Annotated in this window: 215 protein-coding genes, 2 tRNA genes, 1 other RNA gene and 3 pseudogenes (2 of these 221 running past the window's edge); 117 read left to right on the forward strand and 104 right to left on the reverse strand. The window is 42.4% G+C overall.

The features are described 5' to 3' along the window. Window positions 1-69, forward strand: a protein-coding gene (locus tag QS795_RS03005; protein ID WP_166685554.1) for an IS3 family transposase; it begins 1,100 nt to the left of the window's first position. Within the gene, window positions 1-69 belong to an annotated coding region that runs on past the window's edge; the region does not span the whole gene. Here QS795_RS03005 and QS795_RS03010 read toward each other — a convergent pair. From QS795_RS03010 to sbcD, 4 genes are all read right to left on the reverse strand, one after another. Continuing rightward, window positions 62-235 (reverse strand): hypothetical protein, encoded by a 174-nt coding sequence (locus QS795_RS03010; protein ID WP_286272168.1) that lies wholly within the window; start codon window positions 233-235, stop codon window positions 62-64. The genes QS795_RS03005 and QS795_RS03010 overlap by 8 nt on opposite strands. Window positions 236-688: 453 nt before the next feature. Next, complete coding sequence (locus tag QS795_RS03015) at window positions 689-1,288, reverse strand: nitroreductase family protein (protein WP_036953792.1); 600 nt, start codon at window positions 1,286-1,288, stop codon at window positions 689-691. 216 nt (window positions 1,289-1,504) lie between these two features. Next, window positions 1,505-5,188: an AAA family ATPase gene (locus QS795_RS03020; protein WP_286272107.1), complete on the reverse strand. Its 3,684-nt coding sequence runs from the start codon at window positions 5,186-5,188 to the stop codon at window positions 1,505-1,507. Between the two features lie 2 nt (window positions 5,189-5,190). Then, complete coding sequence (sbcD, locus tag QS795_RS03025) at window positions 5,191-6,405, reverse strand: exonuclease subunit SbcD (protein WP_286272109.1); 1,215 nt, start codon at window positions 6,403-6,405, stop codon at window positions 5,191-5,193. Window positions 6,406-6,738: 333 nt separating this feature from the next. Here sbcD and phoB point away from each other — a divergent pair, with 333 nt between their 5' ends. The 5 genes from phoB to nadS all read left to right on the forward strand — a co-directional run bounded on the left by phoB (window position 6,739) and on the right by nadS (window position 11,420). Then, entirely contained in the window at window positions 6,739-7,428 is a 690-nt protein-coding gene (phoB, locus tag QS795_RS03030; RefSeq protein WP_036953802.1) for a phosphate regulon transcriptional regulator PhoB, read from the forward strand. A gap of 23 nt (window positions 7,429-7,451) precedes the next feature. Next, complete coding sequence (gene phoR, locus QS795_RS03035; protein WP_286272111.1) at window positions 7,452-8,771, forward strand: phosphate regulon sensor histidine kinase PhoR; 1,320 nt, start codon at window positions 7,452-7,454, stop codon at window positions 8,769-8,771. Between the two features lie 494 nt (window positions 8,772-9,265). After that, window positions 9,266-10,594 carry a branched-chain amino acid transport system II carrier protein gene (brnQ, locus tag QS795_RS03040; protein ID WP_154602754.1) on the forward strand — a complete coding sequence of 443 codons (1,329 nt, stop codon included), beginning with the start codon at window positions 9,266-9,268 and terminating at the stop codon, window positions 10,592-10,594. Window positions 10,595-10,750: 156 nt separating this feature from the next. Next, window positions 10,751-11,074: a type II toxin-antitoxin system RelE/ParE family toxin gene (locus QS795_RS03045; RefSeq protein WP_286272112.1), complete on the forward strand. Its 324-nt coding sequence runs from the start codon at window positions 10,751-10,753 to the stop codon at window positions 11,072-11,074. Window positions 11,075-11,117: 43 nt separating this feature from the next. Next, window positions 11,118-11,420: a NadS family protein gene (nadS, locus tag QS795_RS03050; RefSeq protein ID WP_286272113.1), complete on the forward strand. Its 303-nt coding sequence runs from the start codon at window positions 11,118-11,120 to the stop codon at window positions 11,418-11,420. Between the two features lie 71 nt (window positions 11,421-11,491). Here nadS and ggt read toward each other — a convergent pair. The 3 genes and pseudogenes from ggt to QS795_RS03065 all read right to left on the reverse strand — a co-directional run bounded on the left by ggt (window position 11,492) and on the right by QS795_RS03065 (window position 14,882). Next, window positions 11,492-13,248, reverse strand: a pseudogene (gene ggt / locus QS795_RS03055) (gamma-glutamyltransferase). A gap of 213 nt (window positions 13,249-13,461) precedes the next feature. Next, entirely contained in the window at window positions 13,462-14,064 is a 603-nt protein-coding gene (locus QS795_RS03060; protein ID WP_036953813.1) for a peroxiredoxin C, read from the reverse strand. Window positions 14,065-14,270: 206 nt separating this feature from the next. Continuing rightward, complete coding sequence (locus QS795_RS03065) at window positions 14,271-14,882, reverse strand: acyl carrier protein phosphodiesterase (protein WP_154602751.1); 612 nt, start codon at window positions 14,880-14,882, stop codon at window positions 14,271-14,273. A gap of 193 nt (window positions 14,883-15,075) precedes the next feature. Here QS795_RS03065 and queA point away from each other — a divergent pair, with 193 nt between their 5' ends. The 19 genes from queA (at window position 15,076) to QS795_RS03160 (ending at window position 33,565) form a co-directional block, all read left to right on the forward strand. After that, a complete protein-coding gene (queA, locus tag QS795_RS03070; RefSeq protein WP_154602750.1) occupies window positions 15,076-16,158 on the forward strand; it encodes a tRNA preQ1(34) S-adenosylmethionine ribosyltransferase-isomerase QueA in 1,083 nt (360 codons plus the stop codon). 75 nt (window positions 16,159-16,233) lie between these two features. Further along, window positions 16,234-17,361 carry a tRNA guanosine(34) transglycosylase Tgt gene (gene tgt, locus QS795_RS03075; RefSeq protein WP_132496177.1) on the forward strand — a complete coding sequence of 376 codons (1,128 nt, stop codon included), beginning with the start codon at window positions 16,234-16,236 and terminating at the stop codon, window positions 17,359-17,361. Between the two features lie 216 nt (window positions 17,362-17,577). Then, on the forward strand, window positions 17,578-17,910 hold the full coding sequence (gene yajC, locus QS795_RS03080) for a preprotein translocase subunit YajC (RefSeq protein ID WP_006657183.1): 333 nt from the start codon (window positions 17,578-17,580) through the stop codon (window positions 17,908-17,910). Window positions 17,911-17,937: 27 nt separating this feature from the next. Next, window positions 17,938-19,785, forward strand: a complete 1,848-nt coding sequence (gene secD / locus QS795_RS03085; protein ID WP_071992161.1) for a protein translocase subunit SecD — start codon at window positions 17,938-17,940, stop codon at window positions 19,783-19,785. Between the two features lie 10 nt (window positions 19,786-19,795). Further along, window positions 19,796-20,764 carry a protein translocase subunit SecF gene (gene secF, locus QS795_RS03090; protein ID WP_181478017.1) on the forward strand — a complete coding sequence of 323 codons (969 nt, stop codon included), beginning with the start codon at window positions 19,796-19,798 and terminating at the stop codon, window positions 20,762-20,764. A 115-nt stretch (window positions 20,765-20,879) separates the two neighbouring features. Continuing rightward, window positions 20,880-21,329, forward strand: a complete 450-nt coding sequence (nrdR, locus tag QS795_RS03095) for a transcriptional regulator NrdR (RefSeq protein WP_006662792.1) — start codon at window positions 20,880-20,882, stop codon at window positions 21,327-21,329. A 5-nt stretch (window positions 21,330-21,334) separates the two neighbouring features. Further along, window positions 21,335-22,450 (forward strand): bifunctional diaminohydroxyphosphoribosylaminopyrimidine deaminase/5-amino-6-(5-phosphoribosylamino)uracil reductase RibD, encoded by a 1,116-nt coding sequence (ribD, locus tag QS795_RS03100; protein ID WP_154602749.1) that lies wholly within the window; start codon window positions 21,335-21,337, stop codon window positions 22,448-22,450. A 102-nt stretch (window positions 22,451-22,552) separates the two neighbouring features. Further along, window positions 22,553-23,026, forward strand: a complete 474-nt coding sequence (gene ribH / locus QS795_RS03105; protein ID WP_036953837.1) for a 6,7-dimethyl-8-ribityllumazine synthase — start codon at window positions 22,553-22,555, stop codon at window positions 23,024-23,026. A gap of 69 nt (window positions 23,027-23,095) precedes the next feature. Further along, a complete protein-coding gene (gene nusB / locus QS795_RS03110) occupies window positions 23,096-23,512 on the forward strand; it encodes a transcription antitermination factor NusB (protein ID WP_036953841.1) in 417 nt (138 codons plus the stop codon). A 128-nt stretch (window positions 23,513-23,640) separates the two neighbouring features. Next, window positions 23,641-24,612: a thiamine-phosphate kinase gene (thiL, locus tag QS795_RS03115; RefSeq protein WP_286272118.1), complete on the forward strand. Its 972-nt coding sequence runs from the start codon at window positions 23,641-23,643 to the stop codon at window positions 24,610-24,612. A gap of 10 nt (window positions 24,613-24,622) precedes the next feature. After that, on the forward strand, window positions 24,623-25,132 hold the full coding sequence (gene pgpA, locus QS795_RS03120) for a phosphatidylglycerophosphatase A (RefSeq protein WP_108479247.1): 510 nt from the start codon (window positions 24,623-24,625) through the stop codon (window positions 25,130-25,132). Between the two features lie 769 nt (window positions 25,133-25,901). Then, entirely contained in the window at window positions 25,902-26,441 is a 540-nt protein-coding gene (locus tag QS795_RS03125; protein WP_286272120.1) for a fimbrial protein, read from the forward strand. A gap of 63 nt (window positions 26,442-26,504) precedes the next feature. After that, complete coding sequence (locus QS795_RS03130) at window positions 26,505-27,233, forward strand: fimbrial biogenesis chaperone (protein WP_286272121.1); 729 nt, start codon at window positions 26,505-26,507, stop codon at window positions 27,231-27,233. After that, complete coding sequence (locus QS795_RS03135; RefSeq protein ID WP_286272122.1) at window positions 27,214-27,780, forward strand: fimbrial protein; 567 nt, start codon at window positions 27,214-27,216, stop codon at window positions 27,778-27,780. Before QS795_RS03130 ends, QS795_RS03135 begins: the two co-directional genes overlap by 20 nt. 11 nt (window positions 27,781-27,791) lie before the next feature. Next, window positions 27,792-28,328 (forward strand): fimbrial protein, encoded by a 537-nt coding sequence (locus QS795_RS03140; protein ID WP_318626837.1) that lies wholly within the window; start codon window positions 27,792-27,794, stop codon window positions 28,326-28,328. Window positions 28,329-28,384: 56 nt separating this feature from the next. Further along, window positions 28,385-29,137, forward strand: coding sequence for a fimbrial biogenesis chaperone (locus tag QS795_RS03145; RefSeq protein WP_286272124.1), 753 nt, complete (start codon window positions 28,385-28,387; stop codon window positions 29,135-29,137). Further along, window positions 29,128-29,877 (forward strand): fimbrial biogenesis chaperone, encoded by a 750-nt coding sequence (locus tag QS795_RS03150; RefSeq protein WP_286272125.1) that lies wholly within the window; start codon window positions 29,128-29,130, stop codon window positions 29,875-29,877. Before QS795_RS03145 ends, QS795_RS03150 begins: the two co-directional genes overlap by 10 nt. Next, window positions 29,867-32,449 carry a fimbria/pilus outer membrane usher protein gene (locus QS795_RS03155; protein ID WP_286272126.1) on the forward strand — a complete coding sequence of 861 codons (2,583 nt, stop codon included), beginning with the start codon at window positions 29,867-29,869 and terminating at the stop codon, window positions 32,447-32,449. The genes QS795_RS03150 and QS795_RS03155 overlap by 11 nt, the downstream gene beginning before the upstream one ends. A 15-nt stretch (window positions 32,450-32,464) precedes the next feature. After that, window positions 32,465-33,565, forward strand: coding sequence for a PX domain-containing protein (locus QS795_RS03160; protein WP_286272127.1), 1,101 nt, complete (start codon window positions 32,465-32,467; stop codon window positions 33,563-33,565). A gap of 67 nt (window positions 33,566-33,632) precedes the next feature. Here QS795_RS03160 and dxs read toward each other — a convergent pair whose 3' ends face one another. The 3 genes from dxs to xseB all read right to left on the reverse strand — a co-directional run bounded on the left by dxs (window position 33,633) and on the right by xseB (window position 36,845). Next, complete coding sequence (gene dxs / locus QS795_RS03165) at window positions 33,633-35,498, reverse strand: 1-deoxy-D-xylulose-5-phosphate synthase (protein ID WP_286272165.1); 1,866 nt, start codon at window positions 35,496-35,498, stop codon at window positions 33,633-33,635. 174 nt (window positions 35,499-35,672) lie between these two features. Beyond that, window positions 35,673-36,590, reverse strand: coding sequence for a (2E,6E)-farnesyl diphosphate synthase (gene ispA, locus QS795_RS03170; RefSeq protein ID WP_318626840.1), 918 nt, complete (start codon window positions 36,588-36,590; stop codon window positions 35,673-35,675). Window positions 36,591-36,593: 3 nt separating this feature from the next. Beyond that, on the reverse strand, window positions 36,594-36,845 hold the full coding sequence (gene xseB, locus QS795_RS03175) for an exodeoxyribonuclease VII small subunit (RefSeq protein ID WP_036953869.1): 252 nt from the start codon (window positions 36,843-36,845) through the stop codon (window positions 36,594-36,596). A gap of 222 nt (window positions 36,846-37,067) precedes the next feature. On the opposite strand from xseB, the gene thiI reads away from it, so the two are divergent. Next, window positions 37,068-38,519: a tRNA uracil 4-sulfurtransferase ThiI gene (gene thiI, locus QS795_RS03180; protein WP_286272128.1), complete on the forward strand. Its 1,452-nt coding sequence runs from the start codon at window positions 37,068-37,070 to the stop codon at window positions 38,517-38,519. Between the two features lie 54 nt (window positions 38,520-38,573). Here the strand turns inward: thiI and yajL are convergent, their stop codons facing one another. Then, window positions 38,574-39,185 carry a protein deglycase YajL gene (gene yajL, locus QS795_RS03185; protein ID WP_286272129.1) on the reverse strand — a complete coding sequence of 204 codons (612 nt, stop codon included), beginning with the start codon at window positions 39,183-39,185 and terminating at the stop codon, window positions 38,574-38,576. Then, on the reverse strand, window positions 39,148-40,059 hold the full coding sequence (gene panE / locus QS795_RS03190) for a 2-dehydropantoate 2-reductase (protein ID WP_286272130.1): 912 nt from the start codon (window positions 40,057-40,059) through the stop codon (window positions 39,148-39,150). The genes yajL and panE overlap by 38 nt, the downstream gene beginning before the upstream one ends. A gap of 174 nt (window positions 40,060-40,233) precedes the next feature. On the opposite strand from panE, the gene QS795_RS03195 reads away from it, so the two are divergent. Then, window positions 40,234-40,725 (forward strand): YajQ family cyclic di-GMP-binding protein, encoded by a 492-nt coding sequence (locus QS795_RS03195; RefSeq protein WP_036953882.1) that lies wholly within the window; start codon window positions 40,234-40,236, stop codon window positions 40,723-40,725. A 76-nt stretch (window positions 40,726-40,801) separates the two neighbouring features. Here the strand turns inward: QS795_RS03195 and QS795_RS03200 are convergent, their stop codons facing one another. From QS795_RS03200 to QS795_RS03240, 9 genes are all read right to left on the reverse strand, one after another. Further along, the gene (locus QS795_RS03200) at window positions 40,802-42,163 is read right to left on the reverse strand and encodes an MFS transporter (protein ID WP_286272132.1); all 1,362 of its coding nucleotides are present in this window, start codon (window positions 42,161-42,163) and stop codon (window positions 40,802-40,804) included. Window positions 42,164-42,524: 361 nt separating this feature from the next. Further along, complete coding sequence (gene cyoE, locus QS795_RS03205) at window positions 42,525-43,412, reverse strand: heme o synthase (RefSeq protein ID WP_036953887.1); 888 nt, start codon at window positions 43,410-43,412, stop codon at window positions 42,525-42,527. Between the two features lie 12 nt (window positions 43,413-43,424). Next, entirely contained in the window at window positions 43,425-43,757 is a 333-nt protein-coding gene (locus QS795_RS03210; protein WP_006657209.1) for a cytochrome o ubiquinol oxidase subunit IV, read from the reverse strand. Then, the gene (locus QS795_RS03215) at window positions 43,758-44,372 is read right to left on the reverse strand and encodes a cytochrome o ubiquinol oxidase subunit III (protein ID WP_286272133.1); all 615 of its coding nucleotides are present in this window, start codon (window positions 44,370-44,372) and stop codon (window positions 43,758-43,760) included. Next, a complete protein-coding gene (cyoB, locus tag QS795_RS03220; RefSeq protein ID WP_036953892.1) occupies window positions 44,362-46,353 on the reverse strand; it encodes a cytochrome o ubiquinol oxidase subunit I in 1,992 nt (663 codons plus the stop codon). The genes QS795_RS03215 and cyoB overlap by 11 nt, the downstream gene beginning before the upstream one ends. A gap of 4 nt (window positions 46,354-46,357) precedes the next feature. Continuing rightward, window positions 46,358-47,350, reverse strand: coding sequence for a cytochrome o ubiquinol oxidase subunit II (gene cyoA, locus QS795_RS03225; protein WP_036953895.1), 993 nt, complete (start codon window positions 47,348-47,350; stop codon window positions 46,358-46,360). Window positions 47,351-47,776: 426 nt separating this feature from the next. Beyond that, window positions 47,777-48,550 (reverse strand): nucleoside-specific channel-forming Tsx family protein, encoded by a 774-nt coding sequence (locus tag QS795_RS03230; RefSeq protein WP_132496189.1) that lies wholly within the window; start codon window positions 48,548-48,550, stop codon window positions 47,777-47,779. 277 nt (window positions 48,551-48,827) lie between these two features. Continuing rightward, window positions 48,828-50,354, reverse strand: a complete 1,527-nt coding sequence (gene ampG / locus QS795_RS03235; RefSeq protein ID WP_318626843.1) for a muropeptide MFS transporter AmpG — start codon at window positions 50,352-50,354, stop codon at window positions 48,828-48,830. Between the two features lie 184 nt (window positions 50,355-50,538). Beyond that, a complete protein-coding gene (locus QS795_RS03240) occupies window positions 50,539-51,120 on the reverse strand; it encodes a YajG family lipoprotein (protein WP_286272136.1) in 582 nt (193 codons plus the stop codon). 263 nt (window positions 51,121-51,383) lie between these two features. Between QS795_RS03240 and bolA the strand changes: the two genes are divergently transcribed. The 9 genes from bolA (at window position 51,384) to QS795_RS03285 (ending at window position 62,276) form a co-directional block, all read left to right on the forward strand. Next, window positions 51,384-51,722, forward strand: coding sequence for a transcriptional regulator BolA (bolA, locus tag QS795_RS03245; RefSeq protein ID WP_154637981.1), 339 nt, complete (start codon window positions 51,384-51,386; stop codon window positions 51,720-51,722). 339 nt (window positions 51,723-52,061) lie between these two features. Then, window positions 52,062-53,366, forward strand: a complete 1,305-nt coding sequence (tig, locus tag QS795_RS03250) for a trigger factor (protein ID WP_154602731.1) — start codon at window positions 52,062-52,064, stop codon at window positions 53,364-53,366. A 498-nt stretch (window positions 53,367-53,864) separates the two neighbouring features. Further along, entirely contained in the window at window positions 53,865-54,485 is a 621-nt protein-coding gene (gene clpP, locus QS795_RS03255) for an ATP-dependent Clp endopeptidase proteolytic subunit ClpP (protein WP_006657219.1), read from the forward strand. 117 nt (window positions 54,486-54,602) lie between these two features. Next, the gene (gene clpX, locus QS795_RS03260) at window positions 54,603-55,880 is read left to right on the forward strand and encodes an ATP-dependent protease ATP-binding subunit ClpX (protein ID WP_286272137.1); all 1,278 of its coding nucleotides are present in this window, start codon (window positions 54,603-54,605) and stop codon (window positions 55,878-55,880) included. 233 nt (window positions 55,881-56,113) lie between these two features. Beyond that, window positions 56,114-58,543, forward strand: coding sequence for an endopeptidase La (lon, locus tag QS795_RS03265; protein ID WP_154637982.1), 2,430 nt, complete (start codon window positions 56,114-56,116; stop codon window positions 58,541-58,543). A gap of 238 nt (window positions 58,544-58,781) precedes the next feature. Further along, entirely contained in the window at window positions 58,782-59,057 is a 276-nt protein-coding gene (hupB, locus tag QS795_RS03270) for a nucleoid-associated protein HU-beta (protein ID WP_181478026.1), read from the forward strand. A gap of 173 nt (window positions 59,058-59,230) precedes the next feature. Next, entirely contained in the window at window positions 59,231-61,099 is a 1,869-nt protein-coding gene (gene ppiD / locus QS795_RS03275) for a peptidylprolyl isomerase (protein WP_154602728.1), read from the forward strand. Between the two features lie 163 nt (window positions 61,100-61,262). Continuing rightward, window positions 61,263-61,634 (forward strand): ComEA family DNA-binding protein, encoded by a 372-nt coding sequence (locus tag QS795_RS03280; RefSeq protein ID WP_286272167.1) that lies wholly within the window; start codon window positions 61,263-61,265, stop codon window positions 61,632-61,634. A gap of 213 nt (window positions 61,635-61,847) precedes the next feature. Then, entirely contained in the window at window positions 61,848-62,276 is a 429-nt protein-coding gene (locus QS795_RS03285) for an acyl-CoA thioesterase (protein ID WP_036953922.1), read from the forward strand. A 54-nt stretch (window positions 62,277-62,330) separates the two neighbouring features. Here the strand turns inward: QS795_RS03285 and queC are convergent, their stop codons facing one another. After that, complete coding sequence (gene queC, locus QS795_RS03290) at window positions 62,331-63,032, reverse strand: 7-cyano-7-deazaguanine synthase QueC (protein ID WP_154602727.1); 702 nt, start codon at window positions 63,030-63,032, stop codon at window positions 62,331-62,333. A gap of 229 nt (window positions 63,033-63,261) precedes the next feature. On the opposite strand from queC, the gene QS795_RS03295 reads away from it, so the two are divergent. The 3 genes from QS795_RS03295 to QS795_RS03305 all read left to right on the forward strand — a co-directional run bounded on the left by QS795_RS03295 (window position 63,262) and on the right by QS795_RS03305 (window position 67,334). Next, window positions 63,262-63,723: an Lrp/AsnC family transcriptional regulator gene (locus tag QS795_RS03295; RefSeq protein ID WP_036953928.1), complete on the forward strand. Its 462-nt coding sequence runs from the start codon at window positions 63,262-63,264 to the stop codon at window positions 63,721-63,723. An 84-nt stretch (window positions 63,724-63,807) separates the two neighbouring features. Next, a complete protein-coding gene (locus tag QS795_RS03300) occupies window positions 63,808-65,553 on the forward strand; it encodes a SmdA family multidrug ABC transporter permease/ATP-binding protein (protein ID WP_318626849.1) in 1,746 nt (581 codons plus the stop codon). Beyond that, the gene (locus tag QS795_RS03305; protein ID WP_286272144.1) at window positions 65,550-67,334 is read left to right on the forward strand and encodes a SmdB family multidrug efflux ABC transporter permease/ATP-binding protein; all 1,785 of its coding nucleotides are present in this window, start codon (window positions 65,550-65,552) and stop codon (window positions 67,332-67,334) included. The genes QS795_RS03300 and QS795_RS03305 overlap by 4 nt, the downstream gene beginning before the upstream one ends. A 146-nt stretch (window positions 67,335-67,480) precedes the next feature. Here QS795_RS03305 and tesB read toward each other — a convergent pair whose 3' ends face one another. Beyond that, window positions 67,481-68,347, reverse strand: coding sequence for an acyl-CoA thioesterase II (tesB, locus tag QS795_RS03310; protein ID WP_286272146.1), 867 nt, complete (start codon window positions 68,345-68,347; stop codon window positions 67,481-67,483). 238 nt (window positions 68,348-68,585) lie between these two features. Between tesB and QS795_RS03315 the strand changes: the two genes are divergently transcribed. Both QS795_RS03315 and ffs read left to right on the forward strand, forming a co-directional pair. Then, window positions 68,586-69,044, forward strand: a complete 459-nt coding sequence (locus QS795_RS03315; protein ID WP_154602724.1) for a YbaY family lipoprotein — start codon at window positions 68,586-68,588, stop codon at window positions 69,042-69,044. 180 nt (window positions 69,045-69,224) lie between these two features. Beyond that, window positions 69,225-69,321, forward strand: an RNA gene (gene ffs, locus QS795_RS03320) — signal recognition particle sRNA small type. Window positions 69,322-69,691: 370 nt separating this feature from the next. Here ffs and QS795_RS03325 read toward each other — a convergent pair. From QS795_RS03325 to gloB, 4 genes are all read right to left on the reverse strand, one after another. Continuing rightward, window positions 69,692-69,895 (reverse strand): HHA domain-containing protein, encoded by a 204-nt coding sequence (locus tag QS795_RS03325; RefSeq protein ID WP_004905417.1) that lies wholly within the window; start codon window positions 69,893-69,895, stop codon window positions 69,692-69,694. A gap of 27 nt (window positions 69,896-69,922) precedes the next feature. Continuing rightward, a complete protein-coding gene (tomB, locus tag QS795_RS03330; protein ID WP_286272147.1) occupies window positions 69,923-70,336 on the reverse strand; it encodes an Hha toxicity modulator TomB in 414 nt (137 codons plus the stop codon). A 526-nt stretch (window positions 70,337-70,862) separates the two neighbouring features. Further along, the gene (gene mltD, locus QS795_RS03335) at window positions 70,863-72,242 is read right to left on the reverse strand and encodes a murein transglycosylase D (protein WP_286272148.1); all 1,380 of its coding nucleotides are present in this window, start codon (window positions 72,240-72,242) and stop codon (window positions 70,863-70,865) included. 82 nt (window positions 72,243-72,324) lie between these two features. Then, complete coding sequence (gene gloB, locus QS795_RS03340) at window positions 72,325-73,077, reverse strand: hydroxyacylglutathione hydrolase (RefSeq protein ID WP_154602721.1); 753 nt, start codon at window positions 73,075-73,077, stop codon at window positions 72,325-72,327. Window positions 73,078-73,111: 34 nt separating this feature from the next. On the opposite strand from gloB, the gene QS795_RS03345 reads away from it, so the two are divergent. Then, the gene (locus QS795_RS03345; protein WP_154602720.1) at window positions 73,112-73,837 is read left to right on the forward strand and encodes a class I SAM-dependent methyltransferase; all 726 of its coding nucleotides are present in this window, start codon (window positions 73,112-73,114) and stop codon (window positions 73,835-73,837) included. Between the two features lie 12 nt (window positions 73,838-73,849). Here the strand turns inward: QS795_RS03345 and rnhA are convergent, their stop codons facing one another. Further along, on the reverse strand, window positions 73,850-74,320 hold the full coding sequence (gene rnhA / locus QS795_RS03350) for a ribonuclease HI (protein WP_286272151.1): 471 nt from the start codon (window positions 74,318-74,320) through the stop codon (window positions 73,850-73,852). A gap of 54 nt (window positions 74,321-74,374) precedes the next feature. On the opposite strand from rnhA, the gene dnaQ reads away from it, so the two are divergent. Together dnaQ and QS795_RS03360 are read left to right on the forward strand one after the other, a co-directional pair. Then, window positions 74,375-75,136 carry a DNA polymerase III subunit epsilon gene (gene dnaQ / locus QS795_RS03355; RefSeq protein ID WP_286272153.1) on the forward strand — a complete coding sequence of 254 codons (762 nt, stop codon included), beginning with the start codon at window positions 74,375-74,377 and terminating at the stop codon, window positions 75,134-75,136. A gap of 122 nt (window positions 75,137-75,258) precedes the next feature. Continuing rightward, a tRNA-Asp gene (locus QS795_RS03360) sits at window positions 75,259-75,335 on the forward strand. 207 nt (window positions 75,336-75,542) lie between these two features. On the opposite strand, the gene QS795_RS03365 is transcribed toward QS795_RS03360, so the two are convergent. The 8 genes and pseudogenes from QS795_RS03365 to QS795_RS03400 all read right to left on the reverse strand — a co-directional run. Beyond that, entirely contained in the window at window positions 75,543-75,905 is a 363-nt protein-coding gene (locus QS795_RS03365; protein ID WP_140187803.1) for a hypothetical protein, read from the reverse strand. Beyond that, complete coding sequence (locus QS795_RS03370) at window positions 75,902-76,294, reverse strand: hypothetical protein (RefSeq protein ID WP_036967295.1); 393 nt, start codon at window positions 76,292-76,294, stop codon at window positions 75,902-75,904. The genes QS795_RS03365 and QS795_RS03370 overlap by 4 nt, the downstream gene beginning before the upstream one ends. Continuing rightward, entirely contained in the window at window positions 76,287-77,150 is an 864-nt protein-coding gene (locus QS795_RS03375; protein ID WP_164528438.1) for a hypothetical protein, read from the reverse strand. Before QS795_RS03375 ends, QS795_RS03370 begins: the two co-directional genes overlap by 8 nt. Before the next feature lie 142 nt (window positions 77,151-77,292). Continuing rightward, window positions 77,293-78,027 carry an outer membrane protein gene (locus QS795_RS03380; RefSeq protein WP_164528439.1) on the reverse strand — a complete coding sequence of 245 codons (735 nt, stop codon included), beginning with the start codon at window positions 78,025-78,027 and terminating at the stop codon, window positions 77,293-77,295. Window positions 78,028-78,654: 627 nt separating this feature from the next. Beyond that, on the reverse strand, window positions 78,655-79,491 hold the full coding sequence (locus tag QS795_RS03385; RefSeq protein ID WP_286272159.1) for a DUF932 domain-containing protein: 837 nt from the start codon (window positions 79,489-79,491) through the stop codon (window positions 78,655-78,657). A 101-nt stretch (window positions 79,492-79,592) separates the two neighbouring features. Beyond that, window positions 79,593-80,027: an antirestriction protein gene (locus QS795_RS03390; RefSeq protein ID WP_286272160.1), complete on the reverse strand. Its 435-nt coding sequence runs from the start codon at window positions 80,025-80,027 to the stop codon at window positions 79,593-79,595. A 240-nt stretch (window positions 80,028-80,267) separates the two neighbouring features. Then, window positions 80,268-80,693 (reverse strand): antirestriction protein, encoded by a 426-nt coding sequence (locus QS795_RS03395; RefSeq protein ID WP_286272162.1) that lies wholly within the window; start codon window positions 80,691-80,693, stop codon window positions 80,268-80,270. A 91-nt stretch (window positions 80,694-80,784) separates the two neighbouring features. Continuing rightward, window positions 80,785-81,465: pseudogene (locus QS795_RS03400) on the reverse strand (GTPase family protein); the annotation flags it as partial. Between the two features lie 73 nt (window positions 81,466-81,538). Between QS795_RS03400 and QS795_RS03405 the strand changes: the two are divergent. From QS795_RS03405 to QS795_RS03450, 10 genes are all read left to right on the forward strand, one after another. Then, a protein-coding gene (locus QS795_RS03405) for an IS3 family transposase (RefSeq protein WP_166685554.1) occupies window positions 81,539-82,707 on the forward strand; the annotation gives its coding sequence in 2 pieces (ribosomal slippage) (window positions 81,539-81,788 and window positions 81,788-82,707; 1,170 coding nt in all). Window positions 82,708-82,731: 24 nt separating this feature from the next. Then, window positions 82,732-83,199, forward strand: coding sequence for a hypothetical protein (locus tag QS795_RS03410; protein ID WP_318626865.1), 468 nt, complete (start codon window positions 82,732-82,734; stop codon window positions 83,197-83,199). An 82-nt stretch (window positions 83,200-83,281) separates the two neighbouring features. Further along, window positions 83,282-84,541 carry a TolC family protein gene (locus QS795_RS03415; protein WP_286272620.1) on the forward strand — a complete coding sequence of 420 codons (1,260 nt, stop codon included), beginning with the start codon at window positions 83,282-83,284 and terminating at the stop codon, window positions 84,539-84,541. A 3-nt stretch (window positions 84,542-84,544) separates the two neighbouring features. Continuing rightward, a complete protein-coding gene (locus tag QS795_RS03420; RefSeq protein WP_286272619.1) occupies window positions 84,545-86,761 on the forward strand; it encodes a type I secretion system permease/ATPase in 2,217 nt (738 codons plus the stop codon). 1 nt (window position 86,762) lies between these two features. Beyond that, window positions 86,763-87,998, forward strand: a complete 1,236-nt coding sequence (locus tag QS795_RS03425) for a beta-barrel domain-containing protein (protein ID WP_286272617.1) — start codon at window positions 86,763-86,765, stop codon at window positions 87,996-87,998. Window positions 87,999-88,468: 470 nt separating this feature from the next. Beyond that, on the forward strand, window positions 88,469-90,463 hold the full coding sequence (gene tkt / locus QS795_RS03430) for a transketolase (protein WP_154604462.1): 1,995 nt from the start codon (window positions 88,469-88,471) through the stop codon (window positions 90,461-90,463). Between the two features lie 337 nt (window positions 90,464-90,800). Continuing rightward, window positions 90,801-91,820 (forward strand): erythrose-4-phosphate dehydrogenase, encoded by a 1,020-nt coding sequence (gene epd, locus QS795_RS03435; protein ID WP_154604463.1) that lies wholly within the window; start codon window positions 90,801-90,803, stop codon window positions 91,818-91,820. 103 nt (window positions 91,821-91,923) lie between these two features. Next, window positions 91,924-93,087: a phosphoglycerate kinase gene (pgk, locus tag QS795_RS03440; RefSeq protein WP_036953968.1), complete on the forward strand. Its 1,164-nt coding sequence runs from the start codon at window positions 91,924-91,926 to the stop codon at window positions 93,085-93,087. A gap of 60 nt (window positions 93,088-93,147) precedes the next feature. After that, the gene (gene fbaA, locus QS795_RS03445) at window positions 93,148-94,224 is read left to right on the forward strand and encodes a class II fructose-bisphosphate aldolase (protein ID WP_132496207.1); all 1,077 of its coding nucleotides are present in this window, start codon (window positions 93,148-93,150) and stop codon (window positions 94,222-94,224) included. A gap of 172 nt (window positions 94,225-94,396) precedes the next feature. Next, on the forward strand, window positions 94,397-94,672 hold the full coding sequence (locus tag QS795_RS03450; protein ID WP_154628280.1) for a VF530 family protein: 276 nt from the start codon (window positions 94,397-94,399) through the stop codon (window positions 94,670-94,672). A gap of 205 nt (window positions 94,673-94,877) precedes the next feature. On the opposite strand, the gene QS795_RS03455 is transcribed toward QS795_RS03450, so the two are convergent. From QS795_RS03455 to QS795_RS03575, 25 genes are all read right to left on the reverse strand, one after another. Continuing rightward, complete coding sequence (locus tag QS795_RS03455; RefSeq protein ID WP_154604465.1) at window positions 94,878-95,135, reverse strand: helix-turn-helix domain-containing protein; 258 nt, start codon at window positions 95,133-95,135, stop codon at window positions 94,878-94,880. A gap of 33 nt (window positions 95,136-95,168) precedes the next feature. Next, complete coding sequence (locus QS795_RS03460) at window positions 95,169-96,557, reverse strand: O-antigen ligase domain-containing protein (protein ID WP_286272609.1); 1,389 nt, start codon at window positions 96,555-96,557, stop codon at window positions 95,169-95,171. A 21-nt stretch (window positions 96,558-96,578) separates the two neighbouring features. Further along, entirely contained in the window at window positions 96,579-97,646 is a 1,068-nt protein-coding gene (locus QS795_RS03465) for an adhesin (RefSeq protein WP_286272607.1), read from the reverse strand. Between the two features lie 15 nt (window positions 97,647-97,661). Continuing rightward, entirely contained in the window at window positions 97,662-98,168 is a 507-nt protein-coding gene (locus QS795_RS03470; protein WP_286272605.1) for a fimbrial protein, read from the reverse strand. Between the two features lie 10 nt (window positions 98,169-98,178). Then, a complete protein-coding gene (locus QS795_RS03475) occupies window positions 98,179-98,715 on the reverse strand; it encodes a fimbrial protein (RefSeq protein WP_286272604.1) in 537 nt (178 codons plus the stop codon). Beyond that, entirely contained in the window at window positions 98,708-99,073 is a 366-nt protein-coding gene (locus tag QS795_RS03480) for a hypothetical protein (RefSeq protein WP_286272603.1), read from the reverse strand. The genes QS795_RS03475 and QS795_RS03480 overlap by 8 nt, the downstream gene beginning before the upstream one ends. Window positions 99,074-99,100: 27 nt before the next feature. Continuing rightward, window positions 99,101-99,829 (reverse strand): fimbrial biogenesis chaperone, encoded by a 729-nt coding sequence (locus QS795_RS03485; protein WP_286272601.1) that lies wholly within the window; start codon window positions 99,827-99,829, stop codon window positions 99,101-99,103. A 12-nt stretch (window positions 99,830-99,841) separates the two neighbouring features. Beyond that, window positions 99,842-102,331, reverse strand: a complete 2,490-nt coding sequence (locus QS795_RS03490) for a fimbria/pilus outer membrane usher protein (protein ID WP_286272600.1) — start codon at window positions 102,329-102,331, stop codon at window positions 99,842-99,844. Window positions 102,332-102,357: 26 nt separating this feature from the next. After that, window positions 102,358-102,915: a fimbrial protein gene (locus QS795_RS03495; RefSeq protein ID WP_154604472.1), complete on the reverse strand. Its 558-nt coding sequence runs from the start codon at window positions 102,913-102,915 to the stop codon at window positions 102,358-102,360. A 41-nt stretch (window positions 102,916-102,956) separates the two neighbouring features. Then, window positions 102,957-103,508: a fimbrial protein gene (locus tag QS795_RS03500; RefSeq protein ID WP_286272597.1), complete on the reverse strand. Its 552-nt coding sequence runs from the start codon at window positions 103,506-103,508 to the stop codon at window positions 102,957-102,959. A gap of 357 nt (window positions 103,509-103,865) precedes the next feature. Continuing rightward, a complete protein-coding gene (locus QS795_RS03505; RefSeq protein ID WP_286272594.1) occupies window positions 103,866-104,348 on the reverse strand; it encodes a FidL-like protein in 483 nt (160 codons plus the stop codon). After that, window positions 104,338-105,162, reverse strand: coding sequence for a winged helix-turn-helix domain-containing protein (locus tag QS795_RS03510; RefSeq protein WP_286272591.1), 825 nt, complete (start codon window positions 105,160-105,162; stop codon window positions 104,338-104,340). Before QS795_RS03510 ends, QS795_RS03505 begins: the two co-directional genes overlap by 11 nt. A gap of 198 nt (window positions 105,163-105,360) precedes the next feature. Beyond that, the gene (gene hpaC / locus QS795_RS03515; protein WP_286272590.1) at window positions 105,361-105,879 is read right to left on the reverse strand and encodes a 4-hydroxyphenylacetate 3-monooxygenase, reductase component; all 519 of its coding nucleotides are present in this window, start codon (window positions 105,877-105,879) and stop codon (window positions 105,361-105,363) included. A 19-nt stretch (window positions 105,880-105,898) separates the two neighbouring features. After that, window positions 105,899-107,461: a 4-hydroxyphenylacetate 3-monooxygenase, oxygenase component gene (gene hpaB, locus QS795_RS03520; protein WP_286272588.1), complete on the reverse strand. Its 1,563-nt coding sequence runs from the start codon at window positions 107,459-107,461 to the stop codon at window positions 105,899-105,901. Between the two features lie 451 nt (window positions 107,462-107,912). Next, window positions 107,913-108,791, reverse strand: coding sequence for a 4-hydroxyphenylacetate catabolism regulatory protein HpaA (hpaA, locus tag QS795_RS03525; protein WP_154604476.1), 879 nt, complete (start codon window positions 108,789-108,791; stop codon window positions 107,913-107,915). Between the two features lie 190 nt (window positions 108,792-108,981). Beyond that, window positions 108,982-110,352: a 4-hydroxyphenylacetate permease gene (hpaX, locus tag QS795_RS03530; protein ID WP_154604477.1), complete on the reverse strand. Its 1,371-nt coding sequence runs from the start codon at window positions 110,350-110,352 to the stop codon at window positions 108,982-108,984. A 154-nt stretch (window positions 110,353-110,506) separates the two neighbouring features. Continuing rightward, window positions 110,507-111,313, reverse strand: coding sequence for a 4-hydroxy-2-oxoheptanedioate aldolase (gene hpaI / locus QS795_RS03535; RefSeq protein WP_036954009.1), 807 nt, complete (start codon window positions 111,311-111,313; stop codon window positions 110,507-110,509). A 10-nt stretch (window positions 111,314-111,323) separates the two neighbouring features. After that, a complete protein-coding gene (gene hpaH / locus QS795_RS03540) occupies window positions 111,324-112,127 on the reverse strand; it encodes a 2-oxo-hept-4-ene-1,7-dioate hydratase (RefSeq protein WP_286272587.1) in 804 nt (267 codons plus the stop codon). A 185-nt stretch (window positions 112,128-112,312) separates the two neighbouring features. Then, entirely contained in the window at window positions 112,313-113,776 is a 1,464-nt protein-coding gene (locus QS795_RS03545) for an NAD-dependent succinate-semialdehyde dehydrogenase (RefSeq protein WP_286272585.1), read from the reverse strand. Next, entirely contained in the window at window positions 113,773-115,002 is a 1,230-nt protein-coding gene (locus tag QS795_RS03550) for a Bcr/CflA family multidrug efflux MFS transporter (RefSeq protein WP_318626869.1), read from the reverse strand. Before QS795_RS03550 ends, QS795_RS03545 begins: the two co-directional genes overlap by 4 nt. A gap of 57 nt (window positions 115,003-115,059) precedes the next feature. Next, a complete protein-coding gene (locus QS795_RS03555; protein WP_154604480.1) occupies window positions 115,060-115,443 on the reverse strand; it encodes a 5-carboxymethyl-2-hydroxymuconate Delta-isomerase in 384 nt (127 codons plus the stop codon). Window positions 115,444-115,452: 9 nt separating this feature from the next. Further along, complete coding sequence (gene hpaD / locus QS795_RS03560) at window positions 115,453-116,334, reverse strand: 3,4-dihydroxyphenylacetate 2,3-dioxygenase (RefSeq protein ID WP_006662718.1); 882 nt, start codon at window positions 116,332-116,334, stop codon at window positions 115,453-115,455. Between the two features lie 357 nt (window positions 116,335-116,691). Continuing rightward, on the reverse strand, window positions 116,692-118,158 hold the full coding sequence (gene hpaE / locus QS795_RS03565) for a 5-carboxymethyl-2-hydroxymuconate semialdehyde dehydrogenase (RefSeq protein ID WP_286272580.1): 1,467 nt from the start codon (window positions 118,156-118,158) through the stop codon (window positions 116,692-116,694). Continuing rightward, entirely contained in the window at window positions 118,158-118,925 is a 768-nt protein-coding gene (locus tag QS795_RS03570; RefSeq protein ID WP_154604482.1) for a fumarylacetoacetate hydrolase family protein, read from the reverse strand. The genes hpaE and QS795_RS03570 overlap by 1 nt, the downstream gene beginning before the upstream one ends. Before the next feature lie 2 nt (window positions 118,926-118,927). Next, the gene (locus QS795_RS03575; protein WP_286272578.1) at window positions 118,928-119,557 is read right to left on the reverse strand and encodes a fumarylacetoacetate hydrolase family protein; all 630 of its coding nucleotides are present in this window, start codon (window positions 119,555-119,557) and stop codon (window positions 118,928-118,930) included. 479 nt (window positions 119,558-120,036) lie between these two features. Between QS795_RS03575 and hpaR the strand changes: the two genes are divergently transcribed. From hpaR to QS795_RS17525, 3 genes and pseudogenes are all read left to right on the forward strand, one after another. Further along, window positions 120,037-120,489, forward strand: coding sequence for a homoprotocatechuate degradation operon regulator HpaR (gene hpaR, locus QS795_RS03580; RefSeq protein ID WP_006657322.1), 453 nt, complete (start codon window positions 120,037-120,039; stop codon window positions 120,487-120,489). Between the two features lie 432 nt (window positions 120,490-120,921). Continuing rightward, a complete protein-coding gene (locus tag QS795_RS03585; RefSeq protein ID WP_286272573.1) occupies window positions 120,922-122,595 on the forward strand; it encodes a ShlB/FhaC/HecB family hemolysin secretion/activation protein in 1,674 nt (557 codons plus the stop codon). A gap of 24 nt (window positions 122,596-122,619) precedes the next feature. Then, a pseudogene (locus QS795_RS17525) lies at window positions 122,620-126,989 on the forward strand (DUF637 domain-containing protein); the annotation flags it as partial. Window positions 126,990-126,999: 10 nt separating this feature from the next. On the opposite strand, the gene QS795_RS03605 reads toward QS795_RS17525, so the two are convergent. Continuing rightward, a protein-coding gene (locus QS795_RS03605; RefSeq protein ID WP_166685554.1) for an IS3 family transposase occupies window positions 127,000-128,168 on the reverse strand; the annotation gives its coding sequence in 2 pieces (ribosomal slippage) (window positions 127,000-127,919 and window positions 127,919-128,168; 1,170 coding nt in all). Between the two features lie 46 nt (window positions 128,169-128,214). Here QS795_RS03605 and QS795_RS03610 point away from each other — a divergent pair. After that, window positions 128,215-128,856: a hypothetical protein gene (locus QS795_RS03610; RefSeq protein ID WP_318626872.1), complete on the forward strand. Its 642-nt coding sequence runs from the start codon at window positions 128,215-128,217 to the stop codon at window positions 128,854-128,856. After that, window positions 128,856-129,188: a hypothetical protein gene (locus tag QS795_RS03615; protein ID WP_154628261.1), complete on the forward strand. Its 333-nt coding sequence runs from the start codon at window positions 128,856-128,858 to the stop codon at window positions 129,186-129,188. Before QS795_RS03610 ends, QS795_RS03615 begins: the two co-directional genes overlap by 1 nt. A 225-nt stretch (window positions 129,189-129,413) precedes the next feature. On the opposite strand, the gene QS795_RS03620 is transcribed toward QS795_RS03615, so the two are convergent. From QS795_RS03620 to cptA, 3 genes are all read right to left on the reverse strand, one after another. Further along, window positions 129,414-131,420, reverse strand: coding sequence for a BCCT family transporter (locus tag QS795_RS03620; RefSeq protein ID WP_286271009.1), 2,007 nt, complete (start codon window positions 131,418-131,420; stop codon window positions 129,414-129,416). Between the two features lie 525 nt (window positions 131,421-131,945). After that, the gene (locus tag QS795_RS03625; protein ID WP_154604486.1) at window positions 131,946-132,401 is read right to left on the reverse strand and encodes a hypothetical protein; all 456 of its coding nucleotides are present in this window, start codon (window positions 132,399-132,401) and stop codon (window positions 131,946-131,948) included. Window positions 132,402-132,606: 205 nt separating this feature from the next. Then, entirely contained in the window at window positions 132,607-134,316 is a 1,710-nt protein-coding gene (gene cptA / locus QS795_RS03630; RefSeq protein ID WP_154604487.1) for a phosphoethanolamine transferase CptA, read from the reverse strand. A 368-nt stretch (window positions 134,317-134,684) separates the two neighbouring features. Here cptA and QS795_RS03635 point away from each other — a divergent pair, with 368 nt between their 5' ends. The 6 genes from QS795_RS03635 to QS795_RS03660 all read left to right on the forward strand — a co-directional run bounded on the left by QS795_RS03635 (window position 134,685) and on the right by QS795_RS03660 (window position 139,700). Continuing rightward, window positions 134,685-135,863 carry an ion channel gene (locus QS795_RS03635; RefSeq protein ID WP_154604488.1) on the forward strand — a complete coding sequence of 393 codons (1,179 nt, stop codon included), beginning with the start codon at window positions 134,685-134,687 and terminating at the stop codon, window positions 135,861-135,863. Between the two features lie 33 nt (window positions 135,864-135,896). Continuing rightward, the gene (gene ccmA / locus QS795_RS03640) at window positions 135,897-136,514 is read left to right on the forward strand and encodes a cytochrome c biogenesis heme-transporting ATPase CcmA (protein WP_318626873.1); all 618 of its coding nucleotides are present in this window, start codon (window positions 135,897-135,899) and stop codon (window positions 136,512-136,514) included. Then, window positions 136,514-137,179 carry a heme exporter protein CcmB gene (ccmB, locus tag QS795_RS03645; RefSeq protein ID WP_036954037.1) on the forward strand — a complete coding sequence of 222 codons (666 nt, stop codon included), beginning with the start codon at window positions 136,514-136,516 and terminating at the stop codon, window positions 137,177-137,179. Before ccmA ends, ccmB begins: the two co-directional genes overlap by 1 nt. A 65-nt stretch (window positions 137,180-137,244) precedes the next feature. Beyond that, window positions 137,245-137,631, forward strand: a complete 387-nt coding sequence (locus tag QS795_RS03650; protein WP_154639410.1) for a thioredoxin family protein — start codon at window positions 137,245-137,247, stop codon at window positions 137,629-137,631. Further along, window positions 137,619-138,434 carry a sulfite exporter TauE/SafE family protein gene (locus QS795_RS03655; RefSeq protein ID WP_286271001.1) on the forward strand — a complete coding sequence of 272 codons (816 nt, stop codon included), beginning with the start codon at window positions 137,619-137,621 and terminating at the stop codon, window positions 138,432-138,434. The genes QS795_RS03650 and QS795_RS03655 overlap by 13 nt, the downstream gene beginning before the upstream one ends. Window positions 138,435-138,695: 261 nt before the next feature. Beyond that, complete coding sequence (locus tag QS795_RS03660) at window positions 138,696-139,700, forward strand: LacI family DNA-binding transcriptional regulator (protein ID WP_154604492.1); 1,005 nt, start codon at window positions 138,696-138,698, stop codon at window positions 139,698-139,700. Between the two features lie 57 nt (window positions 139,701-139,757). On the opposite strand, the gene QS795_RS03665 is transcribed toward QS795_RS03660, so the two are convergent. From QS795_RS03665 to QS795_RS03680, 4 genes are all read right to left on the reverse strand, one after another. Continuing rightward, window positions 139,758-140,729, reverse strand: coding sequence for an ABC transporter permease (locus QS795_RS03665; protein WP_036954045.1), 972 nt, complete (start codon window positions 140,727-140,729; stop codon window positions 139,758-139,760). A gap of 10 nt (window positions 140,730-140,739) precedes the next feature. After that, window positions 140,740-142,224 carry a sugar ABC transporter ATP-binding protein gene (locus tag QS795_RS03670; RefSeq protein WP_154604493.1) on the reverse strand — a complete coding sequence of 495 codons (1,485 nt, stop codon included), beginning with the start codon at window positions 142,222-142,224 and terminating at the stop codon, window positions 140,740-140,742. Window positions 142,225-142,414: 190 nt separating this feature from the next. Continuing rightward, on the reverse strand, window positions 142,415-143,275 hold the full coding sequence (locus QS795_RS03675; protein ID WP_414153954.1) for an ABC transporter substrate-binding protein: 861 nt from the start codon (window positions 143,273-143,275) through the stop codon (window positions 142,415-142,417). 170 nt (window positions 143,276-143,445) lie between these two features. Continuing rightward, window positions 143,446-144,519, reverse strand: a complete 1,074-nt coding sequence (locus tag QS795_RS03680; RefSeq protein WP_036954051.1) for a zinc-binding dehydrogenase — start codon at window positions 144,517-144,519, stop codon at window positions 143,446-143,448. A 555-nt stretch (window positions 144,520-145,074) separates the two neighbouring features. On the opposite strand from QS795_RS03680, the gene QS795_RS03685 reads away from it, so the two are divergent. From QS795_RS03685 to QS795_RS03730, 10 genes are all read left to right on the forward strand, one after another. After that, on the forward strand, window positions 145,075-145,635 hold the full coding sequence (locus QS795_RS03685) for a LemA family protein (RefSeq protein WP_286270996.1): 561 nt from the start codon (window positions 145,075-145,077) through the stop codon (window positions 145,633-145,635). Between the two features lie 21 nt (window positions 145,636-145,656). After that, a complete protein-coding gene (locus tag QS795_RS03690) occupies window positions 145,657-146,700 on the forward strand; it encodes a hypothetical protein (protein WP_230086746.1) in 1,044 nt (347 codons plus the stop codon). A 1-nt stretch (window position 146,701) separates the two neighbouring features. Then, a complete protein-coding gene (locus tag QS795_RS03695; RefSeq protein ID WP_318626878.1) occupies window positions 146,702-147,244 on the forward strand; it encodes a LemA family protein in 543 nt (180 codons plus the stop codon). Further along, entirely contained in the window at window positions 147,241-147,633 is a 393-nt protein-coding gene (locus QS795_RS03700) for a hypothetical protein (protein WP_286270992.1), read from the forward strand. The genes QS795_RS03695 and QS795_RS03700 overlap by 4 nt, the downstream gene beginning before the upstream one ends. 825 nt (window positions 147,634-148,458) lie before the next feature. Further along, complete coding sequence (locus QS795_RS03705; protein ID WP_154604497.1) at window positions 148,459-149,085, forward strand: DUF1120 domain-containing protein; 627 nt, start codon at window positions 148,459-148,461, stop codon at window positions 149,083-149,085. Between the two features lie 57 nt (window positions 149,086-149,142). Then, window positions 149,143-149,802, forward strand: coding sequence for a fimbrial protein (locus QS795_RS03710; RefSeq protein WP_286270990.1), 660 nt, complete (start codon window positions 149,143-149,145; stop codon window positions 149,800-149,802). 35 nt (window positions 149,803-149,837) lie between these two features. Then, a complete protein-coding gene (locus tag QS795_RS03715; RefSeq protein ID WP_286270989.1) occupies window positions 149,838-150,491 on the forward strand; it encodes a hypothetical protein in 654 nt (217 codons plus the stop codon). Window positions 150,492-150,531: 40 nt separating this feature from the next. Further along, window positions 150,532-152,946 carry a fimbria/pilus outer membrane usher protein gene (locus QS795_RS03720; protein WP_286270988.1) on the forward strand — a complete coding sequence of 805 codons (2,415 nt, stop codon included), beginning with the start codon at window positions 150,532-150,534 and terminating at the stop codon, window positions 152,944-152,946. 35 nt (window positions 152,947-152,981) lie between these two features. Beyond that, window positions 152,982-153,668: a fimbria/pilus chaperone family protein gene (locus tag QS795_RS03725; RefSeq protein WP_154639417.1), complete on the forward strand. Its 687-nt coding sequence runs from the start codon at window positions 152,982-152,984 to the stop codon at window positions 153,666-153,668. 71 nt (window positions 153,669-153,739) lie between these two features. After that, entirely contained in the window at window positions 153,740-154,081 is a 342-nt protein-coding gene (locus QS795_RS03730; RefSeq protein WP_154604502.1) for a helix-turn-helix domain-containing protein, read from the forward strand. Between the two features lie 127 nt (window positions 154,082-154,208). Here QS795_RS03730 and QS795_RS03735 read toward each other — a convergent pair whose 3' ends face one another. From QS795_RS03735 to QS795_RS03765, 7 genes are all read right to left on the reverse strand, one after another. Continuing rightward, window positions 154,209-155,018: a hypothetical protein gene (locus QS795_RS03735; protein WP_286270985.1), complete on the reverse strand. Its 810-nt coding sequence runs from the start codon at window positions 155,016-155,018 to the stop codon at window positions 154,209-154,211. A 30-nt stretch (window positions 155,019-155,048) separates the two neighbouring features. Further along, window positions 155,049-155,570 carry a hypothetical protein gene (locus QS795_RS03740; RefSeq protein WP_286270983.1) on the reverse strand — a complete coding sequence of 174 codons (522 nt, stop codon included), beginning with the start codon at window positions 155,568-155,570 and terminating at the stop codon, window positions 155,049-155,051. A gap of 54 nt (window positions 155,571-155,624) precedes the next feature. Beyond that, window positions 155,625-158,252, reverse strand: a complete 2,628-nt coding sequence (locus QS795_RS03745) for a fimbria/pilus outer membrane usher protein (RefSeq protein ID WP_286270981.1) — start codon at window positions 158,250-158,252, stop codon at window positions 155,625-155,627. A gap of 40 nt (window positions 158,253-158,292) precedes the next feature. Continuing rightward, window positions 158,293-159,003 carry a fimbria/pilus periplasmic chaperone gene (locus tag QS795_RS03750; RefSeq protein WP_286270979.1) on the reverse strand — a complete coding sequence of 237 codons (711 nt, stop codon included), beginning with the start codon at window positions 159,001-159,003 and terminating at the stop codon, window positions 158,293-158,295. Window positions 159,004-159,062: 59 nt separating this feature from the next. Next, window positions 159,063-159,644, reverse strand: coding sequence for a fimbrial protein (locus QS795_RS03755; RefSeq protein WP_286270974.1), 582 nt, complete (start codon window positions 159,642-159,644; stop codon window positions 159,063-159,065). Between the two features lie 92 nt (window positions 159,645-159,736). Further along, on the reverse strand, window positions 159,737-160,036 hold the full coding sequence (locus tag QS795_RS03760) for a helix-turn-helix domain-containing protein (RefSeq protein ID WP_132496236.1): 300 nt from the start codon (window positions 160,034-160,036) through the stop codon (window positions 159,737-159,739). 521 nt (window positions 160,037-160,557) lie between these two features. After that, window positions 160,558-161,157: an FMN-dependent NADH-azoreductase gene (locus QS795_RS03765; protein ID WP_181478074.1), complete on the reverse strand. Its 600-nt coding sequence runs from the start codon at window positions 161,155-161,157 to the stop codon at window positions 160,558-160,560. 103 nt (window positions 161,158-161,260) lie between these two features. Between QS795_RS03765 and QS795_RS03770 the strand changes: the two genes are divergently transcribed. The 7 genes from QS795_RS03770 to QS795_RS03800 all read left to right on the forward strand — a co-directional run bounded on the left by QS795_RS03770 (window position 161,261) and on the right by QS795_RS03800 (window position 168,244). Further along, window positions 161,261-162,172 carry a LysR family transcriptional regulator gene (locus QS795_RS03770; protein ID WP_154604510.1) on the forward strand — a complete coding sequence of 304 codons (912 nt, stop codon included), beginning with the start codon at window positions 161,261-161,263 and terminating at the stop codon, window positions 162,170-162,172. A 206-nt stretch (window positions 162,173-162,378) separates the two neighbouring features. After that, the gene (locus QS795_RS03775; protein ID WP_286270966.1) at window positions 162,379-163,071 is read left to right on the forward strand and encodes a sugar-binding protein; all 693 of its coding nucleotides are present in this window, start codon (window positions 162,379-162,381) and stop codon (window positions 163,069-163,071) included. 187 nt (window positions 163,072-163,258) lie between these two features. After that, on the forward strand, window positions 163,259-164,179 hold the full coding sequence (gene murQ, locus QS795_RS03780) for an N-acetylmuramic acid 6-phosphate etherase (RefSeq protein ID WP_286270964.1): 921 nt from the start codon (window positions 163,259-163,261) through the stop codon (window positions 164,177-164,179). A gap of 53 nt (window positions 164,180-164,232) precedes the next feature. Beyond that, a complete protein-coding gene (locus QS795_RS03785; RefSeq protein ID WP_286270962.1) occupies window positions 164,233-165,597 on the forward strand; it encodes a PTS transporter subunit EIIC in 1,365 nt (454 codons plus the stop codon). A 15-nt stretch (window positions 165,598-165,612) separates the two neighbouring features. Further along, complete coding sequence (locus tag QS795_RS03790; protein WP_286270960.1) at window positions 165,613-166,455, forward strand: MurR/RpiR family transcriptional regulator; 843 nt, start codon at window positions 165,613-165,615, stop codon at window positions 166,453-166,455. 6 nt (window positions 166,456-166,461) lie between these two features. Beyond that, the gene (locus QS795_RS03795; RefSeq protein WP_154604515.1) at window positions 166,462-167,244 is read left to right on the forward strand and encodes a sulfite exporter TauE/SafE family protein; all 783 of its coding nucleotides are present in this window, start codon (window positions 166,462-166,464) and stop codon (window positions 167,242-167,244) included. Window positions 167,245-167,716: 472 nt separating this feature from the next. After that, the gene (locus QS795_RS03800; protein ID WP_286270955.1) at window positions 167,717-168,244 is read left to right on the forward strand and encodes a hypothetical protein; all 528 of its coding nucleotides are present in this window, start codon (window positions 167,717-167,719) and stop codon (window positions 168,242-168,244) included. Window positions 168,245-168,450: 206 nt separating this feature from the next. Here the strand turns inward: QS795_RS03800 and QS795_RS03805 are convergent, their stop codons facing one another. From QS795_RS03805 to fixA, 6 genes are all read right to left on the reverse strand, one after another. Beyond that, window positions 168,451-169,362, reverse strand: a complete 912-nt coding sequence (locus QS795_RS03805) for a nucleoside hydrolase (RefSeq protein WP_318626890.1) — start codon at window positions 169,360-169,362, stop codon at window positions 168,451-168,453. A gap of 605 nt (window positions 169,363-169,967) precedes the next feature. Then, window positions 169,968-171,290: an MFS transporter gene (locus tag QS795_RS03810; RefSeq protein ID WP_286270949.1), complete on the reverse strand. Its 1,323-nt coding sequence runs from the start codon at window positions 171,288-171,290 to the stop codon at window positions 169,968-169,970. Window positions 171,291-171,387: 97 nt separating this feature from the next. Then, window positions 171,388-171,675, reverse strand: a complete 288-nt coding sequence (fixX, locus tag QS795_RS03815) for a ferredoxin-like protein FixX (protein ID WP_154604519.1) — start codon at window positions 171,673-171,675, stop codon at window positions 171,388-171,390. After that, window positions 171,672-172,958 carry an FAD-dependent oxidoreductase FixC gene (gene fixC / locus QS795_RS03820; RefSeq protein ID WP_036954109.1) on the reverse strand — a complete coding sequence of 429 codons (1,287 nt, stop codon included), beginning with the start codon at window positions 172,956-172,958 and terminating at the stop codon, window positions 171,672-171,674. Before fixC ends, fixX begins: the two co-directional genes overlap by 4 nt. Before the next feature lie 55 nt (window positions 172,959-173,013). Further along, complete coding sequence (locus tag QS795_RS03825) at window positions 173,014-173,973, reverse strand: FAD-binding protein (RefSeq protein ID WP_286270944.1); 960 nt, start codon at window positions 173,971-173,973, stop codon at window positions 173,014-173,016. Between the two features lie 11 nt (window positions 173,974-173,984). Further along, on the reverse strand, window positions 173,985-174,758 hold the full coding sequence (fixA, locus tag QS795_RS03830) for a putative electron transfer flavoprotein FixA (protein ID WP_154639425.1): 774 nt from the start codon (window positions 174,756-174,758) through the stop codon (window positions 173,985-173,987). A gap of 527 nt (window positions 174,759-175,285) precedes the next feature. Here fixA and caiT point away from each other — a divergent pair. From caiT to caiE, 6 genes are all read left to right on the forward strand, one after another. Continuing rightward, on the forward strand, window positions 175,286-176,803 hold the full coding sequence (caiT, locus tag QS795_RS03835) for an L-carnitine/gamma-butyrobetaine antiporter (RefSeq protein ID WP_036954118.1): 1,518 nt from the start codon (window positions 175,286-175,288) through the stop codon (window positions 176,801-176,803). 64 nt (window positions 176,804-176,867) lie between these two features. Beyond that, the gene (gene caiA, locus QS795_RS03840) at window positions 176,868-178,010 is read left to right on the forward strand and encodes a crotonobetainyl-CoA dehydrogenase (RefSeq protein ID WP_036954121.1); all 1,143 of its coding nucleotides are present in this window, start codon (window positions 176,868-176,870) and stop codon (window positions 178,008-178,010) included. Window positions 178,011-178,080: 70 nt separating this feature from the next. Further along, window positions 178,081-179,301, forward strand: a complete 1,221-nt coding sequence (gene caiB, locus QS795_RS03845) for an L-carnitine CoA-transferase (RefSeq protein ID WP_154604522.1) — start codon at window positions 178,081-178,083, stop codon at window positions 179,299-179,301. A gap of 72 nt (window positions 179,302-179,373) precedes the next feature. Then, window positions 179,374-180,933 carry a crotonobetaine/carnitine-CoA ligase gene (caiC, locus tag QS795_RS03850; RefSeq protein ID WP_286270936.1) on the forward strand — a complete coding sequence of 520 codons (1,560 nt, stop codon included), beginning with the start codon at window positions 179,374-179,376 and terminating at the stop codon, window positions 180,931-180,933. A gap of 27 nt (window positions 180,934-180,960) precedes the next feature. Beyond that, entirely contained in the window at window positions 180,961-181,746 is a 786-nt protein-coding gene (caiD, locus tag QS795_RS03855; RefSeq protein WP_286270935.1) for a crotonobetainyl-CoA hydratase, read from the forward strand. 33 nt (window positions 181,747-181,779) lie between these two features. After that, complete coding sequence (gene caiE / locus QS795_RS03860; RefSeq protein ID WP_154604524.1) at window positions 181,780-182,373, forward strand: carnitine operon protein CaiE; 594 nt, start codon at window positions 181,780-181,782, stop codon at window positions 182,371-182,373. Between the two features lie 95 nt (window positions 182,374-182,468). Here the strand turns inward: caiE and caiF are convergent, their stop codons facing one another. From caiF to mutY, 5 genes are all read right to left on the reverse strand, one after another. Beyond that, a complete protein-coding gene (caiF, locus tag QS795_RS03865; RefSeq protein WP_036954132.1) occupies window positions 182,469-182,861 on the reverse strand; it encodes a carnitine metabolism transcriptional regulator CaiF in 393 nt (130 codons plus the stop codon). A gap of 375 nt (window positions 182,862-183,236) precedes the next feature. Beyond that, window positions 183,237-183,312, reverse strand: a tRNA-Phe gene (locus QS795_RS03870). A gap of 191 nt (window positions 183,313-183,503) precedes the next feature. Beyond that, entirely contained in the window at window positions 183,504-184,577 is a 1,074-nt protein-coding gene (gene mltC / locus QS795_RS03875; protein ID WP_154604525.1) for a membrane-bound lytic murein transglycosylase MltC, read from the reverse strand. A gap of 123 nt (window positions 184,578-184,700) precedes the next feature. Then, window positions 184,701-184,970, reverse strand: a complete 270-nt coding sequence (locus QS795_RS03880; RefSeq protein WP_006657365.1) for an oxidative damage protection protein — start codon at window positions 184,968-184,970, stop codon at window positions 184,701-184,703. Further along, window positions 184,967-186,034 (reverse strand): A/G-specific adenine glycosylase, encoded by a 1,068-nt coding sequence (gene mutY, locus QS795_RS03885; protein WP_318626902.1) that lies wholly within the window; start codon window positions 186,032-186,034, stop codon window positions 184,967-184,969. The genes QS795_RS03880 and mutY overlap by 4 nt, the downstream gene beginning before the upstream one ends. A gap of 237 nt (window positions 186,035-186,271) precedes the next feature. Here mutY and trmB point away from each other — a divergent pair, with 237 nt between their 5' ends. The 5 genes from trmB (at window position 186,272) to QS795_RS03910 (ending at window position 190,265) form a co-directional block, all read left to right on the forward strand. Next, window positions 186,272-186,988 (forward strand): tRNA (guanosine(46)-N7)-methyltransferase TrmB, encoded by a 717-nt coding sequence (gene trmB, locus QS795_RS03890; protein WP_154604527.1) that lies wholly within the window; start codon window positions 186,272-186,274, stop codon window positions 186,986-186,988. A 2-nt stretch (window positions 186,989-186,990) separates the two neighbouring features. Beyond that, entirely contained in the window at window positions 186,991-187,320 is a 330-nt protein-coding gene (locus QS795_RS03895; protein ID WP_036954142.1) for a YggL family protein, read from the forward strand. A 36-nt stretch (window positions 187,321-187,356) separates the two neighbouring features. Next, window positions 187,357-188,325: a glutaminase B gene (glsB, locus tag QS795_RS03900; protein WP_410431244.1), complete on the forward strand. Its 969-nt coding sequence runs from the start codon at window positions 187,357-187,359 to the stop codon at window positions 188,323-188,325. Between the two features lie 42 nt (window positions 188,326-188,367). Continuing rightward, on the forward strand, window positions 188,368-189,099 hold the full coding sequence (locus QS795_RS03905) for a YggN family protein (RefSeq protein WP_108479448.1): 732 nt from the start codon (window positions 188,368-188,370) through the stop codon (window positions 189,097-189,099). Between the two features lie 215 nt (window positions 189,100-189,314). Then, entirely contained in the window at window positions 189,315-190,265 is a 951-nt protein-coding gene (locus QS795_RS03910) for a siderophore ABC transporter substrate-binding protein (protein WP_286270925.1), read from the forward strand. 96 nt (window positions 190,266-190,361) lie between these two features. On the opposite strand, the gene hemW is transcribed toward QS795_RS03910, so the two are convergent. From hemW to rsmE, 9 genes are all read right to left on the reverse strand, one after another. Beyond that, a complete protein-coding gene (hemW, locus tag QS795_RS03915) occupies window positions 190,362-191,501 on the reverse strand; it encodes a radical SAM family heme chaperone HemW (RefSeq protein WP_286270923.1) in 1,140 nt (379 codons plus the stop codon). Further along, window positions 191,494-192,087 (reverse strand): RdgB/HAM1 family non-canonical purine NTP pyrophosphatase, encoded by a 594-nt coding sequence (rdgB, locus tag QS795_RS03920; RefSeq protein WP_154628228.1) that lies wholly within the window; start codon window positions 192,085-192,087, stop codon window positions 191,494-191,496. The genes hemW and rdgB overlap by 8 nt, the downstream gene beginning before the upstream one ends. Before the next feature lie 15 nt (window positions 192,088-192,102). Then, window positions 192,103-192,687, reverse strand: a complete 585-nt coding sequence (locus QS795_RS03925) for a YggT family protein (protein ID WP_286270920.1) — start codon at window positions 192,685-192,687, stop codon at window positions 192,103-192,105. A 20-nt stretch (window positions 192,688-192,707) separates the two neighbouring features. After that, complete coding sequence (proC, locus tag QS795_RS03930) at window positions 192,708-193,529, reverse strand: pyrroline-5-carboxylate reductase (RefSeq protein WP_286270919.1); 822 nt, start codon at window positions 193,527-193,529, stop codon at window positions 192,708-192,710. A gap of 16 nt (window positions 193,530-193,545) precedes the next feature. After that, the gene (locus QS795_RS03935) at window positions 193,546-194,238 is read right to left on the reverse strand and encodes a YggS family pyridoxal phosphate-dependent enzyme (protein WP_286270917.1); all 693 of its coding nucleotides are present in this window, start codon (window positions 194,236-194,238) and stop codon (window positions 193,546-193,548) included. Between the two features lie 128 nt (window positions 194,239-194,366). Then, complete coding sequence (gene ruvX / locus QS795_RS03940; protein ID WP_036954161.1) at window positions 194,367-194,786, reverse strand: Holliday junction resolvase RuvX; 420 nt, start codon at window positions 194,784-194,786, stop codon at window positions 194,367-194,369. Further along, the gene (locus tag QS795_RS03945; RefSeq protein ID WP_154639431.1) at window positions 194,786-195,349 is read right to left on the reverse strand and encodes a YqgE/AlgH family protein; all 564 of its coding nucleotides are present in this window, start codon (window positions 195,347-195,349) and stop codon (window positions 194,786-194,788) included. Before QS795_RS03945 ends, ruvX begins: the two co-directional genes overlap by 1 nt. A gap of 226 nt (window positions 195,350-195,575) precedes the next feature. Then, window positions 195,576-196,523, reverse strand: a complete 948-nt coding sequence (gene gshB, locus QS795_RS03950; protein WP_286270912.1) for a glutathione synthase — start codon at window positions 196,521-196,523, stop codon at window positions 195,576-195,578. A 9-nt stretch (window positions 196,524-196,532) separates the two neighbouring features. Beyond that, window positions 196,533-197,264, reverse strand: coding sequence for a 16S rRNA (uracil(1498)-N(3))-methyltransferase (gene rsmE / locus QS795_RS03955; RefSeq protein WP_154604537.1), 732 nt, complete (start codon window positions 197,262-197,264; stop codon window positions 196,533-196,535). A gap of 277 nt (window positions 197,265-197,541) precedes the next feature. Here rsmE and QS795_RS03960 point away from each other — a divergent pair, with 277 nt between their 5' ends. Further along, window positions 197,542-198,219: a prepilin peptidase gene (locus tag QS795_RS03960; RefSeq protein WP_286270911.1), complete on the forward strand. Its 678-nt coding sequence runs from the start codon at window positions 197,542-197,544 to the stop codon at window positions 198,217-198,219. Here QS795_RS03960 and QS795_RS03965 read toward each other — a convergent pair. Beyond that, the gene (locus tag QS795_RS03965; RefSeq protein ID WP_286270909.1) at window positions 198,212-198,856 is read right to left on the reverse strand and encodes a DsbA family protein; all 645 of its coding nucleotides are present in this window, start codon (window positions 198,854-198,856) and stop codon (window positions 198,212-198,214) included. The two genes, QS795_RS03960 and QS795_RS03965, sit on opposite strands and share 8 nt — an antisense overlap. 140 nt (window positions 198,857-198,996) lie before the next feature. Then, on the reverse strand, window positions 198,997-199,869 hold the full coding sequence (locus QS795_RS03970) for an MBL fold metallo-hydrolase (RefSeq protein WP_286270908.1): 873 nt from the start codon (window positions 199,867-199,869) through the stop codon (window positions 198,997-198,999). Between the two features lie 140 nt (window positions 199,870-200,009). Between QS795_RS03970 and QS795_RS03975 the strand changes: the two genes are divergently transcribed. Continuing rightward, on the forward strand, window positions 200,010-200,924 hold the full coding sequence (locus QS795_RS03975) for a LysR family transcriptional regulator (protein WP_286270907.1): 915 nt from the start codon (window positions 200,010-200,012) through the stop codon (window positions 200,922-200,924). On the opposite strand, the gene QS795_RS03980 is transcribed toward QS795_RS03975, so the two are convergent. Beyond that, window positions 200,904-201,839, reverse strand: a complete 936-nt coding sequence (locus QS795_RS03980; protein ID WP_154604542.1) for a LysR family transcriptional regulator — start codon at window positions 201,837-201,839, stop codon at window positions 200,904-200,906. The two genes, QS795_RS03975 and QS795_RS03980, sit on opposite strands and share 21 nt — an antisense overlap. Before the next feature lie 123 nt (window positions 201,840-201,962). On the opposite strand from QS795_RS03980, the gene lysA reads away from it, so the two are divergent. Beyond that, window positions 201,963-203,222 (forward strand): diaminopimelate decarboxylase, encoded by a 1,260-nt coding sequence (gene lysA / locus QS795_RS03985; protein ID WP_286270905.1) that lies wholly within the window; start codon window positions 201,963-201,965, stop codon window positions 203,220-203,222. A gap of 114 nt (window positions 203,223-203,336) precedes the next feature. On the opposite strand, the gene fadE is transcribed toward lysA, so the two are convergent. Next, window positions 203,337-205,802: an acyl-CoA dehydrogenase FadE gene (gene fadE / locus QS795_RS03990; RefSeq protein WP_286270903.1), complete on the reverse strand. Its 2,466-nt coding sequence runs from the start codon at window positions 205,800-205,802 to the stop codon at window positions 203,337-203,339. 340 nt (window positions 205,803-206,142) lie between these two features. Between fadE and lpcA the strand changes: the two genes are divergently transcribed. After that, window positions 206,143-206,721, forward strand: coding sequence for a D-sedoheptulose 7-phosphate isomerase (gene lpcA, locus QS795_RS03995; protein ID WP_154610159.1), 579 nt, complete (start codon window positions 206,143-206,145; stop codon window positions 206,719-206,721). Between the two features lie 26 nt (window positions 206,722-206,747). Beyond that, window positions 206,748-207,515 carry a class II glutamine amidotransferase gene (locus QS795_RS04000; protein ID WP_154604561.1) on the forward strand — a complete coding sequence of 256 codons (768 nt, stop codon included), beginning with the start codon at window positions 206,748-206,750 and terminating at the stop codon, window positions 207,513-207,515. Here the strand turns inward: QS795_RS04000 and QS795_RS04005 are convergent. Beyond that, window positions 207,486-208,226, reverse strand: coding sequence for a L,D-transpeptidase family protein (locus tag QS795_RS04005; protein WP_154604562.1), 741 nt, complete (start codon window positions 208,224-208,226; stop codon window positions 207,486-207,488). The two genes, QS795_RS04000 and QS795_RS04005, sit on opposite strands and share 30 nt — an antisense overlap. A 415-nt stretch (window positions 208,227-208,641) precedes the next feature. Here QS795_RS04005 and QS795_RS04010 point away from each other — a divergent pair, with 415 nt between their 5' ends. From QS795_RS04010 to nqrM, 8 genes are all read left to right on the forward strand, one after another. Next, window positions 208,642-209,985: a Na(+)-translocating NADH-quinone reductase subunit A gene (locus tag QS795_RS04010; protein WP_286270897.1), complete on the forward strand. Its 1,344-nt coding sequence runs from the start codon at window positions 208,642-208,644 to the stop codon at window positions 209,983-209,985. A 4-nt stretch (window positions 209,986-209,989) separates the two neighbouring features. Further along, entirely contained in the window at window positions 209,990-211,228 is a 1,239-nt protein-coding gene (locus QS795_RS04015) for an NADH:ubiquinone reductase (Na(+)-transporting) subunit B (protein ID WP_036954189.1), read from the forward strand. After that, complete coding sequence (locus tag QS795_RS04020) at window positions 211,221-212,015, forward strand: Na(+)-translocating NADH-quinone reductase subunit C (RefSeq protein WP_181478095.1); 795 nt, start codon at window positions 211,221-211,223, stop codon at window positions 212,013-212,015. The genes QS795_RS04015 and QS795_RS04020 overlap by 8 nt, the downstream gene beginning before the upstream one ends. Continuing rightward, complete coding sequence (locus QS795_RS04025; protein ID WP_154604565.1) at window positions 212,008-212,637, forward strand: NADH:ubiquinone reductase (Na(+)-transporting) subunit D; 630 nt, start codon at window positions 212,008-212,010, stop codon at window positions 212,635-212,637. Before QS795_RS04020 ends, QS795_RS04025 begins: the two co-directional genes overlap by 8 nt. A 4-nt stretch (window positions 212,638-212,641) precedes the next feature. Continuing rightward, window positions 212,642-213,238: an NADH:ubiquinone reductase (Na(+)-transporting) subunit E gene (nqrE, locus tag QS795_RS04030; protein WP_006657396.1), complete on the forward strand. Its 597-nt coding sequence runs from the start codon at window positions 212,642-212,644 to the stop codon at window positions 213,236-213,238. A gap of 15 nt (window positions 213,239-213,253) precedes the next feature. Further along, complete coding sequence (gene nqrF / locus QS795_RS04035; RefSeq protein ID WP_154604566.1) at window positions 213,254-214,480, forward strand: NADH:ubiquinone reductase (Na(+)-transporting) subunit F; 1,227 nt, start codon at window positions 213,254-213,256, stop codon at window positions 214,478-214,480. Between the two features lie 231 nt (window positions 214,481-214,711). Continuing rightward, a complete protein-coding gene (locus QS795_RS04040; protein ID WP_154628211.1) occupies window positions 214,712-215,743 on the forward strand; it encodes an FAD:protein FMN transferase in 1,032 nt (343 codons plus the stop codon). 16 nt (window positions 215,744-215,759) lie between these two features. Continuing rightward, window positions 215,760-215,987 carry a (Na+)-NQR maturation NqrM gene (gene nqrM / locus QS795_RS04045; protein ID WP_154604568.1) on the forward strand — a complete coding sequence of 76 codons (228 nt, stop codon included), beginning with the start codon at window positions 215,760-215,762 and terminating at the stop codon, window positions 215,985-215,987. Window positions 215,988-216,091: 104 nt separating this feature from the next. On the opposite strand, the gene QS795_RS04050 is transcribed toward nqrM, so the two are convergent. Continuing rightward, window positions 216,092-216,457, reverse strand: a complete 366-nt coding sequence (locus QS795_RS04050) for a hypothetical protein (protein WP_154639440.1) — start codon at window positions 216,455-216,457, stop codon at window positions 216,092-216,094. Window positions 216,458-216,682: 225 nt separating this feature from the next. Continuing rightward, window positions 216,683-217,579, reverse strand: coding sequence for a glycerophosphodiester phosphodiesterase family protein (locus tag QS795_RS04055; RefSeq protein WP_286270887.1), 897 nt, complete (start codon window positions 217,577-217,579; stop codon window positions 216,683-216,685). Between the two features lie 234 nt (window positions 217,580-217,813). Here QS795_RS04055 and dinB point away from each other — a divergent pair, with 234 nt between their 5' ends. Further along, window positions 217,814-218,869, forward strand: coding sequence for a DNA polymerase IV (gene dinB / locus QS795_RS04060; RefSeq protein ID WP_154639442.1), 1,056 nt, complete (start codon window positions 217,814-217,816; stop codon window positions 218,867-218,869). 80 nt (window positions 218,870-218,949) lie between these two features. Here dinB and pepD read toward each other — a convergent pair whose 3' ends face one another. After that, window positions 218,950-220,410 carry a beta-Ala-His dipeptidase gene (gene pepD / locus QS795_RS04065; RefSeq protein WP_286270885.1) on the reverse strand — a complete coding sequence of 487 codons (1,461 nt, stop codon included), beginning with the start codon at window positions 220,408-220,410 and terminating at the stop codon, window positions 218,950-218,952. Window positions 220,411-220,729: 319 nt separating this feature from the next. On the opposite strand from pepD, the gene gpt reads away from it, so the two are divergent. The 10 genes from gpt to recA all read left to right on the forward strand — a co-directional run. Further along, the gene (gpt, locus tag QS795_RS04070; RefSeq protein ID WP_108479429.1) at window positions 220,730-221,194 is read left to right on the forward strand and encodes a xanthine phosphoribosyltransferase; all 465 of its coding nucleotides are present in this window, start codon (window positions 220,730-220,732) and stop codon (window positions 221,192-221,194) included. Window positions 221,195-221,368: 174 nt separating this feature from the next. After that, the gene (frsA, locus tag QS795_RS04075) at window positions 221,369-222,619 is read left to right on the forward strand and encodes an esterase FrsA (RefSeq protein WP_154604572.1); all 1,251 of its coding nucleotides are present in this window, start codon (window positions 221,369-221,371) and stop codon (window positions 222,617-222,619) included. A 71-nt stretch (window positions 222,620-222,690) separates the two neighbouring features. Continuing rightward, window positions 222,691-223,092, forward strand: coding sequence for a sigma factor-binding protein Crl (gene crl, locus QS795_RS04080; RefSeq protein ID WP_154604573.1), 402 nt, complete (start codon window positions 222,691-222,693; stop codon window positions 223,090-223,092). 115 nt (window positions 223,093-223,207) lie between these two features. Beyond that, window positions 223,208-224,311, forward strand: coding sequence for a glutamate 5-kinase (gene proB, locus QS795_RS04085; RefSeq protein WP_036954225.1), 1,104 nt, complete (start codon window positions 223,208-223,210; stop codon window positions 224,309-224,311). Between the two features lie 2 nt (window positions 224,312-224,313). Next, complete coding sequence (gene proA, locus QS795_RS04090; protein ID WP_286270880.1) at window positions 224,314-225,567, forward strand: glutamate-5-semialdehyde dehydrogenase; 1,254 nt, start codon at window positions 224,314-224,316, stop codon at window positions 225,565-225,567. A gap of 293 nt (window positions 225,568-225,860) precedes the next feature. Then, the gene (aroL, locus tag QS795_RS04095; RefSeq protein WP_154604575.1) at window positions 225,861-226,358 is read left to right on the forward strand and encodes a shikimate kinase AroL; all 498 of its coding nucleotides are present in this window, start codon (window positions 225,861-225,863) and stop codon (window positions 226,356-226,358) included. Between the two features lie 126 nt (window positions 226,359-226,484). Next, complete coding sequence (gene aas, locus QS795_RS04100) at window positions 226,485-228,632, forward strand: bifunctional acyl-ACP--phospholipid O-acyltransferase/long-chain-fatty-acid--ACP ligase (RefSeq protein ID WP_286270877.1); 2,148 nt, start codon at window positions 226,485-226,487, stop codon at window positions 228,630-228,632. A gap of 1 nt (window position 228,633) precedes the next feature. Then, on the forward strand, window positions 228,634-229,836 hold the full coding sequence (gene lplT, locus QS795_RS04105) for a lysophospholipid transporter LplT (protein WP_154639446.1): 1,203 nt from the start codon (window positions 228,634-228,636) through the stop codon (window positions 229,834-229,836). 14 nt (window positions 229,837-229,850) lie between these two features. Beyond that, window positions 229,851-230,366: a nicotinamide-nucleotide amidase gene (gene pncC / locus QS795_RS04110; protein ID WP_318627171.1), complete on the forward strand. Its 516-nt coding sequence runs from the start codon at window positions 229,851-229,853 to the stop codon at window positions 230,364-230,366. A 92-nt stretch (window positions 230,367-230,458) separates the two neighbouring features. Beyond that, a protein-coding gene (gene recA / locus QS795_RS04115) for a recombinase RecA (RefSeq protein ID WP_036954212.1) crosses the window boundary here: on the forward strand, window positions 230,459-230,686 show its 5' portion. 840 nt of this gene lie beyond the right edge of the window; the window shows 228 of its 1,068 coding nt (coding positions 1-228); the start codon lies at window positions 230,459-230,461; its stop codon lies off the right edge, out of view.

Raw genomic sequence — 230,686 nt, forward strand, 5'->3', positions numbered from 1 at the left:
GGATTACCACCAAACGAATCAGAAAACCAATACCGGAAAAACTCTAAAACCGTGGCCAATTTTAGTTGACCACTACAACGTGAGTTTTTTGTGAAATATCCACTTCACACTGAGGCTCATAGATATAACCACCAAATGAAACTGTACCTCCTGAAGATGGGTTGATATTACTTGCAAAAGAACAACTCGAAATGAAGATTGCCACTACAGTAGTTAATAAAGATAAACGTTTCATAGTCCACCCCCTTAATAACACTGACCACCATCCAATACTGCTTCTGTGCTCTTATTTTTAGTGTAGTTCAAATACCGATAATGCAAAAATAAAAGTTTAGTCTATAAGTAAATACTATTACCCTGAGGATATAACATATTGATGTCAATCAAATTAAGGTTATTTTTCAGTTTTATATAAGTGATTAAAAAAAGCTGTTTTTTATAAAATTGCGACCAATATATAAAAATGAAATATTATTTTTGAATAAGTGGTCGGCGATTTTGAATAATAATTAAGAGACTGTTTTATGCTGGGGTAATTTGTGATAGGAGAGATTTTTGTATTGTTAAGAATTTAATGAAATTCAGATTTGTTATATATTTAAATATATAATGATTTGAGTGAATAAATAAAATGAAGCCCCTGCAAACATTTGCAGAGGCTATAAAGATAATAACGTTCAGTGATGAATTATTTAAATACTTTGAAACGAACGTCGTCGTCCATAAAGTCTTTATCACCAGCAGGTTGCTCAATTGAACCAAATACCATTTGAGCGCGTAAAATCCAATTTGCTGGGATATCCCACTCTTGTTGAACTTGATTATCAATTAATGGGTTGTAGTGCTGTAATGATGCACCTACATTTTCCTGAGATAATGTTGTCCATACTGCCAGTTGCGCCATACCGCTCGCTTGTTCTGACCAGATAGGGAAGTTATCTGCATAGAGTGGGAATTGTTCTTGTAAACCAGTGACGACATTTTTATCTTCAAAGAAAAGAACGGTACCAGCACCTGCTGCAAAGCTATTAATTTTTTGTTCTGTTCCAGCAAAAGCAGCTTCAGGAACGATAGCACGTAACGCTTCTTTGGTGATATTCCACAGTTTTTTATGTTCTGCACCAAATAACACCACAATACGTGAAGTTTGTGAGTTAAATGCTGATGGGGAGTGCTTAACCGCTTCTTTGATAAGCCCAGCCACTTTCTCTTCCGAGATTGGTAATGAATCGCCTAAGTTATAAATAGTGCGACGATTTTTAATCATTTCGATAAATGCGTTAGACATGTTTGTCCCCTTGCTTTTGTTTAGAGCACGGCAATTTATTGAACAACCTCAGAAGCCGTAACTTGTTTCGAAGTAAATTGTTTCGATGTGAATAACTATAAAGGTATCCCAACCAAATCATAGAAAAAAAATTTAACCTTAATGTTCAAATTTTTGCATGTTGTTATAAAAGTATAATAAATTCATTGGGTTATTTTGATTTTTAACCCTGTTCAGTTAACTAACACGATAGTGACTTGGAAGTTCACTAAAGCCGAGTCCGTTAGTTTTTTTCACCGCAATTTGTACAGGAATTCGTTCTTTCATCGCTTCCACATGGCTAATCACACCAATGGTTTTTCCTGATGCATTTAGGCTTTCTAATGCATCTAGGGCGATGTCTAAAGTTTCAGCGTCTAGCGTACCAAAACCTTCATCTAAAAAGAGTGATTCCAATTGCGTGCGATGGCTCACCATGTCAGAGAGTGCAAGGGCTAGCGCGAGACTGACTAAAAAACTTTCCCCTCCTGAAAGGGTTTTCGTATCGCGAATGCTATCCCCTTGCCAACCATCAATAACCTGCAATTCGAGGTTGGCTAAATGACTGCGTTGCAGTAAGTAGCGACCATGCAATTTATCGAGTTGTTGGTTCGCGAGTGAGACTAAACAGTCTAGGGTTAGCCCTTGAGCATAGCGACGGAATTTATCCCCTTCAGCGGATCCAATTAAGGTATTGAGATAACTCCAATCATCGTAGCTTAATTGGCTCTGTTCAATTTTATTCAATAACTCGCGCTGTTGGTGACGCTGTTGCTGATCTCGCTCAAGCTGGTTAATGATTTGACCTTGTTGCTGGTTCAATATCTTGATTTGGCTCTCTAATTGTTCGAGGGTTTGCTGAATTTGTTCCACTGAAAACTCAGCAAACTCCACTAAATGCTGTTGCTCATGATTTGCCATTGCTGACAGGCTTTCTTGGTAGCGAGTTTCCGCTTCCAGCCGCTGTTGAGTTACTCGCTGTTTAAGCTGCTCCAGCTCAATTTTCTCTTCGGTAGGTAGTAAGGCATTAAGGAATTGCTCTTGAGTCGAGAAAGGGCTGCTACTGAGTGCAGCAACAAACTGAGCGTGAGCGGCTAACTGTCGTTGGCTTAGTTGCTTCAATTGGTGATCAAGTTCTTGAGCACTCCCATTGAGTGCGGCAATATTTTTATCTATTGCGCTAATTTGCTCTGAAAGCGTATCAACTTGATGTGTGTATTGAGCTTGTTTTTCTTGCATTTTTTGAACATAAATAGCAACAGTTTGGCCTTCTAACAGATTCTGGCGTTGCGTATTTTTTTGTTCAATTTGCTGATTTAATTGCTCTAATTGCTGATGCTGAGCAGAAAGCTGCTGAGCTAATTGCTGAGCATTCGCTGTTTCAGCTGCGAGCGTTGCCGTATCAACTTCAACATTTTTCGTGATTTGCAGGAAGGTTGCTTTTTGCGCTTCATAATATTGCCCGCGTTGTTCAATCTCTTGTAGCCAAGTGGTAAATTGCGCTTGGCTTGGCAGGGTGAGATTAAATGGAGCCAGCGAGTCTGTAAGCTGCTGTGCTTGTTGCTCAAAGCGTTGCTGCAAAGATTGCTGTTCAGCTTGGTTTTCTTCTAATTGTTGGGAGTGATGCTTTAGTTTCTCATCAAGAAGAGACAGCTCTGAAAATAGCTGTTTGGCTTGAGTTTGCTGTTCATAATATTGGTTTTTAGCCTCTTGGTACTGACGCTCTAACTGTGCAAATTCGTTGATGATGGCTTGCTGAGCGGTAAGCTCTTCTTGTAATTCAACGAGGGATTGCTCTACCGCTGACGTGGTTTTGGCTAGTTCAGGGATATGTGCTTGCTCACATGCCTTTATCCATTGATTGTTCAGGTTATTGAACTGCTCTTGTAGTTGCTTTTGAGCCAATTCGTTATCTTGCTGGCGGCGTTTGTCTGCTTGCAATAAGGCTTGCTGCTCAGTGAGCTTTTGTTTTTCGGTCTCCATTTGAGTCATCAGCGTAGCCAGTTGTTGCTGAGTCTCATTGGGCATAACGGCTTGATATGATGCTAAAGCAGGGTGCTCCAACGAGCCACAAAGCGGGCATGGATCTCCTTCAATGAGCAGTTGGCGTTCATGTTCTAAGCTGACAATTTTTTGTTCTAGCTGAAGTTTTTGCTCTAAAATTTGTCGTTGAGGCAGGAGCTGAGTCACTCTATCTTGCGTAATGGCAACCTGTTGCTCTAATCGGTTGATAGATTCGCCGAGTTGGTTTTGTAACTGTGTTTGTGAATGTAATTGCAGCTGTTTTTCTTCATGTTGAGTCAGTAAAACAGGTAATATTTTCACATGCTGCAAACGCTCTTGTCGCTGTGAAATCGCAGCCTTAATTTCTTCGATATTGTACTTTTGTTTATATTCCTGAAACTGCTTTTCGAGCAGATTAAAGCGAGAATGCTGCCCTTCTAAATGGCTTTGAGCCTGTTGAGATTCTTTGGATTTTTGCTGCTGAACCTGTTGTAGGGTTTGCCATTCAAGGTTGATAACTTGCTGTTTTTTCTGGCTTTGGTTTAGGCGCTCTGTAAGTTCATAAATAAATTTTCCTTGCTGTTGCCAGCTTCCGAGCTGCGCGACAATCTGAGCATCATTTTGATGTTTTTGTAGAAATAACTGGGTTGTATTCAACTCATTATTGGCATGAAGAATTTTCTGCTGGGTACTTTCTACACTGGATTTTTTCTGCAAATATTCGCCATTTAGCTGATTTATTTGCTCGGCTAATTGGTTTTTTTGCTGGTTAAGTTGTGCGAGTAAATTGTCGAGTGGTCGTACTTCGTTATCGATCATTGCCGTGGTTTTTTGTACCCACTCTTTATATTGATTTTGTTCCGACTGAGCTTGAGTGTATTGGGCAACCAATGGCAAGCGCTGCTTTTGAGCGTCTTCTAAAAGTAATGTGGTGCGCTGCTGCTTTTGGGTCTGTTCATCGAGTTGAGTTTGCAAGTTTTGCACGGCCAGCCAATCAGGACGTAGCGCTTCTGCTGGGGCGCTTTGTTCCAGCTTATGTAAGCTGGCTTCTGAGGCTTGATATTGCTGTAAAGCTTGCTGCTGTGCAATCTGTAATCGCTGGGTATTTTGCACTAATTGTTGATGTTGCTGGTGCCATGTTAGCGCTTGTTGATGGCGGTTTTTATTCTGGCTCAGTTGCTGTTCTTGCGCTAAATATTGTTGCTGTTTTTCAACGAGTTCTTGATGCTCTGATTCAGTAAGTAAGTTAATGCTGCCCGCTTGCGCTCGAAGAATATCGAGATCGGTTTTAGCTTGTTTATGTTGGTTAAAAATATACACCGAAATCTGGCTGTAAATTTCGGTGCCAGTGATTTCTTCTAGTAAATCGGCACGCTCTTTTTCGGTGGCATTTAAAAAGGCTGCAAAATCCCCTTGAGAGAGCAAAATGGATTTTGTGAAACGCCCAAAATCTAGCCCGGTGATTTGCACAATTTTTTCACGCACTTCACTGATTTTTTCTGCGATGATCTGCCCATCAGCGACGGTTGCCAGCTCTGCTTTTGCATCTTGCAGGTTACCATCGGGTTTATTGTTTGCCCGGCGTTGACTCCAAAATGCGCGATAAGCGATGCCTTTAACTTCAAACTCCACTTCAGCTAAACATTCGCCAGTATGGCGGGTCATCAACTCATTTTTGCTTTTTGATATTGCCCCTAACCGTGGAGTCTGGTGGTAAAGCGCAAGGCAGATAGCATCCAATAAGGTGGTTTTCCCCGCGCCAGTTGCGCCTGTGATAGCAAATAATCCATTACTGGCAAAAGGCTCTTCTGTGAAATCAATCTTCCATTCACCTTTTAGGGAGTTAATGTTTTTCAGGCGTAAGCTTAAGATTTTCAAAGTTATTCTCCCTGCTCATTGCGCAAGTTGGCGTAGGATTGCTTGAACAGCTGCAATAAACGCTGCTCTAACGCTTTGTCTTCCAGTGACTCTTCGGTAAGTCGTCGGGTAAAAACTTCTTCGGCAGTCAGTTCACTTAATGTTTCATTCTGCGGAGTGAGGTTTTGACCTGTTTGTGCCCGTCGAGCTCGGCGTAGGCGAACAACTTCGACAGGGAGTTCTTGGGTGAGCGCCTCAATACGTTGCTGGATATCACCAAGGTAGTCTTGGGTGGCGACTTCAATATCTAACCAAATAGGGCGCTCATTTTCTTGGACAGGTAAGTCCATTAATTGTTTTTGCAGTTCTTTCAACGAGCCTTTTAAACTCAATAGCGGCTGGAAAACGGGAATTGGCAGCAAAGTGGCATTGGTAAATTGGTGCTGATTAAACTCCACTAAGCAGACACTTTTTTGTTGTTGTGATTCGTCAAAACTGAGTGCAATCGGAGAGCCGCTGTAGCGAATATGTGCTTGTCCACCAATCAGTTGAGGCCGATGGATATGTCCGAGCGCAATATAATCAGCAGGTGGGAACGCACCAGAAGGAAAGGCATCCAATGTGCCGATATAAATTTCACGCACGGAATCTGTCAGTTCTGCACCGACGACGGTCAAATGCCCCGTGGCAATAATCGGGATATCTAAGCCCTGCTCAGTACGTTGCTCAACGGCTTTTTGGTAACAGCTTTGGTAGTGTTCACGAATGGCATTTTGTAATGAAAGTTGTTTTTCTTCACTGCTTTGCCCCGCAATACTGACTTGGATATCTCGTGGCCGTAAAAAGGGGATTGCGCACACTAACCCATTTGGGTTCCCTTGCTTATCTTTCAATGTGATGACAGGGGATTCGCTGTTTGATGTGATGACGTGAGTATTTAAATAACGTAATAACGCGCTGGATTCATTCAAAACAGAGACAGAATCATGGTTTCCACTCAAGATAACTAATTGGCAGCCTGTTTTTTGCAAATCAACAATAAACTGGTTGTAGAGTTCGCGCGCATAACTTGGCGGTGCGCCAGTATCAAAAACATCGCCAGCCACAATCAGGGCATCCACTTGGTACTGATTGACTTGCTCTATTAACCAACGCAAAAAGTGTTGGTGTTCAGCAGATCGGTTTTTAGTGAAAAAATACTGACCTAAATGCCAGTCTGAAGTGTGGATGATGCGCATGAGCTAGCGGTTCCTGTGATTATGACGCTTTTACTATATTAATATTCTGATGCTTTATACTCATATTCAAACCATTTGGTTTGCTGTGTCACAGTATACTGTATATCGGTTCAGTGAAAGCAAAGGTATGGCAAATTAAATAGTAAAAATAAGAGAGTTGCGAAGCGCTTCGCAATGATAGCCAGATGTGGTGTTAATATTTCACTTACATGACATTAAGCTGTTAATCTAATGATAGATCTTGATTGCGCGTTAAGATATTCATAATTCTGTCACAAAACTGACGCATAATGCGGTCACATTAAAAATCTCTTCTTATTTACAGGAACAATCATGGCAAGACGCATTCTAGTCGTTGAAGATGAAGCGCCCATCCGAGAAATGGTTTGTTTTGTATTGGAACAGAATGGTTTTCAGCCGACAGAGGCTGATGATTATGATTCTGCGATAGCGCAATTGGTTGATCCCCTTCCTGATTTAGTATTATTGGATTGGATGATACCCGGAGGTTCCGGTATCCAAGTCATTAAACATATGAAGCGTGATAGTGCTACGCGCGATGTCCCCGTCATGATGCTAACGGCAAGGGGCGAAGAAGAAGATCGCGTGAAAGGATTAGAAGTGGGAGCGGATGACTATCTCATCAAACCGTTTTCACCAAAAGAATTGATAGCCCGTGTTAAAGCTATTTTACGACGTATTTCTCCAATGGCGACAGAAGATATTATCGAGATGAACGGGTTAGTGCTTGACCCTACTTCTCATCGCGTTACCAGCAAGGAAATTCCCATTGATATGGGGCCTACCGAATATAAATTACTCCACTTCTTTATGACCCATCCAGAGCGAGTTTATAGCCGTGAGCAGTTACTCAACTATGTTTGGGGTGCCAACGTGTATGTGGAAGACAGAACGGTGGATGTCCATATTCGTCGTTTAAGAAAAGCGTTAGAGTTAGATGGACATGATAAGATGGTGCAAACGGTTCGTGGTACTGGCTACCGCTTCTCTGTTCGCTATTGAGAAACCATTAGGGAGAAACATGGGTGCTTGAACGCTTATCCTTAAAACAGCTGATTTGGGGGCTGTTTTTATTTATTTTACCCGCATTGATACTGTCTGTTTTTATTGGGCATCTTCCGTGGCTGCTAGTGATCTCGCTACTCGCAGCACTCATTTGGCACGGATATAACCTGTTAAAACTCTCTGACTGGCTCTGGTTGGATAGAAGTATGCTACCGCCGGATGGCAAAGGGGGATGGGAACCAATATTTTATGGTATCTATCAGATGCAGCAGCGTAACCGTAAGCGTCGCCGTGAGCTCGGGCAGCTGATTAAGCGTTTTCGCAGCGGGGCTGAATCCTTGCCTGATGCCGTAGTAATCATGACCACCGAAGGCAATATTTTCTGGTGTAACCGCCATGCTCAACAGCTTCTTGGTTTTCGCTGGCCTGAGGATAACGGGCAGCATATTTTTAACTTATTACGTTATCCTGATTTTAGCCGCTATTTCACCGTGAAAAACTATGACCAAGCGCTGACGATTGAGCTTAACAGTGGCGAAATTGTTGAGCTTCGTATCTTACCGTATGCGAGTGATCAACTCTTGATGGTGGCTCGAGATGTGACTGAAAAACGCCGCCTAGAAAAAGCACGTAGAGACTTTTTTGCTAACGTTAGCCATGAGTTACGCACGCCATTGACCGTTATCCAAGGTTATCTTGAAGTCATGGATGATCAAGAAGGCACTTCACCGATGAATAAAAAAGCGTTGTCGGTGATGCAAGAACAGACTCATCGAATGGATAACCTAGTGAAGCAATTGCTGCAATTATCCCGTATAGAGGTTGCCCCTCAAATTAATCTAGATGAACAGATTAATATGCCAGTCATTCTTAAGATGATTGAACAAGAAGCGATTAGCTTGAGCCAAGGGCGGCACGAGTTTGAATTCAGTATTGATGAAAAACTTCGAGTTCATGGTAATGAAGAGCAGCTACGAAGTGCGGTTGCTAACTTAGTGTATAACGCCATAAACCACACGCCAGACGGCACGAAAATTAAGGTGAAATGGCAGCGAACCAGTAATGGCGCGCAGTTTAGTGTGAGTGACAATGGTCCAGGAATTTCAGCCGAGCACCTTCCTCGCTTAACAGAGCGTTTTTATCGTGTGGATAAAGCGCGTTCAAGGCAAGGTGGTGGGGGAACAGGGTTGGGCTTAGCGATTGTTAAGCATGCTGTTCAACACCATAGTAGCCAGCTCTCAGTAACCAGTCAGGTTGGCAAGGGCAGTGAGTTTTCATTCACATTACCACCAGTGTTTATTGTGTCAGACAAGAAAGTGAATACATTAAGCGCAAAATAATCTAAAAAATGAAACCTTGCTAATAAAATCATCATATTAGCAAGGTTTTTTGTTTTGTTTCTCACCCTATATTGGTGCTATTTCTAACGCCTACGCTATATTTTCAATTTTATCCTGCAATTTTCTTCATCTTATTCTGTGAATATTTCTTCGGTATGGTTAAAAAATGTTTTATTGATGATTTTTTAGCCTGAATATATACGGGATATTGCAATTTTACTGACAGTAATCACTGGTTCTTAAATTTAGTTTGGTGCATTGTTCTTGTTTTCGGGTTTGCTCTTGCCTTTTTTCCCTATAAAAGTTTTACTTGTCGCCAGTTATTGGCGATTTTTACTGTTTTTTGATGTTTAGTATTGCAAAGCTAACCAAGACATGCATTTTGTATTGTTAATGTAATGTTAATCAGAACTCTATTTCGTCATATATGTTCCAATAGGTTACCGATGAAGTGACCTGTTTTTATTTCATAATTTACTAAAAATTAACATAATATGGCTCATCGTTTATCATCCAGAGATATCCTCGCCTTAGGTTTTATGACCTTTGCGCTGTTTGTTGGGGCTGGAAATATCATTTTCCCGCCAATGGTCGGTTTACAAGCCGGTGAACAAGTTTGGACTGCGGCACTTGGCTTCTTAGTCACCGGTGTCGGCCTTCCTGTTCTTACCGTTGTTGCATTGGCGAAAGTGGGGGGCGGTATTGAAGCGCTCAGCACGCCAATTGGCAAAACCGCCGGTCTGCTATTAGCTATCGTTGCGTATTTATCGGTGGGGCCTCTTTTTGCGACCCCAAGAACGGCAACCGTTTCTTATAAAGTGGGTATTGCGCCACTGCTGGGCGGTGAATCTGAAATATCGCTGCTGGTATATAGCGCCATCTATTTTGTACTGGTGATCGGTATTTCGTTATACCCAGGTAAATTGCTAGATAGCGTTGGGCACATTTTGGCGCCAGTTAAAATGTTGGCGCTGGCAATTTTAGGTGTTGCTGCGGTTATGTGGCCTGCTGGACAACCGATTCTGGCAACCCCTGAATACCAAGATATGGCATTTTCCAATGGCTTTATTAATGGCTATTTAACGATGGACACATTAGGTGCCATGGTTTTTGGTATTGTCATTGTGAATGCGGCGCGTTCCCGCGGTATTGAAAACTCCTCATTATTAACTCGCTATACCATGTGGGCAGGATTAATTGCTGGGGTGTTATTAACTCTGGTCTATTTATCGCTGTTTAAACTGGGCGAAAATAGTGGATCATTGATTCCAAATCCAGCTGATGGCGCTGATATTCTTCACGAATATGTTCAATACACGTTCGGTAACTACGGTAGCTTCTTCTTAGCGGTGTTGATTTTTGTTGCCTGTATGGTGACTGCTGTAGGGCTAACCTGCGCATGTGCTGAGTTCTTCAGTCGCTATGTACCTATCTCTTACCGTAAATTGGTATTGATTTTAGGCTTGTTCTCTATGGTGATTTCAAACCTAGGACTGAGTAAGCTGATTGCGTTCTCATTACCGGTATTGGTTTCGATTTATCCACCTTGTATCGTTTTGATTTTGATGAGCTTTACGTTGAAGTGGTGGCGTAACCCAACCATCGTGATTGCTCCGACGATGTTAACAAGCTTTGTGGTCGGTTTGATTGGTGCCGTGAAAGCCTCTGATAACTTGAAGACTTATATCCCTGACTGGATGACGTCTATTCCGCTGTATCAGCAAGATTTAGCGTGGTTATTACCATCACTGGTTGTGTTAGTGGTTGCTGCGCTATGTGATAGATTGATCGCGCCATCAAGTGAGCATCATAAGCACGCGTGATTGACACTAGCTTGTTGAAATAAAAGGCCACTTCTATGAAGTGGCCTTTTTGTATCAAAAATTCGGAGAGACTTCATTGGTACCCAGTACTAATTATTCTTTAAATTAGTACTGGGTACCAGTATACTCAACGTGAATTTGAGAATGGAGTCTCTTATGAATTACTTAGAGTTTGTTGAAACTACGGTTTTTAGTAAAAGACGTAGACTACTGATGGATGATACTGAATTTCAGTCATTCCAAACTTTTTTGCTAGAAAACTACGCACTAGGCGATACGATAAGCCATACAGGTGGTTGCAAAAAAATTCGCTGGAACCGGACAGGTATGGGGAAGAGTGGTGGTTTAAGGATTATCTACTATGTTCGGGCGATGAATGGTCGGATATATCTACTCTTAATTTATCCTAAAAATGAACAAGATGATTTGAGTGAGCAGCAAAAATCAATACTAAGAACCTTGAGTAAACAGTTCAGCTAATATCAAAACTGATGAGTTAAACCTCTACAAATGAGGAAAGATAATGGAAAAAACACTATTTGATGATCTAGTCAGTAGTATGGAGGAAATGATCGCTATTGAAAAAGGCGAGAAAATTCCTTCTTCTGAAAATATTCACCGGCATGAATTACCGGATGTAAAAGCGATTCGCAAGCAAGCCGGAATGAAACAGCAGGAATTCGCTGAGGCAATTGGGCTTAGCGTAGATTTAGTTCGAAGCTGGGAACAAAAACGTAGAACACCTTCAGGTATTGCATTGAAAATGTTGTTTTTATTGGAAAAGCAACCGGGAATTATTAATTTTTTACGAACAATTCATATCTAGTTGATTAGTTAAACCCCGTCAATTATACGGGGTTTAACTATTGTAAGTTTTAACTCACACCCACGGCACTTTTAATTCACACCGACTGCACTGCCCGCGGGGCGGCGAACATCGTTGGAGCCGTAAATAAAGCCTTCACGGACTTTGCCAGAAACAGCAGAGTCGTTGCCGGAAGATTTTGCGCTCACACCCGCACCGTCAGGAATACCGATCATAATTAGCTCAGCAGCGCCCCATGGGGTCTGCTCTACCATCTTATAGCCCATCTTATCGAGTAGCGCTAAACTGTCTTTAGAGACACCGCGTTGCTCATAGTAAACCTCGTCAGGCAGCCATTGATGGTGAATGCGAGGGGCATTCACTGCTTCTTGTGGTGGCATGCCGTGGTCAATAATGTTTAGTGCAGTTTGCAAGGTAATTGAAATGATCCTTGAGCCTCCTGGAGAGCCGAGTACTAAGAAGACTTTACCGTCTTTAGTGACAATTGTTGGGCTCATTGATGATAGTGGGCGTTTACCGGGGGCGATAGAGTTTCTTTCCCCTTGCACTAACCCATACAGATTTTTCTCGCCAACTTTGGTGGTGAAATCATCCATTTCATCATTCAGGAAGAAACCTGTACCCGGCGGGATCACCACTGAACCAAATCGACCATTAATCGTATAAGTGGTTGAAACAGCATTACCTTTGTCATCCACAACAGAATAATGGGTGGTTTCCGGTTTTTCGTGAGGCCCTATTCCTGGTTGGACTTCAGTGGATGGTGTCGCTTTATTTGGCACAATTTTTTTGCGCAGATCAGCGGCGTACTGTTTGCTGAGCAGTTTACCCGTCGGATTATCTACAAATGCAGGGTCGCCTAAGAATGTATTGCGATCCATATAGGCGTGGCGCATCGCTTCAGTGAGCGTATGAATGTATTCTGCGGAGTTGAAACCCATCTCTTTGAGATCATAACCTTCTAAAATATTGAGGGTTTCGCAGATAGTTACGCCACCCGAACTTGGTGGTGGTGCAGAGATAAATTTGTAACCACGGTAGGTACAGCTAACGGGAGTGGTATCTGAAATGGAGTAATCAGCAAAGTCTTGAGCGGTTAGGATCCCGCCATTTTTCTTCGATGCCGCTTCTACGATTTTAGGAATATCTCCTTCATAGAATGCAACAGGGCCTTTATTGGCAATTTTTTCCAGTGTGTTTGCCAAATCGGTTTGTACCAGCAAGTCCCCCGGTTGGTAAGCACTTCCATCCGGTTTTAAAAAGATCCGAGCAACTTCGGGGTCTTGTTTGAAGCGTTCGGTCGTTGTGTCGAGTACATCGGTATCGCCACGGGTTAGGACAAAGCCTTCTCGAGCAAGTTTAATAGCGGGTGCCATCACTTGCTGGCGGCTCATGGTGCCATATTTTTCAAGGGCATAATCTAAGCCTTTCACTGTACCCGGCACACCCGATGCGAGGTAGCCATATAAGCTGGCATCTTTGATAAGTTTGTCATCTACATATCGGCGCTGGCAGCTTTTGGGGCGGTTTCTCGGAAGTTAATAAAGATATCTTTGCCATCAGCAAGGTGCAGTGTCATAAAACCACCACCACCAATATTGCCACAGCAAGGGTTAACAACGGCTTGGGCATAACCGACTGCTACCGCTGCATCCACTGCATTTCCTCCGGCTTTTAAAATGTCAGCACCAATTTGTGAAGCGAGGTGTTGAGAGGAGACAACCATGCCTTTTGTTGCTTCAACGGCAGGTTCGGAAGCGACATAAAGTTGACTTGAAGTTAGCAACGAAATCAGTAGTAAAGAAGGGCACCATGCATTTTTTATCATTGGTATCTCCCGATTTAGTGAAGGAAGTAACGCGTAGATGTAATACAAATAAATAATTTGTTAAATATTTGTATCACCAAGATATAGCATGAATGATTTGAAGGGCTGAATAACAAAAGTGAAAAAGTGTTAACGCGGTAGGAAAAATTTTAGATAGGCATAGATATAGAAATGCCGGCATTAAGCCGGCACTTGGAAACTTAACAGGTCAAATTACAGACCAGTTGCGTTCTTAGTCAGGTAAGCAGCAACGCCTTTTGGAGATGCGTTCATGCCTTCTTTACCTTTTTCCCACTGAGCTGGGCAAACATCACCGTGCTCTTCGTGGAATTGCAGCGCGTCAACCATACGCAGCATTTCGTCGATGTTACGGCCTAATGGCAGGTCGTTAACCACTTGGTGACGAACAACACCGTTTTTGTCAACTAAGAAAGAACCACGCAGAGCAACGCCCGCTTCTGGGTGCTCGATGCCGTAAGCTTTCATGATGTCGCGTTTGATATCAGCAACCATCGGGTATTTAACTTCACCGATACCGCCGTTATCAACAGGAGTTTTACGCCATGCGTTATGAACGAATTCTGAGTCGAAAGAAACACCAACGATTTCTACGCCGCGTTTTTTGAACTCTTCATAGCGGTGGTCGAATGCAATCAGTTCTGAAGGACATACAAAAGTGAAGTCCATTGGCCAGAAGAAGATCACAGCTGGGCGACCGTTCAGGTGTTTTTTCAGGTTGAAGTTTTCAACGATTTCACCATTACCAAGAACAGCTGCAGCAGTAAAGTCAGGGGCTTGACGTGTAACCAGAACCATAATGTACTCCTATGAGTTTTAAGGGTTTCTATCTCCGCAATCGAAATGGGGCATGCGGATAAATATAACCTAAGGATAAGGTTTTATCCTTGGAGAATAAAGACATTAAAACCAATCAATATGATAGCTTTTACCTATCAATGGTATCAATTTGGCAGATTAATATCAATAAGATAGTTTTATTCCATTAAAGTGCAAGTTTTAATTTATTCGGATGCACGTAATGTGAACTCTTGGGCAAAAAGTTGCTGTTTTGCCGTCTCAATCATTTGAGGATAAAACTGAAAGAAAATATGTTCAAGTTCTAGATAATTAAGCAAAAAATCATCAAATGAGCCACTAAGGGCCGCGAGTTTTGGACGGCGCCTTGCCATGCCATTAAGTGACTTACCTATGTACGCTTTTTCTGCGTATCGCGTCAGCCATTGCTGAGGCCAGAGATACTCATTTAACTCCTGAAATTTTTCAGGGGTATGACACAAATCCGGTTCAATGGTTTGCCTGGAAAAAAGCACAAAATCAGAGAGTGAATGTGAGGGAACGAGACGTTCCCAATGCAGAGAAAGAAAATGATCCCAGACTAAATCTAAGGTGATAGGCGCGACTCGGCGGTATTCTTCGCGAAATAGCTGGCGCGCTTGCTTCACGAGCGGATGGGTATCTGTAATTCTATCTACGGCTCTGTGCATACGGATCCCTGCAACCACATCCGGTGAGTAATCTCCCGCAGGGTTACCGCGTACGTAGTCCGCCATCATGTTCCCCAATAGGGAGCTTTTGGCAAGATAGGCTAGGTGAAGATGAGCAAGATAGTTCATGGCGGTACTATAAACGAAAAATATCAGAAACGAAAAAATGAAAGAAAAAAGAGTGCAGACACATTCCGTGCTGTTTCAGAAAATATTTGCATAATATTGGTTCTTTTTTATACAAAATAGCGCTTATTTCTTGCGCCAAAGGCAGTGCAGCACTAGACTAGTCGCCTTATTTTTTTAGATTGATGTCAATACAATGCGTGTATCCGATTTTACTTTTGAATTACCAGAAGAACTTATTGCCCACTATCCTCAGGCTGAGCGTAGTTCATGTCGCTTACTTGGTCTTGATGGTGCCACGGGACAGCTCACGCATGGTGTGTTTACCGATATTCTTGAAAAATTGGAGCCGGGGGATTTGCTAGTGTTCAACAACACTCGCGTGATCCCTGCTAGATTGTTCGGTCGTAAAGCGAGCGGCGGTAAAATTGAGGTTTTGATTGAGCGTATGCTCGATGAACATCGTGTTTTGGCTCATGTTAGAGCCTCTAAAGCACCAAAAGAGGGTGCTGCGCTGCTACTGGGTGAAGATGAAAGTGTGAATGCGACGATGGTCGCTCGTCACGGTGCACTGTTTGAGCTGCGCTTTGATGATGCGCGCGATGTGTTAAGCATTCTGAACCAAATTGGGCACATGCCATTACCACCTTATATCGACCGTCCAGATGAAGAGTCTGATAAAGAGCTATATCAAACCGTGTATAGCCAGCGTCCGGGCGCAGTTGCTGCACCAACAGCGGGTTTACACTTTGATGAGCCTTTATTAGAAGCATTACGCCAAAAAGGCGTTGAGATGGCATTCGTGACATTGCATGTCGGGGCGGGAACGTTCCAACCGGTGCGTGTTGATTCCATCGAAGACCATATTATGCACTCTGAATATGCAGAGGTTCCGCAAGAGGTGGTCGATGCAGTGTTAGCGTGTAAAGCGCGTGGAAATCGTGTGATTGCCGTGGGAACAACGTCTGTTCGTTCACTGGAAAGTGCCGCGAAAGCCAGCCAAGATGCTTTAATTGCTCCATTCTTTGACGATACCCAGATATTTATTTATCCGGGTTATGAATATCAAGTGATTGATGCCCTGATCACTAACTTCCACTTACCAGAATCCACATTAATTATGTTGGTCTCTGCGTTTGCGGGATATCAAAACACCATGCAAGCCTATAAAGAAGCTGTTGAGCAAAAATACCGTTTCTTTAGTTATGGTGATGCCATGTTTATTACGCCAAATGCTAATGCTCGTTTTGAGCAAGTCGGCTCGGCAGAACAAGAATAAGTGGCGGCGTAGCTGCTCGCTTAGATTCAGTAACCAATAGCACCAGACTGTTTTTCTGATGCTAGGAGATAAAACGTGAAATATGAATTACAGACAACCGACGGTAATGCGCGTCGTGGTCGCCTGATTTTTGAACGCGGTGTGGTAGAAACTCCAGCGTTTATGCCAGTAGGAACTTACGGCACGGTTAAGGGAATGACTCCTGAAGAAGTGAAAGAAACCGGTGCTCAAATTTTACTGGGTAACACCTTCCACTTATGGCTACGTCCGGGTCAAGAAATCATGAAATTACATGGTGACCTGCACGACTTTATGCAATGGCAAGGCCCGATCTTAACGGATTCAGGCGGCTTCCAAGTCTTTAGTCTTGGTGCAATGCGTAAAATTAAAGAAGAAGGTGTTCATTTCCGTAATCCAATTAATGGTGAAAAAGTCTTCTTAAGCCCCGAAAAATCGATGGAAATTCAGTACGACCTCGGTTCTGATATCGTGATGATTTTCGACGAATGTACGCCGTATCCAGCTGATTGGGATTACGCAAAAACATCAATGGAAATGTCATTACGTTGGGCAGCACGTAGCCGTCAGCGCTTTGATGAATTGAACAATAAAAATGCGCTGTTCGGGATTATCCAAGGCAGTGTTTACGAAGATTTACGCGATATCTCCGTGAAAGGGCTGGTGGAAATTGGCTTTGATGGGTACGCTGTAGGCGGCTTAGCAGTCGGCGAGCCAAAAGAAGATATGCACCGTATTTTAGAGCACGTATGTCCGCAAATTCCAGCAGAAAAACCACGTTACCTGATGGGCGTTGGTAAGCCGGAAGATTTAGTGGAAGGCGTACGTCGTGGTATCGATATGTTTGACTGTGTGATGCCGACACGAAATGCGCGTAACGGACATTTATTTGTTACTAACGGCGTGGTAAAAATCCGTAATGCGAAGTATAAGTCAGACACATCACCTCTTGATGCAGAGTGTGACTGCTATACTTGTCGTCATTACAGTCGTGCGTATTTGCATCATCTTGACCGTTGTAATGAAATTTTGGGTGCGCGACTCAATACCATCCATAATTTACGTTACTATCAACGCTTAATGGCGGGTATTCGCCAAGCAATTGAAGCGGGTAATTTTGAGCAGTTTGCTGCGGATTTCTATCAGAAGATTGGCAAAGCCCAGCCTTCATTAAATAGAGAGTGAATTTAAAGTGCGAAGTTAGCCCGAACTGTGTAGCATATCGGGCTGTACCCTTCGTTCTTGCAGCTGATTGTGGTTATTGGCATCAGCCAAAAGAATTATTTAGTGCAAATTATGGTTTTTAGTTCTAGTTATATGAAGGTTTGATGTATTTTATGTAACTTGAACTAGTTAAAGTGTAAGTTTGAAATTGCTTTCAATAACAATGAGGAAAGTTGAATGAGTTTTTTTATTTCTGAAGCAGCGGCATCAGCAGGCGCACCCGCTCAAGGTAGCCCGTACTCTCTGATTATTATGCTGGTTGTTTTCGCGCTGATTTTCTATTTCATGATCCTACGTCCACAGCAAAAACGTGCTAAAGATCACCGTAAACTGATGGAATCAATCGCTAAAGGTGATGAAGTTTTAACCACTGGTGGTTTAATCGGTCGTGTGACTAAAGTGTCTGAAACAGGTTATGTTGTTCTTGAGCTGAGTGAGAACACTGAAGTAACTATCAAACGTGATTTCGTTGCTGCTGTTCTACCTAAAGGCACAATGAAAGCAATCTAATTCTGAATTTTCCCGAAGGGAACTGCCGTGCTAAACCGTTATCCTTTATGGAAGTATCTGATGTTGATCACTGCGATCCTCATCGGTTTGCTGTATGCACTTCCAAACCTATATGGTGAGGATCCGGCTGTTCAGATCACTGGCGTGCGGGGAACCGCCGCCAATGAACAAACGCTGATCCAAGTCCAAAAAGCTTTAGAAACAGACAAAATTCAGAGCAAATCTGTTGCTCTCGAAAATGGGGCAATTTTAGCCCGTTTCAACAACTCTGACGTTCAGTTACGTGCTCGTGAAGTCATCATGAATGCACTGGGTGACCAGTATGTTGTTGCATTAAACCTTGCACCTGCTACACCAAAATGGCTTGAAGCTCTCGGTGGTGAACCGATGAAGCTGGGTCTGGACTTACGTGGTGGGGTTCACTTCCTGATGGAAGTAGATATGGACACTGCATTAGGTAAATTGCAGGAACAAAACATGGATGGTTTGCGTAATGACTTGCGCCAAGCAGGTATTGCGTACTCTTCTATTCGTAAAGGCAGTGATTACAGCGTCGAAGTTCGCTTCCGTAACGCTGATGATCGCAGTCTTGCTGAGAAAACACTGGCGCGTAAATACCCAGACTTAGTGTTTTCTGACGGCAGCGATAACACCATGATTGCTGTTATGACAGATGAGCGCTTACGTGAAGCGCGTAACTATGCTGTCTCTCAAAACATCACGATCATTCGTAACCGTGTTAACCAATTAGGTGTTGCTGAACCACTGGTTCAACGCCAAGGTGCGGATCGCATTGTTGTTGAATTACCGGGTATCCAAGATACTGCGCGTGCAAAAGAAATCTTAGGTGCAACTGCAACCTTAGAATTCCGCTTAGTGAATACTGGCGTAGATAGCGCAGCGGCAGAAAGTGGACGAATTCCGGGTGACTCAGAGCTTAAATCTGATCGTAACGGCGTGCCTTATGTTCTGTATAAGCGTGTTGTCTTAACGGGCGACCATATCACCGATTCTACATCTGAAACCGATGAAAATGGTTATCCGCAAGTGAGTATTAGCCTTGATAGTGCCGGTGGCTCAATCATGTCTGACTTTACTCGTGACAACCAAGACAAGCTGATGGCAACCCTGTTTGTTGAATACAAAGACAGTGGTAAAAAAGATGCGGCAGGTCGTGCGATTCTAGTTAAAGATGAAAAAGTGATTAACGCTGCACGTATCCAAGCTCGTTTCGGTAGCAAATTCCGTATTACGGGAATTGATAATGCGAACGAAGCGCGTCAATTATCTTTACTGCTGCGTGCGGGTGCATTGATTGCGCCAATCCAAATTGTTGAAGAGCGTACTATCGGTCCAACATTGGGTATGCAAAACATCGAGCAAGGTCTGAAAGCGTGTATCGCGGGTCTGTTAGCCTCTATCCTGTTTATGATTATTTACTATCGTAAATTTGGTCTGATTGCGAGTAGTGCTCTGATGGCTAACCTGGTCTTAATCGTGGGTGTGATGTCTCTGTTACCAGGGGCGACGCTAACCATGCCAGGTATTGCCGGTATCGTCCTAACCCTTGCGGTTGCCGTCGATGCCAACGTTCTAATAAACGAACGTATCAAAGAAGAACTTCGCAATGGACGCTCAGTGCAACAAGCGATCCACGAAGGGTATAAAGGCGCCTTCTCAAGTATTACCGACGCAAACTTAACGACCTTAATCACCGCAATTATTCTGTATGCAGTGGGTACTGGTTCGATTAAAGGCTTTGCGATCACGACAGCGATTGGTGTCGCAACCTCTATGTTTACAGCTATTGTTGGTACACGTGCAATCGTGAACCTGCTATACGGCGGTAAACGTATTAACAAGCTGTCAATTTAAGGAGCACGTTGTGGCACAGGATTATACTGTTGAACAATTGAACTATGGCCGTAAAGTCTATGACTTCATGCGCTGGGACAACGTTGCCTTTAGCATTTCTATCGTTTTACTGATCGCTTCTTGCGTGATTATCGGTGTGAAAGGCTTTAACTGGGGACTTGATTTTACGGGCGGTACCGTCATTGAAATCAACCTGAGTCAGCCTGCTGATTTGGATAAAATTCGTGATAGCCTGTCTAACTCGAATCATAAAGATCCATTAATCCAAAACTTTGGTAGCAGCCGAGACATCATGATCCGTTTACCGCCAGTTGAAGGCGTAGCGGGTCAAGAAGTCGGTAAAGAAATCATTACTATCATCAATAAAAACGTTGATGAGCAAGCGACGGTTAAGCGTATTGAATTCGTAGGACCAAGCGTAGGTGCTGAGTTAGCACAAACAGGGGCATTAGCGTTATTAACAGCGCTTATCTGTATCCTGATCTACGTTGGTTTCCGTTTCGAATGGCGTTTAGCGGCGGGTGCCGTACTGTCACTGGCTCACGACGTGGTGATCACCTTAGGTATTCTGTCTCTATTCCACATTGAGATTGATATGACCATCGTGGCGTCATTGATGTCAGTTATCGGTTACTCCCTTAACGATAGTATCGTGGTATCTGACCGTATCCGTGAAAACTTCCGTAAGATCCGTCGCGGTACACCGTACGAAATCATGAACGTCTCTTTGACCCAAACATTGAGTCGTACCATCATGACATCAGCAACGACATTATTAGTGGTTCTGATGCTGTACCTGTTTGGTGGCGCGATGTTAGAAGGCTTCTCACTGGTTATGTTAATCGGTGTGACAATTGGTACGATTTCATCTATCTACGTGGCTTCTGCATTAGCACTGAAGATGGGTATGAAGCGTGAGCACTTAATTCAGGCGAAAGTCGAGAAAGAAGGCGCAGACCAAGAGTCTTTATTACCATAACGAATACAGGCATTCGTGTCTCATAAACACCCTGAGGATAAATAATCCTCAGGGTGTTTTTCATTTCAGGTCTGAGTTACACTATCTACCCTATAAAATAGAATCAGGAATTCCTATGCATTGCCCATTTTGCTCAGCTGTAGATACGAAAGTGATTGACTCGCGTCTGGTTGGTGAAGGCTCACAAGTGCGCAGGCGCCGCCAGTGTTTGGTTTGCCATGAACGCTTCACCACATTTGAAGTGGCGGAACTTGTTATGCCTCGGGTAATTAAAAGTGACGACATTCGCGAACCTTTCGATGAAGAAAAGCTCAACCGAGGCATGTTGAAAGCCTTAGAAAAACGTCCTGTCAGTTCCGATGCTATCGATCAAGCCATAATTTCTATTAAATCCCACCTACGAGCGACTGGCGAGCGTGAAGTTCCCTCTAAGTTGATTGGTAATTTGGTGATGGATGAACTCAAAAAACTCGATAAAGTGGCTTATATTCGCTTTGCCTCTGTCTATCGTAGTTTTGAAGATGTACGTGAATTTGGCGAAGAAATTGCCAAGTTACAGGACTAATACCGATGCTTGAACAAGACCATATCTACATGGCCCGAGCCTTTGAGTTGGCAAAAAAAGGACGTTTTACGACATCACCGAACCCAAATGTGGGCTGCGTGATTGTGCGCGACGGTGAAATTGTCGGCGAAGGCTACCATCAAAAAGCGGGAGAGCCGCACGCGGAAGTCCATGCACTTCGAATGGCGGGTGATAAAGCGAAAGGCGCCACAGCTTATGTGACCCTTGAGCCTTGTAGCCATCACGGCCGTACTCCACCTTGTGCAGAAGCGTTAATTAATGCGGGGATCACCCGCGTTGTCGCGGCAATGCAAGACCCTAATCCTCAAGTGGCTGGCCGCGGTTTATTTATGTTATCTCAAGCGGGAATAGAAACTGCCAGCAATATTCTGTTGGAAGAAGCCGAGGCACTAAACCGTGGCTTTTTAAAACGTATGCGTACCGCATTTCCTTACATTCAATTAAAACTCGCCGCATCATTAGATGGCAAGACCGCATTAGCGAATGGGGAAAGTAAGTGGATCACGAGCCCAGCGGCGCGTAAAGATGTTCAAGTACTGCGCGCTCAAGCTAGTGCTATTTTGAGTACCAGTAATACCGTGCTTGCTGATGATCCTGCTTTGACGGTGCGTTGGAACGAATTACCTGCGGATGTTCAAGCACAATACCCAGAAGAAAAACTGCGCCAACCTATTCGTATTGTGTTAGATAGACACAATCGCGTGAAGCCTGAACATAAAGTGACACAGTTAGAAGGTGAATGCTGGCTAATCCGCCCAACGCCGGATACCACAGAAACATGGCAGGGCAATGTCGAACAACTTGCTATCCCTGCAGATGATAATGGCATCGATTTAGTGATTTTGATGATGCAATTAGCGAAACGTAATGTGAATAGTATTTGGGTAGAGGCGGGCGCTAAGCTTGCAGGCTCGTTATTAAAACTCGGTTTAGTCGACGAACTGATCGTCTATATCGCACCTAAATTACTTGGGGATACTGCACGTGGGTTAGTGAGTCTCCCTGAATTAAGCGCATTATCAGATGCGCCTCAATTTGAATTTACTGATGTTGAAAAAGTCGGAAATGACCTTCGCGTCAGGTTACGCCCTGTATGGTAAATGTGTTTTTTTAGCGGTTTGCTGAAATTCACTCGTACGGTTACCTAAAGAATGTGATAAAATCCGCGCCCCGCGGGTTGTAATTAATATTTGAGGAAGATTATGAACGTAATCAAAGGTGTTGTTGCTGCGCCAAAAGCGCGTGTTGCTATCGCTATCGCTCGTTTTAACAACTTTATTAATGATAGCCTGCTGGACGGTGCTGTTGACGCGTTAGAGCGTATTGGCCAAGTTGCTCAAGATAACATCACCGTTGTTTGGGTACCAGGTGCTTATGAATTACCACTGACAGTGAAAGCACTGGTTGAAACCAAAAAATATGATGCAGTTATCGCATTAGGTACTGTTATTCGTGGCGGTACTGCCCACTTTGAATTTGTTGCAGGTGAGTGCAGCTCAGGTCTGTCTCATGTTGCATTAAATAGCGAAGTTCCTGTGACTTTCGGTGTATTAACCACTGAAAATATCGAGCAAGCCATTGAGCGTGCTGGTACTAAAGCAGGTAACAAAGGTGCAGAAGCTGCACTGACCGCTCTCGAAATGATTAATGTGATTAAAGCTGTAAAAGGCAAATAATGCGCGTCATATCTCGGTTCTATGAGTTCGAGATATGCTGTGTAGTTTTTTTTATTTAAGGGGAATCTTGTGAAACCTGCTGCTCGTCGTCGCGCTCGTGAGTGTGCTGTACAGGCCATTTATTCATGGCAATTATCCGGTAATCCTATTGCCGACGTAGAATATGAGTTTATTGCTGAACAGGACATGTCTGACGTTGACGTAACCTATTTCCGTGAGCTGATTTCTGGTATTGCAAACAATGCTACGAAGCTGGATCAATTAATGTCACCTTACTTATCTCGTCAGTTAGAAGAGTTAGGTCAAGTTGAGAAAGCGATTTTACGTGTAGCAATGTATGAACTAAGCTATAGAGAAGATGTACCTTTCAAAGTTGCTATCAATGAAGGTATTGAATTAGCGAAAGTTTTTGGTGCTGAAGATAGCCATAAGTTTGTCAACGGTGTGTTAGATAAAGCAGCACCTGCGGTACGTCGTAAGAAATAAACATAATCAGGTTCCCTCCTGTAATACGTAAGTCATAATGGGTAGGCTGGGTTCCAGTCTACCCTAGTACTTATGTCTGGCTTTTCAGTTTATGACAAGTGAGACATAGCGAAAATGGAAAATCTACCATGTCATATGGCGAATTTGACCTCATCGCACGTTTTTTTAATCGCCAAGCTGTAAACCGACGTGATGTTAATATCGGTATTGGCGATGATTGTGCGCTAATGACTATCCCTGAAAAACAGCAACTTGCTGTGAGTACCGACACCCTAGTTTCCGGTATTCATTTTCTACCCGATATCTCTCCCGCTGACCTTGCCTATAAATCCCTAGCTTCAAATTTAAGTGATCTTGCTGCGATGGGAGCTGATCCCGCTTGGGTTTCTCTCGCCATTACTTTGTCAAGTGTAAATAGTGAATGGCTACAATCTTTTAGCGATATGTTGTTTGATCAATTGAATTACTATGGAATGCAGCTGATTGGGGGAGACACGACTCGTGGGCCAATGAGTTTAACTTATACCGTTCATGGTCTTGTACCGGCTGGCAAAGCGTTATCTCGCTCTGGTGCACGTAATGGTGATTGGATTTATGTGACGGGAACATTGGGAGATAGCGCGGCAGGGCTTGCGATACTGCAAGACAGATTACATGCTGAAAACCCTGAGCATAAACAGTGGCTGATTGAGCGCCATTTACGCCCACAACCACGCATTTTACAGGGGCAGGCTTTACGCAATTTAGCTTCATCTGCGATTGATATCTCAGATGGGTTAGTTTCCGATCTCAACCATATATTAAAAGCGAGCGGTTGCGGAGCGCGGATCAATCTCGATGCCTTACCGCAGTCTGATGCGTTGAAGCAGAATTGTTCTATTGAGCAAGCAAGGATTTGGTCACTAAGTGGTGGGGAAGACTATGAGTTATGCTTTACGGTACCTGAAATGAATCGGGGAGCCTTAGAAGTTGCGCTTGCTCATACAGGTTCAGGTTTTACCTGTATTGGTCAAATTAAGCCCCAATCCGAAGGGATCCGTTATTTTTGTGATAACCAAGCTGTTGAGGTTGACCTCAAGGGCTTCGATCATTTTGTTTAGGAAGATGTCCATGGCGACCGCTCAAGAAAAAGCAGCAGCAAAGAAACGATTAAATATGCGTAATCCGTGGCACCTTCTAGCGACGGGGTTCGGAAGTGGTTTATCGCCAATTGTTCCCGGCACAATGGGCTCATTAGCCGCCATTCCATTTTGGTTGCTAATGGACAAACTCCCTGTTTGGAGCCTATGGGTTATTATCGTCGTTGGATTCTGGTTTGGATGTTGGATCTGCCAACGCACTTCCGATGATATGAGGATCCATGACCATGGCAGTATTGTTTGGGATGAGTTTATTGGCATGTGGATTACACTAATGGCCATCCCTGTGGTGAGTATCCAGTGGGTTCTCACTGGCTTTTTAATTTTCCGTGTTTACGACATGTGGAAACCTTGGCCAATCCGTATTTTTGATCGCCGAGTCAGTGGCGGGTTTGGCATTATGATTGATGACATTATTGCTGCCATATTTGCCTATGTGACGATTTGGCTATTAGTGCACTATCAGGTGATGCCTTTTTGATTTGAGTTAACTCCCTCCTTTAAAGATAAAAATATCTTTTTTCAACAAATAAAGTCCTAGTTAAATACTAGGTCTTTATTCTTATCCTAAACTATTTTTTATTTTTATTTTTACTTTTATTTTTTATGATTAAAGTTAAATTTATTTTCATTTTGAAAAATAAAAATTTCCTTATTTGTAAAAATTAATTTCACTGTAATTATCCTTTCATCACTATTTCTTATTTATTGAAAATTGTAAAAAATAAAGAATTAATATTAACTCGAAATTTGGGTGATTATTTTATTTTTTGTTTTTCTGTTCTGAGAAAAAATGACTTAATCAAATTCACGTATGCGTGATGTTTTGTATATTTCTCTGATTATTTAAATGGGAATGGTTTTCATTTATTTAAATGTGAAATTTGCAGATATGATTTATTTGGGGTGTTTTTGTTAAATAAATGCAACAAAAAATAGAGTGAAGTTAAAGTTCCTAATTAAATTTACTAATCATAGGTGTATTTTTAGGGTCTTATTATGAAATGGCAATTTACAGATTGTTACTGATATGACTCTTGAGGTGCGTATACCGAGTAAGAATATTCAAGTAGTATGCTTAGAAAATAACAAGCAAGAATTAATTTTTATAAAACACGCCTTAATTTATTTTTTAGAAAAATTAAATTTTTCTATTTGGCTTGTTATTTTTTTAATAAAGTCATCTCGGTTTTGTTTTGATGAAAATATATTTATCTCAATTTTATATTGTCTATTAATAAGGGTTTACTATGTTAATTAATAAAAAAAATCTGATCGTATTATCTATCGCTGCTGGCTTAGGTTTTTCAGGTGCAGCAATGTCAGCAACGAACGCACAAGTAACAGTAACTGGGAATATTGCTGCTGCAACATGTGATTTAAGCGTCACAAATACCAATATCGATTTAGGAACGTTTATTTCTTCAGATATTCAAACGGTTGGAACTATAGCTGGTAGTACTCATAATTTTGATATGAGCTTATCCAACTGTAGCCAAGAGTTTGATGGTGAAAGTGGTAAGTTCGTACAAATGTACGCGAAAGGTACTGCTTTAGCAGCGAATACTTCTTTATTTAATAATATTGAAAAAGGAACTGTTGGTGTGGCAGTGACTGCTGACGGTAAAGAAGTTAAACCAAATACAACCGTTCAATTAAGCAGCATTAAGTCTCTTACTGAAGGTGGTTCTGCTGTGATCCCAATGAATGTGGCACTGAACTCAACTGTGAGCAAACCCGCTTCACAGCGTATCGAAGCGCCGATTACTTTCTCTGTAAGCTACGAGTAAGTTTGTTGTGAAATGGCAGGTTTCTGCCATTTCACTTTTTAATGCATCACGAGAAGGTCAAAAATGAAATTATTAACTTTACTCCGTACGCTTCCTGTTTTTGCAACCCTGTTTTTTATTCAAATAGGAACGACGTCTGCAGCTGGGGTCGGTATCAATGCCACTCGAGTTATTTTCAACCAAGGAAATCAGTCAGTCCCTGTCACTCTGCGCAATAGTACAGAGAAGGATGAATATTTGGTTCAGGTTTATCTGACAAAAACCGCCAAAGGTGCGGCGCAAGACCAAACTTTAGATGTGCTTCCTCCTATGTTCTATCTGGCATCAAGCCAGCAGCGCGATGTTCGTTTAGTGGAAGGCGCAGGAGCATCTGTATTACCGAAAGATAGGGAATCAGTTTTTTATTTTCATGCTAGAGCCATTGCGGCAAGTGAAAAGAATGCTGGGCAGCAGAATGCAGCGATGAAAGGTGAAGTGAAAATTGCATTAGAGAGTGTGATTAAAGTTTTTTATCGCCCTAAAAACCTGACGTTAACGGTAGAGCAAGCTCAAGGTAGCCTGACATTTGAAGAGACAGCGAGCGGAATCAAAGTGATTAATCCATCGCCATATTACATCACATTGTCATCATTGAGTGTGGGGGGAAAAGCGGTGACGTTAAACCCTGAAATGAATAACACCATGATAGCGCCTTTTAGCAGTATGGATTACCCAACCCCGGTGAAAAAAGGCAAAAAAGTGTGGGCTGCCATCAACGATCTTGGGGGACGAAGTGAGTATTCACAACCTTAAACTGGGACAGTATCGATGGGCGCTCTTCGCTGGGGTATTTTCCATTGTGGCGATACCTGAAGTGAATGCAGCGAATACCTTAGAGTTGACCGCAGAAATTGACAATGCAGGAGAGTGCGATATTGCGGTTAGCCCTTCATTGATTGAATTCAAACGACGTCCTTCTGTGGGCGAATTTGCGGCGAATGATGCGGTAGATATCCAGCTATTAAGCTTGTCGTATAAATGTACGGGCTATGAAACCAATGCTCGCCCTGAAATAAAAGTGACAGGGAATACAGCTGCCGATACCAATTTGTTTTTAACAGCTGATCCAAAAGGCGCCAAAGGCGTTGGTTTTATGCTGAAAGATGGCGCGGTGAAGGAGCTTTCTGGTTATTACAATGCAGGAAAAACAGTCGTTAATGGTGATTCTGTGCTTCTACCCGCAGGGGATAATGATGGAGAAAAACCTTTTACGGTAGGGTTTATTCGCCAAGTCGGTAATAACACCGTCACCGCAGGTGCCGTGAAAGCAGCCATTTTATTTACTGTCGTGATGCCATAAATGGAGGCGATATGAACAAATATTCATATTTTCTCATGGCTTCATTGTTCGTTTTTACAGGGGAACTGTTTGCTGCTTCAAACACGGTGAGTGTTAACTTTGATGCGCATTTATATCGTAGAACGTGCGATGTAAACCTCTCCGAAAGTGTGGTGGCTTATGGAAAAGTGAAGCCCCAAACCATTGTTGATAATGACTCTGGTGTTAGTACCGCTCTAAATCGCAATGTGATTTTAACCTTAGCCAACTGCTCCGGTCTGGGCACATTAAGTGGTAGCAAAGTCATTGTGACCGGCCCTAGCCAAGTCATGAATAAAGAAACCTTGTTTAAGGAAAGTGGTTCTTCAGGCGGTGTGGGTATTCGATTAAAAGCCGATGGGAAAAATAAGGTTAGCGGGGATTCGGTTTGGGATTTATCTGCGACCAGCAATCAAGGAAGCCAAATTACAGTGGTCACGGCGCTTTCATGTGGAAATTGCCAAAACGTTCAGAAAATTCAATTAGGCACATTTAAAGCCACCATGATGTTTACCGTTTTAGCTTATTGAGCCGTTTATTGAGTGATGAATCTATTAATAATAAAAATAACGGAATACTTTCAACTATGTTTAAGAAAACAGGTACATTACTTTTTATCTCTCATTTATTTGTGTTGTTAATTAGCATTAACGTTAATTCAGCACAAGCGGGATTGCTTCTAGAAAAAAGTCGTATTATTTGGAGCGATACCGACACTCAGCAATCAGTGACATTAACCAATGACAGTGATGACATTTATTTAATTCAATCCGGTGTATTTAATACACCAACGGGCACCCAAGAATCGCCACTGTTTTCTGTTATTCCACCTTTATATCGTTTAGATGCGAATAAACAGCAAACTATGAAAGTCTTATTACAAAGCTCTCCAGAATCATTGCCTCAAGATAGAGAATCAATTTTCTATTTTAGCGCGATTGCTATTCCAGGTGTTTCTCCTGAATTAACGGAAAATTCAGCGGCGCAATTATCAATCGGTACTCGCTTAGTCATTAAGCTATTTTATCGTCCCGTAAAATTTGCACAGTCGCCAGATGCTGCCGTTGCTAACCTGCAATTCCACACATTGCCGAAAGGTTTATGTGTTGCGAATCACTCCCCTTATTTTATTACGCTCAGCGAAGTCAAAGTGGGTAATCAAGTGTTTGCTCAGTTAGCTGGCACGATGGTGGCGCCGTTTAGCCATCAGACATTGGCGATTTCAGATTCCATTTCTGTACAAACGCCGATGCGTTGGCAAGCCATCAATGATTACGGTGGTGATACTGCACCTTACTCGGGTTCAGTGAAGGAGAATAAGGGGGCGTTATGTCAGTAATGAAATCGCTGTGTGGATGGGTTTTGATGATGACGCTAAGCCATGCGTTTGCTTCAGAGATAAATGAAGGTTTTCATTTTTCACCTGAACGTTTGGTCTATTTGGAAAGTAATACCAAAGGGATCTCTGCGGGTCTACAAAATGGCACCTCAAAAGCGGCATTGATTCAAGCACAAATTGTACCGACGGATCTTCAAACGGGTTTACCTTTGACGGAACATCAAGGGGAAAGCCATGAGGCTTTTTTGATTACGCCACCATTACATAAATTAAATATCAATGAACGTTTTAACTGGCGTATTCAGCGTGTTAATGATGGAAAACTCGCTACCGATAGAGAAACCGTTTTCTACGTTGCGCTGAAAGTGATCCCTGCATCTGATGCTAATGATAAAGCCGCATCACAATTTATTTTGGCGCCAACTATCTATTTAAAAATGCTGTATCGCCCTAAACAAATTGAAGAATTACGTTTAGACGCACAAATCGCAAAATTAGATATCACAGCACAAGGCAGCAAAATCACGATTAACAATCCAACGCCACTCTCTATGACATTAGCTAGCTTATCTGTGGGGGATTATGACGTGCCAGTAGAGAAATTCACCCATGGAATTGCGCCTTTTGGGCAACAGGTCATTTCTCTCGAAAAAAACGTATCAGGCACGATTACGTGGCGTGTATTGAATGAATACAGCATACCGACAAAGGTGGAAGTGAGGGGCGAGCATGAAAGCTAAAATGCGTGATGGCGTTTTTGCCATTTCCCCGATTGCTTTGGCTCTGGCGTGCTGTTTATCCATGGGGAATGCGGTGGCAGAACCTTATTTTGATCCAACACTATTAAATCTACCTGAAGGAACTAGCATAGATAGCATTGATTTATCTGCATTTACGCGCTCTGAATCGGTAACGGCGGGGCGTTATATGGTTACGCTGAGGATCAATAAAGAAGACCAAGGGCAAAAAGAGATCTATTTTTCTGCAGATGCGGCGGGGAATATCGTGCCGGAAATTACCCCTGCGTTATTGGATGAATATGGGGTAAATGTTGAGGGTATTCCAACATTAAGATCCTTACCAAAAGATGAACCGATCACGTCTTTAGAGGCTGCTCTGCCAGACTCTCAAGTGCAGTTTGATGTATCCAAGTTGGATTTAAACATCAATATTCCTCAAGTCGCTATGCGTCAAAAATCCCGTGGTGCGATAGACCCGAGTTTATTGGATCAAGGGATCACTGCGTTTTTGTTTAACTATCAAGTTAATGGTAGTAAACAAAAGCACAGTGGTTCTAGTGCAAGTGGTAAAAATACCAATGATTCGCTGTATGCCAATATTAGCGGTGGTTTTAACTTGGCAGCGTGGCGCTTGCGTTCAAACTTTCTGTATATGGAAAACAAATCCAAGAGCAATGGCTACAGTACCAGCCATCGGGAAAGTGAATTTTCACGCACAACGGTTTCACGGGACATTCAACGCTTAGATTCCGAGTTAGTGATTGGTGAAACCAGCACACTCAGTGATGTCTTTGATAGTGTTCCATTTAAAGGGATCCGTTTGTTATCAAATGAACAAATGCTATCCAAAGGAGATCGCGGATTTGCGCCAGAAATTCGTGGAGTTTCAATGTCTAACTCGCGGATCATCATCAGACAAAATGGCAACATTATTTATCAAACCTATGTGGCACCAGGGCCTTTTGTCATCAATGATATTTATCCAACGGGAACGGCAGGGGACTTAGAAGTTTCTGTACAAGAGGAAGATGGTACCACCCGAGTATTCACTCAAGCATTCTCTTCATTGCCTGTCATGCAACGTGCTGGCGGTGTTAAATATGAAGTTGCTGCCGGTAAATATGATGGTGGGATCACAGATGGCTCCAAAGAGCAGCAGTTTATTATGGGAACGTTGATCTATGGTTTACCGAAGGCTATCACTCTGTATACAGGGTTGCTTGGGGCAAATCATTATTGGAGCAGCATGGTTGGAACAGGGATTTCACTCGGTAGCTTTGGGGCGCTTTCCATGGATGTTACGCATGCACAAGCCTCGATTAATCATGAAAGCAAACAAGGGCAATCTTTTCGTGTTCGCTATTCCAAAAACTTATCGGAAAGTGGCACATCCGTTGACTTAACCGCACTGCGCTACTCAACGAAAGAATATTACAGTTTTGCAGATTTCAACCAAGCGGGTTACCAGTTAAAAGAGAACGTCGCACCGTGGCTTAATGGTCGCCAGCGTAGCAGTTTCCAAACCTACATTAACCAATCTTTGGGCAAATGGGGCTCTATCTATTTACGCGGAATGCGCAGTGATTATTGGGGTAAATCTGACACTGTGACGACGTTGGGTATTGGCTATAACGGCTTTTATCGTGGTATCAACTATGGCATCGATTACAGCATTAGTCGTACCGAAGGTAATGGAAATTGGCCTGAAAATAAGCAAGTTAGCGTGAATATGAGCATTCCGTTTAGCATTTTCAGTGAGCATAAGCATATTGAGAATATTAATAGTACGTTCCAAGTTAGCCATGATAATTCAGGGCGCACTTACCAGCAGGTTGGTATTAATGGCCAGTTATTAGATAACAAACTGAGTTATCAGCTGACTGAAAGTGGCGATAATCGCGACCAAAAAATGACAAGCTCAGTGAATGTGGGCTATCAAGGCAGTAAAGGGTACTACGGTGGTGGATATAGTTATGGCCGTGATAGCCAAATGATGTATGCCAATGCCTCCGGCGGAATGGTTGTCCATTCAGGCGGTGTTTCTCTAAGCCAATATTTAGGCAATTCGGCGGCCATCGTTTATGCACCGGATGCAGCGGGAACTAAGGTGAATAATGGCTCAACGGTTATCGATGCCAATGGCTACGGTATTATTCCGCATTTATCAGACTATACGCAAAATATCGCCAACTTGGATGTGAATACATTACCTGAAAACGTCGAAAGCAAAGAGAATGCGCTGAATCTCTACCCAACCAAAGGGGCTATTGTGAGAGCGAACTTTAAAACCTTAAAAGGGTATCAAGCGATGGTCACCTTGCAGCAGCCAAATCAGGTTCCAATGGGCGCCATTGCGTCATTGCATCAAGATGATAGCGCAGAAGAAGACGTTATTTCGGGCATTGTGAGTGATAACGGACGCGTTTATTTAAGTGGGCTACCGGAGTCAGGGCAGATAGTGATCAAGTGGGGCAAGAGTGGTTCTGAGCGCTGTGAAGCGCCTTTCAATATGGATAAATCCACAGAAAATGCCTATTCATCATTACGTAATTTAACCTTGTCATGCCACTAATCGGATGAATATTTTATGAAAACCAATGTAATCAAGAAAAAGACATTTGTGGGATGGAAAAGCGTACTACTGAGCGGTTTGCTCGTTTTTATGGCGAGTGCACCCAGCTTTGCAAAAACAGTGACGGTTATGAATGGGCGTGGATTGATTGGTGTTTATGGTGAATATAATACCTCGCTAACGGGAACGACAAGTGCACCATCTTGGGGGGAAACTGCCAATTTTCACTATGTACAGTTTTATAATAACTTTAATGGGATCATAAATTACTGTGTTGATGGTGGAGGGTTAGTCACCAATATTGATGGTGTCCGAGGGATGCCTATTGCTGGTGGTGATATGATCATGGTACCAGAATTTGTATTTGTTGATGAAAGAAGGCAGGCACTAAATACCTACATTGACACTATTACAGGCCATTTTAATGGATGGGGTTCGGGCACGAATGAACAGCTCGGTACGGGAGGGTGTCTTTGGTCACCGAGCCAAAGTACTCCAACACCAGCAATACGCCATTCCGTTACTGCGACAGGGCGTATGTTGATTTATGGAACGGGTAATCAGCGCAATGGAACTTATCGATTAGCGGATGATATTGGGATTGTTATTCAAAATCCTAGAAATGGAACGACGGCGAGGCAAATCGTCTCCAAAGCGGAAAATATTATCGTGACGGTATCAGGGCTAACTTGCACTTTAAACACACCATCTTATGTGAATTTTGGTTCTCACAGCGCGAGTAGCAAAAGTAATGAGTTGCTTTCTTCCATGCGAAACAACATGTCAGTGCAGTGCGATCAAATTGTGAATAAGGTCGCAGCGACGATTTCGTTATCAGGCAATGTGAAACCGCAATATTACGCAGGCAATAATCTGGAAGTGAACTTATTGAATGCTCAGCAGCAAGCCGGTGCGTATGTCAAAATGTACGTCATGGTAAATGGTAATAAAACACCGATTACCTTAGATCAGAAGCCCATTGATTTAGCCAAAATTACCGCACTGCAAACCAATGTTAGCTTTAATAATGAGCTCGTGTATGAGCTTTATTCTCGTGGTAATAATGTGGCGGGTAAGGTGAGTGGTAGTGCGGAATTATCAATAATTATGCGCTAAAAGTAAGATAAATTAGTCAATGATTTAAGGCGTTACTTTTGTGGTAACGCCTTAATTTTTTTATAAGTTACTTATTTTGGTAAGTATTGATGGCACTCACGATCCCAGCAGCATCTAAACCCAGATCCGCTAATAACTCATCTTGGGTGCCTTGAGGAATAAAGAAATCTGGTAGACCCAAATTCAGAACTGGGAGAATTTTCTTCTCGCTCATCAGGAATTCATTCACTCCGCTACCTGCGCCGCCCATAATCGCATTTTCTTCCAACGTCACGATCAGGTCATGGGTATTGGCCATTTCTAAGATCAGCGCTTCATCTAATGGTTTCACAAAACGCATATCGACGACGGTAGCATTGATTTGTTCTGCGGCTTCTAAAGCGTTGCTCAGTAATGTACCGAAACTGAGGATCGCCACTTTTTCGCCTTGGCGACGAACAATTCCTTTACCAATTTCAAGTGGTGCTAATGGCATTAATTCCGCCCCTGTACCTGCGCCACGAGGATAGCGAACCGCAGTAGGGCCTTCTTGATAATGGTAGCCAGTGTGCAGCATTTGGCGGCATTCATTTTCATCACTTGGCGTCATGATCACCATCGTTGGGATGCAACGTAAGAATGAAATATCGAATGATCCTTGGTGAGTTTGACCATCAGCACCGACGATACCCGCACGGTCAATGGCAAACATCACTGGGAGTTTTTGGATAGCGACATCGTGGATCACTTGGTCGTAACCACGTTGTAAGAAAGTCGAGTAAATTGCCACGATTGGGTTATAGCCACCAATGGCAAGTCCTGCTGCGAAGGTGACCGCGTGTTGCTCGGCAATCGCGACATCAAAGTATTGGTCTGGGTACTCTTTCGAGAAACGAACCATACCAGAACCTTCACGCATCGCTGGGGTAACGGCCATCAGTTTATCGTCACCTTTAGCCTCTTCACACAGCCAATCCCCAAAAATTTTGGAGAATGTCGGTCTGGTGTCTTTGCTTTTTGGTAACGTAAAAGTGGCAGGGTCAAACTTAGGTACGGCGTGCCAGCTAATTGGGTCTTTCTCTGCCGGCTCATAGCCACGACCTTTTTTGGTCATAATGTGCAGGAATTGAGGGCCTTTTAACTCGCGCATATTTTTTAACGTTTGGATCAGCGCAATCACATCGTGTCCGTCAACTGGGCCGATGTAGTTAAAGCCTAACTCTTCAAACATGGTGCCAGGGACAACCATGCCTTTGATGTGTTCTTCAGTTTTCTTGAGTAACTCTTTGATTGGTGGAATATTCGAGAAAACTTTCTTTCCACCTTCACGCAGTGTGGTATACAGCTTGCCGGAAAGTAAATGGGCTAAATGGTTATTCAGCGCGCCAACGTTTTCTGAAATCGACATTTCATTATCGTTGAGGATCACCAGCATATCGGGGGCAGCATCCCCAGCATGGTTCATGGCTTCGAAAGCCATACCCGCCGTAATGGCTCCATCACCGATAACACAAACTGTTTTGCGGTTTTTATCTTCTTTTTCTGCGGCGATAGCCATACCTAAACCGGCACTAATGGAGGTTGAGGAATGACCAACACTAAGAATGTCGTATTCGCTTTCGGCGCGCCATGGGAATGGATGTAATCCATTTTTTTGACGTATGGTGTCGATTCTATCACGGCGCCCGGTCAAAATTTTGTGCGGATACGCTTGGTGACCGACATCCCAGACAAGATTATCAAATGGAGTTTTATAGACGTAATGCAGAGCAACCGTTAATTCAATGGCGCCCAATCCTGATGCAAAGTGACCGCTCGAGCGACTGACGCTATTTAGTAGAAATTGTCTCAGTTCATCACAAAGCTTTGGCAAGCTTTCTTTTGGCAGAAGGCGCAGTTCATCAGGCGTCTCTGCCAGTGCCAGCGTTGGATATTTCGCGGTATCTATACTCATTAGGTGCTCACTACTTAAATTAATTAGGGCGATGCCTGTTAACGTCGAGCGGTTGCTGACCGTGATTTTTTTGCGTTCATCGTATTTTATAAGTCGTCACAACGGCTCTAAGTTACTCAGGTAATCAATGTTATAATTATCGGTCTTATCTATACCAAAAGGCAAAGCATATTGTCAGCTTTTGCGCTCAATAACAAAATTGGCTAAAGCTCTCAACAGCTCCGTATTGTAACCTTGGGATTGCAATGATTCTAAAGCCGTGATCGCATCTTGATAGAGCTCTTTGGCTTTTTGTTGGGCAGCGTCAAGACCTAACAGTGATGGATAAGTGCTTTTTTCATGTTGTTCATCAGCACCTTGGCGTTTGCCTGTCACTGTGCTGTCTCCGATGACGTCTAGAATATCGTCTTGAACTTGAAAGGCAAGCCCAATAGATTCTGCGTATTTATCTAAACTTACTAATGCTTGGTGACCTTTATTGCCTGCTGCATAGGCGCCGAGGCGAATAGCGGCTCGAATTAACGCGCCAGTTTTATGCTGGTGGATACGCTCGAGTGAAATCAGGTCAACCCGTTTGCCTTCAGCATCAAGATCTAACGCTTGCCCACCACACATACCCGCTAAACCGCTGGCATAAGCCAGTTCAGCAATCATCGCAATGCGGTCTTTGTCGGAAACATTAGGCATGGACGCACTGGAAAGTAATTGGAAAGCGAATGTTTGTAAGGCATCGCCGGCGAGTACGGCATTACCTTCACCAAACTTAATGTGGCAAGTTGGTTGCCCGCGGCGCAGGTCGTCGTCATCCATAGCAGGTAAATCATCATGGATCAGCGAATAAGCGTGGATGCACTCTACCGCTGCTGCGGGGGCATCTAAGCTATCAAGGCTCACTCCGAGCATCTCACCGACAGCATAGGTTAAGAAAGGACGTAAGCGCTTGCCACCAAGTAAAGTGCCGTATTTCATGGCTTGCGCTAATGGCAAATCAGCAAAAGGGAGCGCGTCCAGTGAGGTTAATAGATATTGATTAACTCTATCGTGAGCTTGACGTTGCTGGCGCACAAAGGCGTCTGGGTGTTGTTCGGACATAATTTATTCTGTATCAGGTGAGAAATCGTCGAGGGCTTTATTTTCGTCATCGCTCAGCAAAATTTGGACACGTTGTTCTGCTTGCTGGAGGACTTTTTGACCTTGTTTGGCAATTTGGACGCCTCGTTCAAATTCATTTAACGCGTCTTCCAAAGGTAGCTCTCCGGATTCTAAGCGAGCGACAATTTGCTCCAGCTCTTGAAGGGAGTTTTCAAAACTAACAGTGGGAACTTGCTGGGATTTTTCTTTAGCCATAATCGTTAATCACTAATGTTAAATCACTTAAAAGTGGGGGAACTTTAATTATTGTGCAGACTAACTTAGTCTCGCAACGGTTACAATTTATTATTGGTGTTTTTAGATTCAGTACGCAAGATAGTGTTATAATACGCCTCTTTATTGACAACTGGTAAAGTGTACAACAGTCACTTTTTCGCAACGTCCGTTTGCCCCACTAACCAAGAACATGCCACGACTATGAAGTTTATTATTAAGTTATTCCCAGAAATCACTATCAAAAGCCAAACAGTTAGACTCCGTTTTATTAAAATTCTAACCAGTAATATCCGCAATGTATTGAAGAGTCTTGGCGAAGAGATCTCGGTTGTCCGTAATTGGGATAACATTGAAGTGCGTGTTAAAGGGGAATCAAAGCACGACGAAATTTGTGACATGCTGAGCCGTATTCCCGGCATCCACCACATCTTAGAAGTGGAAGAGAAGCCTTTCACCAGTTTACACCATATTTTTGAAATGACACTGGAAGCCTACGGGGCATCTGTGGAGAACAAAACGTTCTGTGTGCGAGTGAAGCGCCGTGGTAAACACGAGTTTTCATCCATTGACGCAGAGCGTTATATCGGCGGCGGCTTGAATCAGCATATCGCCTCCGCGAAAGTGAAACTGAAAGATCCGGATACCACCGTACACCTGGAAATTGAAGATGACAATTTGATCCTTGTGAAAGCCCGAATCGAAGGGATCGGCGGCTTCCCAATTGGTACACAAGAAGATGTACTGTCACTGATTTCGGGGGGGTTTGACTCTGGGGTTTCCAGCTATATGTTAATGCGTCGTGGTTGCCGAGTGCATTACTGCTTCTTTAACCTTGGCGGCGCTGCTCATGAAATTGGCGTGAAGCAAATTGCTCACTATTTATGGAACCGCTTTGGTAGCTCCCATAAAGTGCGTTTTATTGCGGTTAACTTCGAACCTGTTGTGGCTGAGATTCTAGAGAAAGTCGATGACGGTCAAATGGGCGTCGTATTAAAACGTATGATGGTCCGTGCGGCTTCTAAAGTCGCTGAGCGTTACGGCGTTCAAGCCATCGTAACGGGTGAAGCACTGGGACAGGTTTCTAGCCAAACGCTAACTAACTTACGTTTAATTGATAATGCGTCAGACACTTTAGTGTTACGTCCGCTGATCTCTCATGATAAAGAACACATCATCAAATTAGCCCGTCAAATTGGTACGGAAGATTTTGCGAAAACCATGCCGGAGTATTGCGGGGTAATTTCGAAAAGCCCAACCGTGAAAGCAGTGAAAGCGCGTATTGAAGCGGAAGAAGAGAATTTCGATTTTGGTATCTTAGAGTCTGTCGTTGAGCAGGCGCAAAACATTGATATTCGCCAGATTGCACAAGAAAGTCTTGAGAAAGTACCTGAAGTTGAGATGGTTAGCCAACTCTCAGCAGATAATGAAGTTATTTTAGATATTCGCTCAATTGATGAGTTTGAAGATAAGCCATTGAAGGTTGAAGGAATTGAAATTAAACATATTCCATTCTACAAACTGGGTACGCAATTTGGTGATTTACCAAAAGAGAAAATGTACCTGTTGTATTGCGACCGTGGCGTAATGAGCCGTCTGCAAGCGTTGTACTTGAAAGAGCAAGGCTTTGAAAATATTAAGGTTTACCGCCCGTAAGTTGTCAGGCGATGTTGAATGAAAAAGCGAGCTGATTAGCTCGCTTTTTTGTTTCTAATCTTCCAGATAATCATTAATACCGGGTGGTAAAACGAGTTGTGAGGCGACATTGGCTGCGGTTTTTCGTCCTTGCAATAATTCAATCAATTTCAGTGCAAAGTCAAAGGCTGTCGCAGGGCCTTGGCTAGTCAGTAAATTCACTCGCTCATCAAAATAGACGCGCTTATCGACCCATTTATGAGCTGGAATTTTATCTTGCATGCTTGTTTTGTTCTGAATATCGGGAAAACCAGTCATGTTTCCGAGAGGAAATAGCTGGTGGTATTCCAAAACTAATGCCGGGGCGGCACAGATGGCTGCCACAATTTTTCCATCTAAATGCATGCGCCTGACTTTCTCAACCACTAACGGGCTATCACGAAAAGCTTCTGCTCCTGCTAGGCCTCCAGGTAACACGATGGCGTCAAAAGGTTCGTCCGCAACGCAGATGATGGGAAGGTCGGCAACGAGTTTAATACCTCGAGATGCGGTTATCTCTAACGCTCCGTCTTCCGTCACACTGGCTAATGTCACCTGTATTCCGGCACGAACCAGTAAATCAGCGGTCGTGACGGTTTCAATTTCTTCACTACCATTGGCGATGCATATCAGCACGGAGGTTGTCATAACTTTGTTCTCTATTTTTAATTAAGTGGTACAAACGGTCATTCTCAGGGGTAGCTAAGCCATGAGCTCGGGCTTTTTTGATTAAAAAACCCGTGATGTAATCAATTTCAGTTCTGCGATGATGGCGAACATCTTGCCGCATGGATGAATAGTTTTCCGATGTTTGATGAATAATGTCATAGACGCGTTCGGTCATCTCTTCTTTATCAATATGCAACCCCTCGGCAACCATCACTTGGCAGCATTCATCTATGACCCGAGCAATCTGTTCTGGATAGTGAATGACTTGCCCATTGGTACAATTGTGTTCCGTGGAAAGTGGGTTTATCACGCAATTAACAACCAATTTTCGCCAAATGGTATTGAGGATTTGATTATGCCATGCCACATCCGGTAGAGCTTCATGCAGGATATTGGCGATAGGGTAATAAGCTTCTGCTTGAGAGTTGACGGCACCGATGTGAGTGATGCCACTAGCAGTATGAAAAACTTGATTGTTATCTTGCCACGCCGCATGAGTTGTAACTCCGCTCAAAAATGGATGGCGCAATGTGCCTAATTCTTCCAAGGTGCCTAATCCGTTATGCAGCAAGAGAATAGGGCTAGTTTCAGGAATGATGGGCAGCAGGGGTAATAAGGCATCTGAAACTTGCCATGCTTTCAAACAGACAATGACTAATTCGCTTGTGTGTAGGTGCTGATGGTTATTGCAAGGAATTAATTCGCGGAAAATTTTATCGTCAGGTCCATTAACATCAACAAATAAGTCGGATTGAGCAACTCGTAGCCATCCTTGAACATCGTGTCCTTGTGAGGTGAGGGCAGCTAACCAAAGTTTACCAATAGCACCACAGCCAATCAGGGTTATTTTCATCGATTTTCCCTACTATCTGAGAGCGGTTGATTTGGATTAATAACCGCCATCATAGCGATTTTAATATGATATCCAAATAATTAGTTATGTTATACCAGTGAGCCAATCTGACAACATGGAGTGTCATGGGCAAATAAGCTATTATAAGCCGATTGATTATAGGAGAGCGTTAAAATGCCATCATTTGATATTGTATCTGAAGTTGAAATGAGTGAAGTCCGCAATGCGGTAGAAAATGCTCAGCGTGAACTGACTAGCCGCTGGGATTTTAAAAACATCACTGCAAGCTTTGAACTGAACGATAAGAATGAGTCTATCAAAGTGACTAGTGAATCTGATTTCCAAGTTTTACAACTGCTTGATATTTTAAGAGAGAAAATGGCAAAACGGGGAATTGATGGCGCAGTGCTGAATGTCCCTGAAGATATTGTACATAGTGGTAAAACTTACAGCGTGGAAGTGACTTTAAAACAAGGCATTGAAGCGAGTATGGCGAAGAAAGTTGTTAAGCTGATTAAAGACAGCAAGTTGAAAGTGCAGGCGCAAATTCAAGGTGAACAAGTGCGTGTAACAGGTAAGGCACGAGATGATTTACAAGCAGTCATGGCGTTAGTCCGTGGCGGCAATTTAGGTCAACCATTCCAGTTCAATAACTTCCGCGACTAATTGATAAGCGTGTTTTAGTTATTGAAAATAGCCCGCGATATTGCGGGCTATTTGTTAATTATAAGATTACATATGATTAAGCGTGAATAATGGCTTCAAGCTCTGCTCGGTTAACCACTTTCTTATCAATCTTGATATAAATACTCATCTCTTCAGCAATCACAACCACATCAAGCACACCGTTCATGGCTTTTAACTGTTCCTGAAGTTTGTTGATATTTTTAAAACGGTGCGGGAGAACCATGCGAATACTGCTGACGTAAGGCGGTTGTTTCATGGTTAAGCTGATAACGAACCAGATAACGCAAAGTAGTAATCCGCCGATAAATACGGTGCTGGCTCCTTCAAATTTATACAACCAGCCGCCCAGAATTCCGCCTAAGGCTACCCCTAAAAATTGGCTGGTGGAGTAGACGCCCATTGCAGTGCCTTTGTATCCGGCAGGCGCTTCTTTACTGATCAAGGACGGCAAAATGGCTTCCATCACGTTAAATGCAATAAAGAACAGTTGGATCCCTAAGAAGATAATCCAAAGCTGGTGACCGGATTGCCATAAAACAATTTCTGCAGCCGCTAAGAGCAAAATGCAGAACAGGAAAACCTGCTTCATTTTACGCTGTTTTTCCGCGTAAATAATAAAAGGAAGTACGCAAACAAAGGCGACTAACATGGTGACTAAATACGCTTTCCAGTGATCTTTTGCCAAGTAACCGGCATCGGCCATGATCAAGGGAAGGGCGACAAAGCTGGACATTAGCAGAGTATGTAGGCTTAAAATCCCGACATTCAGCTTGAGAAGTTGAGGATTAAGTAAAACCGCTTTTAAGTTGCTTTTAACAAAAGCAGATTCGCGGTTTACAACATGGTGAGTGTTATTTGGCACCACAAAGAGGGTAACGAAAATAGCGCCAACGGCTAATAAAGTGATCCCCCAAAATAAGCCGCTTAGGCCAACCGCATGGGTCACAATAGGCCCTAAAACTAAGGCGATAGCAAATGTTACACCAAAGCTAATACCTAAAAAGGCCATTGCTTTTGTACGATTTTGTTCGCGGGTCAAATCCGATAACAAAGCCATAACGGCAGCAGAGATAGCACCAGCGCCCTGTAAAGCTCGACCAATAATAATGCCCCAAATAGAATCGCTTAGCGCGGCAATAACACTACCTGCAATAAAAATGAGTAAGCCAAAAACAATGAGAGGTTTACGACCAATACGGTCAGACATCAAACCAAAAGGAATTTGAAAAACAGCTTGGCTAAGCCCATAAATACCAATCGCCAACCCAATCAAAAACTCGTTAGCGCCCTGTAAGTGCATCCCATAACTGGTGAGGATCGGGAGCACCATAAACATGCCGAGCATGCGAAGGGAGAATACGGATCCTAGTCCCCAAGTGGCACGGAGTTCTAGGTGGGTCATTTTATTATCATTCATAAAAATACTCGTTATATTTTGAGCTGTAGCGTTGTTGGCTACGCTCGCTAACCCTAGTCACGTAGTTATCTACGTTCCTAGGGATTAGCTTCACTTGCCGCCTTGCTACAACCCAAACTATTTAGAGTATTAAATCTTAATGAGCTTAAATTATTCTTTTTATTTCGGGTTGTAGCTGTTTTGGTATTAATTTAAAGGTAAATCAGTGAGTTATGTTTTTATATAAAAGCATTGGTTTATTGATAGCAGGCGGCTATTTAACCATAAAAATCATCACAAAAATATTCGCAGACAAAGAAAAACGGCGGGAAGTTTGCACTCCCCGCCGTTTGAACGCATTTATTGTCAATGATGCAATAAATTATCGGACTAACGCTATAACAGTATCGCTTGTAACGGTTGGGTCAACTGACATCATCACACTTAGCGAGGTAATCGCTACGATAGAGAAGATGAACAGCTTACGCGCCCAAACTCGGTCGTCATTTTCGGTTTTGAAACCAGAAATTGCCATACCAAGCCACCATAAGCTAACCGCAGCGCCGACAACCAGATATTTATAGCCTGCGTATCCGCTAATCGCTAACATTAATGTTGCGACCATAAACGCAAGGATATACAAGAAGATATGAGTCTTAGCGACAGATATACCCTTGATCACCGGTAACACGGGAATGTTTGCGGCTTTGTAATCCTTAAAGCGGAAAATTGCGATGGCATATGAGTGCGGCATCTGCCACAAGCTGAAGATTAACAGCAGGATTAAGGCTCCAGCGTCAAATTCATTTGTGACAGCGCAGTAGCCGATAACCGGTGGTGCTGCGCCAGATAGGCTGCCAATCAACGTGCCATAAACAGACTTACGCTTCATGTACAGGCTATACACGCCCACGTACACAATGAAACCAATGAGTGCAAGGAGCATTGCCAGAGCATTGGCTGCTACGAGTAGCAGCACCATGCCAGCAATACCTAATGCAGCAGCGTAAATCAGGCTAACTTTCGGGTCAATCAGCCCTTTAACTAAAGGGCGATTCTTAGTTCTTTCCATGATACGGTCAATATCACGGTCGATGTAGTTGTTAAATACACAACCAGAAGCCACGACCAATGATACACCCAGCAAAGTCGCAATAAACAGCGGGTAGTCAATTGACCCTTTAGAGGCCAGCAGAAAACCGCCGATCACAGAAATCAGATTTCCGAATATAATTCCTGGTTTGGTCACTTGCAGGTATTGCTTAAACATATCGGCAACTCTTTAGTCGAGCATCATATTGATGTTCAGGTTGTACATAATCCACAGAGAGCCAATAACAACGATACCGATGATTAGCATAGTGAACAGGAATGCAATCAGGTTCCAGCGCTCATCTGATGATGTATTCATGTGTAAGAAACAAACAAGGTGTACAAGGATTTGCACAACAGCCATTCCAACAACAGTTGCTAGAATAACGCCTTGTGAAGCTGTTCCATTCATCACCATCCAGAAAGGAATTACAGTCAGGATAACTGACAGAATAAAGCCAATCAGGTATGTCTTAACGCTACCGTGGCTTGCTCCAGTATGAGCATCTTTTGCATGACTCATTTAAATAGCCCCCAGAAGATAAACAACGGTAAATACACAGATCCAAACAACATCTAAGAAGTGCCAGAACAGGCTCAGGCAGTTCAGACGGGTTTTGTTAACCGCAGTCAGACCACGACGACAGTTTTGGATAATCATCAGAATGATCCAAACCAGACCACAAGTTACGTGGATACCGTGAGTCGCAACTAATGCGAAGAAAGCAGATAAGAAACCACTGCGATCTGGGCCGTAGCCTTCAGCGATCAGTTCGTGGAACTCATAAACTTCCATAATAACGAAGCCAAGACCAAATAAGAAAGTAATGAACAGCCATAAGTTAACGGCAGCGACTTTCTCTTTGTGCATTGCAATCATTGCAAAACCGTAGGTGATACTACTGAATAACAGTAAGAATGTTTCACCTAATACGAACTGCAAACTAAAGATGTCTTTACCAGCAGGACCGCCAGCAGTGCCATCAGATAAAACCACGTAAGTTGCAAACAAGCTAGCAAACAGGATCAGGTCACTCATTAAGTAGATCCAGAATCCGAATACTTTGGTTGCACCCGCATCGTGGTGCCCATGCTCTGCATGGGCTACATTATGATTAGTCATTGTATTAGTTGACATCGTTCACACCTGCCTTACGTAATTCTTCAAAGTGCTTATTCTCGATTTGTTCGATTTCAGCCACAGGTACGTAGTAATCAACATCTTCGTCGAAGCTTTTTGCAATCCAAGTAACAATCATGCCACCGAAACCAACGATTGCCAGCCACCAGATGTGCCAGATCATTGCGAAACCAAAAATCAAGCTGAATGCAGCGATGATAACGCCAGCGCCTGTATTTTTCGGCATATGAATTTCTTCATATGAAGTAGGTTTCTTATGAGCGATACCTTTCTCTTTCATATCCCACCAAGCATCGCGAGTTTGAATCTGTGGTTCAACAGCGAAGTTGTAGAATGGTGCCGGAGAAGAAGTTGCCCACTCCAGAGTACGTCCACCCCATGGGTCACCGGTTAAATCACGGTTTTCATGGCGGTCACGGATACTCACGATAATTTGGATAACTTGGCAAGCAATACCCAGAGCAATCAGACCAGCACCACACGCAGCTGCAACCAGCATACCGTGATAGGTTGGGTCAATATTTTGGCTCAGACGACGGGTCATACCCATAAAGCCAAGGATATATAACGGCATGAATGCTAAGAAGAAACCAGTGATCCAGAACCAGAAGGCACGAACACCCCATTTCTCATTTAGCGTGAAACCGTAAGCTTTCGGGAACCAGTAAGTCATACCAGCGAAGCATCCGAATACCACACCACCGATAATAACGTTATGGAAGTGAGCAATCAGGAACAGGCTGTTGTGCAGAACGAAGTTCGCACCTGGAACCGCTAACAGAACACCAGTCATACCACCCACAGAGAAGGTGATGATAAAACCGATAGTCCATAACATTGGTGATTTGAACTCGATACGACCTTGGTACATGGTGAACAGCCAGTTGAAAATCTTAACCCCTGTAGGGATTGCGATAATCATCGTAGCGATACCAAAGAAGGCGTTAACGTTCGCACCTGAACCCATCGTAAAGAAGTGGTGTAACCAAACGATGAAGGACATAACGGTGATAACGATGGTTGCCCACACTAGTGAGGTATAACCAAACAGACGCTTTTTCGAGAAGGTTGCTGCAATTTCTGAGAACACACCGAACACTGGTAGAACAAGGATATACACCTCAGGGTGACCCCATGCCCAAATCAGGTTGATGTACATCATCATGTTGCCGCCCATATCGTTAGTGAAGAAATGGGTGCCCAGATAACGGTCTAATGTCAGTAACGTGATGGTCACTGTCAGAATTGGGAATGCTGCAATAATCAGGATGTTGGTACAGAATGCTGCCCAGCTAAATACTGGCATTTTCATCATCGACATACCCGGTGCACGCATACGGATAATGGTCGCGAAGAAGTTAACACCTGTTAATAGCGTACCGATACCGGATATCTGTAGACTCCATATCCAATAATCGACCCCGACCCCCGGGTTGTACTCCAAGCCGGACAGAGGAGGGTATGCTAACCAACCAGTTTGTGCGAATTCACCTACCCCTAATGAGATGTTGATTAACACAACACCCACTACGAAGAACCAGAAGCTCAGGGAGTTAAGGAATGGGAATGCAACGTCACGGGCACCAATTTGCAGAGGAACAACTAAGTTCATCAAACCAACAACAAATGGAGTTGCCATGAAGAAAATCATGATAACGCCGTGCGCTGTAAAGATTTGATCATAGTGGTGAGGGTTTAAGAAACCTTCTTGACCCGCTGAAGCCAGCACTTGCTGACCACGCATCATGATAGCATCCGCGAATCCACGGAATAACATCACCATCGCAACGATGATGTACATAATACCAATTTTTTTGTGGTCAACAGAGGTTAACCACTCTTTCCACAGCCATTTCCACTTTCCGAAATAGGTGATTGCACCGACTAAGCCAAGTCCACCGAGGACAATGGCAATCAGCGTAATAACGATAATCGGTTCATGAAGTGGAACTGCGTCCAGTGTTAATTTTCCAAACATGCCCTTATTCCTCAGCGCCTGCATGAGCATTATGGCTCATATGCATTGAATGACCTGTAGATTCTTGCGCTTGAGCAGTGTTGCCCATGTGCATAGAATGATTTGCTTCATTATTCGCATCTACAGGAGCGTGACCTTTATGGTGCTCATGACCAAACTTCATAATGATGTCTTCATAAAGTTTAGGTTTCACGCTAGAGAAGTAGGTAACAGGAACGTTCATGCTAGGTTTAGCAACTTCGTCGAATGCCTGCATCGTATCCATAGTTTTTGGTGATGCTTTTACTTTCTGTACCCACTCATCGAAGCCTTGGCGATCTGCTGTTGCAATAGCATTGAACTTCATATCTGAGAACCCGTGACCGCTATAGCTTGCTGAGAAGCCTTTATAGGTGCCTGGTTCGTTAGCGATTAAGTGAAGTTTTGTCTGCATACCCGCCATCGCGTAGATCTGTCCACCTAAAGATGGGATGAAGAATGAGTTCATCACAGAATCAGACGTGATTTTGAAGTTTACAGGAACACCAGTAGGGAATGCGATTTCATTGACTGTAGCAATGCCTTGATCTGGATAGATAAAAATCCATTTCCAGTCAGCTGAAATAACTTGAATGGTGACAGGTTCCTGATCACTAACTAATGGCTGATACGGGTCCAGCTCATGAGTCGTTTTCCAAGTGATAGCACCCAGAATAATGATAATAATGATAGGAACTGTCCAGCAGACTAACTCAATTTTGTTAGAGTGAGCCCAGTTAGGACGGTAGGTAGCTGACTTATTGGACTCACGATATTTTACAGCGAAGATAATCGCCATGAAAATAACAGGAATCACAACAAGGAGCATCAAACCAATTGCAATAAGAATCAGTTCTTTTTGTTTTACGCCAACGGCGCCTTTCGGATCCATCAACACCATATCACAACCGCCTAATAATAAGGCTGCTGCAACAAGTGAGATTGCTCCAATGCTTTTTTTGTAGTTCATAAGTCTCATCCACGACCCCAAATGACAAGAATCTAATTGTCGTTTCATCAGTGCGGGCATTTTACGGTAAGGTTGTGCGAGTGTAAATGATTGTAAGGTAAAGAAACGGAAATGTTAGCTCTTTATGTTAATATGATCACATGTAAAGCTTTTGCTTCTAAAAAGTTAAAATTGCTGCTAATTATAGGTATGTTTTGATAAAACAGTATGAATACTAAATTATCTTGGTAATTTTTCAAAGAAAAATATATACAAAATTGACAAAAAAATGTGAAAACTGCTTGGATTGTTAAGATATTCCGTAGGGGAAATTACTGATTATATTGCCGATAAAGTGAAATTGACTACTTTACCGGCAAAATAATAAAGAAAAATTGTTACATTTTTGAAACTAAAGGAAATATGTTAAAAATATAAACAATATTTCCTTAGTCACTAGAAGTTATACTTTAATGTATAAATGATTGCATCTTGGTAGAAATCATCACCTAACTTATTGTCAGCATAACGATATTGAACACCAGCAGCTAAATTTGGTGTGGCGTTCCACCAGAAAGCTAATGCACCGTTCACGCCATCACGCCCACCGTTGCCATAACGCTCATGACGTGCAAATTCCATTTCATGCCAGTTAGTGATCATGAAATCTTCTTGGAACATTTTGAAGTTATAACCAGCAACCCAACCAACTACATAGCCGTTATTACCGGAATAATAGGTTTGGTCAACATAGTGCAAAGCCACGAAAGGCTTGAACCACAGATCACCAATCGAGGTGTTATAACCAATACCATACAGTGTGTTGACTTCGTGGAAGTTGCCGCCGTGTTTGTCACCCGGTAAAGACCAAGTGCCATAAACGTGGCCGTATAAGTTGAATCCAGTATCTGCGATATAGACTCGAGCTGTTGTTTTTAGTGTATAACGCTGGTTTTTGCCCGGATCTTCATGCTGTTTATTAAATGGGTTTTCAACATCAAAGAAACCATATAATTCACCCCAATTGAAATTAGCGCCGCCTTCTAACTCGAAGTAAGCGAAATCTTCCTTATGGGTTGTATTTTTAGATTTATTTTCTGTATGACGGGACCAGTCGAGATAGTTCACGTTGATATCTGCGAAACCATTCTGATACCCAAGAAAATTTTCAGCATTCGCGGTTCCTGCCAATGATGCTAGAGCAGCAGCACAGAGTAGTGTTTTTTTCATAAGACATTATTTTCGTTTATGTATTAATAAAAATTAGTTGTTACGCAAATTTTTAGCTTGTCAACTAACCATCCTCAAACATGTGAGATATTAAGCTTTCAATTTGTAATTAAAAAATCAATTTCAGAGAATGGGTGATCAAAATCACATTTTTATCAATCTTTAAGCGATATTTGCTAGAGAGATCTAATTTGATAAAAAAGGAGAGATTCCCCAAATTAATTAGTTTAACTTGGGGAGGTTGTGAACTTGATAGAATGAAAATTAATCTGAAATATCAGAGTGACTTATGTTTTATGGCTTTACGGACAGCGAGGAAGTCGAGGGTTCCACCAACAATAAGGCTGATAGCGCCAATGGCTATACCTATGTTAAATATGAGATTCTGATAAGTCGGGAGCGCTAACCACAGGGATGTATGGGAAGTAAACAAGTAAACTTTCACCCCTGCAAATGATGTGATTAGTAAACTAATCAACCAAACTGCCAGGATAGATGCTGCTGCCATTAGCACATAAACCGCGATTTTATATTCTCGAGGGAAAAACTCTCTGCGTTGAAACTCTCCCGTATCTTGGGTGTATAACAACGAAGTTCGGCAAGCGAGTAACAATAAAACCCCCGGTACTGCAACACCAATGGAAATTAAGTAGAACATTGGCCAGCCATAGGTACTGACAAAAATACTTGCGACGGGACCGATATAGACACGGCCTACAGCTGATAATGCTGAAAGCAAGGCAAATTGGGTGGCCGATAAAGACTTATTACATAAGGTCATTAACAAGGCGACAAATGCCGCAGTTCCCATTCCTGAAAAGATATTTTCGAGGAATATAATGGATCCCATGCTGATAATATTTGGCGGTGTTACTGCAAGGAACCAGTAGCCAATATTCGAACCACCTTGGAGAACACCGAAGACGAATAATGCTTTAAATAGGCTCATATTTTTCATCAGATACCCCCCAAATAGGGCTCCGATGATTGTCGCCGCCATACCAACGGTTTTATTTACTGTACCCACCTCGCTTAAACTAAAGCCAAGAGCATTGAGTAAAAAGTTAGTATTTAGCGCCATAACGAAAGCATCTCCCATCTTATAAAAGATGAGAAGCAACAAAATCAGCCATGCGTTATTTCGGCTAAAAAACTCGGCAAGTGGCTCATAAATAGCATCTTTTAACGAAGTTGGTGGGGCGGTATTCTCTTGAGGCTCTTTCGCAAAAAGTGTTGCGAATATCCCAATAAACATCAGGGCTGCCATGACTAAGTAAAGCTGTTGCCACGTTAAGAATTTATCAGCAAGCCAAAGAGCTAATCCCCCAGAAACCAGCATACTGATGCGATAGCCCATGACAGATGTTGCTGCACCAATACCTCGCTCTTCTGCGCTTAATAAATCTGTTTTATAGGCATCAAAGACAATATCTTGGGATGCGGAACAGAAGGCTACAGTGACTGCTAGCGCAGCTAACCACCAAAGATGTTCCGACGGGTTCATAAAACTCATGCCTGCAATGCTAATAACAAGCAAAATTTGTGTTGTTAACAACCACCCTCTGCGACGCCCTAAAAATGGAGGCGTATAGCGATCCATCATGGGGGACCATAGAAATTTTAAAACGTAGGCCTGACCGACGAGAGAAAAGAAACCGATGGTTTTAATGTCAATTTTTTCAACGGTTAACCAAGCTTGTAATGTTCCAGCGGTTAATGCCAAGGGCAACCCTGAGACGAATCCCAGTAAAATTAAGGTAACATTATTGGGCAGTGTAAATCTGGGCAGTGTAAAACGTGGCATTATTCCCTCATCGCCTGATGCTGGTGTATTACGTTGCGCGAAGAATGGCGCAGTAGAAAGATAAAACAACCCAAGCTATTAGTATTAAAGAAATAACTTGGGTTCGTAGGAGAAAGCAGACTGCTTTTGGCTAATCTCTGATGAACCAGAATGATATTAGTATGAAATCATTCTTGATACGCGATTAATATCGTGAATTTTGTCTGATAAAATCGGCCAGTTCTTGGTCTTTTGCCATATCTGAAATTAAATCACTTAAAGCAAGGTTAATCGCCGCAGCAATTTTCTCATTAGTTGCGCCTAATGCTCCTTGGGTATTGTAATTACGGCTATAAGTCCGGCTTTTGGTTGAGCCATTTGGCGCGGTAGCATTAACGACAACGCTGGAATTAACCGTAATATTATGACGTAAACTTCCTTCGCTCACTTGCGTGTTCAATTTGTTTAATTGAACCACTAAGTTGATATTGGCGGGAGAAGTCACCATGAAACCACGAGCGGCCATCTGCTTTTCTACCGCTTCTTGCATTAGGTAACGCGGATCGCGAGAGGGATTAAGTACCTCTAAAGTGCCATTTCGATTAATTTCAGCCAATGAGCGATTTGTACGGTTATCAATGCTACTCACGCTAATTGAAGTCGCATTGAGTGTCGGGTTCTTGGCTGGTAATGCAATCTTAGGTTCGAGGGACAGCGTATTAGACGGTGCAGTACAGCCCGCTAATAGAAATAACGCAAAAAGTGGAAAACACAGTTTTCTTAACATAATTCTTCCCAGTTCATCTTTCCTAATTGAAAATGTTCCGTTATGGTTCGGGGTGCAACAACTCACACTATTAGACAACAGTTTGAGAAAAAATTCGCATAAATGTGCAGTTGATGAACATTTTGTATTCCCAGACCATAGTTTCAATAATGTAGATGCTATTATCCGCTATTTCTATAATAAGAAGATAGTTGCCAGCAGAGTGATTGGGTGATTTTTTTTCAAATGTGCCGCCGCATTTTTTAATTAATTTAGGAGTCTCTATGGAGGCCAATATGCCACAAACTATGCAGTCTCGCGTGAGTGAAAAGCTACAGTCTGCATTTGAACCTGAACATATGGAGGTGATTAATGAAAGTCATCAACATAATGTGTTACCTGGTTCAGAGAGCCATTTCAAAGTGGTTTTAGTCAGTGATAAATTTGAAAACAAACGTATGATTGGTCGTCACCGTGAAATTTATGCTATTTTGGCTGACGAGCTTGCAGGTGGGATCCATGCTTTAGCTTTACACACTTATACTCCGAAAGAGTGGGATGAATTAGCGAGTACAGCGCTAAAATCGCCTGCTTGTCGTGGTGTTGGTGGTGTGAATCGCTAATCAAATGTCTTGATGACACATGAATATCAATAGTGTGTTTATCGAGTTGCTGTAAGTGAGCGTTTTTTCCTCAATTTGAGAGAGAAAAATGAATTTTTAGTCAGAAAAGTCACAAATAAAGAGGAATGATCGCTTCTTTTATCGGCTTTTCTCGACTCAGGGCGCATGCATCGGTATAATGCTGCGTCTAATTTTCAGTAAGGTTTCGGGACGCTTCTGATATCAGGGATGACCGTTATGAAAGTAACGCCCCCGGTTCTGGAAGGGAGATTGCCATTATGATTTAATGGCATAACTCTGGAGTAGACCGATCACTAAGATTTATTTTGAGGTAAGAAGATGCAAGTTTCTGTTGAAACGACTCAAGGCCTTGGGCGTCGTGTAACAATCACCGTTCCTGCCACTGATATTGAAAAAGCGCTGAATAGCGAGCTGGTTAATGTTGCTAAGAAAGTCCGTGTTGATGGCTTCCGTAAAGGGAAAGTACCAATGCATATCGTTAAACAACGTTACGGTGCGTCTGTAATGCAAGACGTTCTGGGCGATGTTATGCAACGTAACTTTATCAATGCAATCATTGAACAAAAAATCAACCCAGCTGGCGCGCCAAGCTACAAGCCAGAAATGTTCGAAGACGGTAAAGACTTCGTTTACGCGGTTGAGTTCGAAGTGTACCCAGAAATCGAATTAAAAGGTTTTGAAACTATCGAAGTTGAAAAACCAGCAGTAACCGTGAAAGACGAAGACCTCAACGACATGCTGGAAACTCTGCGCAAGCAACAAGCACAGTGGAAAGAAGTTGAAGATGCAGCGGCTGCTGATTCACGTATCACTATTAACTTCACAGGTTCTATCGACGGTGAAGAATTCGAAGGTGGTAAAGCTGAAGACTTCGCACTGGTTATGGGTGAAGGTCGTATGATCCCAGGCTTTGAAGAAGGCGTTGTTGGTCATAAAGCGGGTGAAGAATTCGATATCGAAGTTAACTTCCCAGAAGATTACCATGCAGAAAACCTGAAAGGTAAAGCGGCTAAGTTTGCTATCGTTCTGAAGAAAGTTGAACAACGTGAACTGCCAGAATTTACTGAAGAATTCGTTAAGCGTTTCGGTATCGCTGACGGTTCAGTAGACGGTCTGCGTGCAGAAGTTCGTAAAAACATGGAACGTGAGCTGAAAAATGCAGTTCGTAACCGTGTTAAAGCGCAAGTTCTGGACGGTCTGGTTAACGCTAACGAAATCGAAGTCCCAGCAGCAGTTGTTGATGGTGAAATCGATGTTCTGCGTCGTCAAGCTGCGCAGCGTTTTGGTGGCAACGAAAAACAAGCGATGGAATTACCACGTGAACTGTTCGAAGAACAAGCTAAACGTCGCGTAATTGTTGGTCTGCTGTTAGGCGAAGTTATCCGTACTAACGAGCTGAAAGCTGACGAAGATCGCGTTAAAGCGCTGATCGAAGACATGGCTTCTGCTTACGAAGATCCATCAGAAGTTATCGAATACTACAGCAAAAATGAAGAGCTGATGAACAGTGTTCGTAACTTAGCATTAGAAGAGCAAGCTGTAGAAACTATTCTGGCAGCGGCGAAAGTAACTGAAAAAGAAACTAACTTCACTGAGCTGATGAACCAAGTTCAAGCTGGTTAATTTTTCTTTTTAGCAGTACAAAGCAAAACCCGTGGTGTTTCACTGCGGGTTTTTTGTCAATTAGCGTCGTAATATTTAGACTTTGTGCAAATCATCTTGAAAATTACATTTAAACCCTAATTATAATAAGAGTCATCAAGATATCGTTCGCTAGATGATGTTGGGATTTTTGTGTGGAACACATTTTTCGACAGTATAAAACCGTGTAACTAGATAGACTTGTGTTAAACTCTTTAACAGAGCGTCTTGCCTACCGCAGTGTTTTCAACTGTATTCTGGCTTAATTCTTTAGCGACTTTTTAACCAATATTTTAAAAAGTGACTAAAATAATGAAGTAAGCGAAGAGCATAAGCAGGCAGACACAACTAACTTCGAAAGAGTGTTTTTTAGAAATATTGTTTTTGAGAAATATTGTTTGTAGCACGATCCCTGCCCAAAATGGCGGACAGACAGCAAATTAGGCGCAAGCACCAGAAAGTTTTTAATAGGAGATTTCGATGTCACATTTTGGCGGTCAGGAGCAGTTAGCATCCCAAATGGCACTTGTGCCAATGGTTATCGAGCAAACCTCTCGAGGTGAGCGCTCATATGATATTTATTCACGTCTCTTAAAAGAACGTATTATCTTCCTAACCGGTCAGGTTGAAGATCATATGGCGAACTTAATTGTCGCTCAAATGCTATTTCTTGAAGCAGAAAACCCAGAAAAAGATATTCAACTTTATATCAACTCACCAGGCGGTGTGATCACTGCTGGGATGTCAATCTACGACACCATGCAGTTTATCAAACCTGATGTGAGCACTATCTGTATGGGACAAGCGTGCTCAATGGGTGCGTTTTTATTAACCGCAGGTACAAAAGGTAAACGTTTCTGCTTACCAAACTCTCGCGTCATGATCCACCAACCATTAGGTGGCTATCAAGGACAAGCGACAGACATTGAAATTCACGCTCAAGAAATCTTGAAAGTGAAATCGCGTATGAATGAATTGATGGCCCAACATACTGGGAAATCCATCGAAGAAATTAGTCGCGACACAGAGCGTGACCGTTTCTTATCAGCAAATGAAGCTAAAGAATATGGTCTAGTTGATCATATTTATACCAGCCGTTAATTTGCGAATATTTTGATATAATTAATTTATATCTTAAAGGTTTTGAAAATTTCTTGCCTTGTTTTACTGCGTAAGCCTGATAAAACAAGGCATTATAAATATAAGTGAGGTCTACTGATGACAGATAAACGCAAAGAGGGGGCAGGTAAATTGCTGTACTGTTCTTTCTGCGGAAAAAGTCAGCATGAAGTGCGTAAGCTGATTGCCGGTCCGTCAGTCTATATTTGTGATGAATGCGTGGATTTATGCCTTGACATCATCCGTGAAGAGATCAAAGAACTGGCTCCGCATCGCGATCGTAGTGAATTGCCAACTCCCCACGAAATCAGACAGCATCTTGACGACTACGTTATTGGTCAAGAAAAAGCGAAAAAAGTGTTAGCGGTTGCTGTTTATAACCACTACAAACGTCTACGTAATGGCGATAAAACCAGCGATGGTGTTGAATTAGGCAAAAGTAACATTCTGCTCATTGGCCCGACAGGTAGTGGTAAAACGCTATTAGCGGAAACGTTAGCTCGCTATTTAGATGTGCCATTCACTATGGCGGATGCGACCACATTAACTGAAGCGGGTTACGTGGGTGAAGACGTTGAAAATATCATCCAGAAGCTGCTACAAAAATGCGATTATGATGTTGAGAAAGCTCAGCGCGGTATCGTCTATATCGATGAAATTGATAAAATTTCTCGTAAATCCGATAACCCATCCATCACGCGTGACGTATCAGGTGAAGGGGTGCAGCAAGCATTACTGAAACTGATTGAAGGCACCGTAGCTGCGGTTCCGCCGCAAGGTGGCCGCAAGCATCCACAACAAGAGTTTTTACAGGTTGATACCTCGAAAATTCTGTTTATCTGTGGTGGTGCATTTGCAGGGTTGGATAAAGTTATTGGCCAGCGTCTGAATACTCGTTCAGGTATTGGCTTTGCGGCGCAAGTTAAAGGTGAATCAGAGAAGGCAACTGAAGGTGAATTACTCACTCAAGCGGAGCCTGAAGATCTCATCAAATTTGGCTTGATCCCAGAGTTTATCGGTCGTCTACCTGTGGTTGCCACATTGACTGAACTGAGTGAAGAAGCACTGATTCAAATCTTAAAAGAGCCGAAAAACGCATTGACTAAACAGTATCAAGCTCTGTTTAACCTTGAAGGCACTGAATTAGAGTTTCGTGAAGAAGCATTAACGGCGATAGCGAAAAAAGCGATGGCGCGTAAAACCGGTGCTCGTGGCTTACGTTCGATCGTCGAAGCTGCTCTACTTAATACCATGTACGATCTACCTTCAATGAGTGATGTTGAAAAAGTGGTTGTAGATGAAAATGTGATTAATGAACAGTCAGAACCGCTGTTAATCTACAGCAAACCAGATGCTCAAGCCTCTGGCGATAATTAATTTCTTGTCTGTGTTCAATAAGTAATCAAATTAAATGAGGGGTAACCCTCATTTTGTTTTTTATGCTTAACTAACCATTGAATGCTAAAATCTTGTCCCCATATAGTTTATATTCTTAGTTGTGGTTTCCTTATTTTGAAAGAACGCTGTTTATATCGCAGTGTTTTACAAGAATTTTTTCTGTTATAAGCAGAAACCCTTAACTGGCGTGTGCTAAACGAAGAGAGAGCTTTATGAATCCAGAGCGTTCCGAACGCATTGAAATACCAGTATTGCCTCTGCGTGATGTAGTGGTGTACCCACATATGGTGATCCCACTGTTTGTTGGACGTGAAAAATCCATTCACAGTCTGGAAGCAGCAATGGATCATGATAAGCAAGTGATGCTGGTTGCGCAAAAAGAAGCCTCAACCGATGAACCTGGGGTGAATGATCTATTTACTGTTGGGACAATTGCGTCTGTGATTCAGATGCTGAAACTACCTGATGGTACCGTTAAAGTGTTAGTTGAAGGACTACGCCGTGCTCGTATTACTAGCCTGACTGATAACGGCGAGTATTTCTTAGCACAAGCTGAATACCTAGCGAATGATGGTGCGAAAGCGGCTATCTACGATGACGCATCAAAAGCACCTAGCACTGCGGAATTGGTTGATGAAAAAGAGCAAGAGGTTTTATATCGCACTATCGTCAGCCAGTTCGAAAGCTACATCAAACTGAACAAAAAAATTCCACCTGAAGTTCTGACTTCACTGCATGCGATTGAGCAAGACCAGCTAGATAAACTGGCTGATACGATTGCTTCACATATGCCGTTAAAGCTGGCAGACAAACAGCGCGTTTTAGAAATGGCAAACATTGCTGAGCGTGTTGAGTTCCTGATGGCAATGATGGAATCAGAAACTGAGTTACTGCAAGTTGAAAAACGCATTCGTAACCGCGTGAAAAAACAGATGGAAAAAAGCCAGCGCGAGTACTATTTGAATGAGCAAATGAAAGCGATTCAAAAAGAACTTGGCGAAATGGATGATGCTCCAGATGAAAACGAATCGCTGAAACGTAAAATCGAAGAAGCGAAAATGCCAAAAGAGGCACAAGAAAAAGCCGAAGCTGAATTGCAGAAGCTGAAAATGATGTCTCCAATGTCAGCTGAAGCGACTGTGGTTCGTAGCTACATTGACTGGATGGTTCAGGTTCCGTGGCATAAGCGCAGCAAAGTCAAAAAAGATTTAGTGAAAGCGCAAGAAGTGCTCGACACAGACCACTATGGCTTAGAGCGCGTTAAAGATCGTATCCTTGAATACCTCGCGGTTCAAAGCCGTGTTAGTAAAATCAAAGGGCCAATCTTATGCTTAGTCGGGCCTCCAGGGGTTGGTAAAACGTCTCTGGGACAATCTATCGCGAAAGCGACAGGGCGTGAATATACCCGTATGGCTCTGGGTGGGGTTCGTGACGAAGCAGAAATCCGTGGTCACCGCCGCACTTATATTGGTTCAATGCCGGGTAAACTTATCCAGAAAATGGCGAAAGTTGGGGTTAAAAACCCACTATTTTTACTGGATGAAATCGACAAAATGTCTTCAGACATGCGTGGGGATCCTGCATCAGCACTGTTAGAAGTGTTAGATCCAGAGCAAAACGTTGCATTCAACGACCATTATCTGGAAGTTGATTATGACCTGTCTGACGTGATGTTCGTGGCGACATCGAACTCGATGAATATCCCTGCACCATTATTAGACCGTATGGAAGTGATCCGTCTGTCTGGTTATACCGAAGACGAAAAACTGAATATTGCTAAGAGACATTTACTATCTAAGCAAATCGAGCGTAATGCCTTGAAAAAAGGTGAATTATCTATCGATGATGGCGCAATTATGAGCATCATTCGTTACTACACTCGTGAAGCTGGTGTGCGTGGATTAGAACGTGAAATTTCTAAACTGTGCCGTAAAGCAGTGAAAGCGCTGCTGATGGATAAAAAACTGAAGCATATTGAGATCACGGCAGATAATCTGAAAGATTACTTAGGTGTTCGTCGCTTTGACTACGGTCATGCTGATACCGAAAACCGTGTAGGGCAAGTGACTGGCTTAGCATGGACAGAAGTGGGCGGTGATCTACTGACCATAGAAACTGCCTGTGTACCGGGTAAAGGTAAATTAACTTACACCGGTTCTCTGGGTGAAGTGATGCAAGAGTCAATCCAAACTGCACTGACAGTGGTACGCGCTCGTGCAGAAAAACTGGGTATCAATGGTGACTTCTATGAAAAACGTGATATTCACGTTCACGTACCAGAAGGGGCAACACCGAAAGATGGTCCAAGTGCGGGTATCGCAATGTCAACGGCACTGGTTTCTTGCTTAACAGGTAACCCTGTAAAAGCGGATGTGGCGATGACCGGTGAAATTACGTTACGCGGGTTAGTATTACCAATTGGCGGGTTGAAAGAAAAGTTACTGGCAGCTCATCGTGGTGGTATTAAAACAGTTCTTATCCCTGATGATAACAAACGTGATTTAGAAGAAATCCCTCAGAATGTGATTGCTGATTTGCAAATCCATCCTGTTAAGACAATTGAAGAAGTCCTCTCATTAGCATTAGTCAATCCTCCTTTTGGGGCTGAAGTGGTCCAAAAGAAAGCTAAAAGAGTGAGCTGAATCAAGAAGTTTGTATAAAATTAAGGCTGACAGCTAATTTAGGGCTTGTCAGTCTTTTTTTTCGTCGCTACTTTAGCGAAGATTCTGATAATGGTTAGCGTGCTATCTGTTTTCTTGCCATTAATATTCAGGATTGATATAACGGCTGCATCATTAATTAACTATACTTAGTAATGTTAACTATACTGTAGTTGGTTAATTAACCGATAAAGTCAAAACTAATATGGGGATGATAATAGTGAATAAGTCTCAACTGATTGAAAAAATCGCTGCAGAAGCGAATATTTCTAAAGCCGCAGCAGGTCGCGTAGTCGACGCTTTCGTTGCTTCTGTAACGAAATCTCTGAGCAAAGGTGATGATGTTACTTTAGTTGGTTTTGGTACTTTTAATGTACGTCAACGCGCAGCACGTACAGGTCGTAACCCGCAGACAGGTAAAGAAATTAAAATCGCTGCGGCAAAAGTTCCTGCATTCCGTGCAGGCAAAGGTCTTAAAGACGCAGTTAACGGTTAATTGAGTTTAGTTTCGTCTTTCACGCATTTTTGCGAAAACTCAAACTGACGTAATGTCTTTAATCAGCTAATATATAAGCGCGCCATGGAAATGGTGCGTTTTTTTTTCTATCTGAGTTAAAATTAGCGTAATATTAAGAAATTCAACAAAGCAAAGCGGAGTTAAGCCTTTTTATGATGGAAGATCTACGCACGAAGGCGAACAGTCCTTTTATTAAAGTGTTGTTAGCTATTATTATCTTGTCATTCGTGCTGACAGGTGTTGCTGGCTATGTGATTGGTGGCTCAAGTAATAATGCTGCTGAAGTCAATGGACAGCCAATAAGCAAGGAACAATTACAGCAAGCTTTCCAGCAAGAGCGCCAGTCATTACAAGAATACTTAGGAGATAAATTCTCTGAAGTTGCAAGTAATGACAACTACATGAAAGAGCTGCGTACCCAAGCTTTGAATAACTTAATCAATAATCAATTGATTAACCAATACGCTAATGAATTACAACTCTCTGCTAGCGACCAACAAATTGAGCAAGCTATTTTTGCTATGCAAGTTTTCCAAACGAATGGGAATTTTGATAGTGAGAAATACCGCGAAATTTTAAAACGTTACAATATTAATGCAGATGATTTTGCGGCACAAATTCGCCAAGATTTAGTTCGCGCGCAATTAGGTAAATCGTTCACCGGAACAGAATTTGCTCTGCCTTCAGAAGTAAAAGCGTATGCAGAATTGTTTATGCAAGAGCGTGAAGTTCGTACAGCAAGCTTGTCGTTAGCTGCGCTAGAAGCTAAACAAACTGTTTCTGAAGATGAATTAAAAGCATATTACGCGGCAAATCAAAACAGTTTCATTTCTCCTGAACAAGTTCAAGTAAGCTATGTAGAAATGGATGCGGCATCTATGCCAAAAGCATCTGTGACGGCTGAAGAAGTGAAAGCTTACTATGATGAAAATCTGAAGAATTTCACTAAAGCGGAACAAAAGCTATATAGCATGATTCAAGTCGCATCAGAAAAAGATGCGCAAGCTTTACAAGCCGAGCTGAAAGGCGGTGCTGATTTCGCAACGTTAGCTACCGAAAAATCCACAGATAAATTCAGTGCAGGTAACAAAGGTGTGATTGGCTGGATGGAAGCAACATCGACACCAAGTGAAATCATCAGTGCGAATTTAACCGAGAAAGGTCAAGTTTCTGCACCGATAAAAGTCCAAGATAATTATGTCTTATTCCGTTTGGATGATGTTAAGCCAGAAGCGATTAAGCCTTTTGATGACGTTAAATCAAGTATTGAAACTAGCTTAGTCCAAGATAAAAGCGTCAAACAATTTTACGATTTACAACAGAAAGTGAGTGAAGCTGCGACTAATGACAATGAATCATTAGCATCAGTTGAAAGCATTTCTGGCTTGAAAGTGGCGACTACTGGCTGGTTTGATCGTCAAAACCCACCGGCACAACTGAATTTCCCGAAAGTCATTAATGAAGTTTTCAGCGACCGTTTAGTCGATAAAAAAGGCACAACAGGTATCAACTCTGACGTGATCAACGTTGAAGGGGACCGTGCGTTTGTCCTGCGTGTGACTGACTATAAAGCGGAATCAACAGAGCCATTCGAAACAGTAAAAGCGGATATCGAAGCATTAGTTAAGCGTCAGAAAGCATCTGCTCAATTAAAAGCGAATGGTGAGAAATTACTGGCAGAGTTACAAGCGGGTAAAGGTGATGAAGCATTGAAAGCTGCAGACACCCAATTTGGCGCTGTTCAAACAGTTTCATTCCTTGCACCTGCAACGGATGTGACTGACGTTGCGATGAAAATGACACCACCAACTGACGGTAAGCCAACTTATGCAATCGCTTATGATCAAAAAGATAATCTGCTAATTGTTCAATTAGATAAAGTGACTTTAGGTCAGCCAACCGCTGATGAACTGAGCCAGTTATCGAACGAATATCGTGGCGCAATGAGTTCAGCGGTGAATGAAGCCTTGATGCTGAATTTACGCGCGAATGCAAAAATTGAAGTGCAAAGCTTAGAATAAGTTATTTGCATGGAATAATTGCGAAGCGCTTCGCAACTAAAATTGTAATCTCTGTAATAGAAGGCCACCCATTGGGTGGCCTTTCGCATTGTATAAACCGAAGAAAAGTTTTTGGAAAAGTTCTCTGGCATTGTGATGTCTCAACACACATAGGAGAACAATGATGAAATGGAATAAAAGCATTAAACAAGGATTAGGGACAGTGTTAATGGTGGCAATGTTATGCCCTTTATCTGTATTTGCAGCAGTCAAGAAAGCAGAAACTGAAAAATCGGTAGCAGCGATAGTACAGCCTCAAAATAGTGATGAAGTAAAAAACGTGGCGAGTTTAGCATCCCCAGACCAAGTGAACATTAATCAAGCCACTGCAGAAGAATTAGCGAGGAAACTCAATGGAATTGGTAAGCAGAAAGCTCAGGCTATAGTGGAATACCGAGAAAAATACGGCGCTTTTAATACGGTTGAAAATATCCTTGAAGTGCAGGGAATTGGACCTGCATTTTTAGAGAAAAATCGTAATAAACTTGTTCTATAAGCCAAATAGCCCACTTTCAACGTGGGCTATTTTTTAGGAAATAGAAAGTCGTGTTATGAGATTAAAAATAAATTATGGGTAATATTTATACTATTAAATTTAATTTAAAGCACGAATATGAGAGCTAAGTCTGATTAGTGATATTTTTTCAGCAGCCCTTTCAAATATTTGTTACTTTTATGTTATCAAATAATTCGACTGGTCGGAGTAGTTATGGCAATACACATAAAAGTGCTCGGTTATCACATTGATGTCTTTCAGCATGTCAATAATGCTCGGTACTTAGAGTTCTATGAAGCGGATAGATGGGATTGGATGGGCAAAGCTAATCTTATTGAATGGGCTATCCAGCATAGAATAGTTATGGCGGCCGTGAATATTAATGTTAACTATTTCCAAGCCGTTGGGTTGGGCGATGAGCTAACCGTCATTTCACGAATGGATAAAATCGGAGTGAAGAGTGCTGTTTGTTACCAACAAATTATTCGCCATCGTAATGGGGTTGATGAAGTGGTATCCGATGCGTACGTCACGTTTGTCTTCATTGATGGTAAAGTTAATAAAGCCATGGTGATCGAGGATGAACTCCGAGAAAAAATTGAGTCACTGAAAAATAAAACAGATGCTTTTATCGAAGTATAGGCAAATTAGCAGTATAGCCAACCAGGAAACACGAACCATGGTTGGCCTTTAGAATTACTTCGTTGCGTTGAGTTGCTTGAGTAATGAATCCATAACGGCTTGTTTATTATTAAGATAATAATTCAAGCCTTTGCTGCGTAAATGGCAGGCTGCACATTCGGAACAGCCATCACCAGGAATACCATTGTAGCAAGTGAGAGTTTGAGTGCGGATAGTCTCCAGATGACCATAATAGTCAGCAAGAGCCCAAGTTTGCGCTTTGTCTAACCACATAAGTGGTGTTTCGAAACGAATGTCTTTTGCTAGGCCTAGACTAACTGCATGATTGAGCGCTTTGACAAACTCGTCACGGCAGTCGGGATAACCTGAAAAGTCAGTTTCACAGACACCAGTGATCACTGCTTCCGCTTTAACTTGGTAGGCATAGATAGCGGCAAGTGTTAGGAATAGAATGTTACGTCCGGGTACAAATGTGCTTGGTAACCCGCTGGCTTCACTCTCTTCATAGTCAGGAACCGGAATATTATCACGGGTTAAGCTACTAACCGCTAGCTCATTAAGCAGAGTGACATCGAGAACTTTATGCGCTTTTGCGCCTAATTGTAGGCTGAGCTTTTGTGCAATATCGATTTCTAAGCGGTGGCGTTGACCATAATCAAAGGTGACACAATGAACCTCATCATAATATTTGAGTGCTTGAATTAGGCAGGTTGTTGAGTCTTGCCCTCCGCTGAAGACAACAACAGCACGTTTCATGAGTCTCTCCTAAGATTAAATAATGAGGATATTAATTTAGCCCTATGTTAACGAGCCAAGAGGAGAATGAACAGTCTGTTTTTGTACCTTCAACCTCTAACTTAAGCAATTTATGCTATGTTTCGGTTATTTATGCAAAGTTATTCTACAATACTAGCAATTCGTAACAGCTTTATTATTTCATCATGATAAAATTTTGCTGATAATAAGATTCGCTCAGGGGCTAAACATGCTGGATAAAATAGATAAAAAACTACTTTGCTTATTACAAAATGACAGCAGCCTATCATTAAACTCATTAGCCGAAGCCGTCAATTTAACCTCGACACCGTGCTGGAAGCGACTTAAGCGGTTAGAAGACGAAGGATATATTCGAGGACGTGTCACGCTATTAGACGGTGAAAAGCTGGGGTTGGGGCTGACGGTGATTGTCATGATTAAAACCCAACAACATAATAGCGAATGGTATGCGCAATTTGTTTCATTTGTAGAAAAATTACCAGAAGTTTTAGTGTTTTATCGCATGGCCGGTGAGTATGACTATCTGATGCAAGTCGAAGTTCATGATATGAAATCCTATGATCTATTTTATAAGAAACTGGTCAATGGCGTTCATGGATTAATTGATGTAACTTCCAGTTTTGCAATGGAAAAAATAAAATACACAACCGTGTTGCCAATTCCTGACTAATCAGCAAGTCACACATTAGCGGAAGAGCACAAAGTTCCTAATAATAAAGCAAGCAGTCACTAACATCATTCAAGGCAGTAATACGTGCGATTATTTTCACAATTACGTTGGTATTTTATAAGCGAATGGCGTCGCTATGTTGGCGCGATTTGTTTTCTTGTGGTCATTGCTATTCTACAAATGATCCCACCGCGCTTTGTTGGTGTGATAGTGGATGGTATTAGCAAAGGGTCGATGACGAATCAACAGCTTTTGACATACGTATTATCCATGCTCGGAATTGCTTTAACCGTTTATGGGTTGCGTTACGTTTGGCGTTTATGGCTATTTGGCGCTTCCTACAAATTGGCTGTCCGATTAAGACAGCAAATTTATCAGCAGCTTAGCTTACAAAATCAGCCATTTTATTTGAAATATCGCACGGGAGATCTTATCGCACGAACCACAAATGATGTGGATCGTGTGGTATTTGCTGCAGGTGAAGGCGTCTTAACTCTTGTTGACTCCTTGGTGATGGGATGTGCGGTCCTTATCATGATGAGCATAGAAATAAGTTGGCAGCTCACACTCCTTGCATTGATCCCGATGCCCATTATGGCGCTGGTCATTAAGCGTTATGGGGACCAGCTTCATCACCGTTTTAAACATGCACAAGGTGCTTTTTCATCGTTAAATAACCATGCACAAGAGAGCTTAACCAGTATCCGAATGATCAAAGCATTCGGTCTTGAAAACCATCAATCCAATCAATTTGAGCAAGTTGCCACTGAAGCTGGGCGAAGAAATATGCATGTCGCGAAGATTGATGCTCGTTTCGACCCAACCATTTTTATGGCGATTGGAATGGCAAACTTATTAGCCATCGCGGGTGGAAGCTGGATGGTGTTGAATGACACATTAACCCTTGGTGAGCTTACCAGCTTTGTGATGTATTTAGGGCTGATGATCTGGCCGATGCTTGCTCTTGCATGGATGTTTAACATTGTTGAACGAGGAAGTGCAGCGTATAGCCGGATTTTAAGCTTATTAGACGAGCCATTAGTGATTAAAGATGGTAGTCAAAGCTTGCTTGCGGAAAAAGGCGAGTTAAACGTCAATATCAGAACATTTTCGTATCCTGAAACCCAGCGCCATGCTTTGCATGATATCCAGTTCAACGTAAAACCAGGTGGATTCCTTGGATTATGTGGGCCAACGGGGTCGGGAAAATCGACATTACTTACTGTATTACAACGTCATTTTGATGTGAATGACGGTGAGATTATTTATCAGAATAAATTACTGACAGATATTCGACTCGATGAGTGGCGGGCAAGGTTATCAATAGTGAATCAATCTCCATTCCTATTTTCTGATTCGGTCGCAAACAACATCGCTCTTGGGCAGCCTAATGCAACAATGGAGCAAATAGAAGAAGCGGCTCGAGTGGCTTGTGTGCATGAAGATATTTTACGTCTACCAGAAGGGTATCAAACCCAGGTGGGAGAGCGTGGCGTTATGCTTTCAGGGGGGCAAAAACAGCGGATTTCCATAGCCCGTGCAATTTTACAAAATGCAGAAATTCTTATTTTAGATGATGCGTTATCTGCGGTTGATGGGCAGACAGAGCACACCATTTTGCAGAATTTGAGTCGTTGGAGGCAAGGGAGAACGTTGATCATTAGCGCCCATCGACTATCCGCCTTGGTAGATGCCGATAATATTCTTGTACTATGCCATGGTGGCATAGTTGCCAAAGGCACTCATAAAGTACTTTCCCAGCAATCTGGTTGGTACAGCGATATGTATCATTATCAGCAAATCGAAGCTGCTTTGGACGGTGATCTATGAGCCAGAGAAAGCCGCTTTGGCCAGCATTAAAACGCTTATTATCTTACGGTAAACCTTACCGCGGTACCATGGGGGTAGCGATTACCATGCTATGGTTGGCTGCTGCCGCAGAAGTTAGTGGGCCCTTACTGATTAGCTACTTTATTGACAATATGGTGGCGAAAAAACAGATCATTATGCCGCTAACGCTGTATATGGTGATTGGGTTTATTGCGTTGCAAATCATTGCTGCACTTCTTCATTACCATCAAAAAATTCTGTTTAATCAAGCTTCAGTTGGCGTGGTGCAAAATCTACGGACCGATGTGATGAATGCGGCTCTGCGCCAGCCATTAAGTGCTTTTGATAAGCAACCCGTGGGGCAGATTATTTCTCGTGTTACCAACGACACTGAAGTGATCAAAGATTTGTTTGTTATGGTTGTACCAACAATCTTTCGCAGTTTGGCATTAATTTGTGCCATGCTAGTCGCCATGTTTTCTTTAGAGTGGCGAATGGCATCCATTGCGGTACTCATTTTCCCAGCGGTTCTGGTTGTAATGTTGGTTTATCAGCGACTTAGCACGCCAATTGTGCGCCGTGTTAGGGCCTATCTTGCAGATATTAATAATGGTTTCAATGAAGTCATTAATGGTATGACGGTTATCCAGCAATTTTTACAGCAAGCCAGATTTGGCAAAAAAATGCTGGAAGCAAGTGAAGATCACTATCATTCCCGAATGAAAGCATTGAAATTAGATGGACTATTACTCAGACCACTGCTGAGTTTGTTCTCTGCCTGTGTGCTATGTGGGCTATTGTTACTATTTGGATTTGACGGTACTAGCACTGTGGGTGTCGGGGTTTTGTATGTTTTCATTAATTATTTAGGTCGTTTAAACGAACCATTAATTGAGCTAACATCTCAGCAATCCATGTTGCAACAAGCGGTTGTATCCGGTGAACGTGTTTTTGAATTGATGGATAGCCCACAGCAAGGTTATGGCGAAAATATTGCGCCATTACAGGGAGGGGCAATTGAGATAAAACACCTCTCTTTTGCTTATCGGGATGATAAAAAAGTCCTCGATGACATTAATTTATCCGTCCCAGAACACCATTTTGTGGCACTCGTTGGGCACACGGGAAGTGGAAAAAGTACCATTGCAAACTTAATCATGGGGTATTACCCATGGCAGGAAGGGGAAATTTTACTGGATGGACGAGATTTAAATTCACTTTCCCATCAAGTATTACGAAATGGTATTGCTATGGTGCAGCAGGACCCAGTAGTACTCGCAGCTTCATTTTTTGATAACGTGGCACTAGGGCGCGATGTTTCCCAAGAAAAAGTGTGGGAAGTCCTTGAAACTGTACAATTAGCTCAGCATGTCCGTGAATTGCCTGATGGATTAGATTCGTTGTTAGGTGAGCAAGGAAACACTTTATCCGTTGGGCAACGACAGTTATTAGCGATGGCACGAGTACTCGTCGTAACACCGAAAATTCTGATATTGGATGAAGCGACCGCGAATATAGACTCTGGTACTGAGCAGGCAATTCAAAAGGCGTTACGTGTTATTCGTCGAAACACTACGCTGGTGGTGATAGCTCATCGCTTATCGACGATTGTGGATGCTGACCAAGTTGTTGTTCTTCATCGAGGAATGATCGTTGAGCAAGGAAATCATGCTGAGCTTCTCCTGCAGGAAGGCCGCTATTACCAAATGTATCAATTACAACAAGTGGGCGAGTCGCTGAACTCTCGTGATGAAGCGGCTGCGGAAGCATTATTAGTTTAGTTAGTACTCACTGACTGGTTTGTATGGAATTGATAAGGTTACCAAATAAGAAAAGCCTCACAATTAGGAGTTCCTATCTAGTTGAGGCTTTTCTTGTTTTAAAGTAGTAATGACTTACTTTTTTCGGGCTGATATAAATCGGGAAATTATCGAGGTTTTCTCTTACGAATGACCCCTTCTTGTACCGTAGTTGCCACTAAATCCCCTTGTTGATTATAAATTTGCCCTTTAACAAAGCCACGCCCACCAGAAGCAGAAGGGCTCTCAATAGCATACAGTAACCATTCATCAATACGATAAGGGCGATGGAACCACATTGAGTGGTCAATCGTAGCCACTTGTAAATCGCGTTCCATAAAGCCGCGGCCATGAGGCTGTAATGCAGCGGGAAGGAAATTGTAATCCGATGCGTAGCCTAGCAAGTAGTCATGTAACTCTGGTGTATTGGGAAGCTCTCCTTTCGCTTTAAACCAAATATAGCGAAATGGTTCTTGAGGTGCGCTATCAAACGGGCTATAGAATTGAATCGGGCGAAACTCGAAAGGATTAGGGCGCAGTGCATATTTTTTGACAGCATCGGGAAGCTGGTCTGCGAAGCGTTGAATGATTTCATCCTGTGAAATCAATTGCTCTGGCGCGGGGACATCGGGCATTAAATTTTGATGGTTAAACCCGTCCTCTTGTTCTTGAAATGAGGCGGTCATAAAGAAGATCGGTTTACCATTTTGAATGGCGCTAATACGACGTGTACTAAAGCTGCCACCATCACGCAAAATTTCTACATCGTAAACAATCGGTTTTTGGCTGTCTCCTGGGCGCAGAAAATAGCTATGAAATGAGGTTATGATGCGATCTTCGGGTGTGGTTTGTTTCGCTGCATACATGGCTTGTCCAACAACTTGCCCACCAAAAACTTGCGGCAAACCAAGATCTTCGCTTTGCCCCCGAAAAATACCTTCTTCAATTTTTTCGAGTTTAATTAGGCTAATTAAGTTTTGTAATTCTGTGCTCATAGTTACCTTGAAGATGGTTAAAAAATATCAGATGCAGCTATTTTCCCATTAATCTACAGAAATAGGTAGGCAGTTTGTGTACGGATTAATTGACAATCGTTTTTGGTTACAATTTGAAATATAATTTCATTATTTAATTTGTATTAGATATAATTTTCTAAGTTTAGATAAACTCTAATATATCAAGAATAATCATATTGAAATGTCTAATTAAATCAAAATATTACAGGTAATTATAATGACATTCTATCGCTACATGATTAGTTCGTTGATACTTATTTTCTTAGTAGGCTGCGAAGGGAACAACGCCAATCCCCCTGAAAAAAGGGTGAAAGGGAAAAGTAATCGCGAAAATCAGCAGGTAGACATTGGTACGATCAGTGGAAATATCCTTATTGCTAAAAATAAAGGATTATCTGAAAACGTGGATATTACGGTTACCATGGTAGATAACTCATTTGTTGAGTTACCAGCGCTGATATTATCTCAAAAGCACTATACTAACTTGAACAATCAAGTGACGCTTCCGTATCAGCTGACATACCACAAAAATGAAATAAGAAACCAAGCTAAAATCACGGTTAGTGCGACGTTACACGTTGATGGAAAGTTAGTCTATATTACAGAATCGTCGACCGAAGTGATCAACAATGGCATGGTTGAAAATATTGATTTACTACTGGTTCCTGCTAACTAGTGGTTGCTTCTTATTAGTAAGTATTAATTCCTGCCAATATTTATTGTTCATACCAAACTGTATTAAATAGCCATTCAGATTTTTGTGTAATAAAACAGCACTTGACCGCCACTTTCTTGCTATTTAACTATCTATCAAGCATAATGCCCGTGCTTTGAAAGAAGCAATCAATGGGGGCTCTGTTGGTTCTCCCGCAACGCTAACTTGTTAACTAGGTCAGGTCCGGAAGGAAGCAGCCATAGCAGGGGTCGTGTGTGCCGGGATGTCGCTGGCAGGGCTCCCACCCAATATTAAATCCTCTCTTAATCTTCATATTCTCGTTTTCATCAATCACATTTTCAGTAACAACAGCTATTGTCTTTTGGCTATGCTTTCTTGTTATTATCACGCTTGGTTTAATATATTTTAATAATAAGAAATTGATTACTATTCTTAATTGATATTTACAATGGTTAAATTGATATCGAAATAGCTATTATCGCATGAAATGTTAAATTAATTGGGATTAGGGAAAGGCAAAAATAAAAGGATATAAAGAGGCAGTCAGTATTCGGTGAATACTAACTAAGATAAATAAGGAATTTTCATTGAGCCGATAAAGTATTACCGGCTATAACCATTCACTATCTATGCGCGTAAATAAGTATTTATCTAACAAACTTCCAAACAGATGCTGGGATTTTATCGTAAAGTTTATTCATAGTGAGTTCGGCAAGACGATGATCTGCTGCAGAGTAAAATAACTCTAATTCATCATCAGATAACTCATACTTATTTTTCTCAATGACGCGCTCAAGTGTTTCAATAGTGGTGCATTTTCTTAAACGCATCAGATAATCGGATTTGGTCATAACGCCCTTTCTTTATGTGTCGATAACCTAAAATATACTATGGGATAGTGAAATTAAAGGTAAATGGTGATTGTATGTCTTACTTGTCAGGCATTTTAGATCATCATCGAGCACGGCGACAAGATTTTGATTCATACTTTCCCAGTCAATGATTTCGCTGAAAGTAATTACTGGGCTGCCAAATAAATTATATGTCTCGTCAAGATACTCTTCAACAAGAGAAATAACGAGATTTTCTTTTGGATACTTGATTTTGAATCGCCAGACAAAAGCTGCAATATGCTCAACGAGCTCATTGAGACTGATGCTTTGTGGCGAACTAAGATCATTTATCCAATGGGTGTTTGTTTTTTGTAAACTTGATATTGCGTCTCTATTCAAACTGTTACACAGATATTTTAATTCGGCTATATCATGTTTCTTGGGTGAGTATTCATCCATAATCACCTCCATGGGCGAATCTGACTTTTACTTTGCGTATTTTTGTATCAAAAATAATGTCATATCAACTAAATATAAGCATCTGTTTTCAATATAAGCAAACATAGTTAGCATATTGATAAATATAAGATTATCACTAATTGAGAGAGTTTTTAGATTGTCACTAATATAAAAGTAATATTCAAATATAAACTGATTGCTCAGATTGCTTTCGCCACATCAATAATAATAGCACTTTTATTTCATAAGTCACCACCCAATAATGACTTTTTTATGGAGGGAGCCGTAAGAGGACTAGGAAAAATCGGGCTAATTATTTTTCTATCACACTCTAATGAAGAATGTAAATGATATTGTGCGGTTTAGACAATTAAGTGTATTTAGACGATATGTTACAACTAAAATTGTGATCGAGATTGATATCGAGATTAAGCCTAATTAAATAGTTTATTTCTAATCATTGAAATTTATTTAATATAAAATCCCCTAAGGTTTAACCTTTATGGGGATTTTTGAAATATTTAATTTAAAGATATAAATTCAATGTAACACCTGGCTTTAAATCTGCCATTTTAACACCTGAGTTCCAATTCATCAGGTCGTTAAGTTTAATTCCATGACGTTTAGCAATGCTGTAATAAGTATCGCCTTTTCTGACTTTGTAGGTTCCACCTTTACGGTTATTGCTGGTCGGTGTCGTACCTGAAATTTTTAATGTTTGTCCTGGAACGATGTTAGCTTTAGCTGTTTTTAACCCATTTAACTGTTGGATGTTCTTTGCAGTTGTATTGAATTTCTTAGCAATACTTGCGATAGATTCGCCTTTGCGAACTTTATAACTAAAGGTTTTAGCTTGCTTTGAGCTCGCTTTTGCTGTCTGGATGTTACTGGCTGCGGCTTGCGCATAACGATTTTGTGCTACCGCGTTGCGAACATCATTTAATACGTCTTGATCCGTCAGTGAAACTTTTAGCTGCTCAGCTTTTGCGGTTGGCAACATAATATAATGCGGGCCATTTGGTGACGTAACGCCTCGGGTATAACCCGAATTATAGGTTTTAATGGATTCTTCCGTTAAACCTGTTAATTCAGCAGCTTGAGTCAATGTGATTTGTTGTCCCACATCAACTTGCGTTAACCCTCTATTCTTATTGCTTTTTGGTAATCTGACTTGATAGCGTTCTGGTTGTCTTAGCACTTGGCTAAGCGCAAGGATCTTCGGAACATATTGTTTGGTTTCTTTAGGTAATTGAAGAGACCAAAAATCTGTTGGTAAGCCAGCAGCTTCATTCTTTTTAATCGCGTTTTGTACGCAACCTTCACCGCAGTTATAAGCAGCAAGTGTGAGCTCCCAATCGTGACCAAACATAATGTTCAGATTTTCAAGGAGATCTAACGCTGCTTTTGTGGATGTCACAACATCGCGTCGCTCATCAACCCACTGCGTCTGTTTTAACCCATATGAACGTGCCGTGATGGGAACGATTTGCCAAAGACCCGCCGCTTGTGCTGGGGAAGTGGCTTTAGGATTATATGAACTTTCAATGACAGGAATTAAGGCTAATTCCATTGGTAAGTTACGCTCATTGATTTCATCTACAATTAAGTACATGTAAGGCTCTGCTCTTACTGCTACATCATAGATAAAACTTTGTTTATTGGAGTAACTATTGGCCATTTCCCGAATTGTTGCGTTTTCGGGAATATCCATCTTCAGTTCACCACTAATATAACCCCAAAGGTCATGATCGACTTTGGAAACCTGTCTACTTGCTGCTTGGTTATGGGATGCAACAGTGTCAATTGAGTGGTTGGCTGAAGATTTTGGTTGCTTAACGGTGACTTTGGAAGTGCCTTGACAGCCCGCAAGCAAAACAATGGCGATGAGGGTCGCGATTATCTTCATTAGCTCTGTTTTTCTTTGTTTTTAATGTTTAAAAGTTGACCAGATAATACTGGCTTTAGCTGTTATTGACAATAATTATACATCAATATTCATCTTTTAATTGGCGTAATAATGTAAAAACTGCTCGTAATGATGGATTTGTCATATTAATGTTCAGTTTTTGTTGCAATTCAGGGTTTTCGCACTGTAAAAAAATGTTGATATTTTTCTCAGTTTTCAATGTGCTAGGTACTGTTGCTTGCTGATTATTGCGCAAAGTTCTTACTTTTTCGGAATAATTCGTAATTGTCTCATTTTCAGGCCAAATATGATGAGCGAATTGTAAATTAGACTGCGTATATTCATGCGCACAGCAGATGAGAGTATCATCAGGAAGTGCTGCAATTTTTTGAATCGATTGATACATTTGAGCGGGAGTACCCTCAAAGATCCGCCCACAACCGGCTGAAAATAATGTATCGCCACAAAATAGGTAAGGAGCTTGGTAAAAACCAATATGTCCAAGCGTGTGACCAGGGAGACCGATGACTTGAAAATTGAAGTCACCAATGGTGACGGAATCTCCATCGCACACCAACTCTGTAGCCCCTTTAACTAAAGTTTCTTGGGGGCCAAATACAGGGATTTTTGGATATTGGGCAATAATTTCTTTCACACCCTGTGTATGGTCGTTATGATGATGGGTGAGTAAAATTGCAACAGGGGTCAATTGGTTAGCCGTTAATATTGAGAGAACCGGCTCTGACTCAGCAGGGTCAACGATGATACACTGCTGGTTGTTTGCTAGTAGCCAAATGTAATTATCATTTAACGCTGGTACTCGAATTAACTCCATAATCAACCTCGATCCGATTTTTAAGGGGAATGTTATGAAACCTGCGCGTATTGAAGAAAAGATTCAAATGCCCGCCAGTTGGTCTGATATTCCTTTTGGTGAACACTATCGCCAAGCCTTGGAAGCCCAGTTAGCGCCTTGGTGGCAAAAAATGTTTGGTTTTCACCTGCTTAAATTAGGTCATTTGAGTACAGAAATCCACACTAAAGAGTGCATGATCCCTCATCAATTCACGCTAGGTGAAGATCCTCACGTATTTGATGTCGCAGCAAATCCCGAAGCTCTGCCTTTTGCGGATAAGACTATTGATGCCTGTTTAATGCCCCATTTACTTGCCTATAGTCATGATCCGCATTGGATCTTGCGGGAAGTTGATCGGGTATTGATCGATGATGGTTGGCTGATTTTATCGGGGTTTAACCCATTTAGCCTAGCAGGAATGGCTAAATTAGTGCCTATTTTGCGTAAGCAGCAGCCTTACTGTAGTCGTTTTTTCCCTTCTCTCCGGGTATTTGATTGGCTAGGGTTGCTCAATTATGAGGTGCTATATCACCGAAACTGCCAAGTGCTTCCTTGGGTTTCATCGGAAAAACGGGTCAATAAACGTTGTGGTGGAATTGGCGTGATCAGCGTGATTGTTGCAAGAAAACGGACATATCCATTAACGCCAACGCCCCTGAAATTTAAGCAGCCTAAGGTGAAAATTTCAACAGCGTTGGGTGCAACGAAAGAAATCAGTAAATCGAAGCAACTTCGTTAAGTCTGAACCTGACTATTCTTGATTAGGCTGGTAGCCTGTATCTTCTTTTGTTGGCGCATTGGCCGCGGCGCGAGCTAATTCATCACACTTTTCATTCTCCGCATGCCCCGCATGACCTTTTACCCAGCGCCAATCGATAGTATGGCGCGTAATTGCTTGGTCGAGACGCTTCCAAAGATCCACATTGACCACTGGCGATTTATCCGCTTTTTTCCATTGGCGACGCTTCCAGTTATGGATCCATTGAGTGATCCCTTGACGTACATATTGGCTATCGGTGGTCAGGATAATATCGCAAGGTCGGGTAAGTGACTCTAAAGCAACGATTGCCGCGAGTAATTCCATGCGATTATTGGTGGTGAGGAAAAAACCATCACTGAGTGTTTTCTCATGTTGCTGATAACGAAGTACGATACCGTATCCGCCGGGTCCTGGGTTACCTAAACAAGACCCATCAGTGAAAATGTCTACCTGCTTTGTCATTTCTGTTACACTCTTCCTTATTCATCAACTTCTAGTTTGACACAAAAAAACATTATGAGCACGGCGATAACCCGACAAATTGTCCTCGATACTGAAACCACAGGTATGAACAAGCTTGGTGTTCATTATGAAGGGCACAATATCATTGAAATTGGTGCTGTAGAGGTGATTAATCGCCGCTTAACAGGACGCAATTTCCATGTGTACATCAAACCAGACCGTCTCGTTGACCCAGAAGCTTTTGAAGTCCACGGAATCAGTGATGAATTTTTGCAAGACAAACCGGTATTTGCCGATATAGCCGATGAATTTATCGAATTTATTCGCGGTGCAGAACTCGTCATTCACAATGCGCCCTTCGATATCGGTTTTATGGACTACGAGTTTCGTAAGCTCAACAGAGGCATTCCTCCAACTTCCGAATTCTGCAGCATTACCGATAGCTTAGTATTAGCTCGCAAGATTTTCCCCGGTAAACGTAATAACTTAGACGCCTTATGTGATAGATACCTTATCGATAACTCCAAGCGAACATTGCACGGCGCTTTACTCGATGCTGAGATCCTCTCTGACGTCTACTTAGCGATGACAGGGGGGCAGACCTCTCTTGCATTTTCAATGGAATCTGAATCCAGCAATACAGAGCAAGCCAATGAAATTCAACGTATTGAGCGTCCAGTCAGTGGATTAAAAATTATTTATGCTTCTGATGAAGAAATTGCAGAGCATGAAGCCCGCTTAGATATCGTGGATAAAAAAGGGGGAAAACCCTGTTTATGGCGGCAAACTGAGCAAGATGACGAAACTCTTCATTAAGGGCGACAGTTTTGTGATCTAATAAGGCTAAAAACTGCTCAACCGTACGATTTTTCAAGAAAAAGAGTTGACTGTCATATCAAGTATTCGTAATATGCTTGCCGTTCCCAGTAGGGAACTTCGGAGCGGTAGTTCAGTTGGTTAGAATACCTGCCTGTCACGCAGGGGGTCGCGGGTTCGAGTCCCGTCCGTTCCGCCATATTGCAACGCCATGCTATTGATTAGCATGGCGTTTTTGTTTTTGAGGTTATTATGGTATGCCATCCAGTATGCCATTTTATTTTGGTTCTCCTTCAATTGCATTAGTGAGTATTGGACGCAATACAGGTATATAGTGAACTCTAATTAAGATGGACAATAATGAAGGTGAGGTTACCCACCTTCAATTATTATTTTATCATGAGTGCTAATTCTTAGTCATGCACTCAAATATCCCCAATGTGTTTATGTTCGTGGTACTAACCCATCCGAGTTTAGCTGATTCAGGTAAATCATCAAAAAGTGTTATGGCATGGTAGAGTTGTACCCATTGTTCATCAGCTGTTCGTTTAGCGACCCAGAATTGTTCTTTTCCTGATGTGGGCTGATAGTTGATAGACTTGGAAGCTCTATCGGGTTGATCATAAACCTGAAGCGTATTGGCAGGAGATGAGCTGAACTCAACACAATCTCGATAGGCTGGCTTAGGTTGTTTGCCGAAATAAATCCCCAATGTGACGATTGCGATAATTCCCACAAAAGGAAGGCTATTTAATGTGCGATTTTTCATTGAAAGATAACCTCCACATGGTCAATGTGTTTTCCTTGACTGTAAGCATCCAGCCACACTTTTTTGTTAATACGGGATAAGCGGTAATAGGTATCGAGAGGGCCGTCTTCACAATCGCCAGTTGATGTACTAAATAGTTGGTTGGTTTGACTATCAATCACTTCGGCAATTACGAAGGCACATTTAGCGCCCAGATTCACTGTGCTCGTGACGACATAACGTCCCTCGAGGTAATCATCAACACGACAATCCTTATCGGCAATCGCTTGGTTATTACACATTGGTGTAAAACCACTTTTATCGATGGCGGTATCAAATACATTCGTGTTAAAGGCGCTCGCGGTAAAATTGAGGCAAAACACCATGAAAATAAATACGTATTTAGTCATGATTTATCCTCATTGTTGAACCGTCTTTCTGATGATTGTTTTTCTGATAGGTGAGTCGACCTAATGTGATTGCAATAGCCAGTTCGATAAAAAATAGCAGGAATAATCCGAACATATTTAATCGGTTAGGCAATAGAACGTTAAGGAGTACCAGTAGCGCTAAGATAACAAGGGAAATGATTGTTGACAGGGTTATCCTGAGTTTCCGAGAACGCGTTGCCGTGTATTGTTGTAGGAAGCCATACCCCCAATACCCCACATAACCTGCGATAGTACCCGCTAGAATCACCATGATATTGAGATTGATTTGGTTGCCAATGCCTATCGCTAAGGCATTCATAATGACAAGGTATAGCGCTAAGAATGTCATTAAACGGAAAATAGGATGCGGGTATTGAAATGGATGGGATACATTTTTAACGGTATGGATATAGACAATAACGCCAGCGCTCAGTCCGATAAGGCAGGCGAAAAGAAGGAAAATAAAAAAGTATTCATAAAGTATAAAAATTAAAGCATGGTCAAAAACCATAAAAGGAATAATCCCTATGAGCAATAAGTAGATAACACATAAAGAGGCGATGAAAGCGAAGACAAATGCCAAAATTTTTCGCGTTAGCATTAAACGGAAAGGGATACCCATAAACCCATAAATGATCCACAACAATATTTGAGAAATCAAGAGTGGAGCTAACATCGCGATAAGGTAATACAGTAGATACATTAAGGGCTTACCAATAAATGGGTCGATATTATAGTGATTGGCGATGATGACTGTAAAACCGAATACTAGCACTAAGCTAATGATGAAAAAAATTCGTTCAACACCTAAACGAATATGATTAATTGAATTCATTTTTACCTCTTTTTATTACAATTTTTTTGTGGTTGAAATTTAACCGTGGTTATTTTTTTGTTTAATCAATAAAATAGCCAACATCAAAAAGGCATGTTGGCTAGGTAAGTTGAGGGTAATCTTTAAGGCTGAATGACAGAGATTAGAAACGGTAAGTCAGACCAAGCATGATATCGTTGGCCTTCACTTTGATTTTTGACGTATTTTCCCCATCACCCACCGCTGTCGTGATGTCGGCTTTTCCGGCATCTAAATAGCGATAACTCAGCCCCATATCCCAATCGTCATTGAGGGCATAGTTCACCCCCGCACCGACACTCCAGGCAAAGTTATTGGCGGTATGCGTGTGAGTATCATGCAAAGAGAGCCCTGGAGTATAAGCATCAGCGCGGGTGGTTTTAAAATCCACGGCCGCATAGCCTAGCCCAACAGAGATATACGGCGTGAAATTTGAGCTATTTTTAATGTCGTAGTACCCATTGACCATTAACGTATTGAGTTTGATTTGGTTTTTAATATCACGAGTTTGATGTACGCCATTACGCACACGGTCGCGGATGTTGTAGGTTGAATTCACTTTATCACGCGCCATAAATTCCAATTCAGCGCGAACAGGGATATCAAACTGATTGGAAAAGTCATAACCCAACGCAAGTCCACCGCCAAATACGCCAGTACGATGGCTATCTCCATTTTTGGTACCATTATCACCGGCATCAGCATAGCCGCTGTAGACAAACTGCTGGCCAGACATTTGCACAATGGATGCGCCCATTTTACCCGTGACATAAATTCCCGTTTTACCGTCATCCGTATTCGCGAATGCCGGTAATGAAATGCACCCCATCAGGGCGGAAACAATAAACGCTTTTTTCATGATTGATTTCCTTTTAATCAATATCACATTAAGTATGGTTGAATCGCGTTATATCAGTGGAAGGCATGAAAGATTTGACTCAATCACCTTAATATCACTGACATAAAGATAATTTAGCGTGAGATAGTTTAACTTAATCGATCTGTTTTACCTATCAATAATTGAAATACGATCGGTAATATCGATCGTATCTATCAATAAACGGTTATCGATCGGCGTAATCGATCAACTGTTGTTTCGGTGCTTAAATAAGAAAAAGAGTTGATGAGAAAGTGAGTCAAAATGGAAGGGAATAAAATGATGTTTAAAGAATGCTCTCCTTTCTTGAATAGGTTGGTATGCTCGATATTATCAAGTACCAAAATACGGGATAAGTCTTTATGTTAGCGCTAACGCTTTATAAGCAACGCCGTTTACTCATGTTATAGATATGAAAACCGAACTCCGTTAAGAGCCAATGGTTTAATGTATGCCAGTGGATTAAGCCTTTTTTCTCCAGCGAGTTGAGCGTCCTTTTGTTGCTGAGTGAGCCATAATTGAGTTTCACATTACTCAAGGTTTTTAGCTGCCGTTCTGATAATTTCATCGCGTTCACCGTAAGATCCAATTATTTAACGTATGCTGTGGCTATAGTTGTTCGCGTCCAGCAAAATGAGCATGCATTTGTTCTGTCAGTACCCACAACGCTTTATTAAGCTTAATATCCCCATCAATTCCATTCACTGAACGCGTGCGAGCGCGTTTACCTTTTGCAGTCCTGCCTGATAATCCTCCCTTGATTAAATTTTCCTGTAATCGTTGGTACACTGTCCAAAGATCGTCTTTCTTATCCTCAAAACGGCGAGGTTGTAAGACTTGAGCTTCAGTTATTGGTTGATGTTCCTCACCAAAGCGATAGGTTAAAGCCGCATGCGCCAAGGCCTGTTGTGCTGGTGGCGGTAATAGTAAGGACTGCATTTGCTCACGTTTTTCAGCGATAGCATCAAACGTATCTAACACTTCGTAAGCCCCTTCAATCACTTTATCGACGACATTACCTTTATGGGGAACTCTGACCTCCCCAAAGGTATCGCCACAAACCAGCCCATTTTGACAAACATAGCGAAAAAAGCCCGGTAACATTTGATAACTGCTTGAACCATCATGGCTATTAAGTAAGATGATTTCAGGCACTTGGCTACCCGTAATTTGGTCATGACGTCGGAGCCGTAACATATGCTTAGTATGATCACGACGGCTGTCATCTCGCACACGAGTTTGGCATGCAAAGAACGGATAAAAACCTTCTTTTTGCAAGCTATCCAATAAGGTAATCGTAGGAATATACGTGTACTTTTCGCTACGAGATTCATGCTTTTCTTCAGAGAACACACTGGGTACTGTGCGAAATAACTCTTCGAGAGTTAACGGGCGGTCACGGCGAATGCTATTCGCCGCACCAAAGCGAGAAGCTAAACGAGACATAGGGGGCCTCCTCAGTGATAACACTGATAAATTAAAATAAGATAAAGGAAATAAGTGAGGTGATAAGCTGGTGGACGCTGTATTAAAGCGTTATCAATAACTTAGTCAATTAGGTGAAAGATTTGTGCTTGCTCGGGATGTTGCATCGCATAGTCACGAAGTTGGTAAAAATACTCCACCAGCACAGGGCTTTCGGTTTTAAATGACCAGATGCTATACACCAGTAAACAGACAGCAATACCGGCTGCTTCAGGGCTTAACTCAGCTTCATTTCCGTTATGCGGGTTAAACATTTGCAGGGAGGTTTCGAGCATATCAGGCCAGATAAATGCGCCGCCATTAGACAGCATACTGAACTCCCAGAAAGCACCTTGATAGCGATTACAAAGCTTCGCCATCATGTTAAAGATATCGCCTTCAATACGTTGCCAGTCTGGCACAGTACCAAAGTAAAAACGCCAGAAGGTACTACGACCACGGGAATTGACGAGGTTGGTTTTGATAACCGTTGATTCTTGCTCTTGTAAAGTAAACATAATAGAACTCCAATTCAGTCGATATTGATAGACAGTAATAAGCAAAAAAGCCCTACACCTTGCGGTGCAGAGCTTTCTAGAAATGATAGGTATATTGAGTATCATTTTTAGTGACTCATTCTGATGATTGATTCACTAAAATAATATAGATATAAAAATAAATGTAAGTTAATTAATGGGTTAGTCTGATGATGCTTTTATAATGAATCAGATAATACGAAGGCGTAAATAAGGACGTGGTTAATCGATTAGATGGAAAATGGCGGAACGTTCTGGGTGTTGCGCCGCATAATCACGCAATTGATAAAAGCGATCGACGAGGATGTCACTTTCCGTTTGAAATGACCATAAACTGTACATCATCAAACACACGGCAATGCCTGCCGCTTCGCAACTGACGTTGGCTTCGTTACCGTTATGTGGGTTGAACAGCGTAAGCTCTTCTTGATTTAAATCGGGATAAATAAAAGCGCCGCCATTAGATAAAGTGCAATATTCCCAATACCCACCCTGATAGTCATCACAAAACTGTCCCATAGTGGTAAAGATGACCACTTCAAAGGTGCTCCAGCCTTTCACGCTTCCGAAGTGGTTGAGCCAAAAATCAAGGCGTTGTTCATTGGGGACGAGTGTCATTGCAATAGCGGATTCAGTTGTATTATTCATCAGTTGATACTCCAAGAAAAAGAAATAAAAAAGCGCCAGTCCTTAACGGGACTGGCGCTGAGAGTGATAATTAATGGGGTAATGTAAGAGGTTAAAAGAACATTCTCCACAGGGATTTAGCGACGGATACGATACTGTTTTTAACGGTGCTAACCGTACTTCTTATCAATGGTGGCAAGGGAATGATATTGATTAAGGTATCCACAATATCACTGACACATTGCCCAAAATCGTTACGTGCGGTGTTCTCCACCGATTGCGTCCGGTAAGAGGTGTTCAGTTGCCTAGCTACTCCGCTACTGGCTTGCGCCGGTAACGCCTGTATGAGTTGCTCTGCTAATTTAGTGAGTTGATAGTTTTCGACCGCAGAAACTGTTATCACTGGATGATGTGGCTTAAAGGCGGTTATGACGGCTTGTTGCTTTAATTTTAAGTTATAGGTCTGCTCTGAGGATGGTTGATGCTTGTATTCATCCCACTGGCGACAAGGCTCTATTTTATCGGCTTGATTCAAGACAAATAGAAATTGACTAGGTTGGTAACCGCATTTCTTCGTGAGAAAGCGATAGCACTGTTCATCAGAAGACCATGCTCGGTCATCGGCCTTGAGTACCCAAATGATTAAATCCAGTTCTGGTAATAAGTTGCGATAGAGCTGGTGGTACTCTTTATCCCGCTCAAGGTTTTCCCCCACACCGGGTAAATCTACAAAAGTGAGAGTATGGTTGTTCATCGTCATGCTGAAGCGTTGGGCTTGGCGTGTGCAGCCGGAGTGTAGTGGTTTAATAAATTTGGCCACCTGAACAGAGGTGATATGCTCACCTCAGAACAACACAGGTGCCTTAATGAAAAAACGAAATTTCAGTGCAGAATTCAGACGTGAATCAGCCCAGCTGGTTGTGGATCAGAACTATACAGTTGCAGATGCCGCGAAAGCCATGAATGTCGGGCTTTCCACCTTGACGCGGTGGGTAAAGCAATTACGGGACGAACGGGCAGGCAAAACACCGAAAGCATCCCCTATCACGCCGGAACAAATTGAGATACGTGAGCTGAAGAAAAAAATTCAACGTATTGAAATGGAAAACGAAATATTAAAAAAGGCTACCGCGCTCTTGATGTCAGACTCCCTGAACAGGTCTCGGTGATCGGGAAACTCAGAGCGCATTATCCTGTGGCCACTCTTTGCTGCGTGTTCGGAGTTCACCGCAGCAGCTATAGATACCGGGAAAACCGGCCTGACAATCCGGACGGCAGGAGAGCCGTATTACGTAGTCAGGTTCAGGAGCTGCACGGCCTCAGTCATGGCTCAGCAGGTGCAAGAAGTATCGCTGTAATGGCAACACACAGGGGCTTCCGGATGGGACGATGGCTTGCCGGACGGCTAATGAAGGAGATGGGGCTGGTGAGCTGTCAGCAGCCTGTTCACCGGTATAAACGTGGCGGTCATGAACACATTGCTATCCCGAACCACCTTGAGCGACAGTTCGCAGTGACAGAGCCCAATCAGGTATGGTGCGGCGACGTAACGTATATCTGGACCGGTAAACGCTGGGCATACCTGGCCGTTGTACTCGACCTGTTCGCAAGGAAACCCGTGGGCTGGGCAATGTCATTTTCTCCGGACAGCAAACTGACAACCAAAGCGCTGAAAATGGCATGGGAAATACGAAATAAGCCATCCGGGCTCATGTTCCACAGTGATCAGGGTAGCCACTATACAAGCAGGCAGTTCCGACAGTTACTGTGGCGATACCGGATAAAACAAAGTATGAGTAGGCGTGGTAACTGCTGGGATAACAGCCCGATGGAGCGCTTCTTCAGAAGTCTGAAAAATGAGTGGGTGCCGGTGACCGGCTACATCAGCTTCAGTGAAGCAGCCCATGCAATAACGGATTATATCGTCGGGTATTACAGCGAAGTCAGGCCGCATGAATATAACGGTGGATTACCACCAAACGAATCAGAAAACCAATACCGGAAAAACTCTAAAACCGTGGCCAATTTTAGTTGACCACTACAATCCATCAGCATTGAAGTGGATGGTCACACTTACAAATACGATCCAAAAACCAAGGGAATCACGTCGGATAACCTTGATAAGAGTATGTGGGTTGATTTTGGTCAGGGTGAATTAGCCGTTAAAACCGAAGCGGGCGGTTTACTCTCTATCTCTTTAGGCGAGAAAAACTTCGGTCACTTAACCTATCGTCCGGGGGCTACACGTCCAACGGGAATGGAGAAAGAGACCTTTACGCTGACATTAACCGATAACGACGGTACCAACGGTAAGTCATCAATTACAGTGGATATCAGTAAGTTAAAAGAGTCTGGCAACACCAGCTTAAATGATACTGATTTAACAGCGCTGAAGTTGTTCTCACCAGAAAGTGCAATGGAGTTACATGGAGTAGACACCGATGTCAATGCAACATCAAGTCACTCTACTGGTTTCATGAATTCATCGTTAGATGCATTACAAGAAACTCAGAGCGCCATTATTTAAGGCTAATTATTGAGGGTTACCATGGGTAGCCCTCAATATTTTATTTCGCCAACACCAGTTTTATTTACTTTGTGCCAACTTTATGAAATCTCTAATTAATAGCATCTTAGCGTTATTCTTCGTGAAGATGCTTTCCCTTTCTGCTGTGGCAGATGTGGTTGAATTAAAAAACCTATTAAAAGATTCTCTCGATAATGCCCCAGAAGTCCAAGAGGCTTATGCCAATTATCAAGCGGCACAAAGCAACGTGAGTGCAGCGGAAGCGGGGCATTACCCAGTCATCAGTTTAATGGGAACCCAGCCTCTTGCGCAGCAACACAAGTACGAAAGTAACGAGATGGAATCGGGGTTTCACCTTGGTACCAAAGCGACTATGAACATTTATGCTTGGGGCGGAATTGAAGCGGGTGTCGACCGCGAACAGTCCAAGCAAAGTTACTATGAAAACCAATATATTCTTTCTCAAGAAGATATCAGCGTGCGTATCAGCCAGCTTTATTTGCAGGTTTTACGTCACAAAGAAACCCTTGATGTGATTGATGAAAATCTCGTTCGCCACCACCAAATTGAAAAGCAACTGACCACGATTGTTCAGCATGACTCCGGTCGAATGAGTGAATTAACACAAGTGAAAGCGCGCACCTTAAAAGTAGAAATGAGCCGTGCTGAAACAGAAAGAAACCTAAATTTAGCACTGAGCCAATTGTCGATTTTGACTCAGCGCCAGCTAACCGTTGACCAATTTGTTGACCCATTTAGAGCCACGACTAGCGGTGCGATTTTAGCTAAATTTCAAGAAGATAATCTAGAAAATAATCCAAGTTACAAAGCCCAAGTGGCCGATGCTCAAAGCCTTGATGCCGAAGTTAAAGTCGCTAGCGCCATGAGAAAGCCAGCACTGAATTTAGAAGTTAATGCGACGCCAGATAATAGCGAAGTTTTCTTACGTGTTTCTTGGAATATTTTCGACCAAGCGAGCTATTACAGCCAAGCACAGAAAGAGTACGCCCTGTCCGCAGCGAACGAACGTATTAAAAAGACATTCCGCGAAATCAAAGAGATGAGCCAATCTGCGGCGATCAATATGGCGCAAAGTGAAAAGCAAGGAAACATTGCGAAGGCGTATATCGCAGAGCAAAAAGTGGTGATCAGTAACTATGAAAAACAGTTCACCATCAACCGCCGCAGCTTGATTGACTTGCTCGATGCCTATAACGAGCTGGCGAGCATTCAAACCAGCGCTGTTATCTTACAGAACGACTTCCGCGACGCGACACTCAATTACCTCAGTGTGCAGGCAAAAATGTCTGCATGGATGAACCAAGAATTGGCTTCCAGATAAATTATGAATATTATTAATAACCTATCTTTAGTTACCAAGCGTTTGGGTTATACCCTTTCACCGGAAATTTTATTAGCACAAACCAAGCGTACTGAGTCGAAGTCTTTCGATTATGCCTCGTTGGTGAATGTGTTGAATTCCCATCAATTTGATAACCAGATCATTGAAATCGATCTGCATAAGATCCCGACGATTGCCGCGCCTTTTTTGGCACTTTTGGCGAACAATGAATCGGTGGTGATCAGCAAAATTGAAGACGGTGAAAATGGGCGTCATTTTGAGATCTTAACGAAAGAAGGCTTACGTCAAACATTGAACGTGCAAGATCTGGCAGTGAATTACAGCGGCTATAGCTGGTTTATTAAACGCAATATTCGCTCAGAAACCCGTTCGGAAATTGATAAATACGAAACCAGCGGCTTCTGGAAAGTGATTTGGCGCTATAAAAAATATTACTACCAAGTGATCATCGCATCATTTGTGATCAACTTATTAGCGTTAATCAGCTCCCTGTATGTGATGAACGTGTATGACCGCGTAATCCCGAACCAAGCTTACGAAACCTTATGGGTACTGACCATCGGGGTTGTGCTGGCCATTGGTTTTGAATTTCTCGCTAAAATGCTGCGATCTTACCTATTAGATATCGCAGGGAAAAAAGCGGACATCGTGATCAGCGCCATGCTATTTCATCGCGTGATGGGAATTCGCCTTGATAAGCGTCCAGCCTCATCGGGATCGTATGCGAACAATTTGCGTGACTTCGAATCCATTCGTGAATTTATGACCAGCGCAAGCTTATTAGCCCTTGTCGATCTGCCGTTTATTTTGCTGTTTATCGGCGTGATCAGCATGATCGGTGGTTATTTAGCATTGGTGCCATTGACCATTATCCCAATTGTGGTGATCGCGGGTCTTTTGATCCAAAAGCCACTGGCGAAAGGGATCAATGCGTCAATGAAAGAGACGTCTCAACGCCAAGGTTTAGCGGTAGAATCCATTGAAGGGATCGAAACCTTAAAGCTGAATAATGCAGTGAATTGGGCGCAACAGCGCTGGGAAATGCTCACAGAGAAAACGGCATTTTCATCCATTGCAGTGCGCAATCTTACCAACTTTATGGTCAATTTCAGTGCGGCGATGCAGCAGCTGAATACCGTCGGTTTAGTGTGCTTGGGAACTTACCTGATCCACGCGAACGATGTGAACTCGCGTATTACGATGGGGGCGCTGATCGCCAGTGTGATCTTATCGGGTCGAGCATTAGCGCCACTGGGGCAAATCGCGGGTCTGGCAACACGTTTCCAATCAGCGCGTATGGCATTAGCCGGCGTACGCAATATCTTTAGCCGTCCTATCGAACGTGAAGATCATAAGAAATACATCTCGCCGACTTCAGTCAATGGAGCATTACGACTGGCCAATGTGACTTACCAATATAATAAAGATGGGCAGCCAGCATTAAACAACATTAACTTAGAGATCAAAGCGGGAGAGAAAGTCGCGATCCTCGGCAAAATTGGTGGCGGGAAAAGTACATTACTGAAATTACTCACCGGGCTATATGAACAGCAGCAAGGGAATATCAGCTTAGATGATCTCGATATTCGCCAAATTGACCCGATTTTCCTCAGAAGTAAAGTCGGCATGTTGACGCAAAAGCCGCGTTTATTCTTCGGAACTTTGCGTGAAAACTTGGATTTGGCGCGTCTTGATGGTTACTCCAGCGATGACGATTTAGTGCGTGCACTCAAGCGCTTCCAGCTCGATAAAATCATTCGTCAGCATCCAGCCGGACTTGATATGCCACTAGGGGAAGATGGTTTAGGGCTTTCAGGCGGACAAAAACAGATGGTGGCACTGGCGCAGTTAACCCTGCACAACCCAAATGTGGTGTTGCTGGATGAGCCAACCACGGGCATTGATGTGGATACCGAAAAACTGGTGCTCGATGCGCTAGAAGCGTGGACGAAAGACAAAACGCTGATCGTCGTCACCCATAAATTGCCAATTTTACGTTTAGTTGACCGCATTATCGTGATGGATGAAGGCAAAATCTTACTTGATGGTCCGAAACAAAAAGTCTTAAAAGCGTTAGGACAAACGGAGCAAACCACTGGCACAGTCACGACAGATAAACCCGCTCCACAACCTGCGCCACAAGTGCGAGTCGTTTCACAGGTTAGACACGTAATTAATAAAGAAGAAGGGGCGATTTAAAATGGATCAATATGGTAAAGCGCCAAAAGAGCATTGCACTTTTTCCAGTGACTTTTCTCATGACCTAGAATCCGTGATGAGAAAAGAGCGCAGTAACTTACTGTTTTTACCTATTATCTTTCTGGCGCTGTTACTGACGATTTTTATCGTTTGGGCCTATAACAGCAACTTAGAAGAGATCATTCGTGGGCAGGGAACTATTATCCCAAGCAGTCGCGAGCAAGTTATTCAAAGTATCGATCCCGGCAATATCCAAGAGATGTACGTCAAAGAGGGGGATATTGTTGAGAAAGGGCAAATTTTACTGAAACTGGATGATGCGCGCAGTATGGCATTACTGCGTGAAAGCCAAGCGCGAGTGCAAAACCTTGAAGCCATTTCAGCACGTTTACAGGGGGAGTCTCGCAACGAAGTTCCTGATTTTTCAAAGATAACGGATCAAGAATTAGTAGTGCGTGAAACTAATGCTTATAACGCGAAAAAAACGCAGCGTGACCAAGCTATTGCAGGCTTACGCCAAAGCAAAGGGTTACTGGACAGAGAAATCGCTATCACTAAACCATTGGCGAAAGAAGGGTTAGTTTCCAATGTGGAAATCCTGCGAATGGAAAGACAGTCCGTTGAATTAGCGACGCAAATTAATGAACGCATGAATAACTACCTTGCGGAAGCAAACGCTGAGTTGGTGAAAGTAGAATCGGAACTGGATCAAGCGGAAGAGACCATGAGCATGCGTGAAGACCCAGTTACACGCTCGGAGATCCGCGCGCCCGTTCACGGCATCGTAAAAAATATTAAGATCAATACTATCGGTGGCGTGGTGAATACGGGGCAAGACATCCTTGAGATCATTCCCCTCGATGATAAATTGATGGTAGAAGCTTATATTCGTCCGCAAGATGTGGCTTTTTTAAGACCGGGAATGCCCGTGGTGGTGAAAGTGACCGCCTATGATTACGCTATTTATGGTGGCTTAAATGGGGTGGTGAAATTAATCAGCCCTGACACGCTGAGTAATGATAATCGCCGTAGTGAATTGAAGCTTAATCCGGATGAGACGTTCTACCGAATTCTTGTCGAAACGGATACCAATTATTTGTTAGATAAAAATAACCATAAAATGGAAATCATTCCGGGTATGGTGGCATCGGTGGATATCAAAACGGGTGAGAAAAGCGTCTTTGATTACCTGATTAAGCCTATCACGCGGATGAAACAGGCGATGACAGAACGTTAATCGTTATAAAGAAAGCAATGTGAAAACAAGGGCGCAAAGATGAGCGCCCTTGTTGTTTTGTGCGGGTTTTCCAGTAAAAAATTTGCCAAATATCACTAATATTGCGGCTAATTACTCAAGAAGCATAAATCACCTTGATCCTAAGTGGTGAACTCAGGTTTAATAAGGTTAGGCAATTGCGCAAAACGAAGAACTCAAAGGGATATTTTGCGCAATGGAAAGGATTCAGCTTGACGGTTGCGATAAAGATCCGCAGTCTGCTGTCATATTGTTTCAAATAATTGCTGTATGGATGAAATTGCGCTAGTTTCGTAGGGTCTCATCGCCAAACTTCAAGTTGTGGGTAGGTCTAATAAGCTTTTATGCACCTGCGGCTCGAATTATTGAGGCTAACTCTATAAACCGCAATGATTCCCTATTGCGTTGTGAATATTGGTTTAAGTACGTTCTATCCTACTTGGAGTATACTAATGACGACTCGTAAAACCCTTGCTAATGCTATCCGCTTTCTAAGTATGGATGCGGTTCAAAAAGCAAAATCAGGGCACCCTGGCGCACCAATGGGCATGGCTGATATTGCTGAAGTTCTTTGGCGCAACCATATGAATCATAACCCAGCAGATCCACATTGGGCTAACCGCGACCGCTTCGTACTGTCTAACGGTCACGGTTCAATGCTGATTTACAGCTTGCTGCACCTGACCGGTTATGACTTATCTATTGATGAGTTAAAGAACTTCCGTCAATTACATTCTAAAACCCCGGGTCACCCAGAATATGGTTATACACCAGGCGTTGAAACCACGACCGGTCCTTTAGGTCAAGGTATTGCAAACGCAGTGGGTTTTGCGATTGCAGAACGTACTTTAGCGGCACAATTTAACCGCCCAGGCCACGACGTTGTCGACCACCACACCTATGTGTTCATGGGCGACGGCTGCATGATGGAAGGTATCTCCCATGAAGTTTGTTCATTAGCGGGTACCCTGAAATTAAATAAACTGGTCGCATTCTACGATGACAACGGCATCTCTATCGATGGTGAAGTTGAAGGCTGGTTTACCGATGATACCGCAGCACGTTTCGAAGCCTACGGCTGGCACGTTATCCGTGACATCGATGGTCACGATGCAGACCAAATCAACGCTGCAGTGAACGAAGCACACAAACAATCAGACAAACCAACGCTGATTATGTGCAAAACCGTTATCGGTTTTGGTTCACCAAACAAAGCAGGCACCGAAGCGGTTCACGGCGCACCTTTAGGTGATGCTGAAATCGCAGCAACTCGTGAAGCACTGGGCTGGAAATTCGGTCCATTCGAAATCCCAGCAGATATTTACCAAGCTTGGGATGCGCGCGAAGCCGGTAAAGAAAAACAGCATTCTTGGAATGAAAAATTTGCGGCATACGCAAAAGCACATCCAGAATTAGCGAAAGAATTCGAACGTCGTATGGCGGGTGAACTGCCAGCGAACTTTGATGCAGAAGCGAAAAAATTCGTTGAAAATCTGCAACAAAACCCTGCGAATATCGCAAGCCGTAAAGCATCTCAAAACGCGTTAGAAGCATTCGGTAAAGTGTTACCAGAATTCATGGGCGGTTCTGCGGACTTAGCACCAAGTAACTTAACCATGTGGTCTGGCTCTAAACCTCTGAACGAAGACAAAGCGGGTAACTACATCCACTACGGTGTTCGTGAATTCGGTATGTCCGCTATCATGAACGGTATCGCTCTTCACGGTGGTTTCATCCCTTACGGCGCAACATTCTTAATGTTCGTTGAATACGCACGTAACGCGGTACGTATGGCAGCGCTGATGAAAATTCGCAGCATCTTCGTTTATACCCATGACTCTATCGGTCTGGGTGAAGATGGCCCAACGCATCAACCAGTAGAACAACTGGCAAGCCTGCGTGTGACACCAAACATGAGCACATGGCGTCCATGTGACCAAGTGGAATCTGCAGTTGCATGGAAATATGCCATTGAGCGTAAAGATGGCCCAAGCGCACTGATTTTCTCTCGTCAAAACCTGGAACAGCAACCTCGTACCGCTGAGCAATTAGCAAATATCGAGAAAGGGGCTTATATCCTGAAAGATTGCGCAGGTACGCCTGAGCTGATCTTTATTGCAACTGGTTCTGAAGTTGAATTAGCGGTGAAAGCGGCTGAGCAACTGACTGCGGAAGGTCGTAAAGTTCGCGTGGTTTCTATGCCTTCAACAGATGCATTCGACAAGCAAGACGCGGCTTACCGTGAAGCAGTTCTGCCTGCAAACGTAACTGCTCGTGTGGCTATCGAAGCGGGTATCGCAGATTACTGGTTCAAATACACTGGCCTGAATGGCGCTATCATCGGTATGCACTCATTCGGTGAATCAGCACCAGCTGATCAGCTGTACAAAGAGTTCGGCATTACGGTTGAAAACGCGGTTAAAGCTGCGAAATCTCTGCTGAAATAATTCATTTAATTGCTTGAGGTGTGTTCCGAATAAACGGCCGCACCTCTGAAAATAAAGTGAATTAATCTAATTTACGCCTCAATATCAAGTTTGGTATTGGGGCGTTGTTTTTTTGTGCACCGTTTCTTGTTTTTCTATTGCGTTCTCTAAATATATCCCTTAATCTAAAACTCAATAAGCTGAACCGTTTCAGTTGCATTTGAAATAATGTAAATAAATTTTAAAAATGTCGAGTGAAGCACACTTTTGATGTTTGACAGTTAAAATGAGCAGTAGAGTTGGTGGTAGTCAGTTATCCTTAGCAACCGTGTGATTTTGCTCAGATACAAGGTGTAGAATGGCAATCAGGGTAGCAATAAACGGCTTCGGTCGAATTGGTCGAAGTGTTCTCAGAGCGTTATATGAATCAGGTCGCCGGGCAGAAATTGTCGTTGTTGCGGTCAATGAATTAGCGGAGCCGGAAGGTATCGCTCATTTGCTGAAGTATGATTCAAGTCACGGACGCTTTGCGTGGGATGTTCGTCTCAATGGCGACCAGCTACAAGTTGGAGATGACAATATGCGTCTTTTCCATCAAGCGGATATCAGCAAGCTACCTTGGAAAGAGTTAGGTGTGGATGTGGTGTTAGATTGCACGGGCGTTTACGGCTCTCGCGAAGATGGGTTAAAGCATCTGCAAGCCGGCGCGAAAAAAGTGCTCTTTTCCCATCCGGGAACCGATGATCTCGATGCGACCATTGTGTATGGCGTCAACCATGACAGCCTACAAAGAAGCGATAGTATCGTTTCCAATGCATCTTGTACCACCAACTGTATTATTCCAGTCATCAAAGTGTTGGATGATGCATTTGGTATTGAGTCGGGCACAGTCACCACCATTCATGCATCCATGAATGATCAACCTGTGATTGACGCCTACCATAAAGATTTACGCAGAACGCGGGCAGCGAGTCAGTCGATCATTCCTGTCGATACCAAATTGGCCGCGGGGATCACACGAATTTTTCCAAAATTTCAAGGCAGCTTCGAAGCGATTTCTGTACGCGTTCCAACCACCAATGTCACTGCCATTGACTTAAGCGTCACTGTAGATGCGGATGTTTGTGTTGATAAAGTCAACAAGCTATTACAGAGCGCCGCGCATGGGCATTTTCGTGGTATAGTAGACTATACTGAACTACCGTTAGTCTCGATGGATTTTAATCATGATCCGCACAGCGCGATTATTGATGGTACGCAAACACGAGTTAGCGGCAAGAACTTAATCAAAACCCTGGTTTGGTGTGATAACGAATGGGGGTTTGCTAACCGGATGCTAGATACAACTCTAGCGATGGCAGCAACAGGTTTAAACTAATTGGCGTCTGACAGACAGCGGGGCACAATAGATAAATACGCTATTGACCACCTCGCACAGTCGCTAATGAAAACTTTATAGAGAATCAACAAGAGGATTCACCATGTCTGTAATTAAGATGACCGATTTGGACTTAGCGGGTAAACGCGTTTTCATTCGTTCGGACCTAAACGTTCCTGTTAAAGACGGTAAAGTTACTTCAGATGCACGTATCCGTGCTTCATTACCAACAATTGAATTAGCACTGAAACAAGGTGCTAAAGTCATGGTTACTTCCCACCTCGGTCGTCCGACGGAAGGTGAGTACAATGAAGAGTTTTCACTGCAACCTGTTGTTGACTATCTGGCAGAAAAATTAGACAACCCAGTTCGTTTAGTTAAAGACTACCTGAACGGTGTTGATATCGCCGCTGGCGAATTAGTCGTTTTAGAAAACGTGCGCTTTAACAAAGGCGAGAAGAAAGACGACGAAACGCTGTCTAAACAGTATGCAGCACTGTGTGATGTCTACGTTATGGATGCATTCGGTACGGCTCACCGTGCTCAAGCGTCAACGCACGGCGTTGCTAAATTCTCACCAGTTGCGTGTGCAGGCCCTCTGTTAAGCAACGAATTAGAAGCATTAGGCAAAGCGTTAGGTAACCCCGCGCGTCCAATGGTTGCTATCGTAGGTGGTTCTAAAGTTTCCACTAAACTGACTGTGTTAGATTCCCTGTCTAAAATCGCTGACCAACTGATTGTGGGTGGCGGTATCGCGAATACTTTCATCGCAGCAGAAGGCAACAATGTGGGTCGTTCACTGTATGAAGCGGACCTGATCCCAGAAGCGAAAAAATTACTGGCTAACTGCCAAATCCCAGTGCCAACTGATGTTCGCGTGGCTACCGAGTTCTCAGAAACTGCAGAAGCAACACTGAAAGCAAGTAACGCTATCAAAGATGATGAGCAAATTCTGGACTTAGGTGATGAATCCGCAGAACGTCTGGCTGAAATTCTGAAAAATGCGAAAACCATTCTTTGGAACGGCCCTGTGGGCGTATTCGAATTCCCTAACTTCCGTAAGGGAACTGAAATCGTTGCTCGTGCTATTGCAGACAGCGACGCTTTCTCAATCGCTGGTGGTGGTGACACCCTAGCGGCGATCGATTTATTCGGTATCGCTGATAAGATTTCATACATTTCTACCGGTGGCGGTGCTTTCCTTGAATTTGTTGAAGGTAAAAAGCTCCCAGCCGTTGTGATGCTAGAAGAACGTGCTAAAGCGTAATTAATTTGTTCATACACAACAGGCAGCGTAGGCTGCCTGTTCACCACAGGACCTTTTCACATGTCTAAAATTTTTGATTTTGTTAAACCAGGTGTTATCACTGGTGATGATGTACAGAAAGTTTTCGCGGTTGCCAAAGAAAATAACTTTGCATTGCCAGCTGTGAACTGTGTTGGTACTGATTCAATTAACGCCGTACTTGAAGCGGCAGCTAAAGTACGCGCTCCAGTTATTGTTCAGTTCTCTAACGGTGGTGCTGCATTTATCGCAGGTAAAGGCCTGAAAGCTGAAGGGCAACAAGCAGCTATCTTAGGTGCAATTTCAGGTGCATACCACGTACACCAAATGGCAGAGCACTACGGTGTGCCAGTGATTCTGCACACTGACCACTGTGCGAAGAAATTACTGCCATGGATTGACGGTCTATTAGATGCGGGTGAAAAACACTACGCGAAAACTGGTAAACCACTGTTCTCTTCTCACATGATTGACCTGTCAGAAGAATCTCTGGAAGAAAACATTGCAATCTGTTCTAAATATTTAGAGCGCATGGCGAAAATCGACATGACTCTGGAAATCGAATTAGGTTGTACTGGTGGTGAAGAAGACGGTGTTGATAACACTGGCATGGATAGCTCAGCGCTGTACACCCAACCAGAAGACGTAGCTTACGCTTACGAAAAACTGAACGCTATCAGCCCACGTTTCACTATCGCGGCTTCTTTTGGTAACGTACACGGTGTTTATAAGCCAGGTAACGTACAATTAACGCCAAAAATTCTGCGTAATTCCCAAGACTACGTGTCTGAGAAATTTAACCTGCCACACAACAGCTTAGATTTCGTTTTCCACGGTGGTTCCGGTTCAAGCGCTGCTGAAATCAAAGAAGCAGTAAGCTACGGTGTTATCAAAATGAACATCGATACCGATACTCAGTGGGCAACATGGGATGGTATTTTACAGTATTACAAAGCGAAAGAAGGCTACCTACAATCTCAGTTAGGTAACCCAGAAGGCGATGATAAGCCAAACAAAAAATACTACGATCCACGTGTGTGGCTGCGTAAAGCACAAGACTCAATGGTTGTTCGTTTAGAGCAAGCATTCAAAGAACTGAACTGCGTAGACGTTCTGTAATTTACGAGTTTAACTTGTGAATAAATCATCCCCCAGCAGGGTAGCTTGCTGGGGGATTTTTTATATTTTCACTAAGGAGCCTGTCACTTGCCGTATTGATTGCGAGCGCCTTGCTTTTCTTGTAACCTTCGCGTGCTTTGAACACTCTGAAATGCCCTATAAGGTAATCCAAATGACTGAACATAAATCTAAAGACCCGTTACATGGGGTTACGCTTGAAATGCAGGTAACAGAATTAGTTAACCATTATGGTTGGGCAAAATTAGGCAGCATTATCAAAATCAATTGCTTCAACAAAGATCCCAGTATCAAATCAAGCTTAAAATTCCTACGAAGAACGCCATGGGCGCGGGCTGAAGTTGAAGCGCTCTATCTTGATATGCTAGAAGACGATTCAATGGATGATGCTAATTTATCTGATGATCCGTGGGGTAATCACCGCGTTTAATACCTCGACGAAATGGAGCCTCTAATTGAGCTATAATGCATTGTTATTATTTGTTTTTTCTAATGAGTGGGTTAGCAGATTTCAGTGATGTAGAAATATCAGTTTAGGTTACTTTTACTCATAAAAATACCCTCTAAAAAGAGACTTAGAGGGCATGATTATGTCGCGACTAAATTAGGCTGTCGGTGGTATGAATACAGCGGCATTACAGATTAATCGGTACTGTTACCGAAGGATTTCTACGCTCTAAAAAGTAATTTAAATCGCACTGAAGCACATTAGCAAAAATACATAATCGGTGGATCGTAAAATTTTGAGTTCCGCGTTCATAACGAGAGATTTGTTGTTGGCTTAAGCCAGTTTTTTTACCAAGAATACTGGCGCTCCAACCTAATAATAGGCGGCGCTTGCGAACTTTTGCACCAATATCGGTATTGGAGATTTGATTGTCATAGAGAGTCATTATGCTGTCCTCGTTTATCTTTTAATTTTATCATTATGCAAATGAGAAAATATTGGTGTGAAAGAAAGATTGGCCATTAAATAAATTTAATCCAATAATAAAAACGCTTAGGCCAATAATAAAAGTGCTAAAGCTAAATAATAACGATAAGTGCTTGTTAATATAAAAGCTTGATTGTTCTTTTAATGGGAATGACGCATCTGAAAATGATAAAAACAGTATAATCATTCCCCAATGTAACACTGATTGTAAAAATGGGTGCTCTAAGTTGCTATTAATAACTACAGGCGTTAATGCCAACATTAAGGATATGGAATAACCGTTCCCATTTTTTTTGTATTTAATGATTGACTGGTAAATAACATATATTCCACCCGTTATTAGTAATGACATAAAAATAAGGTTAATAAACCCACCAGTCATAATCCAACGCAATATCTCATTATAAATATGTGGCACAATATAATTTTCAGAGCTTAAAAATGGGAGCTGGTTTTTCTCCATACTCGCATTAAGTATTAAAGGTTGTTCCCAAACTTCAGTTGGTGGGTAGATAAACAATGAGATGGAAAATCGTAACATTTGCTTAAGGTGAAAGCGGTTGATTATCTCACTGTCGATATACTTTGGGCACAGCTGAATAAGGTAAACGCCAATAAATACAGCGAGGGCAATAATGAAATAGCTGGCGCTCACTCTTACTTTATTTTTTTGATAAAACAAACAGATAAAAACAAAAGCACACACTGCGAAACTCAATGTTGTGGTGATAGATTGCAGAACAACCAGCGTCACTGTAAACAAGAAAATGCAGAGACTTAATAGCGTTATACGGCATTTTTCTTGGGTAAGCGATGCAAGTTTAAATTGTGATAACACTAGGGTCATCAACGAAAACATACAGCTCATCGCCATGTTAACCGACAAAATGGTAATTTGTTGCGTCAAACCATATGACCGCATATCGGTTGCAAAATAAAAAATAGTAGTTTCAAAAAAGTATTGATAAATAGTAAATAAACACTGAATAACATTAATAGCAATAAAGCAATAAATACAGAAAGATTGAATTAACCACTTCTCTCGTATTTGCAATCCGACAATATACAGTACGACTCCTGCGCTGATGCCAGACCAATACCAAAATATAACATTATGACTTTCTTTTATATAAAAAAGATTGATGCTTAATATGGCTAGCGCTAAACAAAAACACATTGCAGGAATCGTAATGAAAATCCGATTTTTTCTATAAAATACGGTAAATGCAATGATGGAAATAATTAATGCAATCGCTAACCAGCTAATAATATTTTGTGGCAGCGATTGCCTTAAGCTACCTAAATTATCAATGTAAATTATGCTGGCGAGATTCCAAATAATAAAAATACTAATAAATACAGCACGAGAAAGCATAATCATAAAATTTATACTGCATGTTAATTATAAATAAGTTGCAATTAACCACGCATTACCAGTGTATTTTCCTGGCTCAGCATCTAATCCATAAAGGTGGCTTTCGATTTCAATATTTTTCACTTTATCAATGGTGGTTTCGATAGTTTTACCGCGGTAGTTACTCTCTGCATCGTACAGTGATAACTCAGAGTAAATCGTGTTATTACCTGATTTCAGCGGCACACGCTTTTGTGGATCGTTATCCATAACGTAATCTAAGGCGAATTTTACTCTAACCCCCTGACTTCTATCACATTGATAGGTTGCAGTACGGGTTTGTTTACTATCAAATTCAATGGCATCCAGTGTATTGTGATTGATATTTAAGTTATCAATATTGGATTTACAGTTTGATGGGTAGTTAATCACCGACTGAGTTAAATCCAGTTTTACACTCGCTTTATCCGCTGGCACAAACACATCAGGTGTACCCGGATATTGGAACATTCGGGTATAGCCCGCAATCATTGCTGGTGGAATAACAACTTTGCCATCAATGGGAATATCTTTCACATAAATACGGACTTCAAATGGGAATTGAACGGTGAAGAATCCTGCGTCTAATGGCCCCATTTCTTCAGAAGAACATCCACGCCCAGAAATGTTTTTCCAACCCTGAGTAATTCCATTGTCTGAATACAGTGTGAAATAAGTATTCGCATTAATTTTATAAGCGGTTAACCCTTTAATGCTAAAGCCAGCCTCTGGCATATAAGCAAAAACACGATGAAAGGCATAGTTCCATGCCAGTCCGTTTTGGTAGTTACCCACTAAAAAGTTCACCTTGCAATACACAGTACCGTAGGGCTGTGATGAACTTTCATTAATCACAATACCTTCTTTATTCGGCGGAGCGACGGAATAGTATTTCTCGCCATTGCTTGCAATTGTTGGAGTGCTTGCGATGACCGAGTTATTGGAGACAAGATTCATTCTATAACCCCCACCACTGGACGAGTAGCGAGTTAACCCATGAGACACTTGGCTATAGAGAAACAGTGACATCAGCATGGTCATTAATGAAATTAGCGAAGTTTTAGATGTTTTTTTCATTGTCGTTACCTAACTTTAGAGATAATCAATCATCACTGACAGTGCCGCACTAAACGGGCCGACTTCAAGTGTTTCAGGCACTTGATTCGTAACTAATTGTGACTGTAAGGTCAATGTGGCGGTATCACCACTCACTAACGGGAAGATGGGCTCCCATTTCAGTAGATTGATAGCGGTATTTCTATTAGCTTGGGAAAAGCGGATCCCTAATCCTTGGATCGTGGTGCTTAATACCGTTTCGTTATTAATCGTGAGGGTCGAACCCTCTTTAGGGGATAAATAAATTCGTAAATTTTTACGCAGATCGCACTGTTTAATTAGGATCCCAAAGTTTTGCTTTTCTTCTGTTATGCGATCTAATGCGACATTTTGAAAATTCACATACAGCTCTTTATCGCCATTTTCATTGGTGATCACACAGGATGGACGCACCAATGTGGTTTCCAACGTAATTAAAATATCAGCCAGTGAAAAGCTGCTCATTAGCAGGCAAATCGCCCCTATAAAACCGGATATTTTCATCTGTATTCTCCTACTGATAGTCCAGATTGAAAGTGACTAAGGATGAAAAGCTCCCAGTCCTGAGTCGTCCATTAAAGGGTTTTTGCGCATATACCCCAAATTGCAGCGGGTTAATGGAGCCTTTTCCCGATTCCGTGACGGTACTGATATCAATCGGGGTATTAAATTTCAAAGGTTGAGCATTCTTGCCATCAGTTAACGCCAGTAACACATTGGACTCGCCAGTCGTTTTCAAATAGGTGACGCCATTGTGAGTTTCAGTATCTTGAGTATTTAGCGTAATTTTGATGGTCTTATTTAATGCCGCTGTCGAGCAGTCGACGATATCCAACTGAAAAGGTTGAACATCAGAACGCCCAAGATTTTCAAGTTCAGAAAAGCGTAGACCCGATAAGTAAACCGTTTTCTTCGTGTCATCGTCGGATAAGCGACAGCCAATAGGCACTAGTGTTCCCTCAAAATAGACGGATAGACTATTTGCCAAGCTGCCGTAGCTGGTGAATAACAAGCTACTCATGCTAACCATAAGTGCGAATGTTTTAGTCATAAATCATCTCCAAACGGCGTGCTGAATTCTCGGCTGGAAGTAAAAAGGTCATACTTTTATTTGTCTGCGGCTTTGAAAAAACATATTGCTGACCCGCAAATTTCAACGTGAATGGCGCCCACATTTGGTTATAAGTGCGGGTGACACAATGGGCATAACTCACGGTAAATTGATAAACAGGCTCATTGACATGATTGACCGCTCTCGTCATCGTCACATTAGGCTGGCAAGGCGTTATGAGAAAACGCGCATGAACATAAACAGTGCCTGTTGTTTCCAATAATGAGGGTTGCGATGGCGTTTCTGCCAATACAGGCATGGCGAACATGAGCGATAACCCAAAGTGATACAGTTTCATGTTGATATTCCTGTTTATCCGTTACGTCTATGGTGTGACTGTGCACTGCGATGCTTGGCACTTAAACGCCAGTGATGGCTTTCCACCATAATCATTGATATAGGTGAGATATGGTGTCGCAAATTTTGCTGATTTTAGGTTATGGGTTGATTTCGGTGGCACCATAACGGCATCAAAGTCACTCTGCTCAGACTGCTTCTGGCTGTTACCAATGCCGATAATAGTCAGATAAAAACTTGTTGGGTTATTCAGTTGATAACCATTGGCTGTTGGGGTTAATGTCACCTGTTTTGTCCAATCTTTTTTGCTATCAGCCACAATCGCTTCTGGGCGATAAAACAGTTTTACACGGCTTTGCAGGGCGATTTGTAGAACACCCGCTTCTGTTGATTTTGGTGGGATTTCACGCAAGTTATAGTAAAACAGAGACTCTCTATCTTGAGGTAACTTACTGATATCTGGCGCAGTGCTTAAACGAACTAAGCTGGTGGATTTTGGCTCCATACGCTGAATCGGTGGTGTTGCGATAATCGGGCCAGCTTCCAATTTTTGCTCTGACGCATCTTCTAACCATGACTGCGCTAAGTAAGGCAGTTCAGGGTTATCATTGCGAATAGTGATGTTAATAGACTGCTGATCACCATCAAAAATAATACGAGTACGATCCAGTGTAACTGCGGCGTAAGTGGCGCCCATTGCACCGATAGAGGTCAATAAGACACTGGTGCGAAGTAAATTAAAAAGATTTGATTTCATTTAAATTGTTTCCTAATGACAAATTAATACAGGGTAGCTTTCCGCACTGTTTTTAAACTCAGTGACTTGCGTGCTGCATTGCAATTTATTTCCCCAGTAAAGGTTAAGCAGGTCATTTGGCATCACGCCGACAATCCATGTGATCCCTTGCTCACCAACAATGCCGAGCTCAATGTTATTTTTATTACGCACACTGGCGCCAAAGGGTGGATAAGTACCGTCTGCCAGTTTTAAACGGGCAAAGGTTTTTTCCCCTTGGATAACATTAAGGCTGCGATAACCGATGGCTCCACGAGTTAATGTGGCTTCGGTAACGCTCTCTAACGCTTCGATATTGTTCGGTAATTTACTGGTATTAATTGATGCTGTTGTCTTGCGATAGCTACTTACGTTAGGGAGTACGGTTAAGCCAAAGCGGTTAGTTTTATAAACACCGCCGTTTAATGGCACGTTGCTCGCTCCCGGTGTTTCAACGACTAAGCGCGTTCCACCATAGGCTGCCTGATGCATCGCAATTCCTTCTTTGACCAATGTGATCCCGCCGTTAATCGACCCACCAATGGTGTGGTACTCATTGGGAACATAACTGGCATTGGCTGAGAGTGATGCCGTTGGGAAGTTCTGGCTCAAATAACCACTGAAACTGGTTTGTGAGTCTTGATACTGTCCCGTTTGGTAACCTACGTTCAGGTTATAACTACGCTGATCGTTGTAGCCGCTATAGCCCACGTTATGGGTTGAAGAACGGCGTCCATTTTGGTCACGTGTATAACCCTCAGAGAAGCTCATGCTGCTGCCCATTGTGAGGGGAACGGTGACATATAACGTAATGGCATCATCCTGATATCCCGCTCTTTTGGAGCGTGTCGCGGATGCGGTTAAGCTGATATTTTTTAACCCTAAATAGGCAATATTGAAGGCGGTGTTGATATAGGCCCCAAATTGCTCTTCCGTTTGGCTATTCCAATACGTGTTGTACTGGTAGTTTCCACCCAGTGAGAACGCGTCAAAATATTTATTGATATTGACCTGATAGCTCTCTTTGTGTGCCTGGGTTTCAATCCCTGTACGGCGTTCGTCTAATGTTTGTTGTAATGAACGATAGGTTTCATCCGAGAATCGATAGCCTGCGAACGTAATGTCCGTTCTCGCCTCATCAAACGATTTTGAGTAACTTAAACGGTAACTGCGTCCTGTTAAGGTATTGCTGAGTAATTTTGCATGAGACTGTGTTATGTCAAATGACAAGCTCCCGAAGGTAAATAAGTCACGCCCAAAACCGGCTGAAAATGCTTGGTAGTTTTTGGATAAAATCGAACCACCATAAATAGACCAAATATTATTAAGTCCATAAGAAAGCTCGCCAGATGCGGTCATATCCCCTTCAAGGTGACGTCCATCGTAACGCGGTTTACCAACGGCAAACTTATAACGAACTTGTCCAGGGCGCGTTAAATAAGGTAGCGCCGCGGTAGTAATGCTGAACTTTTGTTCTTCGCCATTTTCTTCACGTACCGTGACATCTAAGGTTCCACGGATTGAGCTATCCAACGTTTGGATCTGGAATGGACCTGCGGGAACCGTAGTCTCCAAAACAATACGGTCATGGCTTTTGACGATGACTGTTGCGTTGGTTTGTGCAATCCCGATGATCTCTGGGGCATATCCCGTCAGTTTCGGCGGTAGCATATTTTCATCGGTCTCTAGTGACAGACCTGTGAACTGCCAAGAATCAAAAATGGCGGAATAGAAATAGTTTTCCCCCAACGTTAGAACCGAGGCGATATTCGCTAATGAACGATAAGCATATAAACGGCTGAATATGGCATCGCTATATTCATTGTTATAGTTACCCGATGATTTACGGTAGTTCGCTTGGTAATCTCCACGTAAACGCCACGCACCGAGGTTTAACCCTGTGGTTCCGTTTGCGGATAAATAGGACTCTTTGGTTCCGCTATTTCGGTTGGTAAAGGACCCCGTCAAGGTGTAGTCGAGTAAGAAACCGTTAATACCGTCTTCCCAGCGAGAAGGTGGCACCCAGCTAGGGTCGGTATATTCTAGATAACTTTGTGGGATTAAAATCGTCAGTGTTAACGTGGATAAATCCACGCTCATGGTACTGCCTTCAAGCGCAGACAAATCGATACACTGATCGTTATCGCGATATTTAATTAAGCGAACCGCTTCTGGTTTTAAGCCGAGCTGATCTGTAATGGTTGCCGGAACACAGACAACGCTAAATAATGAATCTTCAGCAGAAGTTGGTGCACCCACAGTAATATCGCGGGCATTACCCAAACGTTCATTATTGACTTTAATCGTTAGATGATAATTTCCAGGCATAACAAATCCGGCCTGAGAAAACTGGCTAAAGTCAATATTCTGAGTATCTTTGGTATCAAGCATATCTGTATTAAATTCAACAGAAAAAGCAACAGTAGGAATACTGGATAAGCAAGATATAATAATTAACTGGTGAAAAATATTAAATTTAGCCATAGTGTTCTTATCATTTAAAATATTTATTAGTCGTAACTCACATTGAATTTAATCGTGGCAAAGTAATTTCCGGGTTCAATCTCATTATTAATGGTGTCAATTTCTGTTTCATATTTCAAAAAGCTGATTTTTGTTTTGCTATCAAAGTAAATGGCGCTATTTGAAATAGAATACGATTTATTCGGAGTGACCAAATTGTTATTGGTGTCATAAATATAGACAACGACGCCATCCGTGGGGCCTGATAGTTTTATTGCATTGTTGTAGATATCGCTATTAGCAAAGAATTTAATTTTTATGCCTTTGCTATTATCTTTGTCATATTCACTAATGCAGTTATTTAATTTAATGTTGAATGTTTTTCTATTGTTATTTTTTGCTTCTTCTGTGTTGATGTCACTTTTAGAAACAAGATCATAATTAATATATTGATATTGGCTGTCTGTTTCTATTGAACAGGGAGCTGCAACAATATATCCGCGCATAACAGTTTCACCACGAATACCACCATCAACTGTATATTCTGCATTAGAAATAAAAGGAGCTAATAATAGTGTTGACCATAAGAAAGATAAATTTCGCATAATGAACCTTTTTATTGGGAGGGGTACCCCTCCCATAAAAATTATTCGTAAGTGATTTTGAAGTCAGCGATAGAGTTGAATTCACCTTCAGTTACTGGAGTAGAAGCATCAACACGTTTTGCTAATGCAGTAAATTCCAGAACGTTTTCACCTTGTCTGTTACGAATTTGGTTCAGTACAGATTGAGCTTCATCAAATTTAAAATCTTTAATTTGAATACCAACGTTATTAGCGGTACCAGTCACGCCTAAGAACTCTTTATTAGTACCAACGTAGTTTTTACCACCGAAAGTGATTTTGATATCTTTAACTGCAACCCATTTACCTTCAGTATCCTTACTGAATTCGTCGAAGTTACACTCTTTTAATTTAATAGAGATATCTTTCTCTGCTGCATTACCTGCTTCTAAAGAAGCACGTGACAGTTGACCAAATGGAACTTCTTGTTTGGTGCTTTCTGATTCGATATTACATGGAGAGTTAACTACTTGACCGCTGAAATGTAATTCACCAGTGTTACCGCTAGCTAAAACAGAAGCAGACAGAGTAGAAGCTGCAAATAAAACAGCAACAGATAATTTATTTAATTTCATGTTATAGATCCTTAAAGATAAGTATTTTTTAGTCCCTAAAGTGAATGCAAATTGCCTAGTGCATCCATGCGTCGGCTTTTTGTGTAAGTCATTTCGACGAAAACAAGTTTATCCATCAGGAGAGTTTTTTGAAATAAAGTATTGGTATTTTAATGAAGTAAAATATTTAATCCTGATATTAATATTTTTAACGTGACTTTTAATGTTTTTATTTTGAGGTGATAATATATGGGGTTTTTAATCACTTTTGCTTTAAGGTAAATTAATAAGTAATTTTTAAAAATTAAAAAAATAGAGCATCAAATGTCATAATTCGATACTCTATTTTTGTCATGATGAAATGTTTGCTGATTGAAATTAAATTGTGCAAATAAAAAGAGGGGAGAAGTTCTCTTCAAAAATATAGTTTTTTTCGCTCAAACGCTTTATGTTCACAAAATAAATTTGCCCTTCTTGCGGAATACCCCGTATTTTTACTTTATTTTGAGCTTGGTCATTAGGATCAATAACAACTCGTTCGACTTGTGAGAAAAAATGCCCACCTTGGTAGACATATTTCATATAAAATTTACGAGCGATAACATAACTTTTGCCATCATTGCTGATGGTTCCATTCATCACAAAAGTATGATGCTCAGGGTCATTCTCATTTGGAATAATGCTAAGTAGGTAATAGCCTTTTAAGTCTGAACGGCTGTCTGAAATATCAATTTTTAATGTTGCTCTGCAACTTGGGACAATGGCGGTGCTGTTTTTATAATAAACATAGCTACTAATGAAGACTAAGATGGTTGAAATAATCAGTAGCCAAAAAGCCCTGACAGATTTCTTATTTGACATAAAAATTCTCACAACTCACTGTTGTACTATCTTTGGGGGTGTTAGGACAATAAGATAAAAATAAAAAGTTATCATAGAGGTTTTTATCATTCGTGACGATTCCGACATTGTAATAAAATAATGTAGCCGGCTTTTTGCAATCAATGTTTAACCGTGTTAACTGGTTTTGTAAATCAGTAAAACTAATCGTCGTCATATCGGGTTTATGGTAGCTATTAATATAGCGTATGCTGCACTGATCAATGCGACCCACCTCAGGATATTCTGTTCGCGTAGCAAAAAAATAGCTTTTAAAAAGATAAAGTAAGCAAAAAATAATAATCACAACTAAGGCTAGCTCAATAAAACGGTTATTGAGAATGTAACTTTTTTTCTTTACTGTTTGCACTTTTTCTTTTGGTGTTTCTTCTATAACGGCTGCTTTATGTGGTTCATTAAGTAATATTTCTTGAGGTTCTTTTTGTTGGACATCATGATTTAATTCTGATGATAGCAACTGCAACTGCAATTGCGCATTAAGCTTGATACCCACTTTAGGTATAGTCGTAATTATTTCATCCTCACAAAATGAGGACAAATGACGGCGTAAAACAGAAATGCTACTGTTAAGGTTATTATCGGATGCAACTTGGTTGTGTTCATCCCACACTCGGCTTAATAATGTTTCACGATCTAAAACCTCACCATTATTTTGCACTAACACCAATAATAAGCGGTTTAGTGTGGTAGTTAGTTTAATTGCATCGCCGATATTATCGCGATATAACAACCCCTGATGGCTGTCATAAATAATATTATTTATAAGATATTTCATATTTTGTTTTATTTTATTTATTAGGATGTCAAATAAGTATTTTTCCAGTGTATACCTCTAATTTGGTCGGTGTCAATTAGACAGAAATTGCCTGATAATGGATTTGATTTAAGAAAGTTACATTCGATAGATATAATAAAAAAGCCCCTAAATGATGTATTTAGGGGCTTAGAATAGCGTAATAAAATGGAGGTTAAATTAGGCTGTATGCTCTAAGATTTTATGCAAAACGGGATGGAATTTACGTTTAAAATAGACCAAGCCATGTCCATCATCGCTAACAACAATCTTTTTCATCTCAACCATATAGACAGAGTGAGTGCCAATATCTTGTACTTGGGTAATTTCACCTTCAAGATTAGCAAGGGCATTTCTTAACAATGGTTGTTCTAAAATACCTTTATCCCACATATCCCATCCAAAGCGCTCATCCATTGTCGAGCCTTTCATGCCCGCAAAGTGACAAGCTAAATCTTCTTGATCATGGTTGAGAACGTTAACGCATAGGCGGCCATTCTTTTGAAAAACCGCATTCATAGAGCTGTTGCGGTTAACACATACCATCAAAGTTGGTGGCGTATCAGTCACAGAACAAACCGCAGTGGCAGTAATACCGCAACGGCCTTCTGAACCATCCGTGGTGACGATGTTAACAGCGGCACCGAGACTTGCCATCGCATCTCTGAAACGTAAGCGATGTTCATTTTCTAAAGACATTTTGACCTCCTGCTGCCGATTACTTCAGCAGCGAATCTAACAGATTAATATCGTTGTTGTTGTGCAGGTGAGGGCGCTTCCAGCCGTGCTGATCATAGTCAGACAGGCAGCGGTCAACCATGTCTGTCATGGCTTTCATGTTGCCAGAACCGTATGCATGACGCAGACATTGCAGACGAATTTCGTCTTGGCTTCCCGCGTAGTTAATTTCATACAGCTCGTGGCGACCACCGAATTCACTACCGATAGCATCCCACATTAATTTTAAAATTTTAATACGTTCAACGTGATCCATCCCATTTGAACCGCGAACATATTTTGCCAGATATTTGTCAATCTCTGGGTTATTCATATCACGAACGCTTGATGGCAGATAGATCAAACCACTTGTTACGTTACTTTCGATGATATTCTTGATTTTGGTGTAGGCCATTGGTGCCATAACGCGATACGTTTGGATGGCTTGAGTATCTGGCAGGAACGCGCCGCCTTCCCAAGCTTTTGCTTCTGAACACATAGCATCAGTCAGTGACCAGAACAGGTTACGCCAAGCAACCACTTCACCGAGATCCGCTTGAACTCCACGGAAATCAATAACACCCGTACATTCAAGGCTCTTTTGTAGAAGACCTGTAATGAAGTCCAGTTTGACGGCTAAACGTACACAAGCTTGTAATGGGAACAGACGAGCAAAGCCACCTTGTACCGCCCAGTTACGAGCACGGTCGAAATCACGATAAATCAGTACGTTTTCCCATGGAATTAACACATGATCCATGACCAGAATGGCATCATTCTCATCAAAACGGCTTGATAACGGGTAATCAAACGGAGCCCCTGTTGCACCAGCAACTAATTCATAAGATGCACGGGAAATTAATTTCACACCGTCCGCATCCATTGGTGCAACAAACATCAGAGCAAAATCAGGGTTATCACCCATGACTTGTGCAGAACCAAAACCGATAAAGTTGTAGTGTGTTAACGCAGAGTTGGTTGCAACAACTTTTGCACCGCTGACGATAATACCTGCATCAGTTTCTTTTTCTAGCTTTATATAAACATCTTTAACTTCATCGGCAGGCTTATGGCGATCGATAGGTGGGTTAACAATCGCATGGTTAAAGTATAAGCCGCTCTCTTGAATGCGTTTGTACCAGTTGCGTGCGTTGTCGGCAAACTGACCATAATATTCTGGGTTAGCCCCTAAACAGCTGGCGAATGCCGCCTTATAGTCTGGAGTGCGTCCCATCCATCCGTAGCTTTGGCGTGACCAATCTGCGATGGCGTCGCGTTGTTGGCGTAAGTCATCGGCACTTTTTGCGAAGCGGAAGAATTTGTGGGTGTACCCGCCGTTACCTGTATCTGTGCCCCAGCAAAGCTGGTCATGAGTCGATTTATCATGAAGCGCATCATATAACTGTCCTATTGAAGTTGCTGAGTTACGAAAAGCAGGGTGCGTGGTGACATCTTTAACACGCTCACCATAGATATAAATCTCGCGACCATCTTGCAAACTTTTTAGATATTCTTGGCTATTAAATGGGCGCTTAGCATCGGAACGAAAATCTTCTGGTTTCATGTCTACCTCGTTTTAGAACAAAGAGGGCTTGCGGGTTGTCGGCGTACAAAGGTTGCAAGCTTGAATAATGTTAATTTTATGTTTGTTTTGTGTTTACTAATTGAATCGTTTTCTGTGGGGTTTTAAAAGAGACTTTCCAAAGAAATGCTGGTACTTTTCGTTGGTGAGGTGGTTTTATGAAAGAAATGTGATCTTACCGATATTTTAATGTTAATGCTATTTCATTTATTTTAAATAAATCCTTATTTATCATTATATTAATTTTCATTAAAAACTTAATGATTTTTATTTGTTAATGTTTTATTTGGTTGTTATTTGAGCTTAACATTCACTTTTTGTTTGCGACTAATAGTACAAGTTGTAACTTTAAAAATAAAAATGCAAGACATCAAAAATGTTTGCATTATGTAAAATAATTTAAGGGGGATACTAAAATTTTAACATCCACGATTTAGTGGATATTTTGCTCGCGCCATTGGCTCGGTGAGGTACCCTCTGAACGATTAAAAAAGCGGGCAAAATAGGCTGGATCTTTAAATCCAAGTTGATAGGCAATTTCAGAAACGGAGATATCGCAAAAGAGCAGCATGCGTTTGGCTTCTCGTAAAATCCTATCAAAAATGAGTTTCTTCGGAGGGCGGTTGGCAAATCGCCGACACATATCTTTTAAGCGAGATTCGGTGACGCCGAGTTTATCCGCATAATCAGGGACAGAGAGATGCTCGCGATAATGCATATCGATAAGCTGGTTAAAACGTTGGAATAATCGATGTTCACCACGCACGCCGCTAACATGGTGCTCGTCAAGGGGGACAGAGCGCAGTAAAAAGGTGAATAGGGCTTGGGCAAGTGAAGATAACACTTGGTCTCGACCAATATAGTTATTGGCAGATTCCCGCGCCATTAAATCCCAATAATGATTAAAAGTTTCAATATCTTGGGGTTTATCCGCGACAGATAAACAAATCGCCGGAATATCGACTCTGTCCAGGTTGGCAGAATAAAGTGATTCCAATAGTGGCGAAATTAAATCTTGCCGTACGGTTAGTACATGCCCGTCAGTATCTTCTTGGGTAAAAAACGCATGGGCGACAGAAGGGGGGGTTAAAATAAATAGTGGTGCCTGCACAGAATAACGGGACTCATCCAGCTGAAGCGTAATATGCCCAGTGACTAAATAGTGTAATTGAAAATAGCCATCGTGACGATGAGCAGGCATGTCGCGGCCGAAGAAGGCGGCGAGTTTGCCGAAGGTTTGGTAGTGGACGTCGTCGTTGCCCAGGACGTCATCGTAGTCCTTCCCAATATCTATGTTTGTAATGCCCGTCATAATTGCTCTTCATTCTTCAAGCTGCAGCGTTGTTGGCTACACAAGCTAATCCTAGTCACATACTTGTGTATGCTCCTAGGAATTAGCTTGCTTGCCGCCTAGCTGCAACTCGAATTATTTTGAGCAATGCTCAAGGTTATTGGAGTGCAGCACTCATTTCTTTAATTCGACTGTTTTACAGTTTGACAGTTTACGGTGTGGCTCTTGGTCTTGAGTTTTTCATTGGGATGGCGATGACCAGAATGGCACCGACGACCAGCAAACCGGCTACAAAATAGAGACCGGAATTGAAGCTACCCGTTTGATCTTTCAACCAACCGATTAACAGTGGGCTAACCGCGGAGCCTATATTACCTGTTGCGTTGATTACGGCAATACCGATTGCGCGAGCGCGTAAACTGATCGACTGATCTGGCGTGGTCCAGAAAACTGCCATCGCAGTAAACGAACCTGTAGACGCCATAATGATCCCCAATAATTGGATCATCGGCTGATGAGTCATTGCTGCAATGATCCAACCTGCCGCCGCAAACAAATACGGCAACGCAGTGTGCATCTTACGCTCTTGCAAGCGATCCGAACGGCGACTCCAATAAATCATCCCTAAAATCGTACAGAACTGAGGGATCGCCGTTAATAGCCCAATCATGGCATTACTGCTGCCCTGATTAAAACTCTGCATAATTTGTGGCGTCCAAATATTAATGGCGCTCAGTGTGTTAGTTAGACAGAAATAGGCAACGGTATACATTAAGATCACAGGGGTGAAAATCTCTTTCCACAGGCTGCTATTTTGCAGTGCAGTCTGGCTTTTTGAACCGTGTGGCTGTACTAATTCTAATTGATCTTTATCCATCATCTCTTGCAGTGTGTCTTTATCTTCCTGAGTTAGCCATTTCGCTTTCTTCGGAGAATCATCCAGATAAAACCACACTAAAATACCCAGCAGAACAGATGGGAAACCTTCCAGTAAAAATAACCACTGCCAGCCTTTCAGATCTAAAACGCCATCCAGTCCCAGAATATAACCAGAAGCTAGCGAGCCAAATGCCATGGTGACAGGCATTGCAATCATAAATAGAGCGTTAGCACGAGCACGGAAATAAGCGGGGAACCAGTAAGTTAAGTAAACTAAAATCCCTGGTAAGAAACCGGCTTCAGCAATACCCACCAGCATACGCAGAATATATAAACTGGTTGGCCCAGTGGCGAACATTGTTGCGGTAGAGGCGATACCCCATAACACCATGATAGTGGCAATCCAGCGACGAGCGCCGACAATGCCGAGCATGATGTTACTTGGAATACCAAAAATAACGTAAGTCGCATAAAACAGGGTGGCCGCTAGACCAAACATGGTAGACGTCAGACCGATGTCTTTCCCCATTGTTAGTCCCGCAAAGCCGATATTAATCCGGTCTAAGAACGAGAAAACAAACAGAACGAACAGAAATACGATCAGTCGTTTAAAAAGTTTATTGATCACCCGCTGTTGCGGTTCGGTAAGGTTCTTATGTTGCTCTGCAGGATTGTTACTAGCAACATTCTGTGAATGACTCATTATAATGCCCTCTAATTACAATTTATTATAGGTACAAGGGTCTACTAGGCAGTCATTTGGGCTGCCTTGTTGTGGTTGCGATTTTATTGCTTACTATCTAGGTCGCCCATGAGCGTAGGGTAAAATTGAACGACCTAGAGGAGTTCAAATTGTTTTAGTACACGCTAGATGCGCTGTTATCCATATCGGAAACCGTTTTACCGAATTTCGCGGCAAGGGCTTCAGCGGTGCGCGCTAATAATGTGGTATCCACACCAACGGCGACAAACAGGGCGCCGAGCTTAATATAGTGTTCTGCGATATCTGGTGCCGCCATCAAAATTCCCGGCGCTAAACCTGCCGCACGAATTTGCTTAATGGCATCTTCAATCACCGCTTTCACTTCAGGGTGGTTTGGATTGCCAGAAAAGCCCATATCCGCACTCAGATCTGCAGGGCCGATAAAGACACCATCAACCCCTTCAACTTTGAGGATCTCAGGTAGGTTTTTGATAGCTTCGCGGGTTTCCACTTGGACAATCACGCACATTTCATCATTAGCGCGTTTTAAATAATCAGGAATACGATTCCAGCGAGAGGCGCGCGCTAAGGCACTGCCCACCCCACGAATTCCCGCTGGTGGATAACGAGTTGAGCGTACCGCTTGCTCTGCTTGTTCCGCATTTTGCACCATTGGCAGTAAAAGTGTTTGTGCGCCGATATCCAGCAATTGCTTGATAATCACCGGCTCATTCCATGCCGGGCGAACCACTGGTTGCGATGGATACGGAGCGATAGCTTGTAATTGCGCTAAGGTGGTTTGCACATTGTTTGGTGCATGTTCACCATCGATCAACAGCCAATCAAATCCAGCGCCAGCAACCAGCTCAGCGCTGTATGGGCTGCACAATCCTAGCCATAAACCAATTTGTGGTTTGCCTGTTTTCAGGGCTTTTTTGAATTTATTTTCTAACAGATCCACAGTGAACTCCTTATGCAAAGCGGCAGCTAATTGAGCCCATCACGCCGTAATCAACGTGGAAAACATCCCCTTTACGAGCAGGAACAGGGCGAGTGAATGAACCGCCAAGGATAATTTGTCCCGGCTGTAGGTCTACATTGTGTGGGGCTAATTTATTGGCTAACCATGCCACACCATTAGCTGGGTGGTTTAGCACCGCAGCCGCAACGCCAGATTCTTCAATCACACCGTTACGATAAAGCAGGGCGCTGATCCAACGCATGTCTAAATCGCGCGGTTTAATCGGACGTCCGCCTAAGATCACTGCGCCGTTTGCCGCATTATCTGAAATGGTGTCGAACACTTTACGTGGACGGTTAGTGTCAGGATCGATATTGTGGCAACGGGCATCGATCAGCTCTAAAGCGGGGATCACATAGTCCGTCGCGTTATACACATCAAATAAGGTGCAGTTAGGGCCGCGCAGCGGTTTTGCTAACACGAATGCCAGTTCAACTTCAATACGCGGAACGATAAAGCGATCGGTTGGAATATCACAGCCATCATCAAAGAACATGTCATCGAGCAGTGCGCCATAATCCGGCTCATCAATCTGGGAACTGGCTTGCATCGCTTTGGATGTTAGACCGATTTTATGCCCTTTTAATACACGCCCTTCCGCCAGCTTTAAGCCGACCCACTCTTTTTGAATGGCATAGGCATCTTCAATGGTCATCTCGGGATGATCCAAAGAAATTTGACGGATTTGCTGGCGGCTTTTTTCCGCTTGGTTTAGGCGTTTAGCGATTGTTGAAATGGTATCTTGTTGCAACATCTTATTTTTCCTTTTGCACCTCAGCTCGTCATACTTCGAGCTATAACTACGTTAGCTTCATTCGCTAACCCTAGTCACATACTCCTGTATGCTCCTAGGGATTAGCCTCATTTGCTGCCTTGTTCTAACTCGAATTATTTAGAGCTAAGATTTTAAAAGCGAAGACCGTTAGCTAATGTTTTTTTCTAATTAGAAAGCCCACCAAAGCAGAGATATTTCACTTCCAGATAATCTTCGATTCCGTAACGTGAGCCTTCACGACCAAGTCCTGACTGCTTAATACCACCAAACGGAGCCACTTCATTTGAAATAATGCCTTCGTTGATACCCACCATGCCGCTTTCTAAGGCTTCAGCCACACGGTAAATACGCCCGATATCACGTGAATAGAAATAAGATGCCAGACCAAACTCAGTATCGTTGGCGAGGTCGATAGCTTCTTGTTCATCACGGAATTTAAATAACGGTGCTAATGGTCCAAATGTCTCTTCTTTCGCTACTTTCATGGATTCAGTCACATTGACCAATACGGTAGGTTCGAAGAACAGACCACCAAGGCTGGATGATTTACCGCCCGCAGCGATAGAAGCGCCTTTCGAAACGGCATCCGCGATGTGCTCAGACACTTTATCCACGGCAGCTTGGTTGATAAGCGGGCCTTGCTCTGAATCGGCTTGGGTCGCTGGACCAATTTTTAATGCGCTCACGGCTTTCGCGAGGCGAGCTGCGAACTCATCGTAAACACCTTCTTGGACTAAAATACGGTTTGCACACACGCAAGTTTGTCCGCTATTACGGAATTTAGCCGCTAATGCCCCTTGAACCGCAGCATCTAAATCGGCATCGTCAAATACGATAAATGGTGCGTTACCGCCTAATTCCAGCGACATTTTTTTCACGGTATCTGCGCACTGTTCCATCAGTAATTTACCCACACGGGTAGAACCAGTGAAGGTTAGTTTGCGAACAATCGGGCTTGAAGTCATGACTGCACCAATCGCTTTGGCATCGGTACCCGGAACAATGTTGAATACACCTGCTGGAATACCGGCTTCTTCACCTAATGCCGCTAATGCCAGTGCAGATAATGGGGTTTCAGCCGCAGGTTTTAATACCATGGTGCAACCCGCTGCGAGGGCAGGGCCGACTTTACGGGTGATCATCGCATTCGGGAAGTTCCAAGGGGTGATAGCTGCGACCACACCCACAGGCTGCTTGATGGTCACTAAGCGACGGCCAGGCAGTGGGGATGGGATAGTTTCGCCGTAAGTGCGTTTACCTTCTTCAGCAAACCACTCGATAAAGCTGGCACCGTAGGCAATTTCACCCATGGATTCATTGAGGGATTTACCTTGCTCAGTACTCAGGATCTGCGCGAGTTCTTTTTGGTTTTCCATCATTAAACGGAACCATTTGTTCAGAATTTGGCTACGTTCTTTAGCGCTTTTGGCACGCCATGCTGGCAACGCTTTTTCAGCAGCTTCAATGGCTTGTTGAGTTTCCGAGGCACCCACATTACTGACGCGAGCAATCACTTCTCCATTTGCTGGGTTAGTCACATCAAACTGGCTACTGTTTTGGGCATTCACCCATTGACCATTAATGTAAGCCTGTTGGCGGAATAATTTAGAATTGGTGTTTAAGCTCATTTTTCGTTGTTCTCCGAAGACACTGAATGAACGTGTGCGTGGACATTTTTAGCGGACAAGCGTTGGCTTGAAAAACTCAGTCCGGCACAAATCGCCATTACGAGTGCCATAGCAAATGGGGATTCATCTTGTAGTATGGACACTGCAACACTGGCAAGGGCTGCCAAGGCAAACTGAATTGAGATGGCGAGCGCACTGGCGCTGCCTGCGATTTTCCCGCGGTGTTGCAGTAACAGTGACAAACTGTTGGTGCCGATAGCATTAACCATCGATAGGAACAGAACCACTAGGATAACAATAATTGGTAGGCTTTGTTGATAGAAAATTAACAACAGAACACCAAAAATCAATTGGATACCGCTTTGCATGCCCAAAATTCGTGGCAGGCTATACACCTTGAGCAATCGGACGTTAAGCAGCAACATCGCAATCATGCCCAAAATATTGCAGCCAAACAGCAGCCCATAATACTGTTCAGAAACACCAAAATAATTGATATACACAAACGGTGAACCACTGATAAAGGCGAACATACCAGCAAAAGAGAATGCCATAGTGCCAATGATACTCAGTGCTTCTCGGTCTGTGAGCACCAACCGATAATTATGAAAGGCGACACCGACTAAATTGCGGGATTCACGCTGATGAGGCAAGGTTTCAGGTAGCAGTAAGAAAATCGCTGAAACAGAGCACAACCCCACGGCCGCGAGTACATAGAAAATGACTTGCCATTTAAAATGAATTAATAAAAATCCGCCCACTAATGGCGCTAATAATGGGGCTATCATAGTGACTAATGTCATCAGTGACAGCACTTTAGGCAGCTCGCTAGAAGGATACACATCACGGGCAATGGCGCGCGCCATCACTATTGCGGCACCACTTCCAAATGCTTGCAATGCTCTAAAGGTAATTAAGGCTTCCGAGCTGGTGGCTTGGGCGCATAACAGGCTGGCGAGAGTAAAAATGACCAGCCCACTTAGCAACATTTTACGGCGTCCTAGCAGATCGCTCAGGGGACCATAAAACAACATGCCGACGCAGAAACCTGCAAAGAATGCCCCGAGGGTGTACTGCATCTGTCCTTGGGTGGCATTCAGTGCTTGTGCCATTTGTGGTAAGGCTGGCAAGTACATGTCAATCGATAGGGGACCGAACGCCACCAGTGAGCCCAGTAACGGGATCAACCAGCGCGGTATCGGTCTATTGGTAAATGAAATTGGCATATTGCCCCCTATCGATATCCATCAATGACAACTTAAATTTTTTATGACTTAAACTTTCTATGACTTAAACAAGGCATGCACATTGTTCTGTTTGTAGTTCAGAACAGGATCGAGCTCTTCCATGGTGAAAGAGAGCGCCAAGTAACGCTTTGCCATTAAATCGGCAAAATGGGTTTTGATCAGATCAAACAGCATTTCCCCGGTTTTTTGGCGATCTTCAAGGGAGCGACCTGCACCAATTTTTAAAGTCATATGCACAAACGCGTAATCGTGTTTGCCATCCGCCATTTGCCAAGTATCCAGCCAGATTGCGCGGCTACGAATGCCCCCTAACGGGAAAATTCCTGTGCCAGCTAACGCGCTGTTTACTTTAGCGAACAGCTCGGGTAGGGCGGCTTCTTCACGAATGTTGTCGGTGCATTCAGCATAAAAATGAGGCATATCAGTTCCTTATGCGTTGGCAGCTTGTTTATCAGTAATAAACTTTGGCAGTGGGAAAATCGCGTTGATTTGCCCAGTTCCGGAGCTGGCGAACAGGTCAGTTAACACTTCGACTTTCTCATCATATTTATCCCAGCCGAGCAGACCCAATAACATCACGGTGTCATGCATATGACCTTCGCCATAGCAGTAATCCGCGTACTCTGGCAGCATTTTGCAGAACTCAGCGAAACGACCTTCACGCCACAGTTTGACGACGCGTTTGTCCATTTGCTCATCGAATTCGCGGGTATAGCTGTTCATGCCGTCTTCCGCACGATGGTCATCAATAAAGCGGTGAGACAGGGAGCCACTCGCTAATACCGCCACGGTACCGTCATATTTTTCAATCGCAGTCAGTACGGCTTCACCTAATTTACGGCTAGTTTCAAAGCTGTGTGAGGTACAGAATGCTGAAATGGAGATCACTTTAAAGTGGCGATCGCTGTTCATATAACGCATTGGAACCAGCGTTGCGTACTCCAGAGTTAGGCTTGGAATTTCATGAGCTTGAGCGCGAACGCCTAGCTTGCGAGCTTCTTCACCGATCATCTGACCCAATACGGAGTTGCCGTCATATTCATATTCCATATCGCGAATAAAATGCGGCAATTCATTACTGGTATAGATGCCTTTGAAGTGATCGGCACAGTTAATGTGATAAGCGCTGTTGACCAGCCAGTGAGTGTCAAAAACGATAATGGTATCGACGCCGAGTTCACGGCAGCGACGACTGATTTCTTTGTGCCCATCAATGGCGGCTTGGCGACAGCCGTGGTTTTTGCCCGGCAGTTCAGATAGGTACATTGATGGGACGTGTGTTACCTTCGCCGTTAATGCCAACTTACCCATGTCTTTTCCCCTTCGCTTATCCGTCATACTTCGCGCTGTAGCGTTGTTGGCTTCATAAAGTCACCCTAGTCACATACTTCAGTATGCTCCTAGGGATAACTTCACTTGCCGCCTAGCTACAACACGAATTATTTAGGATAAGTAGCTAAATTAATTATCATTGATTCAAAATTACTTAGAATAAATAATGGTGTAGCCTGCTACTGAGTAATTTTGCTTCTTACTGTGTATGCTTCCCGAGATGCTATCGTCTGCCGTTTAGCTACTTAGGATAAGTAGCTAAATTAATTATCATTGATTCAAAATTACTTAGAATAAAAAATGGTGTAGCTTGCTACGGAATAATTTTACTTTTTATTACACACCCCAGCGTGGGATGTTGTGGTCGCCGTAGGAGATACAAACGTTCTTCATTTCGGCGAACACTTCGAAGCTGTACTCGCCGCCTTCACGGCCGACGCCGGAGGCTTTTACGCCGCCGAATGGTTGGCGTAAATCACGGACGTTTTGGGTGTTAACAAACACCATACCGGCTTCGATATTGCGAGAAAGACGCAGGATCTTGCTGACATCTTGAGTCCAAATATAAGAAGCCAGACCGTACTCCACATCGTTCGCCATACGCAGACCATCTTTTTCGGTCTTGAATGGGATCAAACAAGCGACGGGTCCGAAGATCTCTTCTTGGGCCACACGCATCCTGTTGTCCACATCCGCCAGAACCGTTGGGCGCAGGAAGTGGCCATTTTTCAGATGAGCCGGCAGATCCGTTGGTTTGTCTGGGCCACCCGCTAACAAGGTTGCACCTTCTTCCATACCAATACGGATATAACCAGACACTTTGTTCCAGTGCTGTTGACTGATCAGTGCGCCCACTTGGGTTTTCGGATCCGTTGGGTCGCCGACGATCAGGCGATTTGCACGCTCAGCAAAGCGTTTTACGAATTCTGGGTAAATGCTTTCTTGGATAAAAATACGTGAACCCGCAGTACAACGCTCGCCATTGATAGAGAAAATGGTGAACAGCGCGGCATCCATTGCACGTTCAATGTCGGCATCTTCAAAAATCAGAACCGGAGATTTGCCGCCTAATTCCATTGAGTATTTTTTCAGACCCGCGTTTTGCATAATGGCGCGACCCGTTGCGGTGCCCCCTGTGAAGGAGACAGCGCGAACGTCATGGTGTTTCACCAGTGCATCACCCGCTGTAGCACCGTAACCTTGCACCACGTTCAGTACGCCCGCAGGGATACCCGCTTCAAGGGCTAATTCACCTAAACGGTTTGCAGATAGTGGAGATAATTCAGACATTTTCAGAACCGCGGTGTTACCTAGCGCTAAACATGGTGCAGTTTTCCATGTCGCGGTCATAAATGGCACGTTCCACGGAGAAATTAACCCGCACACACCCACTGGCTGGATCAGGGTGTAGTTCATCATTTTGTCGTCAACCGGATAGGTGCGACCGTTCATTTGCTGGCAAATTTCAGCAAAGAATTCAAAGTTATGTGACGCGCGAGGGATCAACACGTTTTTAGTTTGATGGATAGGTAAACCGGTATCGTTAGTTTCCATCTCAGCAATTTGAGGAACGTTTTCGTCGATCAGCTCACCTAAGCGGCGCATTAAGCGTGCGCGCTCTTTCATTGGCGTGTTTGCCCACTTAGGGAAGGCTTCTTTTGCAGCAGCAACCGCTTGGTTGATCTCATCTTGGCCGCCGGATGCCACTTCCGCTAATACTTCACCCGTTGCTGGGTTAGTGGTTTCGAAATACTCTTTGCTTTCAACGTTTTTACCGTTGATCCAATGGTTAATCTTAGTCATCACACTCGCTCCTCATACTCTTTTTCGCTGATAATGGTATTGATCAGCCTGCCCACACCTTCAACTTCAACGATCACCTCATCACCCGGAACCACATCGGACAGCCCTTTTGGCGTGCCCGTTGCGATCATGTCGCCTGGTTGCAGTGTCATAAAGTCACTCAGGTAGGCAATTAAAAATGGGATATTAAAAATCAGATCCGCGGTGGTGCCTTTTTGACGCAATTCACCATTAACGTAGGTGTACAGTGCGAGGTTGTGTGGATCTTTAATATCTGACTTGTCTACCATCCATGGGCCGATTGGCGTCAACGTATCGCGGCTTTTTACGCGCAGGTTTGGACGGTAGTAATTCTCTAAATAGTCACGGATCGCGTAGTCGTTACATACGGTGTAGCCTGCGACGTAATCCATGGCATCTTCTTGAGAAACTTTGTGCGCCGCTTTGCCAATAATCACGACCAGCTCAGACTCATAGTGCATGTATTCAACATTGTCTGGGCGAACGGACACTTGGCGGTGACCTGTTAAGCTGTTTTCTGCTTTGATAAAAATCAGTGGCTCTTCAGGTGGCTTAAATTCTAATTCAGTGGCGTGGTCGGCATAGTTCAGACCTAACGCGAATAAAGTACCTTGTGCAGGTGGTAGCCATTCAACATCAGCGCTATCGCCAGCAATTACGTTGCCGTTTGGCAGCTTGATGGCTTCGTCGTCACCGACAGTGACGGAATATTCAGTGCCTTGATAACGAATTTTTGCGTGTTTCATGATTATTGTCCTCCTGCCGCAACAACGCTGTTCTTGAGGCTTGGGAAGCCAGCTGCTTGGATCTCAACGTGATCACCCGGTTTGATGGTGACGCGTTTATGAGGAGTACCCAGTAAAATCACGTCCCCTTGTTTTAGGGTTGCAAAGTCGCTCAGTGCAGCCACTAATTCGCTTGCGCTACGAACGAGATCCTTGGTTGACCATTTGTCAGCTTCTTGGCCGTTAATCAGTGTCACGATCTCAACTGGTGAAGATAATGACGTTTTCACTAACTCGCCGATTGGGCAGAAAGTATCACGGCATTTTGCTTTAATCGCAGGGCGGTAGAAGGTGTCTTCTGGCAGGCTAACTTCATTCGCCAGCGCAAAACCAGCAATAAATTCCAGCGCATTCTGAGCGCTAACTTTGCGTGCATCTTTACCAATCACTAACGCCAGCGTTGCGCCACTTTGCACTTCTTCGCCAGCAGGATGCAGGATGTTATCCCCGGAATTAATGCGTGTATTACGCGGCTTAATAAACCACACAGGTGTTTTCGGTGGGGTTTTATAAGGGGCTTGCTGGAACGCCTCGAGCCAATGATCAAGCTGGCTTTGATGGTTGAGGGCAACGGCAAAAACAGTGCCTTTCATTGACAACTCCTTATTAAAGAGATCGATTCTGAGTAATTATTAATATATTAATAAAGTATTATTTTGTAATAAGCAATAGCTTTATGGAAATGTTAATTTTAATTGTGATCTTATTAACATAATAAAGGGGTGAATGTGTAACTTACTGTATATAATGAGTTTATTATTTTTTTAACTTTTAAAATTTTACAATATATTAACTTTGAATTTTTGATAAAATTTATTTACTCATTAATATTTTGGTGTTTTTCTTTGTGATTGTTAGTGCCGCATGCTACTCTTGCATTTAAGATAATTGAGTGTGTTGCAGTTACCCTATGATTTATTGCTAACCCTAAAGCGGCGTTAAAAACTGTAGTGTTAAAAAACAGCCGCATTAAAAATGGCAGCGTTAAAAATGGTAACCAGCACGGAGGCTGACTAACCCCCCCTGTCGTGGGTGTTTCATAACTTTAAATAGCGTGGTGAGTTTTAAGCTTATGCATGAATCATTGACAATTGCATTATTACAGGCGCGAGAGACTGCAATGGGCTTCTTTCGACCAATATTGAAATCTTATAATTTGACGGAACAGCAATGGCGTATCATTCGTGTATTAGCGGATAATCGTTCGATTGATTTTCATGAATTATCAGTGCAAACCTGTATTTTACGCCCAAGTTTGACGGGGATTTTGACTCGAATGGAGCGTGAAGGGCTTATTTTCCGTTTAAAGCCATTGAATGACCAACGTAAACTGTACGTGTCACTGACGCCAACAGGACAAGACCTGTATGACAAAGCGCGTCAGGAAGTTGAAGAGGGTTATCAAAAGATTGAACAGGCTTTCTCCCAAGAGAAAATGCAGCAATTGACGGCATTGCTGGAAGAGTTGATTGCTCTGGAAAGCCCAGATTATAGCAATATTATGGATAGAAGTAAGAGCGCATAGCCTTCTTCAAATTTCGTATAATAATGCTGTTGGTGGCTATACCTTGATATAAATATGACTTGTCGATGTTTTGGTCGTGGGATTATAAATAATGATCTCGGGCTTATCGAGGAGTCATTTCTTTCCCATTGACCATATCAAATTTATTCCAATCTAAAGTATTATATTTTCCTGTGAAACCATTGTAGTTGAATTTGTATTCACATCGACTCAATAAGCTTGGAATTCCAGCCTCTTGATCGCTAATTTATAATAGCGTTTTTTGTTAAATGAAGATTTATTGAAGCAATTGAATAAAAAGAGTGCGATAAATAAAATCTAATACAAGAAAGATTAAATTTTAGTCATGATGTATGTTTTTTAGCTGAAAAAATTGAATGAGAATGAGTTACATTACGTAAAAGTAACTACTCATACGTAAACTCAAACAACATGACTATTCATCAAATTTTTTGGCGTTTAATATACTTATCGTTATTCATCATCTCTCCTTATGGTTATGCAGGAAACCAATTTCTGAGCTCATCACAGGAGAGCATTCAGTTTGAACAAAAGCAACGGTTAGAGTTGGAGCTGAACCAGCGTAATCAATTGGAAAAACAGAGCGCTATCATTGTGGATAATGCTTTTTTAAAACCGACTCAAGATGAAACCTGTTTTTCTATCAACGAGATCCAATTTGTCGGCGCTACACAGCTTAGTGCCACAACTCAGACGCAATTAACATCAACTTATCTCAATCGTTGTCTTACACTTAGCGAAATATATGGGCTTACCAAGCAGGTCACTAACTATTACATTGAGCAAGGGTTTATTACCTCCCAAGCAATCATCCCAGAACAAGACTTATCTTCACATCAATTAATATTGCAAGTGATTGAAGGGAAAATTGAAGTTATCGAGATAGAAAATTCCCCTAAGCGTTTAGCTCATCAGATCTTTCCTCATCAACAAGGCAAAATATTAAATTTACGGGATATTGAACAAGGGTTGGAGCAACTCAATCGATTATCGTCAGCCAAATACACTATCGATATTCAGCCAGGCACCCAAAATGGCGACTCTCGGATTATTATTCATAAGCAAGGAAAAAAATGGCCCACTACGAGCCAACTGAACCTTGATAACTCAGGCATGAAAGCAACAGGAAAACAGCTGCTTACTGGAAGCTTGACGGTGGACTCCCCTTTAGGGTTTGGTGAACAGTGGTCATTCAGTGCCAGTACCGATACAGATTTCAGTTGTTCTCATCACAGTCGCTACACGGTTGCTGCAATCAACGTTCCTTATGGCTATTGGTCTTACCGCTATCAATTTTACCGTAACAGCACGCTACAACCGTTTAAGACGTTAGGTCAGCAATACCGTTATGAAGGCAAAAATACCAACCAACAATTTGATGTCAGCCGCTTAATTTATCGTGATGGTAAGCAGCGTTTAACCTTACAAGGCAGTTTAAAACATAAAAAAGCCAATACTCAGTTGGCTTCCCAAACGTTGAGTATCAGTAGCCCAACGCTAACCTCCCTCTCATTTACTCCGCAGTACAGCACCACACTCGGGCAAGGCTATGCCACGTTTAACCCTGCCGCTGAATGGGGAATATCTGCCTTTGGCACATCACCGGATACCCTCGCGAAAGACTCGCCACGCAGCCATTACCGCAAATTCAGTTTAAGCAGCAGTTATCAGTATTTTTTCCCCAATGGTTTGATCTATTTAACCTCATTTTACGGTCAATATTCCCCCGATAACTTATACGGCATTGAACGCATCAGCATTGGCGGGCAGTACTCTGTTCGTGGCTACCATGAGCAGGCTTTAAGTGGTAATCGAGGCGGGTATTGGCGTAATGAAATTAACAAAGACATCGCCAATACGGCAATTGGGCAACTGCGTTTTATCGGTGCATTAGATTACGGGTTTATTAGCTCAGATAAATACCACGTTGAACATGACACCCTAGCGGGGGGAGCCGTTGGTCTCTCTTTTACCGGTGATAGCCTGTTTTATTCTCAGTTTTTCCTCAGTAAGCCTTTGCATTATCCCTCACAACTTAAACCAGACAATTGGTCGGCCTACTGGTCAGTCTCATTCTCTCTGTAGCTTTACGTTTTTAAAGGATTATTTATGCTAAATGAACAGTTGCCTTCGCGCCCTAAGCGGCTATTAAGTTACACCATTATTTTCTTAACGGCTGTCTACCCTTTACATCCCGCTTGGGGGGCAGTCATGACGGCGGCAGATAAAAACACCCAAGTCAGCCAACAAAATAATATTCCAGTTATTAATATTGCCACGCCGAATGGGGCGGGGATATCACACAATAAATTCCAACAATTTAATGTGGATAAACAAGGTGCGGTACTCAATAACGCCACCAGCAATGTGAACTCCCAAATTGCCGGGCAACTCAAAGCCAATGCCAATTTAAAAGGGAATGCTGCCAATCTGATTATTAACGAAGTGACGGGCAGTAGCCGCTCAGAATTACAGGGCAAGCTGGAAGTGGCAGGTAAAGGGGCGAATGTCTTAATTGCCAACCCGAATGGGATTACCTGCAATGGCTGTAGCTTTGTGAATACCCCTGCGATTACCTTGACCACAGGGAAACCCATTTTGGATAACAAGGGCGCCTTGTCTGCAGTTGAAGTGAAAAAAGGCAGTGTGGTTATCGGCGCTAATGGCATGAATGCTGAAGCACAAACCTATGCCGATATTATCAGCCGCGCCACCGAATTGAATGGGCAAATCAAAGCTAAGAACTTGACTCTGATGCAAGGCACCAACCGCGTTGACTTTCAAAAAGGCACTGTGGCACCCATTGCGGGGAAGGGGCAAAGCCGAGTGTTTCAGTAGATACTAAGGCACTCGGGGGGATGTATGCCAACCAAGTTAAATTGGTCAGTACCGAGGCGGGGGTGGGAATTAACCTCAGCAATGTGCAAACCAACCAAAATGACCTGACATTAACCGTTGATGGCAAAATTACCCTTGCAGGCAATATTCAAGGGAAAAAAGACATTAATATCAGCACCAAAAATCTGCAAATTAATGCCAATGCCAACGTGAATGTCGCCAAAGACATCACATTAGCCACCAACACCCTCACCAATAATGGAAAGGTTATCGCTGGTAAGGATATGCGTGTCTTCGCTGATAACGTCAGTAACACAGGAAATAGCGCACTCATTCAAGCACAAGACAACTTGTGGATGCAAAAAAATGCCAAAGGGGATTTGAGCACCCTGATTGAAAATAAATCGGGAACGATAAAGACCAATGCAGGGGATTTGATTGTTAGAACAAAGAAACTGACCAATACAGCTATCAGCTCACCTATTCTTATTAAGAATATAGAAGCTGATTCTACCGTACATAGAAAGTATGTTACATCGTTCTTTGGGCGCAGAGAGGGTGTTGTATCGATAATAACGCTTTATGCCAATTTAAAAAACTTTCCATATAAAAAATGGTTTGGCACCATCAATCTTATTGAAAGTGATAGCATCAATGTAGAACGAAAAGAATATAAATTGAAAAATGAAGCAGGAAAGATAGAGTCAGGAAAAAATATTTATATAAATGCCAATGAACTAGTGAATGATTTTGGAGGGATTTCTTCCAAAAACAATATGGTATTAACAGGGCAAAATGCGTCTATTTATTCTTTTAATCCAGGGATGTTAAATTTCTGGTATAAGTACGATACTTCTTATGATGATTTAGGTAAATTTGCAGATGAAAGTGAGGATGAAGGAACTTACGATATTTTCTATGTTAATGAGCCACTAGATTTTATATTAATTGATAAGTTTTATTCTTGGGCTCCTAACGCATTAAATTATAAGTCTATATCTGCAGGAAATAATGTTGTTCTTGATTTTAAAAACACCATTAATCTTGAAGGCAAACTTCCTAACACCGAAAAATCGATAGCGAAAATAGTACAATTAGGTGATCCTTCTTTCGCTATTACCGCAAAAAATATCATCTTAAATTCTAATAATATAAATATTTCCACTAACTTACAGTCTGTAAATGACCTGTCTATCATCGCGGGTCAAAATATCAATATTAATAATGCGCAATTAGTTGCCAATCAATCACAAAGCCTAATTGCGAATCACGACCTTAATCTTAATCAAGCCAATTTAACCGCGAAAGACAGCACATTAATTGCGAAAAATGGCAATCTTCAGTACAGCTTAAACCCCATCTCAGCCTTTAAAGATAACGTGTTATCTCCCCCAATTATTAACGCTGCGAATTCGTTATATATTCAAGCGGGTAAAAATATCACTTTCGATAATGCGCAATTAGCTAAAACGAATAAACTCACCCTCAGTGCCAATGACAATATTGTTATTCGTCGTGATGAGTCCAATTTAATGAAACTCGCGGCTTCAGAGCCTGTGGCAAATATCAATGCGTTACTCACTAAAACAGGAAACTGGGCAAGTTCGGAGGACATCAACCTCACCGCAGGTAAAAATATTGAAGCGCGGGGTATAACCTTTAACAGTGAAAAATCCCTGACGCTCAATGCGGGTCAAGATATTTTGTTAGGCTCAAAAGCGATTAGAGATGTCGACAATGTATTTAAAACTAATCGGTATCCAGAGCTACGTTCTCAACTCATTGCGAATGGCAATATCACGTTAAATGCGGCTCGTGATATTGATTTTCAATCCGCAAACCTTCAATCCAAGGGCAAACTCACTGCGCTCTCGGGGCGTGATATTAAATTAACCGCTACGGCTTATTCTGCTATTCCGAATCCAAATGAAGATAACCAAAATATCCGCTATGTGACCTCGACGCTTTCGGGAGATAAAGGCGTTACACTGGCTTCAAACGGCGCTCTCACCGCACAAGGTAGCATAATCAAATCTCTGGGAGACATTACGATTTCCAGTGGGGGAAATATTCGCTTAGAGTCAGCTAAAACCCACTATCGCAAACAATCGGGTAAACGATTAGAGGATCTATATCGCCAAATTGGCACTGAAATTAACAGCGGTAAAACCCTGACCATTTTGTCTGAGGGGAGCATTCTTTTTCAAGCGTCTCGTCTCGTTGCCAAAGGTGCGATGGATATTGCGGCAAAAGGCGGGTATCTCTATGCACAAGCGATGGAAGAAACCAGCCACTATGAATAACAAAAGAAAAAATGCAATAAATGGACACTTTGTATAACCAAAAAAGAAGTCAAAAAAACGCGTAGTGAAACAACCAATAAAGTGACTGAATTTACCGCTGGCGGTGATATTAACCTGTATGCCAAGGATGATGTCACGTTAGAAGCCACCAAAATTAATGCGGGCAAGAATGCCAAAATCACCAGCCAAACCGGTAAGGTGAATTTTAAAGCGGTGAAGAACACCACTTTTGAGCAAGTGATTTCTAATTCGAAAGGGTTTTATATTACCCAACGCAATAAAGGGTATACCGAAGATAAATGGGTACTGCCAGCCCTGCACATTGGTGGCAAGTTGACCATTGATGCCGCAAAGGGCGTCACCGCAGATGTTAAAGCTAAAAATAACCAAAGCTTACAGAATGCCCTAAATACCCTTGGGCAAACCGAAGGTACAAAATGGCTCGCAGGTCTAAAAGATCGCAAGGATGTACAGTGGGGGTTAGTTAAGGATGCATATGACAGTTGGGATTATAAAAGCCAAAGCTTAAATCCTGTTGCGTCAGCTTTAATTATGATAACCGTTGCAGCCATGACATCAGGTACTGCATCACAGTTTGCCGCTTGGGCAGCATCTGGAACTAGTGGAACCACCGCAGCGGTCATCTCAGGCGCAGCCTATTCCGGCATGACAGCACTCTCTACGCAAGCTGCGGTCGCACTGGCTGAAAACCAAGGAAATCTATCCAAGACACTTAACTCGCTTGGAAAAAGCGATACCGTCAAATCCATTATTGCTCAAATGGTGATTTCAGGAGCGCTCAATGGCCTTGATATCAAAATGGAGTGGACTAAAGGTAATCCAGCAGATGCCAAATTGCCGTTACTGGCTAATGGAGACTGGAATAAAGTCGCTCAACGTGTCGCGGCACAATCTGTGATTAGTTCAACGGTGAATACCTCGATACAAGGTGGCAGCTTTACCGATAACTTCAAGAGTGCCTTACTCAGTAATATTGGTAATCAAGTTAATGCGGAAGGTGCAAAACTGATTGGTGATAAGGGAGAGTTACTCACTGAAGTAGGAAAGACTATTCCTCATGCAGTTGTAGCGGCAATTAGTGCTGAAATCAGTAATAGTAATGTTAGAGGTGCAATAGTTGGTGTTTTAGCTGTCCAAATAGCAGGTATTACGATTAATGATAATCTTGATAAAACCGATAATTGGCAAGAGCAGCAAGCACAAATTAGCCGCATAGCAGGAGCTTTCGCAGGTCTAATCGCAACAGGTGAAGCAAGTGGTATCAATAGTGCTGCGAATTCAGCTGAAATTATAGAACGTTATAATCGCCAACTTCATTTTGTAGTGGTCAACTAAAATTGGCCACGGTTTTAGAGTTTTTCCGGTATTGGTTTTCTGATTCGTTTGGTGGTAATCCACCGTTATATTCATGCGGCCTGACTTCGCTGTAATACCCGACGATATAATCCGTTATTGCATGGGCTGCTTCACTGAAGCTGATGTAGCCGGTCACCGGCACCCACTCATTTTTCAGACTTCTGAAGAAGCGCTCCATCGGGCTGTTATCCCAGCAGTTACCACGCCTACTCATACTTTGTTTTATCCGGTATCGCCACAGTAACTGTCGGAACTGCCTGCTTGTATAGTGGCTACCCTGATCACTGTGGAACATGAGCCCGGATGGCTTATTTCGTATTTCCCATGCCATTTTCAGCGCTTTGGTTGTCAGTTTGCTGTCCGGAGAAAATGACATTGCCCAGCCCACGGGTTTCCTTGCGAACAGGTCGAGTACAACGGCCAGGTATGCCCAGCGTTTACCGGTCCAGATATACGTTACGTCGCCGCACCATACCTGATTGGGCTCTGTCACTGCGAACTGTCGCTCAAGGTGGTTCGGGATAGCAATGTGTTCATGACCGCCACGTTTATACCGGTGAACAGGCTGCTGACAGCTCACCAGCCCCATCTCCTTCATTAGCCGTCCGGCAAGCCATCGTCCCATCCGGAAGCCCCTGTGTGTTGCCATTACAGCGATACTTCTTGCACCTGCTGAGCCATGACTGAGGCCGTGCAGCTCCTGAACCTGACTACGTAATACGGCTCTCCTGCCGTCCGGATTGTCAGGCCGGTTTTCCCGGTATCTATAGCTGCTGCGGTGAACTCCGAACACGCAGCAAAGAGTGGCCACAGGATAATGCGCTCTGAGTTTCCCGATCACCGAGACCTGTTCAGGGAGTCTGACATCAAGAGCGCGGTAGCCTTTTTTAATATTTCGTTTTCCATTTCAATACGTTGAATTTTTTTCTTCAGCTCACGTATCTCAATTTGTTCCGGCGTGATAGGGGATGCTTTCGGTGTTTTGCCTGCCCGTTCGTCCCGTAATTGCTTTACCCACCGCGTCAAGGTGGAAAGCCCGACATTCATGGCTTTCGCGGCATCTGCAACTGTATAGTTCTGATCCACAACCAGCTGGGCTGATTCACGTCTGAATTCTGCACTGAAATTTCGTTTTTTCATTAAGGCACCTGTGTTGTTCTGAGGTGAGCATATCACCTCTGTTCAGGTGGCCAAATTTATTAAACCACTACATATTGAGGACTCTTTATTAGCGGACTATTGGATAACAAAAGAAAGAAAAGTAGTTGGAAACTATCCTGCTTTTGGTGGAGTGGAATCAATACAGCTATTCACTTACTCTAAAATTGATAGTTCAACTGATATGGAAGCGTTTGTCTTTAATCAATGGATTGAAAATGCCAGTAACTATACAGGGTGGAGTAAAAAAAATTTAGAAGACTTGTATTTTGCTGCTTCTATAGGTGCAATGGGAATTACTAAGCAAAAGCCCACTATAAAAATAAAAAATCCAGTTATTTTCCATGAGGACAAGTTTAAATATCTATTCGGTCATGTTACGAGCGGTGATCATAACAGTAGTAGAACAAATCAAATGGCTAATACCATGAAAAAATTAGGGATATTTGAGGACGTTATCGGAAAAAATATCCTTATCGAACATTTTAAAGTAACACCTCAGCTGAAAGGTAATACAATTAATACATTTGAAAATAAGTGGGGAAAATTTGAAGAGCGCGAGTCATTTCTTATTGGACCATCAGGTAAAGCTACAGTTTTCCATACGACATATAAAATAGAAAGCAATGGCAATATGACTTTTGTAACAACAATTCCTAAAGGTGAATAATGAGCATTTATAAATACCCAGATAGTGTTGAATTGCTTGAATTCTTTGAAAATGAGCCTTTTTACACGAACTTAGATGATGGTTTAACTTTTGGCTATGAATATAGTACTGGCGATATCTCTCTCCTCTTTTATTTTACTATATTAGAAAACAGCGCAACTCTTATATTAAAAGTTAGAAACATCAAGATTGCAACAATAAATATTATTAATGTCAATAAGATAGAAATTATTGGTGATGAAATCATCATTACTTCAGTAGAGGGACACAATGAGAAAATATTTTATGCGCAAATAAAACCATCAATACTAATTAAAAATAGTTATTATTAAAATATTACTAATAGAGTAATGGCAATTCAGCATAAAACTAATTGTGGGCAGCTCGTCGGAACTGCCCACAAAATGAAATTGAGAGCCTGTCTGTTAGGCTCGGCTGAAAACTGTTGTGCCTGTAGATAATTTTGTACAGGTCAACGATGTGTTATTTACAGGTGGTCATTGATCCAACCATCAAAGTGGATCCTAAACCAGTTCATCGATGAACTCCATTTGGGGCTACTTACCCAGTAAATGTAAAAAGTGAATATGCTTTTCATACTGGTCGAGGATGTCATGAATGATCTGCTCTTTCGCCCAGCCCATCACATCATAATCCTGCCCACCTTCTTTTAAGTGAATTTCCGCGCGATAGTATTTTTGCTCTTCACTGCGCTCTTCATCATTTTCTGTTCCCATACCAGCAAGGGCAAAGGCCGGCTGAATATAGTAACGTAGGCGAACTTCGTATAAAAAGTTCATATCTTCGCCTAAATCCACCTCAAATCCGATCCTATCGTCTTTATCGGTATGGATATGGCAAACCGTCCCTTGCTTGGCGAGCTCCTCAGAAACCATCTCCATGGATGGCTTCACTGACTCTTCCATAAAGCGTTTTACATGGGCACGTTTCGGGAAATAGACAATATTACGTAAACGGCGCTGCCATGGAATTGGATTACGACTAGCGGTAGGTGCAATGGTGGCTAATTGCTGGCTATCTCGTTTATAGGCATCCACTCGCAACGCTTTAAATAGCCCATAAATAGAGATAAGCAGAACGATAGCAAATGGCAACGCGCTAGCGATGGTTAAGGTTTGCAGTGCTTGTAGACCACCTGCAAGTAACATCGTGATAGCGACAACGCCCATTAATCCTGCCCAGAAAATACGTTGCCAAACTGGGGTATTTGAATCACCGCCAGAGGCGAGGGTATCGACCACCATGGCACCAGAGTCCGCAGAGGTGACAAAGAACACTACCACCATCAGCATGGCGAAGAACGATAACACCGTAGAAAACGGGAAGTAGGTCAAAAATTCGAATAGCGCGAGAGAGACATCAGACTGCACGGTTTCCGCCAGTCGGGTTGCTCCTTGGTTTTTGATTAAATCAATGGCGGTATTACCAAAGAACGTCATCCACATCAGGGTAAAGCCCGCAGGAACAAACAGCACGCCAGTGACAAACTCACGAATGGTACGGCCGCGAGAAATTCGGGCGATAAACATTCCAACAAACGGCGACCATGATAACCACCAACCCCAATACAGCAGCGTCCAGCCCCCTAACCAATCACTGGACTTCGGTTCGTAGGCATACAAATTAAACGTTTTGCTGACAATTTCAGAGAGATATCCCCCCGTGTTTTCCACAAAGGATTTTAACAGTAAGACCGTCGGGCCTAAGATCACTATCAACAGTAAGAGCAGGAAGGCGAGACCAAGGTTCAGCTCAGATAGAATGCGGATCCCTTTATCTAACCCAGAGACGACGGATAAGGTCGCAAGAGCCGTGAAGGTGATAATCAAACCGACTTGCACGGTCTCATTCACCGGTAAACCGAACAGATGGTTCATTCCGGCATTAACTTGCAGCACCCCAAAGCCAAGAGAGGTTGCGACACCAAACACGGTACCAACCACCGCAAACACATCCACTGCATGACCTAAAGGACCATAAATTCGGTCACCAATAATGGGGTATAGGGCGGAACGCAGAGTGAGTGGTAAACCGTGGCGATAGCTGAAAAAGGCCAGAATCAAAGCGACAATGGCGTAGATAGCCCAAGCGTGTAATCCCCAATGGAAGAACGTCAGGCGCATGGCTTCTTTGGCGGCTTCTACGGTTTGCGGATCCCCCACTGGTGGGTTGAGATAGTGCATGACAGGCTCGGCAACGCCGAAGAACATCAAGCCGATACCCATACCCGCTGAGAACAACATAGCAAACCAAGAGACATAGCTGAAGTTGGGTTGTGCGTGATCAGGACCTAATTTTATCTGTCCATAACGCGAGAGTCCCAGATAAGTCACACTCAACAAAATGATGGCTACAGCGAGAATGTAGAACCAACTGGCGTTGTTAAATAGGTTCTTTTGAAGATGACTTAGATGAGATTCTGCCATTTCAGGCATTAAGGCGGCAAAACCGACGATAAGCAGAATAATGATAGCCGAACTGTAAAACACAGGAGGGCTGATTTTGGTGCGTACTTTTTTGTTTTCAGTCACGTTTTGACTCATAACGACCTTCTTTAATTTTTATTTTATTTTTTGCATACCAATATTAAGGGGGCATGCGGCGAGCTGTCCTTCTGAATGAAACAATAGGTTATTACGAAAGGGTTTCCCTGTAGGAAACGAAATAGAAAGAACAATAAAATGGCTAAATTGTGGGCGTTGATAACGGTGATTTACGGCTGAATTATCAACAAAAATTGGTAAGTGGTGACCCCCTTTGAACCCTGTTATGAACAAAAAACGAAAGGGTATACTGCCATGGTAGCCATCAATGATCAACCTAAGTGGGAAAATGAAAATAAATAAAGGGTGTAAATTTCATGTTATTTATCAATTCATTGTTTATTTATCTTACTGTATTTTGGTGTTATTTAGGGGAGTGTAACCAAATGAGCAAAAGAGATAATTATGTTGCTAAAAATAGCCTTAAAGCGGGCTAAATAGCAAAATGAATTAATTTCAGTGCGCATAAAAAAAGCAGACAAGACCTGTCTGCTTTAGAATGAAAAAAGGGGAAAATGCGATGATTTATTTCTTCGCATCATTCTCTGATTTTAACGCCTCAGTTTTGTCTTTAGCATCAGTGGCAAGTTCGTCAGCCTTGTTAATGGCATCCGTTTTCATGTCTTGTGCTTTTTCTGAAAACTCACTGGACGCTTTGTCATACTGTTCTTTGAGCTTATCGGCGGAGTCAGATGCATCTTGTTTCAGCTCATCCGCTTTTTTCTCACCTTGGTCCGCTAACGCTTTGGCTTTGTCTGAGAGTTCAGATGTTTTGTCAGAAACATCGTTTTTCACATCTTGCGCGGTGGCTTTTGCGCTATCAGATAACTCCGTGGCTTTTTGCTCAGTCGCGTCTTTTAACTGGGTGGCTTTTTCTTCGACTTGTTGAACCGCGCTGTCTTTTTTTGATGAATCATCACAGCCAGCGACGAGAGTTAAAACGCCTGCAACAACAAGAGAAGAAATGATTTTATGTTTCATTATTAATTCCTTAACAGGTCATGTTAGAAAAATACTAATTAAACGGTAAACTCATTTGGGGCTAAAATACCGACATAGACAAATCAAAATGTAGCACATGAAATGGAAAAAGATCTATGTAGCGTCTGTAAAGATGTGTGGGAAGGAGCTTGTGTGGGAAGGAGAGAGCGCAAGTGAGTAAACACCCACTTGCGCTGATTGAGGTTTATTTCTTTAAGTCATCATACAGCATCATGGATGCTTTATTTTCTGGGTCACCAATCCAACGAGGCTGTGGTTGGTACTCATTGTTAATCAGACTTTTTTGTGGCTCAAATCCGGTGTACTTGAGACCCGCCAAATCAGACCATGTATAGATAAAATCCATATTGCTGTATGGGCGAGCGGTTTTATCTTTCAAGTCAAATTGATGAGTCTGTAACCATTCTGGCGACTGCCAGACTAAGAATGGTACGTTGTACATCACTTTGCTTGGCTTGCCTTCGCTACGACCTAACATTTCATGTGGTGGCGTGTCGTAAACATCTTCACCATGATCGGAGAAGAAGACTAAGAAGCCATTTTCTTTTGAAGAGTCGAAATCTTTGATCAGCGACGAGACCACATAGTCATTGTAATGCTGAGCATTATCATAGGCATTGTAATCTTTAATTTGGTCGCCTTTTAAGTTGGTCGGCACTGGGCTATTGCTATCGGTGAAGATGGCTTTATCTTCAGGATAACGGAACTCATAGCGCATATGGGTACCAAGTAGGTGCACCACAATAAATTTCTTCTCAGCAGGATCGGCTAAGGCTTCTTTGAATGGGTCGAGCACCACGTCATCATAAATACGGGAGCTTTGCGCCATATCGTTGTTCAAATAATATTGCTTATCAGTTTGACGAGAGAACGCCGTTAACAGCGTATTTCGCTCAGTCATGGTTTGCTGATTGGTGATCCAGAACGTTTTAAAGCCAGCTTGTTTCATCATATTCATGATAGATGGGCGGGAATTAAACAGATCAGGCTCAGTTTCTGAAGCAAAGGTTAAAATTTGTTGTAACGCTTCGATGGTATAAGGGCGTGGCGTAACCACATCGTTAAAGACCGCCAAATTGTTTGGATACTGTTTTTCCAGTTGATCAAGCTCTGGCGTTGTTTGACGAGAATAACCATACAAGCTCATTCTGTCGCGGCTGGTGGATTCACCAATCACCAACACAAACGTTCTTGGGGTGTTGCCATTGGCATCAACAAAATTTTCTAACGGTGGAATTTTGCTGTTGTCGCGGATTAATTCTTCCATGTTTGCCAGTTGGTTCTTATACAGGAAGTAACCACTTACAAACTGCCATGGTGCGGCATACGCTAATTTACTGTTAACGTAGGAAACCACGTTTTCGAAAGGGCGCTGCTGTTTGATGGCTTTATTGTAGTAAGGCACACCAAATAGCACGATCAGAACGAGTGCGGACACAATCACACGTCCAGGTACTGGCAACGTGACAGGTTTTAAACGTGTCCATAGGAAAATAGCGCCAAGGGTATAAGCCAAAATCACCGCAATCACTTTAAAGCTCAGATATTGGCGTAAGAATTCACCCGCTTCGTTGGTGTTGGTTTCGAACATCACAAACATCACGCTTTGGGATAATTGATGCCCATACACCACGAAATAAGCGAGAGCGACAACCGAGGATAGCCATAACACAATCCCGATTAAGCCTGCCACAAGTTTGATTTTTCGAGGGAAAAATAGCGCGGGAACTAGCCAAAGTGAGCTATAGAGTAAAGAGTCTCTTAACCCGATGGTGTTACTTTGTCCCGTAACAACCACATACAGCTGCAGTAAAGATGAGAAATACCAGAAAAATATTAACAGCCAGAACAAGGACATCCAGCTAAACTTTCCTGCTTTTATCGAATTAACCATAAATTTTTAGCTCTTAATTATTAGTTTCGTTAAGTAACAATCAAAACATAGTCGAAAAATCGTTTTTTAGATAGATAGTTATCGAGTAAGTTCAAATTATATTAAGAATGTGTTTACTGTTTTATTGTTTATTGTAGATGCAGATAAGCACTAATTTATTACATTGTTTATCAATGATTTTTAAATCATTTATAAATTTTTCTTTTGGGGGCTCATTTAATGATTAACTCATTCAGAAATGAGGCTTTCTTTCATGCTTTTCATTTATTGCATAAGCAATGGAATTGATATTATTCTTTGTTAATCTATTAGCTAGAAATACTGATGGCATTTAATTGATAGGGGATGCTTAATGCGAGGCATAAACGATGCTAGATAACGCCTTTGTGGCTTTTTTGAAATCCGCTTTAGCCGTGAGAATTCTGCTCTCCATTTTGATTATCGTTGATGGCGGGCTCATCTTAAAGCCCATCTTAAGTGCTTACACGGACTATATCGATTGGCGTCAAAGTGGATTTACCGAGTGGTTAAAATCCTTAGGGTTTATGAAATTGTTGGATATTCCCCGCTTCTTACTGGGTATCTCGCTGATCTTTCTTTCGCTATTTATGATCAATGGCGCGCGCATCGCATGGGTTTTCGCGCTCTTATTATTGGCAATCATTGCCTTTGTTGACTTAAAAGTGGCAACGGAACATGTACGACAAGGTTATTTCTCCTTTGGCTTGTTTGTCGCATTAACACTCTTTTGGAAACTGTACCCTCGACACAGTATCAGTAGCGCAGGGTTTGTGGCGCTCACTTGTATTATTTCATTATTGCTCTATTCCATTTTCGGTACGCTGTATATCGGCGATGAATTCATGCCCGTTGTGAAAGATGGCACCACGGCATTTTATTTTGCGCTGGTGTGTATGACGACCGTAGGATTTGGCGATATTGTGCCTGTCACCTTGGATGCCAGAGTCTTTACGGTGACTGTAATTATTTTAGGGATCACCATTTTTACTACCTCCGTGGTGTATGTGGTGGGTGTATTAGCCAAAGGCACCAAAGAGATTGTTCGCAAGAGGTTTTCATATATGAAAAGTCATTATGTGGTGATTGGTAGTACCCCGATGGCAGTCAATGTCTATCAAGCACTGAAAAAACGGGAGCTGCCAGTGGCGGTGATTTGCCAAGAAAGCCACCGCAGCCACTATCCCGAAAAAGATAATATCGTGACAGGCGACCCAACGGACTCCGCGTTATTGGCGGAAGCCAATGTAAAACAGGCGAAATGTGTGCTGATCATGACTGATAGCGACTCGTTAAGCACCTTTGCTTTACTCGGTGTAAAAGCGCAATCAGGCAGTAAAAGCGAAGCAAAAACCGTGGTATTGGTTAACCAAGAGTCAAACATGGATAAAATCCGTTTGCTGAACCCGGATATGCTGTTTTCACTCTCATCCCTTGGCTCGGAAGTTTTGATGCAAGTGCTTTGCGGTGAAACAATTTCTAATGACAGCATTAGTGATATGCTGCTGAACAAAATCACAAAAAGCTAGCGACCTCACGGATGTTAAAAGGAACTCACCCCCATGTTAAGTGCGGATAAAATTACCTGCCATCGACAAAATAGAACGCTATTCCGGCAGCTGGATTTTTCGGTTTTGCCGAATCAAATTTTGCAGGTCGAAGGACCTAACGGGGCAGGGAAAACCACACTGTTACGCATGATGGCTGGGTTATTAAAACCAGATGAAGGTGAGATTTTATGGCAGCAGCAATCTATTGAAAAACTTAAAGAAGAGTTTACTCGCCACTTGCTGTATTTGGGGCATAAACCGGCCGTAAAGTCGTTGCTAACCCCCTATGAAAATCTGAAGTTTTATTACCAAATGCACCACCAAGAACCCGAAGGTGACAAAATCTGGTCTGCGCTCGAAGAGGTCTCCTTGATGGGGTATGAAGATATTCCTGTTGGGCAGCTTTCAGCAGGGCAGCAGCGCAGAGTTAACCTTGCTCGCTTATGGTTAAGCGAGGCGCCACTGTGGATTTTGGATGAGCCATTCACGGCCATTGATGTGGCGGGTGTCAATAGGTTAACTGAGCGTTTTCATCAACATGCAGAACAAGGTGGCATGATTTTATTTACGTCGCACCAAGCGATGAAAGGACACTTTGGGACATTAAAACTGACAGGCGGGTACGAGTGATGTTTTGGCTATTAATAAAAAGAGAGCTCAAAATTGCCTTTCGTAGTTTCTCCGAATTGGTTAACCCACTGTGGTTTTTCTTAATCGTCATCACGCTTTTTCCATTGAGTATAGGCCCTGAACCGCAATTATTGGCACGGATCTCTGTGGGGATATTCTGGGTGGCAGCCATTTTATCGTCGCTGCTATCATTAGAGCGTTTATTTAAAGATGACTATCTGGATGGCTCGTTAGAGCAATTATTGCTGGCCCCACACCCTCTGTTTATCACAGTTTTAGCCAAAGTGATTTCCCACTGGCTAGTGACGGGGCTGCCGCTGGTACTACTTTCCCCTGTAGCGGCGGTCATGTTATCCATTAATGGCGACACATTATTGGTGCTAGCGGGCACGTTACTGCTAGGAACGCCAGTATTGAGCTTTATTGGTGCGATTGGTGCGGCGCTCACCGTATCATTAAAAAAAGGGGGCGTGCTGGTCAGTTTACTGGTGTTACCGCTATATATTCCGGTGTTAATTTATGCGACGGGCACGATGGAAGCGTACAGTTTTAATATGCCTCTTGGCGGATATTTTGCGATCCTCGGCGCACTATTTGCAGCAAGTATAACCTTTTCTCCGTTGGCGATTGCTGCCGCATTGAAGATCAACGTAAGTAACAGCTAGGGGAGATTTTTTCCAACTGAGCTGATACAGTCGGTGATGTGATGCTCAGCGTAAAAGGAAAAAACATGCCCGCCGTTCCCCTTATTAGTAGCGATAATTTTAGCCGGCTGTTATCTGACCCGATGCAGCCGAGCGGGCAATGGGCGTTAATCTATTTTTGTGCATCATGGTGCCAGCCATGTAAGACCATGCAGCCTATCTATTTACAACTCACGGATTACTTTTCTGATAATGGCCCGCATTTTGGTGGACGTATAAATTTTGGTGGTCGTATAAATTTTGGAATAGTAGATATTGCCCAATCCCCGACGATAGCTCCTCAGTATGGAATTAAATCCGTACCTTCCATTGCGCTTTTCCAGGATTCTCGTCTTGTGGATTTAATGGCAGGGGAATTTCAACTTTCACCGCTAATTACTCAAATAGAAAATAGGCTGCTATGTTCACATTAATATTAGAAGGCTTGGTGATTGGCTGCCTATTAGGATTAACGGGCGCTGGTGGCGGTATTTTAGCGGTTCCTGCATTGATGACATCTCAAGGATGGGGCGTCGCACTTGCCGCACCAGTGGGATTATTGGCAATTACATTGGCGGCATTGGTTGGCGTTATTCAGGGGCTCATTCAGCAGAATATTCGTTATAAAGCGGCTATTTGGATTGCGTTAATTAGCATTCCTACCGCCAAATATGGCGTTTATTTAGCACAAATTGTTTCACCTCAATGGTTGACTTTAGCATTTAGCCTCGTGATGCTGCTGGTTGCATATCGTATTGTTTTTAAAAAAGTAATTGAAGATGATGATGCCCCGTGCAAAATAAATCAGCAAACCGGAAAATTTATTTGGAATATCAAAACGGCATCTATATTAGGAGGAATTGGATTAGTTGCTGGATTACTGACGGGACTATTAGGCGTAGGTGGTGGGTTTATTATTGTGCCTGCGATGAAAAAGTTCACCAACTTAAACCTTAAAAGTATTATTGCCACCTCGCTAATGGTGATATTCCTCATTGGCAGTATTAGTATTTCAATTAATATCTTGAATGGTTTTGAATATCCATTAGAAGTGAGTGCAACCTTTATTTTAGCCTGCGTTTTTGGGTTGGTTGTGGGGCGTTTTTTGATTAGCTACATCCCTGTTAATATTGTTCAAACTATATTTTCATTATTGGTTGTTTTTGTTTCATTATATTTATTATATTCAATTTTTGTTTTTATAAATACTAATGGGATCCCCAGTTTGTTAATATAATAAATTCATTCCCATTACTCATTTATTAGTGGTTTTTCAGTTTTTTTACTTTTAAAACAATTTTTTATATTTGGCTTGATTCAAATTGAGAATATTAGGCATAAGATGCTATTGGTTTGATGTATAAGAAAGAAAACTGATTTATCTTCAATGATAAATAGGTATAATGGATTAATCGCAATTCTTATTCAGCAGCGACATCAACAGAACACGCTATACCCTACCAAATACAATAATCATTACAGGTTGACTAGCATAAATATGACTAAACAAGATAGTTCAACAACCATCATTGATATCGCCAAACGCGCGAATGTGACCGATATTACGGTATCTCGAGCTTTTAATCACCCAGAATTGGTAAAAAAAGAGACGCGAGAAAAAATACTCGCTATCGCACAAGAGTTAAATTATGTCCCCAATGTATTTGCACGGAATTTAAAAAATAAAAATAGCCGAATTATTGGGGTTGTCACGGACAGTACCTTTAACCCATTCTATGTGGTATTAATCCAGACGGTTTCCCGTTTAGCGAAAGAGAAAGGGTATCAGGTGATGATCTTTGATACCGATAGCGATGAAAAAGCCGAACAAACCGCCATTGAAACCTTAGTTAGCTATAAGGCTAGCGGCATTTTACTTTCACCTGTTCGTGACGATAAAGCCTATCAACCGAGTTATTTGTCATTGATTGATCAGCATAAAGTCCCATTGGTTTTTGTTGACCGTTCTATTTACGGTAAAGATTATCCTGGGCTGTTTTTGAAGAACTTTGAAATTGGGGCATTAACCGGTAAATATCTCAATCAGCAACGTAGTGAAAATACCTTAATTGTCTCGGGGCCTGAGCATTCTGAAATTAGCCTTTCACGCTTAGCGGGTATTTATGACCAATTTACCAACCGTAAAAATATTCATGTCCTGTACAGCAGTTATATTTTTAGTAAGAAAGATGAAGAGTATTTAAGAGAAAAAATAAAAGAGCTCTATACACCCAATATGTATATTGTGGGGTTAAACGGAATTATTACCGCGGGGATGTACAAAATTATTTCTGAACTCGGATTATCTTGCCGTTATTTCTCGGTGGACTTACCACCTTATGCTGATACTTATCATTTATCGATTTCAGGCGTTCACCATGACTCAGTTTATTTAGGTAAACGAACAGCGGAATTATTGTTTGCAGAGATAGAAGGTGGCTCCACCAAAGAAACGGGTTCCAAGCAAATTTTCGTCAATGGCAAACTCGTAACTTACGATTAAAAAATAAGGATTTCATCATGAAATCCTTATTTATTATTTCTCATAACAGCGTGAAAATTAACGCTTCATTGAGCTAATTAAGGTTGCGCCCCAGATAATTAAGCCTTTTACAATATATTGAACGTACGGCGAAATACCCAATAGGTTCAAGCCATTGTTCAGCACACCTAAAATCATTGCACCGATCAATGTACCGATGATCATCCCGCGACCACCTGCGATAGATGCTCCACCCAAAACTACTGCTGCAATGGCATCAAGCTCAAAACCTACACCGGCATTAGGCTGACCACTCATAACACGAGAGGTAAAAATCAGTCCGGCAAATGCGGCAGTGAAACCACTGATGACGTACACCAACATTTTGTAGCGCTCAACGCGGATACCACTTAAACGCGCAGCCTCTTCGTTACCGCCAATCGCATAAATATAGCGACCGAATGGAATATGATTAAGCACTACATAAAAAATCAGATACAGACCCAGCATTAACAGGATAGGTACTTGAATTCCCATTAATTCTTCACGTCCCCAAAAAGCAAACTCTTGAGGTAAGCCAGAAATAGGGTAACCACCGGTGTAAATTAGCGCTAAGCCTTTCGCGATGATCATGGCGCCTAAAGTCACGATAATCGGCGGCATTTTACCGTAAGCAGTTAAAATCCCATTAATAAATCCAAATGCGATACCAGATAGCAGACCCAGTGCAATGGCAATGGAAGGGTCCATACCATAATATTTCATTAATCCAGCCATCAATGTACCGGATAGCGCCATCACCGCCCCAACGGAAAGATCGATTCCTCCGGTTAAGATGGCGAATGTCATCCCGATAGCAATGATTGCGTTAATAGAAACTTGGCGGGCAATAGTGGATAAGTTATTTACCGTTAAAAAATGTTCATTAAAAATGGACATACAAGCAAATAAAATAATTAACCCAACGAGAGGTAAAAATGCCGGTATCTTGGTTAATTTGGCAAAATTAAATTTATTCTTCGCCAGTGGAATTGTACTTTGGTTAGACATAGTCATGATCCTATATAATATTGCCGGCCGCATGTAACATAATTTGGGTTGAGTTAATCTCGTCCCCACTTAATTCAGCAGCAACTTCTCCATCTCGAAACACCAAAACACGATCGCTCACGCCAATAACTTCAGGCAGCTCGGAGGAGATCATAATAATTGAGATCCCTTTTTCGGTGAGTGAACGCATTAATTGATAGATTTCTGATTTTGCTCCGACGTCGATACCCCGTGTTGGCTCATCGAAAATAAGAATTTTGGCTTGTTTATTCAGCCAACGTGCAATCACCACTTTTTGCTGGTTTCCGCCGCTAAGCGTTGAAACCGCTGTATCTGCTTCTGGTGTTTTAACTTTGACCTGCGAAATTAAATCAAGAGATAACAAATGCTCTTTTTTGTTTTGAATTAAGAACAGCTTCTGGGCGTGGTTATTTAGCCAAATATTCTCTTTAACTGAGAATGGCAAAACTAACCCTTGGGTTTTACGGCTTTCAGGTAAAAGGCCAATGCCTAACTGGAGCGCTTGCGCCGCAGACTTCACTTTGACGTCTTTCCCCTCGAGAACCACTTTTTTCTTGTAGGCTTTATCTGCGCCTATCATGGCGAGAATATTTTCAGTGCGGCCTGAGCCGACTAATCCTGCAAGACCGAGTATCTCGCCTTTTTTCAATTGAATGCGATTGGTTGGGCTAGAAGCAAATCGTTGAATTTGAGCATCGAGAATGACCTCTTGCCCATCAAAATGACGTTTTGGCGGGTAGATATTTTCGACTTCACGACCCACCATCATTTCGATGATCACATCAAGGTCAGTATCATCTACCTTGCGGGAGCCAATATATTGACCATCTCGCAATACGCTAATGGTGTCGCAAATTTCATAAATCTCTTCCAAGTGGTGAGAGATAAAGAACATGCCGACGCCTTTTGCTTTCAGATCACGCATCACATCAAATAGGTGATTGGCTTCTTTGGGGGTTAATGTTGCCGTTGGCTCATCTAATACCAATATTTTGGCATCAAGAGAAAGCGCTTTGGCAATTTCCACAAATTGTTGCTCAGCAATACTTAAATGGCTAATGGGTTCATCAATATCAATATTAACGCCCAACTCAGATAGAATTATCTGCGCTTTTTCACGCATGAGTTTTCTATCTAATAAGCCAAATTTATTTTTAATTTCTCGGTTTAAAAAGATATTTTCAAAAGCATTCAAATAAGGGATTAACGAAAACTCTTGGAAAATAATGCCGACGCCCGCTTTAATGGCATCACGATAATTATGGAAGGTGTGCTCTTCGCCTTCGATAAGTATTTTCCCGCTATCTGGTTTATGAATTCCACACAGCACTTTCATTAGCGTTGATTTACCCGCACCATTTTCACCCAGCAGTGCGTGTACCTCTCCTTTTTCTAAAGAGAGATTAATATTATCTAGCGCCTTAACCCCAGGGAAAGTTTTACTGACATCTTTTAATGCTAACAATTGCATCATGTTGCTTCCCTTGTTTTCTTTACCGCTTAAAAATGGGTAACAAAGCGAGTTGGAAAGATAAAACGATTAAATAGTCAAAATAAGCCAATAAACAGAGTGTCATTTATTTTTATTAACGGTATTGCGCCAGTGAATAATCCACAGACGCAATACCGAGTTAGACTTATTTATTTACTTGTTGATTTACCGATTACCAATGGAAATCTTTAGCATTGGTTTTGTCGATTAACTTAACATCCAGAGGAACTTCTTTAGGTACGTTAGCTCCCCAGTGTTTTGCTAAGCCCATGGCTAAACCAATACGCACTTGGTCACGTGGGAATTGTGCAGAGGTAGCGATAAACGGTGAATTACCTTTGGCAATTTCAGCGACGGCTTCAGGAGAACCATCAACACTCACCAGTTTCACATCACGGCCCGCAGATTCGATGGCCGCTAATGCGCCTAAAGAACCCACATCGTTCACACTGAAGATACCATTCAAGCCAGGGTTAGCTTGCAGCATGTTTTCAGTGACGTTCATCGCAGTATCACGCTCTTGTTTACCGTTTAATTTGGTCACAATCTTGATATTTGGATACTCTTTCATGGCTGCTTCAAAACCACGAACACGCTCAAGGATTGGCACGACAGGGATACCATCAAGGATAGCAACTTCACCTTTACCACCTAATGATTCACCTAAACGTTTACCCGCCATTAGGCCCGCTTCGTAGTTTTTAGATCCAACGAATGAATCGATTGGACCATTAGCTTGTGCATCGATAGCAATGACCACGACACCGGCTTTTTTCGCCGCTAATACCGCCGTTTCTGCACCCACGCTATCCGCTGGGTTAATCAGCAGGATATCGATTTTCTTCTGCAGCATATCTTCGATGTCGCTCGTTTGTTTTGAGACATCGTGTGCCGCATCAGCGATGTAAAGCTGAGCGCCCATTTCACCTGTTGCGCTTTCTAAAGCCTCTTTCATGGTCACGAAATATTCGTTATTCAGTTCTTGAAAAGACATTCCGACAGAAACAGGTTTTGCTGTCGCGTTAAAAGCCATGCCCAGTGTTAAAACGCTTGCTGCAACAGCTAACTTTTTAAATTTACTCAACATAAGATGTTCTCCTAAAGAGCCTTTAGTGTTATAGGGTACTGCTAATATTTATGATTATTAATGACTTACTTTAATTATGCTGATATTGCATTTCACTATATTGCACTACAACAGCATTATGGCTTGATAACGACTTTGATAGAGTCTGCCGATTTCGCCATAACAAATGCCTCTTCCCAATCATCGATTGAGTAGAAGTGGGTAACGATATCGTCAGCACATACTAACCCGCGGCTAAATAGGTCAATGGCAACCTCGTAGCTGTATGGGCCTAAGTGAGCACCTCGGATATCTAACTCTTTACGGTCACCTATAATTGACCAGTCTACGGTGGTTTCTTTACCGAAAACGCTGAACTCGACGAAGCGACCCAGTTTACGGATCATTTCTAACCCTTGAGTCACGCCGATTGGTGCGCCAGTCGCTTCGATATACACGTCGCAACCGTAACCTTCAGTCATCTCTTTAACCAGTTTGATGGCATCTTCTTTCAGTGGATTGATCACCACGTCAGCGCCAAATTTCTTCGCTAATTCAAGGCGTTCATCGATAGCATCGATAACGACTAATTTTTTCGGGGTTTTGAGTTTTGCGACTTGGATCATGCACAGACCCAGTGGACCCGCGCCGGCGATAACGACAACGTCATTTAAATCGATATCACCGCGACGAACGGTATGGATGGCGCAAGCCATTGGCTCGATCAGTGCGGCATCTTTTTCTGAAAGCTCATCTGGAATTTTGTGAATAATGGCACGCTCAGAAAAACGCATATATTCAGCCATCCCACCATCGGCAACTTCTTTTTGGAAGCCGTAAATATCATGGGTTTCGCACATCCAATATTTGCCTGACTTACAGAAACGGCACTCCCAGCAAGGCACGATTTGTTCCGCTAAAATACGGTCGCCCACTTTCAGACCATATTTTTCACCAGAACCTTCACCCAGCTCAGCAACGCGTCCGTAAAACTCGTGTCCCGGTACGACAGGGGCTTTGATCCATGGGTTTTCACCCCAGAACATTTGAGCGCCATCATTCGCTTTACAGTCACCTGCGCAGATACCGCATCCGTCGACTTTGATGACCACTTCACGAAACCCTGGTGTTGGTCTTTTAATTGCTTCAAAGCGGTAATCATGGGGACCATGACATACAACAGCTTTCATTTTTTCAGGTAGGGTACTCATATTCTAATAACCTCATTCTGGATGTTGGCTATAATGTTGACGTCAACATTAAACGTCGCTTTTGTAACTAAACCGTTCTCTTTGTAACGCTTGACGGCTAAAAATAATAATGATGTGAGAAAAGTGATGCTCTATTGTTATAAATAAATTGTTTAGTTTTTAATATGACGACGTCGTCATTTTTGAGAGAAGCTAAATAAAAAAGTGATAATTGTGATTCAAATCCTATTTTTTATTTAAGAACTCTTTTGTTTATGAGGTTTGTTTGACAGATAAAATGCAAACTATAGTGGATTCGATGATTTTCGAAAGAGTATAATTAGTTTCGTTATTTTCAGAAGTGAAGAATCTTTGAAAAAACATTTCAGCTAACATTTTAAGGTGAAATTTGAATTAGTTTGCGTCATTAATGTGATCGCGATCGATTTGGTGTGGCGTATAAATCTCTATTAATCCTTTTCTTTGCTATTTTTCCGATTGAATAAAAAGTGTTATATCGATAACTTAAATTAAATATCTCTGCATTAATGATTTTTTTAATTAAAAGGCATAAAAATGGCAACGACAATGATTGTTCTTCTGGTTTTACTGCTTATTTTAGCGGGATGGGGAATTTCTATTTATAACCGCTTGGTGAGTACTCGGAATCAAGTTAGCAATCAATTTGCCAATATTGATGTGATTTTAAAACAGCGCGTGGATCAGATTCCCCAATTAGTCACCATAGTTGAAAAAGCCATGGATCATGAAAAAGCGCTGTTTACCTCATTGAGTGATGCTCGCCAAAATTATTTCAGCGCTAAAAATGTGAATGAAAAAATTGCGGCATCGAATGAAATGGATAAGGCATTAAAAAGCCTCGTGGCGGTTGCTGAAAACTACCCAACGCTAATATCGGGTGAACAGTTTACCCAATTACAAATCGCACTAAGTGAAGTGGAAGATAAAATCGCTCAGCGCCGCGAAGGCTTTAATGACGCAACAACGGAATACAATACGGCGATCCAAATGTTCCCAGACAGTATTTTTGCCAATATTTTTGGTTTTACTGCGTTGCCTTTATTGGAAATCTCTGAGGCTGAGAAAAAATATGATGGTGTTCAATTCAAATCATAATCACCGTTAAAGGTATCATCTGTGAATATCTACTATTTTCTAGGTGCCGCATTAGGCGGCATTCTTTTTTATTTAGACCGAAAATATTCCAAAAAGCGTAGATTAAACTGGGGCATCATTCCTTTTACTGCGGTGCTATTTGGGGCATGGGAAACTATCTCGCCGAGACCTGGCGAATATGAACGCTACTTTTTCTATGCCGTGGCTGTAGGGATGGCTTTTGCGGCTAGTCGTATTGTCGTTGGAATAACGGAAAGTGCGTATGATCGCTATCAACGCTTGCAAAAGGAAGGCTCCTCAAAGTTTACCGCATTATTAAAAACCCTTGTTGGCACGGCATTAGCCGGGTGTTTAACCATGGGCTTTTTTATCGATATTCGCCTCTTTTTTGTGGCTTTCGTCTTATTGTTTGTTTTCAGTTTTATTCAAAATACCCCCGAAAAACGCTTTCTAAAGTTTCAAAAAAACCTCGCGACTTCAAAAATTCGCTCAATTGCGATGGGGCTCGTAGAAGTAGAAGGGAAAATAACATCAGGAAAGGAAGTTAAAAGTAAGTTGGGTAATCGCAGCTGTTATGGTGCTTTCTATTATGAATATTCTATTTCTACCGATAAAGAAGGTAAAAAAAGTTATACCCTCAGAGACAGCAGTGTTCAGCTACATGATTTCACCATTACGGATGATACTGGCTCAGTGAAAGTTATTTGTGAACCTGACTATTTTGTCCATATCGGATTAATACCCCATCAGGATTTTGAGAGTGGTAACCGGCGCTATAAAGAGTATTTGCTTGAAAGCGGGAAGAGTTATTTATTGATTGGTTCAGCGGACAGTGAGAATGGTAAAGTGGTGATCACCCGTAAAGCGCCACACATGTTATTAGGCGTTTCACCATCAGACTATGTGACTAGCTGGAATAAATCCGCGCCAATGCGCCGGAACATCGGGGTAACTGCAATGATTGCAGCTATTCTGATTGCGTTAATATTAATGACGCCAGTGAGTTATCAAGATGGATATTTAACGCTTCATTTTAACCAAATTTCGTTATCTGACAGTGAATGATATGAATCAGATTATCTTTTGGATTTTTGTCGCCGTGATAGGCACCATTTTGGTTCGCTATATTGTGGGGATCTACAACAATATTATTTTCTTGAAAAATAACTGCGAAAAAGCGTTTGCCAATATTGATGTGCTCCTAAAAAAACAGGCAGATTTAATGCCTCAATTAACAGTCATAGCGGAAGGGGCAATGACCCATGAAAAGCGTTTAATTAGCGAATTACTGCAAAGCCGTCAGCATTATTTATCCACGGAACAGCTCGACGTTAAAGTGGATTCTGCAAACCAATTTCGCTCACATTTAAAGCCGATTTTTTTACTGGCAGAAAAATACCCTAAACTGATTAGCCAGCAGGCGTTACTAGCATTACAAACATCAGCGAAAGGGCTTGAAGACCAAATTGCGGATCGCCGAGAATTTTTTAATCAAACGGTCACGTTATACAACACCAATATTCGTCTTTTCCCGAATCTCATTTTTACGCTCTTATTTCGTTTTAAAGATATTCCCTTGCTGTATGTTCAACAGGAGTCTGCATCATGATCACCATTCCTTTTTCATGGTTTGGTTTCACCGATTGGTTGGTGAATAAAGGGGAGCCGGGGTTGATCGTGATGTTTGCCACGTTTGGCATGATCCCCGCCTGTATTGTTTTCACGTTGGTGATGAGAGTGGTTGGGATGAAGAAATTCATCGCTCCTGTGGTATTGGGCATGATGAGCTCGATGTTTATCAGCATGATGGTGCTTATTCCGCTGTTATTAATTTTCCGCTTCGATAATATTCCAAAAGCGATGTTAGTTTGGATGGTGGTTTTAGGAAGCTGTATTGTCTTTTTCTTAACGAACATGGATTACATTGAGATTTGGTCATCAAGCAGAGAAGATAAAAAGAAAAAGAGTGTGACGGCGAGAAAGAAACGGAAAAAATAAAAGGCGTTTTTTACTATTGCTTACATTATATCTGGCTGTTTTATAGCGTAAGTCAAAAAATAAATTATCAAACTGTAAGATAATGGCTTTATAATCCACCAAATAAAAATCAGCTACTAGTATAAAACACAAGAAGTAAGTAGAAGTAATCATATAAAGATGCTCTAAATATGACATTGAAAAAGGATGACTAGATAAAGCCACTATTTTTACTCTTCGTCAGTGTAACAACTTGGTTTTGATTTTGGTGTAACTTCACAGTTTTGTATGGTTTCGTTAGTTTACTGTTTATAAGTGTGAATGGTTTACTTGGTTGTTTGTTTATATCCTTTTGATTTATAATCAAATAAAATCAATTCTGTCTTTTTTTGTCAATTATCGACCTTTTATTTTTACTCTGTATATGTGTTAAATTGTAATTATTCGCTAATCGGAACAAATAAAAAGTATATTTGATATAAAACACTGTATTTGTATTCTTTTTATGATGATTCTAGGTTTAAATATATTCAACAGATAATCTTAAAACGAGTAATTGAGTTTACTTGTTTGTTTTCTATGATGAAACATGCTGAAATACTTTGTAATAAAGCAAAATTAAATAATTTGCTTTATTTAGGCTAATTCAAATTCTAAAAATATATGCTTATAATGGCTCCATCGAGTTAATTAGGCTGATGAGGTTTATTAGCTTTAAACCGATATTGAAAATAAATAAAACCAACTAAATATCTAAAATATTCTTGTTTGAATTTTAATTTTAAAATTCCAATAGGAGGGGTTTTATTCGTTTAAATATTATTCTTATTTTATAGGATTTATTTCATGTTTAAGAAAACCATAATTGCATTATCTTTAATTTCTGTTTCAAGCGCGACATTAGCAGCGGCACCCGTAGCAAATTTAAAAGTGTCAGGTTCAATTACACCACCAACTTGTACTATTAAAGGGCAGAATGAAGTTGACCTAGAATATGTATTTGATGTGTCACCTGGAATGTTTCCTGTTTCTGGTAATTTAGGACTTGATGCAAAAACAAATAGCATTGAAGTGATTTGTGATGCAGCGACTTATTTAACTTTCTCCTCTACTGATAACCGTGCGAGTTCTGTATTAACCGCGGGTGTATATAACTTTGGTTTAGGCCTGTTTGATACTGATAAAAAAGTTGGTTTCTATACAATCAATATGAAGAATGCAACAGTCAAAGCGGATTCTTCAAGTGCTGCTCAAACCGTCGGTATTTCGAATGGAGCCACATATGGCACAACAATGTTTATTGATAAAACGAAAAAAATGGCGTGGGCAACAGCTGCAAGCACATTAAAAGCAGGGCAAATTTTTGCAGCAGACTTTGATGTAAAACCAACGCTGAGTTCTGAATTGAAAACTAGCTCGGGTGATGCAGAATTAGATGGTCATGCAACATTAGCCTTTGCTTTCTCTCTCTAATTTTTTGATTGAAATGAATAGATATAAATTTATATCTATTCATTATGGAACGGAACTATGATTAAAAAAATAACACCATTAATACTCTCGACAGTGTTAATATCTCCAGCTGTATTTGCCAATACAACTGCAAATATAAAAGTATCCGGCAAAGTTGCAATGCCAACCTGTTTAATTAATGGAAATGAACAGTCAGATGTTATTTTTGAATTAGCAAAAACATCACCAAGATATTTAAGCCAAACATCCTATACGGTATTACAATCACCGGTTAAAAAGAATGTCACTGTGACTTGTGATGCGGAGACATATTTAACCTATCGTGCAACGGATACGTATCAAAGTACACCATGGCCTACAGCATCTGGTGATAGTTACTTTTTCATGGTGCATTCGGATAGCCCAGATAAATCCGTCGGCGCAGTGATGTTTGCTGTTTCTGATGTCACCATTGATTCTAAAACTGCTTTTATTGCAAGTGATGGTGTTACAGCAAATAACTCTGTCATGACTAAGAAAATACTTAATGGTTTTGGTACAAAGAGCTCAACAATATTCGCCAATAAATTAACAGCAGGAAAAGTATTCTCTGCGGATTTTGTAACAACTAGCGTTTATATTAGCTCAATCAACCAATTAACGGCAGCCGGTATTGATTTAACATCTAACGTTGATTATCAAGCAGAGGCTGTGCTGGCGTTTAACTTTGGTATTTAATTAAATTCTAATGAGATTTATTTCTTGGGGAATATATGCGTTTATTTGTCACTCCAGTAACTAATAAAACTATATTGTTATTTATATATTGTAGTCTGTTTTTTAGTGAAGCAGTTTATTCGCATACTTTTCAAAATAGAAATATTATTGAACAGGTTGAGTCACCCCCTACGTGTGAAATCGTTATCCCTGATGGCGGGCAATATCAATTTAATCAATTGCATGCTCGCCAGTTTAATGCAGTTAAAGCAACGGAAGTACCCGAGATTACCAAAACATGGCAAGTATCGTGTAATACGCCAACTCAATTGCTTGTTCAGTTTTCGGATAACCGAAGTGATTCATCACAGTTGGGAAACGAAGATTACTTTGGACTAGGGAAAGTGAATAACCAAGGGCGATTAGGGAATTATCAGCTGATACTTAACCAACCTAAAGTGGATGGTCAAGCGGTTGGAGTCGGTGCTGTGGAAGGCTTAGGGCCATTTCAACGCACTCAAGGAGCGGTATTAAAAGGGAAAAAATACGCATGGTTTACAAATGAAAACGTATTATCCAGTGGAAAAAACTTCACCGTTAATATAGCCGTTAAGCCTATATTAAACAGCCTTAAAGAGACCAATGGTCCAATTATTGATGCTGTGGAATTAGATGGTAGCGCAGATATTATATTTTCATTTGGAATATAGTTTTAATTCTTAGTAATTTATATTGGAAATAAAAATAATAATGAATAAGAAAAATAAATTTTCTTATTGCCAGCTATTTTTAATTTTTGTCGTACTGCATGTAAATAATTCCGATGCATCTGAATCAGTAAAGAGTGGAGCAGGATCGTCAATTAATTTTGATATCGACTCTTTAAAATCACTAGGGTATGGGGCAGAAGTCGCTGAATTCTTTATGAAGGGTAATCAGTTTTTACCTGGAAATCATGATGTCACCATAAAATTAAATGGCAGTAATGAATATACTGCGAATATTGAAATCAATGAAAACGGTGAGCTTTGCCTGACTGACGGATTAATGAGTAAGTTGAGGTTAAAAAAAGTTAACTTAACGGATGGATGTAATACATTCGAACAAATTTACCCTGAAGCAAAAATTGCATTATCTCCTAGCTCCTACCAAATAGATATGGTGGTTGCCGAAGAGAATTTAGACCCAAAGTTACAAGGTAATGAGTTAACGTACGGTGGGTTTGGTGTTGTCAGTAACTATCAATTATATGGTATGCATATTAACGGTAATTACAGCCAGCGTTTCTACCAAGGAGAGTTTGAAACAGGCATTAACTGGCAGAATTGGGTTTTACGAAATAACAGTAGCCTTTCTGCTGGAGACTCAAAATCACAATATCAATTTAATGAAACTGTACTGTCAAAAAGCATCGAACCTTTGCAGTCGTTATTAGATATCGGGCAACTTAATACACAAGGCGCATTTTTTGGGGGAACACCGCTGGATGGTGTGCAAATTTACTCAGATAGCTCTTTGCAAGGTTCGAATGTTTTAGTTGTTCCGGTGACTGGCTTTGCAAGTACACCGTCAACGGTTGAAGTTCAGCAAAATGGACGGCTGCTATATCGAACGATGGTGCCAGCGGGGCCTTTTGAGTTAAATCGTATTAATAATGTGGTGATTGGCTCACCTCTGGACGTCACTGTTTTCCAAGATAATGGTGAAAAACAGCAGTTTCAGGTGGTGACAGCCAACCAGCAAACTGCGGTTTCGCCCATGAGTTATCAATTTTCAGTGGGGCGTTATCGTAGCCAAAGTGATCTGCGAACGGATAAACCCATTATTGGCAGTGCAGAAATAAGCCAGCAATATGGCATGTCAAATTATGGCGCAGGCTTACTTTATTCAAATCAATTTCAAGCGGTGAGTGGACGACTTAACTCTTATTTTGATTTTTCAACGCCGATTTCTACGGGGATTGGTGTTCAAAGTGCGAGAAATAATGAAAAGCGTGGGGAGCAGATCGATTTCAATAGCAATATTGCATTTGAAAAAATGACATTCGGGGCATCTGTTTTATATCGTACGAATAAGTTTCCAACCTTGGATAGTTCATTATTAAAAAAGCAACCCGCTCAGGATGAGCAAGAAAATACGAATAGATGGTTTAGTGGAGAATTACAAACTACCTCTTCGTTATTTGCAAGTTGGGGTGATGTTACATGGGGGCGCTTTAGCGCTAACGTAAACCATAATCATTTTTATGGCGATAAATCTGATACCGTTTTTTATTCAGCAGGCTATAGCCGAAAAATTGCAGGTATTTCGATGAATGTGAGTTACCAAACGGGTGATGACCGAGATAGCCGAATTTTTATTAATGCATCGATGCCGTTAGGTAAGAGAAAAAGTGTCAGTATGCAGAGTCAATATTACCAAGATAAAACCATGGTAATGGCAAATTACAATCAGCAAGTCAGCGATAATTTAAGGTATTCCGTTGGCGCTGGTCGTAATGATGGCTCGAGTGTAGTGAATGGCAGTATTAATAATGCCAATGCGTATAGCAATATTTCGCTGAGCGGTTCGATGTCCCAGAATAATACGCACTCAGTCACGGTCTCTGCATCAGGCGGCATGGCGTATTCCGATGGGTTATTTGCAACATCATCGGTACCTTTAGGAGACACCTTTGGCATCGTGTACGTACCGGATGCACCAGGGGTTAGAGTCAACACGATGGGTAGTGGCACCACGATAACGAATCATTTTGGGACGGCAGTGATTTCATCGTTACCAAAGAACCAAAAGTCTACGGTGCACTTAAATACAGAGAAACTGCCCCTGAATGTGCGTTTGGATACGACGTCGTTTGACGTTGCGGCGGCGAGAGGGACTGTCATGACGAAGCGCATTCAGGCAACCACAATGCGCCAATTATTGTTGAGCATCAAAATGGCCAATGGTGATGACGTTCCTTTTGGTGCCAGTGTACTTAATAAAAAAGGTGATTATATGGGCGTCATCATGGGGGAAGGTAATTTATTACTCAGTAATGAGCAAATTGGTGATGACATTATTTTACGCTCACCTAACTCTGATGATTGCATTATTAAATATAACGTGCCGGAATTTTTTTCCGCTGAATCACTTTATGAAGAGGCAGATGCTATCTGCCAATAATCTTAATATTATTTGAATACAAGTTTGAGGTTTCAATGAAAAAGTTAATTTATATCGCATTTTTAAGTTTAATGGGCTTAATGAGTGTATCTGCAAAAGCGAGTTTCCAATTAGAAACGATGACTGTTATTTTAGATGCAGGTGAAGAGCGCAAAGTATTTAGTGTAAAAAATACATCGAAAGAGCCTATCTTATTATCAACAAAAGTCTCTGATTTAGAGGGTTCGCAGCCTATGGCTAAAGATATTATGGTATCTCCGCCAATTGTTAGAATTGAACCAAATGAAAGCCAGCAAATTAATTTTGTTTTAAAGAAAGGGTTAGATTTAAAACAAGAACAGATTTTGCGTGTTTCTTTCCAAGGTGTCGGTGCCGTTAAGCAAAACTCTGCAAAAATGCCTATTCGCCAAGATGTGGCCATGTTGATTACGCCTGCAAATGGGGTATTAAGCCAAACGCCTTGGAAAAATATCACCGTTAATCAAAAAAATAATCAACTGACGTTGACGAATACAGGGGATCAAGTTATTCGCTTATCACCTTCAGTCACGACATTACCGAGCAATGACGCTTATACAATTGATCAATTTTATTTAAGACCGAATGAAAGCAAAACTATTAATGTGAAAAACACAGTACAGGAGTTAGTGATTTCCCCATTAAGTCGTTACGGTTTTAAAAATCAAAATAATGACACCATCAAAGTCACTCATAATGGATAACTTTATCTATCAGTAGGATCGAAAATTAAATTTTTAATTTAATCGTTCCAGTACAGGGAGATATATAAAATATGAAGAGCGAAGATGAAGATAGTAAACCTGAAAATCATGTTTACTCCGTAATAATCGGTAGAGAACTGAAACGAATTCGTAAAAAGAAAGGTTTCTCAGGATCTAAGGTAGCTAACCAATTAGGTATTTCACAGCAGCATTATTCGCGATATGAGTGTGGAAAATGCCGTATTTCTGTTGATACATTATTAAGTGTTCTCTTTATTTTAGATTTTGATTTTGGGGACTTTTTCAGTGAGTTAAGATTCCAGCTGAATAATGATTATCATGGTGAAATTCCAAATGTGAAGCTAAGTGATACTCACAAGGATATTGAAAGCTATTTTGATAAAACAAGTTAGGATATCAATTTGATATTATTAATATCTTTTCTTTATTTATTCTTTTCTACATTTATTTTTGATTGTAAATCCGCCATTAGGCGGATTTTTTATATTAATGAGTGACTAATAGAATACGAGTTCAAGCTTACTGAATGGTCGTAATATATTCTGCATTCCAAATATATTCCCCTGCTTGAGTTGGGCATGTTCCTTTTAGGTGAGTTTCAATCTGTTTCTCTTTTTGCCCTGCTGGCATTTGAATGACTTGGGGCTGAGTATTAAGAATACTTTGGTTATCAAGAACAATATCAAAATCATCAGGCAAATCATGAGATTTTACGGTTAACTCCATTTTTTTACTTTGTCCTATATATCCCACAAAGCTTACCGTTAATGGAATAACCGCTTCTAGATTGTCATTGGGTGAACAGGTTTTTAAATCAATGACAGCAGGTGCCCTGATATGAGGATACGCCATACTCGACGCATGTAATTTAATAATGGTATAGGTGACACTTGTTGGTCTAAATAGTACTTGGCTAGCGGAGTTTGTAACTATAGAACAATAAAAAAGCCATGTATCATTGTCAAATCCCGAGAGGCTGTTTATATATGCAACTCCACTAATCGAATTATCACCACCAAAGAAATTTTTTACGCTACCACTTCCATTAAGTTTAATTTTTCCATCATTAAAAGTTTCTGCATAGATTCCCAACCCTTCACTATAGAAATCATTTTTCATTTCTTCAATGCTTGACCAACATGCTGTTCGTAATGGACCTGATGTTCCATTAGGATTACTGTAATCCACCATAAATGAGAGGGAGTTATTTCTCCCTTGAGCTTGAATATCTTCAATATATTCATTTTTAGTTTCTTTTAGAATAAATGTTGTTTCTGCATAAACAGACAGCGGCAATAATGAAATAATAAAAATAAATAACTGGCGCAATGTTGTTGACCTTACTGGTTAATTTGCAATTTACATCGGCTCGATAGTGACAGTAATCTGTCCATTAACGTCACCAACAGGGGTACTTGATGTAGAGGCTACCTGCGGAACGACAGTGATGTCTGTCTTATCCCCATCTTTGGTGCTGTCTCTTTCCAAAGTTGCTGTTGTCGACGATAAATCAAGATAGTTTTCATCGAATTTTAAGCAGTAGCGCATAAAGTCAGCGTCCGTTTTAATACAGGAACCATCCGCTTCATTTGCTTTGAAGGTGTATTTATATTTGTCGGTTCCTGAGCAAGTAGCGGTCAACGTGAATTTTTTAGAATAAGCGTCTAAGTCATTTCCGGTTAATTTACCATTAAATGCAGAACTCGGAATTTTATCTAAAGAAACTATCTCGGGTGCATCAAGTGTGCAGCCTGCCAAAACAGTCGCTTTTATTTTAACTAACGCACTTGCACTTTCCGCGCTGGCTAAGTTGATATTTGCGCCACCAACACAGGTGACGACCAAAATTAATTTTACGAGTTTATTGATAATTAAATTCATATTAAGCCTGTTATTTAAATAAATGATTAAAATAGTTTTGTTATTGACCAATGGTTATTGGCAATTAACATCGAATCGAATTAATGATTGCAGATCTGCATTTTCAGGTAACGAGTACGTGGCTTGGCACTGGTTTTCATCGTCATGTCCCCATTTAGCGGTTAATTCGCCAGAGGATTCGAGCCCAGATAAATAAACCTGTCCATCATCATTCACAATTGCTGTTTGGTGCCTAATCGAAACCAAGGTGCCGAAAGGCAAGCTTTTGCCATTTTTTACGATGTGAACTAATGCGCGAGCACCTTGGCGAGTCACAAAGTTTGCTTTGACGATAGCGCCACGAGTAGGCACAGTCGTAAGAACGCTGTTTTCAATTTCCGTCTGTTCATCTAATTCGCTGCTATCTAGTGCAATGCGATTTAAACGATATGGCGTTGCGTAAGGCTTGATGGTGTAACCGAACCAATCTGTTTTCACACCACTGGTATGTTCAACAGGAATATCGCTCGCCCCCGGTGCGGAAATTAAAATATTAGTCTCACCAAGGGGTTGGCTAAAAATGATACCGTCAGAGTGCAGAGTCACTGCACCAGAAATACCCGTTGAAACTTTACGGTAATCCTGACCGTAGCTATAACCGATTTGAGTATTTCCATAGCCGCCTTGGTAGGCTAAGTTGATATTCCCATCATTCCCATTACTTGAAGAATAACCTTGAGCAACGTTCCAATTCAGGTTTTGCTGAGCCAGTAAACTTCCGCTTAAACTGGTCTGCTGGACTAACTCTCCTTGGTTATCGTGGTTAACACTATAAGAGGCATACATTGACGGCGCTCCTTGAGGTAACCACTTCTGTAACGGGATGGATACCGTTAAGAAAATATTCCTATCCGTTGTTTTTACGTCGTATTGATCAACATTTTTATTTAATCCATACGAGAGCGTGTAATTAATATCGCCAATCTGGCTACTTAGCCCCGACTGTATGGAAACCGAACTGCCATTTCGCTCCCAAAAACTCTGGCGGACACCGGTTAAATAAATGGAACCAACCCCCGTTATCTTTTGTGAGATATTGGTCTGTATTCTTTCACGCTTATTATCGTAAAGATTAAAATAGTCGGTATTGTTGGTTTTCAGTTCGCCATTGGTATCAAGGGTTTCATTTTGTGATAGCCAACCAGACATCCGATTTAGCGAGGTTTCTTGTAGGGTATAGTAGCCTCGGGTTGAGTAGCGATACCCTGTGAGTTGGAGATTTGTGCCGGTTTCAGGGAAAGCTCGTGCGTATAGAAAACGCAGTGACTGCCCTTGATAGCGGCTCCCATCGGTTAATTGGCTATTAGCATGGGTAATATCTGCTGAAAATGCCCCCCATGTCCCTAAGTTAAAGCCGGTACCGACCGCTCCTGCCAGATAATTTTTGGCATATTGAACGCCGCCATACAGCGTGGTTAATGAAGATGCTCCCCAGATAAGCGTCGTTTCTCCAAATTGAGTCGTATCATAGTGGCTGTTATCTGAGCGAAACTCACCAGCAGTTAGGCTATAACTCATTCGACCTTCTCGTAATAACACGGGAACAGAGGAATAGGGCACGATAAATGATTGAATATCGCCGTTAGCTTCAAGAATACTGACTTGCAAGTCACCACTCGAGCTCATGGCGTTTAAGTCGGTAATAGCAAACTCACCAGGTGCCACATTAGCTTGGTAGATTAAATAATCATTCTGGCGAATTTCAATGGTCGCATTGCTGTTTGCCACACCGCGGATAATCGGCGAAAACCCCTGTTGACTAGACGGATACATACTTTCGTCTGTTCGTAATTGTGCGCCGCGAAACGTCAGTGAATCGAAAACTGTGTTATTGGTTGAACTGTCCCCTAATACTAAGCGGCTTCGCCAAGGGATGATCCCTCGTTCGACATAGCTGTTGAGATGTTGCCAATTATTTTCTTGATTATGTTTGCTTTTATAGCTGGTCCATGTACGGTTATCACGGTATCTCCAGCTCCCTAAATTGACGCCATTTCTTAGATTCAAGTAGATGTTTTTACTAAAATCGTGCTGATATTGGTTATCTGTGACACCTAATGTATAGCTGGTAAATAGTGCATTAATTCCTTCATCCCATTGGTTAGTTGGAATTTCATCTTTGGCTAAATTGTTTAACGCTATCTGTGGAATACTGATATTTAATTTCATTTTTGGAAAATCAAATTCAGTGCTCGCATTAGGGATCAATTGCGCCAGAGGAATACATTGATGGTTGTCCGATTGCAGCAATGGAAGGCTATCAATATTGACTCCCAGCTCAGCCAGTTCCTGTGGCGTTAACAGTGGAATTAACCCTGTTTGGTCTGCTACGAATTTAGGTAATTGGTCATCATGTTTTTGGCAATCTTGTGCTTTGACAAAGGTAATATTTCTTCTGTACTTGAGATTGCCATTCAATGAAACATCAACGTCATAGGTTCCGGGTAATTGTGAACCTTGGCTTTCGAAAGTACTTAAATCAGCAATATGATCTGAATCGATAGAGATCAAAGAAGGTGGAAAATAGTAATTTTCTCCCTCTTGGGCATGAGTGCTTGGTATTACAAAAAGGCAGATAAATAAGTATGAGGTGCTCAAATGGTTATTGATGATTTTTTTGTATTTTTTTAGTGAAACGAACATAGAAAACCTTATTTCCATTTGAAATAAAATAGATTAATTCTTAATTGAAAATGGCTGGTTTTGGCGAAGTGATCCCACCAAAGTCATTAATTGAACTAAACATCAGTTTACTGGTGTCAAATCCTGCTGGTGCATTAACCTCGATATGACTAAATGGCGCGATCATCGTTGATGGTAATTCATTATTTCCTGAACGAAGGTCAGTTAAGGTCATGTAATACGGCGATGGATTTGATATTTTAATTTTCTGGTTATCAATCTTGCTAAATCGGATAAGGTTTTCAGCTTCCTTTGGTGTGATTTTTAATCCTTTGGGTCTAATAAAAAGTTTAACTCGAGTTACAGCGGCAAGGATTAATGCATTCTTATCAGCTAATTCATTTCGGTCAATGGATGGAATGGCTTTTACATTAAAATAAAATAGCGATTCTTTATCTTTCGCTAATTGTTCACCCGCATAAACTAGTCGAATGGTATTTTCATTTTTTGGTGCACTAGTAAATAAAGGTGGCGTGGAAATAAAATCGCTTATTTTATTTCCTTTGGAGTCCTCAATCCAAGTTTGAACTAGAAAAGCTGATTTATCTGAGGTATTTCGAATACCAGTAGTAATTTGCTTACTTTCTTGTGGGTAAATAATTCGGGTGCTATCAAGTGTAATTCCACCCGCTAAACAAAGTGAAGAAAAACCAAAATAGAATAGTGAAACCAGCCATTGATAATAATGACTTGCTTTAGGTAACGAAAACATAAAAACTCCGGATATAAATAATGCGCACCCGCTATGACACGGGTGCTAAGACAGAAATATTACTGATAAGTAATCGTGAACTTGGCAGATGCGTTAGCAGAACCCGCAGTCACTTCATTTGCTAATGCGATGTACTGTGCTTGGAAGCGTAATGTACTGTCACCTTCATTCAGCTTAATAGCATCCGTTGCTTTTGAGCCATTAACAGTTACTAACTTGTTGTTTTGTAAAATTTGGATACCCACGCCAGTTGCGGTTGTTTGCCCACTTTGAGATGCTACTGGAGCAAGGATTTTTTCTTCGTTAAGAATGGTAGTACCATCAAAAGTCAGAGAGGCGTTTTTAAATGTTTCAGTTGCACATCCGGTTAATTTAATATCAAAACCAACAGGTGATGACACCGAATCTTTGCCATCAAAACCATCTTGGCGGTATTGACCTAAATTAACTGTTTGTGAAGCATCGTCGTTATCAATAACACAAGGTGTGTTCACAATTGTACCAGTAAAATTAACAATACCACCGCCAACAGTCACAGGAGCTAATTCTTCTGGAGCACTAGGAGCTTCTTCTGCTGCAAATACATTTGCAGATAAAGCTAGAGAGATAGGTAATGCGATAGCGATTAACTTAAGTTTCATTATATTACTTTCCATTAGATAAAATTTTAAAAGGGTTTATTTCTTGTTTGGTGCTTGCATTCAAAATAAAGCATGCACTCCGAAAAATACATTTATGTATTTTTGAGATTGCCTACATGAATTACACCGTCTGTTTCTAGCTCATCAATTAGCAAATTGAAAAGTCTATTTTGTTCTGGCTTTATTACCTTGCTACTGAATTCATCGAAGGGGATGTTTAATACATTTAAAAGTCTTAAAATATTTTCAATACTTAATGTCGATATTCCTCTTTCATATCTTGATATTTGTTGCTGACTGATTGATATTAATGATGCTAATTCTTTTTCAGATAATCCTTTGCTTATCCGTGCATTTCTAATAAATCTTCCTATTTTTTCATTTAGTTTCATTATATTGATAATTAGTTAATTACCTAGGTTGGTTAAATATGAGTTGTATAATTGGATGATTTCAAAACGAGGCGAATTGTAGATAGGTTAAATAATGATGTAAATACTCAAAATATGATGAAATATAATGTTACATTCAAATGAAATAAAAAACCTAGAATATCGGCTAGTAAATTACTCTTTTTATGAGTTAAATTTTAAGTTAAATAAAATAATTTTTTGATAATGACGCAGATCAATAAATAAAATCTATTTATTAATCCTGAAATGAAACAAAATGATACAATATATAATATTTGCTTTCATTTTGCTCTTTTGATTACTCAATATGAGAGTTTTTATGGTGTGTAGTATTGCGGTGTCGTTTGTTTTTATAAAGAAATAAACTATTAAAATTTTAATTAATACAATGCATTAGATGAAAATTAACAGTTGTAAGTAAGTATTTTTCGTTAATTAAATGAAAACAAAATCCCCACGGATTAAATAATGTAGAGTGGGGATTTATTTAATTATGAAACTTAATGATGAATGAGAAGCATTAATTGTTGTTGAGCTTTGGCGAGTCCTGCCTCATAACCTTCGGGTTTCATATCTAAACCTTCTGCATAGACAAACTGAACATCGTTAATACCCATTAACCCTAATACAGAGTTTAAATAAGGGGTAATTGCATCGGTCTCTTGCCCATAATGAATGCCGCCTCGAGCACTAAACACCAGCGCTTTGACATTTTCTACTAACCCCAGTGGGTAGGTTTCGGTATAGCGAAAAGTTTCTCTAGCACGAACTACTAAATCAAACCAATTTTTCAATTCAGTTGGTACATTGAGATTGTACATTGGCGCACCAAGGAGAAGTAAGTCACTCTCTTTAAGCTCTGCAATCAGTTGGTCAGAAAGCTCTGCTGTATTTTTTAAATCAGGATTGCTAATTTCCGCGCCTCTTAATGCTGCGAAACGGGCTTGATTGAGAACGGGTAATGGGTTTTCTGCCACATCACGCTCGATAACACAGTCTTGATAGCCTTGGGCTTTACGTTCATCCAGATATTGCTGAATTAAGGTATTGGTTTGCGATTGTGCACCGTTAATACTGGATTTGATAACTAAAATTTTCATCGAATTGTTCCTTATCAACTTAGGATGTGGCCAGTATATCTGGCTTGATAAGTTGACAATGAGTGATATTCTTTCCTTATATTGTTTCCAATTGGGCACCAATATGAACAAGTTAGATTTGAACTGTTTACCTATTTTTATTGCTGTGGTTGAGAGCGGAAATTTTACCGCGGCATCTGAGCGGCTACATGTAACACGTTCAGCTGTGAGCAAAAGTATTTCGCGTTTAGAAAATAGCCTAGGTGTTTCATTGTTTCAGCGGACTACCCGTCAGCAAACATTAACAGATGATGGAATGGTACTTTATGAATATGCGAGTCATGCGCTGAATTCTCTGCAAGAAGCGTCAAATTTCTTGGAAAGTGGCAAACGTAATGTTGAAGGGAAAGTCTGTATTACCGCTCCTCGGCTATTGGGAAACTTATATGTTGTCCCGCTGCTGATTGAGTTAATGAGCCTTTACCCTAAATTGGAAATTGAGACGTTATTGAATGACCGGAATGTGGATTTACAGCAAGAAGGGGTTCATGTTGCAGTGCGAGTGGGGCAACTGGCTGATTCAAACCAATTGATTGCACATGAAATTGGCCACCATAAAATGATTTTTTGTGCCTCCCCCGATTATTTAACGGCAAATGGTACGCCGACAGCACTTTCAGAATTAGAAAAGCATCAACTTATAGCCTACACACAAGGCGGACACATTTTGCCTTGGCAAGTGTATGACCGAGCTCAGCAAGAGCACCGCTATTTACCCACCAGTAAATTGGTTATGGACGATATGCAAACAATTATGTTGGCGGCAATTCAAGGGGCGGGAATTGCGTATTTACCACAGTGGTTGGTGCAAGAAAAAATAGACTCGGGGCAGCTTGTTGAGGTTTTATCTGACTATCAAAGTGTTCGTTACCCAATTTCTGTCGTGTGGGTCGCAACGTCCTTTCTACCGCTAAAAATAAGAGTGGTTATCGATGCGATTCGTGAAAAGTTAGCCTTAAATTTAAGGTCAGAATAGTGAAATTATAAACAGTGAGCCTCTTCACAATGTGAGGGTTTTTATTGAACATGCCTTGCTCTTGGTGAAATTTTAATTCTATATTCGTTATATGTTATGAAATTTAATTTCTTTGCAGTTGTAAAGAATACTGTCATAACGATTCCGTTATAAAAAACACCATGATGTTATTCGCACATTATAAAACCGATAAAGTGAGGCAAGGCATGAAATTAACTACCCTATTTGCAGCAACAACCTTGTTAGTGACCGCCAGTGTAGCGGCAAAAGAGTACCCCATTCATCATACTGTGCAGATTAATTCCCTTGAAGATGCTCAAAAAGCAGCAGTTTGGGAGCAGGCTGAAGTGCTCACTGACTTTATCTATCCGTGGGAAAATGAGACACCACCAAAAACCGATTTCCGTGCATTATGGAGCGATAATGCGCTCTATTTTCGCTTTATTGCGGATGATAAAGACATTCAGCTAGGCAAAGACGCTGATAAAGATCAGGCGGTATTGGGCTCAGATCGCGTGGAATTATTCTTTGCAACCAGCCCTGAATTAAAACCGTATTACACGGCTGAAATGGATCCATCAGGTCGTACATTTGATGCGAAAGCCAATTTTTACCGTGAAGTAGATCCAAGCTGGAATTGGCAAACACTGAAAACGGTTGGGCAAATTACCCCTGAAGGTTATGTGTTAACGGGGAAAATCGATCTGGATGAATTCACTAAGCTGAATCTTTGGCAAGATAGTGACAAGAAAACCTTGATGTGCGCCATTCTGCGCGGCGAGTTTAGTGCCGGTGAGCCTAAGCAAGTGCGTAAGTGGATCAGTTGGATCAAGCCAGATTCAGTGAAGCCAGACTTCCATATCCCTTCCGCTTTCGGAAGCTGTAAGCTCGTCAAATAACCCTCATCCGGTGGTAGCCTTAAACGGTTTATAACGTTGCCACCGGCTCTTTCACACTTTTTCATGTTGTTGTTGTGAGACCAGTCACGTAAATCATCACAAGTGAATAACTTGTTATGATTAGAATTGAAATTAAAATTCATAAATAGTATTTTTTAATGAAATATAGTTTCAGTTGAGGTGTGCCATGTCAGTAACCGAAAATACGCTTAGTGATTGTTTGAACAATGAACTTAACCAGGACACATTGCAGTTTTCTCGCTTAGATACCTTATCGATGTTAACGGTGATCAATCAGGCTGATAGCACGGTCGCAACGGCATTGCAGTCGGTATTGCCAGAGCTTGCCAATGTGGTGGATGTGATTGCGGATCGTTTAAAACAAGGCGGGCGGATCTTTTATGTAGGCGCTGGCACCAGTGGGCGACTGGCGGTATTAGACAGTGCAGAGTGTCCGCCAACATTTGGTACATCGCCAGAAATGGTGCAATCGATTATTGCGGGCGGTCATTCGGCTATGTTGAAAGCCGTTGAAAATATTGAAGACTCAACGGAAGCGTCGGTGAAAGAGCTACAGGAACGCGGCGCAACGGAAAAAGATGTGATTATCGGTATTGCGGCAAGTGGACGAACGCCATTTACCCTAGCTGCGATTGAATATGGTAATCAAATCGGGGCATTAACCGTGGGGGTAACCACCCGTGGACACGGTTTGCTCAGTGATTTAGCGCAGTATGCCATTGCGCCGGATGTGGGGGCGGAAGTACTTTCTGGCTCCACGCGCATGAAAAGCGGGACTGCACAGAAAATGATTTTAGGCATGCTAAGCACCTGTGTCATGGGGCGCTTAGGGCGAATTCATACCAATTTAATGGTCGATGTGATGGCGAGTAATATTAAATTACTGCGTCGTGCTGAACGTATTGTAGGGGAAGTGTGCGGGATTGATGTAGACACTGCAGCAGCATTATTGAAGCAAGTGGATTACCACCCGCGTCGTGCCATTTTAATGAATGAATTGAATATTACTGCACAACAAGCGACAGAGATTGTTCAGCGCAACCCGAATACCAGCTTGGATTCGATGCTAAACAGTCACAGTGAATAGCGTAAAACATAACATAAACAGAGTCATAACTCAGTCGACACCGGGGAAATCCTATGGCTAATAAGATAGAACATCTGGAAGTGCTCGCCAGAGAAATAGAAAAATATGCGGGCGGGTTTGAAAACGTGGGTACCTTAACCCACTGTATGACGCGTATCCGTCTGGTTTTAAAAGATAATAGTAAATTTGATGCAGATGCACTCAAGCAAGTGGAAGGCGTGAAGGGCGTTGTCTTTAACGGTGAACAACAGCAAGTGATTGTGGGCATGGGGACGGCGGCAAAAGTCTTCTCTGTGATGAATAAAAGAATGCAAAACAGCGGCGTGGCGAGTGATGAAAGTACGCCATCAGCGCCAGAGAAAAAATCGTTCTCTATCCGCCGTATGCTGAATACATTAGCCGCCATTTTTGTCCCAACCATTCCTGCGCTAATTGGTTGCGGTCTAATTATGGGGTTGATTAATATTGTGCGTTTAGTGGCGCCGGGAGTAGTTGAGCAGTTCCCTGAGCTGTTTAAGTTATTAAAGCTGATCGGTAGCGCCGTGTTTACTTATTTATCCATTATGATTGGGGTAAATACTGCGAAAGAATTAGGCGCATCAACATCAATAGGTGCGGTGATGGCAGGGCTTTTAGCGATGCCAGGCTTGGCCGATATCACCTTATTTGGTGAAAAACTCCAACCAAATAGCGGCGGAATTTTCGCGGTGCTGATGGTGGTGGTGTTCTCCTCTAAATTTGAAGTGTGGTTTAGAGGTATCATCAAAGAGAGTTTGGATCTGATTGTGACGCCATTTGTGACGATTTTAGTCTCAGCAATGGTGGCGTTAGTCGTCTTCCAACCTGCGGGTCATTATCTGAACCAAGTGCTGGCGCAAGGGGTTTCTGTGGCGTTGCTGAGTAGTGGCGGCGGGGCAGTAGCAACGGGCGGCATCTTAGGTGGCAGCTTCCTGTTCTTATTATTAACTGGTCTGCACCAAGGTTTGATCCCCATTCACGCGGAAATCCTACAAACTTTTGGTTTGAACTATTTATTCCCGATCTTAGCTATGGGCGGAATGGGACAAGTCGGTTCATGTTTCTGGGTGTTCCTGAAAACCAAGAATCAGCGTTTAAAGAAAACCTTAGTGGGGGCATTACCCGTCGGTATCTTCGGTGTGGGTGAGCCATTACTGTTCGGGGTTTCCTTACCGCTGGGTAAACCGTTTATTGCAGGCTGTATCGGTGGGGCCGCGGGCGGTGCGCTGATGGCGTTCTTCCATGTGGGGATTATCATTCCATTTGGTACCGCGGGTTTATCCTTAATTCCGCTGGTGGGTGATGGGCAAATTCTGGATTTTCTGATTGCGGTAGCAGGCGCATGGATTGTCGGTTTCATTGCCAGTATGATAATAGGCTTCAACGATCCAGAAAAATAATAAGAAGGTATAGCCATGTCAGCACTGACAGTAAAATTGGAAAGCTTATTGACGAGAGGCAAAGGCACAGAGCAGCGTATTGCAAAGTTTTTGCTGGAATATCGCGATAGCCTTGTGGCAATGAATGCCGCTGAATTGGCTCGTGAGGCTGGCGTGAGCAGTGCATCCGTCATTCGTTTTGCAAGGCAAATGGGCTACCGTGGCTATCCTGAATTTAAGGTCGATTATCTATCTGACGAGAAGCAACACAAAGCGGAAAGTTTGTATGGCAATCTGAGCCGTAACGATGACACAGCTCAGATTATCGCGAAATCTGGGCAGTTATTTATTAGCGCGATTGAGAAATCCTTAGAACTGCTAGAGCCCGCCGCGGTTGATGCCATCGCGCAAAAATTGGTTGAAGCCAAGCGCATTGTGCTATTTGGTATTGGCTCGTCTGCGATTGTAGCGAATGATATTTTCCATAAGCTTATTCGCGTTAATAAATCGGCGTTATTTAGCCCTGACTTGCATGTGCAACTGAGCTATTCGGCAAATTTAGGTGAAGGGGATCTCGCCATCGCCGTGACAGCAAGGGGCAATACGCCAGAAATTAACCGAATGCTGAAGTCGGCACATGAAAATGGCTGTACGACGATTGCTTTAACGCGCTTTGGGCAAGATGATGCGGCGCGTCTCGCGGATTTAACGCTGCCATATTACTATGATGAACAACACTCTCAGCTGGGAGTGATCACGCCTCAAGTATTGCAGATGGTGATATTCGATACGCTATTTTTCAAATATTTAACCCTTGCCAATGAAGATGCAGACATCGCATTGCAAAAAGGTCGACAAGCCGTTACTCAGGCAGGATAAACCACCATGATTGTCACAGAGTTAGCCATCGGCGCACTGATTGGCTTGATTATAAGCACAACCGGTGTGGGCGGCGGTGTGATTGTTTTACCCATACTGACTTACTTTTTTGGGCTTAATGCCTTAGCTGCAGTGGCAACTGCTAACTTTCTCTCTATGCTGATGAAGGTCTCTTCGTCATACATGCATTTTCGCTTAGGCAATATTCCACTAAAAGGGGCATTGATAGTTTTGGCGATTATGTTGCCAAGTACGTTTTTATCCAGCCTGTTTGTGACGTGGCTAGGCAGTATCCCTGCTTATGAAAAACAGGTGGAGTGGGGCATTAATGTGTTGGTCTCCGCGGCTATTATTTTTTCGTTGTATTTATTTATTCAACGGATGTTTTTTGCTAATCCGCGTAAAAAAGTTGCCGTGAAAGAAAATCAATTGAAAGCGATGGCGATCCCGGCGGTATTGGCGGGAATAGTATTAGGTGCAACAGGGGTTGGCGGCGGAGTCGTGGTTCTGCCAATGTTATTGCGTTATATGGATTTAAATATCAAGCAAGCCATTGGTACATCGATTGTGGTGACGACCGTGTTATCGGGCTCTTCGGCGCTAGCTTATGCGCAAGATGGTCATACGGATTTAAAACTGGCATTAATTTTGTGTGCAGGGGCTCTGTTAGTGATGCCGCTGGCAAAATATTTACTGGTGAAATTGTCTGAACGGACTTTCCAATATATTACGTTACTGCTGATTTTATGCAGTGCGGTGATGATGACTTGGAAAGTAATTATGCCGTAAAGATGAAATAATTCTTTTTCTTGCTCGCCAACGTTCTTTCATTAGTCTGAAATTGATAGTTTAAATATGGTTATATTTAAACTATCAATGTTATTTTTCATTTGATCTCCATCTAAAAAAGAAAATCAATTTTTAATATAAAAATAAATATAATTGATTTTTTGTTTGTTTAATTGAAAAAATATTATCATTAATAAAATGTTGGACTATAATCAATTTTGATTTATTAATAATGAGTCTATTTTTGATTTTCATGGAGTGGTTTTTATTATTGAATTTTAATTCATGGCGCTATCTTTTTTGTATGTGTAATAATTGATGTTGTTTCTTTGTTTTAAACAATTGATATTGAATTAGATGCTCTTATAAAGATACGGTTTTTAATTAATTTAAAATTGCGATTTGTATTTTGGAAAACATGTTATTTATTTTTCAAGAGTATTGAAAAGCATCAATCCCAAATGATTATATTATGAAATATCAGTTAACCCATACGTATAGCCGTTCAACACAGTTTTATGGTGTTGAAACAAATTTAAGCCTAGATCAATTTCAACAAGCTTGTGCTTATATTCAGTTAATTAGAGATAAGCTCCCGAGTTTTTCATCTTCGGATGATTGCCTAGTTGAGTGTGAAATTCTTTTTCTTCTTCAGATGTTTTATGGCGTCATGCCATTATATGAAAATAGTGAATTAGATGCGATTGTTGATGTTCACCATAACTGGGAATGTTATGTCATTGGTGGGAATTTGGCGTTAATAAACCAATATGCGATATGTAATGCAAGCATTATTATGCTGGAATTTCTTCGCTATAAATTACAGACAAAACTCAATATTGATTCTAATGAAAAAATAAAAGTTGATTTAGCTCGGATAGATTCCTTATTAAGCGGCCATTTTTTAAAAAAAGAATGGGAATTGAGAGATGTTTATGGAAATGATCTTACGGGTATTCAATTTTTAATAAGCGATAAAGTTGAATTAATCTCTAAATAACCGACAGAAGCTGAAATCTAGCTAGATGAATTTTTTAGTTTACGGAAAGTAAAAAAGCGTCACTCGATGAAGTGACCCCCAATAGTTGAATAACCAATTGCTGGGGGGCTTTTTATGCCAAAATACAATCGTGATGTAAAAATTATCATTTCAATAGATGCGTATCAGAGATTCTGAGTATTTACCTTGTTGAGGTAAGCTTTATCTCAAAGAGTTAAAATATGCTCTGCAATTAAAGACATCAATTTCGATGCATCGACATCAGTAATAATTTTACAATTCATCGTTTCTAAACCGTGATGAGTAACATTAGGTGTGGTAGCAAAACTATGGCCAAATAATCTTTTGGACTCATATTCAATAGTGATAGAACCTTCAACACCTGAAAAAATTTCAGGGTGAATTAGGTAGGCAATAACGCAGGGGTCATGAAGGAAAGGATCAAATTCGGCATATCTTCGGCACATTTCTGCCACGGTCTGAGCAATAACACCACCTTTTTCCAAAGCAGTACACAAACCCGCTCTTATATCAGCTTTGCTTGTTACATCCAAACCAAGCATAGTGATATGCCGCGCACTATCAAAAACAATATGAGCAGCATGAGGATCGACATAAAAATTAAACTCAGCGGCTGGTGTTATATTTCCTTGTGTAAATGCAGCGCCCCCCATGACAACAATATCTTTTATATTATCAACTAATTTTGGTTCTTTAATGATAGCTAAAGCAATATTGGTGAGGGCGGCTATTGTGCATAATGTTATTTCACCAGGATTTGACATGACAGAATCAATAATAAAATCTACCGCGTGACCAGAATCATTGTGGTGCTCAGATTCAGGTAGGAGTATCCCAGCTAGCCCATCTGAACCATGAACATTAGTTTTATTTCCGGTTTTGCTCATTAATGGACGATCACAGCCTTTAGCGAGAGGAATATCTAACCTATTCGCTAATGTCAGTAATTTTTTTGCATTACAGTGAACCTTTTCTAACTCTACATTCCCAGCGACTGTCGTTATCCCGATTATTTCTATTTCAGGTGATGCCATAGCGAGAAAAATAGCCACTGCATCATCAACTCCAGGATCACAATCTATTATTATTTTATGCATTTTTACTCCTTGATTTATATTTTATTAATTAGAAAGGTGAAAGTATTAATAATTAAATCTAAAGGTTATATTTAAATAATCTGGTTTTAGAACGTATGAAAGCTAAAGATAGAAGAGTTGCAAGAATCAAAATAGAGAAAATCTACCTAATGAGATCTTTTTGGTTAAAATTGCGACTTTAATAAGTTATATAGATTATCAGAAATTGAAGTTTAAAATTAATTTGTTATTGCGTAAATAATTGCATGAATGATTAAAATCTAACGATATTGAAATATATTAATCTAAAAGATGCTGTTTTGTTGAGCGTTTTTTAAAGGATAACCCTAGAAATGTGAATTTCATCGCATTTATCAACTATTTATCGGGCGGGTTATTTTTTTTATGAGGAAATAAAACGTAAATCAAGAGAAATCAAATAGTATTATATTTTGTTTTTAATGGTAGATTTTAATTAATCAGCTGGGTATTTTTATTCAAAATAGGGAGGCGTTGTCTATTTACCTGTTTGCTACAAAGAATACTCTTTTACATTCATGTTCGTGTGAACAAGAATAAATAGCATGTCTTTTTCTGCTTGATTAATCGTAATCACTAACAAAAGGCTATTTTCTTTTCATTATGCTCATCTTGGAGGTTTGCGCTAAAGTTAACCCTTTGGTTTCTGGCGCAAATAGGATAGAAACGACTAAGCCAACTAACGAAACGCCTGCCCCCATGAGTACCACATGGCTAATGCCATATTCGTGAATAAAGACAGGCAGTGCCCACGTTGAAAAAATGGTTCCGATGCGGCTTATGGACATAATCACGCCAACAGCGGAAGCGCGAATATCGGTCGGGAAAAGTTCGTTCGGATATAGCCATTGTAATATTCCTGGCCCGCCAGAAAAGAAAGCGTAGATACCGAACATAATGATCACCAAGCAGATCCCTAGGTTGGAGAATAAACCGAGGATCGCCAGTGCGCAGGTCATAATTGCAAAGCTGCCTATCAGTAATGGCCTTCTGCCCATTCGGTTGAGCCAGTACATTGCAGGTAAACAGCCGAGCATAAAGAATAGGCTAATGACGACATTGCCGAGCGCGGCATTTTTCCCTTGATCCCAACCAAGTTCCCCGACAATTTGTGGGCCAAATGTGTAAATGGCAAACATAGGGATCACTTGGCAAGTCCAAATCGTCGCGGTGAATAAGACAAAGGAGAAGTGTCGTTTGGTAAAAATATCGATAAAGCGGGTTTTCTTTTGTTCTTCTGCTTCAAATACCACAGGTTGGCCAAATAATTTGGTCATCATCTTTTGGCACTCTTGATGTCGGCCTTTGCGGATCAGCCAAAGTGGCGATTCAGGTAAATCAAAGCGACCGATTAAAATCACGATGCAGGGGATTACGGCACTACCGAGCATCCAGCGCCAGCCACCTTCAATATCATATAAAGCATAACCCACAAGGTTGGCGCAAGTGGCGCCGACGTACCACATTGCCGCAATAAACCCGACAGCAAAAGCGCGCTGTTTAGTATTAGAGAACTCGGTGATCATCGACGTGGCTATCGGGTAGTCAGCCCCGATGACAATGCCAATTAAAAAGCGCATTAGCAGAAGCTGTAAAGGCGTTGAAACAAACATCGTGGCGACGGAGATTGCACCAATGGCCACAATATCAATCAGGAACATTTTACGGCGACCGACTTGGTCGCAGATATAGCCAAATAAAGAGGTACCGATAAACAGCCCCGCTAACGTGGCCGCACCGAGTAAACCAATCCACTCATTACTTAAATTAAGTACTGGAGTGAGCTGCTCTAAGGCAACGCCAATGAGGACTAATACGTAACCGTCAAGAAAAGGCCCACCGCTGCCCCACAACATAATGCGGCGGTGGACTGAGGAAAACTGGATGTCATCAAAGCTTTTAGGTTGCATAGTCGTTACCTGCATTAGCGCAATAAAATAAAAAAAAGCTCTCGAAGCAATATAACTTTATGGGATAACTTCGCTTCGAGAGTAAGCGCTAGCTATATCAGCCGTATCGAAACTCAATACCGAAAGTACCGCGTGGATATTCCCATTTTTCCAGTGCGCTACCGAGACCCAGAATGCGGCATGTCCCACATTCAAGACAGCCGGCATAATCAAAACGTACCGAGCCATCATCTTGTTTTTTATACAAACCTGCTGGGCAGGCTTTGGTTAATATTTCGAGTACCGCCATATCAGGTTGTTCTTTGATAACGATATGGGGGATCTCTTCATCGACATTAAATTTGTTAATACCGAGTTTGACATCAACGTTTACGGGAGCACTCATATCGCTCTCACTCCTTTAATTCCGTCTTTAATTAGGTTCATAAAGCCGACTTTTTTCGCATGTTGCAGCATGGTTTTGCGCAGAGGCACTGGGGCTTCATCTGAGATGGTGAACAGTTTTTTGGCAATACCAAGTGCCATCTCCGGGTATGCGGTAAACATGCGCGGGTTATCTAAGAATTCAGGCATTCTTTGGTAGGCTTTCATATCGCGCAGTGGGCCTTGTTCCAGCAAAGTGAGGTATTCGCTTAGGCCTTGCTTGCTAAAGTCCTCTTTTTTCATTGCGCTGAGTACGGCTTGAGCTGCGGCTTCACCTGAGGCGACGGCTAAATCCATACCGCGGATGGTAAAGCCTAAGTTCATGCACATACCTGCGGCATCCCCAGCAACAAGAACACCATCCCGAACCAGTTCAGATTGCATTTTTAAACCCGCTTCAGGCACCACATGGGCGGCGTACTCAATCATTTTTCCGCCTTCAATTAATGGTGCGACAGCAGGGTGCTGTTTAAAATCTTCGAGCATTTGTGGAACGGATTTTTTGGCATCTTTAATGTGGTGTAGACCACACACCAGCCCTAACGAAATCGTATCTTCATTGGTGTAAAGGAAACCACCGCCCATCAGTCCATCGGTTGGCGAGCCTGCAAATAGCCACGCAACACCTTCGTTACCTTGGAGGTTGAAGCGGTTTTGTAAAACGTCTTTTGGCAGCTCAATCAGTTCTTTGACGCCGACAGCGACATGCTCGGCACTGACGCGTTTTGTCATGCCCAATTGTTCTGCTAGAAGGGAATTTACGCCGTCGGCAAGGATCACCACTTTGGCTTCGAGTACATCACCGTCAGCTTCGACGCCAACGACTTTGCCATCACGTTCAACCAGCTTATCAACGCGGATCCCTGTGATGCACTGTGCGCCTGCATTTTCAGCTTGTTCAGCCAACCATGGATCCAGTTTTCCACGCAGGATGGACCATGAGGTTTCTTCGGGTTTTTGCGGGTCACCATTTTGGTAATCCACCGTCATTGCACCGGTTTCGGTCATAAAAGAGAGCTTTTCGTGGGTGATCATGCGCTCAATAGGCGCTTCTTTGGTAAACCCAGGAATGATCCGCTCTAAACTGTGAGCATACATGCGCCCACCTGTTACGTTTTTGCCGCCCGCATAGTTTCCTCTTTCAATTAGGAGAACTTGAGCACCTTCACGGGCAAGTACCAGTGCAGCAACTGAGCCAGCCAGACCAGCTCCTACTATGATTGCATCAAAAATATCATCGGACATAGTGTCTCCAAACTTAATGCGGTAGTGAGGGAGTTCCCCCCACTACTTAGGATGTTTATTTGGCCAGTTGCTGAGTCAGTGCTGGAAGAATTTTAAAGAGATCCCCAACAATCCCGTAGTCTGCAAATTGGAAGATAGGGGCATTTTTGTCTTTATTGATGGCAACAATCGTTTGAGCACCATTAGCGCCAACCATGTGTTGGATCTGCCCTGAAATACCGACTGCAAGATACAGTTCAGGTTTGATCATCAGGTTGGAAATACCTACATAGCGTTCATGCTCCATCCATTTTTCGTTTTCAGCCACAGGGCGGGAACACGCAATTTCAGCACCAATGGAATCCGCTAATGCTTTAGCAATGGCAATATTTTCTTGGCTACCGATGCCTCGACCCACACTGACCACAAGGCGCGCTTTGTCTAACTCAACAGAGTTACCTGCTTTTTGCTGAACCGAGGTACGTACAACAGGTTGTTTTGATTCGATTGACTGTTTTGGTTCGACCCATTGTGCAACTTGGGCTGTACCGCTAAGTGATGCATTACTTGACGCGGCATCAAAAGTCCCAGTCGCCACTGTGGCAATGGAAAATGAGCTGCTTAATGTTTCACTGCCGAACGCCAAACCGCCATAGACCATGTGCTTGATAACGGGCTTGTTATCTTCGATGACGACAGTGGCAGCATCATTCGAGACTGCGGCTTGTAGTCTTGCGCCTAAACGTGCCGCCAATAGTTTTCCACGGCGTGTGTTTGGCAGTAACAGCAGTCCAGTATCACCATATTGCTTAATCACATTGACGACGGTATCTGCATAATCTTCGATAATGCGGTCATCAGGTTTGCCGGATAATTGAATGACTTGGTTTGCGCCGAGTTGAAAAGCTTGCGTGGTTTGCGCGTCATCCAATGCGATAACGTTGACATGTTCACCAAGAGTCAGTGCGCCGCCGATCAGTTCAGGTAAGCGAGAAGTCATGTCACTCAGTACCCAAACGGTTGATAATTTGCTCATAACTCCCCCTATTATTTAATGATTTTTCTTAAGTGTTCAGCGAACTGTGCAACTTGGTCATCGCCATCGCCTTCAATAATGATGCGTTGACGAACTTTTTGTTTTGGTGCAGCAATCGACTGAGTCGATAACGCCGCGACATCACCAAGACCGATATCTGCAGCCGTCCATGCTTGAACAGGCTTTTTCGCAGCACCTAAAATGGCTTTCATCGATGGAATAACAGGGACGTTAATGTCTGAAGTCACTGCAATAACCGCAGGTAGTGGAATGGATAACGTTTCGATTTCGTCTTCGAGCTCACGTTCAACAACAATGGTATCTGGTGCAATAGATAGGATTTTTTTGACCCCATTAATAGCAGGAACTTGCAGCTCTTCTCCCATTAAAATACTGACTTGCTGGGCGTTGAGGTCAGCGGAGCCATCACCGCACAGAATCAAATCAAAGCCCACTTTTTTGGCTGCGGCACTAAGGGCAATCGCGCTTTGATGTGGCAGGGCATATTCGAATTGGTCTTCAACCACCACGACTAATTCATCGGGACCACGGGATAAAACGTCTTTACGACCTTTCATGTTGGTCAGTGCTTTGCCACCAATACTTAACGCAATAACTTTACTTTCTGGTTGCTGCGCTTTTATTTGATTAGCAGCTTCAATGGCATTTAAATCATATTGACTAATTTTAGTGTCAGCGCGAGAAAAATCTAAAGAACCATCTGAGCTATTAACAACAATATCTTGTTCATCAGGAACAGATTTGTAGCATGTAATAATATTCATTACATCTCCTAGAATAAAATAAATGGAACAGTTGTGGTTTAATATTTATATGAGTATCACAAACTGGATATTTAAAAATAAAACCTACATCACCAATATTGAACGCCTTAAATTAAAGCGAGTTTAAATATTCATACTGTTACATTACTCACCAATACTGTAAAAATCATCAAGTTAGCAAGCTAATGTTCAATATTGCTATCCTAATCACCAATACTGAATGAGTTTAATAACATTAACCTAACATTATATTTTACTGCTTTGTTTTTATTGATTTATTATTTTATTTTTAACGTGGAAGTTAATAACAAATCTTTATCACGAATAATATTGTGACCTTAATAACAGAATTGTTATTGGTGAGCCGACATGATTCAAATAGTAAATAAATTAATTAATCTTTAATTGGCTATTGATAATAAGTAATTGGGCATATTTAAGAGACATTTATTTAGAAGTCATTAAATGAATGTTAAATATTTATTGTTTTAAAACTTATGTATTAAATAATAAATTGGAATAGACCTATGAGCAAAGAAAATAAAAAGGTCGGAATAGAACCGAAAGTTTTTTTCCCACCATTAATTATTGTCGGGTTACTGTGCTGGCTAACAGTACGTGATCTTGATGCATCAAACGAAGTGATTAACCAAGTCTTTAGCTATGTCACCAATGTCTGGGGATGGGCATTTGAATGGTATATGGTCATTATGTTTGGTGGTTGGTTTTGGTTAATTTTCGGACCTTATGCGAAGAAACGTTTAGGGGATGAAAAACCAGAATTTAGCCGAGCTGGCTGGATTTTTATGATGTTCGCATCTTGTACTTCAGCCGCGGTGCTGTTCTGGGGATCGATTGAAATTTATTACTATATTTCATCGCCGCCGTTTGATTTTGCACCTTATTCTAATGAAGCCAAAAGTATCGGGTTAGCTTACAGCTTGTTCCATTGGGGCCCGCTGCCGTGGGCAACTTACAGCTTCCTCTCTGTTGCTTTCGCTTACTTTTTCTTTGTTCGTAAAATGGATGTGATCCGCCCAAGTAGTACGCTGGCTCCGCTGGTGGGTGAGAAGCGTGCCAATGGCTGGTTTGGAACCATTATCGACAACTTCTATTTGGTTGCATTGATCTTAGCGATGGGAACCAGCTTGGGTCTGGCAACACCGCTGGTGACTGAATGTATTCAATATCTGTTTGGTATTCCACATACCTTGCAGCTCGATGCGATCATTATCTTCTGCTGGATCATCCTCAATGCAGTGTGTGTAGCATTTGGTCTGCAAAAGGGGGTGAAAGCCGCCAGTGATGTACGCAGCTATTTAAGTTTCTTAATGCTTGGATGGGTGCTTATCGTCAGTGGCGCGAGCTTTATCGCTAACTATTTTACAGACTCCGTCGGCGTATTATTAATGTATATGCCACGCATGCTGTTCTATACCGATGCCGTTGGCAAAGGTGGATTCCCTCAAGGTTGGACTGTGTTCTATTGGGCTTGGTGGGTTATCTACGCGATTCAAATGTGTATTTTCCTCGCACGCATTTCCAAAGGACGTACTGTTCGTGAATTATGTTTAGGTATGGTTGCAGGCTTAACCGCAGGTACCACCTTAATTTGGACCATTCTCGGTAGTAACACGCTCCAACTGATTGATAAAAACGTTATTAACATTCCTAAGTTGATTGAAGAGTTCGGTGTTGCACGAGCCATCATTGAAACTTGGGCCGCTTTACCTTTGAGCACTGTAACAATTTGGGGCTTCTTCATCCTCTGCTTTATCGCCACTGTCACACTGATTAACGCCTGTTCATACACTCTCGCGATGTCGACTTGTCGCGCAGTGAAAGATGGAGAGGAGCCACCGTTATTAGTGCGTATTGGTTGGTCTGTTCTTGTCGGCGTGATTGGCATTGTCTTACTGGCATTAGGCGGACTGAAACCAATTCAAACAGCGATTATTGCCGGAGGATGCCCACTTTTTTTCGTGAACATCATGGTAACGCTCTCCTTTATTAAAGATGCAAGAGTGCATTGGAAAAACGATTAATTTACTCAGAAACAATTTTACTTAGAAACAATATTTCAGAAACAACATTGAAGAGGTTATTGATATGGATTTTAGATTGAATGATGAGCAGGAACTGTTTGTCGCAGGGATCCGTGAACTGATGGCAAGTGAGAACTGGGAAAGCTATTTCGCCGAGTGTGACCGCGAAAGCAAATACCCAGAGCGTTTTGTAAAAGCCTTAGCGGATATGGAAATCGATAACCTGCTGATCCCCGAAGAGCACGGTGGCTTAAATGCGGGGTTTATTACGGTTGCTGCGGTATGGATGGAATTAGGTCGCCTTGGTGCTCCTACTTATGTTCTATACCAATTACCGGGTGGTTTTAATACAGTTCTGCGTGAAGGAACTCAAGAGCAAATCGACAAAATCATGGCGTTCCGTGGTACGGGTAAACAGATGTGGAACTCCGCTATTACTGAACCGGGCGCAGGCTCTGACGTTGGTAGCTTACAAACTACATACACTCGCCGTAATGGAAAAGTGTACTTAAACGGTAGCAAATGCTTTATCACCAGTAGTGCGTACACCCCATACATCGTGGTGATGAGCCGCGATGCAGATTCACCGGATAAACCTGTTTTCACTGAGTGGTTCTTAGACATGAGCAAGCCGGGTATCAAGGTGAACAAACTTGAAAAACTGGGTCTGCGCATGGATAGCTGCTGCGAAATTACGTTCGACAACGTGGAACTTGATGAAAAAGACATGTTTGGTCGTGAAGGCAATGGCTTTAACCGTGTGAAAGAAGAGTTTGATCATGAGCGCTTCTTAGTGGCATTGACCAACTACGGTACAGCAATGTGTGCGTTTGAAGATGCGGCACGCTATGCCAACCAACGTGTTCAGTTTGGTGAAGCCATCGGTCGTTATCAATTAATTCAAGAAAAATTTGCACATATGGCGATCAAGCTCAATTCGATGCGCAACATGTTATATGAAACTGCATGGAAGAGTGACAACGGTTTAATCACCTCTGGTGATGCGGCAATGTGTAAATACTTCTGTGCAAACGCAGCATTTGCAGTTGTGGATTCAGCAATGCAAGTCCTCGGTGGTGTGGGTATTGCGGGTGAACACCGTATCGCACGATTCTGGCGCGACCTGCGTGTGGATCGTGTATCAGGCGGTTCAGATGAAATGCAAATACTGACATTAGGTCGTAGCGTACTGAAACAGTATCGCTAATCGAGGTTAGTCGTTGATTGATCTCCTGAGATTTTCGGGAGATCACTTTAGTTTCACAGGAGATGAGAAAATGGCAGAGCATTTACCAATGCCCGAGTTTGGCCCGCTATCTGGGGTTAGGGTGGTATTTTCAGGGATTGAAATTGCAGGCCCATTTGCCGGACAAATGTTCGCAGAATGGGGCGCGGAGGTTATTTGGATCGAAAACGTCGCATGGGCTGATACCATTCGTGTTCAACCTAATTACCCGCAACTATCTCGCCGCAATCTACGGGCGCTATCGCTGAACATCTTTAAAGATGAAGGTCGAGAAGCGTTCCTTAAACTGATGGAAACGACGGATATTTTTATCGAAGCCAGTAAAGGCCCAGCCTTTGCGCGCAGAGGGATCACCGATGAATTATTGTGGGAGCATAACCCGAAATTGGTGATCGCCCACTTATCAGGCTTCGGACAATACGGCGACCCGCAATACACCAACCTTGCGGCGTATAACACCATTGCACAAGCATTCAGCGGCTATTTAATTCAAAACGGTGATAAAGACCAGCCAATGCCGGCATTCCCGTATACCGCAGACTATTTTTCTGGCATGACCGCCACCACCTCCGCTTTAGCGGCACTGTATAAAGTTCAAAAAACAGGTAAAGGCGAAAGTATTGATATTGCCATGTACGAAGTGATGTTGCGTATGGGGCAGTATTTCATGATGGACTACTTTAACGGCGGCGAAATTTGCCCACGCATGACGAAAGGAAAAGACCCGTATTATGCCGGTTGTGGGCTTTATAGCTGTAAAGACGGTTATATCGTAATGGAGATTGTGGGTATTACTCAGATCCAAGAAATCTTCAAAGATATTGGTCTTGCTCACTTATTGGGTACACCAGAAATTCCTGAAGGCACGCAGCTCATTCACCGTGTTGAGTGCCCGTATGGCCCACTTGTTGAAGAAAAATTAGATGAGTGGCTAGGTGCGCGTGACATTGATGTTGTTCTAGCGCGCTTGGCGGAGCTGAATATTGCCAGCGCCAAGGTACTTACCATTCCAGAATTAGAAACCAATCCACAATATATTGCCCGTGAATCCATCACCAGTTGGCAAACCATGGACGGGCGTACCTGTCGTGGTCCAAACGTGATGCCAAAATTTAAAAACAATCCGGGGCAAATCTGGCGCGGTATGCCATCTCACGGCATGGACACGTCGGATATTCTGCAAAACATTGGTTATAACGAAAATGATATTAGGGGGCTGGTCGAGAAAGGGCTGGCTAAAATTGTTGAGTAATTCAATGACTATTCAGTTCAATCATTCCTGTTGGGCTGAATAGACATTAGGGAAATGATGGGATAACAATTAATGGATGTAATCGGTAAACAAAATTTGCGTCAAATGTGGGATGATTTTGCAAAAACTCACGGTAATAAAAAGGCGCTTATCTTTGAATCCTGTGATGGCGATGTGCGTGAATTCAGCTATTTAGAAATGAATCAGCAGATTAACCGAACTGCCAACCTCTTTTTAAGCTATGGCATTCAAAAAGGGGATAAAGTTGCGTTACATTTAGATAATTGCCCAGAGTTTTTCTTTTGCTGGTTTGGTCTTGCCAAAATTGGGGCGATCATGGTGCCGGTCAATGCGCGATTCAAGTATGAAGAGAGCGCGTGGATCATCCAAAACTGCGAACCTCGGTTGGTTGTTACTCGTCCCCATTTTGCCGATATTTACCAAACCCTTGTCGATGACAAAGCAACAGCGCTTGAACATATCTTCTTAATTTCAGACACCCAATTACCAACGCAGCAAGGTATGACTGACTTTACCGTTGAACTAGCTCAACAATCGATTGTGCTGGCGGAGCAGGTTGAACTCAGCGTGGATGATACCGCCGAAATTCTGTTCACCTCTGGGACGACCTCTAAACCAAAAGGGGTCATTATCACCCACTATAATCTGCGCTTTGCAGGTTATTACTCCTCTTGGCAATGTGCATTACGTTCTGATGATGTCTATTTGACGGTGATGCCCGCTTTTCATATCGATTGCCAATGCACAGCGGCTATGGCGGCATTCTCCGCTGGGGCAACCTTTGTTCTCCTTGAGAAATACAGTGCTCGGCGTTTCTGGCAACAGATTGTGAAGCATCGCGCGACAGTGGCGGAGCTGATCCCAATGATGATCCGCACCTTACTGAGTCAACCGGTTGCCGACAATGAGCAAGCGCACTGTTTACGGGAAGTGATGTTCTATCTCAATTTAAGCGATAAAGAAAAGCAGCAGTTTATGGAACGCTTTGCCGTGACGCAGTTTCTCACTTCGTATGGCATGACTGAAACTATTGTTGGGCTGATTGGTGATAGACCTGGGGATGAACGACGCTGGCCGTCCATAGGACGCCCTGGATTTGGTTATCAAGCTCAAATTCGAGATAAACATAATCAACCATTAAAAACAGGGGACATTGGCGAGCTATGTGTAAAAGGCGAGCGGGGTAAAACCTTATTTAAAGCCTATTACAACAATCCTGAAGCTACAGAAAAAACCTTTGATAGTGAAGGGTGGATGCACACTGGCGATTTTGCTTATCAAGATGACGATGGATTTTTCTACTTTGTTGACCGTAGTAGCAACATGGTCAAACGCGGCGGTGAAAACGTCTCTTGCAGCGAAATTGAGAACATCATTGCATCCCATCCTGTTATTGCGGATGTCGCGGTTATCGGTGTGATGGATGCCATTCGTGATGAAGCTATCAAAGCGTTTATCGTGCTGGAGGAGGGGGCTACGCTAACTCAAGAAGAGTTTTTTGCTTTTTGCGAAACAAAAATGGCGAAGTTCAAAGTGCCCTCATTGGTGGAAGTCCGTCAGGGATTACCGCGTAATTGCTCTGGTAAGGTGCTGAAAAAACATCTGAAATAATCGAATAACAACCTAAAGGTTTAAACTATGAGCGAATCATTAAAAATTACCCGTCATGGTGCCGTGCTAGAAATTGTACTCGATAGACCTAAAGCCAACGCCATTGATGCAAAAACCAGTTTTAAAATGGGGGAAGTTTTCCTTAATTTCCGTGATGACCCAACGCTGAGAGTGGCCATTATTACGGGTGCTGGAGAACGTTTCTTCTCTGCGGGATGGGATTTAAAATCTGCGGCGGAAGGGGAAGCGCCTGATGCTGATTTTGGCCCGGGCGGTTTTGCGGGATTAACTGAGATTTTCAACTTAAATAAACCCGTGATCGCGGCAGTAAACGGTTATGCGTTTGGCGGTGGTTTTGAGCTAGCGCTGGCGGCAGATATGATTATCTGTTCTGAAAATGCCAGTTTCGCGCTACCTGAAGCGCAATTAGGTATTGTGCCCGATAGCGGCGGTGTTTTGCGCTTACCAAAAATTCTTCCTGCGCCTATCGTCAATGAAATGGTGATGACAGGGCGCCGAATGGATGCTCAAGAGGCGCTGCGTTGGGGTATTGCGAATGGAGTGGTGCCTATCGAGAATTTAATGGATAAAGCGCGAGAGCTGGCTGAAAAAATAACACAAAGCGCACCGCTTGCCGTTGCTGCACTGAAAGAAATTTTCCGCGCAACCGGAGAATTAACGGTGGAAGAGGGCTATAAATTGATGCGCAGTGGTGTGTTAGAAAACTACCCTGCTGTATTGCACTCTGAAGATGCAACGGAAGGCCCTTTAGCATTCTCAGAGAAGCGTAAGCCAAACTGGAAAGGACGCTAATCCTACGAGTGATTGGATGACTGCGAGGTGATTATGAGTTTTTACAGCTTTGAAGGCGTGACGCCCGTGGTGCATCCAACGGCTTACGTTCATCCTTCCGCCGTGGTGATTGGTGATGTCATTATTGGTGCCGATGTGTTTGTGGGGCCAAATGCTTCATTACGGGGGGATTACGGGCGCCTAATCATCGAAAAAGGGGCGAATATTCAAGACGGTTGCATCATGCATGGTTACAGCGATGTTGAGACTATTGTGCGTGAATCTGGGCATATTGGTCATGGCTCAATTTTACATGGCTGCATTATTGGGCGTGACGCTCTGGTCGGCATGAATAGTGTAGTGATGGATGGTGCCGTCATCGGTGACGAAAGCATTATTGGTGCGATGAGTTTTGTTAAAGCGGGTTTCCAAGGTGAGCCAAGACAGATGTTGATCGGCGCACCTGCACGTTTTCTTCGCCATGTGAGTGATGAAGAACTTCATTGGAAACAGCTAAATACCAAAGAGTATCAAGATTTAGCGGGACGTTATCTTCAAAGTTTAGAGGAAGCTATACCGTTAACTGAGATAGAGCCTAATCGCCCTCGGTTGCAAGGAACCACGGATGTCAAACCGAAAGGTCAATGATGCGGATGTGTAGAATCGTCAATAATATTTTTTCAGTAACCTCAACGCAGGCTTAAAGCCTGCGTTTTTTTGTTATGGCGTCGATGAAAATAATATTAACGACGCTGGGCTTTAGATAGCATCCATTGCCATTTTTGCTCACGATTAAGTTCTGTTGGTGGGACGAGATTCGTTTTCACCGGCGACTCAATCGTCATCTTCTCGGAAGTATAATTTTTTAGGCGAGAGTAAAGTTGACTGTCAATTTTAGTCACTTTAATCAATCGTTGGCATTGGCAGCCTCGTCCCGATAACTTATTGGGGATCATTTTGACTTCACACTGTATTTCTGCCACATCCGAAAGAATATAAGAGACAATATTCACCGCATTAGTATGCGGAATTTCAAAATTATTCGAGATTTCTCTGGCGGTGATCCAGCGACCCTGTTTCATTACCCAGTTTGCAATGGATAAATACATCGGGCTTTTCACTGATTCTTTACACATAAGCGCTCCTTCAGCTCATTGCTTAAAAGTGATTAAGGCAATAAGAAACTATACGCCAATCTTGTTGTTATGATGTCTTGTATATTTATTAGACTATAAATAGCCATGATTAATGATTAAAAGTTGGTTAAAAACGTTGAGAGAAGATTAACTCTAGGTTGTTTTTTTGTTGTTTACCAATGGGTTACAAAACAACTTTTATCATATAGTTATTTATACGCTATAAAATCAACGCAAATGTGGAGCTAAATCAAATAAGATCTGAATTTATGAAATTTAGATTAAGTTAAGGTGGTTGCTGAGTAGATTCTGGTTGAATAAGTTTGGAAAGGCTAGAAAGCAAAAACCCGCCACTAGGGCGGGTTCTTTAAATAGTGGTGCCCGGACTCGGAATCGAACCAAGGACACGGGGATTTTCAATCCCCTGCTCTACCGACTGAGCTATCCGGGCAACGGAGCGTATTAAACCTGATTTAAGAGGGTGAGTCAAGGCGGTTTCTAAAAACTTTTGATTGAATGCGTTTTTTTTCAGCGTTTCAATTAATTTTTAAGCAAATCAATGCAAAAACTCACAAAAAGTGAAAAAAAATGCCAGTAACTGTGATGGTTTACTGGCATTTTTATCGCTATTTTAAGGATTTATTAGCGTAGATATTTTTTCTGCGCCTTATTCACTTTAATAAGATAATTACGAGATTCCGCCGCAGGGTGTTTGGTGGAAAGCGTTTCGTAAACTTCTCCCGGCTCTAGGTTATTAATACGCTGAGCCGCTTGTTTTTTATCATTGTGGAAGACGCGTAGCACGCTGCCAGCACCGCCGTTATAAGCTGTAATAACCGCATAGCGACGTGAAGTTGGATTACTGATATCCCCCAAATAACTATTTTGTAAGATAGCTAAGTATGCCGTACCTGTATCAATGTTTTGCTCTGGGTCAAACAGGTAACTGCGGCTTGGTACTCCTGATTTACCTTGGGAGCGGAACACATCTTTACCGGCTGTGTTTGGCATAATTTGCATCAAACCTAGCGCATCAGAACGGCTAACTGCGTATGGGTTGAAGCTCGATTCAATCTGCATAATTGCCAGTATCAGTGATTCATCTACGCCGTATTTCGCGGATGATTTCTTAATAAATGGCATATATTTATGGGCGCGTTTATCTAAGTGGTTTGGTACCAATTGCATGGTCACCGACCAAACAATATTCATACCGGACTGTCTGCGCTGCATTTTATTGCTGATCAGATAATCTGCAAATTTAGTGGCTCGCCACTCCCAGCGAATCGGTTCGCCCGTATTATCCATCACCTGACCAAACAGGAATGGCTCTTTACTGTAGGGAATGTCGTTAATATCAGAATAGAGGTCGATGGAATTCGGGTCATCGCCCATCAATAAAGTGGTGACAATGGCTTTTTTCAGATGTTCTGACGGTTCAACAGCGGAGATGGTCTCAACCGTGATTGTCCCTGCATCAAAGTTAATGTGGCTACGAGTACGATACTCATCGGTATATTTCACATAGTCTTTAGGCCCTGCAATTAGGACTTCTTTGATCCCCCAAATATTTTCGATGTTATGAGCAAATTGCCCCATCAAAATATCAAAGCCATTGGTATCTTTGACGTAGTCGGGATTAAAGTCGGATTTCTGATTACTGGAGCAAGAAACAATCAGGGGAATCAACAATGTGAGAGCAAATAATTTTTTCATACGATCCACAATAATAATGCAAGCTAGCTGCTATTTCGGTCATTTTCCCTAAAACATTCAAGTTGCAGGAGGTTAGCAAACCGAGCCATGCAACTTGAGGTTCGATAGGTATAGACCTAAAAACTATTTTTCTGGGGTATAGCCATCAATTTGAATATCGTGACCTTCAAATAAGAATTTCACCATTTCTTGTTCCAGCATTTTGCGATCGTCTGGGTTCATGGTGTTTAATTTCTTTTCATTGATCAGCATAGTCTGTTTTGTCATCCATTGACTCCATGCTTCTTTCGAAATCTCATTAAAAATACGCTTTCCTAATTCACCTGGGTAAAGCTGGAAATCTTGCCCATCAGCGTCACGTTGTAAGAAAGTGCAAAAAATGGTTCTACTCATTTATTTTTTCCTCGAATATCAGGTAGTAAGGCAAGTTGTTTTAGTAAACTTTCAACCGGAGCTGCAAGCCCAACGGTTGCGCCTAGGTGTAAGTTATACCAGAGTCCGTTGCCTTCATCCATGGCAGAGTTAAATGCCTGAATATTAACTTTTACAGGGATAATATCTAAATGGAAATGGCTAAATGTGTGGCGAAAAGCAATTAATTGTTCTGGCGTGTCATATTGCAGGCCAGAATCAGCTAGCCACTGAGCCAGTTGCTCATGGCTTTCAAACTGTGGGAAGGCGAATAAACCGCCCCAAATGCCGGAAGGAGGGCGCTGTTCTAACCAGACATTATCTTGGTGCTGAAGGATCAAAAACCATGCACTTTTTTCCGGAATTTTCTGCTTAGGTTTTTTCCCAGGATATTCCTGCCAAGAGTGATTAGCGTAAGCAATACAGCCGGCATTGAGTGGGCATAGTTCGCATTTTGGTTTACTGCGAGTACACACCATTGCACCAAGATCCATCATGGCTTGGTTAAAATATTCGACTTCTACTTTGGGGGTGACGTTGGTGCTGATTTCCCACAGGCGATTTTCTACCTCTTTCTTACCCGGCCAACCCGCGACTGCATAGCAGCGAGCAAGCACGCGTTTTACGTTGCCGTCCAAAATTGGGTAATGTTGCTTTTGAGAAAGGGAGAGAATAGCGCCTGCCGTTGAACGTCCCACCCCCGGAAGCGCATTCACTTCCTCAAATGTGGTAGGAAATTGACCATTATATTGGGTAGCAATCACCTGCGCGGCTTTATGCAGATTGCGCGCTCGTGCGTAATAACCGAGTCCTGTCCATAAATGCAGAACTTCATCAAGGGGCGCATTCGCCAGTGCGGTCACATCCGCAAAGCGTTGGGTGAATTTTTCAAAATAGGGAATGACTGTGCTGACTTGGGTCTGCTGCAACATGACTTCAGAGAGCCAAACATGGTAGGAGGATTTTTCCTGCTGCCATGGCAAGGTTTTACGACCGTATTTGTGATACCACTTGAGCACTGCACTTGAGAATTGTTGAGCTTCCATTATTTATAATATTTTTATCGCGATTTCAGTCATGGAGAGGATTGCAACATAGACGGTGATAGCTGTAAACCGCTTCTTGTGTAAAGTTATCCAATTATCAACTGCAAGATCCTTGAAGTTTTGCTAAACTCCTTTTCCCACCATACTTAGATATTAATTAATTAGGTATGTTTGGGTTTTTTTATACTCTTGTTGGCACATTATCTAACTGGACAACGAATTTTTTAGAACTTTATTATGATCAATAACGTTATCTCCCCCGAATATAATGAAGAAGGGCGGGTTATGCGCCGTGTCCGTAGTTTTGTCCGCCGTCAAGGGCGTCTGACAAAACGTCAGGAAGAGGCATTAGAAAGCGAATGGGCAGAAATGGGGATCGATTTTGTTAACGAACCCTTTGATTTCGCAAAACTATTTAATAATTCAAATCCAGTGACTCTGGAAATTGGATTTGGAATGGGCACCTCATTAGTGACGATGGCAGCACAAAACCCAGATCAAAACTTTCTGGGTATTGAAGTGCATGCACCGGGCGTTGGGGCTTGTTTGGCATCAGCAAAAGAAGAGAACATCACCAACCTACGCGTGATGTGCCACGATGCCATTGAAGTTTTAGACTTCATGATCCCGAACGGCAGCTTAGCAATGGTTCAGTTATTCTTCCCTGATCCTTGGCATAAAGCGAAACACAATAAACGTCGTATTGTGCAGGTGCCTTTTGCTGAAAAAATTCGCAGTAAATTAATTGATGGTGGTGTTTTCCACATGGCGACAGACTGGGAACCTTATGCAGAACATATGCTTGAGGTAATGACCAGCGTGGCTGGGTATGAAAACGTATCCACGTCAGGGGACTACGTTCCTCGTCCAGAATCAAGACCAGAAACAAAATTTGAAAAGCGCGGCCAGCGGTTAGGGCACGGTGTATGGGATTTAATGTTTAAGAGGGTTTAATCATGGCTAAACAACAGCGTAGTCGCCGTTTACGTAAAAAAATGCGTTTGGACGAGTTCCAAGAATTAGGTTTCATTGTTAAGTGGAACTTTAAAGAAGGCACGCCAATCGAAGAAGTGGACAGCGTCGTTGACCAACTGATTGCTGAAGCTATCGAACCAAACGGTCTGGCATTTGAAGCTAGCGGCTACATGAACTGGGAAGGGATTGTTTGCCTGCAGAAAATTGGTAAATGTACCGAAGAACACCGTCAAATCGTTGAAAACTGGCTAAAATCAAAAGGGATGAACGACGTTGTTGTTTCTGAACTGTTTGATGTTTGGTGGGAATAATAACTAGTTTGATTATTAATAAAGGCATCCAATTGGATGCCTTTATTTTCTAGAGTAATCCATTCTGGAGCAAAACACTTGAGCACCCAGTTTTCTGACCAATTACTGCATGATATTTTGGAGCAAGTCCGCCCCCTGATAGGTCAAGGGAAGGTGGCTGACTACATACCGGCGCTTGGCGGTATTCCTTCACATCATTTGGGGATAGCGGTTCATACTGCAGAGGGCGATATTTTCACTGCTGGAGATGCGAGAAAACGTTTCTCAGTTCAATCCATTTCTAAGGTTCTCAGCTTAACCTTGGCAATGACGCGCTACGAAGAGCAAGAAATTTGGAGCCGTGTTGGTAAAGAGCCTTCAGGGCTGCCGTTCAACTCATTGATTCAGATAGAGATGGAAAAGGGCATTCCCCGTAACCCTTTTATCAATGCCGGCGCGATTGTGATTGCCGACATGCTGCAATCTCGTTTAAGCGCACCAAAACAGCGGATGCTGGAGTTTGTCCGAAAACTCGCTTGCGAACCTGACATTAGCTATGACATTAATGTCGCTCGTTCAGAAATGGAGCATGCGAGCCGCAATGCAGCTATCGCGTATTTAATGAAATCTTTTGGCAATTTTGATAATGATGTTTTAACGGTTTTAGAAACTTATTTTCATTATTGTTCTCTAAGTATGAATTGTGTCGAACTGGCTAGGTGTTTTACCTATTTAATGAATCAAGGTGAGTCGCCTTGTTCGATAGACCCAATTATCACGCCGCTACAATCTCGACAAATCAATGCGTTGATGATGACTTGTGGTATGTACGATGGTTCTGGTGAATTTGCATTTCGTATTGGAATGCCCGGTAAATCAGGTGTCGGTGGCGGTATTGTGTGTGTGGTTCCTAACCAATTTACGGTAGCCGTGTGGTCACCGGAATTAGATTCAGCAGGAAACTCTTTGGTCGGCTGCGCTGCCTTAGAGCTTTTATCGAAACGAATTGGACGTTCTGTTTTCTAATTACCTCTCAACAAATATAGAGGTAATCGACGAGGAGATTTTATGTTACGCCGTACTTTAATTGCGTTTTCATTACTGGCCTGCGCCACTAGCCAAGCGGCGGATTACAACTGCTCGGTAACCCCGAAAGACGACATTTTTATGACGCCTGATAATGTCCAAGTCGTCGGTCGCAGTGGTGATTTAAAAATCACCCCAAATGGTGATGTCACGCTGAATGGTCAAAAAGTTGCACTGACCTCTGAGCAACAGCAGCAAGCACTACGTTATCAATCGGCTATCCGTCAGGATTTACCGTGGATCAAAAAAGAATCCGAAGAGAAATTAGCGGCATCGCGTAAATCCCTCGATAAAGTAGTGGTTAAGGTAATTGGCAGCGATAGCAATATTCGCAACCGCTTGACTAAGCTTGAAAAAGATTTAAACGGTCAAATTAACCAAATTATTGAAACTCGTTCAAATGGCTACGCTTTCCACCATGAAGGTATCAAGAAAGTAGAAACTTCAGGGCGTGAATTAGTCAATGAAAGCTTAGGTGGCATTTTACAAGACAGTATCAATGAAATGGGACGCAAACAGTTACTTGCTGGCGGTGATACCAACAAAATGCTGCAAGGTATGCTAGGTAGCCTCGGTGGGTTACAGCAAGAAATTGATAGTGAATGGAAAAACCAAGAAAACAGCTTCCAGCAGTTTGGTCAGCAAGTCTGTTCTAAAGTCACTTCATTAGAGCAACAACGCATTAGCTTACTGAATTCAATTAACGGTAAATAATTCAGGTAGTTTGGTGAGTTTTCAACGCTATCATTGGTAATGAAAGGCAGTAATAGGGAAACTGATTACTGCCTTTTGCATTAAAAGTCTCATTAAACCATGACGGCATTAACATAAATAAAAACAATACTAAGAATCATTATCATTTAATTGACTTATGAGTAACTCTCCTTAGAATGCTGGTTTGGCTTAACGACTAAATGGGTGTTATTCATATGAAAAAGTTTATTCCAGCGGTACTGGTTTCTATCCTGTCATTCTCCGCGCCTTACGCACTGAGTGCTGAATCAGCTTCATTTACGCCAAACGCAATCACTGCACAAGGTGCTGAAAAAGTTACGGTTAAACACCTTTCCGGCGAAACGGAAGTGGTGAAAAAACCACAAAAAGTAGTTCTGTTTGATTTCGGTATTTATGACTCAATGCAAAAACTGGGGTTAGGGGACAAGGTTGTCGCTCTGCCGATGGGTAATGCACCTGCTTATGTAAAAGCGGGTATCCCTGCGACAGTCAAAAATGCAGGCGGCATGAAAGAACCAAACTTAGCTGAGATCGCTGCATTGAAACCCGACTTAATCGTGATCACGGGTCGCCAAGGTAAATCTTACGACGCATTATCAAAAATTGCTCCGACGCTGAATCTAGGCTCTGACAGCAAAAATTATGTTGAGTCAGTGAAAGCCAACATTCGTTTAATTGGCGATTTATACGGTGACCAAAAAGCGGTGGATGAGCAACTTGCTCAGTTGGACAAAACCATTGCTGAAGCCCAGAAAAAAGCGGCTGCATCCAATAAAAAAGTGCTGGTTTTATTGCACAATGACGGCAAATTAATCCCAAATAACCAAGCGGTTGTTTATGATGTGGTAAAAGCACAACGTGCTGAATTACCTGTTCAAGCGGATGCTGATAAATCCAAACGCCGTGTGGTAGACACAAAAACTATCGCACAAGCGAACCCTGATGTGATTTTGATTGTAGATCGCAGTGAAGCGATTGGCGCAGGTAAATTGGAAAAAACGGTATTTGAAGACCAAAACATTCAAGAAACCAAAGCCTATAAAGATGGCAAAATCACCTATTTGCAATCTGACTTGTGGTATCTCTCTGGTGGCGGTTTAGTCAGCCTCACCGAACAAATCGATGCAGTCACCAAAGCACTGTAATTGGTAGATTGTTATTTTTGTTTATTACCCTTGTTTATTACCTTTAGTAAAAGCAAAAGCCAGCATTAAGCTGGCTTTTTTATGGAGCAATAGAAATTATTCTTCCCCTAAAAAAAGCTCCAGTAGGGAGTTTAAGAATAATTTTCCATGTTCAGTAATTTGCCATTCATCAGCGGTTTCTGAGATATAACCTTTGGCTAAGGCTTCATCGATAGCTGGGCGAACCACAGACTCTGCCAGACCGGTATAATCAGTAAATTCACGGCGAGGCATCGCTTCAAGTAACCGGAAACGGTTCATAAAATACTCGAATGGGCGGTCTTCGTTCTCGACATTATATTGATTATCAAGATAACGACCTTCCATATAACCCCGCGGATGTTTGGTTTTGACGGTGCGTAAAATTTGCCCATCGGTTGAGGTGATTTTGCCATGTGCGCCACAACCGATACCTAGATAATCCCCAAAACGCCAATAGTTAAGGTTATGTTCGCACTGATAGCCCGCTTTGGCATAGGCGGAAGTTTCATATTGCTGATAACCTGCCGCTGTCAGTAATTTATGCCCTTCGGTGTAGATATCCCATAGGGTATCGTCATCCGGTAAACGCGGCGGGCGAGAACCAAACTGAGTGTTCGGCTCAATGGTTAGCTGGTACCAAGAAAGATGCGGCGGAGCGAGTTCAATCGCTTGGCGTAAATCCGATAGCCCTTCGTCGCGAGTTTGTGACGGTAAGCCGTGCATTAAATCCAAATTAAAACTGCGTAGATTTAAGTTGGTGGCGAGCAGAGCGGCACGTTTAGCTTCACTAGGGCCATGAATACGCCCCAACATGATCAGTTTGTCGTCTCCGAAGCTTTGTACTCCGATGGAGATACGGTTGATCCCCGCGGCTTGGTAGCCTGCAAAACGGTCAGCTTCCACTGTGCCGGGGTTGGCTTCCATAGTCACTTCCGCATCGGGGTTTAAATTCACGCGCTCACGAACGCCATCCATTAACATCTGCATGGATTCAGCGGTTAATAAGCTCGGTGTACCGCCACCAATAAAGATAGTTTTAACGGGGCGGTCGCCAATCAGTTCGGCATCTTTATCCAGATCGCTAAGCAAATGCTCAACATACTCAGTTTGGGGAATTTCCCCCTTAAGGGTATGTGAGTTGAAATCACAATACGGGCACTTTTGTACACACCAAGGAATGTGGATATACAAGCTTAATGGGGGAAGCTTAAGCATTTTTTAGGGCATCCAACATCATCGCAAGTGCTTTACCACGGTGTGATACCGCTTGTTTTTCGGCTTTAGTCAGTTCTGCTGAGGTACAGCCTAATTCTGGTACGTAGAAAATTGGGTCGTAACCAAAGCCACCTTGCCCTTTTGCTTCACGGGTTAAAACTCCGTGCCAGCGACCATGAAATACTAATGGCGTCGGGTCTTCAGCATGGCGCAGATACACTAACACGCAGTTAAATTGCGCTTGGCGCTGGTCATCCGGCACATCTTTCATGGCATCGAGAAGCTTATCGAGGTTTTGCTGGTCGGTCGCATCTTCACCCGCATAGCGTGCAGAGTAAATTCCCGGTGCTCCACCTAATGCATCCACAGAAATACCGGAATCATCGGCGATGGCGGGTAAGCCTGTTTGTGCCGCAGCATGGCGAGCTTTTAATATTGCGTTCTCGATAAAGGTTAATCCGGTCTCTTCTGCGGATTCAACCCCAAGGCTGGTTTGAGCGACGATATCCATGCCGAACTCGCGAAGTAAATCCGCTAATTCATTAACTTTGCCCGGGTTACCTGTGGCTAATACAACTTTTTGCATTGTTTCTCTCTTCCCTTACATAACGCCGACGAGGAACAATATCTCAGTTAAAGCAGGATCGATCATATTGGAAATATCGATACGTAAGTAGTTCAGGGCGATCAAAATAAACATCACAATCATGGCAGAAAAATCTAACCCGCCCATGGCTGGGATAATACGACGAATCGGTGCCATTAACGGTTCAGTTAATTGGAACAGTAAATAATCGACAGGGTTACGACCTTGGCTCACCCAGCTTAAAATCGCACGAATTAAGATCATCCAGAAAATCAATTTACCGATATAAGTCAGTAAGAGAATTAATCCCATAGGTAGTAAGGTGAAACTAATGTCAGGCAGCTTATTGTCGGCCCACATAACAAAGATAATGTCAGCAATTGCCAGTACAAACGCCACCAGCAGGGTTGCAGTATCAATGGAGCCAACGGATGGAATTAAGCGGCGTAAAGGTCCCACGATAGGTTGAGTGGCTTTAACCACAAACTGCGAGAATGGGTTATAGAAATCGGCACGAACGCACTGCATCCATACTCTGAGCAGAAGCACAAAGATGTACAGTTGGATCAGGGTGGTAACAACAAAAACGATAGTCTGCATGGTTTATCCCAAAAAATAAATTAAAAAAGTTTTTCCATTTCTTCCGCACGGTCAATCGCGCTTTGCATAGCATTGGCGACAGTTTGCGGTAGATGACCTTGGTAAAATTGCTCTAAAGCCATTGCGGTGGTACCGCCTTTAGAGGTGACTTGCTCACGCAAGGTTGAAAATGGGGTATCTCCCTGTGATTTCGCTAATGCTACGGAGCCTTCAATAGCATTAAGAACCAATTCGCGGGCTTGTTTTTCATCATAGCCAAGCTGCTCGGCTTTTTGCTGCATGGATTCCATAAACAGGAAAAAGTAAGCGGGGGAGCTACCGGTTAACGCAATGATATTATTGATTTCGCTCTCTTTGGTACACCAAGTTGTTGAACCGACGCTTTCCATCAATTGCTGAGTAAATTGTTTATCATCTTCAGAGACATTGGACTGTGCAAACAAGCCACTAACACCTTTACCCACCAGTGACGGCGTGTTTGGCATAATGCGTACTAAACGCAGTGAATGGGCAAAATAGTCATTATAACGAGCCGCAGGAATACCGGCAGCGATGGTTAATATCAGCTTATTTTCTAAGTTTGTGAGTTGTCGAAGAGGCTCACAAACGTCTTTCATCATTTGCGGTTTGACGGCAAGCACAATCACGTCCGCTAGTTGGGCGGCGGTGAGATTATCATTGGTGCTAATGATGCCATAGTCTTGCGCCATTTTGTCACGGCGTACAGGGGTTGGTGAACAGACGGTGATCATCGATGCAGGATAGCCATGAGCCACAAGACCCGCAATAATGGCATTCGCCATATTTCCCGCGCCAATAAAGGCAATTTTGCGATGTTGCATGTTGTTCTCCTAAAGATTAATTATGGTACTGACGGGCACCAAAAATGGCGGTACCAATGCGAACAAGTGTTGATCCGCAGTGGATAGCAGCGCGCATATCGTCGGTCATCCCCATGGATAAAGTGTCCACAGTCGGGTAGTTAGCTTTCAATTGTTCGAATGCCTGTTCCATTTGGCGAAACGCTGCACATTGGCGCTCATAATCGGTTTCTGGGGCTGGAATGGTCATTAACCCACGCAACACTAAATTGGGTAATTGGGCGACTTGAGTAGCAAGTTCATTTACTTCCTCGAGGGTTATCCCCGATTTGCTGTTTTCATCACTAATATTAATTTGGATCAGCACATTCAGCGGCGCTTTATTTTGAGGGCGCTGCTCATTTAAACGTTGGGCGATTTTGGCGCGATCTAAAGTATGGAACCAATCAAAATGTTCTGCCACTAAGCGGCTTTTATTGGACTGTAGTGGACCAATAAAGTGCCAAACTAGGTCGGTTCTTTCCGCAAAGTGCTGGATTTTCTCCACGCCTTCTTGCACATAGTTTTCACCAAATTGGCGTTGACCTGCCTCGATAGCTTCCATAATGGCTTCACAAGGTTTGGTTTTACTCACAGCTAACAGGGTAATATCTTGAGGGGAGCGGTGACACTCGGTTGCAGCAAGATGAATACGCTCAGTGACATCAGATAGGTTTTTTTGAATGGTCATGTTATTCAATACCGTTTTTCAGTTGCTTTCGGTGAATAGTGAGAATTAGCCCTAGTGTAAAACATATTAAGGGCGAACGGCACCTTTGCAGCAACTGAATGGGGAAAATAAACGTAAAGATGTGCCTTTTAGTAATTTTGTTCAAACCAACTTTCTAAAATCACCACCGCAGAGGCAGAATCCACTTTGCCTTTGCTCAGTGCGCGATAGCCACCTTGCTCAAACAGCCCCGATTTCGCCTCTACGGTAGACAGCCTTTCATCATGCAGTTGAACCTGCACACCAAAGCGTCCGTGAATGCGATTGGCAAAATTACGTGCTTGGCTAGTGACGAGCTGCTCAGTGCCATCCATATTTAAAGGAAGCCCGACAATCACGAGCTGCGGTTGCCACTCTTTGAGCAATTTTTCAATTTGTGACCAGTCGGGTCTGCCATCGCTGGCTTTTAATGAGGCTAACGCGCGCGCGGTACCGGTGATCTCTTGACCGACAGCGACGCCAATACTTTTCGTCCCAAAATCAAACGCTAATAGAGTTCTTGCTGACATTAAGCGTGCCCCGCTTGCATGGAGATATTATGGATGTCGATGCCTAAAAGTTTGCCTGCGGCTTTCCAGCGTTCATTTATCGGCGTATCAAAAATCAGTTTAGGATCGGCTTTAACGGTCAACCAGCTATTTTCCATGATTTCACTTTCTAACTGCCCAGGTTCCCAGCTTGAATAACCGAGAGTGACTAAAGAATTCATGGGATGCTGTTCACTGCCTAACGTCTCTAAAATATCTTTAGAGGTTGTTACCATGACATGGTCATTGAGGCGCAAACTTGCCGCATAACCCGCCACAGGGGTATGGATAATAAACCCGTGCTCTTCAGAAACAGGGCCACCCGCAATCACCATTTTTTCAAGATTTCGCGTGTTGGTATTGTCAGACACGTCAATTTCGAGCTTTTTCAGCATGGTCGCGACAGAAAAATCTTCAATAGGCTTGTTGATCACGAGGCCCATCGCACCATTTTCATTATGTTCGCAGATATACACCACGGAATGGTCGAAATAGGGATCCGTCAGTGAAGGCATGGCAATTAAAAAATGATTCTGTAAGTTCATAAATGGCAAGCTCAGGGGTTATGTTCCTATTTGTTGAGATAACATTATGGATTAAAAAAAACTATGGTTTAAAACAAAAACTATGGCTTAAAACAAAAACTATGGCTTAAAACAAAAACTATGGCTTAAAACAAAAACTATGAGCTAAAAAAATAACGCCAAAGGCAACCTCGAAAGGCTGCCTTTTTGAGACGTATCTGTTAACAGATACTATTTTTCATAAAGACTATTTTTTCAGGCGGCGCTCGATCGCATCCATCAACATACCAGTGATGGAGATATCAAATGCAGCTTCAATTTCACGGGCGCAGGTTGGGCTTGTGACGTTAATTTCAGTCAAGCGATCACCGATAATATCCAGACCCACAAAAATCAGCCCTTTTTCTTTTAAGGTCGGTGCGACAGCGCGAGCAATCGCCCAGTCACTTTCTGTTAATGGACGGGCTTCACCACGGCCACCGGCTGCGAGGTTTCCTCGGGTTTCCCCTTGTGCAGGAATACGCGCAAGGCAATATGGCACAGGTTCGCCGTCCACCACCAGCACACGTTTGTCACCGTCTTTGATAGCAGGCAAAAAGTTTTGCGCCATGCAATAACGGGAATTGTGCTCGGTTAACGTTTCGATGATAACGCCAACGTTCGGGTCTTCTTTTTTCAAACGGAAAATAGAGGCGCCGCCCATACCGTCCAACGGTTTAAAAATCACGTCACCGTGTTTTTTATGGAATTCACGCAGTTTTTCAGAGCTACGAGTGACTAAGGTATCTGGTGTTAACTCAGGGAACCATGCCGTAAACAGCTTTTCGTTACAGTCACGTAGGCTTTGTGGCTTGTTGACAATCAAGCAGCCCGCTTGTTCTGCGCGCTCAAGAATGTAAGTCGCGTAGATATATTCAGTATCAAATGGCGGATCTTTACGCATTAAAATGGCGTCAAGGTCGCTCAGGGCGATGTCTTGTTCTGAGTGGAACTCATACCATTTGGTTGGGTTCTCTTCGACCGTCACAATCTTTGTGGTCGCACGGGCTTCGCCTTGGTGCAGGTACAGGTCGTTCATCTCCATATAATGGATTTCATAACCGCGGCGTGCAGCTTCCAGCATCATTGCAAAACTGGTGTCTTTCTTGATTTTAATGGATGAAATAGGATCCATTACTATGCCGAGCTTGATCATTTTATCTCCTTAACCCAAGTCACCTAAACGCACTTGTAATGCCGTTATAGCGGTTAGCGCGGTCGTTTCTGTTCGTAATACTCGTGGCCCTAACAGGATATCAGTAAATTGATAATTGGCTGTCATGGCAATTTCATCAGCGGATAAGCCGCCTTCTGGGCCTATCAGCAATCTTACGTGCTTTAAATCAGCGGGGAGCGTGTTGATGCTCTCACTTGCCCGAGGGTGTAAATTAATTTTAAACGCGCCGTCATTTTCTGCACACCACGCTTCAAGGGATTGAACGGGGCGGATTTCAGGGATGCGGTTGCGACCACTTTGTTCACAGGCGGCAATGGCAATTTTTTGCCACTGTTGTAATTTTTTCTCTAAACGCTCGCCATCAAGGCGTACGCCACAACGTTCTGAAAGTAGTGGCGTGATTGTGTTAACACCAAGTTCAACGGATTTTTGAATGGTGAATTCCATTTTTTCACCGCGGGACATCACTTGCCCAAGGTGGATATCTAAGGGGGATTCACGGTCATCCAATGTGCAGTCTTGGATAGTCACAAACACATTTTTTTTCGTTGCTTCTGTAATTTCAGCGCGGAATGTGTGATTGCTTCCATCAAACAATTCTAGTTGTTGTCCGGCTGTCATGCGAAGAACTCGACCCACATGGTTGGCTGCATCATCACAAAGCGAAATGGTGGTATTAATTTGAAGTGGCTCTGGGTGATAAATGCGTGGAACGCGCATGATTTTTCCTTAGTCCAATAATTAAGATAACTGATGCAGGATATGGGGGCAGAATCTCGAAAAACAAGAGGACGGACTGAGTTTATAACTAAAAAGAGGGATTTTTTAGCTCGTCTGTGCCTTGCATTTCACACTCTCATATCGACGCTAAATTTGTCGATAAAACCGACTCAAAACCACGAAATTATAGTGTTGGTTTCTGCGTCCAGCACCGTATAGTAAGCCCTGTCTTTGTCTAGTAAACCCATCTTTAGCGCTCATGGAAAAGGAGAACACCATGATTGATGCCGTAAATGGATTTTTAATACCTATATCGTTAATCACACTATTGTCCCTCTTGTCATCGTGGCTGACAACTCTGTTACTGAGGGAAATTCCTGCCCGCTATTTTGATTTACCGAGTATTACCATTAACGTGAATCGGGTATGGATAGATTATTGGATATTGGGTGCGGGGATCGTGCTCCTTGGTTACCCACCTTCGGTTCTCGCTTTATTATTTCTGTTTTTCAACTTGGTTATCCCATTAGGTTTAATCGACCTAAAAACGGGCTATTTACCGGATGTCCTCAATTATCCGTTATTGGTTTTTGGCCTGTTATTTCAATGGGGAATGCCAGCGGGAAATTTGTTATCCGCTATTTATGCGCTGCTGTTCAGTTACATTGGGTTAGTGGCTATCACGACGTTGGTGGAAAAAATTCGTCGGCGACCGCAAATGGGGAGAGGGGATTTTAAATTAATTGCTGCGTGCGCGACGTGGCTCGGTGTATTCAATCTTCCCTATTTTCTAGGGCTTGCCGCGAGCTTAGGTTTACTGCATTTTCTTTGGCGCGCATGGCGAGAAAAAAAGGAACGGCGAGGCAAACAGAAATTCGTGCAGAGCATTCCGTTTGGTCCCGCCATTATTTGCAGTGCCAGTTTTTGGCTGTTGCTTAGCTGGCATCCTAATTAGCGGCTTTCACCAGTGAGTCTAAAAATTGTTGCCATTTTGCTGGTTCGCCAAGATAGTTTTGCAGAGGTACGCGCAGCCATTTGCCTTGCTGTTCGATTAACAGCGTTGGAAAGCCAGATGCACCGGATTGGCCGAGTAATTGCTTACTTTGAGCAATATGAGCGTCTGTTTCAGTTTGCGCGCATTGGGCATAATCTTTTTGGAACTGCTCAACATTCAAACCAATTTCTTGCGCCACTTCCACTAAGACTTCGGGCTGTTTAATCTGGCGCCCCGAAACGTAATGGGCTTTTTGCAACGCTTTGAGCATTTCAACGCCTTTGCCCTGTTTTGTTGCGGCCAAAATGGCGGTTTGTGGTGGCGCAGAGTCCATCACCACATTGGGTTGGTGCAGCATTGCGATGTAGTCATCACCAAAAACTTGCCCCGTCATTGCCGCAATGCGTTTATCTGATTGCAAAATATATTGACGGAATTGGTCGTCAAGATGCAGTCGTGCATTGCCCGCTAACATCCCGCCACCGTGTAATTCTAAGTGAATGTTTGGGTGATTAGCAGCGATGGCGATTAACGGTGCAGCGGCATAACACCAGCCACAGTAAGGGTCATAAATATAATGTAGGGTAATTGTGTTCATGGTTTTTATTCTCTCTAATTCTTTGTTTTATCATTCTATTCGAATCGCTGAAAAGCCAGTTGTTAAAAAAATAAGCTAACGGAAAATAGCGGGTTAATAGTCGCTATCTCCGTTACAATTAATCTTAGCTTATTAGTGACTTACTGCGGCCACTGCATTTCGCCTTTTACCACTTTAGCGCCTAATTCTAAGCTGGATTTATCATCCAAGCTTGGGTAGCGAGTTTCCATTTTCTTGATAAGTTCTGCGGAATTTTTACTTTGGCTGTTAGCTTTTTCAAAGTCCGTTAAATATTTTTGGGTAAAGGTCACGCTTGCCAGATCCATTTTGGATTTGCCCGTAAAGTGCCCCGGAACAACTACACTTGGTTTCAGCGCTTTGATGCTTTCTAGCGTTTGTTGCCAATCTTGACGTGATTGCTTGGTTTGTGTGTCGGCAACCCAAACGTGGATATTGTCAGAAACAACGACACCCCCGACAACAGCTTTGAGTGAAGGCACCCAAACGTAGCTTCTGTCTGGTGATGCACCATCTAACCCTTTAATTTCTAACGTTTCACCATCCACGGTAAAGCGGTTGGTTTTGATAACTTCAGGCACCACAACTTTGCTTGGTGCTTCATTTTTTAAGACGCCGCCCCAGTAAGCCAGTTTGCCATCTTTAGTGGCGTTAATCGCATCAACGGTTTGTTGAGTCGCAACCACTTTGGCATCAGGGAAGGCTTTAGTTAGCGTTTCTAAACCAAAATAGTAGTCTGGGTCAGAGTGGCTGATATAAATAGTAGTCAGCTTTTTATCCAGCTTTTTGATTTTATCGACCAGCTGCTGGGCATCATTGTTTTGGAATTGTGCATCAATTAAAACCACTTCTTTATCGCCACTGATAATTTCAGAAGAGACAGGGAACACACTGTTATTACCCGGGTTATAAACATCTAAAGTTAAGTTAGCAGCTTGAGCAAAATGCGTGGCAGTAGCAAAGGCGGTTGCAGTTAATACAGTCGATAATTTCATTTTCTTATCCTAATGTTAAGTCATCTAATGTTCAGTCATGTTGTGTGCCTGATTTGGCTTGGTGTGTATATTAAATTGCAATTAAGGTAAGAAAAACGCCATAATCAGGTCATCTTTGTTGCATAAATCGGTCAAATAATATGGATAGACTCAAAGCGGTGCAGGTGTTTATTACTATTGTAGAACAAGGTAGCCTCAGCGGTGCGGCAGATAAATTGGATATGTCCCGTGCAATGGTGACGCGCTATTTGGCTGAAATGGAACAGTGGGCAGGGGTACGCTTGCTTAACCGTACCACGCGGCGCTTAAGTTTAACGTCAGCGGGGGAAGGGGTTTATCAGCAATCATTGCAGCTAAATGCTATTTCTTTAAGCGTTCCGGTTGAGCAAAAGCACGATACGAAAGAGTTAGCGGGGTTGGTGCGCATTAGCTGCTCCCAATCTATCGCTCAAAGTGCATTGTCTCTTGCCATTTCTGAGTTTTTGCAGATGTATCCCAATATGATGATTGATATGCAGATCTCGAATAAATCGGTGAATTTAATCGAGGAACGTATCGATCTGGCTATCCGTATCACCAATCAGTTAGAGCCGAATTTAATTGCCAAGCCGCTATCGACCTGCCATTCCGTGATTTGTGCTTCGCCGAAGTTTCTACAAGGTAAAAATTTACCCACCAAACCCGAAGATTTGGCTCTGATGGAGTGCCTAACTTACAGTTTTTTTGGGCGTAGCATGTGGAACTTTGAAAAAGAGGGAGAAACTTCGACGGTGCTGGTGGATGGTCGACTCAGCGCCAATGAATCCGTATTTTTAATGGAAGCAACATTAAATGGCGCGGGTATCGCGATGCAGCCTTACTATTCTGTTGCGAGCTATTTGCAATCGGGGGAGTTGGTTCAGTTGTTACCGGATTACACGCCGATGCCCCTTGGTATTTATGGGGTCTATACCAGCCGGCAGCATATGCCAACGCCATTACGTGCGGTGATCGATTTCCTTGCCAACTGGTTTAAAACATCCTCTCACTGGCTCTCATTGATGTCGCAGCGCTAAGGCGAGATCATGCTCTATTTGCGTAAAGGTTCGTTGCAAATGTTCAGTAAAAATATGGGTGACCTGCGAAGATGGGCGGTGATTCGGCGTAATTAAGCTAACGGTAAATGGAATAGAAAAACTAAGTGGACGGATCACCAGCTTGCCTGCTGATTGTTGATAAAAATCCAATGCAGTCAGTGGGTTGACGATAGAAACTCCAATTCCTTTCAAGGTCATGGCGCAAATAGAGGAAGCGGAGTGGGTTTCCATTACCATTTTGCGCTCCACTTGATGCTCGGCAAAGATGGTATCAATGATTTGCCGATAGCTATCTGTGAGAGACAGGCTAATAAAACGCTGTTGATGAAAATCTTGTGGAGTGAGGACTTTTTTCTGTTCGAAAGGGTGCCCAATGGGCAGCACGCAAACTTCATTTAATGAACCCAATGTCAGTTGTTCCGTGCCCGGAGGGGTTTGTAAGTGCTCAGTTAACCCCACATCATAACGCTGGGCGGATAGCCACTCTTCTAGTACGGGGGATTCTTGAGGGATCACTGTTAAATTCACATCTGGGTAATTTTCCATAAAGGCTTGGCAAACTTGTGGTAGCAAAGATTGTGCGAAAGCCGGTAAGCAGGCAATGGAAATTTGAGCGTGTTCAAAGCGGCGAATAGTTTCTGCAGAGTTGCGAATACGCTCCAAGCCATAATAGGAGTGTTCGACTTCTTCATGAAAACGCAAGCCTTGCGCCGTGGGGTGTAAGCGACCTTTGACCCTATCGAATAATTTAAACTGTAATAAATGCTCGAGTCGCGCCAGTTCTCGGCTGATGGTTGGCTGAGAGGTATTTAGTAATGCAGCCGCCTCCGTGAGATTGGGGGTGGTCATTACCGCACGAAAAATTTCAATATGTCGCCAAGAAATTGCCTGCATGATTGCTCCTTTCGCATTTCTATATCAGATATGAATAGACTTTAGCAAAAAGGATATTTTTTTTCCCATCTTATTCGTCTAATAATCGAGCTCACTATAATAAAACTTGCCAACGAGGTTCTGATGACCACATTCACCAACACCACCAGCCAGTATCTAACTCCTGAGCATTTGCGTGCGCTGCCTGCGCAGTTTGGTACGCCAGTCTGGGTTTATGATAGTGAAGTGATTATTGACCGTATTGAACAATTGAAAGTGTTCGATACCGTTCGTTTTGCTCAAAAAGCTTGTTCCAACATTCATATTTTACGTTTGATGCGTGAGCAGGGCGTGAAAGTGGATTCGGTGTCATTGGGTGAAATTGAGCGTGCGTTAGTGGCGGGTTTTCAGCCAGGTCGTGAAAAGTCGGAAATCGTATTTACGGCGGATGTGTTAGATCCAGCCACGTTGCTGAAAGTGACAGAGTTAGATATTCCGGTGAATGCGGGCTCTATCGATATGCTGCAACAGATTGGTGAGCATAAAGCTGGCCACCCCGTTTGGCTACGTATTAATCCGGGTTTTGGGCATGGTCATAGCCAAAAAACCAATACGGGTGGAGAGAACAGCAAGCACGGAATTTGGCACCAAGATTTACCGGAAGCATTAGCGAAAATCCAGCAGTACAACCTGAAGTTAGTGGGTATTCACATGCACATTGGCTCCGGTGTTGACTATCAGCATCTTGCCAATGTGTGTGATTCCATGGTGGAACTGGTGATGTCTGCGGGCGTGAATATTGAGGCTATTTCGGCGGGTGGTGGTTTATCAACGCCTTATCGTGAGCACGATGAAATCATTGATGTTCAGCACTATTACAGCCTGTGGGATAACGCGCGTCAGCGTATCGCGCAGCACTTAGGTCACTCTATTGAATTAGAAATTGAGCCGGGGCGCTATTTAGTGGCGGAGTCGGGTGTTTTATTGGCACAAGTGCGTGCAGTTAAAGATATGGGCAGCCGCCATTATGTGCTGGTGGATAGCGGTTTTAACGATTTAATGCGTCCTGCGATGTATGGCAGTTATCACCATATTTCGGTATTGCCTGCAGACGGCAGCAGCGTTGAGCATCAGCCATTAAAAGAGACCATTGTGGCGGGGCCATTGTGTGAATCTGGAGATGTATTTACCCAGCTAGAAGGCGGGATGGTGGAAACTCGATTACTGCCTGCTGTGAATGTGGGGGATTATTTGGTTTTTCATGATACAGGGGCTTACGGCGCGTCGATGTCGTCGAATTATAATAGCCGCCCATTGCTGCCTGAAGTGTTGTTTATTGCAGGTATTCCGACACTTATTCGTCGCCGTCAAACTATTCAAGAGCTATTAGCCTTGGAACTGTAAATTAATTCATACTAATAGATGAACATAAAACAACAAGGGAGCCAATGGCTCCCTTGTTGTTTTAGTACAGTGATAGCTTTTAGTACGGTGACAATTTTTAGCGTGTTAGATTAATTATGCCGCTTTTTTCTTTTTCGACTGAGATTCATCCTCTGACTCAGTGTGTGGCTTTTTTGATGGGATCACACCTAAATCAGCGAAATCAAACTCGTCGACATTAATCGTACGTAAGCGGCTGGCTTCGGCTTTACGTAAAATATCGGCTTCTTCTTGGGTGATAATGTTTTCTGGCAACATTTGGTCAGCTAACTTATCCAAACGCGTGAAGCTGAATTTACGCTCTTTTAAGCGGCAAATACGTTCGAAAATTGGCTCTGCAGCAATGATGTCATACAGTGCTTGGTTCACTAAACCGTGCGGGTTGTTCTCCATAGGGGTTAGGAATTGACCACGTCCAATTCTGTCGCGTGTTTCTGATGGCTCCATCATCAGCTGTGCTAGCTTGTGATCCAGTCGGTCAGATGGCATTGACATTGCACGACCTGTCGGGAACAGGACAATGCGTAATGCGCCAGCAATAAAGCGATTTGGGAAGTTTTTCAGTAAATCATCCATCGCTTTTTCTGATTGATACAGACAATCTTCAACGGCCCATTTCACCAGTGGTAAATCCGCTTTTTGGCGACCTTCATCTTCATAACGTTTCAAGGTTGCAGAAGCAAGATACAGATGGCTCAGAATATCCCCAAGACGAGCGGAGATTCGTTCACGACGTTTTAAGCTACCACCTAGAACGCCCATCGACACATCAGAGAGCAGGGCTAAGTTAGCACTTTGGCGGTTAAGCATTTGGTAATAACGGCGAGTTTCGTCTTTAGTTGGTGCGCTGCTACCGCGTCCATTGGTTAAACCTAACCAGAAACTACGACATTTGTTGCTGATCACATGACCAATATGACCGAATACTGCTTTATCAAATTTGTTCAGGTTATTGTCTTGGGCTGCTGCCATTTCATCAAGCACATAAGGATGGCAACGGATGGCGCCTTGTCCAAAGATAATCATGCTACGAGTCAGAATATTGGCACCTTCAACGGTAATGGCGATAGGTGCACCTTGGTAGGATCTGGCAACGAAGTTGGAACTTCCTAAGCAGATGCCTTTACCACCCGTGATATCCATCGCATCGATAATTGAGCGTTGACCACGGTGAGTACAGTGATATTTCACAATGGCGGAGAGCACCGCTGGCTTTTCGCCCAGCATAATGCCAGATGTAATTAAGGTGGCTGCGGCATCCATTAAATAGGCGTTACCAGCAATACGGGCTAAAGGCTCTTCAATACCTTCCATTTTTCCTATAGGAAGTTTGAACTGACGACGAATATAAGCATAAGCCCCTGTTGCCATTGCTACACTCTTCAAGCTACCTGTTGAGTTGGATGGTAAGGTGATCCCGCGTCCAACAGACAGGCATTCCACCAGCATTCTCCAACCTTGACCTGCCATTTGTGGGCCACCGATGATGTAATCGATAGGCACGAAAATATCTTTTCCGCGGGTTGGGCCATTCATAAATGGAATGTTCAGCGGAAAGTGGCGGTGACCAATCTCAACACCAGGGGTGTTTGTTGGGATTAATGCACAAGTAATACCGAGGTTTTTCTCGCCGCCCAGTAGTTTCTCTGGGTCAGTTAATTTAAAGGCTAAGCCTAATACCGTCGCGATTGGCGCAAGGGTAATGTAGCGTTTGTTCCAAGTCAGGCGCATACCTAAGACTTGTTCACCTTGCCACTCGCCCATGCAAACAACGCCGGCATCAGGAATCGCTCCAGCATCAGAGCCTGCTTCTGGACTGGTTAATGCAAAACAAGGGATCTCTTCACCAGTAGCTAAGCCCGGTAAATAACGATTTTTTTGCTCATCCGTACCGTAATGTTGCAGTAATTCACCTGGGCCTAATGAGTTTGGAACACCCACCGTGATAGCAAGGATACCGGAAACTCCCGCTAATTTTTGTAGGACTTGAGATTGCGCGTACGCAGAAAATTCTAATCCGCCATACTCTTTTTTGATGATCATCGCGAAGAAGCGGTGATCGCGTAGGTATTGCCAGACTTCTGGCGGTAAATCTGCGAGTTCATGACTGACTTCAAAGTCGTTCACCATGCCACAAACAGTTTCCACTGGGCCATCAATAAAAGCTTGTTCTTCAGCGGTGAGTTGTGGTTTTGGGTAATTATGAAGTTTGTTCCAATTTGGCGCCCCACGGAACAGGTCACCTTCCCACCAAGTGGTTCCAGCATCAATCGCTTCTTTTTCTGTGCTAGACATCGGTGGCATCACTTTCTGGAACATGGTCATCGCTTTTGATGAAAACAGAGATTGGCGAATTGGTGTGATGACAAATGGTAATAAAACCAGAGCGACGGGTAACAGCATCCAGTAGCTCCAGACACTAGCAGCACCCATGGCTGCGGTATAAGCCAGTAATATAACGGTGCTCAGAATGAGTGAGCTTTTGTGGTAGCTCAGCACGCCGATTAACGCAATAAATAAAACAATACTGAGAAGGATCATAGTTGAAGCTCCTGTCTACTTGTAAGAGGTCTGACCTGTTTGTTTTATTAATCTATATCTGGTAATAAACAATTAGCAAGGTATTTACATCTTAATTACAACTTGGCTCACAAAATCATCAGTTCCTTTTGTAAAGGGACGGTGAATGAAAAATAACCCGTCTTTAGCTAGCCGCATAGCAGAAGCGCACTGTTGGAGATTTCGCCAACCATACCCCATACGGTACAATCAAAAGTAGAAACAAAATGTACCCTGTGCAACAATCGAGAAATCAAAGATAAATTACCTATAAAGACGTAATTATCTCCATCAAGCATTCGTGAAAATTAAGGGGAAACTCATGTACCAAGACTTGATCCGTGGTGAGCTGACTGAAGCGGCAGATACGCTATCAAAATTTTTAAGTGATGATGCAAATCTGCAAGCAATTGAGAAAGCTGCAGTATTGCTGGCGGACTCTTTCAAAGCAGGTGGTAAAGTGCTCTCTTGCGGTAATGGCGGCTCTCACTGTGATGCAATGCACTTTGCGGAAGAGTTAACTGGACGCTATCGTGAAAACCGTCCTGGTTACCCAGCGATTGCTATCTCCGATGTTAGTCACATTTCTTGCGTGAGTAATGACTTTGGTTATGAATTTGTTTTCTCTCGCTTTGTGGAAGCGGTAGGGCAAAAAGGCGATGTGCTGCTTGGCATTTCGACCTCAGGTAATTCAGGCAATATTATTAAAGCGATCGAAGCGGCACGTGCGAAAGGCATGAAAGTCATCACCCTGACAGGGAAAGATGGCGGAAAAATGGTGGGAAGCGCTGATATTGAAATTCGCGTTCCGCATTTTGGATACGCAGATCGTATCCAAGAGATCCACATCAAAGTGATCCATATTTTGATCCAATTAATTGAAAAAGAGATGGTTAAGTAACCATTTTTAGTAGCAGGAGACTTTAAATGTGTGAGTTGCTTGGCATGAGTGCCAATGTACCAACCGATATTACGTTTAGCCTAAGTGGGCTGATTTCCCGTGGTGGGCAGACTGGTCCACATAAAGATGGATGGGGTATCACGTTCTACGAAGGTCTAGGCTGCCGCACATTTAAAGATCCTCAACCGAGTTTTGTCTCCCCTGTGGCGCGTTTTGTGCAGGAATATCCTATTAAATCGGAAAGTATTGTGGCGCACATTCGTCAGGCGAACAGAGGAGATGTTTCACTGGTGAATACCCATCCGTTTACGCGGGAATTATGGGGACGAAACTGGACTTATGCGCATAATGGGCAATTGAAAGGGTTTCGTTCATTAAAGACGGGGCACTATAGACCAATCGGTGAAACTGATAGCGAATGGGCATTTTGCTGGATTTTGCATCAATTGAATCAAAAATACCCAAGAAAACCAACAAACTGGAAAGCTGTTTTCCGTTTTATTGGCACTCTTGCACAGCAACTGCGTGAGAAAGGGGTGTTTAATATGTTGTTATCTGATGGGCAATATTTGATGGCATTTAGCTCAACAAAGCTGCATTGGATCACGCGTAGAGCACCGTTTGGTAAAGCGAAACTGCTGGATCAGGACATCGAGATTGACTTTCAACAGTGCACAACGCCAAGTGATATTGTTTCAGTTATTGCCACGGCGCCCTTAACAGGTAACGAGACGTGGCAAAAAATCGAACCCGGTGAATTTGTGCTATTCCACCGTGGCCAACGCATACTGTGATTTAGATCCCAATAACTTAGTGGGCGTTTCTGGCATGCTGTTAACATGATATTTACCTAATGTTACTGATATTTCAGCAGGTTTGCCGGTTCGCTCAAAATAATCATAAGCAGGTTGAAGCTGTTTCCAAAAAGCATAATGCGTTGAATTGCGATAACGCAGCATATTCATTTTAGTCATGCGAAATGGATAAATACTTACATCAACGGCAGGTTGACCATTTTGAAGTGCTTGTTCCACGGTTTGATAAATTTCCCCCATGGATTTATCTGTCATTGCATAACACCCGACAGACACACAGCTACCGTGAATCATCAGATAGTTACCCGAATACCCCTGCGTCTTATCAAATTCATTAGGAAATCCAAGATTGATAGATCGATAATATCGACTATTTGGATTGAGTTGCGAGCGCGTGATCTGATAAAACCCCTCAGGGCTTTTTAAGTCACCTTCTATCTTTTTAGGGCCTAGTCCACCAGAAAACTTACAGATAGGGTAGGTTTTGACTAATTTATACTTTCCTACGGCTGTTTTTTGGTAGAGCTCAAGCACACCCTCTTGCTTAAATATTTGAATAAATATCGATGAATCAGGCTGAGTAGTTGGCTTACTATTAAGGTGAAATAATGTGTTTTCTTCTTGTTGAGCAAATGCAGACGTTGCAAATGTGAAGAGTAAATAAACACCGACGGTTTTACTTATATGCATAATTAAGCCAAATGTTGAAAAATAAGCTGATTAAAAATGGACCAAATTCAACATATTTTAGACGAATGGAACAAAATTTAATATATCAAGTTAATAATTTTCTAATGAATCATTATTGACTACAAATTAATCGATGCTCGATAAATGTGAGCCAACATGTAGGTATTTACGAATTGTTGCAACAAAATTTTAAATTTTATTGCAATTTGCTTGAACTAGGTCACTTCTATAACCGGACAGAGGTCGAGGGAACTGATAAAATTGACCCCGGCAGAAGAAGAGAAAGTGTAGCAATATTGTTAGATTTACTTACTCGAGTGGCGAAAGCAACTTGAGTTATTTTTATTATTGAGTCGCTATCATTCATTGCTGAATCGTTAGCTTAGGGTTTAACTGATAAACTTGTGCAGATCTTATGATTAAAATTAAAAAAGGCCTTAACCTTCCAATAGCAGGTGAGCCAGCCCAAGTGATAGAAGACGGCCCGAAAATTCAACACGTAGCGGTGCTAGGTGAAGAATATGTCGGAATGCGTCCTTCGATGCTGGTTAAAGAAGGTGAGCGTGTAAAAAAAGGGCAGGTTCTTTTTGAAGATAAAAAGAATCCTGGCGTGGTATTTACTAGCCCAGCCTGCGGTAAAATTATTGCTATTCATCGCGGTGAGCGTCGTGTACTTCAGTCCGTTGTTATCGAAATCGATGGTGACGAACAAGAGACTTTCGAGTCTTATTCTACCGACCAACTCCCATCACTGACGAAAGAGCAGGTTGAACAAAATCTTTTAAGATCCGGTTTATGGACTGCTTTAAGAACGCGCCCATTTAGTCGTTCTCCAGAGCCAGGTTCATTCCCCGCAGCGATTTTTGTGACTGCAATTGACACCAATCCTCTTGCTGCTGATCCTTCGATTATTATTGGCGAAAATACGCAAGCCTTTACTGACGGTCTCATCGTTCTGAGCCGACTAACTGAAGGCAAGGTGCATGTTTGTCATGGTGCAAGCGAGCTTCCAAAACAAGCTGTTAATGCACAAATCACATACACACAATTTGCAGGACCACATCCAGCGGGCTTAGCAGGGACTCATATTCATTTCCTTGAACCTGTTAGCATTCGCAAAAAGGTGTGGAGCCTCAATTACCAGGATGTGATTGCCATCGGTAAATTATTTACCACTGGTCATCTTTATACTGATCGTGTTGTTTCTGTCGCAGGCCCGCAAGTTGAGAAACCTCGCTTGCTGCGCACTCGCCTTGGCGCGGATATCTATGAATTAACCAAAGGTCAGCTCAAGGCAGGTGAGAACCGCATTATTTCTGGTTCTGTGCTGTGGGGCGTGACTTGTGATGATGCTCATCATTATCTTGGTCGTTTCCATAACCAAGTTTCTGTATTAGCGGAAGGTCGTGAAAAAGAGCTGTTTGGATGGATTATGCCAGGCGTGAATAAATTCACCATCACGCGTACCACCATTGGGCATTTCTTGAAGAATAAACGCTTCGATTTTACCACGACGATGAATGGCGGTGAGCGTTCAATGGTACCAATTGGTAACTATGAGCGTGTCATGCCTCTCGATATTATGATCACCCACTTACTGCGTGATCTGCTCGCAGGGGACACCGATACTTCTCAGGAACTGGGTTGTCTGGAACTCGATGAAGAAGACTTGGGACTGTGCACCTATGTGTGTCCAGCTAAGTATGAATATGGTCCAGTACTGCGTGATGTCCTGACCAAGATTGAGCTAGAAGGGTAATTCCATGGGTCTGAAAAATTTATTTGAAAAATATGAGCACCAATTTGAACCCGGTGGAAAATTAGCAAAATTCTATCCATTGTATGAAGCTGTTGCGACAGTCTTCTATACACCGGGCACTGTAACAAAAGGTCGCTCACACGTCCGCGATACAATCGACCTCAAGCGTATGATGATTTTAGTCTGGCTTGCGGTTTTCCCAGCGATGTTCTGGGGTATGTATAACGTTGGTAACCAAGCTATTCCCGCGTTGCATCACTTATACAGTGGCGCTGAGCTGCAACAAGTTTTAGCGAGTGACTGGCACTATTCTCTGGCTCAGTTATTAGGCGCTTCTTTAGCACCTGATGCTGGCTGGGGCAGCAAAATGCTGCTAGGTGCGATTTACTTCCTGCCAATTTACTTAGTGGTATTTTTGGTCGGCGGTTTCTGGGAAGTGTTGTTTGCCATGATCCGTGGTCATGAAATCAACGAAGGCTTCTTTATCTCCTCCATCTTATTTGCGCTGATTGTTCCGCCGACCATTCCATTATGGCAAGCGGCGCTCGGTATCACTTTCGGTGTGGTTGTCGCAAAAGAGATTTTCGGTGGTACAGGTCGTAACTTCCTTAACCCTGCACTAGCGGGTCGTGCTTTCCTTTTCTTTGCTTATCCAGCGCAAATCTCGGGTGACTTAGTTTGGACTGCTGCTGATGGATTCTCGGGTGCAACGCCTCTGTCCCAATGGGCGACGGGTGGTGTGAGTTCACTGGTAAACACAGTAACTGGCGAGCCAATCACTTGGATGCAAGCCTTCTTAGGGAATATGCCAGGTTCAATTGGTGAAGTTTCTACCCTGATGATCTTCATCGGCGGTGCATTTATTATCTTCTTCCGTATCGCCTCTTGGCGCATCGTGGCAGGTGTGATGCTGGGTATGATTGCTATGTCTTACCTGTTCAACTTTATCGGTTCAGACACCAACCCACTGTTTGCTATGCCATGGTGGTGGCACATGGTTTTAGGCGGCTTTGCCTTCGGTATGATCTTTATGGCGACAGACCCTGTTTCTGCTTCTTTTACTGATAAAGGTAAATGGGCTTACGGGATTTTGATCGGCGTAATGTGCGTACTTGTTCGGGTTGTGAACCCTGCATATCCAGAAGGGATGATGCTCGCAATCCTGTTCGCCAACCTGTTTGCTCCTCTGTTTGACTATATGGTCGTTCAAGCAAATATTAAACGGAGAAAAGCCCGTGGCTAATGATAAACCAGTAAATAAAGATGGCGTCGGCAGAACGTTTATCGTTGTTTTCATTCTCTGCTTAGTCTGTTCCGTCGTCGTTGCCGGTGCTGCGGTTGGTCTGAAACCTCAGCAACAAGAACAAATGATGTTAGATACTCAGCGTAATATTTTAAGTGTTGCTGGTTTGCTGCAGCCTAAAATGAGCGCCGAAGAAATTCAAAAAGTCTATGGTGAGCGTATCGAGCCTAAATTGCTGAATTTCAAAACGAATGAACTATCTAACAGCGTAAGTCGTTTTGACTTAAACAGCGAACTGCGTAGCGAAGAGACCAGCATCGCGTTATCTCCAGAAGAAGACATTGCGAAAATTCGCCGTCGTGCCAATAGCGCTGAAATTTATCTGGTTAAAGATGAGCAAGGGAAAGTGACCCAAGTGATTCTGCCAGTTTATGGTTCAGGCTTATGGTCAGTGATGTATGCCTTTATCGCAGTGGATATTGATGGTGTAACCTCTCGCGGTATTACCTACTATGCGCATGGTGAAACGCCGGGTCTGGGTGGTGAAGTTGACAACCCACAATGGAAAGCGCAGTGGCCGGGTAAAAAACTGTTCAATGAGCAGGGTGTCCCTGCAATCAAAATCGTGCGTGGTGGTGCCACCGATAACCCATTTGGGATCGATGGTCTTTCAGGTGCAACCCTGACTTCAAACGGTATTCAACATATGTTTGATTTCTGGTTAGGCGATAACGGTTTTGGTCCGTTCCTGAAAAAAGTTCGTGAAGGAGCGCTGAATAATGGCTGATTCTAAAGAAGTAAAACGCGTCCTACTTGGACCTCTGTTAGATAATAACCCGATTGCATTGCAGGTTTTGGGAGTGTGCTCCGCTTTAGCGGTTACTACTAAACTTGAAACTGCATTGGTTATGACCATCGCCGTAACGCTAGTTACCGCGTTCTCTAACTTTTTTATCTCATTAATTAGAAATTACATTCCAAGCAGTGTTCGTATTATTGTTCAAATGGCAATTATTGCATCATTGGTAATTGTGGTTGACCAAATCTTACGCGCCTATGCCTATGAAATTTCGAAACAACTTTCCGTATTCGTTGGTTTGATTATCACCAACTGTATCGTGATGGGACGTGCTGAAGCGTACGCGATGAAAGCACCACCAATCGAAAGTTTTATGGATGGTATCGGTAACGGTCTTGGTTACGGTGTGATTCTGGTACTGGTTGGCTTCCTACGTGAGCTATTTGGTTCCGGTAAACTGTTTGGTATTACGGTATTTGAATCACTGCAAAATGGTGGTTGGTACATGCCAAACGGCTTATTCCTGTTAGCGCCAAGTGCATTCTTTATCATCGGTATGCTGATTTGGGGTCTACGTACTCTGAAACCAGCTCAGATAGAGAAGGATTAAGAGAATGGAACATTATATTAGCTTGTTTGTAAAAGCCATTTTCATCGAAAACATGGCGTTAGCTTTCTTCTTAGGGATGTGTACATTCCTTGCGGTATCGAAGAACGTAAAAACTGCTTTTGGACTGGGTATTGCGGTAACCGTGGTGCTTGGGATCTCCGTCCCTGCGAACAACTTAGTGTACAACTTAGTGTTACGTGACGGCGCGCTGGTTGAAGGCGTGGATCTTTCGTTCCTGAACTTCATTACCTTTATCGGTGTCATCGCGGCACTGGTTCAAATACTGGAAATGATTTTAGATCGTTACTTCCCATCACTGTATAACGCACTGGGGATCTTCTTACCGTTGATCACTGTAAACTGCGCAATCTTTGGTGGTGTATCTTTCATGGCTCAGCGTGACTACAACTTCACTGAATCTATTGTTTATGGCTTTGGTTCAGGTATTGGTTGGATGTTAGCGATTGTCTTAATGGCCGCGATCCGTGAAAAGATGAAGTATTCAGACATTCCAGCGGGTCTAAAAGGGTTAGGCATCACCTTTGTTACGACCGGTTTGATGGCATTGGGCTTTATGTCCTTCTCCGGTGTGCAGCTATAAAGGCGAGAAGAATTCATGGATATTATTATTCTAGGCGTAGTTATGTTTACCCTGATTGTCTTGGCGCTGACAGGCCTGATCCTGTTTGCAAAGTCCAAGTTGGTCAATACAGGGAACATTAAAGTTGAAGTCAACGGCGATCCTGATAAGAGCTTTGATGCTCCAGCAGGCGATAAGCTGTTAGGTATGTTAGCAAACCAAGGAATCTTTGTTTCTTCTGCCTGTGGTGGCGGTGGTTCATGTGGTCAATGCCGTGTGAAAATCAAAGAGGGCGGTGGTGACATCCTGCCAACTGAGCTTTCTCACATCAATAAACGTGAAGCGAAAGAAGGTTGCCGTCTGGCGTGTCAGGTTAACGTAAAACAAGATCTTAAGATTGAATTACCTGAAGAAATTTTCGGCGTGAAAAAATGGGAATGCGAAGTTATCTCCAATGATAACAAAGCGACGTTCATTAAAGAGCTGAAGTTAAAAATTCCTGAGGGAGAAGTGGTTCCATTCCGTGCGGGTGGTTTTATTCAAATTGAATGCCCGCCTCATGTGGTGAAGTACTCAGACTTTGATGTACCTGAGGAATACCGTGAAGATTGGGATAAATTCAACCTGTTCCGCTATGTTTCTGATGTTAAAGAAGAAACTGTACGCGCTTATTCAATGGCAAACTATCCTGAAGAGCGCGGTATTATTATGTTGAACGTGCGTATTGCAACGCCACCTCCACGTAATCCAGATGTACCGCCGGGAATTATGTCATCGTATATTTGGTCACTGAAACCAGGTGATAAAGTCACTATTTCTGGACCATTTGGTGAGTTCTTCGCGAAAGAAACTGATGCGGAAATGATCTTTATCGGTGGTGGTGCGGGTATGGCGCCAATGCGTTCCCACATTTTCGACCAATTACGTCGTTTAGATTCTAAGCGTAAGATCAGCTTCTGGTATGGTGCACGTTCGAAACGTGAAATGTTCTATACTGAAGATTTTGATCAGTTAGCTGCAGAGCATGACAACTTTACATGGAATGTTGCACTTTCTGACGCTTTGCCAGAAGATAATTGGGACGGTTACACAGGATTTATTCATAATGTCCTGTATGAAAACTACCTCAAAAATCACCCTGCGCCAGAAGATTGTGAGTTCTACATGTGTGGACCTCCTGTCATGAACGCCGCGGTCATTAAGATGTTAAAAGACCTCGGTGTTGAGGACGAAAACATCTTACTGGATGATTTTGGTGGTTGATTAATTGCTGTAAATTATCTATTAAGCGCTCAGGAAACTGGGCGCTTGTTGATTAAAAAGAGGAAAAAATGGGTTTTTTTCCTCTTTTTGGTTGTAAACTGTAAATCGCCAAATAGGCAATTTAATTTTTAAACGTGAGTATTCTCTAGATTTGTGAATGTTGAGTTTGTTAGACGTCTCAGCACCTACTCTTTCTCTAGTGGGCGCTTACAATTAACGCTGAGAAAATTTATGCTAAACAGAAAAGTATTTGCTCCTGTGCTGCTATTCGCAGCCACTCTCCTTCTTGCCGCATGTGGTGGACCTGAACAAAAGAATCTTCAGGGACAAACCATGGGAACCTATTATTCTGTTAAGTTCGTGACAGACTCTTCAGAGCCTTCATCGGAAGCTATCCAAGCCGAAATCGACAAGCGTTTGGAAGAAGTGAACGACCAGATGTCTACCTATCGCCCTGGTTCTGAATTAAGTCGTTTCAATCAATCCAATGAAGTTAATGTGCCATTCCCTGTTTCTGCTGCGACGGCAAAAGTGGTCAGTAAAGCCATTGAGATTAATAAATTAACGGATGGCGGCCTGGATGTCACTGTTGGTCCACTGGTTAATCTGTGGGGGTTTGGTCCAGAGGGTCGAGTTACAAAAGCACCTACAGATGAGGAGCTTGAAAAACGTCGCGCATGGGTGGGTATTGATAAGCTATCTGTACAAGACAACAACTTAATCAAAACCATTCCTGAGCTCTATGTTGATTTATCTTCAATCGCTAAAGGTTATGGTGTTGATGTGGTGGCGGAATATTTAGAGTCCATCGGTATCAATGATTATATGGTTGATATTGGTGGTGAAGTCCGTACAAAAGGTAAAAATGGCAAAGATACACCATGGCGTATTGCGATTGAAAAACCTGCAACGGATGGTGTGAGTCAAACGGCACAGGAAATCATCGAGCCGGGCGACTTATCTATTGCGACATCAGGTGATTATCGTAACTATTTTGAACAAAATGGTGTGCATTTCTCACACACAATTGACCCAAAAACAGGTAAGCCAATTTCCCACAATTTAGTCTCAATTACGGTATTAGCCGACGATTGCATGAGTGCGGATGGATTATCTACAGGTTTCAATGTGATGGGGCCAGAAGCGGGTCTCGCTCTTGCTGAAAAAATGAATATTCCTGTTTTTATGATTGTTAAGACAGATAAAGGTTTCGAAGAGCGTTACACTAAAGCATTCGAGCCATTTTTACAGAAAAAACAGTAACTAGGAGGAAAGCAGAATGTTGAATGTTTTTCTTGCAGCCTTTGCCTTATTTTTGTTGGCATTTTTAGGTATGTCCCTTGGGTATATTATTAAACGTAAAAGTATCCAAGGTAGTTGCGGCGGTTTAAGTAGCATTGGGGTAGAGAAAGTGTGTGACTGCCCCGAGCCTTGCGATGCGCGTAAAAAACGTATGGCACGCGAAGAAGCACGCCAAAAAATGCTAGAGAAAAACCGCATTTTGTAATTTTTACACTGTTATGAATATCAACCCTAGTTGCTTTAATGAGCGGTTAGGGTTTTTTATTTTAAGATTATCTTGATAAAAATAGTGATGTATTTCATTACGAACTAAATTTTATGTAATGAAGCCGAGCATGATGTGGAAACAGGGTAGTGAACAAACATGTTCCGCATATTTCCTTTGAAACTGAGAGTGACTTTGCCATTATCTTTCTCGTTGAGTTTGCATGCTAAGTAATCGATGCTGCTCCATTTTTCTCCTGACTTTGTCGTGATTATTCCCATCCAATAACTTTGTTCGGTTGAAGAAAAAGTGAACTCAGTGATATCGCTTAACTTTTTTCCATTTATAAGATTATAAAAGATAAAAACATTTCCATACTCATTCGCATTATTTTTGAAAGAAATTTCCACCTTTTTTAAGTCTTCATTCCATAGGTTCTCGATAGAAAGCAAACCTTTTGATATCGCCATGTTAAATTCCTTAAAAATGAGAGTTTAAATATATTTACTTATCTTGGCATCGATGATTTATTAAGTAATTAATATTGAATGTTATTTATTATTAAAAAAGGAAGGGAATATAAGATAGAGAAATGTATAGATAGAAAAATGTATAGATAGAAAAAGGAGTAATAAAAATAAGCTACTTAAATTGAATAAATTATTATCAAAATAAAGTAGCTTAATAGTTAGAATTTATTTTTTGAAAGCTTTTGGTGAATCGACCATCACGGCATCAGCGCCAATTTCTTTAGCCAGTTGATAATCACTGTCGCTATTTACACCAAAAACAATAATGTAAGCGTTGCCATTTTTTCTAAAGCAGTCGATAGCTTCTTTATCCCATGAGAGGGTTGCTGGGGAACGCGCTTCACCAAGGGTATATTTCTCAACGACTTCAACTTTACGATGCAGCTCAAAACCATACCAACGAGTTGCAGATTTATCATTCTCAAGCGTACATTGATGGCTCATCACACTGTTGGCAAGCATGGTGCGAGTCTCATCACGGCTTTCAAATAATTGTAACTGAGTAGAAAGAGGCTTCAGAGCTTTTAAAAATGCATCGTTAGTGGAATAAAAACGGACTTGGTTAAATGTGTTAGTTTTATTCAACAATGCCAAAATAGCTTGAGCTTGCGTATTAGGATCTGCATCTGGGGATTTTAAGTCGATATAAAAAATCGTATCGGGGTATTTTTTTAATACTTCTTCTAATGTCACGATGGTGGTTTTTGCAGCGGGGAGTTGTTGGTTATTTTTCTGATTAAATTTATACGCCGCATTTATTTGGCTTAATTGCTTGGCGGAATAATCAGAAACAACACCGCTTTTATCTGTTAAAGCGTCTAAGTCACTCGGGCGGTAAAGGACTAATTGATTATCTTTACTGAGCTGAACAGTTAACCAAATTGCATCAGCTTTATTGCTTTTGGCTTGTTCGATCGCATAAAGAGTATTTTCAGGGGCATCTGCGGTACCTGCGCGGTGTGCCACAATTTGCGGCATTAATGCGGAAGCGGATTGGCTAACCAAAAATAGTAAACCTATCGCGGTGGATTTTTTGAACACTGACGTTGATATAATTTGCATTTGTATAATCCATAATAATAGAAAATTCAATGAACTAACATGAGATTGACCGAGTGGTTGTTGTAATATGTTCCATCAACTTTGTAAGCAATAAGCCTATAAATTAGGAGTAACTTTTTACTTTTTCGGTCATTTACAGTATTTCAGGAATACATTTCAATCAGATGAATAAGTTGCATGGCTAATAAAACCACTGTATATTTATTCAGTAATCATTGGTTGGGGGCAGCTATCATGCGTAAAATTATTCATATTGATATGGATTGCTTTTTTGCTGCGATAGAGATGCGCGATGACCCAAAATTACGCAATGTTCCACTGGCTGTCGGGGGAAGTGCAGACCGACGTGGCGTATTGAGTACCGCAAATTATGAAGCGAGACGCTATGGCGTTCATAGCGCAATGTCGACGGCGTTGGCATTGAAACTATGTCCTCACCTGAAAGTCGTCCCTGGTCGTATGGCGGTCTATAAAGAAGTTTCCCATCATATTCGGCAAATATTTGCCCGTTATACCGATCTTATTGAGCCATTATCTTTAGATGAGGCCTATTTGGATGTGACTGATTGCCAGCAGCTTCACGGCTCTGCCACGCTCATCGCCGAGGCTATCCGCCAACAAATTTTTGATGAGCTTCAGCTCACTGCTTCTGCGGGAATTGCCCCGATTAAATTCCTCGCCAAAATCGCCTCTGATATGAATAAACCCAATGGGCAATTTGTGATCACGCCACAGGAATTACCGGCGTTTATTGCCACGCTACCATTAAAAAAGATCCCCGGCGTTGGAAAAGTGACAGCGCAAAAACTGGCGGACATGGGGTTATTGACCTGCGCGGATGTTCAGCGCTATGACATGCTGGCGTTGGTAAAAAGCATGGGTAAATTTGGACAGGCTCTGTGGGAGCGCTGTCATGGCATTGATGAACGAGCAGTAAATACTGAACGCTTACGTAAATCCGTTGGGGTAGAACGCACTCTCGCCAAAGATATTCATCAGTGGGAGGAGTGTTTGCCTTTACTCGATACTTTATACGATGAGCTACATTTTCGCTTAGAGAAAGTGAAGCCAGATCTGCGTATTGCTCGCCAAGGTGTGAAATTAAAATTTGAGGATTTTCAGCAAACGACGCAAGAGCATGTTTATCCCATTATAGATAAGCAGGATCTTATTCGGTTGGCACAGCAGGCTTGGGAAAATCGGCGGGCAGGGCGAGGTGTCAGGTTAGTGGGCTTGCATGTGACATTGCAAAATCCACAAATCGAAAGGCAGCTTTCATTACTTTTATAGCTTTTATTATGTTTAAAGAATGAAAAAAATAGGGTCATAAACCGTAGCTTATGACCCTGTATTGATAGATTAAAGCTTACTTAGTTTTTCACTGGGATCGCTTTTAAGATAGCAGTTAACAGTGTCCAGTATTGACCCACGCTCTCAATGTGAACGCGCTCATCTGGTGAGTGTGCACCACGGATGGTTGGTCCAATGGAGACCATATCCATTAATGGATAAGGTTTTTTGAACAGACCACACTCAAGACCCGCATGGATAACCATGATATTTGGGATTTTACCAAACAGTTTTTGGTAAGTGTCGCTAACAATATGCATGACTGGTGAGTCTGCATCTGGCTGCCAACCTGGGTATCCACCTTCAGCTTGGTACTGAGCTTTCGCCAGTTTTGTCAGAGACGTCAGCATATTAACGACGTAGTTTTTACCAGAGTCGATTAACGAACGGATTAAGAAGATCACTTCGGCTTTGTCTTCAGTCATTTTCACAACGCCTTCGTTCAGCGAAGTTTCAACAACCCCTTTCACCACATCACTCATACGGATAACACCGCTTGGTGCAGAGTTCAGGAAGAAAACTAAACGTTGTTGGCAATCATCAGTCAGTGCTTTTAAGTCACTCGTTGCTTCATCTAGCAGTAAAACTAAGTTAGGTTCTACAGCGGCTAATTCATTTTTCAGAATGCCTTCGTAGCGAGTTCTTAATGCGGTTAATTCAGCGACTTTATCAGCTGGCACTGCGATGGTTACTTGGCCTTCGCGTGGAATCGCGTTGCGTAGAGTACCACCAGTGAACTCCAGCAGTTTTAAGCTTAAATCTTCAGCGTGACCCGCTAAGAAACGCGCTAACAGTTTGTTTGCGTTACCTAAACCTAAGTGAATGTCGCCACCAGAGTGGCCGCCTTTAAGGCCTTTTAAGGTCATACGGAAGGTTTTATAACCTTGTGGTAATGCTTCACGGGTTAAATCAAATGTCGCAGTGAAATCAACGCCACCTGCGCAACCCATGTAAATTTCGCCTTCTTCTTCTGAGTCAGTGTTGATCAGAATATCCGCTTGTAACCAGTTTGGTTGTAGACCGAAAGCGCCGTCCATACCGGTTTCTTCGGTCATGGTCAGTAATACTTCCAGTGGGCCGTGCTCAACGCTGTCATCCGCTAATACCGCTAATGCAGAAGCCATACCGATGCCGTTATCTGCACCTAATGTTGTGCCTTCGGCAGTAACCCACTCACCATTAATATAAGGGCGGATAGGATCTTTAGTGAAATCGTGCTCTGTGTCGTTATTTTTTTGCGGCACCATGTCTAAGTGAGCTTGCAGTACAACAGGCTTGCGGTTTTCGTAGCCTGTAGTCGCTGGTTTACGGATTAAGATATTACCAACTTGGTCGCGCTCAACGTGAAAACCTTTCCCTTTAGACCATTCCATGATGTGGGCGGCTAAAGCTTCTTCGTGTTTTGATGGGTGAGGGATGGAGCAGATTTTAGCGAAAATATCCCACAATGGTTGTGGTTTTAGCGTTGATAATTGTGACACGTTCTTCTCCTTGGCACTTTGATCGTAATCTTTCCGTCATATTTCAAGCTGGGGATTGGCTTACATCCAAAACAATTAACTGACGGCGTTGGTCGCTTAATTTAAGATTGCACTTAAGTGTAATAACTCAGGTTTTAAGCGGTTTTATGTATTGGTTCAGCATAACACTTTCTATCGAATAATGGAGAGCGCTAATAAGAATAATTCATTTAGTGGGATGGTTTCACTGGTTTTTCCTGCGCCAAATCACTATAATCTCGCGCAACCTTTTTTCCGCAAGACACATTTCTGTTTTACTCACCTTCGGGACCCGAATTTTATGAGCGAAAAATATGTCGTAACGTGGGATATGTTGCAAATACATGCCCGTAAACTCGCACAACGTTTATTACCAGCAAAACAATGGACTGGTATCATCGCAGTTAGCCGTGGTGGTTTAGTCCCTGGCGCACTGTTAGCGCGTGAGCTGGGTATTCGTCATGTTGACACCGTTTGTATCTCTAGCTATGACCATGACAACCAACGCGAATTGAATGTCATCAAACGCGCTGAAGGCGATGGTGAAGGCTTTATCGTGATTGACGATTTAGTGGATACTGGTGGCACAGCGAAAGCTATCCGCGACATGTATCCAAAAGCACACTTCGTGACTATCTTTGCAAAACCAGCAGGTCGCCCATTAGTGGATGATTATGTGGTTGATATCCCACAAAACACTTGGATTGAACAGCCTTGGGATATGGGCGTTGTATTTATCGATCCTCTGTGCGAACAAGATAAGTAGTCCGAACGAAACAATTTAAATCTGTTTAGCCGTGATAGGTCGCGTTTGTTTGATAAAAACAACACATTATTACCTAAGTGATTTGAGCTAAACACGATATGATAGAGGGGAGTGCGAAATGCACTCCCTTTTTGTTTATGTGACAGATTTAATAGGTAAAAGTAGGGAACCCACATGACTCAGCAAAATTTATCCGAAAAACTTTTTAAACCTCGTGTTAGACAAGTTGAAACATCAACGTTGGTTTCTTATTCCTCCCATACTCTGTCCCAACTAGAGAACCACAGTGTATTAAGTGGTTCTTCGCATAATCATTGGTATCGTACTCTCAACCGGTTAATGTGGATTTGGCGTGGTATTGATGCGATTGAAATTGAAGAAGTTTTAAGCCGTATTGCCATTTCGGATGCTAAACGCAGCCGTGAAGAATGGTTGGATACCGTTATTGGTAATCGTCGCGGTAATTGGTGCTTTGAATGGTCCCATCAAGCCATGCACTGGCAACAAAAAGCCTTAGAATTTGAAAAAGGCCAGGAAGCGTGCGATGCGTGGTTGCGTGCCGCTAACTTATACAGTATTGCGGCATACCCGTTTATTAAAGGGGATGAGCTGGCGGATCAAGCGATTGTGTTAGCCTGTAAAGCTTATGATAGTGCGGCAAAATTCTCACAGTACCAATTGAAAAAAATCCCATTCAAAGTTGATGGTGGTAAAGAAGTCTGTGGCTTTTTGCACATACCATCGAATGTTCAAGGTCCTTATCCAACAGTGATGGTTTGTGGCATGCTGGATAGTTTACAAACAGATTACAGCCGCTACTTTCGAGAATATTTAGAGCCTCGTGGTATTGCGATGCTAACGCTGGATATGCCATCCATCGGTTATTCTGGCAAGTACTGCCTTTCGCAAGAAACCAGTACATTGCATGAACAGATTGTTCGCCAGCTCGACACCATCCCATGGATTGACCACACGCGATTTGCAATCACAGGGATCCGTTTTGGCGCGAATATTGCTGTTCGCTTAGCGTATATGTGCCCAGATAAAATCAAAGCCGTTGCGGTGATTGGCCCTATCGTCCATAGCCTATTACATGAAGAAAAATATCAGAAAGATATTCCCCGTATGGTGCTGGATGTTTTTGCTAGCCGCTTAGGAATTTATCAAGTTGATGGTCAATCATTACGCCATGAGCTCAGCTGTTATTCACTGCGTAATCAAGGCCTGTTGGGACGCCGTAACCAAGTACCGATGATGTCAGTATGTTTTAAAAATGATCCCTACAGTCCGAAAGCTGATTCAGATTTAATAGCGCGTTCATCTATGGATAGTCATTTATTGACGTTACCAAGTAGCCCTATTTTAGAGGCTTTCGAACGATCCATGTCAGATACAACCAAATGGTTAGAAAGTAAAATATTATAATTGTATTGAATAGCTTGCTTATTTTTTAACATTTGTTAAAAAGGGATCTTCCCAAGAAGGAGATCCTTAATATGGCGTTACCGACTGATTACACAAATGGAAAGTTTTTAAAGAAATTTGCTGCGATAGGGCCTTATTTACGTGAGCAACAATCTATCAAAAACTGCTACTTTTTTGATAGCTTAGTTGTCTGTGTTAATGCGAATATTGCGCCTGAAAAACGAGAGTTTTGGGGATGGTGGTTAGAATTAGCTTCCACGGATGAAGGGTTCGAATTTGCTTATAAATTAGGGATCTACAATAATCAGGGAAATTGGCAAGCAAAAACCTTGAAAGATGCCGCAACGACGGATGCCGTCGAAAAGAACCTGCATGCCTTCCATCAACGCCTTTCCCAGCAATTATCCGCTCTAGAATTAAGCTTGTTCCCATCCCCCTTAATGACAGAATTAAAGCTGGAATTAAGCGCATAAAATTGTTTTAAACCAACTTTTGTTTAATTTTGCGTTATGCCTGTTGGCATAACGCGCATCTCCTGATAAAACTGATACCCACTTTGTATTTATTAATCCTAATGGCAGAAAAAAGATGAAAAATAGCCAAACACTCGTGGTCAAACTTGGCACAAGTGTCTTAACAGGGGGCTCACGTCGTTTAAATCAAGCTCATATCGTTGAGTTGGTTCGACAGTGTGCGCAGCAATATGAAAAAGGTCACCGAATTATTATTGTCACGTCTGGCGCAATTGCTGCAGGACGTGAACATCTCAATTACCCCGAACTGCCGGCCACCATTGCATCTAAACAGTTGCTGGCGGCGGTCGGTCAAAGTCGTTTGATCCAATTATGGGAAAGGCTTTTTTCCATCTACGGCATTCACATTGGCCAAATGCTGTTAACGCGTGCAGATCTTGAAGATCGCGAACGTTTTTTAAATGCGCGAGACACACTGCAAGCGCTGTTAGATAACGGTATTATTCCGGTGATCAACGAAAACGATGCAGTGGCGACAGCCGAAATTAAAGTGGGGGATAATGATAACTTATCCGCACTTGCTGCCATTCTTGGTGATGCAGATAAATTACTGTTATTAACCGATATTGAAGGCCTTTACGACGCGGATCCACGCAGTAATCCGAACGCAAAACTAATCCCTGAAGTTCATGGCATTAATGATGATTTACGCCGTATGGCAGGGGATAGCGTAACGGGCTTAGGTACCGGTGGAATGGCAACAAAATTACAGGCGGCTGATGTTGCTGGCCGTGCTGGGATTGACGTGTTTATTGCAGCGGGCAATAAACCGGATGTCATCAATTCAGTGATTGAAAATATCCCTGTGGGAACCCGTTTTTATGGGCAGAAAAACCCAATGGAAAACCGTAAGCGCTGGATTTTTGGCGCTCCAGCGGCGGGGGATGTTTATATTGATGATGGCGCGCAGTTGGCGATCACCGAAAAAGGCAGCTCATTATTGCCAAAGGGTATTAAGAAAATAGAAGGCGATTTCTCCCGTGGCGCAGTGATCCGTATTCGCAATATGGCAGGCAAAGATTTGGCACATGGCGTAAGCCACTATAATAGTGATGCGCTCAGAATGATTGCCGGTCATCATTCCCAAGATATTGGTAAAATCCTTGGCTATGAACATGGCTCAGTTGCCGTTCATCGCGACGATATGATAGTGAGTTAATTATGTTAGAACAAATGGGTAAAGCGGCGCGCGAAGCGTCATGGCAGTTGGCTCAATTCAATACCAAACAAAAAAATAGTGCGCTTGAGCAAATTGCTGACCTCTTAGAGCAAAAGAGTGCCAGTATTTTAGCGGCTAACCAGCTGGATATGGCTCAAGCTCAGCAAAGTGGTATGAGCGAAGCATTACAAGATCGTTTATTACTGACCCAAGCGCGCTTAAAAAGCATCGCGGATGACGTCAGAAAAGTGTGCCAGTTGGCTGATCCGGTAGGGCAAGTCCTTGATGGTAGCGAGTTAGATAGCGGGTTAAATTTACAACGTCGTCGTGTTCCGTTAGGGGTTATTGGAGTGATCTATGAAGCCCGCCCTAATGTTACTGTGGATGTCGCTTCTTTATGTTTAAAAACGGGAAATGCGGTCATTCTGCGCGGTGGAAAAGAGACGCATAATACCAATCTTGCTGTGGTAGAGGTTATTCAGCAAGCGCTGAAAAATAGCGGGCTGCCAGCCAATGCGGTACAGGCAATCAATAATCCGGATCGTGAATTAGTGGCTCAATTATTAAAATTGGATCGCTATGTGGATATGCTGATCCCTCGCGGCGGTGCGGGTTTACATAAATTATGTCGTGAGCAATCTACAATCCCGGTGATCACTGGCGGAATTGGTGTTTGCCATACTTTTGTAGATGACTCTGTGGATTTTGATAAGGCACTGAGTGTCATTACTAATGCTAAAGTTCAGCGTCCAAGTGCATGTAATTCATTGGAAACACTGTTGGTTCATGAAGACATTGCGGCGAGTTTCTTACCGCATTTAAGTGAAAAAATGGCTCAGCAGCAAGTGATATTACACGCCAGCGAGAAAGCAATGGCATTCTTGAAAGATGGCGCTGCTAAAGTGGTTCCTGTTCAAGCGGAAAACTTAGTTGATGAATGGCTATCTTTGGACTTGAACGTTGAGATTGTTTCAGGGATTGATGCCGCTATCGAACATATTCGTCATTATGGTACCGCACACTCTGACGCCATCTTAACGGAGTCTATTCGCCAAGCGGATTACTTTGTGCAGCGTGTGGACTCGGCTGCGGTATACGTTAATGCCAGCACCCGTTTTACCGATGGTGGGCAGTTTGGACTCGGTGCTGAAGTGGCAGTGAGCACCCAAAAACTCCATTCCCGTGGGCCGATGGGGTTAGATGCTCTGACGACCTATAAATGGATTGGTTACGGTGACTTTTTAAGTCGCCCATAATTTAACCATAATAATATTGAGCCACACTGCGTGTGGCTTAAGTTGCAGACAAAGAGGGATAAAAGCGTGGTTTTTCCCTCTTTGTGTTATCAGGCGAAAATCAATAAATTGATTTTCCTGATTTATTTTTACAACCCTAAAGTACCATTTCCAAACCAGATAGGTTTTGAAATGGTTCGAGCCACACTGCGTGTGGCTTTATTTTTTGAGACTATTCGCCATTTTGGCTAACCTGCTAGAAGCATGTGTATGGCAAATTTATCATAGTAATCATGATGATGGGATGAATATCGATGTTCTACATTATTGGGCCTAGAGGCTCAGGAAAAACAACGATTGGTAAGAAGCTCGCAGAAAAAACGGGTTACCAGTTTATTGACACCGACAAACTTATTTTAGAACACGCGGGAATGAGCATTGCTGACATTGTCCAGCAACAAGGTTGGGACTATTTTCGTCAGCTAGAAAGCCAAATTCTTGCTTCAATCGAACCACAAAAAGCCATTGTTTCAACAGGGGGCGGTATTATTTTAGCCTCTGAAAATCAGCAGGTTATGCGGGATAATGGAACGGTCATTTATTTACGTTCCACTCCTGAAACCCTCGCACAGCGGCTTGCGGCAGAGCCTCAAGCAGAACAGCGACCGAGCTTAACGGGAAAATCACTGCTTGAAGAAATTGAAGAGGTGATGGAGCAGCGTGATCCTATCTATTTATCGACTGCGCACCACGTTATTGATGCCAATCAATCCATTGATGCTATCATTAAGCAGATCGCAAATTTGAGATAAATATTTGGTATACCAATGCCTTTAGGAATAAACCCCTTAATGAGGCGCATTGGCCACGAGATAATTATTGTAGTATCTAATTGTTAATCAATAGATAAAATTATCACCATAAGAAAGGGAATCATTATGTTGGCAAAGATAATAAAAAAAGTACTGAAGTTTTTGTTTCGTGTCGAAGTCATTGGCAATCCAAATGAGTTCAATCAAGACAAATGTATCATTACGCCAAACCATGTCTCTTTTCTTGATGGTGTGTTGATTGCGCTATTCTTACCAGTAAAACCTGTATTTGCTATGTACAGCACAGTGGCAACGCCTAAGATGATCAAGCGTCTTAAGCCTTATGCCGATGTTGTTGCATTAGATCCAAAGAACCCGTTGGGCCTCAGACACTTAGTTCGTGAAGTGGACAAAGGTCGCCCAATCGTTATTTTCCCAGAAGGCCGCATTTCTGTTCATGGTTCTTTAATGAAGATCTATGAAGGTGCGGCTTTTGTCGCTGCCAAATCAGGGGCAAAAATTGTCCCTATTCGTATTGATGGTGCGGAGCGAAGTTACTTTGGGCGCTTAAAAGGGGTTATCCCGTTAAAGTGGTTCCCGAAAATCAAGTTACACATTTTACCTGCTGAAGCCATTCCTATGCCGGATGCACCTCGTGCAGTTGAGCGCCGAGCATTAGCGGGTGAACACCTTTACCAAATCATGAAAGCGGCACGTATGGCAAGCCGCCCGCAAATGACGCTAGTCGAAGCCTTTATTGATAGTATTGAGCGTTACGGGCGTCGTTCTCGCTGCATTGAAGATATCGCTTTTAAAGAAGATAACTATCAAGGATTACTGAAAAAATCTCTTGGTGTTGGGCGAATTATCGAACGCTATACTCATGAAAATGAACGCGTCGGGCTATTACTGCCCAATGCGACAGTGACTGCCGCGGCGATTTTTGGCTGCTTAATGCGTGGTCGTGTGCCTGCAATGCTGAACTACACGGCGGGAAGCCACGGGATCAGTAATGCTTTGAAAGCGTCAACGGCGAAGGTGGTCTTTACTTCAAGACAATTTTTGGAAAAAGGGAAACTGACCCATATTCCAGAGCAAGTGCCTGAAGCCACGTGGATTTACCTCGAAGATTTAAAAGATACTGTCACTTTCCAAGATAAGTGGTGGATTGTTAAGCATTTATTCTCACCACGTAACGCTATTGTTCCCCGTAACGTGGATGACGAAGCCATTGTATTATTTACCTCTGGTTCTGAAGGGACGCCAAAAGGCGTAGTGCATAGTCATCGTAGCTTAATGGCTAACGTTGAACAGATCAAAACCATTGCCGATTTTACGCCGCGTGACCGTTTTATGTCATCACTGCCGTTATTCCACGCATTTGGATTAACCGTTGGGTTATTTATCCCGCTGTTTTCTGGGAGCCGCGTCTTCCTATATCCAAGTCCGTTACATTACCGAATTATTCCTGAATTGGTATATGACCGAAATTGTACCGTTCTGTTTGGAACCTCAACATTCTTAGGCAATTATGCACGTTTTGCCCATCCGTATGATTTTGCAAGAGTTCGTTATGTTGTGGCTGGCGCAGAAAAACTGTCAGATAAAACCAAGAAAATTTGGTACGAAAAATTTGGTATCCGTATTCTTGAAGGTTATGGCGTGACGGAGTGTGCGCCGATAGTCTCTATTAATGTCCCTATGGCGGCGAAAGAAGGCTCTGTAGGGCAGATTTTACCCAGTATGGAAGCCCGTATTATTCCATTACCAGGTATTGAACACGGTGGAAAACTTCAACTGAAAGGCCCAAATATAATGAAGGGTTATTTACGTGTAGAAGCTCCGGGCGTGTTAGAGGAGCCAAAAGCGGAAAATGCTCAGGGCGAGATAGAACCAGGCTGGTATGACACTGGGGATATTGTTGAGTTAGACAATAAAAACTTCTGCACCATTAAAGGACGAGTGAAGCGCTTTGCTAAACTCGCTGGCGAAATGGTTTCTCTTGAAAGTATTGAACAAATGGTGGCTGAGATCTCTCCAAGCTGCGACCACGGTGTTGTGACCAAACCCGACAGTAGCAAAGGGGAAGCGTTGGTGTTATTTACCACGGATAAGGATCTTGACCGAGGTGCATTATCTGCCGCAGCGAAAGGTAAAGGTTTAACCGAATTAGCGGTTCCTCGGGATATTCGTTGGGTTAAAGCCTTACCAGTATTAGGTAGCGGAAAAACGGACTTTGTGACATTAAAACAGATGGCGTTAACAGGGGAATAATATGCAGGAAAGCACACCAAATACGCCACTGATGAGCACCGGAATGAAAGCCGTTCTGGCGTCTCAGTTTCTTTCTGCATTTGCAGATAATGCGTTATTATTCGCGATATTAGCGCAGTTAAAAGCGGAATTTTACCCAGAATGGAGCCATCCAATTCTACAAATGGTGTTTGTCTTCACCTATATTGTGCTGGCACCATTTGTGGGGCAAATTGCGGATAGATTTTCTAAAGGCCGCGTGATGTTGTTTTCCAACATATTTAAATTTATTGGGGCATTGGGGATCTGCTTAGGGGTTAATCCATTCCTCTGTTACGGGTTAGTCGGTGTCGGTGCCGCTGCATATTCTCCGGCAAAATATGGTATTTTGGGTGAACTTACAGGTGGCGATAATTTAGTCAAAGCTAACGGACTAATGGAAGCCTCTACGATCGCAGCGATTTTAGTGGGTTCTGTGGTTGGCGGTATGCTCTCTGACATTAACCTACTATTGGCATTGGGAACTTGTTCTTTACTGTATGCGCTCGCGGTCATTGTTAACTTTTTTATTCCCCACTTAGCGGCTGCAAGACCAGGAACGGGATGGAATTTCAAACAGTTGCTGGGGGACTTCTTCTCCGCCTGTCGTATTTTATGGGCAAATCAAGAAAGTCGTTTTTCCCTTGTGGGCACCAGCATGTTTTGGGGCGCAGGGGTAACATTGCGTTTCTTGTTGGTGGCATGGGTGCCAGTGGCTCTCGGCTTGCAAGATAATACGACCCCGACCATTTTGAATGCGATGGTTGCAGTAGGTATTGTTGTGGGGGCAGGGTTAGCGGCGAAATTTATCACCTTAAAAACGGTCTATCGCTGTATTCCTGCAGGGATTGTGATTGGGGTTATGGTGGTTTTCCTTTCACTACAAACCAATATTATTCCTTCCTATTTTATTTTGATGGTATTAGGGATTTTTGGTGGGCTATTTGTGGTTCCACTGAATGCTTTACTTCAAGAGAAAGGTAAAGAAACAGTCGGAGCAGGTAATGCCATTGCAGTACAAAATCTCGGCGAAAACAGTGCCATGCTATTAATGCTAGGGTTATATTCTCTGGCGATAAAGGTCGGATTCTCGGTCGTGAGCGTAGGTGTCGGTTTTGGCGTGGTATTCGCAATTGCGATTGCAGGGCTATGGATTTGGGATCGCGCTCGTAAGAAAACAGCATAATGGTGAATAACCAAATGATAGATGAGAAGCAACTCGAAATATTAAGTATTCAGTTAGGACAGCGTTTACTGCAACTTGATAAAACAGTGACGGCGGCGGAATCTTGTACTGGTGGATGGATTGCCAAAGTGTTGACGGATATCGCAGGCAGCTCAGCTTATTTTAACCATGGGTTTGTAACTTACAGTAATAAAGCCAAGCATCAAATGATTGGGGTAACGAATGACTCATTAACGCGTTTTGGCGCAGTGAGTCAGCAAGTTGTTCAGGAAATGGCGCTTGGTGCATTAAATGAAGCTCAGGCAGACTTTGCGATGTCAGTCAGCGGAATTGCCGGGCCGGGTGGTGGCAGCGAAGATAAACCTGTCGGGACAGTTTGGTTTGGTTTTGCATTAAAGCAGGCCAATGGTACTGTGGATGTTGTGACTCGTCATCAGATATTCGAAGGTGATAGGTATCAAGTTCGTTTGCAATCAACAGGTTATTCGCTGGAAACGCTTTTACAGTTAATATCTGAAAAATTTTCTTGATACTGTATGATTATACAGTATACTTAGTTCCAACAAATCGAATTCAATCGTTTTATTCGCAATGGTTACCACCATTGCCTTAGGGAGTGAACATGGCTATTGATGAAAACAAACAAAAAGCACTTGCTGCGGCATTAGGTCAAATCGAAAAGCAATTCGGTAAAGGCTCCATTATGCGTCTTGGTGAAGACCGCACAATGGATGTTGAAACCATTTCAACAGGCTCTTTATCTCTTGACGTTGCTTTAGGTGCGGGTGGTTTGCCATTAGGGCGTATTGTTGAAATCTACGGTCCTGAATCTTCAGGTAAAACGACATTA

It is taken from the genome of Providencia zhijiangensis, assembly GCF_030315915.2.
In the GTDB taxonomy this organism is placed as follows: domain Bacteria; phylum Pseudomonadota; class Gammaproteobacteria; order Enterobacterales; family Enterobacteriaceae; genus Providencia; species Providencia zhijiangensis.

Bases quoted from the DNA above. Each gene is read 5' to 3' on its own strand.
- QS795_RS03365 (WP_140187803.1), bottom strand. From the start codon at position 75,905: ATGAAAAATCGCACATTAAATAGCCTTCCTTTTGTGGGAATTATCGCA.
- QS795_RS03460 (WP_286272609.1), bottom strand. From the start codon at position 96,557: ATGATTATGCTTTCTCGTGCTGTATTTATTAGTATTTTTATTATTTGG.
- lplT (WP_154639446.1), top strand. From the start codon at position 228,634: ATGCAGGAAAGCACACCAAATACGCCACTGATGAGCACCGGAATGAAA.
- fixA (WP_154639425.1), bottom strand. From the start codon at position 174,758: ATGAATATTATTACATGCTACAAATCTGTTCCTGATGAACAAGATATT.
- hpaD (WP_006662718.1), bottom strand. From the start codon at position 116,334: ATGGGTAAGTTGGCATTAACGGCGAAGGTAACACACGTCCCATCAATG.
- QS795_RS03710 (WP_286270990.1), top strand. From the start codon at position 149,143: ATGATTAAAAAAATAACACCATTAATACTCTCGACAGTGTTAATATCT.
- QS795_RS03395 (WP_286272162.1), bottom strand. From the start codon at position 80,693: ATGAATAATACAACTGAATCCGCTATTGCAATGACACTCGTCCCCAAT.
- dxs (WP_286272165.1), bottom strand. From the start codon at position 35,498: ATGAGTATAGATACCGCGAAATATCCAACGCTGGCACTGGCAGAGACG.
- QS795_RS03750 (WP_286270979.1), bottom strand. From the start codon at position 159,003: ATGTTTTCGTTACCTAAAGCAAGTCATTATTATCAATGGCTGGTTTCA.
- tomB (WP_286272147.1), bottom strand. From the start codon at position 70,336: ATGGATGAATACTCACCCAAGAAACATGATATAGCCGAATTAAAATAT.
- aas (WP_286270877.1), top strand. From the start codon at position 226,485: ATGTTGGCAAAGATAATAAAAAAAGTACTGAAGTTTTTGTTTCGTGTC.
- QS795_RS03145 (WP_286272124.1), top strand. From the start codon at position 28,385: ATGTTTAAGAAAACAGGTACATTACTTTTTATCTCTCATTTATTTGTG.
- QS795_RS03470 (WP_286272605.1), bottom strand. From the start codon at position 98,168: ATGAAAATATCCGGTTTTATAGGGGCGATTTGCCTGCTAATGAGCAGC.
- caiA (WP_036954121.1), top strand. From the start codon at position 176,868: ATGGATTTTAGATTGAATGATGAGCAGGAACTGTTTGTCGCAGGGATC.
- QS795_RS03230 (WP_132496189.1), bottom strand. From the start codon at position 48,550: ATGAAAAAAACACTACTCTGTGCTGCTGCTCTAGCATCATTGGCAGGA.
- QS795_RS03755 (WP_286270974.1), bottom strand. From the start codon at position 159,644: ATGAAACTTAAGTTAATCGCTATCGCATTACCTATCTCTCTAGCTTTA.
- QS795_RS03960 (WP_286270911.1), top strand. From the start codon at position 197,542: ATGATTGATGCCGTAAATGGATTTTTAATACCTATATCGTTAATCACA.
- QS795_RS03880 (WP_006657365.1), bottom strand. From the start codon at position 184,970: ATGAGTAGAACCATTTTTTGCACTTTCTTACAACGTGACGCTGATGGG.
- lon (WP_154637982.1), top strand. From the start codon at position 56,114: ATGAATCCAGAGCGTTCCGAACGCATTGAAATACCAGTATTGCCTCTG.
- QS795_RS03215 (WP_286272133.1), bottom strand. From the start codon at position 44,372: ATGTCAACTAATACAATGACTAATCATAATGTAGCCCATGCAGAGCAT.
- fixC (WP_036954109.1), bottom strand. From the start codon at position 172,958: ATGTCCGATGATATTTTTGATGCAATCATAGTAGGAGCTGGTCTGGCT.
- QS795_RS03295 (WP_036953928.1), top strand. From the start codon at position 63,262: ATGCTGGATAAAATAGATAAAAAACTACTTTGCTTATTACAAAATGAC.
- cyoE (WP_036953887.1), bottom strand. From the start codon at position 43,412: ATGTTTAAGCAATACCTGCAAGTGACCAAACCAGGAATTATATTCGGA.
- panE (WP_286272130.1), bottom strand. From the start codon at position 40,059: ATGAAAATAACCCTGATTGGCTGTGGTGCTATTGGTAAACTTTGGTTA.
- QS795_RS03965 (WP_286270909.1), bottom strand. From the start codon at position 198,856: ATGAACACAATTACCCTACATTATATTTATGACCCTTACTGTGGCTGG.
- QS795_RS03925 (WP_286270920.1), bottom strand. From the start codon at position 192,687: ATGCAGACTATCGTTTTTGTTGTTACCACCCTGATCCAACTGTACATC.
- QS795_RS03015 (WP_036953792.1), bottom strand. From the start codon at position 1,288: ATGTCTAACGCATTTATCGAAATGATTAAAAATCGTCGCACTATTTAT.
- QS795_RS03685 (WP_286270996.1), top strand. From the start codon at position 145,075: ATGGCAACGACAATGATTGTTCTTCTGGTTTTACTGCTTATTTTAGCG.
- cptA (WP_154604487.1), bottom strand. From the start codon at position 134,316: ATGGTTAATTCGATAAAAGCAGGAAAGTTTAGCTGGATGTCCTTGTTC.
- QS795_RS03370 (WP_036967295.1), bottom strand. From the start codon at position 76,294: ATGACTAAATACGTATTTATTTTCATGGTGTTTTGCCTCAATTTTACC.
- proC (WP_286270919.1), bottom strand. From the start codon at position 193,529: ATGCAACATCGCAAAATTGCCTTTATTGGCGCGGGAAATATGGCGAAT.
- nadS (WP_286272113.1), top strand. From the start codon at position 11,118: ATGGAAAAAACACTATTTGATGATCTAGTCAGTAGTATGGAGGAAATG.
- ispA (WP_318626840.1), bottom strand. From the start codon at position 36,590: ATGTCCGAACAACACCCAGACGCCTTTGTGCGCCAGCAACGTCAAGCT.
- mutY (WP_318626902.1), bottom strand. From the start codon at position 186,034: ATGGAAGCTCAACAATTCTCAAGTGCAGTGCTCAAGTGGTATCACAAA.
- QS795_RS03285 (WP_036953922.1), top strand. From the start codon at position 61,848: ATGGCAATACACATAAAAGTGCTCGGTTATCACATTGATGTCTTTCAG.
- QS795_RS03475 (WP_286272604.1), bottom strand. From the start codon at position 98,715: ATGACTAAAACATTCGCACTTATGGTTAGCATGAGTAGCTTGTTATTC.
- QS795_RS03725 (WP_154639417.1), top strand. From the start codon at position 152,982: ATGAAAAAGTTAATTTATATCGCATTTTTAAGTTTAATGGGCTTAATG.
- QS795_RS03730 (WP_154604502.1), top strand. From the start codon at position 153,740: ATGAAGAGCGAAGATGAAGATAGTAAACCTGAAAATCATGTTTACTCC.
- QS795_RS03125 (WP_286272120.1), top strand. From the start codon at position 25,902: ATGTTAATTAATAAAAAAAATCTGATCGTATTATCTATCGCTGCTGGC.
- QS795_RS03585 (WP_286272573.1), top strand. From the start codon at position 120,922: ATGACTATTCATCAAATTTTTTGGCGTTTAATATACTTATCGTTATTC.
- QS795_RS03795 (WP_154604515.1), top strand. From the start codon at position 166,462: ATGATTGTCACAGAGTTAGCCATCGGCGCACTGATTGGCTTGATTATA.
- hpaC (WP_286272590.1), bottom strand. From the start codon at position 105,879: ATGTCTTTAGAAAATGAACATCGCTTACGTTTCAGAGATGCGATGGCA.
- QS795_RS03655 (WP_286271001.1), top strand. From the start codon at position 137,619: ATGTTCACATTAATATTAGAAGGCTTGGTGATTGGCTGCCTATTAGGA.
- ampG (WP_318626843.1), bottom strand. From the start codon at position 50,354: ATGCCACGTTTTACACTGCCCAGATTTACACTGCCCAATAATGTTACC.
- clpX (WP_286272137.1), top strand. From the start codon at position 54,603: ATGACAGATAAACGCAAAGAGGGGGCAGGTAAATTGCTGTACTGTTCT.
- fbaA (WP_132496207.1), top strand. From the start codon at position 93,148: ATGTCTAAAATTTTTGATTTTGTTAAACCAGGTGTTATCACTGGTGAT.
- crl (WP_154604573.1), top strand. From the start codon at position 222,691: ATGGCGTTACCGACTGATTACACAAATGGAAAGTTTTTAAAGAAATTT.
- QS795_RS03200 (WP_286272132.1), bottom strand. From the start codon at position 42,163: ATGAATGATAATAAAATGACCCACCTAGAACTCCGTGCCACTTGGGGA.
- hpaR (WP_006657322.1), top strand. From the start codon at position 120,037: ATGCATGAATCATTGACAATTGCATTATTACAGGCGCGAGAGACTGCA.
- ccmA (WP_318626873.1), top strand. From the start codon at position 135,897: ATGTTAAGTGCGGATAAAATTACCTGCCATCGACAAAATAGAACGCTA.
- QS795_RS03695 (WP_318626878.1), top strand. From the start codon at position 146,702: ATGAATCAGATTATCTTTTGGATTTTTGTCGCCGTGATAGGCACCATT.
- QS795_RS03465 (WP_286272607.1), bottom strand. From the start codon at position 97,646: ATGAAAAAAACATCTAAAACTTCGCTAATTTCATTAATGACCATGCTG.
- QS795_RS03980 (WP_154604542.1), bottom strand. From the start codon at position 201,839: ATGCAGGCAATTTCTTGGCGACATATTGAAATTTTTCGTGCGGTAATG.
- QS795_RS03155 (WP_286272126.1), top strand. From the start codon at position 29,867: ATGAAAGCTAAAATGCGTGATGGCGTTTTTGCCATTTCCCCGATTGCT.
- QS795_RS03635 (WP_154604488.1), top strand. From the start codon at position 134,685: ATGCTAGATAACGCCTTTGTGGCTTTTTTGAAATCCGCTTTAGCCGTG.
- QS795_RS03160 (WP_286272127.1), top strand. From the start codon at position 32,465: ATGAAAACCAATGTAATCAAGAAAAAGACATTTGTGGGATGGAAAAGC.
- pgpA (WP_108479247.1), top strand. From the start codon at position 24,623: ATGGCGACCGCTCAAGAAAAAGCAGCAGCAAAGAAACGATTAAATATG.
- QS795_RS03010 (WP_286272168.1), bottom strand. From the start codon at position 235: ATGAAACGTTTATCTTTATTAACTACTGTAGTGGCAATCTTCATTTCG.
- QS795_RS03140 (WP_318626837.1), top strand. From the start codon at position 27,792: ATGAACAAATATTCATATTTTCTCATGGCTTCATTGTTCGTTTTTACA.
- nqrE (WP_006657396.1), top strand. From the start codon at position 212,642: ATGGAACATTATATTAGCTTGTTTGTAAAAGCCATTTTCATCGAAAAC.
- glsB (WP_410431244.1), top strand. From the start codon at position 187,357: ATGCCTTTATTTTCTAGAGTAATCCATTCTGGAGCAAAACACTTGAGC.
- QS795_RS03380 (WP_164528439.1), bottom strand. From the start codon at position 78,027: ATGAAAAAAGCGTTTATTGTTTCCGCCCTGATGGGGTGCATTTCATTA.
- QS795_RS03650 (WP_154639410.1), top strand. From the start codon at position 137,245: ATGCCCGCCGTTCCCCTTATTAGTAGCGATAATTTTAGCCGGCTGTTA.
- QS795_RS03620 (WP_286271009.1), bottom strand. From the start codon at position 131,420: ATGAGTCAAAACGTGACTGAAAACAAAAAAGTACGCACCAAAATCAGC.
- QS795_RS04015 (WP_036954189.1), top strand. From the start codon at position 209,990: ATGGGTCTGAAAAATTTATTTGAAAAATATGAGCACCAATTTGAACCC.
- QS795_RS03975 (WP_286270907.1), top strand. From the start codon at position 200,010: ATGGATAGACTCAAAGCGGTGCAGGTGTTTATTACTATTGTAGAACAA.
- QS795_RS03240 (WP_286272136.1), bottom strand. From the start codon at position 51,120: ATGTTAAGAAAACTGTGTTTTCCACTTTTTGCGTTATTTCTATTAGCG.
- QS795_RS03745 (WP_286270981.1), bottom strand. From the start codon at position 158,252: ATGTTCGTTTCACTAAAAAAATACAAAAAAATCATCAATAACCATTTG.
- clpP (WP_006657219.1), top strand. From the start codon at position 53,865: ATGTCACATTTTGGCGGTCAGGAGCAGTTAGCATCCCAAATGGCACTT.
- QS795_RS03760 (WP_132496236.1), bottom strand. From the start codon at position 160,036: ATGAAACTAAATGAAAAAATAGGAAGATTTATTAGAAATGCACGGATA.
- gshB (WP_286270912.1), bottom strand. From the start codon at position 196,523: ATGATCAAGCTCGGCATAGTAATGGATCCTATTTCATCCATTAAAATC.
- QS795_RS03450 (WP_154628280.1), top strand. From the start codon at position 94,397: ATGACTGAACATAAATCTAAAGACCCGTTACATGGGGTTACGCTTGAA.
- ccmB (WP_036954037.1), top strand. From the start codon at position 136,514: ATGTTTTGGCTATTAATAAAAAGAGAGCTCAAAATTGCCTTTCGTAGT.
- ribD (WP_154602749.1), top strand. From the start codon at position 21,335: ATGCTTGAACAAGACCATATCTACATGGCCCGAGCCTTTGAGTTGGCA.
- thiI (WP_286272128.1), top strand. From the start codon at position 37,068: ATGAAGTTTATTATTAAGTTATTCCCAGAAATCACTATCAAAAGCCAA.
- xseB (WP_036953869.1), bottom strand. From the start codon at position 36,845: ATGGCTAAAGAAAAATCCCAGCAAGTTCCCACTGTTAGTTTTGAAAAC.
- tig (WP_154602731.1), top strand. From the start codon at position 52,062: ATGCAAGTTTCTGTTGAAACGACTCAAGGCCTTGGGCGTCGTGTAACA.
- caiD (WP_286270935.1), top strand. From the start codon at position 180,961: ATGAGCGAATCATTAAAAATTACCCGTCATGGTGCCGTGCTAGAAATT.
- QS795_RS03550 (WP_318626869.1), bottom strand. From the start codon at position 115,002: ATGCCAATTTCATTTACCAATAGACCGATACCGCGCTGGTTGATCCCG.
- caiE (WP_154604524.1), top strand. From the start codon at position 181,780: ATGAGTTTTTACAGCTTTGAAGGCGTGACGCCCGTGGTGCATCCAACG.
- rsmE (WP_154604537.1), bottom strand. From the start codon at position 197,264: ATGCGCGTTCCACGCATTTATCACCCAGAGCCACTTCAAATTAATACC.
- fixX (WP_154604519.1), bottom strand. From the start codon at position 171,675: ATGAGTGCTCCCGTAAACGTTGATGTCAAACTCGGTATTAACAAATTT.
- QS795_RS03385 (WP_286272159.1), bottom strand. From the start codon at position 79,491: ATGTCTCGTTTAGCTTCTCGCTTTGGTGCGGCGAATAGCATTCGCCGT.
- QS795_RS03060 (WP_036953813.1), bottom strand. From the start codon at position 14,064: ATGGTTCTGGTTACACGTCAAGCCCCTGACTTTACTGCTGCAGCTGTT.
- QS795_RS03415 (WP_286272620.1), top strand. From the start codon at position 83,282: ATGAAATCTCTAATTAATAGCATCTTAGCGTTATTCTTCGTGAAGATG.
- rnhA (WP_286272151.1), bottom strand. From the start codon at position 74,320: ATGACAAAGCAGGTAGACATTTTCACTGATGGGTCTTGTTTAGGTAAC.
- QS795_RS03495 (WP_154604472.1), bottom strand. From the start codon at position 102,915: ATGCGAAATTTATCTTTCTTATGGTCAACACTATTATTAGCTCCTTTT.
- QS795_RS03770 (WP_154604510.1), top strand. From the start codon at position 161,261: ATGAACAAGTTAGATTTGAACTGTTTACCTATTTTTATTGCTGTGGTT.
- QS795_RS03505 (WP_286272594.1), bottom strand. From the start codon at position 104,348: ATGTCAAATAAGAAATCTGTCAGGGCTTTTTGGCTACTGATTATTTCA.
- murQ (WP_286270964.1), top strand. From the start codon at position 163,259: ATGTCAGTAACCGAAAATACGCTTAGTGATTGTTTGAACAATGAACTT.
- caiF (WP_036954132.1), bottom strand. From the start codon at position 182,861: ATGTGTAAAGAATCAGTGAAAAGCCCGATGTATTTATCCATTGCAAAC.
- lpcA (WP_154610159.1), top strand. From the start codon at position 206,143: ATGTACCAAGACTTGATCCGTGGTGAGCTGACTGAAGCGGCAGATACG.
- pncC (WP_318627171.1), top strand. From the start codon at position 229,851: ATGATAGATGAGAAGCAACTCGAAATATTAAGTATTCAGTTAGGACAG.
- QS795_RS03805 (WP_318626890.1), bottom strand. From the start codon at position 169,362: ATGCATAAAATAATAATAGATTGTGATCCTGGAGTTGATGATGCAGTG.
- QS795_RS04050 (WP_154639440.1), bottom strand. From the start codon at position 216,457: ATGGCGATATCAAAAGGTTTGCTTTCTATCGAGAACCTATGGAATGAA.
- caiB (WP_154604522.1), top strand. From the start codon at position 178,081: ATGGCAGAGCATTTACCAATGCCCGAGTTTGGCCCGCTATCTGGGGTT.
- ppiD (WP_154602728.1), top strand. From the start codon at position 59,231: ATGATGGAAGATCTACGCACGAAGGCGAACAGTCCTTTTATTAAAGTG.
- hemW (WP_286270923.1), bottom strand. From the start codon at position 191,501: ATGCTTAAGCTTCCCCCATTAAGCTTGTATATCCACATTCCTTGGTGT.
- QS795_RS03325 (WP_004905417.1), bottom strand. From the start codon at position 69,895: ATGACCAAATCCGATTATCTGATGCGTTTAAGAAAATGCACCACTATT.
- fadE (WP_286270903.1), bottom strand. From the start codon at position 205,802: ATGATCCTTCTCAGTATTGTTTTATTTATTGCGTTAATCGGCGTGCTG.
- QS795_RS04055 (WP_286270887.1), bottom strand. From the start codon at position 217,579: ATGCAAATTATATCAACGTCAGTGTTCAAAAAATCCACCGCGATAGGT.
- mltC (WP_154604525.1), bottom strand. From the start codon at position 184,577: ATGAAAAAATTATTTGCTCTCACATTGTTGATTCCCCTGATTGTTTCT.
- QS795_RS03570 (WP_154604482.1), bottom strand. From the start codon at position 118,925: ATGAAACACGCAAAAATTCGTTATCAAGGCACTGAATATTCCGTCACT.
- QS795_RS03905 (WP_108479448.1), top strand. From the start codon at position 188,368: ATGTTACGCCGTACTTTAATTGCGTTTTCATTACTGGCCTGCGCCACT.
- hpaB (WP_286272588.1), bottom strand. From the start codon at position 107,461: ATGAAACCAGAAGATTTTCGTTCCGATGCTAAGCGCCCATTTAATAGC.
- QS795_RS03810 (WP_286270949.1), bottom strand. From the start codon at position 171,290: ATGCAACCTAAAAGCTTTGATGACATCCAGTTTTCCTCAGTCCACCGC.
- queC (WP_154602727.1), bottom strand. From the start codon at position 63,032: ATGAAACGTGCTGTTGTTGTCTTCAGCGGAGGGCAAGACTCAACAACC.
- hpaX (WP_154604477.1), bottom strand. From the start codon at position 110,352: ATGAGTCATTCACAGAATGTTGCTAGTAACAATCCTGCAGAGCAACAT.
- QS795_RS03660 (WP_154604492.1), top strand. From the start codon at position 138,696: ATGACTAAACAAGATAGTTCAACAACCATCATTGATATCGCCAAACGC.
- QS795_RS03555 (WP_154604480.1), bottom strand. From the start codon at position 115,443: ATGCCTCATTTTTATGCTGAATGCACCGACAACATTCGTGAAGAAGCC.
- QS795_RS03895 (WP_036954142.1), top strand. From the start codon at position 186,991: ATGGCTAAACAACAGCGTAGTCGCCGTTTACGTAAAAAAATGCGTTTG.
- ruvX (WP_036954161.1), bottom strand. From the start codon at position 194,786: ATGTCAGCAAGAACTCTATTAGCGTTTGATTTTGGGACGAAAAGTATT.
- proA (WP_286270880.1), top strand. From the start codon at position 224,314: ATGTTAGAACAAATGGGTAAAGCGGCGCGCGAAGCGTCATGGCAGTTG.
- trmB (WP_154604527.1), top strand. From the start codon at position 186,272: ATGATCAATAACGTTATCTCCCCCGAATATAATGAAGAAGGGCGGGTT.
- ribH (WP_036953837.1), top strand. From the start codon at position 22,553: ATGAACGTAATCAAAGGTGTTGTTGCTGCGCCAAAAGCGCGTGTTGCT.
- QS795_RS03510 (WP_286272591.1), bottom strand. From the start codon at position 105,162: ATGAAATATCTTATAAATAATATTATTTATGACAGCCATCAGGGGTTG.
- nqrM (WP_154604568.1), top strand. From the start codon at position 215,760: ATGTTGAATGTTTTTCTTGCAGCCTTTGCCTTATTTTTGTTGGCATTT.
- QS795_RS03065 (WP_154602751.1), bottom strand. From the start codon at position 14,882: ATGAACTATCTTGCTCATCTTCACCTAGCCTATCTTGCCAAAAGCTCC.
- pgk (WP_036953968.1), top strand. From the start codon at position 91,924: ATGTCTGTAATTAAGATGACCGATTTGGACTTAGCGGGTAAACGCGTT.
- yajL (WP_286272129.1), bottom strand. From the start codon at position 39,185: ATGACAACCTCCGTGCTGATATGCATCGCCAATGGTAGTGAAGAAATT.
- lysA (WP_286270905.1), top strand. From the start codon at position 201,963: ATGACCACATTCACCAACACCACCAGCCAGTATCTAACTCCTGAGCAT.
- QS795_RS03765 (WP_181478074.1), bottom strand. From the start codon at position 161,157: ATGAAAATTTTAGTTATCAAATCCAGTATTAACGGTGCACAATCGCAA.
- QS795_RS03705 (WP_154604497.1), top strand. From the start codon at position 148,459: ATGTTTAAGAAAACCATAATTGCATTATCTTTAATTTCTGTTTCAAGC.
- QS795_RS03715 (WP_286270989.1), top strand. From the start codon at position 149,838: ATGCGTTTATTTGTCACTCCAGTAACTAATAAAACTATATTGTTATTT.
- QS795_RS03970 (WP_286270908.1), bottom strand. From the start codon at position 199,869: ATGAAATTATCGACTGTATTAACTGCAACCGCCTTTGCTACTGCCACG.
- QS795_RS03500 (WP_286272597.1), bottom strand. From the start codon at position 103,508: ATGAAATTAAATAAATTATCTGTTGCTGTTTTATTTGCAGCTTCTACT.
- brnQ (WP_154602754.1), top strand. From the start codon at position 9,266: ATGGCTCATCGTTTATCATCCAGAGATATCCTCGCCTTAGGTTTTATG.
- QS795_RS04005 (WP_154604562.1), bottom strand. From the start codon at position 208,226: ATGCATATAAGTAAAACCGTCGGTGTTTATTTACTCTTCACATTTGCA.
- phoB (WP_036953802.1), top strand. From the start codon at position 6,739: ATGGCAAGACGCATTCTAGTCGTTGAAGATGAAGCGCCCATCCGAGAA.
- QS795_RS04040 (WP_154628211.1), top strand. From the start codon at position 214,712: ATGCTAAACAGAAAAGTATTTGCTCCTGTGCTGCTATTCGCAGCCACT.
- QS795_RS03345 (WP_154602720.1), top strand. From the start codon at position 73,112: ATGAAACCTGCGCGTATTGAAGAAAAGATTCAAATGCCCGCCAGTTGG.
- QS795_RS03195 (WP_036953882.1), top strand. From the start codon at position 40,234: ATGCCATCATTTGATATTGTATCTGAAGTTGAAATGAGTGAAGTCCGC.
- QS795_RS03615 (WP_154628261.1), top strand. From the start codon at position 128,856: ATGAGCATTTATAAATACCCAGATAGTGTTGAATTGCTTGAATTCTTT.
- QS795_RS03480 (WP_286272603.1), bottom strand. From the start codon at position 99,073: ATGAAACTGTATCACTTTGGGTTATCGCTCATGTTCGCCATGCCTGTA.
- hpaH (WP_286272587.1), bottom strand. From the start codon at position 112,127: ATGTTGCAACAAGATACCATTTCAACAATCGCTAAACGCCTAAACCAA.
- QS795_RS03945 (WP_154639431.1), bottom strand. From the start codon at position 195,349: ATGAACTTACAGAATCATTTTTTAATTGCCATGCCTTCACTGACGGAT.
- QS795_RS03375 (WP_164528438.1), bottom strand. From the start codon at position 77,150: ATGAATTCAATTAATCATATTCGTTTAGGTGTTGAACGAATTTTTTTC.
- QS795_RS03425 (WP_286272617.1), top strand. From the start codon at position 86,763: ATGGATCAATATGGTAAAGCGCCAAAAGAGCATTGCACTTTTTCCAGT.
- QS795_RS03150 (WP_286272125.1), top strand. From the start codon at position 29,128: ATGTCAGTAATGAAATCGCTGTGTGGATGGGTTTTGATGATGACGCTA.
- thiL (WP_286272118.1), top strand. From the start codon at position 23,641: ATGTCATATGGCGAATTTGACCTCATCGCACGTTTTTTTAATCGCCAA.
- QS795_RS03625 (WP_154604486.1), bottom strand. From the start codon at position 132,401: ATGAAACATAAAATCATTTCTTCTCTTGTTGTTGCAGGCGTTTTAACT.
- QS795_RS03485 (WP_286272601.1), bottom strand. From the start codon at position 99,829: ATGAAATCAAATCTTTTTAATTTACTTCGCACCAGTGTCTTATTGACC.
- QS795_RS03790 (WP_286270960.1), top strand. From the start codon at position 165,613: ATGTCAGCACTGACAGTAAAATTGGAAAGCTTATTGACGAGAGGCAAA.
- QS795_RS03720 (WP_286270988.1), top strand. From the start codon at position 150,532: ATGAATAAGAAAAATAAATTTTCTTATTGCCAGCTATTTTTAATTTTT.
- QS795_RS03785 (WP_286270962.1), top strand. From the start codon at position 164,233: ATGGCTAATAAGATAGAACATCTGGAAGTGCTCGCCAGAGAAATAGAA.
- QS795_RS03130 (WP_286272121.1), top strand. From the start codon at position 26,505: ATGAAATTATTAACTTTACTCCGTACGCTTCCTGTTTTTGCAACCCTG.
- QS795_RS03490 (WP_286272600.1), bottom strand. From the start codon at position 102,331: ATGGCTAAATTTAATATTTTTCACCAGTTAATTATTATATCTTGCTTA.
- QS795_RS03670 (WP_154604493.1), bottom strand. From the start codon at position 142,224: ATGATGCAATTGTTAGCATTAAAAGATGTCAGTAAAACTTTCCCTGGG.
- cyoB (WP_036953892.1), bottom strand. From the start codon at position 46,353: ATGTTTGGAAAATTAACACTGGACGCAGTTCCACTTCATGAACCGATT.
- QS795_RS04010 (WP_286270897.1), top strand. From the start codon at position 208,642: ATGATTAAAATTAAAAAAGGCCTTAACCTTCCAATAGCAGGTGAGCCA.
- queA (WP_154602750.1), top strand. From the start codon at position 15,076: ATGCGTGTATCCGATTTTACTTTTGAATTACCAGAAGAACTTATTGCC.
- QS795_RS03680 (WP_036954051.1), bottom strand. From the start codon at position 144,519: ATGAGTACCCTACCTGAAAAAATGAAAGCTGTTGTATGTCATGGTCCC.
- QS795_RS04025 (WP_154604565.1), top strand. From the start codon at position 212,008: ATGGCTGATTCTAAAGAAGTAAAACGCGTCCTACTTGGACCTCTGTTA.
- bolA (WP_154637981.1), top strand. From the start codon at position 51,384: ATGGAGGCCAATATGCCACAAACTATGCAGTCTCGCGTGAGTGAAAAG.
- epd (WP_154604463.1), top strand. From the start codon at position 90,801: ATGGCAATCAGGGTAGCAATAAACGGCTTCGGTCGAATTGGTCGAAGT.
- QS795_RS03740 (WP_286270983.1), bottom strand. From the start codon at position 155,570: ATGAATTTAATTATCAATAAACTCGTAAAATTAATTTTGGTCGTCACC.
- QS795_RS03700 (WP_286270992.1), top strand. From the start codon at position 147,241: ATGATCACCATTCCTTTTTCATGGTTTGGTTTCACCGATTGGTTGGTG.
- QS795_RS03210 (WP_006657209.1), bottom strand. From the start codon at position 43,757: ATGAGTCATGCAAAAGATGCTCATACTGGAGCAAGCCACGGTAGCGTT.
- QS795_RS03665 (WP_036954045.1), bottom strand. From the start codon at position 140,729: ATGTCTAACCAAAGTACAATTCCACTGGCGAAGAATAAATTTAATTTT.
- yajC (WP_006657183.1), top strand. From the start codon at position 17,578: ATGAGTTTTTTTATTTCTGAAGCAGCGGCATCAGCAGGCGCACCCGCT.
- caiT (WP_036954118.1), top strand. From the start codon at position 175,286: ATGAGCAAAGAAAATAAAAAGGTCGGAATAGAACCGAAAGTTTTTTTC.
- nrdR (WP_006662792.1), top strand. From the start codon at position 20,880: ATGCATTGCCCATTTTGCTCAGCTGTAGATACGAAAGTGATTGACTCG.
- dinB (WP_154639442.1), top strand. From the start codon at position 217,814: ATGCGTAAAATTATTCATATTGATATGGATTGCTTTTTTGCTGCGATA.
- cyoA (WP_036953895.1), bottom strand. From the start codon at position 47,350: ATGAGACTTATGAACTACAAAAAAAGCATTGGAGCAATCTCACTTGTT.
- QS795_RS03455 (WP_154604465.1), bottom strand. From the start codon at position 95,135: ATGACTCTCTATGACAATCAAATCTCCAATACCGATATTGGTGCAAAA.
- QS795_RS04000 (WP_154604561.1), top strand. From the start codon at position 206,748: ATGTGTGAGTTGCTTGGCATGAGTGCCAATGTACCAACCGATATTACG.
- QS795_RS03910 (WP_286270925.1), top strand. From the start codon at position 189,315: ATGAAAAAGTTTATTCCAGCGGTACTGGTTTCTATCCTGTCATTCTCC.
- frsA (WP_154604572.1), top strand. From the start codon at position 221,369: ATGACTCAGCAAAATTTATCCGAAAAACTTTTTAAACCTCGTGTTAGA.
- tesB (WP_286272146.1), bottom strand. From the start codon at position 68,347: ATGAGCACAGAATTACAAAACTTAATTAGCCTAATTAAACTCGAAAAA.
- mltD (WP_286272148.1), bottom strand. From the start codon at position 72,242: ATGAAGATAATCGCGACCCTCATCGCCATTGTTTTGCTTGCGGGCTGT.
- QS795_RS03935 (WP_286270917.1), bottom strand. From the start codon at position 194,238: ATGACCATTCAAAAAAACCTATCTGATGTCACTGAGCGTATTCATCTT.
- hpaE (WP_286272580.1), bottom strand. From the start codon at position 118,158: ATGACTAAGATTAACCATTGGATCAACGGTAAAAACGTTGAAAGCAAA.
- caiC (WP_286270936.1), top strand. From the start codon at position 179,374: ATGGATGTAATCGGTAAACAAAATTTGCGTCAAATGTGGGATGATTTT.
- gpt (WP_108479429.1), top strand. From the start codon at position 220,730: ATGAGCGAAAAATATGTCGTAACGTGGGATATGTTGCAAATACATGCC.
- dnaQ (WP_286272153.1), top strand. From the start codon at position 74,375: ATGAGCACGGCGATAACCCGACAAATTGTCCTCGATACTGAAACCACA.
- QS795_RS03315 (WP_154602724.1), top strand. From the start codon at position 68,586: ATGACATTCTATCGCTACATGATTAGTTCGTTGATACTTATTTTCTTA.
- QS795_RS03390 (WP_286272160.1), bottom strand. From the start codon at position 80,027: ATGTTTACTTTACAAGAGCAAGAATCAACGGTTATCAAAACCAACCTC.
- QS795_RS03280 (WP_286272167.1), top strand. From the start codon at position 61,263: ATGAAATGGAATAAAAGCATTAAACAAGGATTAGGGACAGTGTTAATG.
- QS795_RS03800 (WP_286270955.1), top strand. From the start codon at position 167,717: ATGAAATATCAGTTAACCCATACGTATAGCCGTTCAACACAGTTTTAT.
- aroL (WP_154604575.1), top strand. From the start codon at position 225,861: ATGTTCTACATTATTGGGCCTAGAGGCTCAGGAAAAACAACGATTGGT.
- QS795_RS03420 (WP_286272619.1), top strand. From the start codon at position 84,545: ATGAATATTATTAATAACCTATCTTTAGTTACCAAGCGTTTGGGTTAT.
- sbcD (WP_286272109.1), bottom strand. From the start codon at position 6,405: ATGCGCATCATCCACACTTCAGACTGGCATTTAGGTCAGTATTTTTTC.
- QS795_RS03045 (WP_286272112.1), top strand. From the start codon at position 10,751: ATGAATTACTTAGAGTTTGTTGAAACTACGGTTTTTAGTAAAAGACGT.
- gloB (WP_154602721.1), bottom strand. From the start codon at position 73,077: ATGGAGTTAATTCGAGTACCAGCGTTAAATGATAATTACATTTGGCTA.
- QS795_RS03305 (WP_286272144.1), top strand. From the start codon at position 65,550: ATGAGCCAGAGAAAGCCGCTTTGGCCAGCATTAAAACGCTTATTATCT.
- QS795_RS03575 (WP_286272578.1), bottom strand. From the start codon at position 119,557: ATGAAAGGCACTGTTTTTGCCGTTGCCCTCAACCATCAAAGCCAGCTT.
- QS795_RS03545 (WP_286272585.1), bottom strand. From the start codon at position 113,776: ATGAGCTTAAACACCAATTCTAAATTATTCCGCCAACAGGCTTACATT.
- QS795_RS03675 (WP_414153954.1), bottom strand. From the start codon at position 143,275: ATGGCTTTTAACGCGACAGCAAAACCTGTTTCTGTCGGAATGTCTTTT.
- proB (WP_036954225.1), top strand. From the start codon at position 223,208: ATGAAAAATAGCCAAACACTCGTGGTCAAACTTGGCACAAGTGTCTTA.
- QS795_RS03825 (WP_286270944.1), bottom strand. From the start codon at position 173,973: ATGAGCAAATTATCAACCGTTTGGGTACTGAGTGACATGACTTCTCGC.
- hpaA (WP_154604476.1), bottom strand. From the start codon at position 108,791: ATGACGGGCATTACAAACATAGATATTGGGAAGGACTACGATGACGTC.
- rdgB (WP_154628228.1), bottom strand. From the start codon at position 192,087: ATGCAAAAAGTTGTATTAGCCACAGGTAACCCGGGCAAAGTTAATGAA.
- QS795_RS03775 (WP_286270966.1), top strand. From the start codon at position 162,379: ATGAAATTAACTACCCTATTTGCAGCAACAACCTTGTTAGTGACCGCC.
- nqrF (WP_154604566.1), top strand. From the start codon at position 213,254: ATGGATATTATTATTCTAGGCGTAGTTATGTTTACCCTGATTGTCTTG.
- tkt (WP_154604462.1), top strand. From the start codon at position 88,469: ATGACGACTCGTAAAACCCTTGCTAATGCTATCCGCTTTCTAAGTATG.